A 230,686-nucleotide genomic window follows, 5' to 3' on the forward strand; every position below is an offset into this window, starting at 1 on the left:
CGCGTTCGACGAGTTCGCGGGTAAGAAGAAGCGCACCGACAAGGCGCTCGTGGACATCATGAAGAACTACATGGCGAACAAGTCGTTCTCCCGAGGTGTCGAGACGCTTGGAGCAGAGGCTTCAATGGTGTTCGTCGGCAACACCTCGCATACCGTCCCCTACATGCTCAAGCATTCGGACTTGTTCGACGAGCTTCCCGAGAGCTACCACGACTCGGCCTACCTCGACCGCCTGCATCACTACATCCCAGGCTGGGAAGTCGACACCATCCGCGGCGAGATGTTCTCCAACGGGTACGGGTTCGTTGTCGACTACATCGCCGAGGTGCTCAAGTCGATGCGTTCGGCGGACTACTCCGACCGCTACCAGTCGCACTTCACTCTCTCATCAGACATCTCGACGCGAGACCGCGACGGCATCCACAAGACCTTCTCCGGGCTGATGAAAATCCTTTACCCGCATGGGGAAGCGACACGCGAAGAGATCGAAGAGATCCTGCAGTTCGCCATCGAGGGTCGCAAGCGCGTCAAAGACCAGATCCTCCGCATCGACTCAACGATGGCAAACGTAAAGTTTGGCTATCTCGACAAAGCCGGTACATGGCATTCAGTCTCAACGCTTGAAGAGGATGAGTACCCGGCGTACTACTACCGTGAGCGCCGCGTAAGCACGGACGCGGAGGAGGCAACGGGCGATTTAACTGGGCACACCGCGACGTCTGCGGAAGACGGTCAACCAATTGCGCCCGAGCCTGTCACCGTAAAACCGCTGTTTGAGGGCCACCAGGAGTTCCAGGAGAACCAGCGTGGAGTCTCCTTCGAGACTCTCTTGGTCCCGTACCTGCGCGGAGCCACGCAGATCACCATAACTGACCCTTACATCCGCCAGTTCCACCAGGCCCGTAATCTCATGGAAGTCATCGAGTGCATCGCAGCCACCAAGGACGCGGCCGACGAAGTGAGTGTCCGGCTCGTTACTTCTGAGAACACCGAGGGACAAGACAAGCTCCGCAAGCAGTACGAACTATTGCTGAAGGTCAAGCAGGGAGCCTCTGTCGCCGGCATCAACGTCGACATCGTCTTCGACGGAGCTATCCATGATCGGTCCATACTCACCGACACCGGATGGAGGATCCTGCTCGGCCGCGGGTTGGACATCTTTCAGTACATCACGGGCGACGCCTTCGAACTTGCCACCAAGCTTCAGGAATACCGCCAAGTCAAGGCTTTTGGCATAACTTACATCCGAGACGACGCGTGAGCGCATCTCGTTACTAATGTGTCCGGCAGACTTACTCAGGCTCGGTGGCTGAGTTTTTGCGCGGTTCCCAATTGCGTTACGCGATCCCGGATGTCAGCAAGCGGTTCCGTCAACTGGTCTGCCATGCCGGCCAGATGCACGAAGGCCTCGGTGCCTAGCAGCATCAAGCTTGGCAGCATCGCACGGAAGCGATCATGCGGAGTTGGCTCCATATGAAGATGCAGTCCGGGCTCATCGGGGTCGAACTCGACATAGGCTTCTGAACTGGTCAGCGTTGCGTGCGATTCTTGGGTGTCCGTAAGCCAGATTTGGAAAAGAATCTGGTAATCGGGGATGTCGTTCATCAAGGACTTGAGGTCTTTGAAGGAGACGCTGTCCGATCCGGGATCCGCTTCGGACTTGAGTAATTCGATGATATCCAGCGCCCCATCGGGTAGAGGGGTGCCGGCCTCCGCCGCAAGTGTGATGTTGCCCAAGCTATGTTTGCGCTTGTTCAATGCTGCTTCGACGAATCTGCAGGTGTCGACGGTGGTGGCCCAGTGGAGCCTAATGACGTGTTCAACGATGGAGCGTCGGAGCGGAGCACACTCGACGCCGAATCCGCGGTGTTCTAATAACCTGATGGCCTCGGCAGTACGTAGGGTTCGCATAAGCCACCCCCACGCGATGCCGACGGCACGGACCGCGGCCTCGTCATCTCGGTTCCATTCACCAAGCGGAGTCGGCGGCAGCGCCGGTAACTTTTCGATCAGTGTTCTGAAGTCCGCCAGGATTTTGTCTTCTTCGCCGTCGCCCGGGCTCTTCGTGGTCGTCATGCTTCAAGACTGACGCCCGATTTGGCCAGCCGCAATTCACGACAGCGAGGGAACCCCACAAGGTCTTGAGCAAAGCGCGGCAGCCTCCGAAGCGCTGCCGGCACCACTGGGACGAGTTGCCGGTCGTCGTGGCATAGAGATGAAGCTGTGCGAGCCGTGGTCCGGACACACTAAATTATGTGGATGCCAATCCCGTCAGCTCTGCTCGGCTCGGCCAGGCAGTCGCCGCCGCATACCTGTCCCATCCGGACACGCCAAGCGACGGGCCACTAAAGCTGCCGCGCCCGGCTCGTGACGTAAGGTGTTGCAGTGTCTGATTTTGCTCTCGACTTAGCTGCGGAGACGACAGTTTCGCTGGTGCCGGCTTCGCGCGCTTCCCTCACTCTCGGCCATGTGCTGACCGGCATGGGTGCGGACCGTGACCCGGCGGTCCGGCTGGACGATGTTTTGCTGATCCGCCATGCCTTCAGGCCCGGCGACCCCACCGCGCTGCGTGGCCCCGAAGATCTGACCGAGGAACGGGTCATTGCCTACACAAGGGAGCAGGGTCTCTCACCCAGGCAATTCCCCGCCGACCCTTCCCAATACTGGGTGATCCTGATCGCCGACGGTAAGCGCCGCTCGCGGCTGTGGGGCACCTTGGAGAACCACGGAGAGCTGGCCGCAGAGCGCACTGAGGTGAACCGTTTCTTCGACCTGCGCATGTCGGGTTTCCTTGCGCCCCTTAATGACCGGCTCGTGATCGAATGGGACAGCCCGCGGAACTGGCACCGGCGTGCCTCCAGCGCCGCGAACCTGCCGGTATTGGAGATAGCCGACCGGGACAAGGTTCCCTTCCCTGGGTTCGACGGCGTACTGCTTAATTACCACGAGCTCCGCGACATGGTGGAGAACCCCCGCTATGCCGATTGGCGGGCTGCCTTGAAGGAAGTACAGGGCATTTACCTCATCACTGACTCCACCAACGGCAAGCAATACGTTGGAAAGGCTGATGGTGCTGAGCGCATTCTCGGACGGTGGACGAGCTACGCGCGCGACGGTCACGGCGGGAACGTCGCGCTGCGCGAGCTTGCCTACGACAGCGCAGCCGGCGAAACGACAAAGACAGACCACGCCCGGCATTTTGTCTTCAGCCTTCTTCGCGTGTTCGGACCCAGCACACCCTCCACAGAGGTGGATTCAGCAGAGTCTCACTACAAAGACGCACTGATGACACGACAATTCGGCCTCAACAGAAACTGATCGACCGATGACACCACGTCCACGCCGCGCCTGGCAGGCGGCAGCAAAAGCCAAGCAAGAGTCCAAGGAACTGGGCGAGCTGCACGCGATCGAACCAGCGTCCCGGCGCAGCGATGGCTCGCCCAAAGTGGGCCCCGGCCAGGTTTACGTGGTGAGCTCCGGCAAGGTCTATCACCCGGCCTGGTGCAACTCAGTGGGCAACGTCTGGGACGACAACCCCATACGGCTGCTGGTCGTCGAGGAGACCGGTGTTGGCGGCCGTCAGGCCTGCAAAGCCTGCGACGAACCCCTGCAGGCCTGACTTTGCATATTTAGCGGCTACGACTGAGTCAGGCCTCCGGCGGTCCTCTCCGTAAGAGACGGTCCGCCCGCATAGGATGATCCCATGTCTGAACCCGAGCCAATCACGATCCGGAACAGTCTGCCGAACATCCTCGCAAATGAGGCGTACGGCCCGGATTGGAAACGCACGCAGGATGTCATGGTGGTCATAACAGTAGGTGGTACTTCCACTCACCTGGCTATGAAGTCTGCACCCACCACGACGCTATGCGGTCAGAATTCCCGGTTCGTGGCCCGCGCCTGGTTTCTCCTCAGCGGCTGCATGAAGTGTTCAAAAGCTGGTCTCAAACAGGGCATCGCCACGATCACCGATACAGACGGCACACTCATCGACCTGGCGACCAACACCGAGATCAAGCTGCCGGAACACTAAGCTCTTGCCGCTTCGAAGGCAGCTTCCTGGATCTCCATTGAAGGACCGGGCCAGACCTGAGTGATTGCCTTGGTCAGGACTACAGAGCGCTCCTTGATGTCGTCTTCAGTCCAGAGATCGATGTGGCTCTGGATGATTTCTTTGTTGAGCACCAGAAGGCTGAAGGCGTCGAGCAGCGTTCGCTTACCCTTGCCGGACTCACCACCGTCGATGAGTCCCGTGGCGTCGCTGTCTGTCCACGGACGGTTGGATAGCGAACCATTGAGTGACTTGGTCACGAGCGTGAGATTGCCGATCGTGTTTACGACCCGGTCACGGACAGCTGCCTCTTCGGGAGTGAGTCTTGGCGGCGGGTCCCAGTGGGTTCGCCAACCTTGCGGCATGACGTGCTCGATTTCCAATCCCCATGGAAGCTCGACTGCTTCGTACTTCGTGCTTTGGTTGCGAAGTTGTTGCTCTACAGCACGGAGGACTACCTGGAGCCGCCACTGGCGGATGTTCCCGTAGAGCTTCACATCAGGGAGTGTCGTGAGCATCTCTTGATCGGAAGGCCAGTAACGGGTCTCCGCGGTCTGCTCCGAAAGAAACTTCTCTATGGCGTTTCCGGCTTCGCGAGCATCAACGCTCCCGAGCGACTTCAAGGTGGCGACCATGAAGCGGTTTACATCCTTGGAGGTCTTCCGCAGGAGTGTGCGGCGGATAACCCAACTTTCGATGGCGTCCAGTGCTGTCCGCACCTGGTCGCGGGGAACCGAGTGGTTCTCGGAGAGGAGCCAGAGGAAGAGGGGGGTGGTGGCCGCCAGCTCCATCGTTTCGATAACCCGGGAGCGGAACCGTCCTTCGGGCGTCGCTACGTCGAGTTCGCTGAGGCCCCTGTAGGTGTCGGCATCCTTCCGCAGTTCCGTCAGCAAGGCTTCCGCGTTGGCGGGAGTGGACAGTCGCGACCCTGCGTAGTCTGCGAAAACTCTGAACACCAACTCCGCTTTGACTTCTTCCTGTAAGCGCATCGTGAGCCAGTACTGCAGAAAGATGTCTACGCGGGACCGAATCTGACGGCCTTGGGAGATTTCAGCCCGCCACCATACGGTATCGAAGTCGGCCCAGTGCGTCCTGGACCACTTGTCCACGTCAGCACCAATCTGTTCGCCCTTGCGGAAGACCCAGTTCTTGATGAGGTCCGCTTTCAGCAGAGGTGTGCCCCGGTCGTTCAGCGTTTCGAAGATCAGCTGTGAGTCTTCATGTCCTGACAAGTCGATGGCGACGACGACCAATCGATGTTCAAGCGTCGAGCATAATTCCTTGGCGCGGAGCTCTTCTGTTCCGGGTGGGACGATCCCTTCCTCATCCGGTGTTCCTATCAGCCACTGTTCTATTTCACGCCGGAAAAAGTCGTGGGCCTCGATGACTCGATGCTCCTCGACCCGCGGTTCCTCTGGATCCATGGCATGGGCAAAGGCGCTTCGGTCCGCCTGGGATGGCCAGAGTTTGAAGCGCTCGATGCGGCCTTTGAATGTCAACGCCTTGTTCAGGATGAGCTCCTCGAGCTGATCCGCTTCTGTCTGGTGTCCGCGCTCGGCGATGATTTCATGGGCGGCATCAAGCAAGAGCTGAAGCGTCGTCATGCGTTGTTGGCCGTCGATGACCTCATGCCGTGTCACATCGCCGGCAGACGGCGGCTTTGACTCGTAAACGACCGCACCCAGGAAGTGATTCGGAATTGGGGGCTTACTCCCGTCAAGAAGATAGCTCTCGGTGACCCGGACTACGTCGTCCCACAGTGGGGCCCATTGGCTCTCCTCATCCCAGACATAGGGGCGCTGAAACGCGGGAATCTCAAAATGGCGACGACCCTCGAACAGATCTCGCGGGCTCCGAGGATGAGTATCCACTGCATGCACCTTTCGACTGGATGTCCTCCGGCACACGCTATCGGTCAACGTGGCACGACAGCCACAAATCCAGCACTGTTGCCTTTCGAGTCGCCGTTAAGCTCTCTCGCCGCGTCATGCTGGATCCGCCTGCGCAATAAGACTAGTCGCGGTACAAGCTGACGAAATCGGCCGATTACGACGTCGCACGAGGCGCTGGCCCAAAAATCCTGTTCTGCGCCGAGCAGGACCGGGTCAGAATCCTCCGCACCGGATCTGGTCGTGTCGAGCGGCTGCGCGGGCGGATCGGCGTCGCCGGGGAGCCAATCGCCTGCCCGGCATGCGCCACCTGGTCGTGGCTTGATGTGATAGGCACCAACAGCGGGTGGTCGCACGGTTCCGTCCGGGCCCTGGGACACCGCCACGACGAAGTAGGCTCCGAGCACCGGCACCTGCGGCCGGATCCCAATCCGGACTGGCACCTCTTCATCGGCATGCTGCCAGCCGTGGACCGCTGGAGATGGATCGATGCCTACCGCTCCATGCATCCATCCTCGCTGTCGGCAGTCATCAGTTCCGCGGCACTGCTGCTCGACGGTCCGGAGCCCGCACCTGGGCCGGGGCCTGCTGCGGCTGCGATGCAGGCCAGCCCCGGCGGCAGATGTCACATGAGGAGGAAGAGCAGATCCTCAAGCGCGCCGACGAACTCACCGCGCGCGTCGAGGCAATCCTTCGCGAGTTCGATACCGGCCGATAAAGTCGTGTGTATGGGATTCAACTGGGAGCAGGTCCTCGGGACCAAGGGTGCAGGCCTCTCCGACACCTACGACGAAAGCGCCTCGGACGCGCTGTACCAGGACCACCCGAGCGCGGCTCCGCCGGCAGGTCCGGAGGACCCGGGCGATGAGGTCGTCCGCCTGCCGTTCGACGAGAGCTGAGTCTCCAGGAATCCGTGGACACGAGGCGGGGGCGAGCGCTTCAGGCTCGCCACACCCCCACTGTCAAACGGAAGTCTCCGCAGACCGAGGCGACGAGAGCATAGCGCAAAATCGGGAGGCGATCTGCGTGTCCTTGCTCGGTCGACGACCAAGCCACCAGTTCCACACAACGCTAGACGCTGTTGTGACCACTCCGGCCCCCACGCCAATGAGCCCTTGGCCCACGATCGTACTTGTGGCTGCCATGGCCACGCCGACGGCGGCAGGTACGACCGACCCTTTGGCGCGTTCCTTGAGCGAAGTCTGGGATGTGGCCTTGGAAAGCGACCTTGCCGCCTCGGCCATCGAGTCTTCGAACTCACCGAGGGCGTGCTGCTGGTCGTTACCGGATCCGACATTCGACTTATACCGGTCCAGGCCCTTGCGCAGCACGTCCCGGAACGATGAGAACCCCTCACCTCCCCGAATCGCAATGGCATCTTCGATCGTCAGTCCGGCCGGGTTGAGGTTCGGAATCGCCCCCACCCGGAGCGTCTCGAAGTGGCGCATGACCCGCTGCTGGTACTCCGTCTCAGTTCGGTCTGGAATCAGCGTTGCCATCTCGTCGGCAAGGATCAATGTGAGCAGCTTGCGGGGCAGATATCCGCTTATCGATAGATCACATGCGCTATCGGCCGCGCAAACCGAGAGCTGCCAGGAAACTTCGATCATGGCCGCGGCCACGCGCGTCACCATCTCAACTGCCTCGTCCACTGAGCGGCAGACCGGTAGCCCGAGCTGGAACCTCACGTTGAGAAGTTCGTTCGCCTGCTGGATGAAGTAGTGAGGATCCAGTTCCTCTGCTGCAGCGGACATCTCAATGAAGTTGCGGAACACCTGCATCGTGGGATCGACCCCGAAGTGAGCGAGCACAGCGGACCTGCTCGGATCATCAAGAGCAGGACGATGCGGCGTGAACCTGACGACGTCTGCGTCGACCAGCCGCTCGATGCGCCCGATTGAACGCAGGACCCGGTTCGCATGCGCTACGGCGGCCCGTTCCTGGTTCGTTTTACGAAGTCGTTCGATGTCACTAATTGGGTCAGCGATAACTACGCCATGGAAGGCCAGGAGCAGGGTGAGTGTCCGCGGAGTGATCGTGCTCTCTGCATCACGGCCGAAAAGCGACTCACCCGCGAAGTCATGGTGACTGATCAAAGGCCATACGTCGGTGGAGCTGCGGACGTTTGTTTCCGCCCGGAGAGTTGTACTTCCTCCGCTCAGCAAGCGATCCACGTCGGCAAGGCCCCATTCCGGTCCTGCCGCCACTGCAGAGACCGGTGTTCCATATATCTCTCGCACCACATCGACAAACGACATCCAGTGATCCTCCGTTTCGAGCTGCAGGCACTCAGCATAAAGGACGACCAATGGCCCGACTCGGCTAATACGTCGGTTGCCGGAGCGCATCGTTCAATTCGGGATCGATGGGAAGGGTCGAAACAATGGAAGGATGGCCTGAACGGAACTACTCCTTCACACCCAACGAAATGGGGGCGATGGCGCGTACTGCCTCACTGCCTTGAGGCATCTACAGCCGGCAGCCCGGAGGAAGGAGACTCACCGGAGCCGTTAAACTTGTCCTGACCGGGAAGCCGCTGCCCGTCGTCAGCCACCAGGCGAAGACGGTTCATCGGTTTCGGGTCTTCATCCCAGACACCGACGACCTGCACGCGGTCCTCTCCCGGCGAATACCGGTTTCCCCGCCCGTTGAGTGACCTGTGGACATAAACCTTCTGAATGAGCCTGCGGAGCACGCCGTTCATCATCGTGACCTCGCCGTGGTGCCAGGCAGCAAGGGCTGCGCCAAAGGCCGCGACGTTCGGAATCTCGGCACCAGCGGAATCTGTGTCGATTTCTTCACGACGAGCCACAAGGTCATCAATCTGCGCCTTGAAGTCCGCACGGCGCTGGTCGATCTCGTCGCGTTCATCCCGATCAACAGCATGGGCTTTCATGTCCAGGTACTTCGTGCGCAGATCCTTCAGCGATTCAATTTGGCTGTTGATTGTTTTGACGTCAGCCTGGGCACGCTCCGCCTGGCGCTCCCGCTCGATCGCCGAGTCGTATTCACCTTCCCCGCGGGCCAACCGCTCCAGCCAACTGAAGACAGCGTCCTCGACATATGACTGCCGCATGACCACCGGTGCCGGGCAGTACGAAGCCACGTTCTTGTTGTGCCGGGTATAGCTGCACCTGAACTGGCGGTATGGCTCGGGACTACTGTGCTTTTCCCATAGAGTAATGAGTTTGCGCCCACACGAACCACAGTGCGCAAGGCCCGAAAGCCGGTGCGCAGCAGCGACTTCGCGTGGGGCACGCACCTCGGCACGACACAGCACATACCTGTCCCACAATTGCTTGTCGATGATTGCAGGCTGTTTACCCTCGCTGAACTTGCAGGCATTCGGGTTCGTTGTCTTCGGACTACCACCCGAGACACGAGGCACTGCCGTGCGGTCAACGAGAAGCCCTGCGGCGAAACCCGAATCCATGATCTTCCGCAGACTTCCAAAAGTCATGGGCTTGCCGGTGTTGCCCAAGATTCCGTTGTCCCGCATATCCCCAACGATGCTCATTAGCGAGCGGCCGGCGACGAACTGTTCATACGCGGTGCGCAGCCAGGGACCCTGGACCGGATGAACGGAGAACGCCAGTGAAGGATCGTCATCACGGCCGATCTCATTCTTGATGTAGCCCCAGCGAACCTTGCCGCTGCCGGGCAGGCCGCGCCCTACACGGTATTCGTGAATGTTCCTCCAGGTCTCACCGATCTGATCAGACTGCAGTTGTGCAATCGCCAGCATCTGGGTCAGTGAGAACCGGCCCATCGGCGTCTCGATGTCGTCCAGGTTCTCGGTAGCCGAGGCGATGAACCCTCCGGCCTCCTGCAGCGCCGCGACATTGAGCATCGAGTCGATCACGTTGCGTCCCCACCGTGAAACCTTCCAGACGACGATGCCCTCCGCTTCGCCGCGGCGCACCCTCTCAATGCTGTGCTGGATCTGGCGCTTCGTCATTTCGCGCCCGGACTTGTCCAGGTCGGTAACGGGCTCCCCGACGATACTCAGCCCCTCGCGCTCGGCCCACTTGCGGCAGACGTCTTCCTGAACGTCATCCGAAATCAGGCTCTCCTGCCGGTTGCCCACCTTGGAGACCCGTATGTAGACCAGGACCCGGTCGCCGCGCTTCCACTGCTTGTAGTGGCCATTGCTGCGCCGCCGAACCATTCCACACTCCCCGTACCGTTCCTGGCTGCTGACCCTTGTACTTTACAACACCACACCAACGTGGGTGCCATCTTCCGTTCGGCGGCGGCCCTTGGGGTCGACGCCGTCCTTGTCTCGCCACGATGCGGCGACCCGCTGTACCGCAGGAGCGTGCGGGTCAGCATGGGTACCGTGTTCCAGGTTCCGTGGTCCCGCCTGGAAAGTTGGCCGGGGGACCTGGAACTGCTGAAGGAGCAGGGCTTTACGGTGGCAGCGATGGAACTGACCGATGATGCGCTGGACCTGGACGAGGTGGCGGCCCGCAACATCCCCAAGCTCGCCTTGGTGCTCGGCACCGAAGGTGCCGGCATGAGCCCGGAGACACTCGCCGCCGTCGACATTGCCGTCAAGATACCCATGCGGGCGGGAGTCGATTCCCTCAACGTGGCTGCCGCCTCGGCGGTCGCCTTCTGGGAGCTGCGGCCCCGGAACTGATGCCCGTTCGTGGCGGTCCCGACTTTCGGGTATGATTGCTTGTTGGTCCGGACGTTGAATTAGTTCCTTCTTCGGACCGCCTCCATTCATACCTGGCAACTGGCAAAATCCAGCTGCGCGAACAAAGGTCCAATTATGAAGTCTGATATCCACCCGAAGTACGAAGCTGTTGTTTTCAACGACCTGGCTTCCGGCGTCAAGTTCCTGACCAAGTCCACCGTTTCTTCCTCGAAGACCATCGAGTGGGAAGACGGCAACACCTACCCGGTCATCGACGTCGAAATCTCCTCGGAGTCCCACCCGTTCTACACGGGCAAGCAGCGCATCATGGACTCCGCTGGCCGTGTCGAGCGCTTCAACGCTCGCTTCAAGGGCTTCGGCGGCAAGAAGTAACCCACTTCACCCCAAGTCTTTTCAAAGGCCCGCATTGCCGTTACACGGCAATGCGGGCCTTTGCCTTTTCCGGCAAGATGGACTCCATGACTTCTCTTCCGGACCAGGAAAACCACGACGACGGCAATCGCCTCCACGGCGAATACAAAGTTCCCGGCGGGAAGCTGGTGGTGGTGGACCTGGCGCTCAGGGAAGGCAGGTTCGCCGATGTATCCCTGAGCGGCGACTTCTTCCTTGAACCGGATGAGGCCCTTGAGGACATCAATGCAGCCCTGACCGGATTGCCTGAAACGACGCCTGCCGGGGAGATCGCGGCAGCCATCACCGCCGGCCTTCCTGACGGAACGGTGTTGTTCGGTTTTTCCGCCGACGCCGTCGCCGTCGCCGTCCGCCGGGCACTGTCCAAGGCCACCGCGTGGTCCGACCATGAGTGGGAGGTCATACCGCCAACTGTGCTGCCCACCCACGTCAACGTCGCCCTTGACGAGGTCCTCACCGAAGAGGTCGCCGCCGGACGCCGCAATCCCACCCTGCGCTTCTGGGACTGGGAAGAACCGTCAGTAGTGATCGGCAGTTTCCAGTCCCTGCGCAATGAAGTGGACCCGGAAGGCGTAGCGAAGCACGGCATTACCGTGGTCCGTCGCATCAGCGGCGGGGGGGCGATGTTCATGGAAGCGGGCAACTGCATCACCTACTCCCTTTACCTTCCCCAGACCCTGGTGGATGGCATCAGCTTCGCCGACTCCTACGCCTTCCTGGACTCGTGGGTCATGGCTGCCCTGGAAAAACTCGGAATCACCGCGTTCTACGTTCCGCTCAACGACATCGCCACCGAACAGGGCAAGATTGGCGGGGCAGCTCAAAAGCGGCTCGCCAACGGGGGCATGCTCCACCACGTCACCATGAGCTATGACATTGACGCCGACAAGATGGTGGAAGTCCTCCGGATCGGCAAGGAAAAGCTCTCGGACAAGGGGACCCGCAGCGCCAAGAAGCGCGTGGACCCCTTGCGCCGCCAAACCGGCCTCGCCCGCGCAGCGATCATCGATGCCATGCAGGAAGTGTTCACGGAACGCTACGGCGCCACGGAGTCGCAGTTGTCCGCCCATGAACTCAACGAGGCAGGCAAACGCGTCGACGCGAAATTCGGAACCAGTGCCTGGATGAACCGCGTGCCCTAAGCGGTGTGCACGTGGCCGGTTGCGTGTGCCGTCAGGGCCCGAAGCAAGTGGCTCCTTTGCTCCGTGATGATGCGACGGAGGGCACGGGGCGCCTGTTTGTGCTCGTGCAGCCAATGGTCGGTCCTGGTGAGCACGGGGTGCCCGGCCGGCCTGGTGCCTGGGGCCAGGTCCTGCGCACCGGGGTAGAGACCGCGGACAATACGGCCGGCGATCTCGATGCTGCGCTCCTGCCACACTCGTTCGAGGTTCTCGAAGTACGGTTCGATGTAAGGCTCAAGAAGCTCGCGCGGGGCGAGGGTGAACCCGCTGATGGTTGCCCCGAGGATTTCGTTCGACAAGTCGGTACCATGCACCACGGCTTCCCAGGCTGATGCTTTGACGCCGGCAATCGGTCGGGCCGCCAGGGCCAGCGCCCTGCCCGCGTGTCCGGATGCGGTGTTGTCCTTGGCGAGCTCGGCGTCGAGTTGCTGTTCCGTTGCCTCTCCGTGGGCCGCGAGGGCCTGCCACAGGCTCCAACGGAGTTCGGCGTCCACGGACAAACCCTCCACCACGGTGCTGCCCTCAAGGAGGGCCCGCACCAACGTCAGTTGGCTCGCGCCGCCGCGGGAAACCTCGGCCAACGTCCTGGCCCAGGCCAATTGTTGGTCCGAGCCCGGGGCCGCCACCATCAGCTGACGCGCAGCCACGCCCAGGAACTGCTCCCGGATGTGGCTCCTGCTTACGGCGGGCACATAGCGGTCCACGGCGAGGGTCGCGTTGCCAAGGACGTTCAGAAGCACGCCGATGCCGTTTTCCCCGGGTGCGAATTGCTCCACGGCAGCGATGTAGGAAGCAGCAGGTGTTACACCGTCACGGGCGGAATCCCAGAGGGCCGTCCAGCAGAGTGCGCGCGCCATCGGATCCTGAATCCTGTTAAGGGCCCTCCTGACCGTCTGCTCCGATACCGCATCAAGACGTACTTTGGCGTAGCTGAGATCGTCGTCGTTGACCAGCAACAACGCAGGCCGACGTTTGCCCGCCAATTCGGGAACCAACGTGCGGGGACCGGAGACGTCAATCTCGAAGCTTTCGGTGCGCACCAGCGTGCCCGCCTCATCCGCCTCATAGAGTCCCAGGCGCATGCGGTGGGGCCGCAACGCCTGGTCGCCGGTCAAGGGGTCGACCGCATCCTGCTGCAGCGTCACCGCCCCGAGGACGCCGTCGTCTTCCACGATCTCTGCGGCGATGGTGGAAATACCGGAGGTCTGCAACCACTGCCGGGCCCACACCGTGAGGTCACGCCCGGACGCCGTGCTCAACGCTTCCAGCAAATCCTGGAGCGAGGTGTTCCCGTATTCGTGCTTGCGGAAGTATGCGCGGGAACCTTCCACAAAGGCATCGAATCCCACGTAAGCCACGAGCTGTTTCAGGACTGAAGCTCCCTTGGCGTAGGTGATGCCGTCAAAATTCTGCTTCGCCGCTTCCAGGTCCGGAATGTCCGCAACGATGGGATGCGTTGTGGGCAGCTGGTCCTGAACGTAGGCCCACGCCTTCCGCTTGCTGGCAAAGTTGATCCACGCGCTATCCCAGTCGGTTGCCCTGTCAACGCCGAGCGTGCCCATGAAGTCGGCAAAGGATTCCTTCAGCCAGAGATCATCCCACCACGTCATGGTCACCAGGTCGCCAAACCACATGTGGGCCATCTCGTGCATGAGGGTGTTCGCCCGCGCCTGGTACTGCGCGTCGGTTGCCCGGGAGGTGTAGACGTATTTCTCGGTGAATGTCACCAGCCCGGGGTTCTCCATGGCACCAAGGTTGTATTCGGGGACGAAGGCTTGGTCGTACTTACCCCACGGATAGGGGTAGTCGAAGAGCCGGTTGAAGAACTCCAGGCCGCTCTTGGTGAGCTTGAACAGCTCGTCCGTGTCGAAGGAGTCCCGCATGGACGCGCGGCAATACAGTGCCAGCGGCACCTCAAGCCGGGTGCCGTCGTCGAGCGTTGCTTCCCAACGGTCCGTTGCCTTGAAGTACGGTCCGGCAAGCACTGTAGTGATGTACGTGGACATAGGTTTGGTTGCAGCAAAGTCCCACAGGGTCACGCCGTCGTCCTCGAGCGGAGTGCCGGCCGATGCGGCGCCGTTGGAGGCAACCTCCCAGCTGGAGGGAGCGATCACATGGAAGGTGAAGGAGGCCTTGAGGTCGGGCTGCTCGAAGTTGGCGAAGACGCGCCTGCTGTCAGCAGGCTCGTATTGGGTGTAGAGGTAGCACTGGCCGTCAGCGGGATCGAAGAACCGGTGCATGCCCTCGCCGGAGCGGCTATACAAGGCCATCCCGGTGACAGTGACCTCATTCCGCCCGGCCAGGTCCTCAAGAAGGATCCTGTCCCGGTCAACAACGGCATTGACGTCCAGGGAGCGGCCGTTGAGGACCACCGACTGCACTCCACCGCTGATGAAGTCCAGGAAAGTAGCGGACCCGGGCGCGGCGGTGAAGGTAATGGTGCTGGTGCTTGGATAACCTTCGACGGCGGGATCGGCCGCCGCGCGGACATCCAAGGTGACGTCGTAGCTGTGGGTGGTAATCAGGGCTGAACGGGCAGCGGCTTCGTCGCGTGAGAGGTTGTGATTCGACACACAGCTATCTAATCATGCTCCGTGCGGCCGCCCGGCCCGCTCGAAGGCCCGGAAACCCGCGACACGAACGGCCCGAAATGCGCTCAACCCAAAAAGGTGATTGTCTAATTCCCATGTCTGACCTCTTCCAGGATTATTCGGAGGCCGCTGCGCGCAGCGGTGCCTACGACGAGATGTTTACCAACGGGCACGTTGCCCGGAAATCCTACGGTCAGGTAGCCGGCGCCCTCCGGGAACTTTCCTTGGCCGACGTCACCGCCCGGGCCGACTCGATGGCACGCAGCTTCCTGGACCGCGGCGTCACGTTCGACTACGCGGGGGAGGAACGGCCATTCCCGCTCGACATCGTTCCCCGCGTGATCCCGGCTGACGAGTGGGACGTGCTGGAACGTGGAGTCGCCCAGCGGGTGAAGGCGCTGGAAGCTTTCCTGAACGATGTCTACGGCCGCATGTCGGTGGTCGCCGACGGCGTCATTCCGCGCCAACTCGTGACCACCAGCGCCCACTTCCACCGGGCCGTCCACGGTTTCGAGCCCGCAGGCGGGGTCCGCGTGCACGTCTCGGGCATCGACGTCGTCCGTGACGCCGCCGGCATCTTCCGCGTCCTTGAGGACAATGTGCGCGTGCCGTCGGGCGTCAGCTACGTCCTGGAGAACCGCCAGGCCATGGCCAAGGGCTTGCCCGAAGCGTTCGGGCAGCAGCACATCCGGCCGGTGGAGGAGTATCCGCGCAGGCTGTTGTCCGCGCTCCGCAAGACCGCCCCCGCCGGAGTCGATGACCCGACCGTTGTTGTACTGACCCCCGGCGTCTTCAACAGCGCCTACTTTGAGCACACCCTCCTGGCCGGGCTCATGGGCGTCGAACTCGTGGAGGGCCGGGACCTGATCTGCCGTGGAAACCGCGTTTACATGCGGACCACGGCTGGTGAGCAGCGCGTTGACGTCATCTACAAGCGCATCGACGACGACTTCCTGGACCCGCTGCAGTTCCGCTCCGATTCGATGCTTGGTTGCCCCGGTCTGGTGAACGCAGCGCGCGCAGGGGGCGTGACCATAGCAAACGCCGTCGGCAACGGCGTCGCCGACGACAAGCTCGTGTACAGTTACGTCCCTGACCTGATCCGTTACTACCTCCACGAAGAGCCCGTGATTGCCAACGTTGACACGTTCCGGCTCGAGGAAAAGGAAGCAAGGGAATACGTCCTGGACCGCTTGGACGAACTGGTGGTCAAACCCGTTGACGGTTCCGGAGGCAAGGGCCTGGTGATCGGTCCCGATGCGTCCAAGGAGGAACTTGATGCCCTGCGCAAGCGCGTGATCGAGGACCCCCGCGGGTGGATCGCCCAGCCGGTCCTGCAACTGTCCACTGTGCCGACGTTGTCCGGGGACAAGTTCGGGCCCCGCCATGTGGACCTGCGCCCGTTTGCCGTCAATGACGGCGACGACGTCTGGGTCCTGCCCGGCGGACTGACCCGGGTGGCCCTTAAGGAAGGATCGCTGATCGTCAATTCCAGCCAGGGCGGAGGCTCCAAGGACACCTGGGTCCTTGCCGACTCGCCACAGTTGCCGGCGGAAGTAATCCCCCGCCAGTCGGTAACTGTGCGCGAACAGGTATCCGTATGGCCGGTTGAAAGCAATTGGCGGGACCGCCAAACGGAACAACAGCAGTGATCCCGGCCATCTCCGACCATTCCCCAGAACTTCGAAATGCACCATGCGAAGGAGGCACAGCCCCATGCTGAGCCGTATTGCCGAATCACTTTTCTGGATCGGCCGCTACGTCGAGCGGGCCGACGGGACCGCAAGGATCCTGGATGTCCACCTCGAGCGGCTTAACCACCTTCCCTTGGAGGAACAGCGCAGCGTTGCGCGGGACCTCCTGGCCGTCATGGGCGCCAAGCCGCAGAATGACGACTTCGGGCTTCCCGAGCTGCTGCACGCCCTGGCCTACGACAAGCAGAGCGCTTCCTCGATCGCCGGGTCGCTCGGGGCGGCGCGGGAGAACGCCCGGAGGGCCAGGGAAACTGTCTCCCAGTCCCTCTGGGAAAGCCTCAACACCACCTACTACGGGCTCAACCAGCACCGCAAGGACGTGGTGGGCACCTACCGCTTCTGCAACTGGGTCCTGGAACGTACGGCCATGGTCCGGGGCCTGGCGGACACCACAGTGAGCCACGATGAAAGCTGGCTCTTCATGGTCCTGGGGCGGTCCTTGGAACGCGCGGACATGACCGCCCGCATGCTGTCGACGCGTGATGTCCAGTCCGCGGGGATGTCCTGGGTGAACATGCTGCGTTGCGCCGGAGCGTACGAGTCCTTCATCCGCACCCGACGGGCCGCCTTCGGAGACCAGCATGCTGCCGAGTTCCTGCTGCTGGACCGCCTCTTCCCGCGCTCCATCGTCTATGCGCTCCGCGATGCCGACGAGTGCCTCGCCAAGCTGGACCCCTCGGCGCAACGCGTGGGGTTCATCAATGATGCGCGCCGGATCGTCGGCCAGGCCCGTACCTTCCTGGAATTCCACCGCACCGATGACCTCATGTCCGAACTTCCGGAGCACATGGAGCGTGTGCAAAAGGCAGTCACCCAGGCTTCGGACGCCATTTCCCGTAAGTACTTCAATCAGGCTGACGAACACGCCTGGGTGGGAGAAGTTTCATGACCCGGCTGAGCATCGTCCACAAGACGGCCTACAAGTACAACCGCCGCGTGACGCTGAGCTACAACGAGGCCCGGATGACGCCGCTGACGGATAGCCAGCAGGTGGTCCTGGAATCGTCCCTGAAGGTTTCTCCTGCCCACGCTTCGGTCAGCACCTACCGGGATTATTGGGGTACGCGTGTCACGGCCTTCGATATGCAGGTCCCGCACGAAAGCCTCGAAGTCCTTGCCACGGCTACCGTGGAAGTGCACCGGAGCGAACGCCTGCCCAGCGACGACCATATTGTTGGCTGGGACGAGATCCGTTCGGCAAGGATCCAGGACGAGTTCAGCGACTGGCTGCCCCAATCCAGGCTGACGGGACCGGGCACGGAAGTGCTGGGGATCATTCCCGGCGTCGTGGAGGGCCTTAATCCGCACGAGGCAGCCATGGCTGTGTTCGCGTGGATGGCGGGTGGGATGACCTATATGAAGGGCACCACCGGAGTCACCACCAATGCTGAACAGGCCTGGGAACAGCGCCAGGGCGTGTGCCAGGACCTCGCCCACCTGGCCATCGGTGCGTTACGGAGTTGCGGCATACCTGCCCGCTACGTCTCCGGCTATATCCACCCCAGATCCTCGGCGGCCATCGGCGAGACCGTCGCCGGGCAGTCCCACGCCTGGCTGGAATGGTGGGACGGCGAATGGCGCAGCTGGGACCCCACCAACCACAAGCCGGCCGGCGACTACCATGTGACCGTCGCCAAGGGCCGCGACTACCGGGACGTCCCGCCGCTCAAAGGCATCCTCTCCGGAGGCGGCGGATCCGCATTGTCCGTTTCGGTGGAGATCACGCGTCTGGCGTAGGTGGTATCACCAGGGGGAGGGCTTGTAGTCCTTGAGGAAGACGCCGTACTGGTCCTCTCCCTGCTCGCCCATGACGATGGGGTCGTAGACGCGGGCTGCGCCGTCGACGAGGTCCAGGGGAGCGTGGAAGCCTTCTTCCATGAGCCTGACCTTGGTGTAATGAGGCCGTTCGTCCGTGATCCAGCCGGTGTCGACGGCGGTCATCAGGATGCCGTCGGAGTCCAGCATTTCCTGGGCGCTGGTGCGGGTCATCATGTTCAAGGCAGCCTTGGCCATGTTGGTATGCGGATGGCCCGGACCCTTGTAAGCACGGGAGAACTGGCCCTCCATGGCCGAAACGTTCACGATGTACTTCCGGCGCGCGGTGGAGCGCTTCATGGCGCCGCGCAGCCTGCTGACCAGGAGGAAGGGCGCCGTGACGTTGCACAACTGGACTTCGAGCATCTCCAGGGGGTCCACCTCGTCCACCACCTGGGTCCAGCTATTGATGGTGGCGAGGTCCGGAACCAGGCCTCCGGCGTCGATGGCCGTCCCCGACTCGATCCGCTGCAGGGAGGCCGAGCCGGTGGAAAGTGCCAAAGACGTAATGGCGTCGCCCGCGAGGACCGGGTGCTCAGTGACGCTGCTCGCCAAAGCAAGGGGATGCTTGTCATGCGCGTGCCCGAACGTGACGAGTTCCGGCCCGCCGTTCGCCGCCTCGAGCGCGGCAGGCAGCGGCTCATCCTCGGCATCAACCAGGGGCTTGTAGGCGTTGCCCGAGCGGCGCACGGTCTGGGCCGCGTTGTTGATGATGATGTCCAGGGGACCGGCCCCGTTCAGCGAGTCGGTCAGGGCCATGACCTGGGCCGGGTTCCGGAGGTCGATGCCCACGATCTTCAGCCGGTGCAGCCACTCGGCGCTGTCTTCCATGGCGGCAAAGCGACGGGCGGCGTCCTTGGGAAAACGCGTGGTGATAGTGGTGTGGGCTCCATCGCGAAGCAGCCGCAAGGCGATGTACATGCCGATCTTCGCGCGGCCACCGGTGAGCAGTGCGCGGCGTCCCGTGAGGTCGGTCCTGGCGTCCCGCTTGCTGTGGCTGAAGGCAGCGCAATCAGGGCAGAGCTGGTGGTAGAAGGCGTCTACCTGCGTGTAGTGCTGCTTGCAGATGTAGCAGGGACGCGAACGGATGAGGTGGCCTGCGATCTCGCCCGTAGCGGAGGGGGCCAGCTTGTTGCCCCGGGTCTCGTCGTCGATCCGGTCCGGCGCTGCAGTGGCCGTCAGGGCAATCACTGCCTTGTCGGCTTCGGCGATCTGGTCCCTCTTGGTGACACGGCGGTGGCGCTTGACTGCCTTGAACATCTTGCCGGTGGCACGACGCACGGCTACGTAATCGGGGTGTTCCTCGTCATAGGCGTGGATGGTGCTTAAAACCTTGAGGCAGGCCTGGATCTCCTCAGGCGTCAGATCGGTGGAGCTCATTGACCTGATTTTACAGCCTTGGGACCCTTGGGCCTGCCTCCGGTTCCGTCATGCCGGTGCGGGTGACTAGCTGGATGCGCCTTGTGATGCGGGGTCGATCACGCGGGCCTGAACGCTTGCCACGACCTTCTCCGCCGAATCGCGGATGACGGGATCGTCCTGGGTGGCGGCCTTGAGTGCTTCCGGAAGGCTCCGGCGGTACTCGGAGGACAATGCCAGTTCCGCTTCGTCAGGTTCGGGAACAATTTGCCCCTTGGCCAGCACGGTAATGCCGGACTCCGTGACTTTGTAGCCGCGGGCCCGGTCAAGTGCCGGGTGGAGGCCGATGGCTGCGCCGGCAGGCACCTTGACGTTCTTGTCCAGGATGGCCCTCTTGATGACGGCTCCTTCACCAACCCGGACCTTGTCCATCAGCACCGAATCCTGGATGCGGCTGCCGGCCTCGACGAAGACGTCGTTGGACAATACGGACCCCTCCACGATGCCGCCGGAGATCACGACGCCGCTGGCCACGATTGAATCGAGGGCGGTCCCGACGGTGCTGTTTCCGCCGCGAACAAACTTGGCCGGCGGGGAAATGCTCTGCCGCGTGTAGATCGGCCACTCGGAGTTGTACAGATTGAAGATGGGGACAGGGGAGATGAGGTCCATGTGGGCGTCGTAGAACGAATCGATGGTGCCCACGTCGCGCCAATAGGTACGGTCACGGTCGGTGGCTCCGGGGATGTCATTGAGCGTGAAGTCGTAGACTCCGGCTTGGCCCTTGTCCACGAAGTAGGGAATGATGTCCCCGCCCATGTCGTGCTTGGTGTCCAGGCGCTCCGCATCCACGTGGAGCGCCTCCACCAGTGCATCGGCGTCGAAGACGTAGTTGCCCATCGACGCCAGGAACTGGGTTGGATCAGCGGCAAGGCCGGGAGTGCTGGCGGGCTTCTCCACGAAGGCGGCGATCTTTTGGGAATCGTCCTGGTCGACTTCGATCACGCCGAACTGGTTGGCCATGTTCAGTGGCTGGCGGACGGCAGCCACGGTGGCCTTCGCACCGCTCGCGATGTGCTGTTCCACCATCTGCGAGAAGTCCATGCGGTACACGTGGTCCGCACCGACCACCACCACGATGTCCGGCGCATCGTCATGGATGAGGTTCAGGGATTGGTAAATGGCGTTGGCGCTGCCCAGGAACCAGCTCTTGCCGACGCGTTGCTGAGCCGGCACCGAAGCGACGTAGCGGCCCAACTGCGTGGACATGCGCCAGGTCTCCGAAATATGGCGGTCAAGGCTGTGCGATTTGTACTGGGTTAACACAACGATTTTCAAATATCCGGAATTGACCAGATTGGATAATGCAAAGTCAATCAGCCGGTACCCCCCGGCAAACGGCACGGCTGGCTTGGCCCGATCCGCCGTCAACGGCATCAGGCGGTTGCCTTCGCCGCCCGCCAGCACGATAGCCAATACTTTCTTCAACGCCATGGTCACAGCTCCCCGTACGACTTCGTAGCCCCCAAAAGTCCGATTTTCCGGACCCTTTCACACTAGAACACATACGCCGGAACGACTACGTTGGTTAGCGTGCGTATAGACATTGTGACTAAAGAATTCCCTCCGGAAATTTATGGTGGTGCCGGAGTCCACGTAGCCGAACTGAGCCGGGTGCTTGCAAAGCACGTTGATCTCCACGTCCGCGCCTTTGGTGCGCCGCGTGATGCCGATTACCACGGGGCTACCGTTGACTCCTACTCAACCCCGGAGGATCTGGGCGATGCGAACCCCGCTGTCCAGACACTCGGCGTGGACCTGCGGATAGTGCCGGACATCGCTGGAGCGGACCTGATCCATTCGCACACGTGGTACGCCAACATGGCAGGCCACCTGGCTTCGCTCTTGCACGGAATCCCGCATGTGCTGAGCGCGCACAGCCTTGAGCCGCTGCGCCCTTGGAAGGCCGAGCAGCTTGGTGGCGGCTACGCCCTGTCCTCCTGGGTGGAGAAGACCGCCTACGAGGCAGCGGCGGCGATCATCGCCGTGTCCGAAGGCATGCGGCAGGACATCCTGCGCAGCTACCCCAACGTGGATCCCGGCAAGGTGCGGGTGGTCCACAACGGAATCGACGTCTCCCTGTGGGAGCGGGACGAAAAAGAGGACGCAGTCCGGGCGTTGGGGATCGATCCCGGCAAGCCAAGCGTCGTTTTCGTGGGCCGCAACACGCGCCAGAAGGGCGTGCCCTACCTCCTGCGTGCAGCGTCCAGCCTGCCCGAGGATGTCCAGCTGGTCCTTTGCCTGGGTGCTGCGGACACTCCTGAACTGGCCGCCGAAACAGCCCAACTGATCGAGGAACTCCAGTCCAAGCGCGACGGCGTCATCCTGATCGAGCGAATGCTGCCCCGCCATGAGCTGATCCAGGTCCTGAGCCACGCCACTGCCTTCGCCTGCCCGTCCATCTACGAGCCGCTGGGAATCGTCAACCTGGAAGCCATGGCGTGCGGGGCGGCAGTGGTTGCCAGTGCCACCGGTGGCATTCCCGAGGTTGTCCAGCACGGGGAGACCGGCCTCCTGGTCGAACTCGAGCAGGTCACCGACGGCACGGGAACGCCGCTCGATCCGGAGAAGTTCGTAGCGGACTTCGCCGCCGCGCTCAACCAGGTTGTCTCCGACCCTGCCCGGGCCCGGGAAATGGGCGCTGCCGGACGGCGCCGGGCGGAGGAGCACTTCTCCTGGGAATCGATCACCGAAACCACCCTTGAGGTCTACCGCTCGGTCCTTTCCTAAGCTCCGGAGTCCACGGAACAAACGCACGACGGCGCCGCCCCCGAAAATCGGGAACGGCGCCGTCGAGCGCTTAAGGCGTTTGTAACGGACGCCTAGCGGGACTTGCCTCCCTTGATCGCAAGCAGCGTCTTCTCGTCCGCCGGGGCACTGCCGCTGGCGCGCTGCTGGCGGAAGTAGGTCCGCGCTTCATCCTGGCGGGTCGCTTCGGCTCCGGTGGCAATGGCTGCCCGAAGGTGCTCCGCGCCGTAGCCAAAGGCGTCCACGAGGTCCAGTGCGTGCGGCCGGATCTTGACCAACAGCCGGTTGATGTAAGTGCCAACCGTGCGCCCCCGCTGCATCGAGAGCCGCCCGTTCATGAGGTACCAGGAGAGGTGCTTCTCGATCAGGGACAACCCGAACAAGTCGCGAAGCCGGGTCAGCACTTCCTTGGTTCCCGCATCATCGACTTTGGCCAATGCCTCCGTAAAGGCCTCCCATTGCAGGAGCTCAGCGTGGGCCTGGGCGGCTTCAATCAGCTCATTCTGGTGCTGGTTGAACAGTGCCGCCGCCTGGTGCTGCGGGAGCTTTCCGGCGCCCTTGAGGGCAGCGCCGACTTCGGCCACCATGGACTGGACCCGGTCCGTCAGCAGGGTGCGCTGCCCTTCTTCATCGCGCAGTGCCAAGGCCGACTTCTGGACCGAACCCGAGTCCGCCACAAACTGCGCGACCTGCCGCAGGCCTGTCCGGTACAAGGCCACGCCCGCAGCCTGGTCCACGACGTACCGGGCCAGGACGCCAAAGTTGGCGCCACGGAACTCCTTGGCGTAATCGGCCAGGAGGCGCTTGGCCACCAGTTGCAGCAAGACGGTGTTGTCGCCCTCAAAGGTGACGTAGACATCCAGGTCTGCCCGCAAGGAAGCGAAACGGTTTTCGATCAGGAAGCCGGCTCCGCCACAGGCCTCACGGCATTCCTGGAGTGTGTCCAGGGCGTGCCAGGTGCTCAACGGCTTCAGGGCCGCGGCCAGGGTTTCCAGGTCCTGCCGGTCGGCGTCGGTGTCGTGCGCTCCGGAAAAGACGTCGTCGAACTTCTGCAGCAGTTGTTCGTGCGCGAAACTGGCCGCATAGGTGGTGGCCAGACGCGTGAACAACCGGCGCTGGTGACGCTGATAGTCCAGCAGCACCTCTTCCTCGGTGGGTGATGTCGCGTTGAACTGGCGACGTTCGGCGGCGTAGTGGATGGCCGATTGCAGGGCCACCTTGCTGGCCGCAACGGCAGCACCGTCCAGCGATACGCGTCCCTGGACGAGGGTGCCGAGCATCGTAAAGAACCGGCGGCCGGGGCTCTCGATGGTGGAGGAGTAGGTTCCATCGACAGCGACATCACCGTAACGGTTCAGCAGGTTGGTGCGGGGGATCCGGACGTTGGTGAAGTGGAGGCGTCCGTTGTCGATACCGTTCAACCCGCCCTTGATGCCGTCGTCCTCGCCACCAATGCCCGGAAGGAAGTCGCCCGTTGCCGGATCGCGCAAGTCCACGTAGAAGGCGTGCACGCCGTGGTTGACCTTCCGGGTGATGAGCTGGGCGAAAACGACGGCGGCCAGGCCGTCGTTGGCGGCGTTGCCGATGTAGTCCTTCCACGCCGCCCGGAAGGGCGTGTCGATAACGAATTCCTGGGTCTCTTCGTCGTAAGTGGCCGTTGTGGCAATGCTGGCGACGTCGGACCCATGCCCGGTTTCGGTCATGGCGAAGCATCCGGGAATTTCGAGGTTCATGATTCCGGGGAGCCACTTGTCGTGGTGCTCCCTGGTTCCGAGGTGCATCACGGCGGAACCGAACAGGCCCCACTGCACGCCCGCCTTGATTTGGAGCGAGGGGTCGGCTGTGACGAGTTCCTCGAAGCCGGCGATGTTGCCCCCGTGGTCATCCGACCCACCCAGGCGGGAAGGGAACGCACGATGTACGGCGTTGTTGTCCACGAGGTACTTCAATTGCCCAAAGACACGGCTCCGATGCTCGGTATGCGTCAGTCCCTCGACCTTCTGCACCACTTCACGGCCGGCCAGGTCCCGTGCATGCAGGCGGATGTCCGCCCATCGTCCCAGAAGCTGCTCTCCCAGGGCTGCAACGTCTACCCGGGGTTCGACGGCGACCTTGGCGCCATCCGCCGCGGCGGTTGTACTACCGGGCGATGCAGGTGATGATGCGCGGTCCACTACTTCTGTCATGGTTCTTCCTTCTGTGAGTCCGGACAACTAATGCGTCATTGCTGGTGTCAGGTGGTGGTGGCGAGCATCGGAGCGATGCCCAGGCAAAGCCAATCGGTGATGTTGGCGGCCATGGCGGCCTGGTTGGGCTTCGAGTCGCTGGCCGGGCTTCCCAGCCACATTTCGCCGGCGTTCCGGACCAGGCCAATAGCCGCGGTGGGCCAGTACTCGATCAGCGCTTCCTTGTCCTCGCCCAAGTACTGGCGCATCGGAGTCGCGATCATCTCAGTGACTTGCTCGAAGAAGTTGCCCAAAGCCCCGGACGCTGCGATCGCGTCCTGGGCCGACGCTTCCCCTGGAGTCAGCCGGGTAATGAAGGCATAGACGTTGGGGCTTGATTCAGCCATCTGCAGGTATGCGGAAACCATGGCAAAGAGACCCTCGCGTGGAGTCTGGGCAGACTGGGCGGCTTCCTTCATGCGCCGCTGCATCTGGCCGAGGACCACCTCGCCCATGGCCTGCTGCAGCCCCGCCTTGTCCCCGAAATACCGGTAGAACACGGATTTGGACGTTCCCGCAGCTCCGGCGATGTCCTCCATGGAGGCATCGCTGCCCAAGGCATGGACGGCCTTGCGGGCGGCTTTGATGAGGTCCCGCCGACGCTCTTCGCGGTGCGTTTGCCAGCGGGCAGCCCTGCCGTCGATGGCGCCGGCAGGATCTTCCGACGGGCCGACACGGGAATCTGCTGGGGAGATGTTCACGATACCCAGCGTATCAGGTACGCTGGGTATCAGTAACTAGCCCCTTGCCGAAGGAGACAACCATGGCTGCAACCGACCGCCCTGCCGATGCCGCACGTGACGTACAGGCGGTCCGGCCCGCCGTGATCGTGGGCGGAAACCGGATACCCTTCGCCCGCAGCGGCGGGGCCTACGTGAAGTCCTCCAACCAGGACATGCTCACCTCCGCCCTGGATGGCCTGATTGCACGGTTCGGCCTCCAGGAGGAACGGATGGGCGAAGTCGCCGCAGGAGCCGTACTCAAGCACTCGCGGGACTTCAACCTCACCCGTGAGGCGGTGCTGGGCTCCGCCTTGTCGCCGGAAACACCGGCCTATGACTTGCAGCAGGCCTGCGCCACCGGCCTCGAAACCGTCCTGGGCCTGGCCAACAAGATCAAGCTGGGACAGCTGGACTCAGCGATCGCCGGGGGCGTCGATTCCGCGTCTGACGCACCGATCGCCGTCAGCGAAGGACTCCGGGAAATCCTCCTGGACCTCAGTCGCGCCAAGACCCCGGTCCAGAAACTGCGCCTCCTCGGAAAGATCCGCCCCAAGGACCTCGCGCCCGACGCTCCTTCCACGGGGGAGCCGCGGACGGGCCTTTCCATGGGGGAGCACCAGGCCCTGACCACCGCCCAGTGGAAGATCTCCCGTGAAGCGCAGGACGAACTGGCCTTCAACAGCCACCGCAACCTGGCAGCGGCCTACGAACGCGGCTTCTTCGACGACCTCATCACCCCGTACCGGGGACTCAGCCGCGATTCCAACCTGCGCCCTGACACCAGCCTCGACAAGCTCGCGTCCCTGAAGCCCGTCTTCGGGAAAAACCTCGGCTCCGAAGCCACCATGACCGCCGGCAACTCCACGCCGCTGACCGACGGTGCCTCCACCGTGCTGCTGGCCAGCGAAGAATGGGCGGACAACCATGGTCTCCCCAAGCTCGCCACCGTGCTCGACGGCGAGGCTGCCGCCGTCGACTTCGTCCACGGCAAGGACGGCCTGCTCATGGCGCCGGTGTTCGCCGTCCCGCGGCTCCTGGCCCGCCATGGCCTGACCTTCGAAGACATCGACTTCTTCGAAATTCACGAGGCCTTCGCCGGCACGGTCCTCAGCACACTCGCAGCTTGGGAGGATGAGGACTTCTGCAAGACGCGCCTCGGCCTCGAGGGCGCGCTTGGCAAGGTGGACCGGGCGAAACTCAACGTCAACGGTTCGTCATTGGCTGCAGGTCACCCGTTCGCCGCGACGGGCGGCCGGATCGTGGCCTCCTTGGCCAAGCAACTGCACGGGACCGGCAAGGTTGACGGCAGGCCGGCCCGCGGACTGATTTCCGTCTGCGCGGCCGGCGGCCAGGGTGTCGTCGCTATTTTGGAAGCAGCGTAGGGGGAACCGTGACGGACAAATACACTCAGCTCGTCAACAGCGGCATCGGCCGGGATGTCGCCAAGCGGCTCGGCCTGCCCCAGCCGGCCATCCTGCGCCGGTACCACCCTGGAGATCCGCTCATCACCGGACCCGTGCTGGTCAACGGCGACAGTGTAGGCGCCGACGACCTCGCCACCACGCTCCTGGGGTGGGGGCTGGATGTGCGGCGAAACGCGCTTCCCAAGGAAAAGCTGGGAGCCATCATCGTCGTCCTTGATGCAGTGCAACACCCCGAGGACCTGGGCAAGCCGGTGCTGAGCGTCGGAACGTCGTTGCGGGACCTGGCTCCGAACGGCCGCGTCATCACTGTCTCCCGGACTCCGCGGACGGCGCCCACGCCGGCCTCTTCCGCCGCCCGCCAGGGAATCGATGGCTTCCTACGCTCCCTGGCAAAGGAACTGCGGAACGGCGCCACGGCCAACGGCATTCTGCTGGGCGAAGAGCTGGCTACCACCAGCCCGTCAGCGTTGGGCGCCGTACGGTTCTTTCTCTCCGGACGTTCCGCCTACGTCGACGGGCAGTTCCTCACGGTTTCTTCGCCGGCCGGAAAGCTGCCAAGCAGCATGGATAAGCCGCTGGCGGGCAAGGTCGCGGTGGTTACAGGCGCGGCACGGGGGATCGGGGCGGCCATCGCTGCAACGCTGCACCGTGACGGCGCCACGGTAGTCGCTGTGGACATCCCCGCCGCGGGCGACCACTTGGCGGCTGTGGCCAACGGAATCCACGGCACTGCCCTGCAGCTGGACATCAGCCGAAGCGATGCCGGCCAACGCATCATCGAGCACGCCGTCGAACGCCACGGGAAGCTGGACATCGTGGTGCACAACGCGGGCATCACCCGCGACCGGCTGCTGGCGAACATGGACCCGGGGCGTTGGCAATCGGTCATCAACGTGAACATCGCCGCACAGTTGAAGATCAACGAGGCACTGCTTGCCTCCGACCACTTCAAGGACTCACCCCGCATCATCTCCGTTTCTTCGACCAGCGGCATCGCCGGCAACAGGGGCCAGACCAACTACGGCGCCTCCAAGGGCGGCGTCATCGGTATGGTCAGGGCCACAGCGCCCTTGATGGAACCTTTCGGTGGCACCATCAATGCCGTGGCTCCCGGATTCATCGAAACCGAGATGACTGCACGGATGCCGATGGCAGTACGCGAAGCCGCCCGCCGGCTGAACTCCCTGAAGCAGGGCGGCAAACCGCAGGATGTTGCCGAAGCCATAGCATTCCTCGCCAGCGATTCAGCCGGCGGTGTCTCCGGGGAAGTACTGCGCGTCTGCGGGCAGCAGCTGGTGGGCGCATGATCCAGACGCAGCCCATCATCCTTGGCGATCTTCCGTCGCTGTCCAAGTTGTATGTCAACGCCGCTGCGACAGCAGCCCGCCGGCGCGTCCTGGGATCAATGCCCGAAGGGAAGCTCCCTGAAGTCAGCCACGAAGTGCGGGCAGTCGTGCCCGACGTCGCAAACCTCACGGCGTACCAGCACCTGATAGGGGAGACGGCCAGCGACGTCCTCCCCGCCGGGTTTGTCCATGCCCTGGCGTTCCCGGTGGCCATGAGCGTGATGAACCGGGAAGATTTTCCCCTTCCGCTGCTGGGCATGATCCATGTGCGGAACCGGATCGAGCAGTTGAGCCCCATCCATTTCCAGGACGCACTGGACATCCGCGCCTGGACGGAAAACCTGTCCGGTCACCGGGTGGGGACGCAGGTGGACGTCGTTGCCGAAGTCCGCTCCAGCGGGTCGGGCTCCTTGCTGTGGCGGGGCGTTTCCACCTACCTGTCCAAGGGAGTCTTCCTGCCGGGAATCGACAAGCCGGGCAGTCCCAACGGCGCTGCCAAGCCGGATTTCTCTCCGCCGTTCCCCACCGCGCTGTGGCAGCTCGGCGTGGACACCGGCCGCAATTACGCAGCCGTTTCCGGCGATTTCAACCCGATTCACCTCAGCGCACTGTCAGCCAAAGCCCTGGGCCTTCGCGGTTCGATTGCCCATGGCATGTACCTGGCATCGCGTGCGTTGGCAGACGTCGGTTCCGTGAAAGCCGAGGCGTTTGTGTGGGAGGTGGCCTTCGAGGCACCCGTCTTCCTGCCCGGCCGCGTGGCGCTGGACATCTCCACTGTGCAGACCGAAACAGGGGCGTGGCAGCGTTCGGACTATGTGGCGTGGAATCCGCGCAGCGGGCGCCGGCACTTTACCGGTTCCGTGGCTGCCCTCAACTGACGCAGGAACATACGACGGCGGCAATCACCACGGGTGCTTGCCGCCGTCACCGGCCACCATGGCTGCCGCAAGGGATCAGGAACAAAGAAGGCCCGGAATCCGTGGATTCCGGGCCTTGCCTTGGTGCGCGGAGGGGGACTTGAACCCCCACCCCCTTTCGAGGACTAGCACCTCAAGCTAGCGCGTCTGCCATTCCGCCACCCGCGCAGGTGGTATTTCAGAGGGAGTTTCCGCGTTTGACGCTTCTCTCTGCTCCGAAGCAGCGAGAAAAACTCTAACACGGTTTCAAGGAACTAAAAAATCCGGGAGAAGGCTAAAACCGCCGGGCGTTCCTTTGCTACCCGGACGGACTTTTCCGGTCCCGGTTCACGGCTCCGGTGAGTAGGCTGAGGTAGGGGACGCAGCAGCAGCGGAACCCGCACTGCCTGTCCGCCTCACCTGCAAGCCCAGCCACGCAAGGAGAATATCCATGTCTGTCATCCGCCCCGAAGACGAAGTTGTCCGGATTTGCCAGGAGCTCATTCGCATCGATTCGTCCAACTTCGGAGATGGCAGTGGTCCGGGTGAGCGGGCCGCCGCCGAATACACGGCAGCGCTCATCAGCGACGTCGGACTGGATGTTGAAATCTTCGAGTCCGCTCCGGGCCGCGCCAACGTAGTGACCCGCATGGCCGGCGAAGATCCCTCAGCTGACGCGTTGGTCGTCCACGGTCACCTGGACGTGGTGCCGGCCATGAAAGAGCAGTGGACCGTGGATCCATTCAGCGGCGAGCTGAAGGACGGCCTCATCTGGGGCCGCGGCGCGGTGGACATGAAGGATATGGATGCCATGATCCTTTCGGTCCTGCGTGATTTCGCCCGAACCGGCCGCAAACCGAAGCGTGACATCATCTTCGCCTTCTTCGCCGACGAGGAGGCCGGCGGCACCTACGGCGCGCGCTACGCCGTCGAACATCGTCGCGAACTCTTCGACGGCGCCACCGAAGCCATTTCCGAAGTCGGCGGATTCTCCGCCACCATTGGCGGGCAGCGCACCTATCTCCTGCAGACCGCGGAAAAGGGACTGTCCTGGTTGCGCCTTGTGGCCCATGGCCGGGCAGGCCACGGCTCGCAGATCAACACCGACAACGCTGTCACCCGGCTGGCGGCCGCCGTCACCCGGATTGGCGAGTACCAGTGGCCCATCGAGTTGACGCCCACCACCAGGCAGTTCCTGGACGGTGTTACCGAACTGACCGGCGTCGAGTTCGACCCGGACAACCCCGACATCCTCCTCAAGGAACTCGGAACCGTTGCGCGTTTTGTCGGCGCGACGCTGCAGAACACGTCAAACCCCACACTGCTGCGGTCCGGCTACAAGCACAACGTCATCCCCGAGTCCGCTGAGGCCTTCATTGATTGCCGGACACTGCCGGGCCAGCAGGAAAAGGTTTTCGACATCATCAAGGAGCTCGCCGGCGACGGGATCGAGATCAGCTACGACAACAAGGACATCTCCCTTGAGGTTCCGTTCGCGGGCAACCTGGTGGATTCGATGATCGATGCCCTCCACTCCGAAGATCCCGGAGCGAAGGTCCTGCCCTACACCCTCTCGGGCGGGACGGATAACAAGTCGCTCAGCAAGATCGGGATCACGGGGTACGGCTTTGCGCCCCTGATGCTCCCCGACGAGCTGGACTTCACGGGCATGTTCCATGGGGTGGATGAACGCGTTCCCGCGGACTCCCTCAAGTTCGGTGCACGGGTCCTCAACCGTCTCCTCACCAACTACTAGGCACCGTGAAGCACGCGCAGACAGGGGAGACAGGCATGGCACCGGAAGACATCCTTCCTGAGGAACTGCTGGAGCGGCTGAGGAGCCGCGCGGCCGGCTACGACCAGGAGAACCGATTCTTCCACGAAGACCTCCAGGACCTCGCCGACGCCGGCTACCTGAAAGTCTTTGTTCCCGAGGCCGACGGCGGCAGGGGACTGGGCCTCGAAGCGGTGGCGGAGCTTCAGCGCCGGCTCGCAACGGCGGCCCCGGCCACGGCGCTGGCGGTGAACATGCACCTGGTGTGGACCGGCGTCGCGCGTGCCATGTCCGCACGCGGCGACGATTCGCTGGACTTCGTCCTGAAGGACGCCGGGCAGGGCGAGATCTTTGCCTTCGGGATTTCGGAGGCCGGCAACGACTCCATGCTGTTCGACTCCGGTACCGTGGCGAGGCCGTTGCCTGATGGCAGCTACAGCTTCACGGGGCGGAAGATTTTCACCAGCCTGTCACGCGGCTGGACCCGGCTGGGGACGTTCGGCAAAGATGCGGACGCACGCAACGGGGAGGGCGAGCTGGTCTTCGGTTTCCTCCGCCGCGACGAGCCCGGGCATGAAACCTTGGACGACTGGAACACCCTGGGCATGCGTGCCAGCGCGTCCAACACGACGTTGCTCACCGACGCGGTGATCCCGGCAGAGAGGATCTTCCGCAAGCTTCCCGTCGGGCCGAATAAAGACCTGCTGATCTTCGCCATCTTTGCGTGCTTCGAAACGCTGCTGGCTGCCGTCTACACCGGACTGGCCGAGCGCGCCTTCGCCCTGGCCGTTGATAACGTGAAGCGCCGTGTCTCGGCGAAGTACGGTGGACGCAGCTTCGCCCAGGACCCGGATATCCGGTGGAAGATTGCCGACGCTGCCATGGCGATGGACGGGATGCTGCCCCAGTTGTCCGCCATCACGCGGGACGTGGACCGGATGGTGGACCACGGTCCGCAATGGTTTCCCAAGCTTGTTGGCCTGAAGTCCCGGGCCACGGAAAACGCCCGCTACGTGGTGGACCTGGCCATCAGGGTCTCGGGTGGTTCAAGCTACTTCCGCGGCTCCGAACTTGAACGGCTTTACCGCGACGTCCTGGCCGGGATCTTCCACCCGTCCAATGACGAGTCGGCGCATAACACGGTGGCCAGCGCGTGGCTGGGCCCCTTGGAGGCCTGAGCCGGGCAGCTACACCGTCCGTTGAACGGAGTAAACCTTGCGGCGCAGCCAGAAGCGCCTGCTTCCGCCCATGTAGAGGCGGCTGCGTTCCAATTCCCACTTGCCGTACTCAGAGTGTTCCGCGAGCCGGCGGCGGGCCTCGGGCAAGGAATCCTCAGGACCTATCGTCAGTACGAGGTATTCGTACTGACGTGCATAGTCACGTTGGCGCTCTACGGAGACGCCCCTAAATTGTTCCTTCATCCCTCTCCATTTTGGTCCTTTTCCGGCTAACGTGAAGTCATGACCATCGATCCGCGTGTCGCATTGCAGTCACTGACCGCCGCCCTTGAGGAACATCTGGCGGCGGCTTCCGCCCGTCGCGGGGAAGGTGATCCCACCGTCGAGGCCGCATTCTTCGCCGTCGCCGACGCCTTCGAAGTGTACGAGGATGCGCTGTACGAGGCCTATTCCGAGGTTACTCCCCTCCAGGTCTTCGACGATGATGAAGAGGACGACGACGAAGTCCTCGATGAAGACCTGGAGAGTCTGGAAGAGTAACTCAGTTTCCACAACGGCCACCCCCAAAGGGTGGCCGTTTTTGTGCTGTCCATCAGCCGCTTTGTACCGGCGGGAGCCTGAAAACGGGCGCAAACCGGCTTCGAATACCAAGTGTCCCACCGCACCGTACTGAGTACCGCAGGGGTGTACCCGCGAGTAGGCCCTGAGGGAAAACTGAGCAAAGTTGAGTACTGACTACTGGTGCGCCCCCGACACCGCGTGGCTTCACTGGGTGGTAGGCAATTGGCAGAGTTTGCGAAGAAGGCTTCCATGGTACGAGTTCCAGTCTTGCGTCAAAGCAAGGGAGCACTACGCCGCACCGTGGATGCCCACCACGGTGGAAGAGCTTTCGCCGAACAGTCTGTTGCCGACCACGTCAATCCGCCGGCGTCTCCCTGGATTGGCGGGTCCGTTGCTGCACAGCGGACCGAAAAGGCGGGGCTGGCGGCGCCGAGGACGGATGTCACCCCTGACCTCGTCCCGCCAGTCACCCACCGGATGACCATAGGCGAAGCTCCACCCCGTGACCGTGGTTCGTGGACCCGGATGCTGGTCAACACCCTTCGTTTCGCCGACAGCACGCTGGTATCCGCAGCGGTCTTTGCCGGTTACCTCATCAACACCGACCGACTCGCTCTCACCGCTGCAGGCCAGGGAAGCACCCGTCAAACTGTCCTGGCCCTCGTGATTGCCTTGGCGTGGATAGGGGCCCTTGAGGCCTACCGCACCCGGGACCCCAAGGTGCTGGGGATCGGCGCCGAAGAGTACAAACGCGTCATCTCCGCGAGCCTCAGGGTCTTCGGTTTCCTGGCCGTGGCGGCACTGGTGCTCAGAATCGAATCCGCGAGCACGTTCGTTCTCGTTTCCCTGCCCCTGGGCGTCACCATGCTGTCGTTGAGCCGGTGGGCGTTCCGGCGCTGGCTGGGACGCCAAAAGGCGAGGGGCCTTTGCCTGTCCCGCGCCGTCGTCGTCGGCGAACCGGAGGACGTGCGGTATGTCATCAAGCAGATCAACCGCAGGTCCTGTGCGCCCTATGACATAGTTGGCGCGTGCCTTCCGGGAGCGCGTCGCGGGGCATCGCTGGTAGTGGACGCAGTGCGGGTGCCGGTCCTTTCCTCCATCTATGGCGTCGCGCACACCGTCCACCAGACCGGGGCAAATGCGGTCATCGTGGCAGGACCGGTGCCGGGCGGAAACCAGTTCATCCGGGAACTCGGCTGGCGGCTCGAAGAAGATGCCGCCGAACTGGTCCTCGCGGCCACCCTGACCAACGTGGCCGGCCCAAGGATCCACTGGCGCCCGGTGGAAGGCCTACCGCTGATGCACGTGGATATCCCGCACTATTCGGGGGGAAAGCACACCCTGAAGCGGCTCATGGATATTTGCATCGCCACGATGGCGCTCCTGGCGCTGGCACCGTTGCTTCTGGTCCTGGCGATGATCGTGAAAGCGGACAGCGCCGGCCCCGTGCTGTTCCGGCAGGAGCGGATCGGCAAGCGCGGCACAACCTTCAAGATGCTCAAGTTCCGTTCCATGGTGGTCAATGCCGAGGAACGGCTGGCTGAGCTCACCGCGCAGGACGAAGGGGCCGGGGTGCTGTTCAAACTCCGGAACGACCCCCGCATCACCAAGTGCGGGCGGTGGATGCGCAAGTACTCCCTGGATGAATTGCCGCAGTTCTGGAACGTCCTCACCGGTTCCATGAGCCTCGTAGGCCCGCGCCCGCCCCTGCTCCGCGAAGTGGACGGCTACGAACAACACACCCACCGCAGGCTGCTGATCAAGCCCGGCATCACAGGCTTATGGCAAATCAACGGCCGGTCCGACCTCCCCTGGGAAGAGGCGGTCCGTCTGGACCTCTACTACGTGGAGAACTGGTCCATCGCGGGCGACCTGATCATCATGTGGCGGACCTTCCGGGCGATGATGCAACCGTCCGGGGCCTACTGACACCTCCCTATCCGAGTCACCATCACAGAATCCGAGTGGAAAATGAGCATGAGAACCATTCCCTCAGGCCACCTGAACGGCCGCGCCCTGCTGCCCAAGCTGCGGATCGCCGTCGTCGGAGCGGGCTACTGGGGACCCAATCTGGCCCGGAACCTCAAAGCCAGCCCCGACTGGGAACTCGTGGCGATCTGCGACCTGGACGTCGACCGGGGCCTGCGGCTGGCCGAAACGGTAGGCGGCGTGGCCGTCGTCGAATCCTTGGACGAACTGCTGGACACCTACAACCTCGACGCCGTTGCCGTGGCGACACCGGCGCACACCCATCACGGCGTAGTGATGACGGCGCTGCGTGCGGGAAAGCATGTCCTGGTGGAGAAGCCGCTCGCTGACAGCCGCAGCAAGGGCCTGGAAATGGTGGAAGAAGCCAGGTCCCGCGGACTGGTGCTCATGGCGGACCACACGTACTGCTTCACCCCGGCGGTCCTGAAGATCCAGGAGCTCGTCTCCAGCGGGGCCTTGGGGGACATCCTCTACGTGGACTCCGTACGGATCAATTTGGGCCTGGTGCAACCTGATGTGAACGTATTTTGGGACCTGGCCCCGCATGATCTCTCCATCCTGGACTTTGTCCTGCCCGGCGGACTGCACCCCACGGAAATATCGGCCCACGGCGCAGACCCCCTCGGAACCGGCAGGGACTGCGTGGGACACCTGACCTTCGGCCTACCCAACGATGCGATGGTGCACATCCACGTGAACTGGCTCAGCCCCACCAAGATCCGCCAGATGATCATCGGCGGCTCCAAGCGGACACTGGTATGGGACGACTTGAACCCGCAGCAGCGGATCAGCGTTTACGATCGCGGGGTCAGCCTGGAACACCAGCCCCGCTCCACCGCGGACAAGAAGGCGAGCGCCATCTCCTACCGGCTGGGAGACACCTGGTCCCCGGCGCTGCAGGAACGTGAACCGCTCACCCAAGTGGTCGCTGAACTTGCCGCGTCCATCCGCAACCGGACAACACCACGCACCAGCGGCGAATCGGGGCTCAGGGTGCTGTCCGTGCTCGAAGCGGTAACCCGCAGCCTCGGCACCGACGGTCAGTCCGCCGTCGTGGCAGGTAACGACGCTTCCTTGCAGGTTTCCCAATGAATGCCCTGCTCGGCGCTACGGCGCTGGTGACCGGGGGAGCCGGGACCATCGGCTCCACCTTGGTGGACCAGTTGCTCGACGCCGGTGCGGCGCACGTGGACGTCCTCGACAACCTGGTTCGCGGGCGCCGGGCAAACCTTGACGACGCACTCGCCTCGGGCCGGGTCAGGCTGGTCGAGGGGGACTTGCGTGACCGGGATTTGGTGCATGATCTGACCAAGGATAAGGACGTGGTCTTCCATCAGGCCGCCATCCGCATCACCCAGTGCGCAGAGGAACCCCGGCTTGCGCTCGAAGTCCTGGTGGACGGCAGCTTCAACGTCTTCGAAGCCGCTGCCGAGCACAACGTGGGAAAGCTCATCGCCGCCTCAAGCGCTTCCGTGTACGGGATGGCCGAGGAATTCCCCACCCCCGAAAGGCACCACCACCACAACAACGACACCTTTTACGGAGCGGCGAAGTCCTTCAACGAAGGGATGGCACGCAGCTTCCGGGCGATGTCCGGCCTGGATTACGTGTTGTTGCGCTACTTCAACGTCTACGGGCCCAGGATGGACGTCCACGGCCTGTACACCGAGGTGCTGGTCCGTTGGATGGAACGGATTGTGGACGGTATGCCGCCGCTCATCTTCGGCAGCGGTCAACAGACCATGGACTTCATCCACACGGCAGACGTAGCGCGGGCAAACGTCCTGGCAGCGGCGAGTGACGTCACCGAAGGGGTCTACAACGTGGCCAGCGGGACGGAGACGAGCCTGGCCGAACTGGCCCGGACGTTGCTGCGGGTCATGGAATCGCCCCTTCATGTGGAGCACGGCCCCGAACGGGCGGTCAACGGCGTGGTCCGCCGGTTGGCAGATGTCACGACGGCGCGGCGGGACCTGGGTTTCGAGGCCGCGGTCGGGTTGGAGGACGGGCTGCGTTCCCTGGTCCAATGGTGGCGGCCCCTGCGCGAAGAGATCGCCGCGGCCCGGCACGTTGCCCGCCCCGACGCCGCACAGGCGGTGGCCCCATGACCACTTCCGGTGTTGAGGCGGCGGTGGCACGCATCGATGTGATGAAACCGTGGCTCGGCGAAGAAGAAGCCCGGGCCGTCGCGGAAGTCATCGCCTCCGGATGGGTGGCACAAGGCCCCAAGGTGCGGGAGTTCGAAGAAGCGTTCGCCGGGGAACAGCACGTTGCGTGTGCAGTTGCCGTCTCAAACTGCACTTCGGCGCTGCATCTTGCGCTCGCCGTAGCCGGGGTGGGACCGGGCCAGGACGTGGTGGTTCCCTCCTTCTCCTTCATCGCCACGGCCAACGCGCCGTCGTACGTGGGCGCGCGTCCGGTGTTCGCCGACGTCGACCGCGTAACCGGTTGCGTGACGGCCGGGACAGTCGCCGCCGCCCTGACCCCTGAAACCCGGGCGGTCATCGCCGTGGACCAAGGCGGCGTTCCAGTGGACCTGGAACCCCTCCGGGCGTTGTGCGACCCGCTGGGTATCACGGTGATCGAGGATGCGGCCTGCGCCATCGGCTCCCTGTACCGCGGTAGGCCGGTGGGGGCCGGAGCGGAGCTGGCTGCGTGGTCGTTCCATCCGCGCAAGATCCTGACCACGGGGGAAGGTGGCATGCTCTCCACCCCGAACGAAGAACTCGCCGGCCGGGCGCGGCGGCTGCGCGAACATGCCATGAGCGTCTCCGCGGCTGAACGGCACGCGAGCCTGCTCGCACCCGCGGAGGAATACCTCGAGATCGGTTACAACTACCGCATGACCGACCTCCAGGCCGCCGTCGGGCTGGTCCAGCTGGGGCGCCTGCACGCTGCGGTAGCCCGCCGTCGTCATCTTGCGGCGAACTACGCCGATGCGTTTGCCGACGTTGAGGGACTCAGGCTGGTGGGCGACCCCGGTTACGGCACCGGCAACTACCAGTCATGCTGGCTGGAGGTCGGTGAAGCCTTCCCGCTGGGCCGCGATGACCTGATGGCGCACCTGGCAGGTGACGGGATCTCTGCCCGCCGCGGCATCATGGCCGCCCACCGGCAGCCCGCCTACTCCGCCCGGGACACCGGCAGCGCCACCCTGGACGCCACGGAATGGCTGACCGACCACACGCTGATCCTCCCGCTCTACCACCAGCTGACCCTGGGCGACCAGTTGCGGGTTATCGATTCAATCCTCAGGGCAGCGGGGCGGGGACGATGAGCGAGCTCCTCCTCATCGCCGCGAGCGGCCTGGCCCGCGAAGTGCTGGCCATGGTGCGCAGCAGTGGCCCGTTCGACATCATCGGCATCCTCGACGACGACGAGGACAAACTCGGGCGCGTGGTGGACGGCGCCCATGTGCTGGGACCGATCCGTGACGCTTTGAAGTTTCCCCACGCCAAACTCCTCGTCTGCATAGGCTCCGGGATCGGCCGCGAAAGCGTGGTGATGCGCCTGCGCGCCCTCGGATTGTCCGAGGACCGGTACGCCACGGCGATCGATACCTCGGTCCACGTTCCTGAAGGCTGCAAAATCGGGCACGGAAGCATCATCCTGGCCCACGTCACCATGACAGCATCGGTGACCCTGGGAAACCATGTCGTGGCCATGCCCGGGGTTACTTTCACGCACGACGACGTGGTGGGCGACTTCGCCACCTTCGCTGCCGGTGTGTCACTTGGCGGGAACGTCCGCATAGGACGCGGAGCGTACCTTGGGATGAACGCCAGTGTCCGCGAGCGCCGTTCCGTCGGTGCGGGAGCGACCATCGGCATGGGCGCCGCCGTCCTCAGTGATGTTCCCGACGAGGAGACTTGGGCCGGCGTGCCGGCAAGGGTGATCCGAAGGGGCAACTTTCCGGCGCTGGAGGGGATCTTGTGACCCTTTCCAAGCAGTCCGCGACGCGGGGCCGGCCCACGCCATCAAAGGCGTTCGGGCTTGGTGTCATCAACGCGTTCGTGACCCGCTTGGGAACCATCGGCATTGGCATCGCCCTTGCCCGTTTGCTGGGTCCTGCTGAGTTCGGCACGTACGCGGTGGCCTTCGTGGCACTTATTGCCGTGTTGAGCTTCAACGAACTGGGCGTCAGCCTTGCCATAGTCCGCTGGCCCGGGGATCCAAAGGCCATCGCTGCAACGGTCACCACCATTTCCACGGGATGCAGTGTCATCCTTTTTGCCGCTACTTACTTCGCTGCGCCGTACTTTGCCTCAGCAATGGGGAACCCCGCCGCGACTGACGTTGTGCGTGTCATGGCCGCCTGCATCGTCCTCAACGGTCTGGTGGCAACCCCTGCTGCCTTGCTGCAACGGTATTTCCGGCAAGGCCAACGCATGGCCGTGGACCAGGTCAACGTGTGGCTGGGGGCAGGGGTATCCCTTGCCTTGGTGATCGCCGGCATGGGCGCAATGAGCCTTGCCGTGGGGCGCGTGGCGGCAAGCGTCGTGTCGGGGATCTTGTTCGTGGCCTTCTCCCCGTTGCCTTTCCGTTTCGGGTTTTCCGCGAAATCAGCCAAGGAACTCCTCCTGTTCGGGCTGCCCCTGGCAGGTGCCAGCCTGGTGGCTTTCGGGGTGGGCTACGTGGACCAGTTCGCGGCCGGCAACATGCTCGGTTCGGTGACCCTGGGCCTGTACGTCATGGCGTTCAACATGGCGGGCTGGCCGGCGGCCCTCCTGTCGCAGCCCCTGCGCAGTGTCGCTCCGGCCACGTTCGCCAGGCTGCAGGACAGACCGGAGGACATGCGTGCCGCGTTGCTGTCCCTGCTGGGCGTCCTTTCGGCCGTGCTCCTTCCGGTCTGCGCGGTCATGATGGGATGCTCCGTGGCCCTGGTGACCTTCGTGTACGGGGATGCCTGGGCACCGGCGGGCCTGGCCCTGGTGTGGTTGGCTCCGCTGGCTGCGCTGCGGATCATCCATGAACTGCTCTATGACTACTTGGTGGTCCTTGGCCTTTCGATGTCCATCTTCAACGTGCAGGCGGCAGCTCTGGTGGCCCTGATTCCAGCCCTCATCGCGGGCGCTGCATGGGGCGGAATGCCCGGGCTTGCCGCTGCACCCTTCGCGGTTGCCGTGGCGGTGACCACCCCGATGTACCTGCGCACCCTGCGGCGGGCAGGGGTCCGGACCAAGGACATGGCCGGACGCCTGGCACTTCCGGTGGGGGCCGCCGTCGTGACCGGAGCGGGGTCCTTCCTTGCTGCGCAGGAACTGCGCTCGCCGGTTGTGGCGGTCCTCGCCGGATCCGGAATCGGCTTGGTTGCGATCGCCGCCACCCTGGCCCTCAAGCGCGCCGAGCTGCGGGACGTGCGCCGTTGGGGCAGGGGACGTGAGGAGGCAATGGCATGAGGATCCTGATCTACCCCCACGACCTTGGGCTGGGTGGCAGCCAGCTTAACGCGATCGAACTTGGTGCCGCCGTTCAGGCTTTGGGACACGACGTGGTGCTGTTTGGCCAGCCGGGGGCTTTGGTGCGGCACGCGACGGAACTCGGCCTGGACTACGTGGAGGCGCCCCTGCCGGGCAAGCGTCCTTCTCCCCGTGTTGTCCGCGCCCTGGCAAAGACCGTCCGCGAGCGCAGGATCGAGGTGCTCCACGGTTACGAATGGCCGCCCGCTTTGGAATGCCTGGCCGCCGCCAGGCTCGTCCCGGGCACGACGGCCGTGTCCACGGTCATGTCCATGGCTGTGGCGCCGTTCATTCCGTACACAATGCACTTGGTGGTCGGCACGGAACAGATCCGCCAGGTGGAGACCGCCGCCGGACGCCGCCGTGTGGCGCTCATGGAACCGCCGGTTGACACCTCCGTCAACAGTGTGGCAACAGTCAGTGCGGCAACTGTCGGCGGCGGCACTTTCCGCAGCCACTGGGGATTGGGCGATGACGCTTTGGCCGTCGTGTGCGTTACGCGCTTGGCTCAGGAGCTGAAGCTGGAAGGAATACTGGCAGCGATGGAGTCTGTACGGGCTCTTTCCCGGGAGTGGCCCGTGCGGCTCATTATTGCGGGCTCGGGGCCGGCTGCCGAGATAGTGCACCACCATGCCCGCCGCATCAACGACGACGCGGGCCGCAGGCTTGTGATCCTCACCGGTGAACTGGCCGATCCCCGACCCGCCTACGCCGCCGCCGATGTGGTGTTGGGCATGGGGGGTTCGGCGCTGCGGGGGCTGGCGTTTGGAAAGCCACTGGTAGTGCAGGGGGAGCAGGGCTTCTGGGAGCTCCTCACCCCGGAGACGTTGCCGACGTTCCTCTGGCAAGGCTGGTATGGCTCCGGTCCGGGCACCACCGGGGAAGGCATTCCGGCCCTTACGGCTATCCTGACCCGCCTGTTCGACGACCCGGACCTCCGACGGGCGTTGGGGTCGCTTGGGCGGAATGTGGTTGAGGACAGGTTCTCCTTGAGCGGCGCCGCCGAACGCCAAGTGGAGTTGTACGGGCAGTTCACCGTCTCCCGCCCCGGGGCAGCCGAGGCCGCACGTGCGGAGGCGGTCGCTTTTGCACGGTACTGCTCCTACGTCGCCGGCAGGCGCTGGCAACGACTGACGGGCCGGGCCGCCACGGACGACTTCAATGCCCGGCCCGTCGCTGCTGCGCACATACACGTTCCAGCGGTGTCCAGGCCATGACCGGGGCCATCATGTACATCTCCGGCGGCCGATGGGACGGCATCCCGGGAACGGACCGGCTGCTGGCAGAGGCGCTGGCTGAAGCCTCGCCCGTCCTGTGGGTTGACCAGCCTGCGCCCATTTTCCGTTTTCCGGACGTGAGATCAGCAGCCCGCGCCAGCCTGGCCGGCAGCACGGAGAAGGTCGCCCCTGTCATAGAACGCCTCCGCCTTCCGGCGCCTCCGCTGTTCAGCAGCAGGTTGGGCCACTCGCTCACCGGCTGGATCGGGCAGAAGTGTATGCAGGCTGCCCTGCTACGATCGCCACGGGCCATTCAGGCTGTGGTTAATTCTTCACCGATAGTCAGCTTCCCCACGGGGACGCGGACGCCCAAAGTGTTGCATATAACAGACGACTGGCTGGCTGCCGCGGAACTCATAGGTTTCACGCCGGCATTGCTTCGGGCCGCGCTTGAACGCAATCTGCGGGAAGCCGACGTCGTCACAGCTGTATCCGAGGGATTGGCGGCAAAAATATCGGGGTTCGCCGGACGCCCCGTGCAAGTTCTCCCGAATGGTTGCCAGAGGCCGGACGGTGATCGGGGCCAAACCGATCCAAACCCGGTTGCAGTGCTCGTAGGTCAGCTCAATGAACGCTTGGACCTGGACATTTTGGAATCTGTGGCCAACGCGGGAATCCCACTGATGATCGTAGGTCCCAGATCTGAGTCCAGCCCGGTTGTCGGTCACCGCTTGGACGCATTGATCAAGCACGACAACGTGGACTGGCGCGGTGCCGTCCCTCGGGAAGAGGTGCGCAAGCTGCTGCTGACCGCATCCGTTGGCCTCACCCCTTACTCAGACACGGATTTCAATCGCTCCAGTTTTCCCTTGAAGACCCTCGAGTACCTCTCGGCCGGATTGCCCGTAGTGACCACTGATCTGCCCTCATCCCATGCTGTGAAATGCAGTTCCTTGGCAATTGCAGGCAACCCCGCGCATTTCGTGGCCCTGGTGAAGGAGCGCCTGGGCACGCGGCCAAGCCCTGAAGAAGTCGAGGAGATGCGGCATCTTGCGCTGGAGAACTCATGGAGTTCGCGGGCTGGTGCACTGCGAAAACTTCTGAGCGCTTCCACCGAGGACAAACTACCCGCATATGACAGGGAAGGACACCATGAGTAGCCACGCTGCGAGCGGTCAATCCGTGATGACGACGCATGTAATCCTCACTCGCTTCAATCTCCCTTCAAAGGGTTTCGAAAGCCTCGTCCGTGCCCAGGATGGCTGGCTCAAAGAAAGAATCAACCTCTTTGAACGGTATTGCCTTCCCTCAGTGCAGCGTCAGACCAACAGGGACTTCGACTGGATCATCTACTTTGACCCCGAGAGTCCCGAGTGGCTGCTCCGACGGATCGAAGAGTTGAATGCGAAGAACACCTTCAGGCCTATCTTCCGAACGGAAGTCTCTCCTGAAGAACTCCTCTCCGACATCAAGGAAACGGTCAGCAGCCACCGCCCCCTCCTGCTAACAACCAATCTGGACAATGACGATGCCCTGTCATGTGATTTTGTGCAGCGCGTGCAGGACGCAGCCACCGTCAGCTCCGCAACTGCCATATACCTGGCAACAGGTGTCGTGAAGAGCCGGGATGCGGTTTACCTGCGACGCGACACGAGGAATGCCTTTTGTTCGGTCAGCGCCCCGTGGCCGGCAGCACTCACATGCTGGGCTGCCTGGCATAACCAACTGGGCCGATCCCTGGACGTGCGGACCCTACGCGGCGACCCGGCCTGGCTGCAGGTAATCCATGAGCACAACGTCAGCAACAGGATCCGTGGCCGCAGAGTGTCACCGGCACCTTTCCGGACTGCATTCCCTGGTCTCCTGGCAGACATACCCGCGCCGGACCGCAGGGATATCCTCCGGGATCGTCTGTACGGTTCACCGGCGCGTGCACTGCGCGAGGGCCTCCGGGCCACCGCAAAAACAGCCACTATCGCGGTGCTGGGCACTGAAGGCATAGACCGCGTAAAAACCCTCATGGCAAGCGCGACAAAGACGCTGTCCATGGTCCAAGGGCCGAGGCAACGCCCCATCGGCAAATCCAAGTAGCGGGGAGCGGGACATGCAAGTCAGGAACGTTATATCCAGCATTTTTCGCCGGTGGTACATCCTCTTGGTGGGGCTGGCCCTGACAGCCGCGGGATGCTTCGTCCTGCAGTCGAGCACGCCCAACACCTACAAGGCACAAGCCAGCTTGGTGCTGCTACCTTCCGTGCAGAGTGTTGGCGAACGTGGCAACCCCTACCTGGGCCTCGGTGGCATGAATGAAGCCCTGGACATTCTGACACGCAAGATGTCCTCAGAAGAGTTCAAAGAAAAGATCCGCTTGGAAACCGGCACGGACACTTACACCGCAGCACCCGACCGTGGCACGAGCGGAGCAATACTGGTGATCACCGCCTCATCTGATGCTTCCGACCAAACGATGAAGATCCTGGGGACGGTGGTCGATCAGGTGCCTGTCGCACTGAACGAACTTCAGGACGTACTCGGCGTACCGGATGCGTCCCGCATCTCGGTTATGAAGCTCCTCGAGGACCGCACTGCCATACCCGAAGCCAAGGCTCGGACACAGATGCTCCTCGTCGCAGGCGCCGGGGGCGCAGCCCTCACTCTCATCACGACCGTACTACTCGACAGCCTGCTGTTGAGGCGGAGGACCAAGAGGCTGGAGAAGCGGGAAGCAACCGACCCCGCTGACTCGCCAAAGCGCATGGGCAAACCATCCAAACGCCGGAAAACAGGGATGGCCGATGGAGAACAAACCACTCCCGACACCGCAGGTGAGGAGACGCTTCCAGCCCTTGTTACCGTGGGAGACCGCCCGGCTCCGGACCTGGAGAGTGACGATCAGGCCACCGCTGCCACAACGCTGCACACCACGCAGAGGCCAGGATAACCATGGTGGTGACCAGCCTGTTTCACATACTCTGCCGACGTTGGTACATCGTCGCTTTCGGCCTGGTCATTGGCCTGGCCTCCCTGGGCGCCATCAGGTCAGCAGAACCCGTCTACTGGACCAAGGCCGAAGTCAGCTTCATTGCGCCCGACAGGAAACCTGCTTACTGGATTCCCGGAGACGACTACTCATCCTTGGTGGATTTCGCTGCCATGGTCGAGCGGCGTGTCAACTACAACTCCCGGTCCGTTGACCTCAGCTTGTCGAGTGGCACCCTCTACGGCGCAGGAATTCGCCAGGGATACTCCGTGAACCTGCTCAACAGCGGAGGCCAATGGGCCAAGAGCTTCCGCTGGCCGGTACTCTCAGTGCAGGTTGTGGATTCGAGCGCCCTGAAGGTGCAGGCTGTCCTCAATGAAGTAGTCGACTCCATCAACTCTGCAACACGCGAACTCCAGGAAGTAGTCGGAGTCACCCATGACCTCATCACCACGCTGACTTCCCCGGCAAGCCCCGAAGTTGTCTTCGGCGGAGGCAGTCAGATCAACCGACTCAAAGGCGCGGTTACCTGGATCGGGTTGTCCATTGCACTTTCAACGATCGCAGCAGTAGTTACCGACGGCATGCTGGCAAAAAACTCCCGCGCCAGAACTGTCCGTCGCAGGAGGCCAGCCCATGTTCCGGGTTAACGCGCTGCTCCGCCGGGAGGGCCTTCGGGGATCGAGCCCCGGAGCCTCCGACGCGACCGCCTTCCTCACCATCTACATTCTCCTCACGTGTGCTCTGCCATCGAATCTGGTGATCTCCTCGTTGGGATCCATCGGTCGGCCCAGCAATCTGTTCGCGCTCGCCGGGTTCGGCTGGTGGGTACTCCACCAGTTCACACGCGTCACACCCACAACAACCCGGCGTCACCCCCTCAGGGTGGCTCTGACGGTCTTCCTTCTCGTTGCCCTGGCCAGCTATGCCTTCGCCATGCTGCGTGGACTCCCCGACACTGAAGCCAGCCCTGCCGATGCGGGCTTGCTCAGGCTGGCGGGCTGGGCCGGCGTGCTGCTGGTGGCTGTCGACGGATTACGGACCCGGGAAAACGTACGTTCCGTCATCCGTTGCGTCGCTGTCGTCGGCGGACTGACAGCCGCACTGGGGCTCCTGCAATCAGCGACCGGCTCATCCCTCATTGACTGGATACGTATCCCGGGGCTGAGCCTGAGTTCGGAACTGGCCAACATTGATTCCCGAGGCGGATTCATCCGTGCGGCCGGCATGGCCGTACATCCGCTCGAGTACGGTGTGGTTCTGTCCACCTCGCTACCGCTGGCGATCACGCTGGCCCTGACGGAGTCCGGGAAACGCAGGAACCTGTGGTGGATGCCCGTTGGCCTCATCGCAGTTGCCGCCATGCTGTCCGTTTCGCGTGCAGCCCTGATTTGCATGACTGCGGCGTTCATCGTCCTGCTCTTCGTATGGCCCAAGGCAATCCGCCGGTCGGCGATCATGCTGGTTGCCCTACTGGTGGCGATCATTTACGTGGCATCACCCGGAATGCTTGGGACACTCTTTGGCCTCTTCACGGTAGGAACCAACGACCCCAGCATCAGCTCCCGCACAAACGGCTACTCCACTGCTTTCGGGATGATCAGTCAGCACCTTTTCATGGGCCGCGGGTTCGGCACCTTCCTTCCCGCCTACGTCATCGTTGACAACCAGTACCTTGGCCTACTCGTTGAGCTCGGCATAGCCGGACTGGCCGCCTTCCTCGGACTCATCGCAGCAGGAGCATACTGTGCCTCACGCGCGCGGCGTATGGCGGGGGACGATTCTCTGCGCCAGACGAGCCAGGCAATGCTCGCCTCAATAGTCGCGGCAGGCATCGCCTATGGCTTCTTCGATGCGCTGTCTTTCCCTATGGCGGCCGGCCTGATGTTCGTGCTTCTCGGAACCGCGGGCGCCCTTTACAGAATCGCGCCCGAAGGTTAGCAACTCAGCGGCTGCTGTTGTCCCGCTCCCACGCAACCGGCTTGGTACGGGAGCGAAAGGCACGGTGGCGCCCAACAGCCGCAAAGATGGCATAAATAACAGCATCAGCAGCGGCCAGGGGACTGCGGACCGAGCCAAATAATTGACGCAGCGTCCGCAGTGACGAAGGACTCCCACCCGACGGGTTTTGCTCAGCATTGCCCCGATACGTTCGACAAAGAACGGCCAACAACGCGGAAGCTGTCCTCGGAGTCCTCACCACCACCGGTTCCGTACTCAATACCGTCTTTTCATCGGCAGCAAACAATCCATCAACGTAGTAGTCATCACCCGTCAAGGAAGGGAACGTCCCAAGACGCTCATGGCCGGATTCGTTCAAGGCATACGCCCCCGCACCCCACAATGCCTGCGAACTTCCCGGAATCCGCATCCGTGCCCGGTAGTAGGACCTCACCCATGGGGAAGCCCCCCTGGCGTCGTAGCGGAATGCAGGGCGTGCCGCCAGGAACGGCCCCTTCCGCAGCGTTCTCAAGACATCCGCAACCGCCGCAGCGCCAGCCTCGATATCGGCGTCGAGATAGAGTCTCGGCCACTGATGGGCCACGCTGTCAGCGGCGTTGAGCGCGGCCGCTTTGGACGCTGCTTCCACCCGCAGCACACGCACGCCGGCAAATCTTTCGGCTATGGCCTCTGTCCCGTCAGTACAACCGTTGCATGCCACTATCACGTCCACGGTGCCCCAGGCCATTACCTCGCTCAACGATTCCAGGGTCCGTGCAATCACAGCTGCTTCATTATGTGCGGGAATGATCACCGTGCCTGAAGGTGGAGCTTCCACGCAGCACACCTTCGATGACGTAGCGTGCGGCAGGGACGCCCGCCACCGTGGCGTAAGAAGCGCACGCGCAGCTTCGCGATGCCCCGGCTTATTAAGCCGCGCCACTTCGGCTGCAAGGACAGCGGCCCGGAACGCGGCCAAGCGCAAAGTACCGAAATATTTCTCCGCATACCTCACACGATTAACGGACATCAATGCCGTTAACTGCGGTGACGTTCCTGAACCACCCCGTTCATGCCACATCATTGCGGCGGGCTCGAACCAAATCGAATACCCCGCATCGCGGACACGGTGGCAGTAATCCGTTTCCTCCGAATACAGGAAGAACTGCTCATCCCAAGCACCCACCCGCCCTGCCACCATCGAATCGATCAACAAGGCCGCCCCCGTCGCCCAATCCACACGATGCGCAAACTGATAGCTCTCGTCATCGAAATCGATCTCGCTGAACCACCCCGGACGGGCAACCATCCTGCTTCCCAACGCTGCGTCGCCCAGCGCTCGCAGCACCCCTGGCTCCCGACGCAGCGACGGGTAGATGCTCCCGTCATAGTCCACGAGGACGGGTACCACGACGCCGGCCCCGGAAGAAGCCATCCGACGCCGCATGGCCGCAATAGCCCCCGGCGCGACGCGCAGGTCAGGATTCAGGATGAGGAACGCGTCGGCCGGCCCGGCGGCGCGCATCGCGGCATTGATGCCGCCCGCATATCCAAAGTTGCCGCCCGTGCTGCGGGTGATGACGTCGTCGAACTCGGCGAGGGCAGCCATGGTCCGGCGGTCAGGTGAATTATCAGCCACTACCACTTTGATGGTGTGCACAGTGGTCTCTTCCCGCAGGCTCGCAACCAGAGGACCAACATCGCCTGCACTGTTGTACGTCACGACAATGACGGCGACATCCGCATCTTCCGTTGCTGAAGCGAATCTACCCGGAGTATGCCGGGCTGCAGGCGCCCGGTTCCCGTCCGTGGGCTTGTGAGCATCCGATGTCGGGAACACGGCAGGCGCGGTCATAGGTCTGCTGTCGCTCCGAAGCCGCAAGTAAGCCTCAGGCCCGTCTACCAGGTACCGCCGCGCAAGCCGGCGGGGCTCCAACATGAGTCGCCATGCCCATTCAAGGCTGTGATCCGAAACCCATGCGGGAGCCCGCCGGATACGGCCGGCAAGGAAATCTACGACTGCTCCGAATGCAAGCAAGACCTTGGCGCCTGTGAGATGGCCGTATTCCCTGATCCACAGTTCCTGGCGGGGTTTCCCCAGACACACGATGAGGATATCCGGGGAGCAGGCAGCGATCTCTGCGGCAAGTTCGACCGACTTCGGGGGTGCACCGAGAACCGGCCGCTCCGGCGCCCACCAACCAACAACGGTCAATCCGGGCCGCTCTGCCGAAAAACGCTCTTGGATCATTTGTTGGGCATCATCTGAACCGCCCAGTAAGCCCACCCGCAATCCCCGCTCTTCTGCCTCGTCCAGCAGGGGTCCGATGAGGTCGCTGCCAGCGAGCCGGGGCCACGGCGCACCTGTGATCCGTTCTGCCTCGTTGGCCAAGGGGGCCCCGTCGATGAGGGTCAACCAGTCGATCGTGGGCACCTCCAAGGTTTGCGACCAACGACTTCCCGAACCGAAGTGCCGGATGTGGTCAAGATTCGCAGAGCAGACTGCCAACGGCTTGGTCCCGGCAGACGCGCACCTATCCAGGATGGTCCGCAGCGCATCCTCGAATTGCAGGAGCCGTACGGGTACACCACCCAGATCCAGTTGGGGACTGTCAGCAGGTTCAGCTCCAACCGTCCTGTCGCGGGAACTCCCAAACCGGCCCGCCCGAGTCCCGTACCGTATCCCGTGGTCGCTTGGCTTGGCGTGGCGGGCCTCCAGGACATGGAATAGACCCCAGGAAAGAAAGGGCTTTGGCTGCAGCATGACCGGCTTTCTCCAGACTCAGAGTCTTCCACCGAGGCGTCCAACTCAAGACAGAACGATTTCCCGCCGATCCGTAGCTGCTGCACTGCCTTGGATCAGCGGGGCAGCGGGTGCTGCCTCACCATTTGGTTACTTGAGTTGTCTCCCGGCCCCACGGGTGGAGGTTGCCGTAGGGACACTCTAGGCCGGTTCAACGCGCCGCACCAGAGTTTCAGGGAAAGTGCCGGCGCACCCGGGCTCAGAGTCCGATCCGGTAAATGTGATGGGTGAATTCGTTGTCAAAGCGGTCAGAGAAGGTTCCGTTCTTTACAGGAAGGGTACGGTTCTCGTTCAGCACTTCCACAACGCTTCCTGCCAGACCGGAAGGAAGCGTGAAGGTTCTCTCGCCGACTCCGCCATCATCAGTCATGGCGAAGATATAGGCGCTTTGATCTTTTACCTTCAGCATGGTGTCCGTACCCGGTCCAAAATCCCAGACATATGACTGTGTATTGAGCACAGGCGCCAGCATCCGGACTTCAGCGTTAACCTCACCCGCTGCGGCTACTTGGTCCTTCAGGCACGGCGTGGCGTGAACCCGTGCGTCCTGGAAGGCGTCACCGCTGATGCAGTCGTTGACGTCCTGCTGGTCCGGCGACTGCGAAAACCACACGATACCCCTGGCCTCGTGAATAATTGATGACCAGACTTGCGCCCTAACTTGCTCTGGACCGATCTGTTTGTATCCACCGGTGGACCCGCCCGTGCTAATAACGGCAGGAAGTGCCCACAGCGGCCCTTGGATGTTCCGCGCCTGATTGATCTCCTGCTGCAGGGACATGATTTTTCCGTAGCTTGAAGCCGTCCGGCAATTGGTTTGGTCAATTGGGTTGTGACCGGACGGTGTACGCCAGCGGAGTTGGCTTGCTGGCCAATCACATTGCGGTACAGCGTAGAAGTACTGATCCACGGAGTTTACGGTTGCTGTGTTGTAGTAATTCACTGACACGGTCATGGCCACGTCATAGCTAACGATGCCTGATGTCCAATTCGCATAGGTAAAGCGTCCGGTCACAGCGGGATCGTATTGCGCAGCCAACTTTTCCATGTGGGCCAGGCCTTCGGCCGTGCCATACCGCCCGTCTACTTCGTCGTCCAAGAGCGTACCTACTTGATTGGCCCAACCCGCAGGCGCGTCCTTGGGGGCAAACAAGGTATACATGCCGTGGGATTGGATCCCGGCACTTGGGGAGTCGGGATTGCCATGGACATAAGTGTTGATGCCCAAAGCCTTGTCGAACGCCAACTGTTCGTCATTTCCGGGGGAGCCGTACCACAGCATGATCGGAAAGAACGCGGGGTCGCTCCAACCCGCAGCTTCTGCCACCGCGAACTTCTTCCAGAAATCAGGTCCGCCCTCCCAAGGGATCCGGGGAAGCTCCAAGGGGGTTCCTGTTGAGCCGGAGGGTGATGTGGTTGAGCCTGAACTCTGCGGTTGCGCCTCATAGGTGCAGCCCGCAACCCGTTCTTTGTTGTTCAAGCAGTTTGAGCTTCCGGTTGCGGTGAATGACCACAACGCGAGCATGATGGCCAGCAACGCCAACGTCGTGTAGCGAGCCTTCATGTTTCGCTTCTTTGTCCAATTCGGCCGGAGTCCTTGAAGGAAGTTGTGCGATCCGTTGCGTGATCCATGAGATAGCCGGCAAGCCGTGATTCCACGGGCGCCGGAACAAATCCGGAAGCCTCGATCTTTGACAGAGCCAAGGTGCTGTTGCGCGGGCGGGGTGCCGTACCGGGTTTGGAATACTGCTCAGTGCTCACAGGCACCACCATGTCCGGGTCCGAACCGCACAGCCGGTACACCTCACGGGCAATCCCGGCCCACGATTTCGGTTCCCCTCCACCGCTGAGGTTGTACGTGCCGTAGGGGGCGCCCGACGCCAGCAGATGCTTGATGCCGGCAGCAATATCGGCCGCGAATGTCAGCCGTCCCCACTGGTCGTCCACCACGGAGGGCCGCACGCCCCGTTCAGCCAGTTGTGCCATCGTCCGCACGAAATTCGGCCCGTCGCCAACCACCCAGCTGCTTCGCACAATGTAGTGCCTTGGAATGGCTGCCACGGCTGTGTCACCGGCGGCCTTGCTTTGCCCGTACACGCCGAGCGGACTCGGCGGCTCATCCTCTGTATGGATCTCCGCCGAGCCGTCAAAAACGTAGTCGCTGGAGACGTGGACCAAAGTCAGGGAATGTTCGACGGCGGTTCTCGCCAGGCGGGATACGGCGCCTGCGTTGACCCTCCACGCAGCGATCCGTCCCGCCGCTGTCTCCGCCGCGTCGACGCCAGTGAAGGCCGTGGCGTTGATGATGGTGGAGTACTTGCGCCAGGGAATGCTCCGGTAGGCGTCTTCGTCAGTTACGTCGAATTCATCCCGGGTGGCGAAGTCGACGTAATCGGCGTCGGCGAAAGCCTCCCGGAGTGCCCTGCCCAACTGCCCGTTGGCCCCTGGAACCAGGATTCGGCGGGGTTTCACCGGGACCACGGATTCAAGGCGGGGATGATTTTTGTCCTGCTCGGACAGGGTGGCTTGGTTCAATGGCAGGGGCCAAGGTACAGCGGCGTGGGGGTCCGCCAGATTCAGGAAGGTGTATTCATCCTGCGCGCCGGCGCTCCAATGGTCGTTGACAAGGTAGGTGTACGCAGTGTTGTCCTCGAGGGTCTGGAACGCATTTCCGACGCCCCTGGGCACGAACACCGCGTCCCCGGGCGTCATCTCGCAGTGGAACACTGCCCCGAAGGAAGGCCCCTCCCGCAGGTCCACCCATGCCCCGAATATCTTTCCGGATGCCAAGGAGATGAACTTGTCCCACGGCTCGGCATGGATTCCCCGGGTAGTTCCGCGGCGGGCGTTGAAAGAAATGTTGTTCTGGACGGGACCGAAATCCGGGAGGCCGAGGGCGCCCATGCTGCTCCGGTTCCAGTTCTCCTTGAACCACCCCCGCTGATCGCCGTGCACGGGCAGCCCGAAGACCAGCAGGCCCGGGATCGGTGTGGTCCGGGAGGTCACTGACGCTGCCGCTGCCATGGCCTCAGTGGCCCTGTCCTGCGTACTTGTGTTCCGTTTCGGCCTTTTTTGGCCGCCACCATGCCTCGTTGTCCCGGTACCAGCGCACGGTGGCAGCCAGCCCGGCGTCGAAGTCACCGTAGCGCGGTGTCCATCCCAATTCCCTCCGCAGCTTGCCCGAGTCGATGGCATAACGGAGGTCATGGCCGGGGCGGTCCGTTACCAGGTCATAGGCATCGGGGGACTGGCCCACCTGAACCAGCAGCTTCTCCACGACGGAACGGTTGGACAGCTCACCGTCCGCTCCGATCAGGTACGTCTCACCGATCCTGCCCCGTTCGAGGATGGCCGCCACTGCCGAGGAATGGTCCTCCACATGGATCCAGTCCCGCACATTCCGGCCTTCCCCGTACAGCCGGGGCCGGATGCCGTCCAAGAGGTTGGTGATTTGGCGCGGAATGAACTTCTCCACGTGCTGGTACGGTCCGTAATTGTTTGAGCAGTTGCTGATGGTCGCCCGCAACCCGAACGACCTGACCCAGGCCCTGACCAGCAGGTCCGATCCCGCCTTGGTGGCCGAGTACGGACTCGTGGGCCGGTACACGGACCCCTCCGTGAACCGGGCGGGATCATCCAGGGCGAGGTCGCCATAGACCTCGTCGGTGGAAATGTGGTGGAACCGCGTTCCGTGTTTGCGGGCCGCCTCGATAAGGGTGAAAGTGCCCACGAGATTCGTGTCCACGAACGGCCGCGGCTCCTCCAGTGAATTGTCGTTGTGCGATTCGGCGGCGAAGTGCACTACGGCATCCACTTGCCCCGTCAGCTTTTCCACCAGCGCCGCATCGCAGATATCGCCTTTGACAAACTCGAACCTCTCCGGCGGTAAACCCGCCAACGACGCGCGGTTGCCTGCATAGGTCAATTTGTCCAGGACGGTGACATGAAGGCGGCTGTGGCCCATGATGTAGTGAACAAAGTTGCATCCGATGAACCCGGCCCCGCCGGTGACAAGGATTCTCTGCATGGCGATAGCGTAGCCGCGCACGCCGCGCCACGGCAGGGGAGAGGACAACAATTATGCGAGGAATTATCCTGGCCGGTGGAACAGGTTCACGGCTTCACCCCATTACGCTCGGAATCAGCAAACAATTGGTTCCCGTCTTTGATAAGCCGATGATTTATTACCCTTTATGCACCCTCATGTTGGCCGGCATCCGGGACATTCTGGTGATCACCACTCCCACGGACGCCGACCAATTCCGGAAGCTGCTGGGCGACGGTTCCCAGTTCGGCATCTCGCTCAGCTACGCGCAGCAGCCCACACCTGATGGCCTGGCCCAGGCTTTCGTCCTTGGCGAAGATCACATTGCCGGAGGCAAAGTGGCGCTGGTCCTCGGCGACAACATCTTCAACGGCCCCGGCATGGGCGCCCAACTGCGCCACTACAGCGACGTCGACGGCGGAGCAATCTTTGGTTATTGGGTCAAGGACCCCAGCGCCTACGGCGTTGTGGAGTTCGACGACGACGGCCTCGCCATTTCCATCGAGGAGAAACCAGCCGAGCCTAAGAGCAATTACGCAGTTCCGGGCCTGTACTTTTACGACAACGACGTCGTTGCCATGGCTAAAGAGTTGAAACCGTCCGCGCGGGGTGAATTGGAAATTACCGATATCAACCGCCAATACATGAAGCTGGGAAAACTACATGTGCAGAAATTCCCCCGCGGCACGGCATGGCTGGACACGGGAACCTTCAGTGACCTAAACGACGCGTCGAACTACGTCCGCACCACCGAGAACAGGCAGGGCCTGAAGATCGGTGCACCCGAGGAAGTGGCGTGGAGGATGGGCTACCTCGACGACGACGGTCTTCGCCAGCAAGCAGCGAAGCTCGCCAAAAGCGGCTACGGGAGCTACCTGCTGGACATCCTGGACCGTCGCTAGGAAACGTCTTCCAAAGCCCGCGATATCTCGGCAGGCAGGACGGCGAGCTGAGCGTCCAGGAGCTCCTTGAGGTGGACCGCGTTCCGGGGTCCAACAATTGCCGTGGAGACCCCGGGACGGGACAGCAGCCAACTCAATGAGACATCCAGGGGTGAGCGCCCCAGTCCGCGGGCCGCCATGGCAACAGCTTCCACCACCCGTGATCCCCGCGGCTCCAGGTACGGTTCAACGTAGGCTGTGAGGCGCCCTTGCGCGGCCCGGGAATCGGCTGGAATCTGGCCGCGGTACTTTCCGCTGAGGACGCCGCGACCCAGAGGTGCCCAGGCCATGAGCCCAAGGCCCGCATCCTCGATCGCGGGAATCAGCTCTTCTTCGGGCTTGCGCTGCAGGAGGGAGTACTCGGACTGGTTGGCCACCAGCGTGAAGCCGGCCACCGCTGCGGCCTTTGCGGTCTGCCAACCGTTGTAATTGGAGATACCTACGTAACGGGCACGGCCCGTCCGTTGCGCCAGTTCCAACGCGGACAGCGTTTCGTCGAGTGGCACGTTCGGGTCCCACTCGTGCGCAAACCAGATGTCGATGTAATCGGTACCGAGCCTGGCAAGGCTCGCGTCGAGGGCTGCCAGCATGGCCCCCCGGGAGGCATTGATGCTGCGCCTGGAGTCGGACAGGGATACCCCTGCCTTGGTGGAGATCACCACCTCGGAGCGTGCAACAACTACGCCGAGCATGGAACCAAGCAACGCTTCGGCCTGCCCTTGCGCATAGGAAGCAGCCGTGTCGATCGTCGTGCCGCCGGCATCCACAAAAGCATGAAGCAGTTCGGAGGCATCCTGCTCATCAGTTTCCTGTGCCCAGGACATCGTTCCGAGGGACAATGACGACACCCGGAACCCGCTGTTTCCGACATAACGCTGCTGCATGCTGATAGCTTACGGGGAGTTCCCATACTTCATGACGTAGGGTCTATTCACGTGAACTGGATAGAAGCAGCCTTGCTGGGCCTGGTGCAGGGCCTCACCGAATTCCTCCCGATCTCCTCGAGCGCCCACCTGCGCATTGTCGGCTCGTTCCTGCCGAATGCCGCCGACCCCGGCGCTGCCTTTACGGCCATCACGCAGCTGGGCACGGAGACAGCGGTGATCGTGTACTTCTGGCGGGACATCGTCAGGATCATCGGAGCCTGGTTCGGCTCACTGACCGGGAAAGTAGCCAGGAACAATCCCGATGCCCGCATGGGCTGGCTGGTCATTCTCGGCAGCCTTCCCATCGTTGTCCTCGGCCTCCTCTTCCAGGACCAGATCGAGTCGGTGTTCCGCAGCATGTGGATTGTGGCAACCATGCTGATCGTCTTTGGCATGATCCTCGCCGTGGCCGACGCGATCGGCCGCCAGGAGCGCGACCTCACCCAACTGACGTACAAGCACGGCATCCTGTACGGATTTGCCCAGGCCATGGCCCTGATCCCGGGGGTATCCCGCTCCGGCGGCACCATTACGGCCGGCCTGCTCATGGGCTACACCCGTGAGGCAGCCGCCCGCTATTCCTTCCTGCTTGCCATTCCGGCTGTCTTCGGCAGCGGGCTCTACCAGCTGTACAAGACCGTTTCCAATGACGGCATCGCCGGGCCCTACGGACTTGGCGAGACTGCCTTGGCCACCGTCATCGCGTTCGTGGTGGGTTACGTCATCATCGGATGGTTCCTCAAGTTCGTTTCCACGCGAAGCTACCGGCTGTTCGTCTGGTACCGCATCCTGCTGGGCCTGGCCCTGTATGTCCTGCTCGGTTTCGGTGTGATCAGCGCCTAGCACTAAGGTTGAGTCGTGAAATCGTGGATCTCCCGCCCTGTTCCCGGGCTGCCCGGCAGCCTTCCGCCCCTGCGCCTGTTCGACACCGCTTTGGGCCGCGTCGTTGACATTGCGCCGCAGCCGGAACAGTCCATGTATGTGTGCGGCATTACGCCGTACGACGCCACGCACATGGGGCATGCCGCGAGCTACGTGGCTTTTGACCTCCTCAACCGTGCATGGCGTGACGCCGGATCCAAGGTTTCCTACGTCCAGAATGTGACGGACATCGACGATCCCCTCTTGGAGCGCGCCAACGCCACCAACGTGGACTGGCGTGAACTGGCAGCCAGCCAGATCGAGCTGTTCCACACGGACATGGATGCGCTCAATGTTCTGGCTCCGGATCATTACATCGGTGCCGTCGAAGCCATCCCGGACATCGTTCCCGCCATCGAGAAACTCATTGCCGATGGAGTCGCCTACCGCGTCCACGGAACCGACGGGGAGCCCGACGGCGACGTCTACTATGACGTCGAGGCGGCAGGAAAGCACTCCTCGGCGACGGACGCCTGGACGCTGGGCGCTGTTTCCGGCCTCGGCGAGGCCGAGATGATGGAACTCTTCGCCGAACGCGGCGGGGACCCTGCCCGGCCCGGTAAGAGGCAGGCCCTGGACCCGCTCTTGTGGCGTGTTGCCAGGGAGGGCGAGCCGAGCTGGCCCGGAGCAAGCCTGGGTGACGGGCGCCCGGGGTGGCACATCGAATGTACCGTGATCGCGCAGAAGTACCTTCCTGCCCCGTTCACGGTTCAGGGCGGTGGCTCTGATCTCGTCTTCCCCCACCACGAGATGGGGGCGGGACATGCCTACTCGTTGGCCGGAGTTCCTTTGGCCCACCACTACGCCCATTCCGGCATGGTAGGGCTTGACGGCGAGAAGATGAGCAAATCCAAGGGCAACCTGGTGCTGGTCTCAAAGCTGCGGGCCGCGGGGGAGGAGCCGGCTGCCATCAGGCTGGCCATCCTGGCCCACCACTACCGCTCCGACTGGTCCTGGACCGATGACGGGTTCGCAGCGGCAAAGGACCGGCTGGCCACGTGGCGCAAAGCTGTAACCCGGGCGGCTGCCGGATCGGCCGCCCCGCTCATCGCCGCCATGCGCGCCGAGCTGGCGAAGGACCTCAACGCCCCCGGCGCCCTCGCCGCCGTCGACCGTTGGGCGGCAGAATCGCTCCGCAACCAAACCGGCAGCGCCGCATCTTCGGCCGATGGCGCCTTGGTGAGCGATGCCGTTAACGCCTTGCTCGGCGTCGAACTCTAGGCCCCTGCTGAAACGAACGGCCCCGGCGTCCACCAGACGCCGGGGCCGTTCGTTCGTGCAGCTACGGCGTCAGGGCCGGTCCTTGCCCCGCCGCTTGAGGTAGCGCTCAAATTCCCTGGCAATCGACTCGCCGGAGGCTTCCGGGAGGTCTGCTGTGTCCTTTGCTTCCTCAAGCTGCCGGACATAGGCCGCGATTTCCGGGTCTTCGGTTGCGAGCTCGTCCACGCCGCGTTCCCAGGCTTCCGATTCCTCGGCCAGCGCCTGGCTGTCCACCGGAACCTGGAGCAGGTCCTCGATCCGGTGGAGGATGGCCAGCTGGGCCTTAGGGGACGGCGGCTGGGCGACGTAATGCGGAACTGCTGCCCAAAGAGAAACGGTCGGGAGCCCGGCGAGCATGGCAAACTCCGCCAGGACTCCAACGATGCCTACCGGGCCTTCGTACTGCGATGCCTCCAGATTCAGGCGTTCGCGCAGTGAGTCGTCCTCGGTAGTAGTACTCACGGGGATGGGCCGGCTGTGGGGCACATCGGCCAGGAGGGCGCCCACCAGGATTACTGCATCCACCTTGAGGGCCTCGGCATGGACCAAAAGCTCGGTGGTGTACGCCCGCCAACGGTAGGACGGTTCCGTGCCGAGGACAAAAACCACGTCCACGTTGCTGTCCGGGACCGCCGCCTTATAGATGCGGGTGGAGGGCCATTTCACCTTCCGCGCACCCGATGATGTGCGGCGAACGGTGGGGCGGGTGAACTGGAAATCGTAGTACTCCTCGGCATCTACGGTTCCAACCTTCTTGCCGTCCCACAGTTTGTTCAGGTAGTGCAAAGCATCGCTGGCAGCTTCCCCGGCGTCGTTCCATCCTTCGAACGCAGCGATCATTACAGTGACGCGCTGGCCCTCCGCAGGTTCCTTGAGGAAGCGCTCAACCTCAGCAGCACCGTCGTGTCCATCCGGGTTCCCGTCCACACTGTTCATCCACTCACCCTACGTCCAAGACCCTCGCCGATGCATGGCATTTACGCGGTCGCGTGTCCCGGATTCGCGGACAGCAAAATGACCCGGCAAGGGCGGGCCCAGGTTCCACGTAGACTTGAACCCATGCATTCTTCACCCAGCCAGCCCTCCCTGAAAGCCGTGCTCTGGGATATGGATGGCACGCTCGTGGATACGGAGCCCTACTGGATTTCCGCAGAACGGGCGCTGGTTGAAGCGCATGGCGGAACCTGGTCCCACCAGCAGGCCATGCAGCTCGTGGGCCAATCCCTCCTCCATTCCGCAGGGATCCTGCAGGCGGCAGGCGTGCGCATGGAAGCCCGCCACATCATCGACACGCTGAGCAGCGAGGTCATCGCCCAGGTCCGGAACCAAGTGCCGTGGCGTCCCGGCGCCCGGGAGTTGCTGGATGACCTGCACGGCGCCGGAGTCCGGTGCGCGCTCGTCACCATGTCTGAAGGACCCTTGGCGTCAGTGGTGGTTGAGAGCCTGGCCAAGCCCTACTTCGAGTTCCTGGTGACGGGAGACACCGTCACCAACGGCAAACCCCATCCGGAGGCCTACCTCACGGCTGTCGATCGACTCCGGCGCGACGATCCTTCCCTGGGGATCGAGCACTGCGTGGCGTTGGAAGACTCTGTTCCCGGCGCCACCGCGGCCATGGCTTCGGGCGTCATCACCGTGGGAGTTCCGCACCAGGTCCCCTTGCCTGATGATGCCCGCATGATTCTGTGGGAAACGCTGAGCGGACGGACGTCAGCCGATCTGGCGCAATTGGTGACCGACCGTCATCTTCAGTCCGTTCCGACCCCCACCGGAAACACGCTCGAAGGGGCCTATAAGTGAGCAGTCCCTCCGCGCCCCATCACCACGCTGCCCCCAAGAAGGACGGCATCCCCCTGGGGAAAATTGCCGGGATCCCCGTTTACCTTGCCTACTCCTGGTTCCTGATCGCGGCTTTCACGGTGATCGTCTACGGACCTGCCGTCCTGATCCAGTTTCCGGGCTTGGGCATCGGCGCATACTTCGTGGCGTTCGGATATGCCCTGCTTCTGGCCGTTTCGGTACTGGTCCATGAACTTGCCCACGCACTGAGCGCAAAAGCGTTCAAGTGGCCCACCGACAGGATCGTGCTCAACCTCTGGGGCGGGCACACACAGTTCCAGAACTTCACCTCATCGCCAGGCCGTGCCGTGGTGGTGGCCATGGCGGGCCCGGCCTCGAACTTCATCCTGGCCGGGGCCTTGGCACCATTTGTCTTTGGCGGGGTTTTTGAGGGCGTCATCGAGATGCTGGCAAACATCCTCATGTGGGCCAACTTCCTGATAGGCATCTTCAACGTCCTTCCCGGCACCCCCCTGGACGGCGGCAGGCTGGTGGAGTCCGCCGTCTGGAAGGCCACCGGAAGCCAGGAGAAGGGCGCAATCGCCGCAGGATGGTCCGGTCGCGCCATTGCCGTGGCACTGTTCATCTGGTTCATCGCGCTGCCGTTCTTCAGCGGTTCGCGGCTGGATCTGAACCTGACGCTGATCACGGTCCTCGTTTGCGGATTCCTCTGGGTAGGCGCTTCCAGCTCCATCCAGCACGGTAAACTCCGCAGCCGCCTCTACCTCGTCAGTGCCGCCGGCCTGGCCGATCCCGCCGTCGGAATTCCGAACACCGCAACGGTCGCCGATGCCTTGGCCTTGGCCCCCGGCGGAACTCCCGCCGTCGTCATTTGCGGCCCGGACGGCAAGCCCCAGGGCGTCCTCAATCCCGGGGCCGCAGCCGCGGTGCCACCCCAGGTCCATTCGAGGACGCCGGTCACCGCCGTTGCGCACCCGCTGGCCGCCGGCGCATACGTCCCTGAATGGTCCAAGGGCCAGGAGCTCATCCAGTACCTGGCCAAGCTCGACGGCGGTGAGTACGCGGTGGTGGACCACAACGGATATGTCACCGGCCTGCTCCGGCAAGAAGCAGTAGTGACGGCTATAACAGGTAAAGAGGCCCGCCGGAGCGGGCGCGCCTGACACTCTTGCCGGTAGAGTTACCTGCCGGCCCGCAATAAGAACAAACAGATTTTTAGCGTCCATGGGCAGCAAGCCATTGCAGTCCAGCCGCACAGGAGCGAGGAAAACCAGATGAGCAGCGAAACCGCCGCCACGGAGACAAGCGCAGCCACGGGCGCTGCCCAGCCAACCGGGGCAGCCCGCCGTCGGGGACCTTTCCGGGTGGGGGAACGCGTCCAGCTCACTGATGAGCGTGGACGCATGAACACCATTACCCTGGAAGTCGGCGGCGCCTTCCACACCCACCGCGGGTTCCTGAACCACGACGAGATCATCGGCAAGGTTGATGGTTCCGTTGTCAGCAACAACATCGGCCAGCAGTACCAGACCCTGCGTCCGCTGCTTTCGGACTTCGTCCTGTCCATGCCCCGCGGCGCTGCAGTGGTCTACCCAAAAGACGCCGGCCAGATCGTCACCATGGCCGATATCTTCCCCGGCGCCCGGGTAGTGGAAGCCGGTGTCGGCTCCGGCGCGCTGTCCATCTCGCTGCTTCGGGCAATCGGCGACGGCGGCTACCTCCACTCGTTCGAACGGCGCGAGGAATTCGCGGACATCGCGCGCGGAAACGTGGAGACCATCTTCGGCGGACCGCACCCTGCCTGGCAGATCTCCCTCGGGGATTTCCAGGAGGAAGTGGTCAAGGCCGAGGCACCCGGTTCCGTCGACCGCGTGGTGCTGGACATGCTCGCGCCCTGGGAATGCCTCGACGCGGTCGCCACGGTCCTTGCCCCGGGCGGGGTGTGGATCAACTACGTTGCCACCGTCACCCAGCTTTCGCGCACTGCCGAAGCCATCAGGGCCGATGGCCGTTTCACTGAACCGGATGCGTGGGAATCCATGGTCCGCGGCTGGCACCTTGAAGGCTTGGCTGTCCGACCGGACCACCGCATGGTAGCCCACACGGGGTTCCTTCTGGTGACCCGCCGCCTGGCCGACGGCGTGACCGGAATTTCGGTCAAGCGCCGCCCGTCCAAGACGGAATTCAGCGAAGAGGACCTCAACGCCTGGACACCGGGTGCCGTGGGGGAGCGTTCGGTCTCCGACAAGAAGCTTCGCCGGGCCGCAAGGGACGCCATTGCCGGAACCAACGTCCAGGATGATCCCCCGGTCACAAACTGACAAAGGTCACAATAGGGTCCGCATTCCGGATGTCACACAGCCCCCTGAGCTTTTCGGGACTATGGTCTTGTTAAGCGCAGGAAGGGGCTGATGAATCGTGGATACGTCGAACAACGACATTGGACGGCCGACGCCGGAAGAAGCGAATGCCGCAGCGGAAGAGGCTGCCCGCCAAAGGCGGGGCGCCATCCAACCGCCGGACCCTTCCAGTGAATTGACTGTGGCTGAGCGGCAGATCAACATCCTGAGGGACAAACTCCGCCACATCGACCGCCAGCTCGCAGCCGCCACCCAGAACAACAGCAAACTGGTCAACATGCTGGAAACAGCCAAGGCTGAGATCCTCCGGCTCAAGGGTGCCCTCGAGCAGGAAGGCCAACCGCCGTACAGCTTCGGCACCGTTGTCCAGATCAATCCCCGCCGCCAGCCGACGGCAGGAAATTCCGGCCAGGCGGCCACTGAAGAGTCAGTGGACATCTTCAACGCCGGCAGGAAGATGCGGGTTGGCATCAGCCCGTTGGTTAACGTCAACCAGCTCGCAGTCGGGCAGGAAGTCCTCCTCAACGAGGCACTCCTGGTTGTTGCGGCGCTCGGCTATGAACGCGCCGGCGAACTGGTAACGCTCAAGGAGCTTCTGGGCAAGGACCGTGCCCTGGTGGTCGGCCGCGCTGACGAGGAACGCGTTGTCCGGCTCTCGGGTGCCCTCCAAAACGTCCACCTGAAGGTGGGAGACGCACTGTCGCTGGATTCGCGGACGGGCTACGCCTTGGAAAAGGTGCCCCGCGCCGAGGTTGAAAACCTCGTGCTGGAGGAAGTCCCTGACATCACCTACCAGGACATCGGCGGCCTCGGTCCGCAGATCGAACAAATCCGCGACGCCGTTGAACTGCCGTTCCTGCATCCCGACCTCTACCGGGAGCATGGCCTCAAGGCACCCAAGGGAATCCTCCTTTACGGTCCTCCGGGTTGCGGCAAGACGCTCATCGCCAAGGCCGTGGCCAATTCCCTGGCTGCCCGGGCTGCCGAGCGGGCAGGCAACACCGACCTCAAGAGCTACTTCCTGAACATCAAGGGGCCGGAGCTCCTGGACAAGTACGTCGGCGAGACCGAGCGGCACATCCGCCTGATCTTCGCCCGGGCCCGCGAGAAAGCTTCGGACGGCAGCCCCGTCGTGGTGTTCTTCGACGAGATGGATTCGCTGTTCCGCACCCGCGGCACCGGTGTCTCTTCCGACGTCGAGACCACCATCGTCCCGCAGCTGCTCAGCGAGATCGACGGCGTGGAACGGCTCGACAACGTCATCGTGATCGGTGCCTCAAACCGCGAGGACATGATCGACCCCGCCATCCTGCGGCCGGGCCGCCTGGACGTGAAGGTAAAAATCCAGCGGCCCGACGCTGAGGCAGCAGCTGACATCTTCGGCAAGTACATCACCACCGACCTGCCGTTCCATGCCCAGGACCTCGCCGAATACGGCGGAGATGTCCAGGCCACGGTGGATGCGATGATCCAGCGGACCGTGGAGGCGATGTACTCCACGGAGAAGTCGAACGAATACCTCGAGGTCACCTATGCCAACGGTGATACGGAGATGCTGTATTTCAAGGACTTCAACTCCGGGGCAGTCGTGCAAAACGTGGTTGACCGCGCCAAGAAGTACGCCATCAAGGACCTCCTCACCAACCACCAAAAGGGCCTGCGGATCGACCACCTGCTCAAGGCGGTAGTGGATGAGTTCCGCGAGCACGAGGACATGCCCAACACCACCAATCCGGACGACTGGGCCCGGATCTCGGGCAAGAAGGGTGAACGCATCACGTACATCCGCACCATCGTCCAGGGCAAGGCCGGCCAGGAACCCGGCAAGTCAATTGAAACTACGGCGAATACGGGCCAATACCTGTGACCTCACGAGACGACAACCTGCCCCAGGAGAAACTGCCTGCAGGCGGGGCAATGCGCGTCATGGGTTCGGAGACGGAGTATGGGATCCATGCTCCGTCTGCGCCCGGCGCCAACGCCACCATGATGTCTGCCCGGATCATCCAGGCGTACGCGACCGTCACGCGGCAGCGTGCTGCCGGGGGAGCGGAGACGCGCTGGGATTACACCGACGAGGAACCACTCCACGACGCCCGGGGCTGGACCTTGGAACGTTCGGCCGCGGATCCGAGCCAGCTCACCGACCAGCCGCCGGTGCTCGACGCCGAGGCAGTCGCCTTGGCGTACGGGCGCCAGGAACTGGAGCTTGACGGCGCGGACGAATCCGGCTCCCTCCTGATGAACATGGTGCTCGGCAACGGCGCCAGGCTGTACGTAGACCACGCCCACCCCGAGTACTCCAGCCCCGAAGTCACCAACCCGCGCGATGCCGTGACCTGGGACGCAGCAGGGGACCTGGTTGCCTTGGCCACGGTGCGCAAGGTTGCCGCAGATACCAACCTGCCGCCGATTAACCTCTACAAGAACAACACAGACAACAAGGCCGTATCCTACGGCTCGCACGAGAACTACCTCATGCCGCGATCGGTTCCTTTCGGCGACATCATCCGCGGGCTGACTCCGTTCTTCATCTCGCGGCAAGTGGTCTGCGGGGCGGGCCGCGTGGGCCTGGGGCAGGATAGCTCCACCCCCGGCTACCAGATCAGCCAAAGGGCGGACTTCTTCGAGGCTGAGGTAGGCCTTGAGACGACCATCCGCAGGCCGATTATCAACACCCGGGACGAACCGCACGCCACGGCGGACAAGTACCGCCGCCTGCACGTCATCATCGGCGACGCCAACCTCAGCCAGCTGTCGAACTTCCTTAAGTTCGGCACCACTGCCATGGTGCTAAGCCTCATCGAGGCCGGCCAGGCGCCCAGGATCGAGGTCCATGAGCCGGTTCACGCCCTGCAGGCGGTCAGCCACGACACGAGCCTCACCGCCACCGTACGGCTCATGGACGGCCGTCACGTGACAGCCCTGGACCTGCAGTGGATGTACTTCGAGGCGGCGGCGAAGCTCGCCCAGGAAACCGGCGTCGCGGACGCCATCAGCGGTGACGGCCACACCCATGAGGTGCTGGAGCGCTGGGAGTCCACGCTGACGACGCTGGGCACGGACCCGGCGACGGCAACGTCCGTAGAATGGGTGGCCAAGAAGTCGCTCCTGGAGGGCTACCGCAGCCGCGACGGTCTGGAGTGGGATGACGCCCGGCTTGGCCTCGTGGACCTGCAGTGGTCAGATATCCGGCCGGAGAAAGGCCTCTACTACCGGCTGCTTTCCAGGAACCGCATGCTGCGGATAGTCGACGACGCCGATGTCACCAGGGCGGTCAGCGAACCGCCGGTGGATACCCGTGCGTACTTCCGCGGTAAATGCGTTTCCACCTTCGGCAAGGACGTCGTGGGAGCCAGCTGGGACTCGGTTATTTTCGATGTCCCGGGACTGGGAAAACTGCAGCGCGTACCCACCAGGGAGCCATTGCGCGGTACGCAGGCGCTCACGGAACCACTGTTCCGGAAGCACCAGGAAGCAGGCCCGTTCCTTGCCGAGTTGCTTGGCCGGAAACCTGCGGCGCCCCGAGACTAACCAACAGCAGTCACCTGCGGAAACAGCCCGGCCGAAGCCGGGCGGAGCAGCCCATCGCGTGGCAATATGGCAGTAGGAAGTCCGCATCCCGCGGACGGACAGTAGGGAGAAAGAAATGGCAGGTCAGGAGCAGCAGCAACCCCAGGCGCGGGAAACTGAGACTGAAGTCGACGTCCCGGAGGCACCTCCCGCCGCTCCTGAGGCCCAGGCCTCGGAAGCTACGCAAGGCGTGGATGATCTCCTCGACGAAATCGATGGCGTCCTGGAATCCAACGCCGAGGAATTCGTGAGGGCTTTCGTCCAAAAGGGCGGCCAGTAACGAACCACCACAGGATGTACTGCCCGGCCGGCGCGAGGCCGCCGGGCATCGGAATGCGAGTCGAAGGAGTGCAGCAATGCAGGACCCATCAATCGGCCCCCTGGCCAACCAGGCAACGTCTTCATTCACAGAGCATCTCCAACGCTCGCGTCCCGAACTCCTTCCGTTCAACCAAACACTTCCCGCCGGCGCAGCTCCGGCTGCACCGCACGCCACCACCATTGTGGCCATGACCTATGCCGGCGGCGTGCTGATGGCCGGCGACCGGCGGGCCACCATGGGCAATGTCATCGCGAGCCGGCACATTGAGAAAGTCTTTCCCGCAGACCAGTACTCCGTGCTGGGCATAGCCGGCACCGCAGGCCTCGCGATCGATATCACCCGGCTGTTCCAAGTCGAGCTGGAGCATTACGAGAAGATCGAAGGCACGCTCCTCAGCCTGGTGGGCAAAGCCAACCGATTGGGGGCCATGATCCGGGGCAACCTGCCCATGGCGATGCAGGGGATGGCCGTCATACCGCTCTTTGCCGGATTCGACCACGGATCCGCCACCGGCAGGCTCTTCTCCTACGACCTGACGGGTGGCCGGTACGAGGAGTACGAGCACCACTCGGTCGGCTCGGGTTCCGTTTTTGCCCGGGGTGCCCTGAAAAAGCTGTGGCGGCCGAACCTTAGCGAGGACGAAGCCGTGGCTGTCGCCGTCGAATCCCTCTACGACGCCGCCGACGACGACTCCGCAACCGGGGGACCGGACCCCGTCAGGCAGCTGTGGCCGGTGGTGTACGCCGTTAACCGCGCCGGTCACAGGAGGATTCCGGAACGGGAACTCGCTGCGATTTCGGCGGCCATTGTCGAATCACGCGCTATCGCCGGACGGGAGGCCTGAGATGACGCAGCAGTTCTATGTCTCACCTGAGCAGCTGATGAAGGACCGCGCGGACTTTGCGCGGAAGGGCATCGCCCGCGGCCGCTCGGTCATCGTCATCAGCTGCGCGGACGGGATCGCCTTGGTGGCTGAGAATCCCTCTCCTTCGCTGCATAAAATCGGCGAGATATACGACAAAATAGCGTTCGCTGCCGTTGGGAAGTACAACGAATTTGAGAGCCTGCGGCAGGCAGGGGTCCGCTACGCCGACGTGCGCGGCTATTCCTACGACCGCGAGGACGTCACCGCCCGGGGCCTGGCCAGCGTCTACGCCCAGAGCCTCGGCGCCGTCTTCACTGCCGAACAGAAACCCTTCGAGGTGGAACTGGCCGTAGCAGAGGTTGGCCCCCGGCAGGAGCTGGACCACTTGTACAGGCTCACCTTCGACGGCTCGATTGCCGACGAAAACGGCTTTGTGGTGATGGGCGGTGTCGCGGACCAGATTTCGGACGTCGTCAAGGACACCTGGGACGCCGGCCTGGACTCTCCAGGCGCGCTGCGGCTGGCCCTGCGTGCCCTCGCCGCGGACAAGGACGTGGATGCCCTGCCACCGACGGCCGTCGAAGCCGCCGTCCTGGAGCGCGCATCCGAAAGCAGCCGCGGAACACGCCGGGCTTTCCGTCGCCTGCTCCCCGAGGATCTTGCCCAGTTGCTCGTTGAGGAGGCCTGAAATGGACAAGCGGATATTCGGCATCGAAACTGAGTTCGGGATCTCATATTCGAGCCCCGATTCCAGGCCCTTGGCGCCGGAAGAGGTAGCAAGGTACCTCTTCCGCAAAGTAGTCAGCTGGGGCAGGTCTTCCAACGTCTTCCTGACCAACGGTTCACGGCTGTACCTGGACGTCGGCTCGCATCCCGAATACGCCACAGCCGAGTGCGACGATCTTGCTCAGTTGATTGCCCATGACCGCGCCGGGGAACTCATCCTGGACGACCTCGTGGACGAGGCCCAGGCGCGCCTGGCCGCCGAAGGTTTCAACGGAACCGTGTACCTGTTCAAGAACAACACGGACTCGGCAGGAAACTCCTACGGCAGCCACGAGAACTACCTCATACCGCGGCGCGGTGAGTTCTCCCGGTTGGCCGAGATCCTGATTCCCTTCCTGGTGACGCGGCAACTGATCGCCGGCGCGGGAAAAGTGCTTAAGACCCCGCACGGGGCCACCTTCGCCTTCTCGCAGCGGGCGGACCACATTTGGGAAGGCGTTTCTTCGGCCACCACAAGGTCCCGCCCCATCATCAATACCCGTGATGAGCCTCACGCGGACGCCGAGTTCTACCGCCGTCTGCACGTCATCGTGGGCGATTCGAACATGTCGGAGACTTCCGCCCTGCTCAAAGTGGGCACAGTGGACCTGATCCTCCGCATGATTGAGGCGGGCGTCATCATGCGCGACATGCGCATGGAAAACCCCATCCGGAGCATCCGCGAAATTTCCCATGACCTCAGCGGCAGGGCGCTGGTCCGCCTGGCCAACGGCAGGCAGCTCTCAGCACTGGACATCCAGAGGGAGTACCTGGCCAAAGTCACAGAGTTTGTTGCAGCCAACGGGGCCCACAATCCACACGTGCCGTTGATCATCGATCTTTGGACCAGGACGCTCGACGCGATCGAGAGCGGGAACAGCAGCAGCATCGACACCGAAGTTGACTGGGCCATCAAGAAGAAACTCATGGAAGGCTATATGAAGCGCCATGACATTGGCCTGGATTCGCCGAGGATTGCCCAACTCGACCTCACCTACCACGACATCTCGCGGCAGCGGGGCCTGTTCTTCCTCCTCCAGTCAAGGGGAGCGGCACGGCGATTGGTCACGGAGACCGAGGTGAAGGATGCCGTGGACGCTCCGCCGCAGTCGACGCGGGCCAAGCTGCGGGGAGACTTTGTCCGTCGGGCGCAGGAACTGGGCCGTGACTACACCGTGGACTGGGTCCATCTCAAGCTCAATGACCGGGCGCACCAGACCATTCTCTGCAAGGATCCGTTCCGCAGCGTGGATGAGAGGGTCGACGCCCTCCTTGACTCTATGAGCTGACTCCCAGCTTCGGCGGTTACTCTGGATGTTGGTCTCTTTCCAAGAGGCACCTGATTGGATGCGGCACGGCAATGTCCGTTGCTCGAATATCCGTCCGCTGCTCCAATATCCATTGTCCCGACGAAAGTGTCTTTTTGTGCGACGACTCCTAGCCACACTCCTTCCTGTCCTGCTGCTGTTGACCGCGTGCGGAGGCGGGGATGCCCCCGAATCAGAGCCCACGAGCAAGTCCACGGGAGACATCTCCAAGCTGTCCTCCCTGAAGGTAACCGACAACGGTGACGACAAGGCCCCGGGGCTTGATTTCACCAAGCCCCTGGCTGTCTCCGAACCCACCGTCAAGGTTGTGGACGAAGGCGACGGGGAAACGATCAAGGCCGGCCAGACCGCCGAACTGGCGTATATCGCCGTCGACGGTACCGATGGCAAGACCATTGAGGATACTTACCCTTCCGGCCCCCAGCCGATCGAGCTGGGCGAGGACCTGAAGGCAGGCAACGAGGCCATCTACAACGCTATTGTCGGCGCCAAGGTCGGCTCGCACGTTGCTTTCGCAGCTCCCGGCAACGCCTCCGCCAGCGGACAAGCGGGCACCCAGATCGTCGTGTTCAAACTGCTTGGTGCCAAGGAGACCCCCAAGGCCCTTGAGAAGCCTGAAGGCGAAACCGTGACCCCGCCCGCAGGCCTGCCCACGGTCAAGGAGAACGAGCAGGGCATTCCGGAAATCTCCGTGGCGGGCGTCGCCGCTCCCAAGGAACTCGTCTCGCAGGACCTGATCAAGGGCAACGGCCCCGTGGTGAAGGAAAGCGACACCCTGACCGTCAACTACGTGGGTGTCACCTTGAAGGACGGCACCAAGTTCGATTCCAGCTATGATCGCGGCAAGCCCACCAGCTTCCCGTTGACGGGCGTCATTAAGGGCTGGACGCAGGGCCTCGCCGGCAAGACCGTGGGCTCCCGGGTCCTCCTTGTCATCCCGCAGGATCTTGCTTACGGCGCCGAAGGCCAAGGCGAGGCCAAGGGCGACCTCGTGTTCGTCGTCGACATCCTGGGCGTCAAGTAACAGCCACCGAAGAGCCTGCCGGGCACTTCGCCGGACACCTGGCTTAGGCTTGAACCTGACACCCCACACATTCAGAGGAGCAACCATGTCATTTGGACAGCGCGCTTACGACCGCACCAAGCCGGAGATTGAGTTCCCGGAAGGCGATGTACCCACCGAGCTGCGCATCACCGACCTCATTGAGGGCACCGGGGCCGAGGCGAAGGCCGGCGACACCGTGTCAACCCACTACGTAGGCGTTGCTTGGTCGACGGGCGAAGAATTCGACGCTTCCTGGGGCCGCGGCGCTCCGCTGGACTTCCGCGTTGGCGTGGGCCAGGTTATCCAGGGCTGGGACCAGGGCCTGCTCGGCATGAAGGTCGGCGGCCGCCGCCGTTTGGAGATTCCCTCCGAGCTGGCTTACGGCTCCCGCGGCGCCGGTGGAGCCATCAAGCCCAACGAGGCCCTCATCTTTGTTGTTGACCTCGTAGCAGTCCGCTAGGCGCTGCTTCCTGCAAGGGCGCGTCACCTCCGGCTCAACCGGCGGTGACGCGCCCTTGCGGTTTTAAGCCGCGACTTTAGTAACGTAGCAACCGTGTCCGCATCCCGTACTGAACGCCTCCTGAACCTGCTCCTGGCCCTGCTCAATACCAAGGTGGGGTTGAGCCGCGCCGTCCTGAGGGAGAAGGTGTACCGGGGCGCCGCAGACAATGACGCAGCCTTCGGCCGCATGTTTGAACGCGACAAGGTGGACCTCAAGCAGTTCGGCTTCGAGATCGAGACCCTGATGGACACCGGATTCGGCAATGACGATCCCGCCTCCACCCGGTACCGGATCGGCAAGGACTCCAACAGGCTCCCCGACGTGCACCTGACACCTGCGGAGGGAACGGTCCTCCTCCTCGCGGCCCAGCTCTGGGAGAGGGCGGCACTGGGCAAGGCGGCCGCAGATGCCGTGCGGAAGCTCCATGCGGCAGGAGGCTTTAGCGAAGCAGAACTCCCTGCGGGCGTACAGCCGCGGATCAAGCCCGCGGGACAGGCCTTCGACGACGTCGTTGCGGCCATGCATGGCAGGCACCCCATCCGCTTCGGCTACCTGGCAGGAAGCACGAACAGGGAAGAAACCCGCGACGTCGAACCGTGGGGACTCGGCAGCCGGTTCGGCCAGTGGTACCTCGTGGGGTTCGACCTGGGCCGCGGAGCCAAGCGGTTTTACCGGCTCTCCAGGATGACCACGGCGGTCACCGTCCTCACCAACCGTTCCTTTGACCCGCCGGCTGGCTTTGACGCCCGGGCCGAATTGGATTCCCTGCGCGAACTTCCCCTGCGGACGGCCACGCTCGACGTCAAGCCCGGCCGGGTCCTCGCCCTGCGCCACCGCGCCACGGCCGTCACCGAGGGCGCAGGCATCGGACGGGACCTGTTGTCGGTGCCCTTCCGCGACCCGGAACAATTCGCCGAGGAACTCGCCTCCTACGGCCCCCACGTGGCGGTGAGGGAGCCTGCAGACCTGCGCACCGCCGTCGTGCGTCGGCTGGAAGCAGCAGCGGCCTTCAACGCCGCCCCGCCGGTTCCGGTGTCCTTCCCGGACGCTGCGCCCGCCACACGGGCCCGCAAGCGGACATCCGAGGACCAACTGGCCAGGATGCTGCAGCTCGTTCCTTTCCTGGTCCACCATCAGGGACTGCATATCCAGGAGGTGGCGGACCACTTCGGGATCACGCGGAAGGCCCTCATCGACGACCTGAAGATCCTCATCTGTTCGGGACTTCCCGAGGGGTACCCCGACGATTTGTTGGACATCCAATGGGAGAACGACCATGTCTACATCACCGAACACCTGGACTTGAGCCGCCCGGTCCGTTTCAGCGAGGAAGAAGCAGCAGCGCTGCTGACCGGCCTGGCCATGTTGGGCGACCTCCCTGCGCTGGCGGGACTGCCGGACGGTGACGCCGGGAGCGCCTTGGAATCGGTGACCATCAAGCTTGCCGGCGCAGCCGGGGACGCAGCGAGGCTGGCCGGTTCGGTGGCCGGGGCGTCCGTTGCCCCGCAGCAATCCCAGGCATTTGCCGCCATTTCGCAGGCCTTGCGGAACGGCAGCCAACTGCGCTTGAGGTATCTGTCCCCGCAACGCGACGAGGTCAGCGAACGCGATGTGGACCCGCTGAGGCTCTTTTCCATGGACAACACGTGGTATTTCGAGGCGTATTGCCATAGCAAGTCCGGGATCAGGAACTTCCGGCTGGATCGGATTGAATCGCTCGAGCCCAACGGCCGGCCTGTTTCAATGGCAAGCACACCGGAGACCGACGTCCCGGCCAGGCTTTTTACTCCGGGCGACGAAGACGCGGTGGTGGTGCTCCAGCTGACCCGCCAAGGAGCCGGCCTGGCCGATGACTACTACGCCGAACGCACGGCACCAATGCCCGACGGCGGTTTGCTCGCCGAGGTCAGGTTCGGCAGCACGGACTGGTTGCCCATGCTCGTGGCCCAGCATGGGGGATCGGCACGGATCATCGATCCCCTGCAGCTCAGGGACGAGGCCCAGGCCTGGCTTCTGGCGGCCCTGAGGCAGTACAGCGGTCCTTCGTCGGTGCAATCCCGGGAAGCTGGCTAGAATACTCAGATGCCTTGGTGGTTTTGGATATTTTTGTGGATTGCTCTGATAGCGCTGTCCCTACTGCTTCATCTGACGTTGGGGTACCGCTTGTTCCGGAAGTTCATGGCCACCGTCCGCGAATTGGGGGAGGCCGGAAGGCGCTTCGGTACGCTGCCGAAAACAACAGAAAGCAACACTTTGGTGTCAGCAGCGGAAGCGACCGGGGAACGGCCTGCACCGGGGTCCGCGGTTTTTGCCTCCCCGGAACAGATGCGTCATGATTACGTGACGGCCAAGGCCGCCCGGCGGGAAATTCGCCGCCTCAAGCGCGTCCAGCGCAAAGCCGATCGTGGGCAACCCCAGTCCTTGCACGACATAGAATTCAGATAGACGTAGGATGTATCCAAAAGGAAAGGACCTCCACACATGAGGCTTGAAGGCTGGCATCTCATCATCATCATCGTCTTGGCCCTGGTGCTTTTTGCCGCGCCCAAGCTGCCCTCCATGGCACGCAGCATCGGACAGTCGATGCGCATTTTCAAGTCCGAGGTCCGGGAGATGAAGAAGGACGGTGCATCCGAAACGAAGGACACTCAGGCTTCTTCCGACGCCGTCGAAGGCAGGGTTGTGGACCACCCGGACGCAAAGGCAAAGAACAACGGCGAAACGGACGTTCCGCCCTCCAACCGCGTCTAAAGAGAAGTGGTACAGACGAAGGGGCGCAAAGCCAATCCCGAAGCCAGGATGGCGCTGCTTGACCATTTGAAGGAGCTTAAGAACCGGCTCTTCAAGGCAGCCATTGGCGTCATTCTGGGCACAGTGGTGGGCTTCATCATCTACCAGCCCCTCCTCGAGGCCCTGATCAAGCCCATCAAGGACCTCAACGAGAAAGAGGGCCGCGCGGCCACCCTCAACTTCGACGGCGTGGCAAGCTCCTTTGACCTCATGGTCCAGGTGTCGGTGTTCCTCGGCGTGCTCGTTTCGAGCCCGGTCTGGATCTATCAACTATGGGCATTCATCGTGCCCGGCTTGCACAAGAAGGAAAGGAACCTGGCGTTGTCCTTCGTGGCAGCGGCCGTTCCGCTGTTCATTGGCGGCGTGTTGCTGGCATGGCTGGTTTTGCCGAATGCGGTGCGCGTCCTCACGGATTTCACTCCGTCCGGTGCCTCGAACTTCATCAGCGCCGAAATCTATTTGGCCTTCGTCCTGCGGCTGCTGCTCGCCTTCGGAATCGCTTTCCTTGTCCCGGTGGTCCTGGTCGGCCTGAACCTTGCGGGAATCGTCAAAGGCAAGCAACTGGTCAAAAGCTGGCGAATCACGATCTTCCTGGTGTGCCTGTTCGCGGCCATGGCCGCTCCCGGAGCCGACGCCATGAGCATGTTCTACCTCGCAGCTCCCATGCTTCTTCTCTTCTTTGCGGCCATCGGGGTCTGCCTGTGGAACGACCGCCGGCGTGAACGCCGGGCCATTAAGCGAGCTGCTGAGACGGAAGCCACGGCAGATATTGCCACCCCGGCGACCGATCTGGAGAATCTGTAGACACCGGGCTACTAGGCTTGAGGCATGTCCTCGATTTCCGGCCCACCATCGCCATCGGACCGCTACCGTGCGGCCGCCAACCGGACAGCGGAAGCCAAGACCTACCTGGGCTCCTTCGCACGCACCCTCGACTTTGAACTGGATGACTTCCAGCGCGAGGCGTGCCGTTCCCTCCAGGAAGGGCGGGGAGTCCTGGTTGCGGCTCCCACCGGTGCGGGTAAAACGATCGTCGGCGAGTTTGCCATCTACTTGGCGCTCCAGCGTGGGCTCAAGGCGTTCTACACCACGCCCATCAAGGCACTGAGCAACCAGAAGTTCACCGAACTGAGCGCCAAGTATGGAGCACCCAACGTCGGGTTGCTCACGGGCGATACCACCATCAACGGTGATGCTCCCGTGGTGGTCATGACCACCGAAGTCCTGCGGAACATGCTGTACGCCGATTCCGAAACCCTGGGCGACTTGGGCTTCGTGGTCATGGACGAGGTCCACTACTTGGCTGACCGTTTCCGCGGAGCCGTGTGGGAAGAAGTAATCATCCACCTTCCAAGCGAGGTCCAGGTGGCTTCCTTGAGCGCCACGGTCTCCAATGCCGAAGAGTTCGGGGCCTGGCTGGACACGGTGCGCGGCGATACCGACGTCATCGTGTCCGAGCACCGTCCCGTGCCGTTGTGGCAGCACGTGATGGTGGGCCGCGAAATTGTGGACCTTTTCGCGGGGGACACCACCTTCGATGAGATCGCTCCGGCCCTTCCGGATACGGAAGTTCCCGACCTTGGCGAATCGGAGGAAACCCCGCCGTCGGAATCGAGGGCCGTCTCCGGGAAGTCGGCCAAGCGTGCTGTGGAAGCCACCGTCCGCCACGCCGTGACCGGCCCTGAGTTCGAGGTCAATCCCGACCTCCTTGCCATGGCCCGTTCCGAGAGCCGGATGAATGTGAACGCCCGCTACTCGCACGGCGGGAGGAGCCGCCGTCGCCAGGACCGGCAGCGTGAGGACCGGCAGACCGCACAGCGCAGCCCTGTCCGCCGGGCCAGCAGGCCCCAGGTCATTGACAGCCTGAACCGCCAGGGTCTCCTGCCCGCCATCACTTTCATTTTTTCGCGGGCCGGCTGTGACGCCGCCGTGGCCCAGTGTGCTGCTTCCGGGCTCTGGCTGACCACTGAACGTGAGCAGCAGATCATTGCCCAGCGCGTTGACGAAGCCAGCCACGAAATCCCCGCCGACGACCTCGATGTCCTGGGCTTCTGGGGTTGGCGGGATGGCCTCATCCGGGGTTTCGCCGCACATCACGCCGGCATGCTGCCCACCTTCAAGGAAGTGGTGGAAAAGCTCTTCGCGGACGGCCTTGTCAAAGCTGTCTTCGCGACGGAGACCCTGGCGCTGGGGGTTAACATGCCCGCCCGCTGCGTTGTGTTGGAGAAGCTTGAGAAGTTCAATGGCGAAGCGCACGTCAACATCACGGCGGGGGAGTACACCCAACTCACAGGCCGTGCCGGACGCCGCGGGATCGACGTGGAGGGCCACGCGGTGGTCCTTTGGCAACCTGGCACCGATCCCGCAGCCGTGGCCGGTCTCGCGTCGCGGCGTACCTATCCGCTGAACTCCAGCTTCCGGCCCACCTACAACATGAGCATCAACCTCATCGCCCAGTTCGGCCGGGCCCGGGCGCGCGAAATTCTCGAATCGTCCTTCGCGCAGTTCCAGGCCGATCGCTCGGTGGTGGGGCTGGCCCGCCAGGTCCGCGGGCGGGAAGAGTCCTTGGCCGGCTACGCGAAGGCCATGGAGTGCCATCTGGGCGACTTCAGCGAATACTCGAAGCTTCGCCGCGAACTGAGCGATGCCGAGCAGCACGCGGCCCGCGACCACCAGCGCGCGCGACGTTCCAGGGTGTCCGATTCCCTGACGCGTCTCATTCCGGGGGACGTCATCAGCGTCTCCGGTGGCAGGCTGGCGGGTTACGCCGTCGTCCTGGAAGTAGACCCCAACGCCCGCGAACCGCGTCCGTCGGTCCTGACAGCGGACAATCAATTGCGCCGGCTCGGCGTCCATGACATCGACGCGCCGGTGTCTGCCGTGACGCGCATCCGGATCCCCAAGTCGTTCAACGCCAAGGTTCCCAAGTCGCGCCGCGACCTGGCCGCCTCCATGCGGAACGCGGTCAACGGCGACTCTTCGCGGCAGCGGCGCAACAGCCGGCACGAAGACTTTGGCCTGGGTTCGCGCGCACAGGACCAGGAACGCAAGATTGCGGAAATCCGGCGTGCCCTGAGGGCGCATCCGTGCCACGGATGCAGCGACCGTGAGGACCATGCCAGATGGTCCGAGCGCTGGTGGAAACTCCGGAAGGAAACCGACGGACTGGTACGGCAGATCCAAGGCAGGACCAACACCATCGCCAAGACTTTCGACCGCGTGTGCGACGTCCTGTCGACCTACGGTTACCTGGACACGCACGACGACGGCCGGGTCACCATCAGTGCCGACGGCCAACGTCTCCGCCGGATTTACGGCGAGAAGGACCTGCTCATTTCGCAATCGATCCGGCAGGGTGCCATCAACGACCTCGATGCCCCCGAGCTCGCGTCCCTGGCCAGCACCCTTGTCTACCAGGCCAAGCGTGAAGACCGCGGCCTGCGGCCCCGGATGCCGTCCGTTTCGCTGGAAACAGCAGTAGACATCGTCATCCGCGAATGGTCCAGGCTCGAAGACACGGAGGAACAGAACCGGCTGCCATTGACCGCTGAGCCCGAGCTGGGCCTCATGTGGCCGATGTACAAGTGGGCCAAGGGGCGCCACCTCCAGGAGGTCCTCAGCGGGACCGACCTTGCAGCCGGAGACTTTGTCCGGTGGGCAAAGCAGGTAGTGGACCTGCTGGACCAGCTGGCAAAGATTCCGCAGCTCGACCCCCGGCTCGCACGCATTTGCCGCGAGTCCATAGACCTGGTCCGCCGCGGGGTAGTGGCGTACTCGACTGTTGCCTGAGGCAACCCGAAACGCCTGCCATCACGGAACACACCCTGCAGTGCCAGAACACCCTGCAATGCCAGAACAGCAAGGAGCTTAGCGAATGAACCAGCTTGGCGTGCCCGCCGGCAACACACCCGACCGCAAGGTCACCCTGTACCGCAACGGTTCCATCTACACGGCGGCCGACCCCTTTGCCACCGCCATGGTGGTGGATGGAGACACGGTTGCCTGGGTTGGTTCAGAGCAGGCCGCGACGTCCATCGCCGACGCAAACATGGAGATCATAGACCTCCACGGAGCGCTGCTTGCCCCGGGATTCGTGGACTCGCATGTGCACTTGACCGAGACGGGAATTGCGCTCGAGGGGCTCGCGCTCGATTCGGTGCGCTCAGCGCCGGAACTCCTGGATGCGGTCGCTGCGGCCCCCGGGACCGGCCCGGTTCTGGGACATGGCTGGGATGAGTCAACCTGGGGTGACCGAAGCCTGCCCACCCTTGAGGAACTGGACAGGGCATCGGGTGGCAGGTCGGTTTACTTGTCCCGGATCGATGTGCACTCGGCGTTGGTGTCCTCTTCCCTCGCAGAGGCGGCAGGACTGCGCGGACTCGACGGTTTCCAAGGCACTGCACACGTCCTGCGGACGGCCCACGCAGCTGCAAGGATCCACGCGCGGACATTCGATGACGGCACCCGCCGGACCTACCAGGAAAAGACCCTGGCAGAGGCCGCGAAGAACGGCTACGTCGCGCTGGCGGAGATGGCCGCACCCCATATCTGCGGCCCGGAAGACCTACGGCTCGCAGCGTCATGGAACGCCTCCGGCGTACATCCCCTTGTTCTGCCGTACTGGGGTGAGCTGGCCACCTCAGCTGAAGAGGGGCGGCAGATCCTGGACAGCCTGGGCACCGAGGTGCTTGGCCTCGCCGGGGACTTGAACATGGACGGCTCCCTTGGTTCGCGGACCGCGGCTTTGAGCGCTGACTACTCCGACGCCGAAGGCAACAGCGGAAACCTCTACCTTTCCGTGGAAGAGGCCGCCCAACACCTTGCCGCTTGCTCATTGTTGGGAATCCAAGGCGGATTCCATGTCATTGGTGATGCCGGACTGGCCGCCGTGCTGGATGCCTTGGATGCAGCCGCGTCAGAGGTCGGCGAGCAGCGCGTCAGGGCAGCCGGCCACCGCCTGGAACACGTGGAACTCGCAGATGCGGCCGCCATTGAACGCCTCGCCAAGCACTCCGTTACCGTCAGCGTTCAGCCTGGCTTCGATGCCGCATGGGGCAAGCACGGCGGGCTGTACGAACAGCGGCTGGGTGAACGCAGCCGGGCAATGAACCCCTTCGCCTCCTTCTATGCCAACGGGGTACCCATTGCCTTCGGCAGCGACAGCCCGGTAACCCCGCTCCGCCCGTGGTCAAGCATCCGCGCCTGCCTGGAACACAGCAACCCGGAACAGCGGATATCGGCCAGGGCAGCCTTCCTGGGGCATACCCGCGCGGGCTGGCGTGCCACCAAGCACCGGAATCCGCTCATGGGGCAACTGGTCCCGGGCGCCCCCGCGAGCTTCGCGGTATGGGAGGTGGAGGAGCTCATGGTTCAGGTAGCGGACACCCGTGTGCAGTCATGGAGCACCGATCCGAGGGCGCGTACTCCCTTGCTTCCGGCACTGGATGCTGGCACCGACCCTGTGTGTCTCCAGACGGTGCGGGAAGGCCGGGAACTCTTTGCCCACGAGTCCCTTCGTGCCTGATTGCCCGTAACCTGGTTCAGTTCCCTGTGCCGTGATGTGCGCGGCGCCACAAAGGCAGGGAGCTTCAGAACCGTCACCCTATAATGGAGAGTTGCGCCAGAACGCCAGCACCAACGCTGGTCCGGCACACCGACCGCTCCATCAAGGAAAGGCCTCTTCTTGCGTGTCCTGACGATCATCCCCACCTACAACGAGCTGGAATCGCTCCCGAAGACACTGGGCCGCCTGCGTGCAGCAGTTCCGGAATCCGACGTCCTCGTGGTGGACGACAACAGCCCGGACGGAACGGGGCAACTCGCGGACGGCATCGCCGCCGAGGATAGCCAGGTCCATGTCCTGCACCGCAAAGGCAAGGAAGGCTTGGGCGCTGCCTACATCGCCGGTTTCAAGTGGGGCCTCGCGGCTGGTTATGACGTGTTGGTGGAAATGGATGCCGACGGTTCCCATAAGCCTGAGCAGTTGCCGTTGCTGTTGGATGCTGTCAAGGACGGCGCCGACCTCGCCATGGGTTCACGATGGGTTCCCGGCGGCAGCGTCGTCAACTGGCCGCTGTACCGGCAGGCGATTTCGCGGATCGGCAGCACCTACGCCCGACTAATGCTCGGAGTGAAGATCAAGGACGTGACCGGGGGCTACCGGGCCTTCCGCCGGACCACTTTGGAGGCACTGAAGCTGGATGAAGTCGAGTCGGTCGGCTATGGCTTCCAGGTTGACCTTGCGTGGCGTGTGGCCAAGCTGGGCCTGCGCATTGAGGAGCGCCCCATTACGTTCGTGGAGCGTGAATTGGGCGCCTCGAAGATGAGCGGAAACATCGTGGTGGAAGCCATGATCAACGTCACCAAGTGGGGCCTCGCTGCCCGCTGGGCGAAACTCACCGGAAAGAAAGCCGGCGTCACCAAGTAGGCGGAAGTCTCTGATACCAAAAAAGTCCGGGTCCGGTTCCGAAAGGAACCAGACCCGGACTTTTTGCTGTGGGCTTCGGTTACGCCGAACGACGCTCGCCGCGACGTTCGCGGAGGATGTTCAAACGATCCTCAAGAATCTGCTCCAGCTCAGGAAGGCTGCGGCGTTCCAGCAACATGTCCCAGTGGGTACGCACGGCTTTCTCGTTCGCATCGACAGGACGTTCGCCGTCCACCAGCAACGCTTCCTTGCCGGTCTTGGAAACCCAAACAGGGGGAATCTCGGCCTCGGCGGAGAAAGTCACGAAGACCTGCTCGCCGTCCTCGCAACGGTACTCGACCCGCTGGCGCGGTGCCGGTTCTACACCGGATTCGGTTTCCATGCTTTGGGCGCCAAGACGCATGCCCCGCAAGCTGCGATCGCTCATGATTACTCCCTCTGTCTGTTCGCAGGGCCGTCAACCCCGCGCTAGCCGCAGGCCGGCACATCGTTCGCCTGCGGACTACTTCTGCACACCTTGCATCACATATTGCAACGCCTGGCCAAGCTTTTATGTTCCATCCGCGCTGAACAGCCGGACAAATATCTCATTATACGCCGCGCTGGGGGGCTGCCCGAACACAGGGCCGAAAAGAAGCCAGCGCAGAAACGAACAACAGAGCAGAAACGAACACAGCGCAGAAAAAAGGAGCAGCCGGCGCTTGACCGGCTGCTCCCTTTCTTCAGCTGCTACTCGGCAGGCCGTCGCTGCTCAGCGGTTTCCGGCTGGCTGGACGCACCCGAACCGCCAAAGAGCCCCTGGACGGGGGAGTCTCCGTTGGCCCCACCCAGTGCGCCTCCGATGCCTTTGAGGGCCTCGCCCACTTCGCTGGGAATGATCCACAGTTTGTTGGACGTACCCTCTGCCAGCTTCGGGAGGGTCTGCAGGTACTGGTAGGCCAGGAGTTTCTGGTCCGGGTTTCCCTTGTGAATGGCATCAAAGACCTTCTGGATGGCTTGGGCTTCACCGTCGGCGCGCAGGATGGCCGCTTTGGCGTCACCTTCGGCCGCAAGGATTGCTGCCTGCCGTTGACCCTCGGCCGTCAGGATCTGGGACTGCTTGGTGCCTTCCGCAGTGAGGATTGCGGCGCGGCGGTCACGTTCGGCCCGCATCTGCTTCTCCATCGAATCCTGGATGGAGTGGGGCGGATCGATGGCCTTCAGCTCAACCCGCGAGACCCGGATGCCCCAGCGGCCCGTGGCTTCGTCCAGGACTCCGCGGAGCTGGCCGTTGATCTGGTCACGGGAAGTCAGGGCTTCCTCAAGGTTCAGCCCGCCCACCACGTTACGGAGCGTTGTGGTGGTGAGCTGTTCCACGGCCTGGATGTAGTTGGCGATCTCGTACGTGGCAGCCCGAGGGTCCGTCACCTGGAAATAGACCACGGTGTCGATGGAGACCACGAGGTTGTCTTCGGTGATGACCGGCTGCGGCGGGAAGGAGACCACTTGTTCGCGGAGGTCGAGCAGCGGCAGGAGCCGGTCGACAAAAGGAATCAGGATGGTGAGTCCCGGGTTGAGCGTCCGCTGGTACTTGCCGAGCCTTTCAACGACGCCGGCGCGCGCTTGCGGGATGATCCTCACCGAACGGACCAACACGATGATGACAAAAATAACGAGAACAATCAGCACAATTGCTGCCGCTGTTCCTCCCAGGCCGTCCATACATCTCCTTCATTCCCCAATTGAGTGGTTTGGTGCGGCGACGAGGGGCAGGCAACGGCCGCCCGTCGGCAAAAGTGCGTAGTCAGTGCGGGCTGTCTCCGGCAGTGGAGGCCACTACCGCCGTCGCGCCGTCGATCTTGGTCACCTGAACTGTGGCGCCGGCATCGAGCGTTCCCGAAGTGCTGCGGGCAGTCCACACGTCGCCCCCGATCTTGACCAAACCGCTGGTTCCGTTGACGGCTTCGATGACGACGGCGGACTGTCCAATAAGGCGGTCAATGTTTGTCCGTTGTTCTGCGGGCCCTTTACGGAGGTGCTTCAGCGCAACGGGGCGGACGAAGGCGATCATCAGCAGGGAAACGACGCTGAAAATTACGATCTGCAGCCAGAAATCAGCACCGGCGAAGTCGGCGATCAGGCCGGCAAGCGCGCCGCCGCCCAGCATGATGAAGAAGAGGTCGAGGGTGAGCATCTCCACCACTGCGAAAGCGAGGAAGACGGTGAGCCATAGTGCCCACCAGTTCTCGCCGAGCCATTCGAACATCGGTTCCCCCTTGGTCCCGGACTCCGGAGACGGAATCAATCGCGCTGTTATTCCATCCTAGCCCGAGGCGGAGGCCCACGTCAGGACGGCATGTCGCCCAATGTGAAGACGCTGATGCTGAACCTCGCGGTGGTGGATACCGGTCCGCCTGCGCGTGCTTGTTCGGCAAGTTCCACGGGGTCGCGGTGGTGTCCCGCGGGCCCCATGAAGGCAAGGTCTGCCAACGTACCTGGGTCCAAAGTGAGCGGTATGTCCAGCTCCTCGGAATGTTCCAGGCTGAAGTGACCGCCGAGCGAGCCGGCGAGCCGTTCCTCTTTGTCCTGCTGGATGGAAAGCATGCCCGTACGCCCGGCAGCTTCGGCCAGGTGCCCCTGCCGCGGGGTGACGATGACCAGGCGTCCTCCCGGGCGGAGGACACGGGCGAATTCGACAGCATTGCGTGGAGCAAAGACCACGAGGATGACGTCCACGGAACCGTCAGCCACGGGAAGCGGCCGCCAAATGTCCCAGACGATGTTGGCAACCTGCGGATTCACCCGGGCAGCACGCCTGAGGGCGAATTTGGAGATGTCCAAGCCAATGGCGTCCACTGGCCGTTTCTGAAGGACGGCATGCAGGTAATGGCCGGTACCGGTCCCGGCATCGAGCACCAGCGCGTCGGGGCTATCGAGGAACTGTGCTGCAAGGTCGGCCACGGCGTTGGAAAGTGGCGCATAGTGCGCGCCGTCAAGGAAGCGTTGCCGGGCCGAAACCATGTCCGCAGTATCGGCTTCGAACACAGTGCCCTTGCCGGTCAGGAGGTTGAAGTAACCCTGCTTGGCGGCGTCGAAAGCGTGGCCGGAGGCGCAGAGCAAACCCCGCACCTGCCCAACGCCGGTTTGGAAGCCCGCCCCGCACACAGGACAACGAAGCACAGCGATGGCATCCTCAAGCATGGGTCCAATCCTACGGGGACGGAGTGTCCGGCCCGCGCCCGTGACCGGGGACGGCTAGGCTCACCAACGTGAAACCCGAACAGCTTCCCTTGGTGAACTCCGTCTCCGCCCCTGCGATCCACCCGGACGGGTCAAGGGCCGTGGTGTCAGTCAGCAGGCCCGATTTCGACGGCGACGCCTACGTTGGACAGTTGTGGACGGTTCCGCTGGACACCACAAAACACCCGCGACGCATTACGCGGGGATTCCATGACACGGCACCTGCTTTCTCTCCGGACGGCCTCGTCCTGGCGTTCCTTCGGCGCGAACCGGACGGCAAACCACAGCTCTTCGTCGTGGAGTCGGCCGGCGGTGAACCGCAGCGCATCACCGACGTTCACTCCGGCGTCGAAAGTTTCACCTGGGCGCCGGATTCACACAGGGTGGTTTACACCGCCCGGGTCCCGGAGGCGGGACGCTACGGAACGGTCGACGGCGTCACCTCCGGACGTGAGGATGCGCGGCTTATCCGCGCCAAGCAATACAGGCTCAACGGCATCGGCTACCTTGCCGACCATCGGAAGCACTTGTTCCTGGTGGAAGTGCCGGAACTTGGGGGTGAGCCTGCAGTCCAACCGACAGGGCGCGCTGCCCGTGAGTTGGCGCCGGGAACGTTCACCGGCGTTCCCTATTCCAAGCAGCTCACCTTCGGGGACGCCGATCACGACTCACCGTGCTTTTCGGCGCACGGCGAGTCCATCTATTTCGTCGCGTCATTGCACGAATGGCGCGACGACGATCTGGTCCGCTCCATTTTTCGCCTGAACGCCGCGGGAGGGGAGCCGCAGCCGGTGTTGCCGGCAGACGGCACCAAACGGACTGTCAAGGCGTTCAAGCCTTCTATGAACGGTCAATGGATCTTCTTCACCGCGCAGGACCTGGGCGAAACCGGCCTGGATTTCGTAGCCCGCAACTCAGTCCTGTACGTCATGCCGACCGACGGGGGAGAGGCACGTGCGCTTACGGACAGTGAACATCTGGATGTTTCCGGTCCGCTGGAGCAGGGAGGCGCAGAGAGCGTCCTGGTCCTGAACACGGCGCTCGGATCCGTCGAACTGCTCAGGGTACCGGCCGACGGCCCCATCGAACCCCTCGTACACGGGGCGAGGGTAGTGCTTGGCGCAACAATGGCCGCCAACGGAGAAATCGCCCTCACCTTCACGGATGCGTCTACCGCTGGAGACGTGGCATCCCTGGAACGGGACGAGTTGCGTCACCTGACAGACTTCTCGGCGGAACTGCGCAACAACTCCCGACTGTCCGAGCCCCTGGAAGTGGAGGCAACCTCGGCTGACGGTTATCCCGTGCAAGGCTGGGTGGTCCTCCCTGACGGGCCGGGACCCCATCCCGTATTGCTGAACATTCACGGCGGACCCTTCGCCCAGTACACAGGCGCATTCTTCGACGAGGCCCAGGTGTATGCGGCCGCGGGTTACGCAGTTGTGATGTGCAACCCACGAGGCTCCGCAGGCTACGGCCAGACGCACGGACGGGCCATCCGCGCGCACCTGGGCAGCTTGGACATGCAGGACGTCCTGGCCTTCGTGGACGCAGCAACGAAGGAATTTCCCGCTTTGGATGCCGAACGCCTGGGCATCATGGGCGGATCCTACGGCGGTTACCTCACGGCATGGACCATCGCGCACGACCACCGCTTCAAGGGCGCGATCGTGGAGCGCGGTTTTCTGGACCCAGTGAGCTTCACCGGTTCGGCGGACATCGGTTGGTACTTCAGCCAGGAGTATCTGGGCACCTCAGAAGAACAGTTGATTGCCCAAAGCCCCATGGCGGTGGTCGGGAAGGTGAGAACTCCCGTCATGGTCATCCACAGCGAAAACGACCTCCGCTGCCCGCTGGAGCAGGGCCAGCGGTATTTCGGCAAACTTCAGGCCCAGGGGGTTGATACGGAACTCCTGGTCTTCCCCGGCGAGGACCACGAGCTCTCGCGGTCCGGTACGCCGCACCACCGCAGGGAACGGTTTGACCACATCCTCGCGTGGTGGGCGCGGTACCTTCCTACCCCGAAGAACCGTCCTTCTCCGGCAAGCGACCCGGACCGCCAAGCCGCCTCTGACCCCTAAGACCCTGACCGCTGGGCTGACGGAGCATGGGTTCCGTTGTCCTGGTCCGGCAGGAACCCCAAGGTATGCCTGGCTTCATCGATGCCCGGCTGCGCCCAACGCGCAGAGTGCTCGGCGTTACTGGATAGCGAACGCAACTCTGCCCGATCAAGGTACAACGTTCCGTCCAGATGGTCCGTTTCATGCTGGGCGATCCTGGCCTGCCAGCCGGAGAGCAGTTGTCGGTTCGGCTGCCCTTCGGGTGTCAGGTACGTGAATTCGATCTGCCTGTGCCTGGAGACGACGGCTTGGTACCCGCTGACGGACAAACACCCTTCATAGAAGGAAGCCGTCTCCGTCCCCACGGACCGATAGCGGGGGTTCAGTACAGCAAGGAACTCGAGTGGCTCCCTGTCCCGGGCAGCGGACGACGCCGGGTCGATGGTGTATTGGTCCTCCAGGACAGCCACCCTCAGGGGAATACCGAGTTGCGGCGCAGCAAGGCCAACACCGGGTGCAGCGTGCATGACCTCACGCATCCTGGCAATGAAAGCTCCAAGTTCGGCCGCGTCGAGCTGGCCATCGAAGGGAGCGGCCAGCTGCCGGAGAACGGGGTGGCCGGCCTGGACGATTGGTGGCATGGCCTCAGCGTCCAGAATGCGGCGGACGGCGTCCCTGATCCGGACAGGAGTGAAATCAGTGGCAGGGGCTGTTGCACCGGAATCGGAAAGATGGGTCATGGGTCGAGCTTACGGGCACGTGGGATAGGCTCGTGACGATGAGCAGCGATACCAACCCTTTGGATGTAGTACTGGGCTTCGTGCGGACTGTCGAAGCAGGCGGTGGCTCCGCCGACATCGAGCCGTTTCTCACCGAGGACTTCACCTTGACGGAGTGGCCTCACGCCTTATCCAAGAACGGTTCCACACGAACGCTGCAAGAGACTTTGTCCGGGGCCGACGACAGTAAATCAATTGTCTCCGACCAACACTTCGAGGTTGTGCGCAGCACCACCGAGGGAAACCGCGTGGTGCTGGAAATGAACTGGTCCGCCACGCTACTGCTTGACCTGCCGCACTGGGATGCCGGCGAAAGGATCCGTGCGCGGAGCACCGCAGTGTTCGAACTGCGCGATGGACGCATCGCCAGCCAGGACACCTACGACTGCTACTACACGCAGCCCGAGCAGTAACGGAACGCGGCCGACGAAGGTCAAGCCCGCCCGGCACGGCCTGTCGCTACCGCATGGTGAAGCGGCGCTCCACAAGTTCGGTGACAGGTCCCAGCTGCAAGGCGCGGGCAAAAGCTGCATTTCTGGCAGTCATGACGGCCGGCGGCAGCGGCCTTCCCAAGGCCATGTTCAGTCCGGCTTGGCGCGAGGCCCTTATCGCGGCACGACGCCGATCCTTCTCAACGAGCCGGAGCCTGCCTCCCACATCCTGTCCAGCCATGGACGCGTCCATGAGTGGCACCACAGCGGCTGCATCCAGCCATCCCAGGTTCATCCCCTGGCCTCCGATCGGGCTGATCTCATGCGCCGCGTCGCCCAGAAGGACAATACGGCCATGCACCATGCGGGGAGCCAGGCGCGCCCGCACGTCAAAGGCACTGAGCATGCTGTTGGAACTTTCATCCGGGAACACGCCTGTCCTGGCCCCCACCAGCGTTGCCAGGCCATCCGCCGTCGGAGTGATGGCCGGGGACCCCAGACGCACCACCCATCGGCGGACGCCGCCGGGCAAGGGAAAGGATTCGACGATGCCGTCGGGCTCCAGGTACAGGACTGCTGCGGGGCCGTGTCCCGTATCATCCGCGAAATCGCCCATCAGGTAGCTGTCCGGATAGCCCTTTGAATGAAGGCACGGCAGTAGCCGCTCACGGAAGGACGAGTGGGCACCATCGGCTGCCACCACAAGGCGTGCCCGCATTTCCACGGCGCCTTCCGGCGACTCCGCAACAACGGTGACTCCACCGCCGTAGTCCGTGGCGTCCACGACCCTTGCCCCACGCACGACGGCGGCCGGGTCCAGTGCGGCGACCGCTTCTTCCAAGGTCCGCTCCGTTACGGGCTGCGGAACTGCCAGGATGAAGGGAAAATCGGGATCACTGCGGAAGGGCAGCTCGGCAACCCGTTTGCTCCTGCTGTACGCCAGGCCTCTATCGATCCGGACCCCCGCGGCAACCAGGGAGTCCGCAATCCCGGCCCGATCCAGTGCCCGCAAGGCCGGCGGATGGATCCCTATGGCCCGGGAACGGTTGCTCCTACCGACGCGTCGTTCAAGGATCCGCACGGACCGGCCGCGCTGAAGGAGCAGCAAGCCCGTGAACAACCCGACGGGGCCGGCGCCAACCACCACCACATCAGGCCCGGCCGTCACAGTGGTTCATCCCGTCGATACACAAGGAAGTGGTGCCAGGGCCCGTTGCCCTCCACTGTCCACCGGGCCGGCGCTGCGTTCCGCAGTTCCGGGGCTGTGTAGCTCCGGGCGATGGAGATGAGCCCGTCGCCGCAGATAAAGGAGCCCAGGCCCAGAGGCCAGAAGCCGGCGGCGAACAGTGCATAGGAGAGGTTGCTGCGCTTGAGGTCATTGTGCAGGACGATGCCGGAGGACAGCGCTTCGGAATCACGGAGCATGCCGGCCAGTTGCTCCGGATTCAGGTGATGAAGCACGTGGTTGGACAGGACAACGTCGAATGCCAGCCCTTCGGCCACCAGTTCGGAGGTATGGGCACGCCGGTAGCTGACGCCTTTCACGGCAGGGGCCTGGACTGCGAAACCGTATGCCCGTTCGTCCGGGTCTATGCCGGTCACCTGCATTTCAAAGCCGTCCTTCGCTGCCCAACGGGCCAGACTGCGGGCAACATCTCCACCACCGCAGCCCACATCAAGCACCGTGGCCGAACCGCGTGTTTCCAGGATCGGCCGCAGCCGCTCCAAATAAGTCCGGCGCCAGCCCGAGAGCAGGTAGTTCACCACCGGAAACCGGGCATAGCTTCGGTTGAGCCTTTGCAGGTCGCAGTCAGGGCGGTCCATGTCCTCGACGGCGTGGGGGTCCCTTTCCCGCAGCGGCCCCCAAGGGCTCACAGGTCGGGGGAGACCAGCGTAAAGAGCCCCGTCTCCACGGTGAGGCCCGGGCCGAATGCCATGGAGCATATGCGTTCTTCCCGTTCGGCCGCGCGGCGGTTGAGCATGTGCTTGAGCACGAAGAGGACTGTTGCGCTGCTCATATTGCCGTATTCGCGCAAGGTTTCGCGGGCAGGCACGAGCTGCTCGGGAGTCAATTCAAGCTTGGACTCCACCTTGTCCAAAATGCTGCGGCCGCCGGGATGGATGGCCCAGTGCGTGATGTCCCGGTAGGGCTTCTCCGGGAGGCCGGGTTCCTTGGCCAGCAGCGGTTCGAGAGCTCCGGTGATGTGCTCCTCGATGATGTGCGGAACGTAAGTGCCGAGGACCATTTCGAATCCTTCATCACCGATGTTCCAGGCCATGGCTTCTTCGCCTACAGGCGTGAGGACGGTTTCAAAGTGGTCCAGCCGGATGACCGGTTCCGGGCCTTCGGGCTCCCGTGCCGTGACGATCGTTGCCGCCGCTCCGTCTCCGAAGATCGCAGAACCCATGATCGTGTCCGGATCGTTGGAAGTCCTGACATGCAGTGAACAAAGTTCGGCGCAGATGACCAAGACCACCGCTTCCGGGTCCGAGAGGCAGAACTGCCTGGCGGCGCGCAGGGCCGGGAAGGCGGCGTAGCATCCCATGAATCCCAGGTGGTAGCGCTGGACAGAAGGCTGAAGTCCCAGGGCACGGACCACCTTGTAGTCTGGGCCCGGGTTGAAGAACCCGGTGCAGGAAACTGTGATGACGTGGGTGATGTCCTCCAACCCGAGCCCTGGCGCACCGGCGACGGCTGCCTTCCCGGCCTCGATGAACAGCTTGGCCGCTTCGGTCGCAAAGATCTCGTTCCGCACCTTGGTGCTGGGGCTGAGGACACGGTTGCTGGCGGGATCGAAAAACTTCGGATTCTCCGGATGTGCGTCAAGGCTCAGTTCCGCTACGGCGGTGTACCGGGTGTCAATGGCAGCTGAGTCGAAACAGGTGGAGACCAAACGCGACCCGAGCCGCGTGAGGCCCGGTTGAGCTGCGAAAACGTCGCGGGCTTGGGACTGAACGAGGATAGTTGGCGGAACTGCGGTTTCCAGGGACCTCATGTATACCGGCATGCTTCATTCTTAGCGAGGATCGTCGGGAAGACAATGGCGCATCTCCGCCTGCTCCTTCATGGGCAGCTCCACCGCGGCCCATTACTCTGGAACTATCGTTGCCGCTACGGCGCCAACGAACGAGAATCGGACGTAGCCGCCAGGGCCGTCCGGCACGGGGACAGGTGACGCCGACGGGGGACTGTTGGGCAGCGCCGCCTACAGATGGAGAAACCATGAGCATAGCCGCGGGCACGGACACGGAACCGCAAACGCCGCACGTCGCTGACAGCCACGACCTCATCCGGGTGCAAGGTGCGAGGGAAAACAACCTGAAGGACATCAGCCTGGAGATCCCAAAGCGACGCCTGACGGTGTTCACGGGAGTTTCGGGGTCCGGCAAGAGTTCGCTCGTGTTCGGCACTATTGCGGCCGAATCGCAGCGCATGATCAACGAGACCTACAGCGCCTTCGTGCAAGGGTTCATGCCTTCCCTGTCGCGTCCGGACGTGGATGTCTTGGAAGGGCTGACGACGGCGATCATCGTGGACCAGGAGCGGATGGGATCCAATCCCAGGTCCACGGTGGGGACGGCCACCGATGCCAATGCCATGCTTCGAATCCTGTTCAGCCGTCTGGGCGAGCCGCACATCGGATCGCCCAATGCGTACTCGTTCAATGTCCCTACAGTCAAAGCCAGCGGGGCAATCACTGTGGACCGCGGGGAGGGCAAGACCAAAACCGAGAAGGCTACCTTCAACCGTTTGGGCGGCATGTGCTCCCGCTGCGAAGGCATGGGCTCGGTCAGCGACTTCGACCTGACGGCACTCTATGACGCAACAAAGTCGCTCAGCGAAGGCGCCCTCACGGTCCCCGGTTACAGCATGGACGGCTGGTACGGGCGCATCTTCAGCGGAACCGGCTACTTCAATATGGACAAGCCGATCGCCAAGTTCACCAAGAAGGAGCTGCACGACCTCCTATACCGCGAGCCCACCAAAGTGAAGGTTGAGGGCATCAACCTCACATATGAGGGACTCATCCCCAAGATCCAGAAGTCGATGCTGTCCAAGGACGTCGACGCGCTGCAACCCCATGTCCGCGCCTTCGTTGAACGGGCCATTACCTTCACTACCTGCCCCGAATGTGAAGGGACGCGCCTCAGCGCGGAGGCACGTTCGTCCAAGATCCACGGCAAGAGCATTGCCGATGTCTGCAAAATGCAGATCAGCGACCTGGCCCAGTGGATCCGCGGTCTTGAAGAGCCGTCCGTGGCGCCCCTGCTGAAAGGGCTGCAGCATCTGATGGATTCTTTCACCGGGATCGGTCTTGGCTACCTGTCCCTTGACCGGCCAGCCGGCACATTATCCGGGGGAGAAGCCCAACGGACCAAAATGATCAGGCACCTCGGTTCATCATTGACCGATGTCACGTACGTCTTTGACGAACCAACCATTGGGCTGCATCCGCACGATATTGAGCGAATGAATCAGTTGTTGCTCCAGTTGCGGGACAAGGGCAACACGGTCCTGGTGGTTGAGCACAAACCTGAAACCATTGCGATCGCTGACCATGTGGTGGACCTCGGTCCCGGCGCCGGAACCGGCGGAGGCATGGTGTGCTTCGAGGGCGATCTGGCCGGCCTGCGGGGGAGTGACACCATCACGGGGCGTCATCTCGACGACCGCGCGTCCATTAAGGCGGATCTCCGGTCAGCTACCGGCCAGCTCGAGGTCCGGGGGGCATCGACGAATAACCTGCAGAACGTCGACGTCGATATTCCTTTGGGCGTCCTGTGCGTCCTCACGGGCGTTGCAGGCTCCGGCAAGAGTTCACTGATCCATGGTTCGGTGGCCAAGCGTGACGGCGTGATAGTTATCGACCAGGGCGCCATCCGCGGTTCGCGGCGCAGCAACCCCGCAACCTACACAGGGCTGCTGGAACCGATCCGAAAAGCTTTCGCCAAAGCCAATGGCGTGAAACCAGCTTTGTTCAGTTCCAACTCGGAAGGCGCCTGCCCCACCTGCAACGGTGCGGGCGTCATCTACACCGACCTCGGCGTCATGGCGACGGTGGAATCCACGTGCGAAGAGTGCGAAGGCAAACGCTTCCTGGCATCGGTTCTGGAGTTCACTCTGGGCGGCCGCAATATTGCAGAAGTGCTTGCAATGTCCGTCGAGCAGGCGGAGAAGTTTTTCTCCGAAGGCGATGCACGCACGCCTGCTGCGCATAAGATCCTCGATCGGCTTGCCGACGTCGGGCTCGGTTACCTCACGCTGGGCCAGCCTCTGACAACGCTCTCCGGCGGCGAACGCCAGCGGCTGAAGCTGGCCACCCAGATGGCCGAGAAGGGCGAAATCTACATCCTGGACGAGCCCACCACAGGCCTGCACCTGGCCGACGTCCAGAACCTTCTGGGCATGCTGGACCGGTTGGTGGATTCCGGCAAGTCGGTCATCGTCATCGAGCACCACCAGGCAGTCATGGCTCATGCGGACTGGATCATCGACTTGGGCCCCGGGGCAGGGCACGACGGCGGACGCATAGTTTTCGCCGGCACGCCGGCTGAGCTGGTGTCGGGCAAGGATACGCTGACGGGCAAACACCTCGCAGCTTACGTAGGGGCCTGACAACGGCAGCACCATGGGGTTGCGCCGGGGACCCGAATCAGGATGTTCGGGCCCCCGGGCCGGCCGCTAGAAACCTTCGACGGCGTGAGGCACGTAATTCTCTTCCAGCCTGCGCATTTCGTCATCGCTCAGTTCAAGATCGACTCCGCGAACAGCATCCTCGAGATGGTTCGGCTTGGTGGCACCGATGATGGGGGAGGAGACCCCCGGACGATGCAGGAGCCACGCCAACGCAACCTGGGAGCGGCTCGCCCCACGTTCTTCGGCGATGGCACCTACCTGGTCGGCTATCTTGCGATCCTCCGACTCAAACTGCTGGTAGAGGACCTGGGCAAGCGGATCCGACTTGACGCGTTCGCTGCCAACATCCCAAGGGCGCGCAAGCTTCCCGCGTGCCAGTGGGCTCCACGGAAGCAGTCCAACGCCTTGGTCCACACAGAACGGGTGCAGTTCGCGTTCGTCTTCGCGGGTCAACAAGTTGTACTGGGACTGCATGGAGATGAACTGTGTCCACCCGTTGAGCTTGGCCGTGTACTGGAGCTTGGCAAACTGCCACGCCCACATTGACGAGGCTCCGATATAGCGCGCTTTGCCCGATTTCACTACATCGTGCAAGGCCTCAAGGGTTTCTTCAATTGGCACGGCCGGATCAAACCGGTGAATTTGGTAGAGGTCCACATATTCGGTGCCGAGCCGTCTCAGGCTGGCGTCGATCTGCTCCATGATGTGCCCGCGGGACAGTCCGCCGCCGTTCGGGCCGGGACGCATGGTTCCATGGACCTTGGTGGCAACGACGACTTCCTCGCGTTTGGCGAAGTCTTTCAGTGCCCGACCCAGGATTTCTTCACTGCTGCCAATCGAATAGATGTTGGCCGTGTCGAAGGTCGTGATGCCGAGCTCAAGGGCATTTTTGATGAAGCTGCGGCTTTCTTCTTCCGGCAACGTCCACCCATGGTTGCCACGGTCAGCATCGCCGTAGCTCATGCAGCCGAGGGTCACGGCGGAGACTTCGAGTCCGCTGTTGCCAATCTTCCTGTACTTCAAATGACGTTCACCTCTGGTTGAATGCCGGTTCGTGGGACGTTGGTGGCCGTGCATCCGGCAAGTCCGAGCCTCGCGGTGCGGGACCACGCTGCTCCCATTCAACCCGAGGATCCCTGCAAACCCGGGAACGCAGGCCCGGGTGTTTGCTTTATCCCTCCAACCCCTTCTGCCCACCCTGTTGAACCGCCGATAATCTACATTATGTAAAGTTCTAGTCTGCGTATTGCATCGGATGAATCAATCGCGGGCGGCTGACTCACTGCCCCGCTGGCCGTACTTAACCCAGCTCTGACCAGCGGAAACGCAGCACCGAACGTCGTCGTAACGGCGTCAAACCGTGTGTGGCGGCGGAACGATCAGGCGTTGCGCGGCCACCGCGACACGCCGTTGACCTGCGCAAACACAGATGGCGTCTCATCAGATGCATCATGGAATCACTGGATGAAACCGGATTCTCGGGAGGATTTGATGCAGGTTGATGGCTCCGGACGGGTCCGCCTGGTCGAGTCGGTGCCGGTCCTCCGGCCCGACGAGCAGGTGCTCCAGAAGATGCTCGAGGGCTGGCGGAACCAGCAGCTGTCACGCAACCTGCAGTTCGCGACCATCGACCAACGGCTCCGGATGGTCGAGCGCTTCATCAGCCACGTCAACGAAGACCCGTGGAACTGGACGCCCGCGCTTGTCGAGGAGTTCTCGGCGGACCTACGCACCCAGAAGCACGTTGCCCACTCGACGCTGCGCGGCTACCACTCCGCGTTGCGTGCCTTCACTAGCTACATCAGCAATCCCGACTACGGGTTCGACGTCGTGTGCGAGCGGTTCTTTGGCACCCACCCGGCGCAGGTGTTCTTCGACTGGAACACCGCTCCCCACGTCCAGGAGTACGACGGACGCCCGAAGAAACGTCCGTACACCCGTGATGAGATCAGTCAACTCTTCGACCACGCCGACGACGAGGTTGAACGGATCGGCAAGTCGGGCCGCAAGGGCTGGCAGGCCGCCTACCGGGACGCGGTCATGATGAAGATCGCGTACGGCTACGGGCTCCGGTTCAACGAGTTGAGGCACCTGCAAACGGTCGACTTCGCCCGCAACCCACACGCCCGAGAGTTCGGCGCGTTCGGCGTCTGCAAGGTCCGCTACGGCAAGGCAAAGCGGTCCTCGCCGCACAAGCCGCGCAGCGTTCTCACTGTCTGGCGGTGGACGCCCGGCATCATCGAGGACTGGCTCGCCAACGGCCGCGGTGATCCGGGCACCCTGGATCTCTTCCCCAGCGAACGCGGCGGACTGGTCGTCGAATCGACTCTGATCCGACGGGTCCGGCGCTACTGCGAGGAGTTGGGATTCTCCGATGGGCTCGATCTCCACTCGTTCCGTCGTTCGTACGCCACTCACCTGCTCGAAGCTGGATGGGACCCGCGGTTCGTGCAGGACCAGATGGGCCATGAGCACGGGGCGACAACCGGCATCTATCACTTCGTGTCCGACGAGTTCAGGCGCTCCACGCTCAGGAGCGCCTTGGACCGTACGGTGAAGGAAGCCATGGCCCGCAAGACCGAGGACGGAACATCATGAAGCGCAAGGTCGACTACACGTGGCGCCTGGCCGAGCTGATGGCCGCCCGAGGCCTGCACAACACCACGGATCTCATTCCCCTGCTGGCCGAGCGCGACATCAATCTGTCTCGACCGCAGGTGTACCGGCTGGTGAACCAGCGGCCGGAGCGCGTCTCCCTGATGTTGATCGCGGCGCTGTGCGACATCTTCGAGTGCGAGTCGACGGACCTGTTCACGACGACGGCGACGGATGTACGCGTGCGCAAGACGGGCACCGCTTCCCCGCCGAACGTTGTCTCGCTCGACCGCAGCGTGCGGCCGCGGCGCGCAAACATCCTCGACGAGTAGCGCCAGGAGCATCGATGGATCCGAAGCCGGCGGGCCTCTCCCCTCGCTCGACCGTCCAGGGTCGTCCGCGCGCGACGAGCACTCGCGACGATCCGTGTGCTCGCTGCGGCCGGAACATCCCCAGGCTCGCAGCCAACTGGCCAGAAGGCCGACTCTGCAACATCTGCTACTACGACGCCGTGCACACCCGCGGAACCTGCCCAGAGTGCCTCCAGGATCGGCTCCTGCCGGGCCTGCGCGCCACCGATCGCCAGCCGATCTGCTCGACATGCGCTGAGATCCCCGTCGACTTCCACTGCGAGCGCTGCGACGTCGAAGCAGCGCGACATCGCGGACGGCTCTGCGTCCGCTGCGCACTCCGCGACGACCTCCACGCGCTGCTCGGCGGCGCGCCAAGCGATCCCGCACTCCTCGGCCTTGTCGATGCTCTCTGCGCGTCAGACAGGCCCGAGTCCATCCTCGTTTGGAAGCGGTCGGCCAAGGTCCAGGAACTGCTTCGCGGGCTCGGTAACGGCGCCATCGCCGCGTCGCACGAGGGTCTCGACTCCGTGCCCGGCAAGCCCGCCGAGCATCTCCGGGCACTGATGCAGCACCACGGTCTACTCCCCCCTCGCGACCCCTACCTGCCGCGCTTCGAGCAATGGATCGACGCCAAGCTCGACGGACTCCCCGACGAGGTACGGCAGCCAGTTCAGCACTTCGCCACGTGGCACCACCTGCGGCGCATCCGCGCCAAGACCGGGGCTGGCGCACCCACTCGCGGGCCAATTCACTCCGCGAAGCAGGAGATCACCGAAACGGTGAAGTTCCTCGTGTGGCTCCACGAGACGTATCAGCGCACCGCGGCCACCTGCACTCAGCAGGACGTCGACGAGTGGCTCGCGGCCGGACCGACGACGCGCAGTGCGATCAGGACGTTCTTCGTGGTCGCGAAGCAGGCGCGTCTCAACACGGCGGTGACTGTTCAGCACCGATCCGCGAAGAGCAGCCCATCTCTCAGTCAGGACCAACGGCTCGCCTGGATCCACGAGCTCCTCACGGGCACCAGCGAGTCACTCCCCTACCGCGTCGCCGGGATGCTCCTGTTGCTCTACGCCCAGCCGCTGGTCAAGGTCGTCACCTTCCCGACCAGCATCGTCGACGACGCCGACTCTGGGATGAGCATCGTTCTCGGCACGCATCCGACCGATGTTCCCGAGCCGTTCGCCTCGCTCATCAGGGAGCACCTTGCCGCACGGCCGAACCTACGCACCGGCGCCGGATCCGACAGCCCGTGGCTGTTCCCGAGCACGCTTGCCGGCCGCCACCTACACCCCAACACTGTCATGGACCGCCTCCGCGACGTGGGCATCAACCTCCTCGGTGCCCGCAACCGTGCCATCGGTGAGCTCGTCCTTGAATGCCCGCCCTCCCTGGTGGCAGAGGCGCTCGGTTACAGCGCCCAGGTCGCGTTCCTCCACGCCGACAAGGCGGGCGAGCCGTGGGCCCGGTACGCCGGCCGATCCATCAAGGCCACTTGACCGTTGGCACACGCCGCTCTTTGCCGCCGTCACCCGGAATGCGAGGATCCTCGTCGTGTCTAGCGAATCGCCCGACCACTGGGTCTATGTCGTCACGGACATCGAGGTCGACGGACCGTGGCCAGGGCCGAACTCGATGCGATCGTTCGCGTCCGTCGCCATCACCCTCGACGGCACGGAGCACGGGCGCTTCGAAGCCGTTCTCGAAGAACTGCCCGGAGCCGCACCGAACCAGCAGACCCTCGCGTGGTTCCAGTCGATTCCCGACGTGTGGGAGGCCGCCACGACCGATCCGGAACCAGCGCCCGATGTGATGGCCAGATACGCGAGTTGGGTGAAATCACTGCCCGGCCAGAAGTGCTTCGCTGCCTCGCCCTTGGCCTTCGACGGCCTGTGGATCGACTTCTACCTTCGCCGGTTCACTCGCTACGGCATCATCCAGGGCCCATACGAGGACGACCGTGTCTTCGATGGCACTGGCCTCTGCCTTCGGAGCTACGCAGCAGCCGTGACCGGTCGCCCTGCGTCGGAGATCTCGCCAGCGAGCTTGCCGACCGAGTGGTTCGGCGACGTACCGCACACGCACCGCGCGATCGACGATGCTCTCGGATACGCCAACCTCCTCGTCACCCTGGGACGGATGGCGCAGTCGGGAGAGCGCGATGCCTGAAGACACGCGAGTCGCAGTTCGGATCGTCCTCCTGGACCAGTCCAGCCGCGTGCTCCTCTTCGAAGGCCGGGACCTCTCCGACACCGGTGACACGGTCCGATTCTGGTTCACGGCCGGCGGCGGAGTGGACACGGGCGAGTCGCTCGCGGAAGCCGCGGAGCGCGAGTTGCTCGAGGAGACCGGCCAGGCAGGACTGACTCTGATCGGGCCCTTCCATCGCCGGGAATTCGACTTTCTAAACCACGGTCAGCCACAGCATCAGATCGAGCACTTCTTCGCCGCAAGGACGAACAACAGCGCGCTGAGCGCCCACGGATGGACCGAGCTGGAACAGCGAGCCGTGACCACGTGGCGATGGTGGTCGACCGACGACCTCACAAGCGCGGACGTACAGGTCTTCCCCGACAACCTGGTCGATCTCGTCCGACAGGCGTCTGAGCTCGTTCGCACTGAGGCGGCCAGCCCGCCTGGCGAGCTGTAGTCGGGTCAGGCGGCAGGGTCGTTGAGGCGCAAGATCTGAAGGCACTCGTCGGAGGTGAGGTCGGACTCCGCGAGGACCTTCTGGAGAACCGCAGACTTTCGAGCGATGTAGGTATCGATGTCCATGTCGGGCTCCGCTGCAAGCGCCAGCTTCACGGCTCCGTACTCGTCACGCAGATCTTCCCGCACACGAAGGACGTCGCGAACCGCGAGGTGGTTGCGGACGTTCAACGTGCCCGCCCGGCAGACATAGACGTTCCGCCGCGGGTTCGCATCAGGAGCATGGAAGGCCTCCCGATCGACAACTCCCAGATCGCCGCGGTGAACGTACCCGGCCGAACCCAGGGCGGCGACCGCTGCCGACATCTCCGCTCCGTCGACGATGACGTCGATATCGAGGATGGGCTTGGCCGCCAGCCCTGGCACTGAGGTTGAGCCCACATGCTCGACTCGCGCGGTCGCCAGTCCAGCGAGAGCCTGCTTCAGGTCGCCTGCGACCAGCGCAAACTGCGCAGGCCACGATGGCGAGGACGCGACCACTTCGATAGGCACTGGGCGATGCTAGCCGCCGGTCTCACCGGGTCTCATACCCGCCGAATACGCGCGGACTTGATACGCAGCCTGTCCACTAAAGGGTTTAAGAATCCCCCAAAGACTCCCCTTGACGCCTCGCCGGCACCAGGGTCTTTGACATGCAACCCCGGCACTGGAATAGTGAGGAGTTCGCCCTTGCAGACCGGCGATTCTATAGCTATGGCCGGAGGCCTCTGCAATGAACGACACTTCCATACACGATTTCCTAACGCACAGCACTGTCAAGACTTCGACGGATGACGGCCTGGACCTTACAGCCCTTTACGGCCTGTACGTGAGTTGGAGTCTCACAAACGGACACCAGCCGATGGACAATGGTGCATTCGTGACGGCGCTCAGGCACTACGGCCTGGAGCATGACGACAACCGCGGAAGCGTCCGCTTCTACCCGGGAATCACGATGCTGGATCCTTCCGCCACGCTTGCGACCCCGGAAAATCCACTCAAGATCGACCTCACGACTGGTGATTCCGTCGCGGATAAGCCGGACGCACTACCCGTCTGATAACGAAAAACTGGTGTGGCCCGATCTGAAAAGATCGGGCCACACCTGTTTTTGCTCTTTGTCGCACCTTTGTCAGGCGACGGCGTTCGGAACCTCCAGGAATTCAGGGGCTCCGATGGAACGCATGGGAGCCGAGCCCGAAAGCACGTAGTCACGCGCCGCCGGCCCCACCATCCTCAGGCCAACCAGAACCCAGTTTCCCTCGTATCGGCCCCAGTGCAGATGGTGCCTGCGGAGCATGGACCCGAAGGTCCTCTCAGGTATCTTTTCCAGGTTTTCCAGCCGACACCAACTGATGTATAGGCCGTAAAGGGTATCGAGGTCCAAGCCCTCTTCAGTATCTTCTTCCACAATTAGGCATTCCTGGAGGAAGCGTGCGAAATTGTCAGTGGCCATGATGGCCTCCAATGGGTAAACAAGGCATGTAACGCCGGGCTGCATCGGCGAAGGAGCCTATAGGCCCACGCTACGCATGCAGGACCCTCTCCACAAGGGGTTCGGTTTGCGCTCCCCCGCTGCCTTCCAGGACGTGCGCCGCTCCTACGGGACGGACGGCCATATTTTCCACGCGCCGTCGGGACTAAAATTATGCAGTAATGACCCGCGCCCCAGTCCACGTTGTACGGATCGCGATCGCCGCGACCCTCTTGGCTGGCTGCACCTCTGGCGTTGGAATTCAAGACTCCTCCCCCAGCGTGGTTGCCGCGCCGGCGATTTCGGCGGCGGGAACGTCCCCGGAAGCTTCTGCTACTGCAGTTCCCACCGCTTCTCCGCCGCAACCGCCCGCTCCGGAAGCACCGGCACCAGCTCCCCAACCCTTCGTGTTGAACCTCTACGAGGAAGGTGACTTCGTCCCGCAGTACACGTTCGACTGGTGCGTCGCAGCGAGCATCCAAATGGCGTACAACCTTACCCGGCCCAACAGTTCGGGCACGTGGGCAGGTCGCGAGCAGCAGAACGAGCTGTGGGACATGGCGCGTGCACGCTCCTCCAACGCCTTCAACGGTGCCAACCCCCTTGGGTGGGCCCAGGTACTGAATGAGGTTGGCGTGGGCCCTTACGAGGTGGTCAGCATCGCCGACTACAACGAGGCACTTCGTACCGCGGCCAACGCCTTGGCAGCAACCGGCCGTCCCGTTGGACTTGTGATGTGGAGCGGACGGCACGCATGGGTCATGAGCGGCTTCCAGTCAGTTGGCGACCCCCGAATCCACCCCCGCTTCGAGGTGACCGGAGTTAACGTCCTGGATCCCTTGTATCCCTACGGCAGCGGCCAATGGGGGCCGTCTCCGGCCCCCAATACTCTCCAGAGCCCCGATGAATTGGCCAGGCAGTTCGTAGTACGCGAACCAAGGAGGTGGAGCAGCGCATTGCCAACGGGATACATGCTGGTACTTCCGGTTGCGACCGGAGACGGCGTCCGCTGAACAGCAGTTATTGCTGTTGCGCGCCGGCGATGTTTACCAGCCAGGCGATCCCGAACTTGTCCACGCACATCCCGAAGGTGTCACCCCACGGCGCGCTTTCAAGCGGCATGGTGACCGTACCGCCGTCGACGAGTTTGTCCCAGTAGCCCCGAAGTTCCGCTTCGTCCGCGGAGTCGCCGCTGAGGGAAACCGAAATATTGTTGCCGGGGTTGTACTCCATGCCGTTGGGCGTATCTGACGCCATCAAAGTAAGGCCGTGGGGTGACACCAGCATGGCGTGCATCACCTTGTCTGCTTCCTCTGGATCCTGGCTGGCCTGATAGTCGCCAAACGTGCTGATGTTCAGCTCTCCCCCAAAAACGGACTCATAGAAAGTAATCGCATCGCGGGCATTGTCGCGAAAGGAAAGGTAAGGGTTGAGGCGGGAAGTCATGGGTGAATACTCCTCAGGTTGTGGATGGTGCGCGCGTCACCGTGCGGATATGGTAACAGCGCTACCAACGGCCTGTCCCCTGATTTCCCAGGCGCCGTGGTAAGCCCCTCGGAGCCCGTTGCAGGGCCAAGCCGGTCATCCCCGCGGACAAAGATCCACAGGACTTTCGCTTCGCCGGCTTCGCCCATTGGGCCGTCCCCGGATATTGTCGGAGTCATGCCCTCCCCAAAAAGATCTTGGATTCCGGCTGCCGCCGGCGACTTGCTGCTCATCCTTGCTTTCGCCGCAATCGGACGCGACGCCCACAGCCGTGGGGATATCATCACCGGGGTCTTCTTGACTGCCTGGCCCTTCCTGGTGGGAGCCGCGGCGGGATGGTTGGCCGGGCGCGCATGGCGAAAACCGTTTGCGCTCTGGCCGTCGGGAATTGTCATCTGGGCCGGAGCCCTGCTTGTGGGCATGTTGCTGAGAGCCCTTACCGGGCAAGTGGTGGTGCTGCCGTTCTTCATTGTCGCGTTTGCCGCATTGGCCGCCCTGCTGCTCGGATTCCGCCTGGTGGTCGGCATCGCAGTACGCCTCTACGCCCGCGGCCGTCGACCAGCCTGATCGGCCATTTGGCACAGCACATGCACTAGGCTTGTTTGCGTCCGCACTGACGACTTCCGGAAGGGCTTCACGTGATCACCGCCTTTGTCCTGATCAAGACCGACGCTTCACGCATTCCGGAGACAGCCGAACAGATTTCGGCGATCCAAGGCATCAGCGAGGTCTACTCGGTCACAGGAGAATGGGACCTGATCGCAGTCGCACGCGTGAGCAAACACGAGGACCTGGCCGATGTCATTGCCGACCGGTTGTCGAAAGTCCCTTCAGTGGTCCACACCACCACGCACATCGCATTCCGGGCCTACTCCCAGCACGACCTCGACGCCGCGTTTGCCCTGGGGTTCGAATAGCCGGCCCTAGGCCTGGTCTTGGCTGAGTGAAGTCCACTTGGAAAGGACTGCCGCAGCTTTGCCGGAATCCACCGATTCGGCTGCGCGCTCGAAGGCTGCCCGCATGCGATCCACCAAAGGGCCCACGGCCGTAAGGTCAGCAGCAACCAGCCCTGCTGCAGCGTTCAACAGCACGGCATCCCGGATTGGACCGGTCTTTCCGTTGAGTATTTCCCGCACGACAACGGCGTTGGCAGCAGCGTCTCCGCCCCGCAGGTCGGCCACTGTGGATGCAGCTACGCCAAGATCCGCGGGTGAAAATACTTGTTCATGCACTTCTCCCCCACGGATCTCCCAGACGGTGGAAGGCCCCGTGGGAGTGAGTTCGTCCAGGCCATCGTCACCACGGAACACGAGCCCGCGGCTGCCGCGGCGAGCCAGCACACCCGCCACTAGAGGTGCCATCCGGGCATTTGCGACCCCCACGGCCGAGGCCTGCACATGCGCCGGGTTGGTCATGGGACCCAGGAAGTTGAAGGCGGTGGGCACTGCGAGCTCGCGGCGGGGCACGGCCGTGTGCCGGAAGGATGGATGAAATACCTGCGCGAAGCAAAACGTGATTCCGGCTTCCTCAGCGTTGCGGGCCACCCGTTCGATCGGGAGGTCCAGACGCACGCCAAGGGCTTCCAGGACATCGGCTGAACCCGACGTCGATGACGCAGCACGGTTACCGTGCTTTACTACCTTCGTGCCCGCCCCCGCAGCAACGAGGGCGGCCATCGTGGAGATATTGACGGTGTTCAGGCGGTCGCCACCCGTACCGACGATGTCCAGCTTCTCCCCCGAAATCTCGATGGGGTTGGCATTGCGGATCATGGCCTCGACAAGCCCGGCCAGTTCTTCCACGGTTTCGCCCTTGGCGCGCAGGGCCACCAGGAAGCCTGCAATCTGCGCTGGCGTCGCATCGCCGGCCATGATCGTGTTCATCGCCCACTCGGTGTTATCCGCAGCCAGGTCGTCGCCGTTGATCAGTGCAGAGATGAGCCCTGGCCAGGTGTTGCTGGCTGCAGGTGCCGATGCCGGAGAAGTCACCCACCGATGCTATCGACCGAGCCACGCCGATGACCAATGTGAACGAGGCCGGGAACTTTTCCGCGCGATTTCGCGTCTTTGTAGAAAAAGTCTCCCGATTCGGTGGTTTGCATTGGGAAGTCTGGACTTTTACAGACATAATGTCCTTGTGACATCTGCGACCCATGCCCCCAGTACCCCGGCGCACCCGACGCTGAACCGCCCCAACTTGGTTTCTGTAGGAACCGTAGTTTGGCTGTCCAGTGAGTTGATGTTCTTCGCCGGCCTCTTTGCCATGTACTTCACTCTGCGTTCCACGTCTGGACTGATGTGGGCGGAGGAGACGGCCAAGCTCAACTTCCCGTTTGCGCTCGTCAACACCATCGTCCTTGTGGCAAGTTCCTTTACTTGCCAGATGGGTGTGTTTGCTGCCGAGCGGCTCGAACCCCGCCGGACCGGTGGACCACTGCAGTTCACCCGCTGGGGCATGAGCGAATGGTTCATCCTCACATTCGTCATGGGCGCCTTCTTCGTTGCCGGCCAGACGACCGAGTACGCAATGCTCGTCTCCGAGCACGTTTCCTTGTCGTCCAACGCTTACGGCTCCGCCTTCTACATGACCACCGGCTTCCACGGCCTCCACGTCATCGGCGGCCTCATCGCCTTCCTCTTCATCATTGGCCGCGCTTTCGCAGCCAAGAAGTTCGGACACTTCGAAGCGACGTCGGCGATCGTCACCTCTTACTACTGGCACTTCGTTGACGTTGTGTGGATCGGCCTCTTCCTGGTCATCTACGTCCTCAAGTAGCCCGGCTTTGACTCTTTTTCTACAAGAGGCAGAATTTCAAGAAGCGGCTCACGGAGCCGACGCAGGATCGAATAAAGGAACCACCACGTGAAGGCACTCTCGCAGAAGCGACGTCACCCACTGGCAGCCATTGCGCTGCTGTTGATGGGCCTCCTCCTCACTGGTGGGCTTTACGCCATTGCCACATCCGTCAACCAGGCCAAGGCCGACACCACGAGCTTCAGCGCCAGTGACGTAGAAGAAGGCGGCAAACTCTTTGCTGCCAACTGCGCCACCTGCCACGGCATGGGTGCAAGCGGAACCCAGGACGGCCCCTCGCTGGTCGGCGTGGGCGCTGCAGCAGTTGACTTCCAGGTTGGCACCGGCCGTATGCCCATGCAGATGAATGGCCCGCAGGCTCAGAAGAAGCCCGTTCAGTTCAATGACGAGCAGACCAAGCAGCTCTCCGCCTATGTCGCATCGCTCGGCGCAGGCCCGGCCATTCCGGAGGAGCACCTCCTGGATGAAAAGGGTGACGCAGCCAAGGGTGGCGAACTCTTCCGCGTCAACTGTGCAATGTGCCACAACGCAGCAGCAGCAGGCGGCGCGCTGACCCGCGGCAAGTTCGCTCCCGGTCTTGCCGATGTCACAGGCAAGCACATCTACGAGGCAATGGCCACGGGTCCGCAGAACATGCCCGTGTTCAACGACTCCAACGTCACCCCCGAAGACAAGCGCGACATCATCACCTTCCTGAAGACGATCGAAGCCAACGGCTCCCCGGGTGGCGCGGAGCTTGGCTCCCTGGGCCCCGTAGCTGAAGGCCTGTTCGTATGGGTTGCCGGCCTGGGCGTCATTATCGCCTTCACCATCTGGCTGACGTCCCGCACGTCCTAGTCCTCACGGACATAAAACTTCTGCTGCACGGTCAGCAGTTTGGAACTGAAAATTAACTCGGCTCAGACCGAGACAACGAGAGAAGGATGAGGCGAATTATGGGCAACCATAGTGACGGCAGTCCGAACCACTCGGGCACCGTAGCTACGGCTGGTCAGAATGAGGTGGAGAAGTTCCAGGATCCTGGTCTTCCTCCGCATCGTTTGCGCCTGGCTGACACGGACCCGGTAGCCGCAAAGCGCGCCGAGCGTCAGGTAGCCATTCTGTTTGGCATTTCCGTCATCGGAACGCTGGTCTTCCTGGTGGCGTACTTCGCCATCGATCTGGGCGATGACACGAGCATCGCAACGATTCGTACGCAGAACCTGCTTCTGGGTCTGGGAACGGCCTTTGCAATGCTGGGCATCGGCACCGGCATCGTGCACTGGGCCAAAGCCCTGATGCCCGATCACGAAGTCTCGGAAGAACGCCACGCAATTCGGACCGAGGATGACCGCCAGGCCGCGGTCCGGATCGTCGACGACATCGTCGAGGAAACCGGAATCAAGCGCCGCCCGCTGATCCGCAACACCCTCCTGGGTGCTGTGGCCCTTGCTCCCCTGCCGGCCCTGGCCATCTTCGGCGACCTGGGTCCCCGCCCCGACGACAAGCTCGCACACACCATGTGGGCCCCCGAGGGCGGCAAGCTCAAGCGACTGACCCGCGACCCCGACGGAACCCCGATCAAGGCATCGGATGTCACCATCGGTTCCGCGTTCCACGTGATTCCGGAAGGCCTGAACGAACTCCACGAGGGCAAGCTGAACGAGAAGGCCAAGGCCGTCGTCCTCCTGATGCGCCTCGATCCGAACTCGCTCAACCCGTCACCGGGCCGTGAAAACTGGGGTTACAACGGAATCGTTGCCTACTCCAAGATCTGCACCCACGTTGGTTGCCCCGTTGCTCTCTACGAGCAGCAGACGCACCACCTTCTGTGCCCGTGCCACCAGTCCACATTCGACCTCACGCAGGAATGCAAGGTCATCTTTGGACCGGCAAGCCGTCCGCTTCCCCAGCTGCCGATCGCAGTTGACGCAGAGGGCTACCTCGTCGCCACCAGCGACTTCAAAGAACCTGTAGGACCGAGTTACTGGGAGCGTGACGAGCATGAGCGCCTCATCAACAGCTGAAGCCCCCTTCGTAGCGAAGACCAAGGTAGGACGCTTTACTGACTTTGTTGACCAGCGTGTAGGCGGCTCCGGCATCCTGCGTGAATTTGGCCGCAAGGTCTTTCCGGACCACTGGTCATTCATGTTCGGTGAGGTGGCGCTGTACTCCTTCGTCATCCTGCTGCTTTCCGGAACGTTCCTGACGTTCTTCTTCGACCCGTCCATGGCTGAGACCCACTACCAGGGTTCCTACACGCCGCTGTACAACGTCGAAATGTCCGTCGCATACAACTCCTCCCTGAACATCTCATTCGATGTCCGCGGTGGTTTGTTCATGCGCCAGGTGCACCACTGGGCTGCCCTCCTCTTTGTGGCGTCCCTGGGTGTACACATGCTGCGCGTTTTCTTTACGGGCGCTTTCCGCAAGCCCCGTGAAATGAACTGGGTTGTGGGCGGTGTCCTGTTGATCCTTGCGATGGCAGCAGGCTTCACCGGCTACTCCCTCCCCGATGACCTCCTCTCCGGCAACGGCCTCCGCATCATCGACGGCGTCATCAAGTCCATCCCGGTCATCGGAACGTACATCTCCTTCTTCCTTTTCGGTGGAGAGTTCCCGGGCACGGCAATCATCGGCCGTCTGTACGTGCTCCACATCCTGCTGGTGCCTGCGCTCATCCTCCTGATGATCGTCATCCACCTCTTCATGGTTGTTGTTCACAAGCACACGCAGTACCCCGGCCCCGGCCGTAATGACGGCAACGTCGTCGGCTACCCCCTTGGTCCGGTCTACGCTGCCAAGGCCGGTGGATTCTTCTTCATCGTCTTCGGTGTCGTTGCCCTGATGGCAGCCGCGTTCACTATCAACCCGATCTGGAACTACGGTCCCTACGACCCTTCACCGGTGTCTGCTGGTACCCAGCCTGACTGGTACATCGGATTTGTTGACGGCGCACTCCGACTTATGCCGGGTGTCATCAATGACTTCCACTTCGAGTACGTCATCTTCGGCCACACGCTGACGCTGAACGTCCTGCTGCCGGCCCTGGTACCGGCCGGTATCATCTTCACCGTTCTGTTCATGTACCCGTGGATCGAACGTTGGATCACCAAGGACGATCGTGAGCACCACGTACTCGACCGCCCCCGGAACGCTCCGACCCGTACCGCAATCGGCGTAGCAGGCTTCACCTGGTACTGCGTGATGTGGGCTGCTGCAGGCTCCGACCTCATCGCCACCCACTTCCACGTCTCGCTGAACGACGTCACCTACTGGCTGCGTGCCCTGTTCTTCATCGGACCGGTCATCGCGTTCATCGTGACGAAGCGCATTGCCTTGGCTCTGCAGCGCAAGGATCGTGAAATCGCACTCCATGGCCGCGAGACCGGACGTATCGTGCGGCTCCCCCACGGCGAGTTCATCGAAGTGCATGCACCTCTCGACGAGTACAAGCGCTACAAACTCGTTGGCTTCGAGTCCCCTGCACCGATTCCGGCTCAGCCCAACGAGCACGGTGTTGTAACCCGCAAGGAAAAGCGCCGCGCGGCTCTTTCCAAGTGGTTCTTCGAGGACCGCGTTGCCCCGGCGACTCCGGCCGAGCTCGAGGCGGCGCACGCACATGGCCACCACGAGGCCATCGAAGCAGGCGAAGACCAGAAGAGCCTGAGCCACTAGTCAAGGTTCAAAGACAGTAAAAGCGGGCCCGATCCAATGGATCGGGCCCGCTTTTTGCGTGCTCGGCCTCATCAGCATCCGAGGCGTTATTGGACGCGATACCCGGAAGAGTAGTTCCTGGTCGGACGCACGCCGGGGCGCTGCAATGGTACCCAGAGCTTGTACCGGTCGGCCCGGTAATAGGACACGGAGTAGTCCACCATGGCCCGTGCCACAAACGCGTGGCGCTGGATTTTGAGGAGCGGAGCACCGACGTCGACATTGAGCAGCCTGGCAGTCGACGGTGACGCAGCGGTGGCCTCGATCATGTCCTCGCCCCACTCCATGACGAGCCCGTACCGCTCGCTGAGAACGTTATAGAGCGACGTTGGTGGTGCCTCGTCAAGGAGGCCAGGCACACGGTGGGCGGGTATGAAGTTCTCATCCACGCTCATGGGCTCGTTGTCAGCAAGAAGCAGCCGGCGAAAGCGCACAAGGGGCGTTCCTTCGTCCAACTGAAGCTCCCTCGCCAGGAAGGCACTGGCGCCAATCTGTTCGAAACTCAGAACCTTGGCTGCCGGCACCATGCCACGGCGCTGCATTTCCTCGCTGTACGAGGTGAGCTTCACCTGCAGGTCCAGCTTGGGCTTCTTGACGAAGGTGCCCAGGCCGACCACCCGCTCCAACACTTCCTCGCCGACCAGCGCATCGATGGCCTGCCGCACAGTCATACGAGCAAGGCCAAACCTGAGAGACAGATCCCGCTCGGAAGGAAGCGACGAACCGGGAGGACACGACTCTCCGATGAAGGCCCTGAGGATCTCCCTCAGCTGGATGTAGATGGGCGTACTGCTGGTCCGGTCTATTTCACCGACGATTCTGGCCGCCTCAGGCATGTCCCGTCCCCAAGTTCGTTTGGCTCATAGAACAAGGGTAAATCAACGGCAGCACGGTCTAGACCACTACGGCTATAGGAATGGGCGGAGGACCGAAGACGCGGTTACCCTAGGAATGATCCGTTCCCATCCCGCTCTCCAACAGACCAGCCGGGACCCATTCTAGGAGCAGGCTTGCCCCAGCAGCATTCCTTCGTCGCAGCCGAGATCGGGCTTCACGCCCGAGCAGCTGCCGTCTTTGTCCGGGCCGTCAACGAAACCGGCCTTCCTGTCACCATCCGCAAACCCGACGGCCTCCCCGTCGACGCCCGCTCCCTCCTGCAGGTCATGACCGAGGACTTTGCCCACGGCTGCCAGGTGGTGCTGGAAGTGGACCAGGACGAGCTCTCAGGCGATGAATCCTCTCAGGAGCTATCCGAGGCCTTGGAGAGGTTGTCAGCCGTCCTGGAGACCTCCTAGGGCTGCCGGCCCACAGCCACCAAGACCCGCGGGCCTCGCCATCTGGTTAAACAGCAAAGGTCCCCACCATCCATGGTGGGGACCTTTGCTGTTGGAAATTGACCTAGTGCGCGTGGTCGCCGCGGCTGTACTCGAAGACCCAGCCAATAAGGGCCACGATGGCTAGGCCACCGGCAACGTAAGTCACCCAGAAACCAATAGCCAAGCCAAGGAATCCGCCTGCGCATGCAAGGCCGAGGACCAACGGCCACCAGCTCCACGGGCTGAAGTGCCCCTGCTCGCCGGCACCCTCGTGGATCTCAGCGTCCGGACGGTCTTCCGGGCGCATGCCGATCCTGCGGCCTGTGAAGCCGAGGTAAGCACCGATCATACCTGCAAGACCACCCACGAGGAGGATGCCCAGGATACCGACCCATTCGGACCATTCCGTCAGGAATCCGTAAATGATGGTCACGGGGATGAAGAAGAATACTCCTGCTCCGAAGAGCCACGATTCAATTTTCACTTACGCACGTCCTTCTGGTCAGCGTTGCCGAGAATTACGGCTGCCGGGTCCGGAGCCTGGGCAGTGTGGACCTGTGCCAGTTCGGGGTGGTGCAGGTCCAGAGCCGGGCGCTCGGAGCGGATGCGGGGCAGGGAGGTGAAGTTGTGACGGGGCGGCGGGCAGGAAGTTGCCCACTCCAGCGAAGCGCCGAAGCCCCAGGGATCGTCAACCTCAACCTTCTTGTTGCTCCGCCAGGTGATGTAGACGTTCCAGAAGAACGGCAGGAGTGACGCACCAAGAACGAAGGACGAGATCGTGGAGAACTGGTTCATCCAGGTGAAGTTGTCCTGCGGCATGTAGTCGGCGTAACGGCGGGGCATGCCTTCAACACCGAGCCAGTGCTGGATGAGGAAGGTGCCGTGGAAGCCAAGGAACAGCAGCCAGAAGTGGATCTTGCCCAGGCGTTCGTTGAGCATCTTTCCAGTCCACTTGGGCCACCAGAAGTAGAAGCCGGCGAACATTGCGAACACAACGGTGCCGAACACCACGTAGTGGAAGTGCGCCACCACGAAGTAGGAGTCCGAAACGTGGAAGTCCAGAGGCGGGGAGGCCAGGATGATGCCAGTGAGGCCACCGAAGAGGAAGGTCACCAGGAACCCGATGCTCCAGAGCATCGGAGTTTCGAACGTGATGGAACCTTGCCAGAGCGTACCGATCCAGTTGAAGAACTTCACGCCGGTGGGTACCGCAATCAGCATCGTCATGAAGGCAAAGAACGGCAGCAGGACGGAACCGGTGACGTACATGTGGTGGGCCCACACCGTTACCGACAATGCGGCAATGGCGATGGTCGCGTACACAAGGCCCTTGTAGCCGAAGATCGGCTTGCGGCTGAAGACAGGGAAGATCTCAGAGACGATGCCGAAGAACGGCAGGGCGATGATGTACACCTCGGGGTGTCCGAAGAACCAGAACAGGTGCTGCCAGAGTACAGCGCCACCGTTCTCGGGGTCGAAGATGTGTGCGCCAAAGCGACGATCAGCACCGAGGGCGAACAGTGCAGCTGCCAGCGGCGGGAATGCCATCAGAACCAGGATTGCCGTCACCAGGGTGTTCCACGTGAAGATCGGCATACGCCACATGGTCATGCCAGGGGCACGCATGCAGATGATGGTGGTGATGAAGTTAACCGCACCAAGGATGGTACCGAAGCCTGACAGTGCGAGGCCGAAGACCCACAGGTCACCGCCCACGCCGGGGCTGAAGGTTGTATTCGACAACGGAGCGTAGGCGAACCAACCGAAGGATGCAGCACCCTGCGGGGTGATGAAGCCGGACACCGCGATGGTGGAACCGAACAGGAAGAACCAGAAAGCCAGGGCGTTCAGTCGCGGGAACGCGACGTCGGGAGCACCGATCTGGAGCGGCATGATGACGTTGGCGAAGCCGGCAAACAGCGGCGTTGCAAACATCAGGAGCATGACCGTGCCATGCATGGTGAACATCTGGTTGTACTGTTCCTTGGTCTGCAGGATCTGCATACCGGGTTCGAACAGTTCAGCACGGATCAGCAGCGCCATGACGCCACCGAGGCAGAAGAACACGAACGAGGCGATCAGGTACATGTACCCGATGGTCTTGTGGTCCGTGGAGGTAATCCAGTTGACGACGATTCGCCCCTTGGATTTAGGAACAACGGGAGTCTCGAGGACCCCGGCGGATTGAGTGTACGTAGCCACTTCGCTCCCTTACTTGGTTGCGTTCAGGTTCGGGTTGCGGTCATATTCCGCACCGAGCAGGCCAGTGTTGCCTTCCTGGCGGAGCTGGTCCATGTGAGCCTTGAACTCAGACTCGGACACAACCTTGACGCGGAAAAGCATTTCGGAGTGGTACTCACCGCAGAGTTCAGCACACTTGCCGTCGAAGGTGCCTTCCTTGGTGGGCGTGAACCGGATGTAGTTGGTCTTACCCGGGATCATGTCGCGCTTCTGAAGGAAGGCGGGGACCCAGAAAGAGTGGATGACATCGCGGGAGTTGAGCTCCAGGTCAACGGACTTGTTGACCGGCAAGTACAGGGTGGGGAGCAGTTCCTTGTTGACTTCATTGCCAGTAAGGTGCGCCTGCACGCCGGCCTCGTGAACATCTTCGGTGATGACCTGGCCCTGCTTGTAGTTGAAGTCCCAAGCCCACTGCTTGCCACGGACATCAACAACGACGTCGGCAGGCTGCGAGCGGTCATCGATCGCACGCTGGTCCTGGTCGGTGAAGTAGAAGAACACCAGCACCATGAACAGCGGGATGGTCAAGTAGAAGACCTCGAGCGGCAGGTTGTAGCTGAGCTGCTTCGGGAAACCGGTGGTGCCCTTACGGCGGCGGTAGGCAATGATGCACCAGACCAACAGGCCCCACGTGATAATACCGACTGCCAAGGCGGCGATCCATGAGTTGACCCAGAGGTCCATGATCCGGTCAGTGTGGTTGGTGGTGCCGCGCTCTGTAGGCAGCCAACCCTTCTCTACCTCTGGTGAACATCCGGTCAAAACCAACGCGCCGGCTAGTGCCAAGCCAGTGATCGAAGTGATCTTTATGCGTCGGCTGCCGGTTCGGTTCTGCGAACTCACAGACGGCCCTTCCTCTTGTTGCTGTCTCCCGGCAGGCCGAAGGCCCTCCGGGCACACTAAAAAGTTTTACTACCCGATGTAGAGCTTACCGCTATGAAGCGGTTTTCGCGCACATGTCGGCGCCGTGGCTCCGAACGCGATGAAACGCGACCGGGACGGCGCCGACATGAGGCTGCTAGCTCGGATCAGTGGAACGAATCGCCGCAGGCGCACGAGCCGCCGGCGTTGGGGTTGTCGATGGTGAACCCCTGCTTCGAAATGGTGTCTTCGAAGTCGATGCTCGCTCCGCTGAGGTAAGGAACGCTCATCTTGTCTACTACCACCTCGACGCCGTCGTAGTCACGGACGGCATCGCCATCAAGCAGACGCTCGTCGAAGTAGAGCTGGTAGATCAGACCGGAGCAGCCACCGGGCTGGACTGCAACACGAAGCCGCAGATCGGTGCGCCCTTCCTGCTCGAGGAGGCTGCGGACCTTGCCTGCTGCGACCTCGGTCAGGTTGACCTCGTGCGTGGGAAGCTCATCGCTCGGGGCGAGCTCGGCTCCAGTGCTGTTTTCGTTGGTTGCAGTGCTCATTGGCCTACCTTCTTATAACGCGCTTGGCAGCGGCGCCGGGGACGCAGCCTGCCCTTACCCAATTACGTACGGGTTATAGCTCCATGCTACGTCGCGCGGACGCATAGCTATAACTCCCTGACGTAACCGCGCCATGCACGGACTTGTTCCCGGCGGACCCCTCTGGGCGCCCGCCGGGCTTCGCCGGACAAACGTTGCGGCTAGGACCCCAGGCCTTCGACATTCAGGCGTGCAAGCATCAGGGCCTCGGCCAGCACTGCATGGCGGAAGTCCTCAATGTGGAGGGACTCATTGGCGCTGTGGGCCCGCGAATCCGGGTCCTCCACGCCTGTCACCAGGATCTGCACCTCGGGATATACCTCCATCAAGTCGGCGATGAAGGGTATGGACCCGCCAATGCCCATCTCCACGGGCTTGACACCCCACGACTCACCCAACGCCCACAGGGCTACCTGGGCCGCAGCAGAGCCTGTATCCGTTGAGAAGGCGTTGCCCCGCTCCCCCGGGGTGAAAGTGACCTTGGCACCGAAGGGAGCATTGGCTTCAAGGTGGGCCTTCAAAGCCTCCATGGCATCGTCGGGGTCCTGGCCCGGTGCGAGCCGCATACTGAATTTGGCCCGGGCTGCCGGGATGAGGGTGTTGGAGGCCACATCCACAGCCGGAACATCCATGCCAATGATGGAGAGCGCGGGTTTCGTCCACAGCCGGGAAGCCAGGGTCCCGCTGCCGGCGAGCCGAACGCCGTCGAGCACTGAAGCGTCAGCCCGGTAGTCCTCTTCGGTGAGGTCCACTTTCACGTCGTCCTTGGCTACAAGTCCGGCAACGGCCACAGTGCCGTCGTCGTCATGGAGGGTAGCGATAAGCCTGGCAAGAAGGGTTGGCGCGTCCAGGACGGGACCGCCGAACATTCCCGAGTGCACGGCGTGCTCCAGGACCCGCACTTCGAACGTACCGTCGACGAGGCCGCGGAGGCTGGTGGTCAGTGCCGGGACGCCTACTTTCCAGTTGCTGGAGTCTGCAACCACAATCACATCGGCACGCAGGAGTTCGCGGTGTTCTTCCAGGAACGTCCGGAAGGTGGGCGAACCGGCTTCTTCCTCTCCTTCGAAGAAGAAGGTCACGCCCAGGCCGAACTCATCGCCGAGGACCTTTACTGCAGCTGCATACGCAGCCAAATGGGCCATGATGCCGGCCTTGTCATCCGCCGCTCCCCTGCCGTAAAGGCGTCCGTCACGCTCCTCAGCGACAAACGGTTCCGAATTCCACAGTGCGCGGTCTCCCGGCGGCTGGACATCGTGGTGCGCGTACAGCAGGATGGTGGGCTTGCCGTCCCGGGCTTCGCGACGGGCGACGACGGCGGGACCCCCGTTGGTGCCATCGGCCTTGGCCGACCGCAGGATGCGGACGTCCTGCATACCCGCAGCGCGGACCATGGCCGCAACTGCCTCTGCGCTCCGGTCCAGTTCGGCGGGATCGAAGCTGGCCCAGGCAATTCCGGGGATGGCTACGAGTTCCTTAAGTGATGAGATTGTTGCGTCAAAGGCGGCGTTGACGGCCTCGGACAATGCGTGGCCGTCCACTCCGTCGACTGCCGGGGAAGCGACCCCGGTGTGGCCTGCGTTCCCTTGCTGGTTCTGCGGGATCTCCGCGTGTGCTGAAGTCATGCTGCTCACCTTACCGCCGGGGCCTTGCGGCCAACGTAACCTGCGCCACCTGCCCGCGCTGTATTCTTGAGTGGTGTTCGGACGCAAAAAGGAAGAGCCCAGCGCTCAATCAGTAGTAGACCAGGCCCACGCCGCCTCCACGGAGCCGGTTGTCGGAAAGGGCGCCCCTACGCCCAAGCGGAAAGTCCAGGAGGCCGCCCGCAAGCGCCCTCTGGTACCCACCGACCGCAAGGCTTCCAAGGAAGCCGAGCGTGTGGCGATTCAGGACCAGCGCCAAAAGATGCGCCAGGCATTGGACACCGGCGACGAGAAGTACCTGCCGCTGCGGGACAAGGGACCGCAGAAGCGCTTTGTCCGGGACTACGTCGATGCCCGCTTCACGCTGGGCGAGTACCTGATGTTCGGTGCCCTGCTGTTCGTAGTGGTCTCCCTGGTGGTGCCGACCAACAGTGCGCAGATCACCTATGTCCTGGTGGGCTTCTGGATCATGTTCCTGGCCGTGTTCGTTGACGTCTTTATTCTTTCCCGCCAACTCCGCAAGCGCCTGATGGCCAAGTTCGGCGAGGTGGAGCGTGGCAGTGTCTGGTATGGGTGCATGCGCGCACTCCAGTTCCGCAAACTGCGCCTGCCCAAACCGCAGGTCAAGCGCGGACAGTACCCTTCCTAGCGGACCGCCATTAAGACGTGGCCCCGGACCCTGGCAATCAGCCAATGGTCCGGGGCCTTTTCCTTGCCCTGAATTGCTTGCCCAGAAGCCGCCGGTCTTAGTGGGAGGCCCGCTTGCGGAGCTTTGCGAGATCCCTGTTGATACGGGCAGCCCAGAACGGTCCTTCGTAGAGGAAAGCTGTGTAACCCTGGACCAGCGTCGCTCCGGCGTCAAGACGTTCCTGCACGTCGTTTGCCGTCTGCACGCCGCCGACGGCAATGAGGACAATCTGGTCCCCCACCGCCTTTTTCAAGCGCCGCAAGACCTGAAGGGACCGCTGCTTCAGGGGGGCTCCGGATAGACCGCCGGCGCCAAGTGCCGCGACCTTTTCCGGATCACTGACCAGGCCTTCCCGCCCGATGGTGGTGTTGGTGGCGATGATGCCGTCAAGCTTGAGGTCAAGCGCCAGCCGTGCGACGTCGTCGATGTCTTCATCACTGAGGTCGGGAGCGATCTTGACCAACAGCGGAACGTGCCTGCCGGCGGCCTCGTCCGCGGCATCGCCGACGGCCCTGAGCAAAGGACGAAGGGTCTCCACGTTCTGGAGCAACCGCAGGCCCGGAGTATTGGGCGAGCTGACATTGACCACCAGGTAATCCGCGGCTGGTGCGAGGCTGCGTGCGCTGATCAAGTAGTCCTCGGTAGCGTCGTCCAGTTCCACCACCTTGGTCTTGCCGATGTTGACCCCGATCACCGGCCGGACGCCTGCGTGTACCCGCTGCAGGGCTGCCCGCGCGGACTTGAGCCTGGGGGCCACGGCGGCGGCACCGTCGTTGTTGAAGCCCATCCGGTTGATGACCGCTTTGTCCTCAATCAAACGGAATAGCCGCGGCTTCTCGTTTCCCGGCTGCGCCTGCCCCGTGATGGTGCCCACCTCGATGTGTCCGAACCCAAGCTCGGCGAGAGCCTCAATGCCATGGCCCTCTTTGTCGAAACCTGCAGCGAGGCCGAAGGGCGAGGGAAACGTCAGACCCAGCGCCTGAGTGCGGAGGGAGGGATCCGGAGCAGTCAGCTTGGCCAGGATCCGCCCTGCTCCGGTACGGTGCGCCGTCCGGATGGCAGTGAAGCCGATCTTGTGTGCTTTCTCGGCATCCATCCAGGAGAAGGCGAGCTTGAAGAAGGTGGGGTAAACACGCATGTTCCTAGTTTTCCGGTTTCCGCACTGCTCGCCAAACCCATGACCTGCCGGGGCTAGCATGTAGCCATGCCGGTACAGGGAAGCAGCGCACACCAGAATGGGCGGTTCACCGCTGACGTGGTGGTGGTCGGCGCCGGCCTTTCGGGGCTCGTGGCCGCCGCTACCGCCTATGCCGCAGGTAAACGGGTGGCAATTTTCGACCAGGAGCCGGCCGCTTCGCTGGGCGGCCAGGCACCCTGGTCCTTTGGCGGACTCTTCATGGTCGACACGCCGGAACAACGCCGCCTCGGCGTACGGGACAGTACCGAACTCGCCCTCGGCGACTGGATGGCGTCAGCCGCCTTCGACCGGCCCGAAGATGCCATGGCCCGTCAGTGGGCAGCCGCCTATGTGGACTTCGCCTCCGGTGAAAAACGCTCATGGCTCCGGAGCCTGGGCGTCGGCTTCTTTCCGCTCGTTCAGTGGGCTGAACGTGGCGGGTACGGGCCACAAGGGCATGGAAACTCCGTTCCGAGGTTCCATGTCGCGTGGGGTACCGGGCCCGCCGTCGTCGAGCCTTTCGCGGCCAAGGTGCGTGAAGGCGTGGGAAAGGGCAGGGTGTCACTTAACTTCCGGCACCGGGCCACGGCCCTCCTGACGTCGTCGGGCAGCGTCACCGGAGTCTGCGGTGACGTTTTGGAACCTACGACGGCGGTCCGCGGCCAGCGTTCGACGCGTACCGTCGTCGGGCACTTCGAGGCCGAGGCGGGCGCGACCGTGGTGACCACCGGGGGCATAGGCGGCAATCACGAGGCCGTCCGCCGGCAGTGGCCGGGCACCCCGCCGAGGGAAATGCTCAGTGGCGTGCCTGCCTCCGTTGACGGGGAGTTCCTGGATGTCGTACAGCGCGTTGGCGCTTCGCTGATCAACGGCGACCGGATGTGGCACTACCCCGAAGGCATTCACAACTACGATCCCGTCTGGCCAAAGCATGGCATCCGCATCCTTCCCGGTCCTTCATCCCTATGGTTGGACGCCCGCGGAAGGCAACTGCCCGCTCCGCTGTTCCCGGGTTTCGATTCCCAAGGGGCATTACGGCATATCGTGTCCACGGGACACGGGTACTCGTGGTTCGTCTTGAACCGGACCATCGCGCTCAAGGAGCTGGCTCTCTCAGGCTCGGAGCAAAACCCCGACCTGACGGGCAAGGACGTCAGGCTGCTGCTGACCCGCTTGAAGCCCCGGGGCGATACGCCTATTGAGCGCTTCCTTGAGCGCGGTGCAGACTTTGTCCAGGCCGCGTCCGTAGCTGAATTGGCTGGACGGATGAACGACTTGGCGGGCTCCGGACTCATCAATGCCGACTCTCTTGGCCGGATTGTGCTGGCAAGGGACCGGCAGGTGGAAAGCGGCCTGGGCAAAGACCCGCAGCTGGCCGCCATTCACGCCGCCCGCAGATTCTCCGTGGACAGGCTCATGAGGGTGACTCCCCCACACCGCCTGGCGGACCCCGCGCACGGTCCGCTCATTGCCGTCCGCCTCTCGGTCGTTATCCGAAAGAGCCTCGGCGGACTCCAAACGGATCTTCGCTCACGGGTGCTCAATGACGGGGGCCAGGCGATCGACGGTCTTTACGCAGCAGGCGAAGCCGCCGGCTTCGGCGGAGGCGGAATACATGGTTACCGCGCCTTGGAAGGAACGTTCCTCGGCGGCTGCCTGTTCAGCGGCCGGGCTGCCGCGCGGGACGCAGCCCTGAATGTCTAAGCTGAAGCCATGGAATGGGCTACAGACATCCTCGGCGCGGACTTCCAGTCCTGCACCATAGAAACATCCGGAGCCGACGGCACCATGCGTCGCGCCACCGTAGTTCGATACCGCCCGGACTCCCTCGCGGCAGGAACCGGGAAACCGCGCACCGTGCACGGCGCAGTGCTCTTCCTGCACGGCTGGAGCGACTACTTCTTCAACAAGGACCTCGCCAGGTTCTGGGCCCGCATGGGTTACGAGTTCTACGCGCTCGACATGCACAATCACGGACGCAACCTGGACGCAGCAACCACCGGCGGCTATGTCGCCGACCTTGCGGACTATGATGCCGAGATCACCATGGCCTTGGACATCATCAAGGCGGACCACACCGGCTCGGAACAGCCCGGCATTGCCCTCATGGGCCACTCCACCGGGGGCCTCGTCGCTGCCCTCTGGGCCAGCCGCCACCCCGGCAGCGTCCAGTATCTGATCCTGAACAGCCCTTGGCTGGAGATGCACGGGAACAGGTTTGGACGGCGGGCCGCCCAGGCCATGGTGACTCCATTGGCCCGGTTCCGCCCCGAGATGGTCCTCAGGCTTCCCGAACGGGGCTTCTACTTCCGGAGTATCAGCATTACCGCTGAAGGAGAGTGGCCGCTGGACGAACGGTACCGTCCACCGTTTGCGTTCCCTGTCCGGGCCGGTTGGCTGCGGGCAGTCCTCGCCGGTCATGCGAAGGTTGACCGCGGGTTGGAACTGGACATTCCCGTGTTGGTGCTGACATCGGCTGCCAGCGCGAACGGCATGGTCTGGCAGGAGTCCATGCGCCGTTCGGACGCAGTGCTCGATGTGGACGTCATTGCGGCGAGGGTCATGGCGCTGGGCCGAAGCGTGACCTTGGAAAGGGTGGAAGGCGGGCTGCACGACGTGTTCCTTTCTGCCCCCAAAGTACGGGAAGACGCCTACGCCAGGCTGGCACGCTGGATCCACGGTTACATGGAAACCGGCCCGTTGGGAACTCAGGAGAAGGAAGACACATGACTACCACGGGGGAAGCTGTTGCGACGTGGCAGCCGGACTTTTTGGGCAACGGATACGAACGCCTCGATCTTCCTTTGACGCCGGACGAGGAGGGCGAGGTCAAAGCCACGCTCGTCCGGCATCATCCTGCGCCCGCTTCCCCGGCCCCGCACGGCCTCCTGGACTATTTGTCCGCATTCGCCAAGCGTCGCCGCCGCCACGTTCCTGCCGACCCGTCCGGAGCACCACGGGCCGTTCTTTATCTGCACGGCTGGGCGGACTATTTCCTGCAGACTGAGCTCGCCGAGTACCTCACAGCTTCCGGCTTCCACTTCTATGCAGTGGACCTCCGCAAGTTCGGGCGCAGCCTTCTACCCGGGCAGACTCCTGGATACACAGCTGACCTTGCCGTCTACGACGAAGACCTGGACGTTGCGTTGGCGGCCATTGAACGCGACATAGCCGAGCGCACCGGAGACACGGCGCCACCAACCATCCATGTGTTGGCCCACAGCCTGGGCGGCCTCATAGCTTCCCTGTGGGCGGACCGTAATCCCGGACGGATCGGCACATTGGTACTGAACTCCCCGTGGCTGGAACTGCAGGGCAGCAGCCTGGTCCGCAGCGTGGCCGTGCATCTCATCGAGCCTTTTGCACGCACTGACCCCAAGCGCCCCTTCCGGTTTCCGGACATGCCAGCCTATTGGGAAAGTGTCAGCAGCGAAGCCCATGGTGAGTGGTCACTCGATCCCGTGTGGCGGCCACGAACGTCATTCCCCATCCGCGCCGGCTGGACCAAGGCAGTCCTGGCGGGCCACAGCGCTGTTGAACGCAAACTCAACATCGACTCACCCGTCCTGGTGCTGCTGTCCGGGCGAACCAGGATCCAGGCCGAATGGACAGCAGACCTCATGCGGGCAGACGCGGTGATCGATGTTGAAGAGACGGCCAGACGCGCGTTGGGGCTGGGCCGTCGAACCGCGGTCTTCCGGTACCCGGGTGCGTTGCATGACGTGTTCCTCTCCCGCAGGAGCGTACGGGAACAGGCCTACCGGGACGTAGCGGTGTGGCTTCAGTCCTACCCCTACTAAGGCCCGACGGCGTTTGGGCCCGACGGCGACATGAGGACTCCGCGGAAGAAGCACGCCTGCGCTATTTAGCCCCAGGTGCCGCGTCCACCGCTCCCCCGTAGCGCCGGTCGCGCTTGGCATAGATTTCGACGGCGTCCCACAGCGTGCGCCGGTCAACATCGGGCCAAAGGGTATCCAAGAAAACAAACTCGGCATAAGCGGACTGCCACAAGAGGAAATTCGAAAGGCGCTGCTCACCTGAGCTGCGCAGGAAGAGGTCCACATCCGGGAGATCGGGTTCATCCAAGTACTTCTGGATGGTCCGCTCATTCACGGATCCCGGCTTGAGCACGCCGGACGCAACATCGTGTGCGATGGCCGAGACGGCGTCCGCGATTTCCGCGCGGCCACCGTAATTAACACACATGGTCAACGTGCAGGTGTCGTTGGCGCGGGTGTACTCCTCGGCCTCTTCAAGCTCCCGGATCACCGAGCCCCACAGCTTGGGCCGGCGACCCGCCCAGCGGATCCGCACACCCCATTCGTCCAGTTGGTTCCGCTGCCGGCGCAGCACGTCCTTGTTAAAACCCATGAGGAAGCGAACTTCCTCCGGTGACCTCCGCCAGTTCTCCGTCGAAAAAGCGTAGACACTCACATACTTGATTCCGAGCTCGATGGCTCCGGCCATGACATCCAACAGGGCCGGCTCGCCGGCTTTGTGTCCTTCGATGCGGGGCAGGCCCCGCTGGTTGGCCCACCGGCCGTTGCCGTCCATGACGATCGCCACGTGCTGTGGGATGAGTTCCCGGGGGATATCGGGAGGGAGCGCGCCGGAAGGATGCTTGTACGGGGGAACCACAGGCGCGGTCCGTGCTGCAATCCTGCTTTTCTTTCCAAGTGCCACTGTCAGCTTCGCTCCACGTGTTTGAGGGATTTAACGGCACGCTCCAGATGCCATTGCAGGTAACTGGCCACCAACCCGGCGGCCTCCCGGCGATGCCGCAGATCCGATTCATCGGCAACAGCCCAGTCTCCGGTCAGGAGGGCCGCCAGCAACACCACAGTCTCCGGTGCCGGCGCCGGCGAACCCGGCGGACGACAGTCTCCGCACACCATGCCGCCCAAAGGTGCTGAGAAAGCCGTGTGCGGGCCGGGCCTGCCGCAGCGGGAGCAATCGGTAAAGCTCGGCGCCCATCCGCCCGTGGCCAGGGCCCGCAAAAGGTATGAATCCAGGATCAATTCCGGCGGATGATCCGATCGGCTCAACGCCGCCAGGGCGCCCACCAGCAGGTTGTATTGGGCCGTGCCGGACTCAGCGTCGGCGTCGGTCAGCTTTTCCGCGGTCTCCGTCATGGCTGCTGCCACGGTAAAGCGGCTGTAGTCGGCGGCAATACTGCTTCCGTAAGCGCCCTTCGCCACTGCCTGTGTCACGATGTCCAGGGTCCGGCCGGAGACCAGTTGCAGGTCTGCCACCATGAACGGTTCCAAGCGTGCGCCGAACCGGCTGCTTGTCCTGCGGACGCCCTTGGCAACGGCACGGACTTGTCCGTGGTGTTTGGTCAGCAAGGTGATGATGCGATCAGCCTCACCGAGCTTATGGGTGCGGAGCACCACGGCATCGTCCCGGTAGGAACGGGCTGCAAACGAGGACTGATTGGCCACACCCTATCTTCGCACCGACACGGCTGCGGGGAGACCACCGGGCCGTGCAGCGGATGTATTTCCGATCACTGCACGGCCCCGGAGACTAGGCTTGCGCGTCCCGGACGGCCCTGTTGACAGCCGAAATCAAGGCCTTCAGGGATGACGTGGTGGTGCTGGGATCGATACCGACGCCCCACAGCACCCGATCCCCCACGGCGCATTCAACATAAGCCGCGGCACTGGCGCTGCCGCCCTCGGACAGTGCGTGTTCGCTGTAGTCCAGGACGCGCACGTCAACGCCGTCCTGGTGCAGGATGTCCAGCAAGGCCGCGATCGGACCGTTGCCGTGCCCGGTGCGGCGGACCTCGGCGCCTTCGATGCGGAGGTTAGCAGTCATGGTCATGGCGCCGGACTCGTCTGTCTCCGTGCTGACGCTGCCCAGGGAATAACGGCCCCACTGTGCCTGCTCCTCTTCCGAGGGCAGGTATTCGTCCTGGAAAATCTGCCAGAGCTGGGCTCCGCTGACTTCTCCGCCCACAGCATCCGTCCGGCGTTGGATGACGCCGGAGAATTCGATCTGTGCCCGGCGCGGCAGGTCGAGGTTGTGCTCATTTTTCAGCAGGTAGGCCACGCCTCCCTTGCCCGACTGGGAGTTGACCCTGATGACGGCTTCGTAGCTGCGGCCCAGGTCCTTGGGATCGATGGGCAGGTACGGTACCTGCCATGTGAAGTCACTGACGGGCACACCGGCTGCCGCGGCGTCCTTCTCCAGCGCCTCGAAGCCCTTCTTGATGGCGTCCTGGTGCGACCCGGAGAAGGCCGTGAACACGAGGTCTCCGCCGTAGGGAGAACGCTCCGGCACGGGCAGCTGGTTGCAGTACTCCACCGTCCGGCGGACCTCATCGATGTCCGAGAAATCGATCATGGGATCGACTCCCTGGACGAACATGTTCAGGCCCAGGGTCACCAGGTCCACGTTGCCGGTCCGCTCACCGTTGCCAAAGAGGCAACCCTCAATCCGGTCTGCTCCGGCCAAGTAACCGAGTTCCGCCGCAGCTACGCCGGTGCCGCGGTCGTTGTGCGGGTGCAGGGAGATAATGATGCCTTCGCGCGGGTGGAGGTTCCTGTCCATCCATTCAATGGAGTCCGCGTAGACGTTGGGGGTGGCCATCTCCACCGTCGCGGGCAGGTTAATGATGACCTGCTTGTCGGAGGATGCCTCAAAGACATCGGCGACGGCGTTGCACACACGCGCGGCGTACTCGAGTTCGGTTCCGGTGAAGGACTCCGGCGAATACTCGTAAGTGATGTGGGTATCGGTGAGGGTTTCCTCATACTTCTTGCACAACCGCGCGCCTTGGAGGGCGATGTCCAGGATTCCGTCCTCATCCTGGTTGAAGACCACCCTGCGCTGCAGGACCGACGTCGAGTTGTAGAGGTGGACGATCGCTTGCTTTGCGCCTACCAAAGACTCATACGTGCGTTCGATCAGGTGTTCGCGTGCCTGGGTCAGGACCTGGATGGTGACGTCATCCGGGATATGGCCGCCCTCGATCAGCTGACGGACAAAATCGAAGTCTGTCTGCGAAGCTGACGGGAAACCGACCTCGATCTCCTTGAAGCCCATCTTCACCAGCAGCTGGAACATCTTCAGCTTGCGTGCGGGGCTCATGGGATCGATCAGCGCCTGGTTGCCGTCACGGAGGTCTACTGCACACCAACGCGGGGCCTTGGTGATGACCTTGTCCGGCCACGTGCGGTCGGGAACCTCAACCTTGATTTGGTCCTGGAACGGAATGTAGCGGTGGACGGGCATTCCGGACGGCTTTTGTGCATTACGCATGACGTGTGGCCTTTTCTTTCTGTAAGAACTAAGTGAAAGCTTAGCCGGGCACAACGAAACTCCGCGGCGAGGATGGCCCAGCTTTCAGTTAGCTTTCAGGCCTCGCCGCGGCAGCTAAGAAGAAGCATTTCCGCACGCACATGATCACAGTAACACGGTGCGTATGATGACATTGCAACACCCAATGCAACGTCCACTATGCAGACGCTGCGCGGTGCAACGCCGGCAGCAGCGTCCCTTCAAGGAGCCACAGTGCCACAGTCGGGGATCACTCTTTCCAACATCGACCGCAACGTCCGGCCTCAGGACGACCTCTACCAGTTCGTCAACGGAGCCTGGCTGAACAGCACTGCCATTCCGGACGACCGGCCCTTGGAAGGTACTTTCACGTCCTTGCGCGATGAAGCCGAGTTGGCAGTCAAAGCAATTATCGAGGAAGCCGCGGCCAAAGGCGCCGGGGCTAGCGGCGTTGAACAAAAAATCGGCGGGCTCTACGCCAGCTTCATGGACGAAGCGGCAGCCGAAGCCAAAGGACTTGACCCTCTCAGGGACCGGCTCGAAGAAGTGCGTGGAGTTACATCAGTGCAGGAGTTGATGCGGCTCATCGGACGCTTGTTCCGCGCTGACGTCTCCGGACTGTTCGGGATCTATCCGGCACCCGACGCCGGCAACCCGGAGCGGATCCTGCTCTACATCGCCCAAGGCGGACTCGGGCTCCCCGACGAATCGTATTACCGCGAAGAAAAGTTCGCTCCGATCGTCAGCGCCTACAACGCCTACATCGCCAAGCTCTTCGGTTTGGCGGGCATTCCGGACGCCGGCGCTGCTGCGGACCGGATCGTGGCGCTGGAAAAGGCCATCGCATCCCACCACTGGGACAACGTCACGTTGCGCGATCCCCGGAAGACCTACAACTTGAAAACCGCCGAAGAAGCTGCGGGCCTGCTGCCGCTGCTGGATGACTGGTTCGAAGCTGCCCGCATCGACGCGGCCAAGCGCAGCGAAATCGTAGTCAGCACCCCGGACTTCTTCACCGGCGCTGCGGCTTTGTTGGAGTCCGAAGACCTCAGCACGTGGAAGGAATGGTTGACGCTGCGTGTGCTTTCCTCCGCAGCGCCCTACCTTTCAGCAGACTTCGTTGACACCAACTTCGACTTCTACGGGACAACGTTGAGCGGTACGCCCCAAAACAAGGAGCGCTGGAAGCGCGGCGTGGCCGTCGTGGAAGCCGCGCTCGGCGAGGCTGTAGGCCAGATCTACGTGGAGCGCCACTTCCCGGCGGGCCACAAAGCGCGGATGCAGACCCTCGTAGCAAACCTCATCGAGGCCTACCGGCAAAGCATCACCTCGTTGGAGTGGATGGGTGAGGCTACCAAGGCTGAAGCCCTCAAGAAGCTGGATGCTTTCCGTCCCAAGATCGGTTTTCCGGAAAAGTGGATCGACTACTCTTCGGTCGAGATCGATCCCAACGACCTCCTCGGCAACGTGGAGCGTGCGCATGACGCCGACGTCGAGCGGCACCTTGACGAGGTGGGCAAGCCCGTCGACTTGGACAAGTGGCTCATGACCCCCCAGACCGTCAACGCCTATTACCACCCCATGCTGAACGAGATCGTCTTCCCGGCAGCCATCCTGCAGCCTCCGTTCTTCAACGCCGAGGCCGACGATGCCGTCAACTACGGCGGCATCGGCGCCGTCATCGGTCACGAAATAGGCCATGGTTTCGACGACCAGGGCTCTCAGTTCGACGGCAGCGGGGCGCTGCGCAACTGGTGGACCGAAGAGGACCGCGCAGCATTCGAGACCCGCACGGCCAAGCTCGTGGCGCAGTACGACGCACTCTCCCCCTATGCCGCGCCCGGCCACACAGTGAACGGCAAGCTGACCCTCGGCGAGAACATCGGCGACCTTGGAGGTCTGACGATCGCGTACAAGGCATATCAGCTGAGCCTTGACGGGGCGGAGCCGGAGGTCATCGATGGCTTCACAGGCCAGCAGCGGTTCTTTATGTCCTGGGCAGCGGGCTGGCGCCAGGTCATCAGGGCCGAAGAAGCGATCCGCAGGCTCGCCACGGACCCCCACTCCCCCAACGAATTCCGTACCAACGCCATTGCCCGTAACCTCGACGCTTTCCACGAGGCATTCGCAGTGACGGAACAGGACAGGATGTGGATGGACCCGGCCGAGCGTGTCAGCATCTGGTAAGGACGTCCAACAAAATCGGCCGGGCCCTCGTGGGCCCGGCCGATTTTGTTGACGAAAGAATTTGCCTATTGGGTGATGTACAGCGGGTTGACCTGCTGGCAGACCGCATCGCTGGCCGTCTGGTTGACGACGTCGTCGGGGACCGAGGCCGCACCGTAGGCGGTTCCCGTGCCAAAGTCCGTACCGATGTACAGTTGGACTCCGGTCACGCCCGGCGCCTGTTGGACCTGCGTGGCCGGGATCCCGAACAAAGTAGCGACATCGGTGGCGACATCAGCGAATTCGGGACCGTAATAGACCACGGTCTGATCAACGGGGTTGGCCAAGTAGGAGACGGACTGGGCAAAACCGTTGCTGGTCAGGACTCCGAGGATCTCCTGCGCCCTTGTGCCGATCCCGCTGCCGTTGGCGACGGCTACGGGCTGGAGCGCCTTATCGTACGCGGGTGGGGCAGGAGGTGCACTGGTGGGAGCGGCCGTCGGGTCACCGGGCGCAGGCGTGGCGGTGGCCCCTGGATTCGTCAGGTCCAGATCGGCGCGCAGCGCTGCAAACAGCTGCGACGCCTGCGGCTCCACCAATTCAAGCCTGTTAGGATCGATGGCAGCGGCCTGAGTGGGCACCGAAACGAAAGCCACCTTGGAAACGTCGATGTCCTTGAGCCTCCCGCCGATGGTCAGGAGGGTAGGCACGGATGCCAGACCCTCATCAACGGTCAGGTTCTGCGTCACAACGTCCGCAATCTGGAGAAGGCGCTGGGGGTTGCCAAGGGTTCCCTCGTCCTTCAACTTTCGGGTCAGGGAGGAAAGGAACGCCTGCTGGCCCTTGATACGGCCCAGGTCTCCACCGTCTCCAAAAGCGTGGCGGGTACGGAGGAATGCCAGCGCCTGCTCGCCCTCCACCTGGGAATTTCCCTTGGCCAGCCGCAGGCCGGAGTCGGGGTCGAAGACCGGATCGCTGACGCAGACATCCACCCCGCCGATTGCCTTGGAAAGTTCCTTCACAGCATTGAAATCCGCCATCATGAAGTGGTCCACGGTGAGGCCCGTGAGTTTGTTGATGGTGTCCACTGCGCAGCCGATGCCGGCTTCGGCCATGGCCTCATTGATCATGACGCCACTGCGCGCCGGGAACGTCTGGTTGGTGGTGCGATCAGTGCATTGCGGCACGTCCACCAGCAGGTCGCGGGGGAAACTCATGACGCTGACCCGCTTATTGTCGGCCGAAATGTCCAGCAGCATCATCACGTCGGAGTGGCCGTACCCTGTTGAGTCCTCGGATGAGCCGTATTGGGAGTTCTTGCCATCGCGGGTATCCGAGCCGAGGATCAGGATCTGCAGCCGGTCCGATTTGTCGTTGACCACGGCCTCACCGGTGTCCCGGGAATCCCCTGCGCTCAAGGGCGCTTTGGTGATGTTGTTCTGCAACCGGATGAACCAGAAAGCGGCGAAGGCAACTCCGGCGACGAGGGCCACTGAGACGACACCCGTGACAATCTTCAGCCACAGCGGCAGCCCTTTGGGCGCGTTCATGTGGCGGGGAGTCCCTTCGGGGTCTCCCCCGTGACGCGCCTCACCGGGTGCAGCGGTGCCGGTGCCCTGGGGCCGGGCTTCACGACGTCGCACTATTCGGTTACCTTTCCTCAAACGCTCGAATTCCCGCAATCATAATGGCCGATTCTGGGAAGTTCCTTATCCTGCCTTCGGCCACGCCGACGCGGGCACAGGCTCAGAAGCCAAGCTTCACCAGCTGTTTCGGATCACGCTGCCAGTCCTTGGCCACCTTGACGTGCAGATCGAGGTAGATCCTGGTGCCCAGCAAGGTTTCGATCCCCTTGCGCGCATTGGTTCCGACCTCCCGCAGGCGGCTGCCGCCCTTGCCGATGATGATGGCCTTCTGGGACGGCCTTTCCACGTAAAGATTGACCCTGACATCGAGGAGGGGGTTCTCTTCGGTCCGCCCTTCGCGGGGAACGATCTCTTCCACCACCACTGCCAGTGAGTGGGGTAGTTCATCCCGCACCCCCTCCAGCGCGGCCTCGCGGATAAGTTCGGCGATCATGACCGCTTCCGGTTCGTCCGTGAGTTCGCCGTCCGGGTACAACGGAGGCGACGGCGGCATGTGGCTGATCAGGACGTCGGCAACAGTGGTGACCTGGAAACCGTCAGCCGCCGATACGGGAACGATGTCCGCCCAGCCCTGCTCTCCCAGCACCTCGCGGCCGAGTGCATCGACCGCCATCAGCTGCTCAGTGAGGGCCTTGCGGTCCACGAGGTCGGTCTTGGTGACGATCGCGACGATCGGTTTACGTCCGACGGCGGCCAGTTGCGCGGCGATGTATTTGTCACCGGGGCCGATTTTCTCGTTGGCGGGGAGGCAGAACCCGATCGCGTCCACCTCGGCGAGGGTGTCGGCCACGAGCTCGTTGAGGCGTTTGCCGAGCAGGGTCCTGGGGCGGTGCAGTCCCGGGGTGTCCACGAGGATCAACTGTGCGTCTTCCCGGTGGACGATACCGCGGATGGTGTGGCGCGTCGTCTGTGGTTTGGCGGAGGTGATCGCGACCTTCTGCCCCACCAAGGCGTTCGTCAGGGTTGATTTGCCTGCGTTGGGCCTGCCAACAAGGACGGAAAATCCTGCGTGGAAGCCGCCGAAGGCATCCTCGGCGTCGCGGTTCTTACTTTGCTTGCTCACGTGGAACTCCCTGTTGCGTTGTATCTGATTCGTCAAGAAGGTCTTCAAGGTCAGTTTCTTCTTTTGGCATCGCCGCCGCAATGATGTGGCTTACCCGGTTTCGCCGACCCTCAAGCCTATCGGCGCGCAGCGAGACGCCGTCCACTTCCACGGAACTACCCACAATAGGGACTTGTCCGAGGGCCTTGGCCAGCAGGCCGCCCACCGTATCGACTTCGTCATCGTCAAGGTCGATGTCGAACAGTTCGCCAAGATCGTCAATGCTCATCCGGGCGCTCACACGGTATGTTCCATCGCCCAGGTCAACCGCCTCTTCCGCGGCTGCATCGTACTCGTCCACGATTTCCCCGACGATTTCTTCAATGAGGTCCTCCAGGGTGACAAGACCGGCCGTCCCTCCGTACTCGTCTATGACGATCGCGACGTGCGTCGATTCTTTCTGCAGCTCCTTGAGCAGGTCGCTGACAAGCTTGGACTCGGGAACGTAGCGGACCTCCCGGGACAAGGAGTCGACGTCGTGCGGCTGCAGTCCGGGCTCCCGCCGGTGCAGTGCGGCCGCCACGTCCTTGAGGTAGAGGATCCCCTTGATCTGGTCCGTGTTCTCGCCGATAACCGGGATACGGGAGTACCCGGACCGCAGGAACAGGGCCATTGCTTCTTCCAGGCTGGAACCCGTGGTGATGCTGACGATGTCCGTTCTGGGAACCATGACGGAACGCACCAAAGTGTCACTGAATTCGAAGACCGACTGAATCAGTTCAGCCTCATTGTCTTCGATCATGTCCGACTCGGCAGCACGGTCAACAAACTCACGGAACTCTTCCTCGCTGACGAACGCGTCATCGCCTGCGGGCGCCCCGGGAGCAACGGCACTTCCCAAGGACACCAGCCAGGCGGGAACGGGACCGAGCACCCAGCAGAGAAACCGAATGAGCGGAGCAGTGAAGCGGACGACCGGACCCGACTGCGCCCGGCCCAGTTGCCGTGGCGAAACACCCACCAGCACAAAGCCGATGACAGCCATGATGCCGGTGGCTGCCAGCCCGGCAAGCCACACGTTGTCCAACAGGCTGTGAAGCACGACGGCGACTGCAACCGCGGCTGCCATCTCGAACCAGACGCGCCAAAAACGGAGCGCCCGCATATGGGCAACAGGATTCTTCAGAATGCTCGCCAGGGCTTTGCCCTTGCTGCGGAGCACCGATTGTTCAGCTTCGTGCCTGGGCAGGAAGTTGAAGGCAGCCTCCGCTGCAGTCAGCAGGGCGACGAAACTGAGAAAAACCAGCGCCATGCCAACCAGGATGAGCGAGGTCACTGCATGGTCTCCATGGGGGCATCCTTGCCCAGGAATTCAGACAGCAGTTCACGCTGCAAGCCGAACATCTCTTCTTTTTCCTCGGGCTCGGCGTGGTCGAAGCCCAGCAGGTGGAGGATGCCGTGCGTCGTGAGCAGCAACATCTCATCCTGGGTGGCGTGGCCTGCGTTGCGGGCCTGCACTTCGGCCACCTGCGGGCAGATGGCGATATCCCCGAGCATGCCCTGCGGCGTGGGCTTGTCCGGAGTCCCCGGCGTCAGCTCATCCATCGGAACCGAGAGGACATCGGTTGCTCCGGGCTCGTCCATGAGTTCGATGTGCAGCTTTTCCATGGCAGCTTCATCCACCAAAAGGATGGACAGTTCGGCCTGCGGGTGGATATACAGGCGTTCGAAGATGAACCGGGACAGTGTTACCAGCTGTTCCTCGTCCACCTCCACGCCGGACTCGTTGTTGACTTCAATGCTCATTTGCGTTCTCCACGTTTGTGTTGTGCGCCGGCCGCTGCTGCGGGCCGGTGGGCGTCATCCCACTTGCTGTACGCGGAAACGATGTCTGCCACAAGGCGGTGCCGGACGACGTCGCCGGCCTCAAGGATCGAGAAATTGACGTCGTCGATCCCCGTGAGGATTTCCCGGACAATGCGCAGGCCGGAGGTGGCACCGAACGGCAAATCGATCTGGGTCACATCGCCGGTGACAACCATCTTCGAGCCGAACCCAAGCCTGGTGAGGAACATCTTCATCTGCTCGGGCGTGGTGTTTTGTGCCTCGTCCAAAATGATGAAGGCATCGTTCAGGGTGCGGCCACGCATGTAGGCGAGCGGGGCAACTTCAATGGTCCCTGCCGCCATGAGCCGCGGAATCGATTCAGGGTCCATCATGTCGTGCAAAGCGTCATACAACGGCCGAAGATAGGGATCGATCTTGTCGCTCAGGGTTCCGGGCAGGAAGCCGAGCCGCTCCCCCGCTTCCACCGCCGGCCGGGTCAGGATGATCCTGCTGACTTCCTTGTTCTGGAGCGCTTGCACGGCTTTCGCCATTGCCAGGTACGTCTTGCCGGTACCCGCCGGACCGATGCCGAAGATCACCGTGTTCCCGTCGATGGCGTCAACATAGTTCTTCTGGTTCAGGGTCTTGGGCCGGATGGTCCTGCCCCTGCTGGAAAGGATGTTGTGCGTCAGCACGTCCACGGGGTTCTGCACGGACTGGGACCGCAAGAGGGAAACCAGCTGCTGCAGCACGTCCGGAGTGACCACTGTTCCCTTGGCCACCAGCCCCCGGACTTCCTCCAGGAGCCGCATGATCCTCGGAATAACAGTCGAAGGCCCGGACATGGACAGCTCGTTGCCACGAACGTGGAAATTGACGTCGGGAAACTGATCCTCGATGTAGCGCAAGGCCTCATCATGGCTGCCCAGCGAGTGAATCATTTGATCGGAGTTGTCGAACGTGACGATTTCCGTGCGCGTGCCCGGTAGCGTGTGCGGGAACTCGGTGGCCGCGGCGTTTCCGTTTCCGGTCCGCAACCGCCCATTCAGGGATTCACTCATAGTGCTGGCCGTACGGCCTGATCTCCTCCGGTTGGTTCAGTCATTATCCATATGTCCGTGGTGCGCCCATCCTCACGGATGCCCGCCTGCGGGAATGCCTCCAATCCTACGCCAGCAGACCGCAGCCCGGCCCCTTTCCGTGGGGGCTTTCACAGCATCGAATCAAGGCCGTTACGAATTTGTCTCAACTCGGCATCGGGCCGATATCAATCCTGTTGCAGTTGCCCCGGTACCCCCAAAAGCCGGCAGGACGCCGTCGTACATGTGCCAAGCTGGCAAAGCAGGAAGAAACAGGAACAACACTGTACGCACTACCGGCCGCCCGGAAACGTCGGCCGCGAGGCAAGGAACCCCCATCACCAAGCCGGCAAACAACCAGCAAGGCGCGCAGCGGCGGAGAAAATCCGCAGTAGCGGCGCCTGCGATGCTTGCTGTCCTATTGCTGACGGGCTGCATAGCCAACGGCGGCAACACACCGGCCACCTCGGGACCTCCCATCAGCGTCCAGGACGCTCCCGCGAGCAATGCCCCCCTTGAGACAACCCAGGCTTCGACCAAAATTCCCGTCTATTGGATCGGGCGCAGCAAGGACAACGTCTACCTGTACCGAGAGTTCAGGGACATCTCCGGCGATGAGAACCCGGTGACCACGGCGCTTCGGATCATGATGGCGCAGAAGCCCTTGGACCACGACTTCTTCACGCCATGGCAGGACCCCGGGAGCCTGGCCACTTCCATCTCCGGCAAGAACGTCATCACAGTGGACATCTCCCGGGATGCGTTCAACGCCAACCTCGACGCCGGGATGGCCCAAAGAGCCGTACAGCAGCTGGTCTACACGGCGTCGGCGGCGGCGTCCTCCTCGGGCCTGATCAACTCGGGCCAGCAAATCCAGGTAGTCATCCTGGTGGACGGGCACACGGACTTCATGGCGTTCGGGCAGGTGAAGCTGGGCCAGCCCATGGCACGTGATGCCTCACTGGTGGCGCCGCTGTGGATCATCGATCCTCAGGAAGATGCCTCGGTGCCCGCGGGTGCGGTGAAGTTCAACGGGCGCAGCACCGACAGTTCAAAGCCCGTGAACTGGCAGATCCTCCAGGACAACGGCTCCGGAACGCGGACCAGCAAGCTTACCGGCCAGGCGAAGCCAACCGGAGATCCCGGACAATACGGGGTTTTCTCCTTCGGGGCCACGCTGAAGCCCGGCAAGTATGAACTCCGGGTTGTTCAGGTGGATGAATCCGGCCGCGCAGACGAGACCACCCTGGACACCCGCCTCTTCAAGGTCGAGTGAGCCCTGGCCCGGGCGGTTGGGCCGGTCCGCCGTCTGCTAACGCCAGCGGCCCAGAATATCGCTCAACAGAACGACGGCGGCCGGTCCGGCCGTTGACGATCGCAACACGTGGTGCCCCAAAAGCGCCGTCACCGCGCCGGCATCACTGAGCCTGGTCACCTCACGGGGAGCCATCCCACCCTCTGGACCGACGATCAGGAGGACTTCCCTCGCGGCGTCCGGGCCGCTGTTCGAGAGGAACCCGGCCTCCTCAATCACCGAACGCAGGGAGTTCTTGGCGTCCTCGTGGAGGATCACCGCCAAATCCGCCGCGGCGGCCGCTTTGGCCAACGCTGTAGTGTCCACCAGGTCCCTGACTTCAGGAATCCAGGCCCGGCGTGCTTGTTTCGCTGCTGCAGTCACCACGGACTGCCACTTCGCGTGCGCTTTCGCGGCGCGATCGCCCTTCCACCGCACAATGGAGCGCTCCGCCTGCCAGGGGATCACAGCATCAATGCCGAGCTCGGTAGCCGTTTCGATGGCGAGTTCGTCGCGGTCTCCTTTGGCAAGCGCCTGCACGAGCACCAACCGGACAGCGGGACGTTCCTCAAAGGCTACTTCTTCCGCAACCACGGACAGCGAGCCTTGCCCTGCCTCGGAGACCCTACCCGTCAGCCTGGCACCTTCACCGTCGGAAATATCCACCGGTTCGCCCGCGGACAGACGCTTCACTGTCACGGCGTGCCGCGCCTCCGGGCCCTCCAGGACAAAGACGGAACCAGACACCAATCCGCCAAGGCTGCCGGCGGGGGCGAAGAATACGGGGTTGCTCACCGCTACAGGTTACCGAGCTTGTCCCGCAGCTTGGCGAACATCCCGCCGCTGGCAACGAGCTTCCCGTCCGTGAACTGTTCTCCGCGGAGTTTGGCGAGTTGACGGAGCAGGTCTTCCTGGGCGGCGTCCAGCTTGGTTGGCGTCTCCACGTGCAGGTGCACTTTGAGGTCGCCGCGGCCGTAACCGCGAAGATGCGTCACGCCGAGCCCGCGCAGGGTGATGATCTCGCCGGACTGCGTACCGGCCTTCACATCGATCTCCTGCGGACCGTCGAAGGTCTCCAGGGTCAACTCCGTGCCTAGTGCGGCTGCAGTCATGGGAACACTTAGCGTGGCGTGGAGATCGTCCCCTTCGCGGATATAGGTGGAATCGCTGTTGACGCGGATCTCCACGTACAGGTCGCCTGCCGGACCACCGGCGGGGCCTGCCTCGCCCTGGCCGGACAGCTGGATACGGGTCCCCGTGGCCACACCGGCGGGCACTTTGATGGTGAGGGACCGGCGGCTGCGGATCCTGCCCTGGCCGCTGCACTCGTTGCAGGGATCCTTGATGATGGTGCCGAATCCTTCACAGGATCCGCAGGGCGCGGTGGTCATGACCTGACCCAGAATGGAGCGCACAGCGCGCTGGACCTGGCCACTGCCGCCACAAATGTCACAGCGTTCCGGGTGGGTACCCGGACGGCAGCAGCTGCCGTCACAGGTGGGGCACACAACAGCGGTGTCCACTTCGAGCTTCTTGTTGACGCCGAACACGGCGTCCTTGAGATCAATGCGCACGCTGATGAGGGCGTCCTGGCCACGGCGCACGCGGGACGCGGGCCCTCCGTGACCCCCGCCCCCGCCAAAGAAGGTGTCGAAAATGTCCTGGAAGGCAAAGCCTTGCCCGGAATAGCCGCCGCCGAAGCCGTTGTCCGTTCCGTTTTCATTGCCCGTGGCGTCGTACACCCTGCGTTTTTGCGGGTCTGACAGGACTTCGTAAGCGTGGGTCACGGCCTTGAAGCGTTCGGCGACATCCTCCCCCGGATTTACATCCGGGTGGAGCTTGCGCGCCAACTTGCGGTACGCCTTTTTGATCTCTTCCCCGGTGGCTTCCGGCGAGACTCCCAAAACGTCATAGTGGCTGCTCAAAGTCGGTATCTCTTCCTTGTTGTACTGCGGTCTTTGGTGACGGCCGGTTTCAGCCGCCGAGAATTCGGGAAAGGTAGCGCGCTACGGCGCGGACTGCCGCCATGGTGGTGGGGTAGTCCATACGGGTGGGACCGAGGACTCCAACCTTGGCGCCGGAACCGTAACCGGTAGCCACCACGGAGGCCTCGGCCAACCCGTCGTAGGGATTTTCCCGGCCGATGCCCACTGTCACGCCGCGCGGATCATCCCCCATGTCCGACAACAACCGGAGCATGACAACTTGTTCCTCAAGGGCCTCCAGCACCGGCCCTATGCTCAGGGGGAAGTCCACGTTGGAACGGGCGAGGTTGGCCGTGCCGGCCATCAGGATCCGCTCTTCCTTACTGGTATCGCTGAGGGCCTGGAGTCCGTTGGCCAGCATCTGGGCCAGTCCCCGCAGCTCCGGCGGGCACAGCGCCACCACGGACGGCAAGACCTGCGGAAGGAGGTCCATCTGCGTGCCGGCGATGCTGCCCAGGAACCGTGAACGCAGCGCCATGAGGGCCTCGTTGGCAACGTCGGCACCGGCATCGATGACCTTCTGCCCAACGCTTCCAGTGTCGGCAATCAGCACCACGAGCACTTGCTTTGGCCCGAGGAGGACGAACTCAACATGGCGCACCACGGCGCGCTTGGAGTGCGGATACTGCACGACGGCTACCTGGTTGGTCAGCTGCGACAGGAGCCTCACGGTCCGCTCAAGGATGTCGTCCATATCATCCGGCCCCTCAAGCAGGGAGTGGATGGCACGACGCTCAGCGGCCGACAAGGGCTTTACCTGGGAGATCCGGTCGACGAACAGGCGGTAGCCCTTGTCCGTCGGAATACGGCCGGCGCTGGTGTGTGGCGCTGCGATCAGCCCCTCTTCTTCAAGCACCGCCATGTCGTTGCGGATGGTCGCACTGGATACGCCCAGGTGGTGGCGTTCTACCAGGGCCTTGGAACCAACAGGCTCCCGCGAATGTACGTAGTCCTCAACAATGGCACGCAGCACTTCGAGTTTGCGTGGCTCACTCATTCCAACACCTCCTGACAGACCATCCGGCCCATGCACTGATGCACGAGGGACCTTCAGCTGACCCTTTTGCTTAGCACTCGACATGCCCAAGTGCTAACAAGTCTAGTATGAGCCACCGCGTTGCTAGCATTGAAACCGCCCGCGCAGACATCCATGGCAGGCCTGGCGGCGACTGCGGCCCGGCAGCCGTCCAAGCCCGAAGAGGTAGGTCATTCCTTGGCTTATGACACCTGGGGTCCACAGGACCTGACCGCTCCTGCCCAACAGCGGCTCCCGGAGGTACCCGTGCAGCGCGGGATGGTGCTGGAGGATGCCCAATCCGGTTGGGTGGGTGCGGTCACCCGCGTGGAAAAGTCCGGCGGGATGCACATCGTGGCCCTCGAAGACCGGCGCGGAAAAACCAAGTCCTTCCAGCTGGGCTTCGGCTTCCTGCTGGAAGGTCAGCCCATCCGGCTCCTGCCTCCCGCGCCCAAGGCGCCCGCCACTGCAGCCTCCCCCACCCGGACAGCTTCGGGTTCCGTGCGCGTCAGTGGCCAACGGGCCCAGGTGGCCAAAGCGAGCCGCATCTGGGTGGAGGGCAAGCACGATGCGGAACTCGTGGAAAAAGTATGGGGTGACGACCTCCGCGTGGAGGGCATCGTCGTCGAGCCCCTGCACGGGGTGGATGACCTCAAAGCCGCGATAGCAGCCTTCAACCCCGGCCCGGGGCGCAAACTGGGAATCCTCGTGGACCACCTCGTAGCCGGCTCCAAGGAATCGCGGATCGCCGCCGAAGCGATGACCTTGCCGGGCGCTGCCCGTAACGTCCTGATCGTGGGACACCCCTACGTGGATGTCTGGCAGGCGATCCGGCCCAAGGTCCTTGGCATCGCCCAATGGCCCGATGTTCCCCGCGGTACGGACTGGAAGACGGGGATCCTGCGCGCTTTTGGCTGGCCGCACGAGACTGCGGAGGACATCGGAATCGGCTGGCAGCGCCTTTTGGGCGCGGTCCGCACCTACGCCGACCTTGAAGCCTCCCTCCTGGGCCGCGTCGAGGAAGTCATCGACTTCCTCACCGCGCCCTGACTCCAGCGCCCGGGCGTCCGACGGCGGCGGGCGGCGGGTTGGTCCCGGAACAGCCCCGGACCCTATATTCTGGGACAGCAACACCGCAGCATTTTTTATAGCAAAGGGAACCAACGTGTCAGAGAACGCCCCAGAAGAACCGGGCAGGGCCGCAGGTCAGCCCCAGTACCATGGCGCGCCTGCAAACGCACTCCCTCTCACAGCCAGCGAGGACCGCCAGTGGGCAACCCTGGCGCACTTCGGTGGAATCCTCGGGTGCCTGCCCTCGCTGCTGATTTACTTGATTTTCCGCGACAGGGGTCCCTTTACAGCGCAGGAATCCAAGGAAGCGCTCAACTTCACGCTGCCGCCCACCATTGCAGCGGCCGTAGCGAACATCCTCGTACTGCTACCGGTTGTAGGGAACATCTTTGCCGTCATCGCCACGGCAATCTGGGTGGCACTCACGTGCTTCTCCGTCTCCGCCGGCATCCGCGTGAACCACGGCCAGCCGCACCGCTACCGCCTCAACCTTCGCTGGATCAAGTAGCGGCGACGCCGATCTTTCCGCAGGGCCGATCTTTCCGTAAGTCAGTCCGGCAGGATGCGCCGCACTACCGCATCGGCCAACAAACGTCCCTTAAGGGTCAGCACCAAGCGACCCTGGAAGGCCGCAGCAGGTTCGGCCAGGCCATCGGCTATCAAACCCGCCACAGCACGCCTGCCGTCCTTGTCCAAGCCGTCTATTGCCAGGCCTGACACAAGCCGCGCCTCCAGCATGATCCGCTCCACGTCCCGTGTTCCGGCGTCGAGCGTTTCCCTGCCCGCAGCCGGAGATTCTCCGGCCACCAGGCGGGAAGCATAGGCAGCGGGGTGCTTCACGTTCCACCACCGGACGCCACCCACATGGGAATGCGCTCCGGGGCCGATACCCCACCAGTCGTCGCCGCGCCAATATGCCAGGTTGTGGCGGCAGGCCTGCTCAGGTGTCCTGGCCCAGTTGCTGACCTCATACCAGCCCAGGCCGGCTTCCGAGATCAGCTGGTCGGCAAGTTCATACTTGGCCGCGTGGTCGTCGTCGTCGATGCCGGGCACCTCGCCACGGCGGATCTGGGCGGCAAGCTTGGTCCCCTCCTCCACGATCAAGGCGTAGGCGCTGATGTGGTCGGGCTCGTAGGAGAGCGCGGTCTCCAACGACTCCCGCCAGTCGGCCATGGACTCCCCCGGCGTCCCGTAAATCAGGTCCAGGCTGACGGCCAGCCCTGCTTCCCGGGCCCACTGGACAACCTGGGGGACACGGCTTGGCGTGTGGGTCCGGTCCAGTACCTTGAGGACGTGCGGGACTGCCGACTGCATGCCAAAGGAGACGCGGGTGAAGCCGGCGTCCTTGAGGACCTGCAGCGATTCACGGGTTACCGAATCCGGGTTGGCCTCCGTGGTGACCTCAGCGCCTTCTTCCAGCCCCCAATGCCCCACTGCGGTCCGCAGGATCTCCGCGAGGTCTTCGGCCGGCAGCAGCGTGGGCGTGCCACCGCCAAAGAAAACGGTACCCATGGGACGCCGCGGCAGGCCTGAATCCTTAAGCACTTTCGCTGCGAAGTCCACCTCCGACGCTGCGGTACCTGAGTAGGCAGCTTGTGAGGCTCCCCCGCCCAGTTCCGTCGCGGTGTAGGTGTTGAAATCGCAATAGCCGCACCGCACCGCGCAGAACGGTATGTGGACGTATAAGCCGAACTTCCGGCGTCCGACGTCGGCGAGCACCTGCGACGGCAGCAAGCCGTCAGCAGGTGCCGGATCGCCCAAAGGCAGGACGCTTGGCATTTACTTCTTTGCCTTGTCCTTCGACTCGTCAGTGGTGAGGGCAGCGATGAAGGCTTCCTGCGGCACCTCGACGCGGCCCACCATCTTCATGCGCTTCTTGCCTTCCTTCTGCTTTTCCAGCAGTTTGCGTTTACGGGTGATGTCACCGCCGTAGCACTTGGCAAGAACGTCTTTGCGGATGGCCCGGATGCTCTCGCGGGCGATGATGCGGGAGCCAATGGCAGCCTGGATGGGCACCTCGAACTGCTGCCGCGGAATGAGCTCGCGGAGCTTCCCGGTCATCATCACACCATAGGAATAGGCCTTGTCGCGGTGCGTGATGGCACTGAACGCGTCCACTTGTTCACCTTGAAGCAGGATGTCGACCTTGACGAGGTCGGCCACTTGCTCGCCGTCGGCCTTCCAGTCCAGCGAGGCGTACCCGCGCGTCTTGGACTTCAGGAGATCGAAGAAGTCGAACACGATCTCGGCCAGCGGGATCCAGTAACGGAGTTCGACACGGTCCTCGGACAGGTAGTCCATGCCCTTCATCTGACCGCGGCGGCTCTGGCACAGCTCCATGATGGCGCCGACGAACTCGTTGGGCGCCAGGACGGTAGCGGAGACCATCGGTTCGCGGACCTCGGCGATCTTGCCTGTGGGGTACTCGCTGGGGTTGGTGACGTGGACAACCCGCTTGTCTTCCAAGATGACCTCATACTCCACGTTGGGAGCAGTAGAGATGAGGTCGAGGTTGTACTCGCGTTCCAAACGTTCGCGCGTGATCTCGAGGTGCAGCAAACCGAGGAAGCCGACGCGGAAACCGAAGCCCAGCGCAGCTGACGTCTCAGGCTCGTAGACCAGGGCGGCGTCGTTGAGCATCAGCTTTTCCAAGGCGTCGCGGAGTACCGGGTAGTCCGTGCCGTCCAAGGGGTAGAGGCCGGAGAAGACCATCGGCTTCGCATCGGCGTACCCGCTGAGCGATTCCGAGGCCGGTTTGGCCTGGTTGGTGACAGTATCGCCGACCTTGGACTGGCGGACATCCTTCACGCCGGTGATGAGGTATCCCACCTCGCCTACGCCCAGGCCCTTCGACGGGGTGGGCTCAGGAGAGCTCACGCCGATTTCGAGGAGTTCGTGGGTTGCACGGGTCGACATCATCTGGATGCGTTCGCGGGGGTGGAGCTTGCCATCCACCACACGGACATAGGTGACCACGCCACGGTACGTGTCATAGACCGAATCAAAGATCATGGCACGCGCGGGAGCGTCCGGATTGCCAACAGGTGCCGGAAGATCGCGGACGATCTTGTCCAGCAGAGCCTCGACGCCTACGCCCGTCTTACCGGAAACCTTGAGGACATCTTCCGGATCTCCACCGATGAGGTTGGCAAGCTCAGCCGCGTACTTCTCCGGTTGCGCAGCGGGGAGGTCGATCTTGTTCAGCACCGGAATGATGGTGAGGTTGTTCTCCATAGCCAGGTAGAGGTTGGCCAGGGTCTGGGCTTCGATGCCTTGGGCAGCGTCAACCAGCAGCACTGCTCCCTCGCAGGCTGCCAGGGAGCGGGATACCTCATACGTGAAGTCCACGTGGCCCGGGGTGTCGATCATGTTCAGGGCATAGGCCGTGCCGTCAACCTCCCAGGGCATGCGGACGGCCTGTGACTTGATGGTGATGCCGCGCTCACGCTCGATGTCCATGCGGTCCAGATACTGGGCTTTCATGTCGCGCTGTTGAACGACGCCGGTGTACTGCAGCATGCGGTCGGCCAAGGTGGACTTACCGTGGTCGATATGGGCAATGATGCAGAAGTTCCGGATGATGGCCGGATCTGTTGCGGCGGGCACCGGTGCGGTGCGGGCCATGGGAGACACGCAGGGTCCTAACTGTCGGCATTCAAGCGGCAGTTCCGCAAGCCGGGCAGGGGCCAGCTGAGGAGATACCGCACATCTGATCCTCCAGTGTCCCATGAACCAGCCGTTCCCCGTACATCAGGGCAGGGCGGGGCCATCACCATCCGGCGGGGATGGGGACGGTAGCTTGGTCCTATGGCTCTGGACTTACGACCACTCGGCAAAGCACTCCTGCGATCCCTGAGGGCATTGGGTGGTACCCCAAGCAGGACGGCGACTCCTCCCCGTCCCCGGCCAGGCGGGACCCGGCAAGCAACCCGGCCCTCCGGCGTCGTGTCTAAAACCGGGACCTACCCCGGCGACTACCGCGGAAGCGTGCGCGCCAGCTACTCCCCCAAGCCTGACGGCAAGCCTGATCCGGGGGAGATCGTGTGGAGTTGGGTCCCCTATGAGGAAGACCACTCCCGCGGCAAGGACCGCCCGGTTCTCCTGGTGGGGCGTGACGGCCAATGGCTCCTCGGACTCATGCTGACTTCCAAGGACCATGACAACGGAGCGCGCGCCGACGATTACGTCGATGTCGGCACGGGTCCGTGGGACCGTCAGGGCCGGCCCAGCGAGGTCAAGCTGGACAGGGTCATCCGACTGGATCCGAACGCCATCCGACGCGAAGGGGCGGTGCTCGGCCGGCAGGCTTTCCAGGAAGTCATCAGGGCCCTGGCGGACTCATCCATGCGGCGTTGAGCGGTAATTCCTGCCACGACGGTCTTTCTGCTATCCTTTATAGCTGTGTGTCCGTGCAGGTCGACGGCCATACATGGTTGGCTGCCATAGGCATCCCCACGCCGCTCAGTCGATGGCCAACCTGACAACCCTCTAGACCATTTCCGCATTAAAAAGAGAGTTCATACGTGGCTAATATCAAGTCCCAGAAGAAGCGCATCCTCACCAACGAGAAGGCTCGCCTGCGTAACAACGCCGTCAAGTCCGAGCTGAAGACGGCCATCCGCGCCGTCAACACCGCCGTTGCGTCTGCTGACAAGGATGCTGCTGCAACTGCACTTGTTGCTGCCAGCCGTAAGCTGGATAAGGCTGTCAGCAAGGGCGTTATTCACAAGAACAACGCTGCAAACCGCAAGTCGGCGATCTCCAAGAAGGTCAACGCACTCTAAGGTTTTTCCAGTTCGACTGAGCTGAACAGGAGGCCGGCACCCCAGGGTGCCGGCCTCCAGGCTTTAAGCGTCATCCTGGGCCCCGTAGCGCCGGCCCGGCTTCTGCTACCGCCGTTGGGCGGACGTCGCAATCACTGTCACGGCGTGCTCCACGGCATAAACGGGATCGCGGGAGAGGCCCTTTACCTGCGCATCTGCTTCGGCGATGACCTGGATTGAACGAATCAGCCCCTCGGGAGTCCAGCGGCGGACATCCCGCTGCGCCTGCTCCACCAACCAAGGCTGCATTCCGAGATTCTTGGCAATTGACGCCGAAGACCCCCTGGCGCCCGCGACCTTGGCAAGTGTCCGCAGCTTCGCCGCCAGCGCTGCCACCAAGGGAACAGGGTCCACACCCGTGGACAACGCGTGACGGAGGGTGGAGAGGGCCAGTGGTCCATTTCCGCTCATAGCCGCGTCTGCCACCTTGAAGGCCGTGGCCTCCACCCGGCCCCCGTAGTAGCGATCCACCGTCTCAGCCGTGACGGCCGTGGTGGCGTCAGCGATCAATTGGCTGCATGCCGCGGCAAGCTCGGACAGGTTGGCGCCCACGGCGTTTACCAATGCCTGGACCGCGTCACCCTGGATCCTCCGCCCGGACGCCTTGAACTCTGCAACCACGAAGGACGTCTTGTCCGCGTCCTTCTTCAGGGGCTGGCAATCGACGACCGGCCAGCCCCCGGCCTTCACGGCATCCAGGAGCTTCTTCCCCCGGACTCCGCCGGCATGGCGAAGGACCAGGACCACATCATCTTCCGGCTGCGCAAGGTACTTGATGGCATCGGCCAGGAAAGCGTCGTTCATGGATTCCAGGCCCTCCACCTCCACCAACTTCCCCTCGCCAAAAAGCGACGGAGCGACAGTCATGGCCAAGGAACCGGCCTCATAGGAAGCCGCATTGAGTTTGGTGAGCTCAACATCCGGGGTGGCCGAACGCACTTCGGCGCGGATACGGTCCATGGCACGAATTCCCAAGTACTCCTCGGGCCCTGCGATGAGGACTACCGGGGCGGGCGACGCGTCACGCCAGCCGACGCTGTTCGCCGCAGCGCCCTTGGCCCGGGCCTCGCTCTTGTTCCGGGAATTTTGGGCAGCAGCCACTGGGGGTTCCTTCCGGAGGGATGTTTGCAGGATTCAAGTCTGCCACGTTTGCTCCGGCGCTTCCTATGGAACGTGATGGGACCGCCAGGGCGGGCACCATTGCGCACCTCCCAATCCTTTAGACGCCGCACAAGGCGTTGATGAACGCCACGAACACCCACCATGACGCCGGTCGGATGAAGCACAGCCCACGTTCCAAAGAGGGTAAGAGCCGACAAGAGCACCATGGCACTGACCCCCACCGGGCCGTCTGCCCACGGGAGGCCGGAACCGGGCAGGCCGGCAAAGTACCGGGCTGTTGCCGCTACGGCAGCCGCGGCGTTCCCGGCTACGAAGAAGAGGACGGGCGCCAGCCACGGAACCAGTGCTGAAACAGGGACGGCCAGCGTCCCGAGGATGGTCACCGGCGCCACGAAGATTCCAGCCACAACATTTGCCGCGAGGGCGTACGGCGACAGTTGCGGCTGAACGAGGACGATCACGGGCCCGCACGCCAGCTGGGCGGACAACGGAACGGACACTCCCGCCGCCAGCCATCGGGGCACCCAAGGGGGAAACCACGACGTCAGGCGCCGGGCCAGCAACACGATGCCCAAGGTGGCAAGGACGGACAGAAGGAATCCGAAGCTGACGGCCAGGCCCGAGCTGACCAAGAGGAGGGCGGTGGTGGCGAGACAAAGGAACGACAGTGACCTCCCACGTTGGCCCGTCGTGAGGGCTACTAGACCCACAAAGCCCATCACTGACGCCCGTAGAACACTCGGATCGGGTCCCACCAGGAGGACAAATGCAGCCAGGCCCACAACAGCGACGATGGCTGCCAGAGGCCGTGACAGCCGCAGCGAACGGGCAAGCAGGATAAAGCCGGCCAAAATCAATGAGCAATTGGAGCCGCTTACAGCCGTTAGATGTGTCATCCCGCAGGTTTCCATCGCTGCTTTCAGGCTCGCGGGCAGGGTGCTGGTGTCCCCGACCACCATCCCCGGCAGCAGCCCCGCCGGGTCCGGTTCCAGCAGCTCCGCGGCGGACAAGCTGAACCGTTCCCGTGCCCGGGCTGCCGAGTCCTTGGGATCAAACGCGCTACCCACCTGAGTGGGCCCGGTGGATGCTGACAGCGTGGCAGCATCGGGCTCTCCGGGCCTTGGCTCCTTGGGAATCCCCGTCGTCCTGACGGATTGCCCCGGCCTGACATCTTTCCATGCATCATTCCCCAGGACCGTAAGTGTGGCGGTTCCGCTGACTTTGCTGCCGTGCGCGGTGAGGTTCTCAAGTTCAGCCTGCACCATCCAACGCCCCTCGCCGCTGCCACCCGGCGCAGGAACAGGCGCCGGAATCCCGGCCACCCGTATTTGGATGACCACAGGGTGCCCCTCGCTGACGGCAGCGGCCAACGGACCGGATTCCCGCTTTGCCGCGTCCACCGTGCAGTGGAGGGCAACCGCAGCACCAAGGAGGCAAGCAACCGCGAGGGTGACCGGGAGCGTCCGGCCCCGGCCGGCTTGCTTCCCGCGCATTCCCCCGGCCTTCCTGCGAACCGGACCTGCCAGCAACAACGCAGCAGCCCCTGCCGACAGCAAGGCCGTGAGAGCGGCCCCCGATTCCCGCAGGAAGGTGGTCCCGGCCAGCGCGGTCACCCAGACCACGATGACAGCCGGAACCAGGCGGACGTCGAGGCGCCCGTCATCGCCGTGGTCGCTACCCTCAGCCACCTTGCACCGCCACAAGGGGCCGCAGCGACTCCATCAGTTTGGGACCAATACCGTCCACGGCGTCCAGGTCATCAACGGACAGGAACGGTCCGTGGTCTTTCCGCCACGCGACGATCCGTTGCGCCATGACCGGCCCAACGCGCGGAAGGGTGGAGAGTTCTTCCACCGACGCCGTGTTGACGTTGATCTTGCCACCTGACGCGCGGGAACCGTCGCCGCCGGAGCCGTCGCTGTTGGAACCGCCGCCGCCGGAAGCACCACCGGACCCCACCGCAGTTTCGGGGATGTGGGACACGGCCCCTGCCACCGGTACCGTAATTTTCGCCCCGTCGGCAACCAGCTCCGCAAGGTTCAGAGCGTCCGTGGCAGCCTCGGGTGTGGCTCCCCCTGCCGCCTCCAGGGCTTCGAACACCCGGCTTCCCTCAGGCAAGGACACGACTCCTGGCCTGTTGACGGCTCCGGCGACATGCACGGTGACCTTCGGGCCGGCACCCGCGGGCGCCTTGGTGGGCGCAGCGTTTTCATCTGCCACGGGCTGTCCGGCGCCGTCCGTGATGCTTCCAGCTGACTCAAGGGGTGTGCTGGTGGTCGGTTCTGCCGAAGCCTGCCACATCAGCACGACGAGCAAGACCAGGCAAGCGCCGGCCACCAGGAGCGCCACCCGCCGCGAGGTGCGGAACCGTATCCGGGACGGCGGGGCCGAATCTTCTCCGGGACCCTCCGAGTCAGGCTCCGCAAAGGTCAACAGGGCCTCGCCGCGCGTACCCGGCGGGGCCTCGTCGCTGGTTCCCGGCCCGACGTGCCGGGAGAGCCGGTGCCGGAATGCCTCGGCTGCAGCGTCCGTGGACGCGTCCCTTTTCCGGCGTGGCATACAGCAAGCCTAGGGTCGACTCAGCACTCCCCTGCCGGGCATATCAGGCTATGTGGAAAACCCATCAGTTGCCGGGCGTACTGCTCTCTCCGACAATGACGGCCAGGACCCCCAGGCCGGCGTGTGCCGCGAGGACAGCCGGCAGGGAACTGATCTGCGCGGGCGGGCATTCCGGGCATCTTTCGGCAAGCCGAGCCGCCAAGGATTCCGCTTCCCCGGGGTTTCCGAAGTGATGCACCGCCAACCTGGCCTGACCGGTCGGCCGCGTGGCAATATCCGCGGCCACGATTTCCTCGAGCCGGGCTACAGCCCGGACCGCGGACCGCACCTTTTCCAGCGGAACGATCCTGCCGTCGTCGACCGCCAGGATCGGTTTGATGGAGAAGACCGTCCCCAGCAGCGACGCCGCGGCCCCAATGCGGCCGCCACGCCGCAGTTGTTCGAGGCTGGGAACGTAGAAATAGACCCGTGTGCGCTCCAGGCGCCGTTCAGCGAACGCGCGCACCTCCTCGGCCGACTGACCGGCAGCGGCAGCAACAACGGCACTTTGCACTCCCATGCCCTGTGCCATGCCGACGGTCCGGGAGTCCAGCACCTCGACGGGGATGTCCACCCGTTCGGCCGCAAGCCGGGCGGCGTCAACAGTGCCGGAGAGTTCGGCGGAGATGTGTACAGACACGACGGCTTCAAAGCCGCGTCGCTTGGCGGCCGCATAGGCTTGCTCAAACTGGCCGGGCGAAGGCCGGGATGTTTTCACCGGGGATCCGGAGGCGAGGGCGACCGCGAGGGTCTGCATGATGTCGTCCTCTCCCTCACCGTAGATCTCCTCCCCCACCATCACCGGCATGGGGACCACGGCGAGGCGGCCATCGGCGGCAAACGCGGAAACCCAGTCCGCCGGCAGTGCCGCCGCGGAATCAGTCACCACTGCTGTGCGCACGACGGCGGCACCCGGGTCCTGCGCGACCGGAACAGGCACAGTGGGCAGCCGCAAGCGGGAGAGGCGCTCCTTCAGCCACATCCAGGCGGGCGGTTCTCGATCCGGCACCCGGACCTCCTTTTAACGGTGCGCGGCCGCCGGCAATCGGAGCCGGCGGCCGCAATGTCCAAAAACCTGAACGATTGTCAGGCCGGAACGATGTTCACCAGTTTAGGCGCCCTGACGATGACCGTGCGGATGCCACGGCCGTCCATTGCACGCTGGACGTTTTCAGAAGCCAAGGCCAACTCCCGGAGTTCATCCTCGGAGATGTCCGGGGAAACTTCGAGGCGGTCGCGTACCTTGCCCTGGACCTGCACCACGGCAGTCACGGTTTCCTGGACGAGGAGCGCATCGTCATGCTTGGGCCATCCGGCGTTGGCCACCGAAGCGGCGTGCCCGAGGGCGCTCCACAGGTCCTCAGCCGTGTACGGGGCAAAGAGGCTCAGGATCACTGCCACCGCTTCCACGGCTTCGCGGACAGCCGGGTCGGCTCCGCCTGCGCCGGAGTCGATGGTCTTCCGCGTGGCGTTGACCAACTCCATGAGGCGGGCCACCACAACGTTGAATTTGTTGTTGTCCAGCAGCTCGGCAGCGTCAGCGATGGTCTTGTGCGTGACGGTGCGCAGGGCCCGGTCACCGGTGGCGGGATCCGTTCCGGGCTCGCTGGTGACGTCCTGGCCAAGGCGCCAGGCGCGTGCCAGGAACTTGCCCGAGCCGGACGGTGAAACGTCAGCCCAGTCGACGTCGTCTTCCGGTGGGGAGGCGAACACCATGGTGAGCCGGACGGCGTCCACGCCGAACTTGTCCAGCTGTTCGCCCAGGTCCACGCCATTGCCGAGGGACTTGCTCATGGCTTTGCCGCCGTTGAGCACCTGGCCCTGGTTCAGCAAGGCGCTGAATGGCTCGTTGGTTTCGATCAGGCCCATGTCCTTGATGACCTTGGTGAAGAAGCGGGCGTAGAGCAGGTGCAGGATCGCGTGCTCCACGCCGCCCACATACTGACCGACGGGCATCCAGTCGTTGATCTTTGCGGGATCGAACGGACCTTCGGTGTAATCCGGAGAAACGAAACGCAGGAAGTACCACGAGGAATCGACGAACGTGTCCATGGTGTCCGTATCCCGCTGGGCTGCGCGGCCGCAGTTGGGGCATTCGACGTTGACCCATTCGACGGCGGCGGCCAAGGGCGAGGTGCCCTTCGGCGCCAGTGCCTCGCCGCGGAGATCCGAAGGCAGGGTGACGGGAAGCTGATCGTCCGGAACGGGCACCTCGCCGCACTCACCGCAATGGATGATCGGGATGGGCGTGCCCCAGAAACGCTGGCGGCTCAACAGCCAGTCACGCAGGCGGAAGTTGACGAATTTCTCGCCGGTACCCAGTTTTTCCAGGACCTCGATGGCCGCGGGAATTGCTTCGGCCTTGCTGAGGCCGTCAAGGTCGCCGGAGTTCTTCAGCGTCCCCTCGCCGGCCGTCGCGATGCCGGTTTCGGCAGGATCGTCCTCGCCGGTGTCCAGGACTGCGCGCACCGGCAGGTTGAAGGCCTTGGCGAAGTCGAGGTCGCGCTGGTCGTGGGCAGGGACGGCCATGATGGCACCGGTGCCGTAATCCGCCAGGACGTAGTCGGCGGCCCACACGGGAAGCTTTTCGCCGTTCAGCGGGTTGATCGCGTAACGGCCCGTGAACACGCCGGTCTTTTCGCGCTCGGTGGACTGGCGTTCGATTTCCGAGAGCGCCTTGACTTTCTCGCGGTAAGCCATGAGTTCGTCGTGCTGCTCAGGGGTGACCAGGTCCAGGGCGAGGTGGGCGTCTGCAGCCACAACGAAGAACGTTGCCCCGTACAGGGTGTCCGGGCGGGTAGTGAAGACCGTGACTTCGCGTTCCGGGCGGCTGTCCGCAGCCTCAATGACGAAGCGGACGTGTGCGCCTTCGGAACGTCCGATCCAGTTGCGCTGCATCGCCAGGACGCGCTCGGGCCAGTGGCCTTGGAGCTGGTCCATGTCCTCGAGCAGGCGGTCCGCGTAGTCGGTGATCTTGAAGTACCACTGGTTCAGCGACTTCTTGGTCACGGCGGTACCGCAGCGCTCACAGGCTCCGTTGACAACCTGTTCGTTCGCCAGGACGGTCAGGTCCTTCGGGCACCAGTTGACCGGCGAGTCCTTGCGGTAGGCCAGTCCACGCTCGTAGAAACGCTTGAACAGCCATTGCGTCCAGCGGTAGTACTCAGGATCGGAGGTGTGCAGGCGACGCGACCAGTCCGCGGAGATGGCGTACCTCTTGAAGGACGCGGCCTGGGTGTCGATGTTGGCGTAGGTCCACTCGCTGGGGTGGGCGTTCCGCTTGATGGCGGCGTTTTCCGCCGGCAGCCCGAAGGAGTCCCAGCCGATGGGGTGCAGGACGTCGAAGCCCTTTTGACGCAGGTAGCGGGCAACAACATCGCCCATCGCAAACGCCTCCGCATGCCCCATGTGAAGGTCTCCGGAAGGGTACGGGAACATGTCCAGCACATAGCGGCGTTCCCGTGAGCCGTCATCGGCCGGAGTGAACACCTTGAGGTCTTCCCAGACCTGCGGCCACTTGGCTTCCATCGCAGCGAAGCTGTAGACGCCTTCTTCAGGCGCCGCGGCTGCGGCTGTCTGTGCTGTTCCGGTCTCTGTCTCCGGCTGAACGCTCACTGCTGCCCTCTTCTGTTCTTGATGGCGGAATAGTCCCCTGCTGCTGTTACTCGCACCGGGACCAAAATGCCCCGGACACACAAAAGCCCCTCAGCAAAGGAGGGGCGGCCGCTCGGCTGGTAACTGCCGGGCGGCTAACTAAGCAGAAGGTTCGCACGCATACACATACCTTACCGCACCAAGCCACTGCGGTTGGTGCGGCGACGGCGGGCTCGCAGGAAAGGGGCCGGTGACTGCCGCCATGGTGTGGTGGGCACCGCGAAGCGGGCGGGCGGTAATTGCCGGCCCCTTTCCGTACTACTTACTTAACGTCCTCGTCGACCCAATCCATGGACTTGGTCACTGCCTTCTTCCACAGCCGCAACTGCCTCTCCTGCTCAGCCTTGTCCATCTGCGGTTCCCAGCGCTTGTCCTCGCCCCAGTTGGCACTGAGCTCGCCGAGGTCGTTCCAGAAACCGACTGCCAGGCCGGCGGCGTAGGCAGCACCCAGGGCCGTAGTCTCGATGACCTTCGGCCGTACCACGGGGACACCGAGGATATCCGCCTGGAACTGCATCAGGGCATCGTTGGCGACCATGCCGCCGTCGACCTTCAGCTCGGTGAGCGGTACGCCCGAGTCTGCGTTGACGGCGTCCAGCACCTCGCGGGTCTGGAAAGCCGTGGCCTCCAGCGCGGCCCGGGCGATGTGGCCCTTGTTGGCGTAGCGGGTCAGGCCCACGATGGCACCCCGGGCATCAGCACGCCAGTACGGCGCGAAGAGGCCCGAGAACGCAGGAACAATGTAGACGCCGCCGTTGTCCTCCACAGCGGCGGCCAGTTCCTCGACCTGCGGTGCGGAGCTGATCATGCCGAGGTTGTCGCGCAGCCACTGGATCAGCGAACCGGTCACTGCAATGGAACCTTCCAGCGCATAGTGCGGCTTCTGGTCGCCAAGCTTGTAACCGAGCGTGGTGAGCAGCCCGTTCTTGGAGTGGACGATTTCCTCACCTGTGTTGAAGATGAGGAAGCAACCGGTGCCGTAGGTATTCTTCGCCTCGCCGGCCTGGAACGCCGCCTGGCCGAAGGTGGCCGCCTGCTGGTCACCGAGGATGCCGGCCACGGGAGTTTCGCGAAGCAACTGCGACGTGTGGACGTGGCCGTAGACCTCGGAGGAGGACTTGATGGCCGGCATCATGGATACCGGAACGCCGAAGATATCCAGGATTTCCTGGTCCCATTGCAGCGTTTCGAGGTCCATGAAAAGCGTGCGTGAAGCGTTGGTGACGTCCGTGACGTGCACGCCGCCGTCGGTGCCGCCGGTCAGGTTCCACAGGACCCATGCGTCCGTGTTGCCGAACAGCAGATCGCCGGCCTCAGCACGTTCGCGGGCTCCGTCGACGTTGTCCAGGATCCATTTGATCTTGGTGCCGGAGAAGTACGTTGCCAGGGGCAGGCCGACTTTCTGTTTGAAGCGGTCTCCCCCGCCGTCCTTGGCGAGCTCGTCCACGATCGGCTGCGTGCGGGTGTCCTGCCAGACGATGGCGTTGTAGACGGGCTCACCAGTGTTCTTATCCCAGACGACCGCGGTTTCGCGCTGGTTGGTGATGCCCACGGCCGCGATGTCGTGTCGGGTCAGGTTCGCCTTGGACAGGGCCGAGCCAATGACCTCGCGGGTGTTGTTCCAGATTTCAGCCGCGTCATGCTCCACCCAGCCGGCCTGCGGGAAAATCTGCTCGTGTTCCATCTGCCCGGACGACACGATGCTGCCGGAGTGGTCGAAGACGATGGCGCGGGTGCTGGTGGTGCCCTGGTCAATGGCGATGACGTATTGGTTCATGGTGACGTCCTTGTCTTGGTTCTTGTTGGATAGGGAGTTCTAGCCTTGTGTGGAACGGATTGCTAGCCGGCGATCGCGGGCATGATGTCGGGGACCCAGAGCGCCACGAGCCCTGCCAGCCCGCCACCAACCAGCGGCCCGACGACGGGAATCCACGAATACGCCCAGTCGCTGGTGCCCTTGCCCTTGATCGGAAGGATTGCGTGCGCGATGCGGGGTCCAAGGTCACGGGCCGGGTTGATGGCGTAGCCCGTGGGACCACCGAGTGATACACCGATACCGACGACCAAAAGCGCTACGGCCAACGGCCCCAGGCCGGACGGGGTACCGCCGAAGGTCAGGATGACGAAGACGAGGACGAACGTGCCGATGATCTCAGTGATCAGGTTCCACGGGGTGGAGCGGATAGCCGGCCCGGTGGAGAAGGTGCCCAGCTTGTTGGCAGCCAGCGGTTCGGCATCGAAGTGCTGCTTGTAAGCCAGCCAGCACACAACAGCGCCGAGGAAGGCGCCCAGCAGTTCGCCGCCGAAGTAGGTCAGCGTGGAACCGAAGGTCACAGCGACGTCGGGCGCGTATTCGCCCTTCCCATTGACCAGCAGGCCGAGGGTGACTGCGGGGTTCAGGTGCGCGCCGGACTTTGCAGCCACGAAGACGCCCGCGAAGACCGCAATACCCCAGCCCCACGTCACCATCAAGAATCCAGCGTTGTTGCCCTTGGTGCCTTTGAGTGCAACGTTGGCCACGACGCCGCAACCCAGAAGGGTCAGCATCATGGTTCCGAATACTTCGGAAAGGAAAACAATTCCAAGAGACATCTTTGACTCCTCATTTTTCTGTTGTCAGCCTCCTCGCGGGTTGAAGAGGCTGTTGGAACGGCACCGTCGCCGGTGCCGTTCCGATGGTGGGTTTAGTCCACCAAGCTGTGTACGTTGACCCTGTGGTAACGCTGCAGGACCTCCTGTGCATGGCGTACTTCGCTTTGCCGGGCCGCTTCATCCCATCCCATGGGGCCGGCCAGTACCGCGGCGAGCTCATTGAGCAGCTCACCCGTGACCAGCCCCCGGAACGCCAGGGAAGTACGTCGGATGAGCACATCCACCAAGTGGCCAACCTGCTCGTTCTGTGCCATGAATTCGAGTTCGCGGACGCTCAGCTCCCGGGTTGAACGCAGCGAAGCGTCATTTCCGGCCTTGAGGTAGGCGATGACGTCCTCGGCACGGGTGCCGTAGCGGGTCAGCAGGCCTTCCACCCGGCCGGCGTCGAGCCCGGGTCCCATGTGCTTCTTGATCCACTCCTGCTCGCCTTCGGCCGTCGCCGGATAGCCGGCGCCACCGCCGATGGGGAGCTTCGCCGTCGAGACTTTGCGTGCCAGTCCCAGTTCGCGGAGGACGTCGTTGGTCATGTGTTCGGCCAGCGCGCGGAAGGTAGTCCACTTGCCGCCAACCAGGCTGAGTACGACGGCGGCCTTGCCGCCCGGCGTGGCCACTGCGGCATCGCCGGTGCGGACGCTCCGTTCGATCCTGTAGTCCCTGGACACGAAGCCGGGCTGCGTTTCATCGTGCCGCGGTAGTGGCCGCACCCCCGAGAAGCTGTAGACGATGTGGTCGCGGTTCACGGAAATGGTCGGGAACACATGCCCCACCAGGTCGAAGAAGTAGTCCACCTCGGCGTCGGTGCATACTGCGTCTTCGCCCATGTCCGCGTCAACGTCGGTGGTGCCTACCAGGACGCGGTCGCCCATGGGGTAGATCAAGACAATGCGGCCGTCGGTGTGCTCAAAGAAGATTTCCCGGCCGTTGCAGGCTTCCAGGAGCTCAGGATGGTCCAGGACGATGTGGGATCCCTTGGTACCGCCCATGAAACGGCTGGCAGCACCCATGGCCTGGTTGGTGAGGTCCACCCAAGCGCCGGTCGTGTTGACGATGACGTCAGCCTGGAAATCGAACTCTTCGCCGGAGAGCTCATCCCGGAGCCTGGCGCCGTGTGGGCCCATGCCTGCAAGCGAGACGTAGTTGCTGGCCCTCGCTGTTCCGCCCTGCTGTTTGCCGGAGGAAAGGCCGGCCTTTTCGCCGTCCTGCAGCACGTCAAGGGTAAGGCGCTCCGGATTGTGGACCGATGCGTCAAAGTAGGTGGCCGAGTACTTGATGTCCTGGCGGAGCCGCGGCAGCTCAGCCAGCGCCTTGTCACGGCCGAGGAACTGGTGTCGCGGTACAGTGCCGCCGTCACGGGAGAAGAAGTCGTACATGGTCAAGCCGAGCTTGATGAGGAAAGCGCCGCGCTCCTTCGGCTTGCCCTGCTTGTGGGTGAGGAAGCGGACAGGTGCAGCCAGGATTCCGGAGAACGTGCTGAAGATGGGGATGGTGGTCTGCAAAGGCTTGACGTAGTGCGGCGCGATGCGAAGCAACCGGTTCCGCTCCACGACAGATTCCTTGACCAGCCGGAACTCACCGTTCTCGAGGTAGCGGATCCCGCCATGGATCATGTGCGACGAGGCGCCGCTGGCGCCCTGGCAGTAGTCGCCACGCTCCACGAGGGCCACATCCACGCCTTGGAGTGCCAGATCACGGAAAGTCCCGACGCCGTTGATCCCACCACCGATGATGAGGACCTGCGCTGACGGCCGTTCCTGCAAGGCCGCCGCAGATCCACGTCGCTGTGTTCCAACTGACTGGCCGGAATTCCTGTTGTGTCCCAAAACTGCTCCCTTGGGCTTGGCTTGTGCGCAACTTTTTGTCACGGCACCTGTCACCACTAATCTGGCGAAGGTGGAAAATGTAGTCAAGCTATTTGCACAAACGTGCAGCAAGGAAATGAGATGGGACGATCACGTCACTCGGATGCGCTTCGGGCCGCACAAATGTATTACTTGCAGGACCTGACCATGGACGCCATTGCCCGGGAGCTTAGAACCTCGCGGTCCACGGTCTCAAGGCTGCTGTCATCGGCACGCGAAACCGGGCTGGTACAGGTGCAGATCCGCAGCCCGTTCGATACGGCGCCGGAGTTGGAAGGCCAGATCCGGGACCGGTTCGGCGTCGATGTCCATGTGGTTCCCGTGCTGGACACGCTGAACGAAGCCGAAACCCTTGACCGGGTGGCAATGCAGGCCGCCAGGACGATCGGGCCGTTGGTGGATTCGAACGCGATCATCGGGGTGGCATGGGGTGCCACCCTCAGTGCGGTCAGCCGGCACTTGACCCGGAAAGTCACCCACGACAGCATCGTGGTCCAGTTGAACGGCGCGGGAAACATGCAGACCACCGGCATCACCTACGCGAGCGACATCATGCGCCGTTTCGGCAATGCCTACGGGGCGCGGGTGGAACAGTTTCCGGTTCCTGCCTTCTTCGACCACGCCGCCACCAAGACGGCCATGTGGAATGAACGCAGCGTCCAACGTATCCTAGACCTGCAGGCGAGGATGAGCATTGCCATCTTCGGCGTGGGATCCGTGGATTCGGATTATCCCAGTCATGTGTATGCCGGCGGCTACCTCGACGAACAAGACCTTGCTGAACTGGCTGCTGATGACGTCGTGGGCGACGTGGCCACTGTCTTCTTCCGGAGCGATGGCTCCTCGGACGGCATCACCCTGAACGAGCGGTCAACAGGTCCTACCCACGACCAGCTTCGCCAAGTGCGTCGCCGGATCTGCGTGGTGTCCGGAGCTTCCAAGATCAACGGCCTCCAAGGCGCATTGGCCGCGGGCCTGGCCACGGACCTGATCCTTGACGAAGCCTCGGCCCGCCGCCTGGTCAGCTTTACCGGCCAGCCAGCGGGTATTCCTGCCGGTAATAGGTAGAGTCGTTGTCATGAGAATCCCGGCGCGGCAGAGCTTGAACAACGGCGTGATGATGGACTCCGTGGGGTACGGGTTGTACAAAGTTCCCCCGAAGGACGCCGAGTCCCTGGTCAGCACCGCACTGGGGGAAGGCTACCGTCGCTTCGACACCGCGGCCATGTACGGCAACGAAGTAGGCGTCGGACGCGCGATCGGCGGGGCCATCGGCGATGCCAACGAGGCGAACGTCGGGACCGGTGGTTCCGGTGAGGCGGTTCATGCCCTGGCCCGGGAGGACGTCTTTGTTACCACCAAGGTCTGGAACGATGACCAGGGATACGACGCTACCCTGCGCGCCTTCGACACCTCCATCGCCAATCTGGGCCTTGACTACGTGGATCTCTACCTCATCCACTGGCCCTGCACCCGCCGCGGACTTTTTACTGAAACCTACAAGGCGCTCGAGACCCTTTACCGCGAAGGAAAAGTCCGGGCAATCGGCGTTTCGAACTTCCAGCCGGAGCACCTGGCACGGCTGATGGAATCAGCGGAGGTCGTTCCTGCGGTTAACCAGATCGAGCTTCACCCGTGGTTGCAGCAGGCCAGGCTCCGCACCCTGCATGAACAGCTGGGAATCCGCACCGAGGCCTGGAGCCCCCTCGGCCGGGGACAGGTCCTGGCCGACCCGGCCATTGCAGAGCTGGCCGACAAGCACCGGCGCACCCCGGCGCAGGTCATCATCCGGTGGCACCTCCAGCTGGGTAACCTGGTGATCCCCAAGGCAAGTTCGGCCGGGCGCATCAAGGAGAACTTTGCAGTTTTCGATTTCGAGTTGGACCAGGACGACATGGACGGCATGGCCGCCCTCGAAAGACATCACCGGACAGGCTCGCATCCGGACACCGTGAACTAGGAACAACTGAATGGAAAATGTGGACACGGCGCACACCCCTGAAGGTGCACAGGCCCCGGTCGAATTCTTCAGCAAGTCCCTGCCGGGACGGACCTCTGCCTCAACCATCGACGTCGATGGAAGCAACGTAGCGTACTGGACATACGAGCCTGTGGAGGCGAAGGAGAACGCGAGGACAATCCTTGTCATCCACGGCTTCCGCGGGGACCATCACGGACTCCTGCGGGTGGCGGACCAACTTCCCGATATGAGGCTGATCATGCCGGACCTGCCGGCATTCGGCAGCTCGGAGCCCGTTGTTGGCGATGAACACTCCGTAGCGCGCTATGGGATGTTCATCAAGCACTTCATGGAGGCCCTCGGGCTGGGCCCGGACACCGTCCTCCTTGGCCACTCCTTCGGATCCATCGTGGCCAGCCACTTCGCAGCCGACTACCCGGGCGCCGTCAACCCGCTCATCCTGGTCAACCCCATAGCTTCGCCGGCACTGGAGGGTCCCAAAGGCTTGATGACCAAGCTGGCGGTCTTCTACTACTGGGCTGCTGCACGCTTGCCCAAGGCTCCGGGACTCGCCCTCCTCCGCAACCGGGTGGTGGTGCGTGTCATGAGCGTGACCATGGCAAAGACTAAGGACAAACAACTCCGCCGCTTCATCCACGGCCAGCACGACGCCTACTTCAGTGCCTTCGCCAACCGGGAAAGCCTTCTGGAGTCATTCAAAGCATCGGTCTCCGGGACAGTCGGGGACGTCGCAGAGCGGCTCAACCTGCCGGTCCTCCTGATCGCCGGTGAGAAAGACGAGATCGCCACGCTGCCGGACCAATACAAACTGATGGCGCTCCTGCCGGATGCGAGGCTGGAAGTGATTCCCGGCGTCGGGCATCTTATCCACTACGAAACCCCCGCCCCGGCCGCCGCCGCCATCCGCGACTTCCTGAAGGACAATCCCGCGTGAAAATCGTTTTTGATGCCCGCTTCACCAGGACAGAGCACCATGACGGCATCAGCCGGTACGGCTCCAGCCTGATCGCCGCGGTCTCCAAAATCGCCGATGTCACCATGCTCATCAGCGACCAGCGGCAACTCGCACTGCTTCCCGATGTTCCCTACGTCATGATCAACAGCCCGCTGTCCCCCATGGAGCTGTTCGTGGCGGGGAAGGTCAATCCCTTGGGCGCGGACGTCGTCGTGTGCCCCATGCAGACCATGGGCACGTGGGGCAGGCGGTACGGCTTGATCCTGACGCTGCATGACCTGATCTACTACGAACACCCAGCTCCCCCGGGGTTCCTTCCCGCACCCGTGCGTCTGCTGTGGCGGCTCTACCACAAGGCGTTCTGGCCGCAGCGGATGCTGTTGAACCGCGCGGACGTCGTGGCGACCATCAGCCGCACCACCGAAGCGCTGATGGCAAAGTACCGGCTGACCAACAGGCCGGTCCGCATCGTGGCCAACGCCCCGCAGGGCGGCCAAACACCGCGGAATCCGGCGGACGGCGCTGAAAAATCGCTCGTGTACATGGGCTCCTTCATGCCGTACAAGAACGTGGAAACGATGATCCGCGGCATGGCCGGCCTGCCCGACTACACCCTGCATTTGTTGAGCCGCATTACCCCCGGACGCCGGGCCGAACTGGAGGCCCTGATACCGGACGGCGCCAAGGTGGAATTCCACAACGGGGTCACCGACGACGAATACGAGGATCTGCTGAGGCGGTCCACGGCCCTCATCAGCCTGTCGCGGGCCGAAGGGTACGGGCTTCCCTTGGTGGAGGCGATGGCTGTGGGCACTCCGGTGATTGCCAGTGACATCCCGATCTTCCGCGAAGTGGGCGCCGACGCCGTGAGCTTCGTCCATCCGGAATCACCGTCGGAATTCGCGGCCGCCGTAACCGCTTTGGACGAGCCCGGAGCTTGGCAGCGGCGCTCACTCAGGTCCGTGGAACGTGCCGCCGACTTTGATTGGGACGCCTCTGCACGCCAGCTTCTGGCTGCAGCCGAAGAAGCCATTGCCCTGCGCTCCCGCAAACGCCGCACCTCCCCCAGGAAGGACGCCCGATGATCGAGATCCTGAGCCCCTCAGAAGTTGCCAAAGCCAGGGTAACCGGCGCCTTGGTGGCCGATATCCTCTACACCCTGAAGAGCCGGACCACGGTCGGCACCAACTTGCTGGACATCGACCGCTGGACCAAGGAGATGATCCTCAAGGCCGGCGCCGAATCGTGCTACGTCGACTACGCGCCTTCCTTTGGACGGGGTCCCTTTGGGCATTACATCTGCACGGGTGTCAACGATGCTGTGCTCCACGGCCTCCCCCACGATTACCAACTGGCGGACGGTGACCTCCTGACGCTGGACCTGGCCGTGCTGAAAGACGGAGTAGCCGCCGACTCCGCCATCAGCTTCGTGGTTGGCGAATCAGCTCCCCCGTCAGGGGTTGCCATGATTGAGGCCACCGAACGGGCACTCAGTGCCGGCATAGCTGCGGCGGTCCCCGGCGCCCGCATCGGAGACATCTCCCATGCCATAGGTTCGGTCCTGGGTGCTGCCGGCTACCCGGTCAACGTCGAGTTCGGCGGGCACGGCATCGGTTCCACCATGCACCAGGACCCGCACGTTCCCAACACCGGCAGGCCCGGGCGCGGTTACGAACTTAGGCCGGGACTGCTGCTCGCCCTGGAGCCCTGGGTCATGGAAGACACCGCCAAGCTGGTCACGGACGCAGACGGCTGGACGCTCCGGAGTGCTACCGGGTGCCTGACCGCCCACAGTGAACACACCATTGCCATCACGGATTCGGGTGCCGAGATACTGACGCTCCCCACGGGCACGCTGCTGTAGGCAATCAGAGAACGTCCACGCCGTCCAAACGCAGTTGGACCGGACCGGCCACCCGCTTGGCCGCGTTGGCCGCCTTCACGGCCCGCATGGCCTGTGTGGCGTTGGCGGCCTCGGCGTAGGGAATGAAGTACAGCGTACGGACGTCCCTGTCTTCCGCTGCAGTGCCGTCCTCCGCTGCAGGGCCGTCCTCCCTTGCGGGGCCGGCGGGCTGGCTCCCGGACATCGCCAAGGGGGCCGGGCCTACACTCCGCAGCTTTGGCTGGCCGGACTGGCCGAGGAACGCGTCCAAAGCATCGGAAAAGTGCCCGACGTCGGCCCGGGGACCCGTGACGGAAGCCACCCGGACCGCTGGTGGGAGCTGCAGTTCCTTCCGGAGTTCCAGTTCCCGCGAGGCGTAGCCGGGCGCATCCCACCGCACCAACGCTCCAGTAGCTGTGGTGTCGTCCGCCGTGACAACCACGAGGCCGCCCTCGCGGGCCGGCCTGACCAACGCTGCGGCGTTGAACCAACGGCGCACAGTGTCTTCACCGGCACGCAGGTTCTCGCGGCGAAGCAAGGAGCTTCCGTCCAGCAGCAAACAGGCGGCATAACCGCCGTCGGCCACTGGTTCGGCACCAACCGTGGCAACCACCAGTGCAGGAGCGTCCGGCACACCGGCCTTGACGTGCTCCCCCGACGAGGTGACCACAGCATGGCCGGGAAATGCCCGGCCCAATTCCTCGGCGGTCCTGATGACCCCGGTTGCACCACGCCGCAGCCGGGTCCCCGTGCAATGGCTGCAACGCCACTGGGGCGCTGGAGTGGAACACCACCGGCAAGCCGGCATCGCTGACCCGCCTGCCATGGCAAGGGGTCCCTGACAGGCATTGCACCTGGCAGGCTCACGGCATGTTTCGCACACCAGTGACGGTGCGTACCCGGCCCGTGCCACCTGGACCAGGACCGGGCCCCGTTCCAGGCCCGCTTTGGCGGCACGCCAAGCAGCACCGGGCAAACGTGCAATACGTGCGAGCGGATCCCGTTCCTGTTCGAAGCTGTCCGCGGTGTTCACGACCCTGGGCACGGTTGACCGGACGACAGTGCGCGGGGCCTCGACGGCCACCGCCCAGCGCAGGTCCACCAGCCGTTGGAGTTCCGTGCTGCGCGTGTGCGATGCGAGCAGGCAAGCGGCGCCCTCCTGCTCGCTGCGCAGAAGCAGGACTTCCCGGGAGTGGGCGTAAGGGGCGCGCTGATCAATGTGGAGGTCGTCCCCGTCATCCCAGCAGACCACAAGGCCCAAGTTCGCCACCGGCGCATAGGCAGCGGAGCGGGTTCCAACGGCAACCCCCGCTTCACCCCGCAGCAGCCGCAGGAAATTACGGTAGCGCGGTGTCTGGCCGTCGTCGGCCGCCAGCCGGGCAACATCACCCTCAGGCAAGACAGCGGCAAGGGCAGCTTCCACCCGGTCCAGGTCCCGGTAGTCGGGCACCACCACGACTGCGCCCCGGCCTGAGCTGCGGACCGCAGCGACGGCCGCGGCCAGCATGGCGGGCCAACCGTGCCGGCCATATCCCTGCAGCGCTGTCAGGACGGCTTTGGGCGCACCGCCCCCGGCCAGGTGGTGGAGGAAGGCAGGGCCGTTGCTGTACGCGTTCCACTCCGGCCCGGCCCCAACGCCGGGCCCAACTCCAGATAGGGAGACAGGCTCAGGCGGGGTGCCCGCCTGGGCTTCTTTTTCCACCTTTGCCACCCGTGGCGGAATGGCCGTGCGGAGTACATCACTCAAAGTTCCGGCGTACCGTGAAGCCACCGCGGCGGCCAAGGCGTGGACGGCCGGCGTCAGCACGGGCACCGGCGACACCACCTTGTGCAGGGTGCTGAGCTCCTGCCCGGCCTCGGAGGTTTGGCGTCGCTCCGTGATGTATCCGCTGAGTTCCTGCCCGTTGAACTTCACCTTCACCCGCACGCCGGGGAGGGCCACGCCTTCAAGTTCAGCGGGCACGCTGTAGTCGAAAGGCCGGTCCAAATGCGGGAGCGGAGATTCGAGCACTATACGGGCAACGGGATCCACTGCTGCCAGCGGCGGCCCCTTTACGGGGGCCTTCGCAGGGAAACCCTGCAACAACGAAGGCTGCACCAAGGCAGGCCGGGATTCATGCTCCGCCATGCACTTCACCTCCTTCTCGGAACGCCACCACAGAGTGGACACTGGCTTTGAGCTCCGCATGAAAGCAGGATGCCCGCAGCGGGATCAACCCGCCACGGGCATCTCTGGCTCAAGCCAATCATGAGCCGCTGACATTATGTGGACCTGGCGGCACGTGCGCGGCCGGGTGTCAGGCGTTGAAGAATTCCTTGAGGTCGGCCACGCGGTCGAGGCGTTCCCACGTGAAGTCCGGCTCTTCCCTGCCGAAGTGGCCATGTGCGGCCGTCTTGGCATAGATGGGCCGCTTGAGGTCGAGGGCATCGATGATGGCCCGGGGACGGAGGTCGAAGATTTCGTCGATTGCCTCCGCAATCCTGGCCGGATCAACGGTTTCCGTTCCAAACGTCTCAACGTACGTACCCACCGGGCGGGCCTGGCCGATCGCGTAGGCGATTTGGATCTCTGCCCGCTTGGCGAGGCCGGCCGCCACTACGTTCTTCGCTACCCAGCGCATCGCGTAGGCTGCCGAACGGTCCACCTTGGACGGGTCCTTGCCGGAGAACGCGCCGCCGCCGTGGCGGGCGAATCCGCCGTAGGTGTCCACAATGATCTTGCGGCCGGTCAGGCCGGCATCTCCCACGGGTCCGCCGATAACAAAGGCTCCCGCGGGGTTGAGGATGTTGGTGGCCCGGGAAAGGTCCAGGTTGGAGGCTGCAAGCACAGGTTCGATCACGTGGCTGGCAAGGTCCGCACGCAACTGGTCCAGTCCTGTTTCCTCGGCGTGCTGGCTGGAGATGACCACGGTCTCCACCGAAACCGGCCGGTCGCCGTCGTACCCTACCGTCACCTGGGTCTTGCCGTCGGGCCGCAAGTACGCAAGTTCGCCGCTTTTCCGGACCTCGGTGAGGCGTTCGGACAGGCGGTGCGCAAGCCAGATGGGCGTGGGCATGTAGGACGCAGTTTCATCACTGGCGTAGCCGAACATGATGCCCTGGTCACCAGCGCCCTGGAGGTCGTAATCATCTTCCTGCCGCCCCTCCCGGGCTTCCAGGGAGTTGAAAACGCCACCGGCGATGTCATTGGACTGCTGGCCAATGGAAACGGACACACCGCATCGGGCACCATCGAAGCCGTTGGCCGAGGAATCGTAGCCGATGCCAAGGATGGTCTCGCGGACAATCTGGGGAATTTCCACGTAGGCGTCGGTGGTCACCTCGCCGGCCACATGCACCAGTCCGGTGGTAGCCATGGTCTCCACTGCCACCCGGGACTCGGGATCGGCGGCCAACAGCGCGTCAAGGATGGCGTCACTGATTTGGTCGCAGATTTTGTCCGGGTGCCCTTCAGTGACCGACTCTGAGGTGAAGAGCCGGAGCTTGGACGGGTGGCCATGCGTTTGGTGGTGCAGCGGTAAAGTCACTCGACTACCTTACTGGGTTGCGGGACGACGGCATTTGCCGTGTGTCCCTTTGCTAAGAATTTCACAGCAGGGCTCGCCTGCAGGGAGCTATGGTGCGGGGAACACCGCGGACAGTTCGACGGCGGCACGGTCCACGACGGCGGCGGCGACGTCGGCCTTCGAGCCGGACGCCGTTTGCGGTTCGGCACCATGTCCGGAAAGGATGACCACGGAGTTGTCGTCCTGGCCGAATACCTTGCCAACGCCCACGTGGTTGACAACCAGAAGGTCACACCGTTTTCGCTTCAGTTTGGCGGTGGCATGTTGCAGCACATCGCCATGGGCGTCGCCTGTTTCGGCGGCAAATCCGATGATCAGCTGCTGCCGGTCCGCGGCATTGCGGGCTTCTACGAGCTCCTGCAAAATGTCGGGGTTCCGGACCAGGCGGACGACCGGCGCTTCTTCGCCGTCGACCTTCTTGATTTTGGTGTCCGAGACATCCGCCGGCCGGAAGTCCGCTACCGCAGCAGCCATAATAACGACGTCGGAGTCCACTGCCGCTTTCAGGGCTGCCTCACGCAGCTCCAGGGCGGACTCAACGCGGACCAACTCGACGCCGGCCGGAGGTTCGATGTCCATGTGGGCCGCGAGGAACCGGACGGTTGCACCTGCTGCCAGGGCTGCCGAGGCCAAGGCAGCTCCCTGCTTGCCCGATGACCGGTTGCCCAGGAAGCGGACAGGGTCCAACGCTTCCCGTGTACCGCCCGCGGAGATGGTCACCACTTTTCCGGCCAACGGGCCAGGGCCGGCGCCGTCCGCTGGACCAACGGGTGAACGGCTTCCCGCCAAGGCGATCGCGGCCTCGAAAATGACGTCGGGCTCAGGCAGGCGCCCCGGGCCGGAATCAGCGCCGGTGAGGCGGCCGACTGCGGGGTCCAGTACTGTCACCCCGCGGCTTCGCAGCGTCGCCACGTTGGCCTGGGTGGCCGCGTGCTGCCACATCTCCGTATGCATCGCCGGGGCAAACAGGACCGGACCGTGCGCCATGAGCAGCGTGTTGGTCAGGAGGTCGCCGGCTTGGCCCGTTGCTGCCTTCGCCAGGAGGTCCGCGGTGGCAGGGGCAATCACAATGAGGTCTGCCTCGTGGCCCAACCGCACATGGTTGACCTTCTCGACGTCGTCGAAAACGCTGTTGCTCACAGGGTTGCCGGACAACGCCTCCCACGTCGCGACACCTACGAACCGCAGGGCGGACTCGGTGGGAATGACCGTGACTTGATGACCGGCTTCAGTAAAAAGCCGGAGGAGCGATGCAACCTTGTAGGCTGCGATCCCTCCCCCGACTCCGAGGACTATGCGCACGTGACCTCCGTCAACAGGCAGTCTGCTTCTTTATTCCGTGGGCTCGATGGGGGTCGAAACCAGGAGGCCTTCGTTGATCTCGCGCAGGGCGATGGAAAGCGACTTCTCGTTCAGCTTGGTGTCGACCAGCGGACCGACGTACTCGAACAGCCCCTCGTGCAGCTGGGCGTAGTAGGCGTTGATCTGGCGGGCACGCTTGGCGCCGAAGATGACCAGGCCGTACTTGGAATCGGCAGCCTCAAGCAGCGAATCGATCGGCGGGTTGATGATGCCTTCAAGGTTCGTGGACACGAAATCTCCAAATTCTAGCGGGCCGACAAGTGCAAGCGCTTAGCGCTCGTGCGGGGTAAGCCCCATGAGTGAAACAAGCTCGTCCGCTGCCCGGCGAACGTCGTCATTAATGACGGTGTGGTCAAACTCCGGTTCAGCAGCAAGTTCCAGTTTAGCGGTTTCCAGCCTGCGCTGCTGTTCCTCGGCCGTTTCAGTGCCCCGGCCCACAAGCCGGCGCACCATTTCGTCCCACGTCGGCGGCGCCAGGAAGACGAACTTTGCTTCCGGCACAGCCTCCTTGACCTGGCGGGCGCCCTGGAGATCGATCTCCAACAGCACCGACCTGCCCTCGGCGATGGCGGCGTCCACGGTACTGCGAAGGGTCCCGTACCGGTTCCGTCCGTGCACCACGGCCCATTCCAGGAACTCCCCGGCGGCCACCAGGGATTCAAACTCCTCGGCCGTCTTGAAGAAGTAGTGGACGCCGTCCTTCTCGCCCGGCCGTGGAGCACGGGTGGTGGCTGAAACAGACAGCCACACCTCTGGATAGTTGTCCCTGATATAGGTGGATACGGTTCCCTTGCCCACGGCAGTGGGTCCTGCAAGGACAGTCAGTCCAGGTTTCGTGCTCACGGATTCCTTCGAAAGATGCTTAGACGCTTTGCTGGGTCTGAATAAAATCTACCAGCGCGCGGGCCTGGTGGATTCCCAGCCCCCTGATCCTCCGTGATCCGGCAATCCCGATCTCAGCCATGATGGCCGCGGCGCGGACCGGACCGATGCCGGGAAGGGCTTCAAGGAGTTCGACCACCCGCATGCGTGCGATCGCCTCGTCGGTTGTCCCCGAGGAGATCAGCTCGGCGATGCTGACTTCACCCCGCTTGAGCCGCTCCTTGGCTGCCGCACGGGTGGCCCGCGCTTTGGCAGCCTTCTCCAAGGCGTCGGAACGCTCTTGTGGTGTCAGCTCTTTTAGGGCCATGGCCAAACTCCCGTCAAGTCGGAATTGTGACACCGATCACGCGGCTGATGCTGAACCTACCTGCAGGGGGTCAGCCGCGCAAGCCACCCAGGGTTTCCCGGGTGGCTGCCTGCAGCGCGGCAATGTCCGGACCTGCAGCCAGGATGCCACGGCTGGACGTTGCCAGGACCATCGGGTAGGCCTGTCCAAAGGTCTCCCGCAGATCGGCCGGAGTGGCCCCCTGGGCCCCGAGCCCCGGGGCGAGGATCGGTCCACGCACCAGGCCGAGGTCTATGTCCAAATCGCCAAGGGCCGAACCTATGGTGGCACCGACCACCAAGCCCACCGAGCCCAAGGACCCTTCGTAACGCTGGTTCTCCGCAGCAGCTGCAGCCACGATGCGGCGGGCCACCGAATCACCGCCGCCGACGTGCTGGACGCTCCGGCCCTCAGGGTTGGACGTCAGCGCCAGGACAAAGACTCCCCTGCCGTGTTCGGCAGCGAGGTCCAAGGCCGGACGCAGGGACTCAAAACCGAGGTACGGGCTCAGCGTCACCGAGTCGGCCGCCAGGGAAGATCCGTCACGAAGCCAGGCATCGGCGTAGGCCGCCATGGTGGATCCGATATCCCCGCGCTTGGCATCGGCGATGCTGAGCACGCCTGCTCCGGCTGCTGCGGCCAGGGTCCGCTCCAGGACGGCCATGCCGGCCGACCCGTGGCGCTCATAGAGCGCCACTTGGGGCTTGACAGCGGCAGCGAGGGAAGCCACCGCCTCCACCACGGTGAGCGAGAAACGCTCCAGTCCTGCGGCGTCGTCGTTCAGTCCCCAGGAGCCCAGCAACTGCGGGTGCGGATCGATGCCGACGCACAGCGGCCCCCGGGCTTCCATGGCCGCAGACAGCCGGGAGCCGAACGACTCAGGCATGTGCAGCTTCCAAAGAGGCGGTCAGGTTGGCGGCGTGCTCCTGCAGGCTGGTCACGGACCACTCGTAAGTACGGAGTGCTTCGATGGCCTGCACAGCGGCGTTGAACTCCGCCACCGTGGTGATGCACGGGATGCCGATGGACGTCGCGGCCGCACGGAGTTCGTAGCCGTCACTGCGGGCTTCGCCGCCGGACGGGGTGTTGAACACCATGTCGATTTCACCCGCGATGACAAGGTCCGCGATGGTGCCTTCACCCTCTGCGCTGCTTCCCTCGGCCACCTTGCGGACCGGCGTTGCCTGGATGCCGTTGCGGCGCAGGACGTCCGCAGTTCCGCCGGTGGAGACGATTTCGAAGCCGAGGTCAGAGAGCCGCTTGACGCCCATGATCACCGAGCGTTTGTCGCGGTTGGCTACTGACACGAAGATCTTGCCTTCGGTGGGCAGGGCGTTGTTGGCACCGGACTGGCTCTTCGCGAACGCGGTATCGAAGTGCTTGTCGATGCCCATGACTTCACCGGTCGAACGCATTTCAGGGCCGAGCAGCGAGTCCACAACCTTGCCCTCAGGCGTGCGGAAGCGGCTGAAGGGCAGCACGGCTTCCTTCACGGCTACCGGAGCATCCAGGGGCAGGGTGGAGCCATCGCCGGTTTCCGGCAGCATCTTGTAGGCGCTGCGGAGCTGGTTGATGGTCACGCCGGTGCCGATCAGAGCGGCAGCCTTGGCCATCTGCACGCCCGTTGCCTTGGAGACGAACGGGACGGTGCGGGAGGCACGCGGGTTGGCTTCCAAGACGTACAGGACGTCTGAGGCCAGGGCGAACTGGATGTTGATGAGGCCGCGCACGCCTACGCCCTCGGCGATGGCGCGGGTAGCGGTCCGGACCCGCTCGATCACGTTGTTGCCCAGGGTGATCGGAGGCAGGACACAAGCGGAGTCACCGGAGTGGATACCGGCTTCTTCGATGTGCTCCATGATGCCGCCGAGGTACATGTCTGTTCCGTCGAAGAGCGCGTCGACGTCGATTTCGACGGCGTCCTCCAGGAACCGGTCGATCAGCACGGGGTGGTCCGTGGTGATCTCCGTGGCGTTGGCAATGTAGCGGGAGAGGTTGGCCTCGTCGTAAACGATCTCCATGCCGCGGCCGCCCAGGACGTAGGACGGACGGACCAGCACCGGGTAGCCGATCTCGTCGGCGATCTTCTTGGCGTCCTCGAAGGAAACGGCGGTGCCGTTCTTGGGGGACGTCAGGCCGGCTTCGTCCAGGACGCGGGCGAAGGCACCGCGGTGCTCGGCAAGGTCAATCGCTTCCGGGGAAGTGCCCAGGATCGGCACGCCCGCGTCAGCAAGCTGCTGGGCAAGCTTCAGCGGGGTCTGGCCACCCAACTGGACAAAGACGCCCATGACGCCGCCGGTGCGTTCCTCGGCCGCGATGACCTCCAGCACGTCCTCGAGGGTCAGGGGTTCGAAGTAGAGGCGGGTGGAGATGTCATAGTCGGTGGAGACCGTCTCCGGGTTGCAGTTGACCATGACGGTCTCGTAGCCGGCCTTGCGCAGCGCCATGGAGGCGTGGACGCAGGAGTAGTCGAACTCGATGCCTTGGCCGATGCGGTTGGGCCCGGAACCGAGAATGATCACCGAGGGCTTGGCGTGCAGGCTCACTTCATCTTCCTCGTCATATGCCGAGTAGTGGTACGGCGTGTAGGCCGCGAATTCGGCTGCACAGGTGTCGACGGTCTTGTAGACGGGACGGATGCCCAGTGCCTGGCGGACGCCGCGGACGACGGCCTCGGAGTTGTGCGTCAGGGCACCGATCTGATCATCGGAGAAACCGTGGCGCTTGGCGTTGCGGAGCATGTCCTCGCTGAGGACACCGGCCTTGCGGATCCCGTGCGCGGTCTCGTTGAGCAGCTGCAGCTGGTCAAGGAACCAGGGGTCGATCTTGGTGGCTTCGTAGAGTTCCTCCACGGTGGCACCCCCGAGGAGCGCCCGCTGCACCTGGTACAGGCGTTCGGTGGTGGGACGCTTGGCCTTCTCAATGAGTTCGGCGACCTCGTATTCGGGCACGGAGCTGAAGTCCAGCTGCGAACCCTTCTGTTCCAGGGAACGCAGGGCTTTCTGCAGGGCTTCTGTGAAGTTGCGGCCCATGGCCATGGCCTCGCCCACGGACTTCATGGTGGTGGTCAGCGTGTTGTCGGCTGCCGGGAACTTTTCGAAAGCGAAACGCGGAACCTTGACGACGACGTAGTCCAGCGTCGGCTCGAACGACGCCGGGGTCTTCTGCGTGATGTCGTTGGGGATTTCGTCCAGCGTGTAGCCGAGGGAAAGCTTGGTGGCGATCTTGGCGATGGCAAAGCCGGTGGCCTTCGATGCCAGGGCCGAGGAACGCGACACGCGCGGGTTCATCTCGATGACGACGACGCGTCCGGTATCCGGGTTGATGGCGAACTGGATGTTGCAGCCACCCGTGTCCACGCCCACCTCACGGATCACGGCAATGGCGACGTCGCGCAGCTTCTGGTACTCGCGGTCCGTCAGCGTGAGGGCCGGGGCCACCGTGATGGAATCGCCGGTGTGGACGCCCACGGGATCGAAGTTCTCGATGGAGCAGACAACAACGACGTTGTCGTTCTTGTCCCGCATCATCTCAAGCTCGTATTCCTTCCAGCCAAGGATGCTCTCTTCGAGCAGCACCTCGGTGGTGGGGCTGTACTGCAGGCCCTGACCGACGATCCGGCGGAGGTCGTCCTCGTTGTACGCCAGTCCGGAACCCAGTCCGCCCATGGTGAAGGACGGGCGGACAACCATCGGGTAGCCGAGGTCCTCGGCGGCTTTGAAGGCCTCGTCCATGGTGTGGATGATGTGGCTGCGGGCGGACTCGGCGCCGCAGCGCTCAACAACGCCCTTGAACTTCTCGCGGTCTTCGCCGAGCTCGATCGCGGCAATGTTCGCACCGATCAACTCCACGTTGTACTTCTCCAGTACACCGTTCTTATCCAAGGCGATGGCCGTGTTCAGGGCCGTCTGTCCACCAAGGGTGGGCAGGACGGCGTCGGGACGCTCCTTGGCAATGATCTTTTCGACCACCTCGGGAGTGATCGGCTCCACGTAGGTGGCATCGGCGAACTCGGGGTCCGTCATGATGGTGGCCGGGTTGGAGTTGACCAGGATGACCCGCAGCCCTTCGTCCTTCAGGACGCGCAGGGCCTGGGTGCCGGAGTAATCGAACTCGGCCGCCTGGCCGATGACGATCGGCCCGGAACCGATGACAAGGACGCTCTTGAGATCTGTACGCTTGGGCATTACTTGTTGTCCTCAGTCTTGTTTTGGTTCTTGGTTGCGGTGGCGCCGCCGGCTTTCGTTTCAGCCATGAGGTCGATGAAGCGGTCGAAGAGGTACGCGGCATCGTGCGGCCCTGCGGCCGCTTCGGGGTGGTACTGGACCGAGAACGCAGGGATGTCGAGGCAGGCGAGTCCCTCAACGACGTCGTCGTTCAGCGAGACGTGGCTGACTTCCACCCGGCCGTAGCGCTCTTCGGGTGCCACGGTGGCGCCGTTCAAGGGCGCATCAACAGCGAAGCCGTGGTTCTGTGAGGTGATTTCCACCTTGCCCGTGCGGCGGTCCATCACCGGCTGGTTGATGCCGCGGTGGCCGTACCGCAGCTTGTAGGTTCCGAACCCAAGGGCGCGCCCCAGGATCTGGTTTCCGAAGCAGATGCCGAAGTACGGCAGCTTCTCGTCCAGGACGGAGCGCAGCAACTTGACCTGGTGGTCGGCAGTGGCGGGGTCCCCGGGGCCGTTGGACATGAAGAAACCGTCGGGGTTGAGGGCGTTGACGTCCTCGAGCGTGGCGGTTGCCGGCAGGACATGCACCCGCACGCCGCGCTCGGCGAACCGGACGGGGGTCATCGCCTTGATACCGAGGTCGACGGCGGCAATGGAGAACCGCGGTTCGCCCTCCCAACCGTGGTCCTTGGGGTCCACCACGTAGGCTTCGTCGATGCTTACTTCTTCGGCAAGCGCCGAGCCTTCCATGGGGGCGCTTGCCAGCACGGTATCCAGCAGTTCCTTGTCGGACGCGTTGGCGGCTTCGCCGGAAAAGATCCCGGCGCGCATGGTCTTGTGCTCGCGGAGATGCCGGGTGATCGCACGGGTGTCAACGCCCTGGATGCCGACGATGCCTTGGGCGACGAGTTCTTCGTCGAGGCTCCGCTCGGACCGCCAGTTGGACGGGCGTCGTGCGGCGTCGCGGACGACGTAGCCCTCAACCCAGATCTTGCGCGATTCGGCGTCCTCGCCGTTGACGCCAGTGTTCCCGATGTGCGGCGCAGTTTGCACCACGAGCTGGCGGGCGTAGGAGGGATCGGTGATGGTCTCCTGGTAACCGGTCATGCCGGTGGCGAAGACCGCTTCGCCGAGCGCGGTGCCCTGGGCGCCGTAGCTCCGGCCGCGGAAAATACGGCCGTCTTCCAGCACCAATACGGCTGCTGAGGGGGTTGGTGAGGTGGCTGCGTTACTGTCCGTCACTTTATTACTTTCCACTATCGGCATCTGCCTGAGGGGCTGCGGAGGTCAATTCTTGTATGGCTTGGCGGAGGCGGTCCTGGTCGGCGGAGTTCCTCGACCTGAATCCTGTGTCCAGTTCACGGCTGCCCAGTTTCCAGCTGATAACAAGGAGCCCGTCCTTTTCGACGAACTTCCCTGCCATCCCGGAGGCCGAGCGGCTGTCAGTCAGGGCTTCCCGCGGTATGAACACCGGGGCTGCTCCGGGGCGGTCGAACAACACGCCTTCGGCGTGAACGCTCAGTTCCGCGTGGGTCCGGATTCCAAGGCCTTGGACAGCGATGCGGTCCAGCCAGTCACCGGCCGTGGTGGTGCTGACGTACTGACCGTCGGCCACCACTGTGGCCGGCGTCAGTTGCCGTGGCACTTCCGGAAGGCGTTCGACGTCGGATTGTCGTCGGAGGCGGTTCCGCCACCCCAGGCCGATCATGGCCAGGGCGACGGCGATCAAGCCTGCGGTGACGAGCGCCGAGAGCAGTTGGGTGTCCACTAGGCGCCGCTGACTGCCCCGGTGGAATCCGGGGCCGGAACGGTTTCGGTGTAGCGGTACGGGGTGTTGAGCCGGCCGTTGAGGACGGTCGGGTGTCCTTTGAAGAAGGTTGCCACCACGGAACCGGGCAGTTCCCTGCCCTTGAACGGTGAATTGCGGCCCATGGTTGCCATCTTATGGGGATCAACGGTCCAGCGCGCAGCCGGGTCCACCAGGATGACGTTGGCCGGCTCCCCGGCCTCCAACGGACGGCCCTGGTCCGCCACCCTGCCGATGCGGGCCGGAGTGAAGGATGTGACCCTGGCAAAATCCGCCCACGTCATGAGGCCGGTTTCGATCATGGTCTCCTGGACCACGGACAGCGCAGTTTCCAGCCCGGTCATGCCCATGGCGGCCTGGGCCCACTCGCATTCCTTGTGCTCGCTGGGGTGCGGTGCGTGATCGGTGCCCACCACATCGATGGTCCCGTCGGCAAGGCCCTCCCGAAGTGCCTGCACATCCGCGTCCGTGCGCAGCGGCGGGTTCACCTTGTAGACGGGGTCGTAGCTGCGGACCAGTTCATCGGTCAGGATCAGGTGGTGCGGGGTGACCTCGGCAGTGACATTGATGCCGCGGGCCTTGGCCCAGCGCACGATTTCAACGCTTCCCGCAGTGGAGACGTGGCAAATGTGCAGGCGGGAACCGACGTGCTGGGTCAGCAGTACATCGCGGGCAATGATGCTTTCCTCGGCTACCGCCGGCCAGCCGGCCAGCCCGAGAACGGCCGAAACGGCGCCTTCGTTCATTTGTGCCCCGGCGGTCAGGCGGGGTTCCTGCGCATGCTGGGCCACCACGCCGTCGAACGCCTTGACGTATTCCAGCGCGCGGCGCATCAGGACGGGATCATGCACGCAGATTCCGTCATCAGAGAACATGCGCACCTGGGCGCGGGAGTCGGCCATGGCACCGAGTTCGGCGAGTTGCTCCCCGGCGAGTCCCACCGTCACTGCGCCGACGGGCCGTACGTCCACCCAGCCCGATGCCCTTCCCAGGCTGTGGACCTGCTCCACCACACCGGCGGTGTCGGCCACCGGATTGCTGTTCGCCATGGCGTGGACGGCGGTGAAACCACCCAACGCGGCCGCACGGGTACCGGTTTCGACGGTCTCCGCATCTTCCCGGCCCGGTTCGCGAAGGTGGGTGTGGACATCAACCATACCGGGCAGCGCAATCAGGCCTGCGGCGTCGATGACCGTGGCATCCCCGGCAGCAAGTCCGTTGCCCCTGGCCGCGATGACGCCGTCCCGGATCAGGAGGTCCTCGGCTGCACCGCCCAGGATGGCGGCTCCGCGGATCAAGTACGTGTTCGCGGCCATCAGTTGTTCTCCTTGGTGGGCTGGTTGCTTACGGGGGCGGTCGCTTCACGGGAATCCCCCGAAAGCAACAAGTACAGGGCGGCCATGCGGACCGATACGCCGTTCCGGACCTGGGCGAGCACGGTGGAACGGGGTGAATCCGCCGCGGCGGACGAGATTTCCAGGCCGCGGTTCATGGGACCGGGGTGCATGATGATGGTGTCCTTCATGCCGAGGTCGTCCAGCGTCCGCAGGCGGGCGTCGTCAAAGCCCCAACGGCGGGAATATTCACGGGTGGACGGGAAGAAGGACGCATTCATCCTCTCCCCCTGGACCCTGAGCATCATCATCGCGTCGACACCTGCTTCAAGGGTCTCGTCCAGGTTGTAGCTGACCTTGCAGGGCCACTGTTCGACGCCGACCGGCAGCAGCGTGGGAGGTGCCACGAGGGTGACCTCCGCGCCGAGGGTTCGCAGGAGCCACACATTTGAACGCGCCACGCGGGAGTGCAGGACGTCTCCGGCGATCGCGACGCGCATGCCCTTGAGGTCGGCGCCGGTGGATGCGACGCCCTTGATGCGCGACCAATGGCGGCGCATGGTGAAGGCGTCCAGCAGGGCCTGGGTGGGGTGTTCATGGGTACCGTCACCGGCATTGACCACCGCCGCATCGATCCAGTCGGTGGCAGCCAGGCGGTGCGGCGCTCCGGAAGCCCAGTGCCGGATGACCACGGCGTCTGCACCCATCGCGGCCAAGGTCTGTGCGGTGTCCTTGAGGGACTCACCTTTGGAGACCGAGGAGCCCTTTGCCGCGAAGTTGATGACGTCGGCGGAGAGCCGCTTCGCCGCTGCTTCGAAGGAGATGCGGGTGCGGGTGGAATCTTCGAAGAAGAGGTTCACCACCGTCCTGCCGCGCAACGCGGGCAGCTTCTTGACTTCGCGCTCACCGACGGCAGACATTTCCTCGGCCGTATCAAGTATCCGGATTGCGTCGAAGCCGCTGAGGTTTTCCGTTGAGAGGAGATGCTTCACTTGCCTGCCTCGATGACTACCTCGTTGACCGGAGTTCCGTTCACGGAGTCGGTCTCTTCAAGATGTACGCGGACCTTCTCCGAGGACGATGTAGGAAGGTTCTTTCCCACATGGTCTGCGCGGATGGGGAGTTCACGGTGCCCCCTGTCCACCAGGACAGCCAGCCGGACGATGCGGGGGCGCCCGAGGTCCACCAAGGCGTCCAAAGCTGCGCGGATGGTCCGACCCGAGTAGAGGACGTCGTCAATAAGGACAACAACTTTGTTATCGATCCCGGACAGCGGCAGGCGTGTATGGTGCGGGGGTCGGGTGGGCTGGTGCGAGAGGTCGTCGCGGAACATAGTGACATCCAGTTGGCCCACTATTGTTTCGGCGTTGACGGCAGGATCAGCGGCGGCAATCTTATGGGCCAGCCGGACAGCCAGGGGATAACCACGGCTTGGGATACCCAGCAGGACCAGGTCCTGGGATCCCTTGTTGGCTTCAAGGATCTCGTGGGCGATACGAGTGAGCGCACGATCGATATCCGCCTGGTTGAGGACAACCCTGGACGGAACCTGCGCTGAAGTAGCTTCAGTCATCGCTCGTCTCCCCTTTCCCCGCCTCACAGGACGGAATTAAAAAAGGAATATTTGCCTTCCAAAACTATCACAGCCACAGCGCCGGCCACCTGCCGCGTCCGCGGCCATGGGTGAGTTTAAGGTCACACCGCAGGCGTGGCATAGGCTCGGACCCATGAGCAGCAACCAACCAGGCCGCCATGATGGACAACGGCCCTATCCCCGGCCGTTCGTGGAGCCCGGGGCCAACCCCACCTGGATCGGCCACATCCAGCCCGGCAACTACCAGCCCGCTCCGGGCAACCCCGCACCGTTGGGAAACCAATCGTGGGCAGTCGCACCCCAAGGCATGCAGCGCCGTTCAGCCGGTTTGCTGCCACTGCTCCTTGTCGGCGGCATCCTGGCCTTCGGCAGCCTTCTCCTGGTTGTTCCGTTCCTCCTGGGCAACACCGGGTTGGCGGGCTTCATCATCGGCTTCATCGCATCGCTGATTCCGCTGTCCATAGTCCTGCTGACGGTCCGGTGGATCGACCGCTGGGAGCCGGAACCCAAACGGCTTCTGTGGTTTGCCTTCACGTGGGGAGCGGCTGTCTCCATTGCGGCGACGCTCCTGATCCAACCGCTATTTGCCCTCGCGGCGCCCACCACCAGCGAGGACGCCTACAGCTACTTCATGGCCACCGTGCAGGCACCGATCGTCGAGGAGTTCAGTAAGTCGCTGGGACTCCTCCTGTTGATATTCGCCGCCCGGAAGTACTTCGACGGACCCGTTGACGGCGTCGTGTTCGCTTTCACCATCGCCGCGGGTTTCGCGTTCACCGAGAACATCCTCTATTTCGGACGGGAGATCGCTTCTTCGTCCGACCCCGGGACCGACCTTGTCCGGATCTTCATCCTCCGCGGCGTGATGTCTCCTTTTGCGCACGCAATATTCACGGGAACCACCGGCTTGATCATGGGTTTCGCGGCGAGGAAGTGGCACTCGGGGTACGCGGTTCTGGCGTTCTTCGTGGGCCTGTTGCCTGCGATGTTCCTGCATAACCGCTGGAACAGCATGGGCCAGGGATTCCTGGTTGAATACTTCGTCGTCCAGGTCCCCATCTTCCTGGTGGCCGTCCTTGGAATAGTCTTCCTTCGCATGGCCGAAGGAAAACTGACCCGTCAACGGTTGCTGGAATATGCCCGCGCCGGGTGGTTCACGCCGGCGGAGGTGGACATGCTGGCTACACCCCGGGGCAGGCGCCAGGCCCTTGGCTGGGCATCCTCACGCGGCCGGGCCGCACAGATGCGGGCGTTCATCAAGGCGGCGACGTCCCTCGCCTTCACCCGCCAGCGCATCCTCAGCGGCAGGGACGTCCATGTCCACCAACACGATGAACTTGAACAGCTGCGCCGGATACCCGGGCTACGGTCAGCGGTGCTCCTGTAACCGTTCATAACGCAGAATGCCCCTTGGAGTCCGGACTGGCCGGATTCCAAGGGGCACCAAGTATGCAGAAGTAAATCGGTTCTTACGCCAACAGCGACGGCTTGAGCTTCTGCAAGCGGCCCAGCAAACCGTTGATGAAGGCCGGGGACTCGTCCGTGGACATGGTCTTCGCCAAGGCTACGGCCTCGCTCACAGCGACCCCATCGGGAACGTCGTCGTTGTAAAGAAGTTCCCACGTACCAATGCGGAGGATGATGCGATCCACCGCCGGCATGCGTTCAAGAGTCCAGCCCTGCGCATAGGTTTGCAGGAACTCGTCGATGGTGGGCTGCATGGAGACAACCCCCTCCACGATTTCGACCGTGTACGGATTCACAACAAGGTCAGTCTTCTCCCGACGCGCCTTGAGCGCATCAAAAGCTGAAACCGAGCGCTGCTCAGCCTCAAAAAGTACTTCAAGTGCCCTGTTACGGGCCTTACCGCGGGCACTCACTAGTCGTTGACCCTGCCCAGGTAGCTGCCATCACGGGTATCAACCTTGACCTTGGTGCCCTGCTCGACGAACAGCGGAACCTGGATCTCGTAACCGGTCTCCACAGTTGCAGGCTTGGTGCCTGCGGAGGAACGGTCACCCTGGAGACCCGGCTCGGTGTAGGTGATCTCCAGCACGACGCTCGGCGGAAGCTCGATGTAAAGCGGGGTGCCTTCGTGGATGGCGATGTTGACCATCTGGTTCTCAAGCATGAAGTTGGTGGCGTCACCGACTGTCGCGCCCGAAACGTGGATTTGGTCGTAATCGCTGGTGTCCATGAAGACGAAGTCTTCGCCGTCCTGGTACAGGTACTGGTAGTCGCGCCGGTCGACAGTTGCGGTTTCGATCTTGAGGCCGGCGTTGAACGTCTTGTCCACTACCTTGCCGGACATAACATTCCGCATCTTGGTTCGAACGAAGGCACCGCCCTTGCCCGGCTTGACGTGCTGGAACTCAATGACGTTCCAGAGCTGGCCCTCGAGCTTCAGTACGGTTCCGTTCTTGATGTCGTTTGTGGTTGCCACTCGTATCCTCTGGTTAATTTCACTGGTCCTGGCTGATGTCCAGCTTCCAGCCGTATGCCAAGCCGGCACGCCACATTGGCCGGCCAGCGCGTATTTATCAAAAATCCATGAACCATTCTACCGGCAAACGGAGGGCGGCACACGCGGGGTTTCCACAACGATACTTAGGAAGCGAGCTCCAGGACATTGCGTGCCCGTTGCAGGGCCACTGCCGAGGAGTAGATCAAGGCCGCGTCGGCGGACATTGCCACGCGGAGGTCGAGGGCCTTTGCAAAGGCTTCGGACGCGGCAAGCGCATTGCCGCTGACGAAGTACGCGCGCCCAAGGTACTGATGGACGACGGCCTCTTTTGAGCTGCCCTGCACTTCATGAAGCAACTGCTTGTACAGCTGGATCGCCCGGTCCATGCGGTTGGTGGCACGGTGGACCTCTGCCTCGAAAATTCGGAGACGGAACGACTCGGGATTCTTGTACCGGGCTTCTGCCAACAATTCGGCTGCTTCCTTGGGCTGGTTGTCCAGGAGCAAAGCCATGATGCGGTCCGCGGGGTCCACCGAGGCAGCCAGCGCCGTCTCCAGCGCATCCTCATTGACAACCACCGGCAACAACGTGTCCGGATTCATCCGTACCCCGGGGAATCCGGCAGTAGGCCAATCGCTGATGCCTTCAGCCAAAGTGGCGGTCATGATGCGATCTCCTGGTAGGCGGCGAAGAGCAGCGAAGTGTCCGGAACATCGAGGATGCCGGGCTTGGCGATGCCATCAAGGACAACGAAGCGGAGGAGGTCGCCGCGGGACTTCTTATCCCGGCGCATTCCGTCCAGGAGACCCTGCCAGCGGTCCCTGCGGTAGGTGATCGGCAGGCCAAGACTTTCCAGGATGGTGCGGTGGCGGTCAGCGTCGGCGTCTGAAAGGCGGCCAACGCTGCGCGACAGCTCTGCCGCGAACATCATGCCGACCGACACAGCTGCGCCGTGCCTCCAGGAGTACCGTTCCACAAGCTCGATCGCGTGGCCCAGGGTGTGGCCGTAGTTAAGGATCTCCCGGAGTCCGGATTCCTTCAGGTCCTGCGACACCACGTTGGCTTTGACCGCAATGGCACGCTCAATCAACTCACGGACCACCTCGGACCCGGGATCAGTGACGGCGTCCGTATTTTTCTCAAGGAGGTCAAGGATGGCGGGATCGGCAATGAACCCGCACTTGATGACCTCGGCCATGCCGGAAACAAGTTCGTTCCTAGGGAGGGTCTGGAGCGTATCCAGGTCAGCCAGGACGGCGGCAGGCGGGTGGAAGGAGCCCACGAGGTTCTTGCCTTCGGCGGTGTTGATTCCGGTCTTGCCGCCAACGGCTGCATCGACCATGCCCAACAGCGAGGTCGGCATGTGGATGACTTTGACACCCCGCAACCACGTAGCCGCTACGAAACCGGCGAGGTCCGTTACGGCTCCGCCGCCAACAGCCACGATCGCGTCGGAACGGGTGAAGTCGTTTTGTCCCAGCACCTGCCAGCAGAAGGCGGCAACCTGAATGTGCTTTCCCTCTTCTGCGTCGGGGATTTCGGCCGTCAGGGCGGTGAAGCCGGCAGACTCAAGTTCGTCCCGGACAGTGTCGCCGGTCAGCCTGAGGGCACGGGGGTGGATCACCAGGACCCGGCGAACCCGCTCCCCCAGCTTTTCGGGCAGCGTTTCCAACAGCCCGCGGCCCACCACGACGTCGTAGTTCTCCGACGCGGATTCTCCCGTGACCTTGATGACAGTTGCTTCGTTGCTCACTTCTCAGCTTCCTTTTCCAGGGCTGCGTGCTCGCGCAGCCGCTCCTCCAGCCGGAGGGCGAGTTCCGCTACGGATCCGGAACGAACATCCATGACGATATCTGCCAGGCGCTCATAGACGGGCTGCCTCGCGGCAAACAACGCTTCCCAACGGGACATTGCATCGCCTTGCAGCAGTGGCCTTGCCGTATTCCTGGCAATCCGGTCCGCAACTGTGGCAGCGTCACATTCCAGGTAGATAACAGTGCATTCTTCGAGCAACTGCTGAGTCCCGGAATCCAGGACGGCGCCACCACCCAAGGATATGACGGTTTGGCGCTGTTTGGCGGCTTCTATGGCCTTTGCCACAGTCCGGGCTTCGATTTCTCGGAAGGCATGCTCTCCCCGACCCGCGAAAATATCGGCAATGCTGCCATGGGCAGCAACCACCACCGCGTCGGTATCCACGTACGGTATGTCCAGCTGCTGCGCCAACTGCTGGCCGATGGCTGACTTCCCTACCGCCATTGGTCCGATGAGGACAAGTGGGCGCGCAAAAGTGCCGCCCGCCATGACGGGAGCCACTAGCGTCCGACCGAGTCCAAGGTTGCCGGGATGCTGTTCAGGTAGCCCTGGAGGTTGCGCGTGGTTTCCGCCACCGAGTCACCACCGAACTTTTCCATGACGGCTTCCGCGAGCACCAGGGCCACCATTGCTTCGGCTACGACGCCTGCAGCAGGCACGGCACAGACGTCAGAACGCTGGTGATGCGCCTTGGCCGGCTCGCCGGTGCTCACGTCGATGGTGCGCAGGGCACGAGGAACAGTCGCAATGGGCTTCATGGCCGCACGGACACGGAGTACCTCGCCGATGCTCATGCCACCTTCGATGCCACCTGCACGGTTCGTCCGGCGGACAATCTTGCCGTCTTCATCCTTGACGATCTCGTCGTGCGCGGCGGAGCCCCGCCGGGCAGCGGTGAGGAAACCATCGCCCACTTCGACGCCCTTGATGGCCTGGATGCCCATCAGGGCGGCAGCCAACCGGGAATCGAGGCGGCGGTCCCAATGGACGTAGCTGCCCAACCCCGGCGGAAGTCCGTAGGCCAGTACTTCGACGACACCGCCAAGGGTCTCGCCTTCCTTATGGGCTGCGTCCACCTCGGCCACCATGGCGTCCGACGTCTCACGATCAAAGCAACGCAACGGATCCGCATCCAAAGCAATGACATCGGACGGCGACGGCAACGGACGGCCTTCAGGAACGGACACACTGGCGATGGAGACTGTGTGGCTGACCAGTTCAATTCCCAGTTGCTTCAGGAACTGGGCGGCGACGGTTCCAAGGGCTACGCGCGTGGCCGTTTCCCGGGCACTGGCTCGTTCCAGGACCGGACGGGCCTCATCGAAGCCGTACTTCTGCATGCCGGTGAAGTCAGCATGCCCCGGACGGGGACGGGTCAGGGGCGCATTGCGTGCCAGGTCCGCCAGAAGCCCGGCGTCCACGGGGTCGGCCGACATGATCTGTTCCCATTTGGGCCATTCGGTATTGCCGACCTGGATGGCAACCGGACCGCCCTGGGTGATGCCGTGGCGGACACCGCCGACGATCGTTACTTCATCCTGCTCGAACTTCATGCGGGCACCGCGGCCGTAGCCAAGCCGACGGCGGGCCAAGGCGTCACGGATCTGCCCGCTGGTGAGCTCAACACCGGCCGGCACGCCTTCAACAATTCCGATCAGAGCCGGACCGTGGGATTCACCGGCTGTCAACCAACGCAACATATAACCAATCCTGCCATGTAAGGCCTCTAGAAGACTCGTCGGGGAAGTCCGACTGAGTCGCACATCACATCTATGACGGCGCTATCCACCGTGCAGCCGCTGAAAAGCCGGATCTGCTCTGCCGCCTGGTACATCAGCATCTCCAGGCCCGGGACCACGACTCCCCCATGCCGGTGCCATTGCTCGGCCAGCCGGCTGGGCCAGGGATCGTAGGCCACATCCAGCAACACCCCGCCCGAGGTTCCGGGCAGGGCGCCAAGTTCATCTGCCAGGCCATCCGCTGCCCGCGGCGGGAAGGTGGAAATCACCAGGTCCGAACCGGCTATGGCGGTTGCCGCCTGGACCAGCGGCCTGACGGACAAGCCGATTCCGACGGCGGCAGCAGCGGCTTCGGCGTCGCTGGCCCGGGAGACATCGCGGACAAAGACGTCAACGTGGTCGGCCCCCAACCCGCGGAGTGCCGCAATCGCGGCTGCAGAGGTTCCACCGCCGCCAAGCACCGCGCCATGTGGGCTCGTCGCGACGCCGGCGTACCTGACCGCCTCCACGATCCCCGCAACGTCGGTGTTGTACCCGACCCGCCGGACCGAGCCGCCGTCGTTCTCGAAAGCAACGGTGTTGAGGACGCCCAGGTGGGCTGCCGCTCCCCTGACCTCGTCAACTTCCCTGACCATTGCGGTCTTCAACGGCATGGTGACCGAAAGGCCGCACCATGACTCGTCCGCCCGGACCGATTCCATGAATACCGGAAGCATGTCCGCCGTCAGGTCTATTGCGGTGTAACCAATGTCCACGCCCAGCTTTGCGTAGGCCGCAGTATGCATCGCCGGGGATTTTGAATGTGAAATCGGATGCCCGAGGACTGCTGCCCGGCGGCTCACACGCACCGACCCGCGTTGGCCGCACACCATGCGTTGTACTGCTCAACGTAGGTGTTGTGCTCGGCCAGCGTCTTGGAGAACTTGGTCTCCTTGGTGTCCAGGTTGATGGTTACCCAGTAGAGGTAATCGTTGGGCGTGGGTTTGGCGGCCGCGTCGATGGCAGTCTTGCCCGGCGAACCGATCGGCCCGGCGGGCAGGCCCGTATTCGCATAGGTGTTGTACGTGTTGGACTTGTCCGCCTTCTCTTCCTCGGTGAGGTGGAAGGACTTCTTGCCCAGCCCATAAGTCACCGTGGCGTCCGACTGGATGAGGCCGTTCGTTTCCGTGTTATTGGGCTTCAGGCGGTTATAGATGGCGCCGGCGACGTTTCCGTAGTCCGCCTGGCCACCCTCGGCCTGGACGATGCTGGCGATCGTCACAACGTCATACTGCTTGGCGGGATCGGTGATTCCTTGGGCCTTGAGCTCATCCAACGTGGCAGTGACCAGCGCCTGGATGATGTCCTTGCCGGAGGTTCCCAAGGGGAATCGGTATTCACCGGGGGCCAGGAAGCCCTCAAGGTTCTTTGCCTTGGCAGGGAGCCCGAACTGGCTGGGCGCCTGGTTGAAACCGTTCAGCTGCTGAAGGGGAATTCCGGATCCCTTGGAAATGGCCTCGAGGGACTCGTTGATACGCAGGCCCGCGCTCAAAGCAAAGTAGATGACTTTGGAAGCGTCCTTGTTGGACAGGACCGCCACGGCGTCGGAATTCTTCATTTCGGTGCGGAAGGTGAACTCGCCCGGCGACAATTCGCCGCCTTCGCTGAGGAACGCTTTCACGAAGGTATCCGGGTCGGCAACCACGTTGTTCGCAGCGAGTTCCGCGGCCACCTGTTTGGGGCCGGCTCCCTCGGGAACGGTGATGGTGACGGAGCCGGTGCCCGGTCCGGGGTAGTCCGTCACCTTGTCCATACCCAGAAGCGGCTTGAGGAACTGCGCACCCACCACAATGGCGGTGACGAAGACAGCCAGCGTGATCAGCAGAGCCAGAACCCGGCGGCGGCGGCGGGCCTTGCGGGCAGCGGCCTTGGAAACGGGGGTTTCCACCGTGGTGATGAGCTCATGCGCGTGGTCATCATGGGCGTGCGCGTCATGATGGTCGTCGTGGTGCTCTGCGTAACCGTGGTGGACTGCGTCGTCGTGGTGGACTGCACCGTCGTGGTGCTCTGCGTAACCGTGGTGGACTGCGTCGTCGTGGTGGACTACGCCATCGTGGTGGGCAGCATCCGCAGGGTGGTCCGCGCCCTCGCGGGCCGCGCCATCGTGATGCACAGGACCATCGTGCACAGCGCCGTCCTGACCCGGGGCTGCTTCGGGAACCGCAGGAAGGCTCGTAGTGGCCGCACCATGGGCTTGGGTCTCGTCGTGCGCCTCGGGCTTGCGCCCCGGGGCTGCTGGAGCGACCTTCGGTGCGGCTGCCGGGGCGGGAGGCACCACGGGCTCGCGCTGGGGAGCCGGGGCCGCCTGGACATCCCGTCGTACAGCTGCGGCATTGGGGACCGCAGGTACAGGGCGGGGAAGGTCCGGCTCGTCCGCTGCCGGGGCACCGGCCGCTCCTGGAGTCGCTTCCGGAACGGGTAAGACGTTTTGGTTCTGCGTGGCGAGGAATCGCTCGCGTGCCCGCAGTTCTTTGCGGGTCAGCGGCATACTGCCGCCACCGGTGCTGGAGGGGTCGTTGTTGACCGGGCTCACAGTTGCAGTCCCCTCGTAGAAGAATCAGGTTGGCTGCCTGAGGAGGCCGGCAGTGTTGGGGCACCGCCTGATGCATCGGACTGCGACGGCGCCTGCACGCGGCGGCCAACGTCCGTTCCTCTGGCTTTTTGCATGTCGATCGCGTGCTGCAGGATTCCAGCAGCAGCAACCTGATCAACCACTTTACGGTGGTTCTTGCTGCTCATGCCAGCTTCATGCAGGTTGCGGTGCGCCGTCACGGTGGTCAAGCGCTCGTCGACCAGGTTGACCGGAACCCCCACACCCGCCTGGACCAACGCGTCCGCGAGCAGCTCGGCGTACTCCACAGCCATCTGAGCGGAGCCGCGCTCCTCGCCCTTCATGGTCCGTGGCAGGCCCACGAAAACCTGGACTGCCTCCTGCTCGATGACATGCTTCACCAGGACCCGTACATCCGAGTTCTTCTTGAGGTCACGGCTGAGGGTCTTGAGCGGGGAGGCAAGGATTCCATCGGGATCGCACACGGCAACCCCAACCCTGACGGTGCCGACGTCCACCCCCAGCTTGGTGCCGCGGGGATAGACGCCGGCATCGGTAGTGGAACTCACAATCAGCGCTTGGCTATCGCGTCAAACACGGCTGCAAGGGCATCGGAGACCTTTGCAGCGTCGGTGCCGCCGCCTTGGGCAACGTCGTCCTTGCCGCCGCCGCCACCACCGAGGATCCCGGCAGCGAGGCGAACCAGCGCACCGGCTTTGACACCGGCTTCGCGGGCTGCCTCATTGGTGGCAACGAGGATGATGGGACGATCGTTGCTCACGCCGGCCACGGCCACCGTTGAGGCTTCCGAACCCAGGCGGTTGCGAAGGTCAAGGGCCAGGTTGCGGAGGTCATCCGCGCCGCCGACCTGGCCGGCGTCGTGGGCAACCACGCGTACGCCTGCGGCGTCGCGGGCCGAACCCACCAAGTTGGCCGCTGCAGCCGCCAGCTGTTCCTTGCGGAGCCGGTCAAGTTCCTTCTCGGTCGCCTTCAACTTGTTCAGTGTGCTGGAGATACGGTCGGCCAGTTGTCCGGACGGTACCTTCAGCAGCTCGGTGAGCTCGGTGACGAGGGCGCGCTCGGCAGCCAGGTGCCGGAAGGCATCCAAGCCCACGAACGCCTCAACGCGGCGGTTTCCGGAACCGACAGACTGCTCGCCCAAGAGCGAGAGGCTGCCGATCAACGAGGTGTTGGAGACGTGGGTACCACCGCACAACTCGCGCGACCAGGCGCCGTCGATCTCCACAACCCTGACTTCGCTGCCGTAGTTCTCGCCGAACAGCGCCATGGCGCCCAGCGCTTTTGCTTCGGCAAGGCCCATGACCTTGGTGTCGACGCGGAAGTTATTGCGGATCGCGATGTTGGAAACTTCCTCAATCTCCGAGCGCGTGGCAGCGCTCAGCCCTTCGCCCCAGGCGAAGTCAAAGCGGAGGTAGCCGGCCTTGTTGAACGAACCGCGCTGGGTTGCTTCCGGCCCCAGGATCTGATGCAGGGCGGCGTGCACAATATGCGTTCCAGTGTGTGCCTGCTCAGCGGCGTGGCGGCGTTCACGGTCGACGGCGGCACGAACCACGGCGTCGCCGGCAATTTCACCTTCACGAACAATCGCCTTATGGACGCTCAGTCCCTTGACGGGACGCTGGACATCGAGGACCTCGACGACGAAGCCGTCGCCGGTGATCAGGCCCGTATCCGCAGCCTGCCCGCCGGCCTCGGCGTAGAACGGCGTTTCGTTGAGGACCAGCTCGATCTCGTCACCTGTGGAGGCATGGGCAACCCGCTGGCCGCCGCTGACAATGCCCCGGACCTTCGACTCACCTTCCAGTTCTTCGTACCCGGTGAAGACGGTTTCACCTTCACCCAGCATTTCCTGGTAAGCGCTGAGGTCGGCATGGCCGCCCTTCTTGCCTTTGGCATCTGCCTGGGCACGCTGGCGCTGCTCGAGCATGAGGGCGCGGAATCCGGCCTCATCAACCTTCAGGCCCGCTTCCTCGGCCATCTCCAAGGTCAGGTCGATCGGGAAGCCGTACGTGTCATGGAGGGTAAAGGCTTCGGCACCGGACAGCGGAACGCCGGCGGCCTTGGATTCCGCTACGGCATCTTCCAGCCGTGCGGTGCCTGAGGCGATGGTGCGGAGGAATGCCTTTTCTTCGGCGTAGGCGATGCGGCTGATCCGGGCGAAGTCCGTCTCGACCACAGGGTAGACGCCCTTCATGGCATCGCGGGAGACCGGGAGCAACTCGGGGAGGCAGGCGGACTCCACACCCAGCAGGCGCATGGCCCGGACGGCGCGGCGGATCAAACGACGAAGAACGTAGCCACGGCCTTCATTCGACGGGGCAACCCCGTCGGCAATGAGCATCAGGGCGGAACGGATGTGGTCTGCAACAACACGCATACGGACGTCGTCGGTGTGGTGCGGATCTTCATCGGTTTCGGCGGAAGTGTATTCCTTGCCGGAGAGTTCGGCTGCCTTGTCAATCACGGGCCGGACCTGGTCGGTCTCGTACATGTTCTCGACGCCCTGGAGGATCATCGCAAGACGCTCCATGCCCAGGCCGGTGTCGATGTTCTTGTTGGGCAGTTCGCCAACGATGTCGAAGTCCACCTTGGAGCGGACGTTCTCGATCTGGTACTGCATGAACACGAGGTTCCAGATCTCGATGTAACGGTTCTCGTCGGCAACAGGGCCGCCCTCGACACCGTAGTCCGGACCACGGTCGTAGTAGATTTCCGAGCAGGGACCTGCAGGACCGGGCTGGCCGGTGTGCCAGTAGTTATCCGACTTGCCCATCTTCTGGATGCGCTCGGCAGGGATCGCCGTGTTCTTGAGCCACAGCTCCTTGGCTTCGTCGTCTTCCTCGTAGACAGTCACCCAGAGGCGTTCGGCCGAAAGTCCGTAGCCGCCGTCGTCGACGCTCTTGGTGAGCAGCTCGAAAGCGAACTTGATGGCGTCTTCCTTGAAGTAGTCGCCGAAGGAGAAGTTGCCGCACATCTGGAAGAACGTGCCGTGGCGGGCGGTCTTGCCGACTTCTTCGATGTCGCCTGTGCGGATGCACTTCTGGACACTGGTTGCCCGGCTGTAGGGCGGCTCTTCGCGCGCGGTGAGGTAAGGGATGAACGGCACCATTCCGGCCACAGTGAAGAGAAGTGACGGGTCGCTGGAAACGAGCGACGCGGAGGGAACGGCTGTGTGACCCTTGCTGACAAAAAAGTCCACCCAGCGCTTGGTGATCTCCTGCGACTTCATTGGCTGATTACTTACCCTTCTCAATTCACTGCACATGTTGTGCGCGGTTCCGGCCGGTGCCGTTCCGCAGCTATCCATTCTGCCCTGTTGCGGGCCCGCGTGCGAACCTGCCGCTACCGCTTGCCGGAGTCCGGGGCGTCGATCCCCAGGGCCGACCTCAGGTCCGCCTCCCGTTCGTGCATGCCTGCACGGACAGCATCGGCGAAATCGAACAAGCCATCTGCCAGGCGTCCGACTGCCCGGTTCAGCCCGTCAGGACCGATGTTCGCCTGCGCTTCGGTGACCTTCCGGAAGGCAATGACACCGATGGCAACGCCGATTCCCATCCAAACAATTCTCTTCACGACGTGTCTCCCTTGAGTATTCAGGCTGCAGTCAAGCGGCCGTGCGGATTCAGCGGCTGCGGCGGCCGGAGGACGTTGTGCGCTTGGATGCGAGAGCAGAGCGCACGCCATAACTGAAAGCGGCTACCTTGATCAGCGGAGAACCCACAGTGGCCGCAACCAGCGACGACAAGGCAGAGATGTTCGCGGAGGCGTCCGAGACGTTCGACGCGATGCCATCAACCTTCTTCAGTTGCTGGTTGGTGGTGGAAACGGTCGCTGTCACCTCGTCCATGAGGGGTGTCGCGCCGTCGCTGATGGAACGGATGGACGTACGGACTTCGTCAAAGACGCCGCCCAGCTTCAGGATAGGCACTGCCAGCAACAGAACCAGGAGCGCAAAAACCCCTGCTGCAATAAGGCCGGCGATGTCGCCACCAGACATAGAACTCATCTCCTAGGGTCGTTGCACTGCCTCAACCCGCCTTCGCGGCGGCCAAGGCCTCCCCCAGTACATTACAGACAAAGGAAGCCTCGCCTCACCTGCGAAGCATGGGGTTCAAAGACAAAGAAGCCCGCGGCTTGGCCACGGGCTTCTTTGGATACGCTGCTGAAATTTAGCGTGCGTAGAATTCGACGACGAGCTGCTCTTCGCAGATCACGGGGACCTCAGAGCGCTTCGGGCGGCGAACCAGGCGTGCCTGCAGGGCGTCGATCTTGACGTCCAGGTACGGCGGGGTGGTGGCCAGGACGTGGGCACCGGCAGCTGCTGCCTGGAACGGAGCCATGACCTCGGAGCGGCTGTGGACGTGGATGAGCTGGCCTTCGCCGACGCGGAAGGACGGGCGGTCAACGCGGACGCCGTCAACCAGGATGTGGCGGTGCACAACCAGCTGGCGGGCCTGTGCGATGGTGCGGGCGAAACCTGCACGGAGCACGAGGGCGTCGAGGCGCATTTCCAGCAGCTCAACGAGGTTTTCACCGGTCAGGCCCTTGGTGCGGCGTGCTTCTTCGAAGGCACGGGTCATCTGGGCTTCACGGATGCCGTACTGGGCGCGCAGGCGCTGCTTTTCGCGCAGACGAACGGCGTAGTCGGAATCCTGCTTCTTGCGGGCACGGCCATGCTCACCGGGGCCGTACGGGCGGCGCTCCATGTACTTGGCGGCCTTGGGGGTCAGAGCGATGCCGAGTGCACGCGAAAGGCGTGCGGTACGGCGAGCACGAGTGTTGTTAGCCACTTGTGTCCTTCCAAATTACTGCGGTGTGTTGGTGTTACTGGCCTCCATCAGGGAGAGCATCGGCCAACCGCTGCCACTTGCTACTGGCCCACGGCACAGCACCATCGAAGAAATCTTCAGGGATTTGTGCGTCGGGTCATGCCAGACAAAGAAATATCCTACCACGCAGCGCCTACCCCGCAGGAACCCGGAGCCGGCGCCGGGCCTTGGGGGTTATTGCCCCCGCACTATCCGGCGCAAGCGTTCCAGCCTCGCGGCGATGTCCCGCTCAGCCCCGTTGGCCGTGGGCTGGTAGTAGTCCTTGCCGACGAGGTCGTCCGGCGGGTACTGCTGCGTTGCCACGCCGTGCGGCTCATCATGGGCGTACTTGTAGCTCTTGCCATGGCCGAGTTGCTTGGCGCCCGGGTAGTGGGCATCCCGCAAATGCATGGGGATGCTTCCACCGTATCCTGCCCGGACATCGGCTATGGCCTTGTTGATGCCCATATACGCCGCATTGGATTTGGGCGCGGTTGCCAGGTGGACCACCGCTTCGGCCAGGATGATCCGGCCCTCCGGCATGCCGATCAACTGAACCGCCTGGGCTGCTGCCACAGCCGTCTGCAGCGCGGTGGGATCCGCCATGCCGATGTCTTCCGCTGCCGAGATCACAATGCGGCGCGCCACGAAGCGCGGGTCCTCCCCCGCTTCGAGCATGCGGGCCAGGTAATGCAGCGAAGCATCGACGTCCGAGCCCCGGATGGACTTGATGAATGCGCTGGCGACGTCATAGTGCTGGTCACCGGCACGGTCATAACGGACCGCTGCGGCGTCAAGGGCCCGCTCCGTGTGGCGCAGTTCCACCAGCACGGGAGCATCCGGTGCGCCGTCGCCGGCGAGGCCGGGTTCGCCCTCGCCGGGTTCGCCGACCCCACGTTCGCCGTCGTCGGTGGCGGACATCTCAGGCCCGACGGCGTCAGCGTCACCGAACGCTACTCCCGCGGCCGCCTCCAAAGCGGTCAGGGCCCTGCGGGCGTCGCCGCCGGACAGACGGACCAAATGCTCCAGGGCTTCTTCGCTGAGTTCCACGCGGCCTGCAAGTCCGCGGGCGTCCGCGACTGCACGCTGCAGCAAACCTGAAATGTCGTCATCCGTCAGGGGTTTCAGGGTCAGAAGGAGCGACCGGGAGAGAAGCGGCGAGACAACCGAAAATGACGGGTTCTCCGTAGTGGCGGCCACGAGGACTACCCAGCGGTTCTCAACGCCGGGCAACAAGGCGTCCTGCTGCGCTTTGTTGAACCGGTGTATTTCGTCAAGGAACAGGACGGTCGTCTTCTTGTAGAGGTCCCTTGCGGTCAAAGCCTCGTCCATCACGCGCCGGACGTCCTTGACGCCGGCAGTGATCGCGGACAGCTCAACGAATTTCCGCCCGGGCCCCCTGGCGATCACGTGCGCCAAGGTGGTCTTACCTGTTCCGGGAGGTCCCCACAAGATGACCGAACTGGGGCCGGCGGGACCTGAGGCCTCGGCTCCGGCCGCCAACTGCCGCAGCGGCGATCCGTGACCCAGCAAATGTTGCTGGCCCACGACGTCGTCCAAGGTCCGCGGCCGCATCCGCACGGCAAGGGGGCTACGCTGCGAAGCCATCCAGCCGGCGTCAGTGAGAGGTCCCGCGGCGGCGGAGTCCTCTGACTCGTCATCACTGGCAGCGCCGGAACCAAAGAGATCTTCCACATGGATAGGCTACTCATAGTTCCAATAAAGGAGACATTTCGCGTGGAGCCCCAAACCCCCGGCCCGCAACGCAGGGATTCCCAAACCACCATCCGGACCGCCCTGGTACCCGCATCCCGACTCCACGGTTGGGTGGAACGCTTTTCCGCCAGCCACGGCCAGGTGGAGGAAGATTTCGACGACGACGGCCTCCTTCTGCGCGCAGCCGATGGAGCCGAGGCGTTGCTCAGGGCCCCGTGGCCGGTGGACGGACGCCCGGGCCGCGGCGCCACGGACCTCGATCGGCTGGCGGCTTTGGCCAGCCAGGAACGCGGGCTCGGGATTGTGCTTATCCGGCGGGGCGGTTTCGCCGTCGCCGCGGCATCGGGGTCACGGATCCTCGCGTCAAAAAGCGGTAACCGCTATGTGCAGTCACGCACGTCTGCCGGCGGACAGTCCCAGCAACGCTTTGCCCGTCGCCGGTCCAACCAGGCAGATGCCCTGGTTGAAGCGGCAGCACTCCACATCGGCGCGATCTTCGCAGCCCACCGCATCGAATACATCGTCCCGGGGGGCGACAAGACCCTGGTGGACCAGGTCCTGAATCAAGGGCCGGCCAAGCCATTCGCCACCAGGACGCGCCTTGCCCTGCTGGACGTGCAGGAACCCAAGACCGCTGTTCTGGCGAAGGCGGCCACCGATGCCTGCTCGATACGGATCACCGTAACTGATCCCCCGCGTTAGCCCACTCAGCAACCGCCGGGAGCGCGCCGCAAGGGTGCCTGACGGTAAAGATAGCTGCCTTGCCGGAGAAAGCCCGCCGTTTCGTAGAGGCGCCTGGCGCCTGCATTTACCGACGTCACCAGGAGCCAAAACCCGTCCAGGCCCAGCCGGGTCCCCTCCTCGAGCAAAGCGGCAAGCACTAGGGAGCCAAAACCTTGCCTGCGCCGGCCCGCCGCCGTGGCCATGCAGTAGATACCGCCCCGACCGCCAACCAAGGCAAGGCGTCCGACGGCGGCCGGGTTGCCGTCGTCGTCCCTCGCCAAAGCGTAAATGGACGGGCAACCGGAAAGGATTTCCCGGGCAACGGCGAGTTCCCGTTCCCCGCCCCGGCCATCCACGGCCCACCACAGCCGAAGCCAATCCTCCGTCGGTACCCCGGACAACTCTACGCCGGGCCGGGCCGGACCTTGCTGGGCCGGACTTTGCGGCACCGGGGCCAAGGGCTCCGCACCCCGGACCATGATCAGCGTTTCCGATTGCCGCGTAAACCGCTGCGTATCCAGGACGTCGTGAAGGGCTTCGCTGCGGGCGTCATCGAAGGTCTGGAGGATCAACGGGAGCTTTCGCCGCCGATACCAGTCGGCGGCGCTGCGGAGCGCGTCCGCGACCTCCCCGGTATGGGCGACTGCACCGCGGGGCCACACGGAGTTGGCCCGCTGGGTCACCCCTTCCGATGCCCGCAAGATCCACGGCCCTGCTTAGGCATGTTCCAAAGCCGGCCACGCCGCATCCATGAGTTCTTCCAGGGACTCCTGGTCTATTGGCTCTCCGGCCTTGAGCATGGTGGCTCGCTCTTCCTGGTTACTGTCTGTCTGGTGGGGTCCGCCTGGTTACGGTCTGCCTGATGAGGGTGGCGGAAATGCCGCAGGCCCCCTGCACGTGACAGGGGGCCTGCGGAGTCGTCCGGGCTTTTGCTTACTCGGACGGGGTAGCCGGCTTGGAAACGGGCTTGGCTTCGGGCTTGAAGTCCACGCCGGCTTCCTTGCGCTGCTGCGGGGTGATCGGTGCCGGAGCCGCCGTCAGGGGGTCGAAGCCGTTGCCGGTCTTGGGGAAGGCGATGACGTCGCGGATCGACTCCACGCCAGCCAGCAAGGCCACGACGCGGTCCCAGCCGAAGGCGATTCCACCATGCGGAGGCGCTCCGTACTTGAAGCCTTCCAGCAGGAAGCCGAACTTGGTTTCAGCGTCTTCCTTGTCCAGTCCCATGAGCTGGAAGACCCTCTCCTGGACTTCACGCTCGTGGATACGGATGGAACCGCCGCCGATCTCGTTGCCGTTGCACACGATGTCGTATGCGTAGGACAAGGCCGACTCGGGGTCCTTATCGAAGGTCTCCAGGAACTCCGGCTTCGGCGAGGTAAAGGCGTGGTGGACCGCAGTCCACTGACCGGCTCCCACGGCTACATCACCGGAAGCGACAGCGGCCGCGGCGGGTTCGAACATCGGAGCGTCCACGATCCACACGAAAGCCCAATCGTTCGGATCGATCAGGCCGGTGCGGTGACCGATCTCCACGCGCGCGGCACCCAGCAGCGACCGTGAAGCGCCCTTCTCGCCGGCAGCGAAGAAGATGCAGTCGCCGGGCTTGGCACCGACGGCGTCCGCCAGTCCGGCGCGTTCCTGCTCCGTGAGGTTCTTGGCGACGGGACCTGCAAGCTCACCGTCTTCCTTGTACAGGACGTAGGCCAGTCCCTTGGCGCCGCGCTGCTTGGCCCATTCCTGCCAGGCGTCCAGGGCACGGCGGGCCTGGGAAGCACCGCCGGGCATGACCACGGCGCCAACGTAAGGGGCCTTGAACACGCCGAAGTTGGTGTCCTTGAAGAACTCGGTCAGCTCTGTCAGCTCCAGGCCGAAACGAAGGTCCGGCTTGTCGGAGCCGTACTTGGCCATGGCGTCCAGATAGGTCATGCGGCGGATGGGCGTGGGAACCTCGACGTCGATCAGCTGCCACAGCGACTTAACGATCGCTTCGCCCAGGGCAATGATGTCGTCCTGGTCGACGAAGCTGGCTTCGATGTCCAGCTGCGTGAACTCAGGCTGACGGTCGGCACGGAAATCTTCATCGCGGTAGCAACGCGCGATCTGGTAGTACTTCTCGAAACCGCCGACCTGGAGGAGCTGCTTGAACAGCTGCGGGGACTGCGGCAGCGCGTACCAGGATCCGGGAGCCAGGCGGGCCGGCACCACGAAGTCGCGCGCACCTTCAGGGGTCGAACGCGTCAGTGTGGGCGTCTCGATTTCAACGTAGCCCTGTTCGTGGAGGATTCCGCGGGCCACGCGGTTGGCCTCGGAACGCAGCCGCAGGTTGCGGGCGGGACCGGGACGGCGGAGGTCCAGGTAACGGTGCTTCAGGCGGGCTTCTTCACCGACCTCCACGTGCTCGTCAATCTGGAACGGCAAGGGATCGGAGGTGTTAAGAATCACCACCTTGTCCGCGATGACTTCGATCTCTCCCGTGGCCAGCGCAGGGTTCTCATTGCCCTCCGGACGCTTGCTGACGGTACCCGTCACCTGCAGGACGTATTCGTTCCGGAGCCCGTGGAACACTTCTTCCTCGCGGACAACCACCTGGGCCACGCCGGACGCGTCACGGAGGTCGACGAATGCAACACCACCGTGATCACGGCGGCGGCCCACCCAGCCGGCCAGGGTAACGGTTTGTCCAATGTGCTCGGAACGAAGTGATCCGAGGTCATGTGTGCGCAGCACAGCATTCCTTTCGCATGAATTTTTGATGGATGTCCGCAAAGACAATCCCGTCCGAGTTTACCCGCCCCCGGCAGCGCTGCTCCCTGAGGGACGTCAGAGGGAAATCAGGCGGTAACCACCCGAACGTACAAATCTTCTTCCGACGGCGTCCAGGTCGCAGGGTCCGCGTCCACCTGCTCGCCCGAACGGATGTCCTTGACTTGGTGCTTGCCGTCGTCGTCGGTGAACCACACAAAGGGAATGCCGCGGCGGTCGGCAAACTTGATTTGCTTTCCGAATTTCTCTGCCTTGGCAGCCACCTCGGTGGCGATGCCGCGGCTGCGCAGCTGGGCTGCCACATCCTGGGCAGCGGACCAGCTGTCATCGTGGTTCAGAGCCACCAGGACTGCCGTGGGCACCGATCGCGAGGCCGTGGCCAGCTCCTGGCTCAGGATCCGGGAGACGAGGCGGGTAACACCAATGGAGAGTCCGACGCCGGGGAACTTCCGGTTGCCTTTGCTGGCGAGGGCATCGTACCGGCCGCCCGAACAGATGGACCCCAGCTGCTCGTGTCCTACAAGGACCGTCTCCACTACTGTCCCGGTGTAGTAATCCAGCCCGCGGGCAATGCTGAGGTCCGCCGCGACCTTCCCGGGAGCGCGCTGAATCGCCGCTTCGATCACTTGCTCCAGCTCATTGAGGCCCTCATCGAGCAGCTCATCCTTGACGCCCAATGCGCGTACCTGCTTGACGAACGAGGTGTCCTCGGTCCGGATGGTGGCGAGTTGCAGGGCGAGGCCGGCTTGTTCGTCCGTGGCGCCGAGCTCGCTCTTGAGCAACCCGGCCACCTTCCCGGCCCCGATTTTCTCGAGCTTGTCGATGCTTCGCAGGACACCGGCAGTATCCGTCAATCCGATGCCGCGGTAGAAACCTTCGGCCAGCTTCCGGTTGTTGATCCGCAGCCGGAAATCCGGGATGGGCAGGGCGCTCAGCGCCTCTGCGATCACCAGTGCGATTTCGACGTCGTAACGGAACGGCAGCTCGCCGTCTCCCACGACGTCGATGTCGGCCTGGGTGAACTCACGGGCACGGCCTTCCTGCGGCCGTTCCCCCCGCCAGACTTTTTGGATCTGGTAACGGCGGAACGGGAACGCCAGGTAGCCGGCGTTCTCCACCACGTAGCGCGCAAAGGGAACGGTCAGGTCAAAGTGCAGCGCCAAGGCGTTCGGATCAGTCTTGCCTGTTTTTGCAGTCTCTTCGTCGTCGTCCTGCAGGCGGCTCAGGCCGTAGACTTCCTTGTCGATCTCTCCCTTGCGCAGCAGCTGCCCCACCGTCTCCACCGCACGGGTCTCAATGGAGGAGAACCCGTGCAGTTCGAAGGTCTTGCGCAGCGTATCGAGCACATGCAACTCCACCAACCGTTCCTGGGGAAGCCACTCGGGGAATCCGGACAGGGAGGCGGTACGTGCCATGGTGGAAGAGTCTCCTCGAAGAAGGCTGACCGCGGGAAGCCCGCGCCACTGCAATTAAGATGCATTCAGCGTTTATTGGGCAGGAGTCCGGACGGTCATGCATAAACTATGTGCGGCAGCCAGTTTATGCTCTCCCCGCGCGCAGTTCTAATGCAGCACGCCCGGGTGCATGACTGCCGTTGACGTGGACACCATCAGGAGGACTCTTGGCAACAAGATCGCGGGACGACCGCGAAGCCCGGCGACGCATCCGGCAAATGGAGGCCAAGCGTGCCCTGCGGCAGCAACAGACCAAAAGGCGCAGGCGGGACAACATCGTGGCGGTGGGCGCCGGAGCCTCGGCTTTGGTCCTGGCGGCGGTGCTCCAATTAACGGTCTTCAGTTCCAACCCCACCGAGGCAGAGTACGCCGCGGCCCAGGCCGGGCTCAGTTCGCCGTCCGCGTCACCGCAGGCATCCAACAGCGCCGACGTTCCGGCTGCGGACACTGCTGCGGGCAAGACCTTCACAGGCGAGCTTGCCCTGAACGGCGGCGTACTTGGTGTCCGGATTGACGGAACAACCGCCCCGCAGGCCGCGGCCGTCATCAAATCCCTGAGCGACTCGGGCTACTACGACGGCACCTTCTGCCACCGGCTGACAACCTCCGAAACCTTCGGCCTGCTGCAATGCGGCGCCAAGTCGGAAGACGGAGCGGACGACGCAAACTACAGATGGGGTCCGCTGGAAAACACCCCGTCAAACAACACGTATCCTGCCGGAACCATTGCTGTAGCCCGAACCGGCAACAACGCTTACGGGAACGGGCACCAGTTCTTCATCGTCTACAAGGACACAACCATCCCGGCAGACTCGGCCGGGGGCTACACGGTGGTCGGCCAGGTCACCAGCGGCCTGGATGTCGTGTCCAAGATCGCTGCGGCGGGGCTGAAGGCAGATGCCACCAACAACGACGGCGCCCCTGTGGCACCTGTCACGATAGACTCGTTTTCACTGAAGTAACCAACTCCAGGCCCCGCCTGGGGTGCATTACCTGAGCAGTCCCTCCAAGCGAAAGACTTTTAGCGGTGACAGACAGTCAGAAATCCGACGAAACAGCAGCAGTAAGCAACCAGGAAGCCGTCGAGGCTGCCGAGCCAAAGGCCGGCGAAACCGCCGCCCCGGAGGCGGCACCCGCCGTCGAACCTTCCCCGGCAGCTGAACAGCCTGCTGCGCCCCGTCCTGCCCCGTCCCCCGCGGCTTTCGCTGCCCGCCCCAAGGCGCCCGCCGCCGTCGTGCCCGCCGCTCCTGCGGTTTCCGCGGCGTCCTTGGCTGAAGCGGCCAAATGGGGGCGCGCGGAAGGGGACGGCCACGTCTTCCTGACGCTGGACGGCGAGGAAATTCCCGTGGGCCAGTACCCGGGCGTCAGCCCCGACGAGGCCTTGGGCTACTTCGCCAGGAAGTTCGACGACGTCATTGCCCAGGTAGTCCTGCTGGAACACCGGGTGGCATCAAAGGCCCCGGCCACGGACATGCAGAAAACCGTCACGCACCTGCGTGAGCAGCTGGCCGAACGCAACATGGTTGGTGACATCCGCTCCGCCGAGGCCCGTTTGGACACCCTCTCAGCGCAGATCGTTGAACTCGAACAGTCTGAGAAGGCCGCCCACGAGGCAGTGCGGGCCAACGAGCTCGCTGCACGCGAGGCGATTGTTGCAGAGGCCGAAGCGATTGCGGGGCAGGATCCGGCCCAGATCCAATGGAAGACCTCCAGCGCACGCATGAACGAGTTGTTCGAGTCGTGGAAGACCGCACAAAAGAGCGGCGTCCGGCTCGGCCGTAGCAATGAGGATGCGCTCTGGAAGCGGTTCCGTTCCGCGCGCACGGTCTTCGACCGTCACCGTCGGGCCTACTTCTCCCAGCTGGACAGCAACAACTCCGCCGCCAAGGCCGCGAAGGAGGCCTTGATTGCCGAGGCCGAAGCACTGTCTTCCTCAACTGACTGGGGCTATGCCGCAGGCGAGTACCGCCGGCTCATGGACCAGTGGAAGGCGACGCCTCGGGCAAGCCGCAAGGACGACGACGCTCTCTGGGCCCGTTTCCGCGCGGCGCAGGATGTTTTCTTCAGCAACCGGCAGGCCGCCAACGAGCAAATCGACCAGGAGTACACCGCCAACCTCGCCGTCAAGGAACAGCTTGTTGCCGAGGCCCAGGCCCTCCTTCCCATCAATGACCTCAACCTGGCCAAGAAGGCGCTCCAGTCCATCCGTGACCGTTGGGAGGAGGCCGGCAAGGTTCCGCGCGCCGACATGGGCCGCATCGAAGCCGGACTCCGCAAGGTTGAAGATGCCGTGCGTGAAGCCGAAGAGGAAAAGTGGCGCCGCAGCAATCCTGAAACGAAGGCGCGCACCAACAGCGCCCTGAGCCAACTGGAGTCGGCCATCGCCAACCTGAAGGACGATCTGGAAAAGGCAGAAATAGCCGGAGACCAGCGTCGCATCAAGGAAGCGCGGGAAGCCCTTGACGCCCGTCAGTCCTGGCTGGACCAGATCCAGCGGTCCGCGAGCGACCTCGCGTAGGCAGACTTACCGCGTGGCTGCAGGCCCCGGTTTGGTTATCCACATAACCGAACCGGGGCCTGTGCGCATTTAAGGGCTGCGGGAAATGATCAGAGCATGCACTCCTTCGATCCCGCCGCGCACCTGCAGGAGCCCGCCCTCCAAGAGTTGTACTCCCCCAGCCGGATATTCACGTGGCCGGAGCTTCAAAGCATGGCACTGGACGGGATCCTTCGCCCGCTCTACGGAAAGAGTTACGCAGCCCCTGGAGTGGCAACAACCCCGAGGCTGCGCGCACGTGCGGCGGCCCTCACAGTTCCCGCCAGGATGCGCACCAAGGTCGTGGCGGGGCGCCTGACAGCAGCCTGGATCTACGGTTGCGCGGCTCCTCCGGAGCGGCTGTCACTCCTGGTCGACGCGAAGCACCGTATCTCAAGTCTCCGCGGCGCCCGGGACTGCAGCCTCCACGAAGTCAGGCTGGGCCAAATGGACGTCGTGAGCCTCGGCGGCATGCTCGTCAGCAGTCCCTTGCGGACGGCAGCGGACATCGCACTGCATATCGAGGAAGAACGGGCACTGCCGGCCTTGTTCTCGCTGCTGGCACGTCCGGACCTGGGCGTTCGCCTGCGGCTACTCACACTGGCCGTCGAGGCCGCACCGCGCGTTCCCCACAAGAAACGGGCCTTGACGACACTCGCCGCGCTGGCTGAACGCTAGGTGCGGCGACGGTTGCCGGTAGTTCTGTACACGTCGAACACACCGTCAATGCGACGAACAGCGCTTAGGACATGGTGGAGATACTTCGGATCCCCCATCTCGAAGGCAAACTTCGAGATGGCTACCCTGTCGCTGGACGTATGCACCGAAGCAGCCAGGATGTTCACGTGGTTTTCCGAAAGTACACGGGTGACGTCGGAGAGGAGCGACTTCCGGTCCAATGCTTCGACCTGGATCTCCACGAGGAACACGCTTGACTGCGTCGGCGCCCACTCGACCTCGACGATCCTGTCCGGCTGGTCCCGGAGCCCGGAAACGTTGGTGCAGTCCGTCCGGTGGACAGAGACTCCCGAACCACGCGTCACGAAGCCAAGGATCGGATCCGGCGGCACCGGAGTGCAACACCGGGCGAGTTTCACCCAGACATCCCCGACTCCACGCACGATCACACCTGAATCGGAGAACTTGGACTTGGCCACCTGGGTGGGGATGCTGACCTCGTCAAGGTCCTCGTCCGGCGTCTCTTGGCCGCCCAGGTGCTCGACGAGTTTCTCCATGACCGACTGGGCGGACGTGTGTCCGTCGCCCACGCCCGCGTAGAGCCCGGAGATATCGACGTAGTGGAACTCCTCGGCCACAGCAGACAGCGCGTCGTGGGTCATGAGCCGCTGCAAGGGAAGGTTTTGCTTCCGCATGGCCCGCGTCAGCATGTCCTTGCCGCGGTCAATTGCTTCCTCGCGGCGTTCCTTGGTGAACCACTGGCGGATTTTGTTGCGGGCACGGGCCGATTTGACGAAGTGCTGCCAGTCCTGGCTGGGACCTGCACCTTCGGCCTTGGAGGTGAAGATTTCGACCCAGTCGCCGTGGTTCAGTTCGCTGTTAAGCGGAACGAGCTTGCCGTTAACGCGGGCACCAATGGTCCTGTGGCCCACTTCCGTGTGCACGGCATAGGCGAAGTCAACGGGAGTAGAGCCTGCGGGCAAAGCCATGACTTCACCCTTGGGGGTAAAGACGAACACCTCACGGGCGTTGATCTCGTACCGCAAAGAGTCCAGGAACTCGCCCGGATCCGATGTTTCCTGCTGCCAGTCCACCAGCGACCTCAGCCAGCCCATGTCTCCGTCCCGGGGGCTGCCGGGGCCGACAGCGGTACGGTTGGGCTGATCCTTGTACTTCCAGTGCGCGGCCACACCGTATTCGGCCCTGCGATGCATCTCATGCGTACGGATCTGGATCTCCACCGGTTTGCCGCCCGGACCGATCACGGTGGTGTGCAGGGACTGGTACATGTTGAACTTCGGCATGGCGATGTAGTCCTTGAAACGCCCGGGCAAGGGGTTCCACCGCGAATGCAGTGTGCCCAGCGCGGCGTAACAGTCGCGGACCGAATCAACCAGCACGCGCACGCCCATGAGGTCGTTGATGTCGTCGAAGTCCTTATCCCGGACGATCATCTTTTGGTAGATCGAGTAGTAGTGCTTGGGACGGCCGGTAATGGTGGCCTTGATGCGCGCCGTCCGAAGATCGTCGGCGATCTGGTTGCGGATGACGCTGAGGCTCTTCTCCCGCTCGGGGGTCCTGTCCCCCACCATCCGGACGATTTCCTCGTACACCTTGGGATACAGGGCTGCAAAGGAGAGATCCTCGAGCTCCCACTTGATGGTGTTCATGCCAAGGCGGTGCGCCAGCGGGGCAAAGATTTCCAGGGTCTCCCGAGCCTTGCGGGAGGAAGATTCCGCAGAGACGAAACGCCACGTCCTGGCGTTATGCAGACGGTCCGCGAGCTTGATCATGAGGACCCGGATGTCCTTGGCCATGGCCACGACCATTTTGCGGACGGTCTCGGACTGGGCAGCCTCACCGAAGCTGACCTTGTCCAGCTTGGTCACCCCGTCCACGAGCATGGCCACTTCGGGCCCGAAGTCACGGGTCAGGTCTGCCAGCGTGTACGGCGTATCCTCCACGGTGTCGTGGAGCAGCGCCGCAGCCAAGGTGGTGCCGGTCATGCCCAGTTCGGCCAGGATCGTGGCGACGGCGACGGGATGGGTGATGTAGGGGTCGCCGCTCTTGCGCTTCTGCCCCTGGTGGCTCTGCTCGGCCACTGCGAAGGCGCGCTGGATGAGGTCGAAATCCTCTTTGGGGTTGTTGGCCCTGACAGTGCGGAGGAGCGGCTCCAGGATGGGCGAATACGGAGCTACCCCACGTCCGGTAAGCCGGGCAAGCCGCGAACGGGTCCTTTCCCGCCGTCCGGGGAAGGTTGGACGCGCCCCCGGGGCGTCAACCGGCACAGCAGCAGACCGCCCAGCCACGCTTGTTGCTGGAACCGCCACACCGCTGTGACCGTCTTCTCCGCCCGCCGGTGGTGCCGACGTCGCACGCTCTTCCACAGAAGTACCCCTCACGACCGATTTAATTCTTCCAGTCTATTCCCGCCAACGAATGCTTCCGCAACCGCGACGCACATGACGCGAACAGCGGCAAGTCAAAGAGCCGGCCCCTGCATCCTGGCAGGGGCCGGCTCTTTCCGTTGTTCAAGCGCCTTCGTCAGGCAGCGGCTTCAGCCCTCCGGTGGGCCACCTTCTTCGCCTGCTTCACGAGTTCCGGTTCGCCCTGGCGGAGCCAGGCGTACAGCGGAGCGGCAATGAAGATGGTGGCTGCGGTACCGATGAGGATCCCGACGAACAGCGCCAGGGACAGGTCGCGGAGGGTTCCGGCCCCTAGGAGTCCGGCACCAATGAAGAGGATCGCTGCCACGGGGAGGACAGCAACCATCATGGTGTTGATCGAGCGCACCAAGGTCTGGTTGACCGCGAGGTTCACCTCTTCGCCGAACGTCCGGCGGGTGGAAGTGGAAATGTCCGAAGTGTTCTCCCGGATCTTGTCGAAGACCACCACGGTGTCGTACAGCGAATAGCTAAGGACCGTCAGGAAGCCAATGATGGCCGACGGGGTTACTTCAAAATCACTCAGGGCGTACACACCCGCCGTGACGAACATCGTCACCAGCATGCCCACCAGGGCGGACAGGGACATCTTCCACGTCCTGAAGTACAGCGCCATGAGGACAGCAGCCAGGCCGACGAACACCACCAGGCCGATCAATGCCTGCCGGGTCACGTCCTGGCCCCACGTGGGGCCGACGAAGTTGGATGTCACTTCGTTGTCGGTGACCCCGTAGGCGCTGGTGAGGCCTTCCTTGATGCGGTTGGTCTCATCATCGGTCAACTGGTCCGTCTGGATTCGCATGGTGTTGCCGGCAACGTTGGCAACGCGCGGCACGGCACCGGGAACGACGTCGTGGACCGCTTTCTCTCCGAGTCCGGCATCCGTGGTGGACACATTGGACACGGTGAACTCAGAACCGCCGCGGAACTCGATGCCCAGGTTGAAGCCGCCCTTGAGCACCGGGATGAGGATGGACAACGCCACTGCCACGGCAGCGATGATGAACCAGATCTTCTTCGAGTCCACAAAATTGTAGGACCGCTTGCCCGTGTAGAGCTCATAGCCGAAGGTCGCGAAGCTGGTAGTCATTACTTCTCCTCGCTGGTGGCGTTGGATGACTTGTTGCCGTTGGACGAGCCGGTGAGCTGCCCCTTCTCGGCAAGGCGTCGTTCGGCGATGGTCATGCGCCGTTCGGCTTCCGCCACGGCACCGGCGTTACGGGGCCTGACGTTGGCGGGCTTCTCCTCGGCTGTCCGGATCCGGCCGGCACCCCGGTACAACGGCACCGCTCCAAGGCGGTCAGGAGACAGTCCGGAGAAGCGGTGGCCTTCTCCGAAGAACTTGGTGCGGGCCAGGACCTGCAGCATGGGGTGGGTGAACATGAACACGACGATGAGGTCGGCCACAGCGGTCAGGCCCAGCGTGAAGGCAAAGCCACGGACGTTACCGACGGCGACGAAGTACAGCACCACGGCTGCAAGGAGGTTGACTGCCTTGGAGGCCAGAACGGTGCGCTTGGCGCGCTTCCAGCCGTTCTCGACGGCGGACACCAGGCCCCTGCCTTCGCGCAGCTCGTCACGGATACGTTCGAAGTACACGATGAAGGAGTCCGCAGTCTGGCCAATGGCCACAATGAGGCCCGCGACACCGGCCAGGGACAAACGGTAGTTTTCGGTCCAGCCGAGGATGGCGATCGCGAGGTAGGTCAGCGCGCCGGCGACTACGAGGGAAGCGATGGTGACGAGCCCAAGTGCGCGGTACTGGAAGAGCGAGTAGACCACCACGAGCACGAGTCCGATGATGCCGGCCAGGAGACCCAGGCGCAGCTGGTCGCCACCCAGGGTTGCGGAAATCTGTTCCTGTGATTGGATCTCAAAGGAGATCGGCAGCGCGCCGTAGCGGAGCTGCTCGGAAAGCGCCTTGGCGGATGCTTGCGTGAAGTTGCCCGTGATCTGCGGCTTGCCGTCCGTGATGACAGCCAGTGCGCGAGGGGCGGAAATGACCTGGTCGTCCAGGACAATGGCGAACTGTGCCTTGGGATCGTTGCCACCCTGTGCCAGGGACGCGTTGTAGAACTGGTTGAGCCGTTCGGTAACCTTCTTGAACTTCTCCGTAGCGTCGCCGTTGAACTCGATATTGACGCCCCAGGAGTTGGTGACGGAACCCTGTGCTCCTTGGACCTGGGAGAAGGAAGAATCGGCAATGTCCTGGCCCTTGACCTCTACGGGACCGAGGATGTACTTGATGGCGGGGGTCTTGTCCGTAGCAAGTTCGCACGTCACCAGTGGCTTGGCCGGGTCGGAACGCTCGCGCTTCTCCGCAGCCGGATTGACGCAATCCAGGGCCTCGAATTCCTTTTGGACTTCCGGAGTGACCCAGTTGGTGTCGCTGGCGTTCGTCGGCTCGGCCGTGGGCTTGTTCAGCTGGTCATCGGGCGTGCGCGACTCGGCAGGAATTGCCGCCGGGTCAGCTGCGGCAATCACGGGGCGGAAGTTCATGTCCGCCGAAGCTTGAATGAGGTCGCGGGTTTCCTTCGACGGTGTTCCCGGAAGGCTGACCACCACGTTGCGGCCGGACTGCGTGCTGATCTCGGCTTCTGCTACGCCGGAACCATCAACGCGCTGGCGAATGATCGCCACGGCCTGGTTGAGCTGTTCTTCGTTGATCTCGCTGGAGCCCTCGACGCGTGGCGCCAGGATCATCTGGGTTCCGCCCTCAAGGTCCAGCGCAAGCTTGGGAGCCCACGTGGCGTTGCCGGTGATGACACCCCCGGCCAGAACTGCGGTTAGTACGACGAATATTGCTCCAAGCCAAGTCAGCACTCTGCGCGCTGAATTCCTAGGGCCGGTCCGTGCCATTATCGATCTTCCTGTTATCGCCGGCCAGCCGCCGGCCGACGCCGGTGGGCGTCCGCCGGCGGCTCTCCGCTGCCGTAGAAGTTATCTTGCGCGGTGGTACCGCGGCTGACAGTGCTAGTTGTCCTTCTTGTCCTCTTTGTTGAGGCGCGCAATGGTTTCCTCGGGAGTCTCCGGAGCAGCCGGGGCCTCCGTGCCGGTTACGGTGAGCGAGGACGCATCATCCGGAACAACCGGGGTTTCCTCTGCCGGCTGGTCGATGACCTTGGTTACTGCCTGGCGGTGCACCGTGGCTTCGTTGCCCGGGGAAAGCTCCAAAACTACCTTGTTCTCGGCCTCGTCGATGGAGACAATGCGGCCGAACAGGCCAAAGCTGGTCATGACGTCAACGCCCGGAGCAAACTTCGACTGCATTTCAGCCTGCTGCTGCTGGGTCTTCTTGTTGCGGCGGAACATCATGAAGACAAAGAGTCCCAGCATGACGAAGAGCAATATGGTCATTGGATCCACAGGGAAGTTCCGTTCTGTACTTACGTTTGCGTTCACGGCAGCGTCCTGTGCCGAGCGTCATACCAGTCTAGTGGGAAATTCCGGGTGCAGCGTGTTAACCGATGCTGTCTACGCTCTCAGCGTGGTTTTCATCCTCTTCGAACAAGGGAAAGGCTTCCTGGCCAAACACCCCGGCAGGGACGGCATACCCCAGGTGGGTCCAGGCTGACGCCATGGCGATGCGGCCCCGCGGCGTGCGTCCCATCAGGCCTTCACGGACCAGGTACGGCTCTGCCACGGTCTCCACTGTCTCCGGCTCTTCGCCGACGGCGATGGCCAGCGTGGAAAGACCCACCGGGCCACCGTTGAACTTGGTGATCAGGGCCTCCAGGACAGCGCGGTCCAGGCGGTCGAGCCCGCGGGCGTCTACCTCGTACATATCCAGGGCTGCGGCGGCTGACCGCGCGTCGATCTGCTCGATGCCGTGTACCAGGGCCCAGTCGCGGACACGGCGAAGCAAGCGGTTGGCGATACGCGGCGTGCCGCGTGAACGGCCCGCAATCTCCGTAAAGCCGGCCGAATTGACCTTCAGGTCCAACAGGCCTGCGGAACGGCGGAGGACGAGTTCAAGTTCTTCGACCGAATAGAACTCCAAGTGGCCCGTGAAGCCGAAGCGGTCCCTCAGGGGCCCGGGAAGGAGCCCGGCACGGGTTGTGGCACCAACCAAGGTGAACGGCGGGAGCTCCAGTGGAATGGCGGTGGCTCCGGCGCCCTTGCCCACCACGATGTCGACGCGGAAGTCTTCCATGGCCATGTACAGCATTTCTTCGGCGGGCCGGGACATGCGGTGGATTTCGTCCAGGAACAGGACTTCGCCCTCCGACAAGGAGGAGAGGATGGCAGCCAAATCCCCGGCGTGCTGGATGGCCGGGCCACTGCTGATCCGCAGGGGGGCATTCATCTCGGCAGCGATGATCATGGCAAGGGTGGTCTTGCCGAGTCCCGGAGGCCCTGACAAAAGAACGTGGTCGGCGCTCCGATCACGCATGCGTGAGGCTTCCAGGACCAGCGAAAGCTGCTTCCGGACCCTGTGCTGGCCCACGAAGTCGTGAAGGTTTTTGGGCCGGAGGGCGGCCTCGATGACACGCTCTTCCGGTTCCTCGCCCCCGGCGACCAGGGATTGCTCAGCCACGGCTGCCTACGCGGTTGCCCGCACGGGCCCCGTCCTGGCCCAGCCAGCGAAGGGTCGCACGAAGGATCTGGGCGACGTTGCCCGAGTCCACGAGCTCGGGTGAGTCGGCCATGGCTTTGTCGATGCTGCCCGTAGCGTCTTTTTCCGACCATCCCAGGCTGGTCATGGCCGCAACTACCTGTGGCTTCCACTCAGCGGTTACCTGTGCGGCAGGGGCGCTGGCGGTGCCTGTGCCATGGGGAACCAGCTTGCCTGCCAACTCCAGGACGATCCGGCCAGCGACCTTCGGCCCGATGCCCGGGACCTTGGTGAACGCCTTGCCGTCTCCGGTGTGCGCGGCCACGCGGATGGCCTCCGGCTCATGGACGGCAAGGACGGCCAACGCCAGCCGCGGCCCTACTCCGCTGACGCTGAGAAGGACATCGAAGACCTCACGTTCGTCGTCATCGGCAAAGCCAAACAGCGTCAGCGAATCCTCACGGACGATCATGGACGTAAAGAGCTTGGCTTCATCGCCGGGCTTCAGGTGGCTCAGCGTCTGTGGTGTGGCGTAGACGCTCATGCCTGCACCGTTGAGGTCGATCACTGCCGTCGACAACCCGACGTGGGCAACCGTGCCACGAAGAAAACTGATCAAGACCGGGCTCCTGTAACTATCCGAACATATCTACGAATACCCTAGCAAGCGCAGCCGGCATTCAGCGCGCGCGCCGCGCCTTCGCTTCAGCTTCTGCCCATGCTTTCTGGGCTGGCGTCAGGGCAGAGCTGCCCTTTGCACCGGGAGCTCCCGTCCCGTTTCCCGCCCGCCAGGCGTGGGTGAGCGCCAAGGCGAGGGCGTCGGCGGCATCGGCCGGCTTGGGCGGGGCGTCCAGGCGAAGGATCTTGGTGACCAGCTTGGTGACGGCGTCCTTGTTGGCACTTCCGCTGCCCGTGACCGCCGCCTTGACTTCGGATGGCGTGTGCAGTGCCACCGGTATGTCCCGCCGGGCGGCAGCCGCAATCACCACTCCCGACGCCTGCGCCACGCCCATGACGGTACTGACGTTCATTTGGGAGAAGACGCGCTCCACGGCCACCACATCGGGTTGATGAAGGTCCAGCCACTCATCGATTGCCTGGGCGATGACCAGCAGGCGCCTGTCCAGGGTGAGTTCCGCCGAGGTACCGACGACGCCGACAGCCACCATGGTTGCGCGGCGGTTCCGTTCGATATCCACGACGCCGATCCCGCAACGGGTAAGGCCCGGATCGACTCCCAATACGCGAAGAGTCAAATCCGGGCCTTTCTCAGTGAATGTAACGCCTCAGCGGATGTGAGGCTGCCGGCGTGAACGGCTGTTAGTCGGCGTCGAGGGCTGCTTGGACCTCGTCGCTGAAGTCGGCGTTGCTGTAGACGTTCTGGACATCGTCCAGGTCTTCCAACGCGTCCACCAGCTTCATGAACTTCTTGGCACCATCGACATCGAGGTCCACCTGCATGGACGGCACAAACTCTGCCTCATCCGACTCGTACTCGATTCCGGCTTCCTTCAGGGCATCGCGGATGGCCTGAAGGTCCGAAGGCTCGGAGTGGATTTCCCAGTTGTCGCCGCTGTCCTTGACCTCTTCGGCGCCGGCGTCGAGGACGGCCATAAGGATGTCGTCCTCGGACAATCCATTCTTGGGCAGGACCACGACACCCTTGCGGGTGAACAGGTAGCTCACGGATCCGGGATCGGCAATGGTGCCGCCGTTGCGCGAAATCGCCAACCGGACCTCGGAGGCTGCACGGTTCTTGTTGTCCGTCAAACATTCGATGAGCAACGCCGAACCCTGCGGACCGCGGGCTTCGTACATGATCTCGGTGTAGTCCACCACTTCACCGGTGAGGCCGGCGCCGCGCTTGATGGCGCGGTCGATGTTGTCGTTGGGCACCGAGGTCTTCTTGGCCTTGGTGACTGCCAGTTCCAGGCCAGGGTTGCCGGCGAGGTCCGGACCACCCATGCGGGCGGCAACTTCGATGTTCTTGATCAGTTTGGCGAACGACTTTGCACGGCGGGCGTCAATGACGGCTTTCTTGTGCTTGGTGGTCGCCCATTTGGAGTGGCCTGACATGCTTTACGCTTCTCCTCTGATCATTCGAATAAAGAGTTCATGCACGCGCTTCTCCCCTGTTACCTCCGGATGGAAGGAAGTGGCCAGCAAACGGCCGGAGCGCACTGCAACAATTCTAGCCATCCCGTGCAGGGTGGCCGTGTGGCTGGCGTGGTCGGGATCCACCTGCGCCAGGATCTCAACGTCCGGACCAACCCGTTCCACCCACGGTCCGCGGATGAATACCGCGTGCACCGGGTCCACGCCGGACTCGCCGGCACTGAAATCAAGGCCCTTGAAGTCCAGGTCCGTTTCAAATGATTCCCGTTGGCGCCCAAAGGCGTTGCGGCGGACCGTGATGTCAAGCCCACCGAAGGTCTGCTGGGGGTTTCCGGCCAAGTCTGTGGCGGGGTCCGCGATGTCGTTGGCGAGCAGGATCATGCCTGCACACGAACCGTAGACGGGAAGTCCGTCGGCGATCCGTTGACGCAAGGGATCAGCTACGTCGAATATCCTGGCGAGCTTGTCGATTGCCGTTGACTCGCCGCCAGGGATGATCAGGCCGTCAATGTCATCGAGTTCCCCGGCCCTGCGGATCCCGACACCGGTGGCGCCTGCAGCTTCCACCGCGTGGATGTGCTCGCGGAAGTCGCCTTGGAGCGCCAGCACGCCGATCCGGAGTCCGGCACCAACGCGCGACGAAGCGTCGGAAAGGGTTTTGGTCATTGGACCATCATAGTGTCCGCAGACCCCACGGGCGGCAACGGGACAAGGCTCCATGCCGCAACTGGGATATATTACAGAGCATGTTTTCCTTCAGCGTCCCCCTCGGCAAGCTGGTCCGCGGCCTGTCCCGGCTCCGCGGCGGAGGCTCGGCATTTCCCGGCCTCGTAGTGGAAAAAATCGACCCCGGCTTCATGGAACGGACCCTGGCTTCCCTGCCCCATGGGGTGGCCGTTGTCAGTGGGACGAACGGCAAGACAACCACAACCAAAATGGTGGTGGAACTGCTCGAAAGCCAAGGCCTGAAGGTGTTCACCAACCGCAGCGGCAGCAACTTCACCCGCGGCGTGGCTGCGTCCCTATTGGGGGATGTGGACTGGCGCGGAAAACTCGACGCCGACGTGGCGGTGCTGGAACTGGATGAGGCGCACGCCGTGCACTTCGTCAACAAGGTCTCGCCGCGCTTCAGCCTGCTGCTGAATGTGCTGCGTGACCAACTGGACAGGTTCGGCGAAATCGACAAGACCGCCCGCCTCCTGGAACACATCGCCATGAAGACCACGGACACCGTGGTGTTGAACCGGGAAGATCCGCGGGTAGCCCGGATTGCCGGCAGCGTGCAGGGACTCGGGTCCGTCCACCATGCCGCGGTCCGCTACTTCGGCCTCGATGAGTCGCTGCGGAGTACTTTCCCCAACGACGACGAAATGCGCACGGCTACCGGAACCGCTTCCCCCGGCACCACCCCCGCAGGCGAGCTGCCTGCGGCACCGGAGGCCGACGTCGTACTGCGCCGCGTAGGTGCCCGCGACGCCGACTTTGAGTTCGACGGCGAAACGGTGACCACCCCCATGAAGCTCCGTGGCGTCTATAACATCTTCAATGCTGCTGCAGCGTTGTCGCTGGCCCGCGCAATCCTGGGAACCGGCGCTGTGGACACCCCCAAGCTGGTCAAGGCCCTGGGTGAAGTAGCGCCGGCCTTCGGCCGCGGTGAGAGCCTCACGGTTGACGGCCAGCCGCTGGAACTGGTGCTGGTGAAGAACCCCAGCGGATTCCGGCTGGGCCTTAAGTCATTCCCGGCGGGCGGGTACGCAACCATGATCGCCATCAACGACAACTACGCGGACGGCAGGGATATGTCGTGGCTGTGGGACGTTGAATTCGAATCGCTGCGCGAAGACGGCGTGGAAGTCCTCACGGGCGTCCGCGCCTACGACATGGCGCTTCGCCTCCAGTACGACGAGGTGCCCTTCGGCGCCGTCGAAACTGACATCACGGCTGCGCTGCGCAAGTTCATTGACGGATCCCGCGGCAAACCCAAGAGGATCTTCTGCACCTACACGGCCATGCTCGCCATCCGCCGCGAACTGGCCAAAATCACCATTGTTGAGGTGGTCTCATGACATCGGAATCAAAAGGAACCCTTCGGGTCCTCCAGCTCTATCCGAAGGACATGAACATCTACGGGGACTGGGGCAACGCACTGGTTCTCCAACAAAGAATCAAGTGGCACGGCTATACCCCGGAACTCCTTGAATACAACGTCGGCGACGAGTTCCCCGACGACGTGGACCTTATTGTGGGCGGAGGCGGCCAGGACAGCGGCCAGGTAGTCATCCAGGAGGATCTTCAGGCCCGGGCCGCACAATTGCGCGCCGTGGCCGAGGACGGCGCGCCCATGCTGGTTATCTGCGGCCTGTACCAGTTGTTCGGCAAATTCTTCAAGACCAGCGCCGGTCCCGTCATTCCGGGAATCGGCATCCTTGACGTCGAGACCCAGGGCACCGATGAACGCCTGATCGGCAACGTGACCCTGAAGTCCCCCGAATTCGGCGAAATCCTTGGGTACGAGAACCACAGCGGGCAGACCACCCTGGGACCCGGCGTCGAACCTCTTGGCACGGTGACCAAAGGCGCCGGCAACAACAGCAAGGACGGCCACGAGGGGGCGCGCTACCGGAACGTGGTGGCCAGCTACCTCCACGGCTCGCTGCTGCCCAAGAACCCTGCCATCGCCGACTTCCTGATCAAGACCGCCGCGGAACGCAAGTTCGGTGAGTTTGTTCCGGGAAAGCCCGACGACGGATACGCCCGCCTCGCCCGCGAACACGCTGCCCGCCGCCCGCGGTAAGGCGCTACTTCTCCTGGGTGACCAGCAGCTCGCGGGCTCCCGCGGCCGCTGCACCCATGGACTCGACTACCGTCCGGGTACGTAGGCGGGTTTCGGCGTCGGCAGCCGGCGACGCACAGACACCTTGGGGCGCGTCACTGGCCACGGAGCACCAGCGGTAGGGGTCGCGGACGATCACCGAGGGCGCCCAGGCAAGATCGGATGCGGTCCACTGACCGGCCTCGTTCTGGCTGAACTGGGCGCGTACCAGCAGTCCTTCATTGTTGACCACGTACCACGGTGACAACTCGGTGACGCCGTTGCCCAGGCCATAGACAATCCAGGTGCCCTTGTAATTCTCGATCGGGAGCACGGAATGGGTGTGGTGGCCGTAGATCATGGTGAACTGCCCGCTGTCCACCAGCGCATGGGCGGTCTCCTGCTGCTGCGCGTTCGGCTCACTGGCGTATTCGTCTCCTGCGTGCATGACGCCCAGCACAATATCCGCTCCCGAGGCGCGCGCCTGTTTTGCCTTGGCAATCATCACGGCCGGGTCAAGCTCGTCGACCAACCACGGATACTCCGGGATCTGGCCGTTGTGGCCATAGGTGCCTTCGATGACGGCCACGGTGGCCGCAGGGGTCTTGAGCAGCAGGATTTCTTTTGAGGCCGCCTCGGTACGGTAGGAGCCTGTGTGCTTCAGGCCGGCCGCATCCAGGGCATCCAAGGTCCGCAAGAGACCTTCGGTTCCGCGGTCGATGGTGTGGTTGCTTGCTGTTGTGCAGGCTTGGTATCCCACGTCTTTCGAGGCCGCGATGATCTGCGGCGGCACGTTGAACGACGGGTAAGCGGAGAACGGACCCTCAGAGGTGGCCACCGGAGTTTCCTGATGGCAGATCGCAAGGTCGCTGGCACTGATGTAGCGGCGCTGGCCCTCCAGGAGCGGGACGAAGTTGTAGCCGGGCTGTCCTGCCGCGGCCGCATCAGCGCGCGCCTGTTGCCAGAGCTGGGTGTGAACCAGCATGTCTCCGGTGACCGTGACGGACGTGCAGCGAAGCGTTGGGCACGCCGGCCCTTTGCCGGGGGTCGGGGTCGGGGTGGGCGTCGGAGTGGGCGTGACCGTCTCCGGCGCTGCCGCAGTACTGCTTGATTGATCGGGCTCTTCGGCGAGCACGCCGCAGGAGTTCAGCGACAGCGACAAGGCGGCGGCAATCGCCAGCACGGCCGCCGGCTTCGCCAGTGAGCGGACCCGGAAAAAGGTGATGTTCCCCATAGGGCCAATCCTATGGGCGCGCCCCGCGAAGAAGGGTGCGTGCCACCCTTGAGGACGTGCTTGTTAAGTGAAAGAGTCACTTCATGACCAATCCCCTGCTGTCTCCCAGCGAGCTGCCCTTCGGGCTTCCACCCTTCGCGGACATCTCCCCCGAACACTATGCTGAAGCGATCGACGCCGGGCTCGCTGCGCAGCTGCAGGAAATCACGGCGATTACGGGCAACTCCGAACCCCCGACCTTCGAAAACACTGCCGCTGCCATGGAACGCTCAGGACAGCTCCTGGCACGCGCTGCCGCGGCCTTCTTTACGCTGGTCTCGGCCGATGCCTCCGAGAAAATCCGGGAGATCGAGACTGATGTGTCCCCCAAGCTGGCTGAACACCAGGATGCCATCTACTTGAACAGCGGCCTCTACGAACGGTTCCTCGCTATCGACACTTCTTCGCTGGATGCCGCCTCCGCGCGCTTGGTGGAGGAGTACCTGAAAGAGTTCAGGCAGTCCGGCATCCAGCTGGACCAATCCAGCCAGGACCGGCTCCGTGCCATCAACGCCGAACTCTCCAGGCTGGGCACTGACTATGGGCAGCGCGTCAAAGAAGGAATGAAAGCGGCCGCCGTCCTGGTCGAGGACCCTGCCGGTTTGGCGGGCCTTTCCACCGAAGACATCGCAACTGCCGCCGAGGCCGCGAGGGAGGCAGGAGCGGACGGCAAGTACCTGCTCGGCCTCATCCAGCCCAGCAACCAACCTGTGCTGGCTTCGCTTGAGGATCGTGAGGTCCGGCGCCGACTTTACGAGGCTTCCGTTTCCCGTGGAATCGAAGCCGGGCCCCTGGATGTGCGGGACCTCATTGCGCGCACCGTCCGCCTCAGGGCAGAGAAAGCAAGCCTCCTGGGATTCCCGAATTTCGCGGAGTTGATGGTGGACCGGCAGACCGCCCCGGACTTGGCAGCAGTACAAGGCATGCTCACCAAGCTCGCCCCTGCGGCGATGCGGAACGCACACGCCGAAGCCCGGGCCTTGGCCGAAGAAGCCGGGCACAGCCTGGAACCTTGGGATTGGGCCTACTATTCGGCCCGGGTACGCAAGGAAAAGTTCCAGGTGGACGAGCAAGCCCTGCGCCCCTACTTCGCCCTGGAATCGGTACTTGTGAACGGGGTTTTTCATGCCGCCACGCAGCTCTACGGGGTTACGTTCCACGAGCGGCCCGACCTTCAGGGCTACCACCCCGACGTCCGGGTGTGGGAAGTCCGGGACGGGGACGGCAGCAGCCTCGGTCTCTTCCTGGGCGACTATTTCAGCAGGGAGACCAAGCGTGGCGGAGCGTGGATGAACTCCCTCGTGGACCAGTCCCACCTTTTGGGAACCCGGGCGGTAGTCATCAATAACCTCAACGTCAGCAAACCGGCGCCCGGCGAACCTGCGCTGCTGACCCTGGACGAGGTCCGCACAGTGTTCCACGAGTTCGGGCACGCGCTGCACGGCTTGTTCTCCGACGTGGCCTTCCCACGGTTCTCCGGGACATCAGTACCGCGGGACTTCGTCGAGTACCCTTCCCAGGTCAATGAGATGTGGCTCACGTGGCCGGAAGTGCTGGCAAACTATGCCCGGCATCATGTCACGGACCAGCCACTGCCCGGGGAAACAGTGGAGAAACTCGAGGCATCGCTCCTCTGGGGTGAGGGTTTTGCGACCACGGAATACCTCGGCGCCGCGCTGTTGGACATGGCGTGGCACGCTTTGGGGGCAGAAGAAATCCCCGAAGACATCATGGATTTCGAAAGCCGGTCCCTCGTGGACTCCGGGATCGCCCATCCGCTGATCCCGCCCCGCTACCGCAGCGGCTACTTCCAGCACATTTTCGCGGGCGCAGGATATGCAGCGGGGTACTACTCCTACATCTGGAGTGAAGTCCTGGACGCGGACACCGTCGAATGGTTCAAGGACAACGGCGGGCTGACACGGGCAAACGGTGACCACTTCCGTCAGGAACTGCTCTCCCGAGGCAACAGCCGCGACCCCCTCGAGTCCTTCCGGATTTTCCGTGGACGCGACGCGCACCTGGAACCGCTGCTGAAACGCCGCGGCCTGGAGGAGGCTTAAAACAACGACGCCGGCTGGTCACCGTTAAGGTTGGCCAGCCGGCGTCGTCGGGGTGCTTTACCAGCCGCGCTCTGCGAGGCGGTGGGGTTCGGGGATTTCGTCGACGTTGATGCCGACCATCGCTTCGCCGAGGCCGCGGGAGACTTTCGCGATCACGTCCGGGTCGTCGTGGAAGGTGGTTGCCTTGACGACGGCGGCGGCGCGCTGGGCCGGGTTGCCGGACTTGAAGATACCGGAGCCGACGAACACGCCGTCAGCGCCTAGCTGCATCATCATCGCAGCATCAGCCGGGGTCGCGATGCCGCCGGCGGTGAACAGCACCACCGGGAGCTTGCCCGTGGCAGCAACTTCCTTGACCAGCTCGTACGGGGCCTGCAGTTCCTTCGCAGCAACGTACAGTTCGTCCTCGGGCAGGGAGGAGAGCTTCGCGATCTCGGCGCGGATCTTGCGCATGTGACCGGTGGCGTTGGAAACATCCCCGGTGCCGGCCTCGCCCTTGGAACGGATCATCGCCGCGCCCTCGTTGATCCGGCGCAGCGCCTCACCCAGGTTGGTGGCACCGCACACGAACGGGACGGTGAAGTTCCACTTATCGATGTGGTTGATGTAATCGGCCGGGGTCAGGACCTCGGACTCGTCAATGTAATCCACGCCCAATGACTGCAGGACCTGCGCTTCGACGAAGTGGCCGATGCGGGCCTTGGCCATCACGGGGATGGACACCGCGGCAATGATTTGATCGATCATGTCCGGATCGGACATACGGGACACGCCGCCCTGGGCGCGGATATCGGCAGGAACACGCTCAAGGGCCATCACGGCGACGGCGCCGGCGTCCTCGGCAATACGGGCCTGCTCGACGTTAACGACGTCCATGATGACGCCGCCCTTGAGCATCTCAGCCATACCCCGCTTAACGCGGTTGCTGCCCGTGACGCTGTTCGCGGACGAACCGGCTTCGTTGCTTACATCTGGTGTAGACACAAAAACCCCTATGGGTAGATAAACGACCTTCTGACCGGCAGCACACAGCAGAGGACCGCAATCAGCGCACACCGGGTTTTCAGGTCAAGGTGACCAAGTACTAGTAATACTAGTCGCACCACGCAGGCGCGCAGTACTTGTATTACCCGGCAGGATCGCCTTAATGGGGCTTCAGCAGGACAGCTGCACAAATGCCGCAGGCAAGGTCTGGTCAGATGCCAGTTCCCTTGGTGTCGGCCAGCGCTTGCCTGTGAACTGCGGCCATCCTCTGGACGATGGTGATGACGCTCGCAATGGCAAGCAGGACCAAGGTGGCGAAGAGAACCACCTGCGGCAAACCCAGTCCCGTCAAACCGGTGACCAGGAGGACCGAAGCCAACCTTTCAGCCCGCTCGGCGATGCCCACGCTGGCGCTGTACCCAAGCGACTCGGCCTTGGCCCTGACGTAGGAAACCACCATTCCCAGCACAAGGCAGATGACCGCGGCGAATCCGATGGCGGGATCGCCGCCACCTGTGAAGAACCAGATGGTGATGCCGGCGAAGATCGCGCCGTCGGCCAGCCGGTCGAGGCTGGAGTCCAGGAAGTTGCCCCATCCACCGCTCCTGCCGTGAAGCCGCGCCATGATCCCGTCCACGACGTCGGAGAAGGCAAAGATTGCGATCATCAGCGACCCCCACCACAGATGCCCCAGGGGATAGAGGACCAGGCCGCCGAAGATGACGCCTGCGGTGCCGACAATCGTCACGGCGTCGGGCGATACGCCCATCTTGAGGAGCCAACGGGCGAAGGGGGTGAAGAGTGATGTGAAGAAACCGCGCGCATGCCTATTGAGCATTCGACTACCCTGGCCAGGCTTCGGCCACGAGCTTGCGGACCTCATCGAGAGTCTGCGTGATGGCCTTGGTTTGGGCAATGATCGGGAAGAAGTTCCCGTCGCCGCCCCATCGTGGAACCACGTGCTGGTGCAAGTGCGCGGCAATGCCGGCCCCGCCGGTCACGCCCTGGTTCATGCCCAGGTTGAATCCGCTCGGGTTGGAAACCTTCCGCAGTACACGCATTGCCGTCTGGGTAAGCTCTGCGAACTCCGCTGTTTCTTCAACAGTGATGTCCGTGTAGTCAGGCACGTGACGATAGGGGCAGACCAGCAAGTGCCCCGGATTATAGGGAAAAAGGTTGAGCACGACGTAGCACGTCCTGCCCCTGTAGACGATGAGCGATTCCTCATCCGAACGCGTTGGACCAACACAGAAGGGGCAGTCGTCCTTGTTCTTGAACTGGTCCTGCCCACCCTTGATGTAGGCCATGCGGTGCGGAGTCCACAGGCGCTGGAAAGCGTCCGGGACGCCGGCGAGCCCAAACTCGTCGGTTACGTTTGAGTCGCCGGGGTACCCGGCTTCCGCGCCTGTGTTCTCCTGCACCGTATCTACATCCGTTCCGTTAGCTCTCGCGGTTCTTCACGGCGTCGACAATCCTGCGGACGGCCTCAGCCACCGGCACGCCGTTGTCCTGGCTGCCGTCGCGGAAGCGGAAGGACACGGCGCCAGCCTCGGCGTCCTCGCCACCTGCGATGAGGACAAAGGGAATTTTGTCCTTGCTGGCCGTACGGATTTTCTTCGGGAAGCGATCCGACGAGATATCAACCTCTGCCCGGATGCCGGCGGCCTTCAACTGGTCAACGACGTCGAACATGTAGTCGTTGAAAGCTTCGGCCACGGGAATACCTACTACCTGGACCGGAGCCAGCCACGCCGGGAAAGCGCCGGCGTAGTGTTCCGTGAGCACGCCCATGAAGCGTTCAACCGAGCCGAACAGTGCCCGGTGGATCATCACGGGACGCTGGCGGGTACCGTCGGCGGCCTGGTACTCGAGTTCGAACCGCTCGGGGAGGTTGAAGTCCAGTTGGATGGTGGACATCTGCCAGGTACGTCCCAGGGCGTCCTTTGCCTGGACGGAGATCTTGGGGCCGTAGAAAGCTGCTCCCCCGGGATCCGGCACCAGTTCCAGCCCTGAGGCTTCGGCAACCTCTGCAAGGGTCCGGGTTGCTTCTTCCCAGGTGGCGTCGTCTCCAACGAACTTTTCCTCGTTCTTGGTGGAAAGTTCCAGGTAGAAGTCGTCAAGGCCGTAGTCCTTGAGGAGGCCCAGGACGAAGTTCAGGGTGGTGGTGAGTTCGTCCTTCATCTGCTCTCGGGTGCAGTAGATGTGGGCGTCGTCCTGTGTCATGCCACGGACGCGGGTCAAGCCGTGCACGACACCGGATTTCTCGTACCGGTACACGGAGCCGAACTCGAACAGCCGCAGCGGCAGTTCCCGGTAGGACCGGCCGCGGGAACGGAAAATCAGGTTGTGCATGGGGCAGTTCATCGGCTTCAGGTAGTAGTCCTGGGCCGGCTTGCGGACTGTTCCGTCCTCATTGAGTTCGGCATCCACCTGCATGGCCGGGAACATGCCGTCCTTGTACCAGTCCAGGTGACCGGATACTTCGTAGAGGTGTCCCTTGGTGATGTGCGGGGTGTAGACGAACTCATAGCCGGACTCCACGTGCCGCTGGCGCGAATAATCCTCCATGGCCTTGCGGATGATTCCGCCCTTCGGGTGGAAAACGGGCAGGCCGGAGCCGAGTTCGTCCGGGAAGGAGAAAAGATCCAGTTCCACGCCAAGCTTGCGGTGGTCGCGGCGCTCGGCCTCGGCAATACGTTCCTGGTATGCCTTCAGCGCATCCTTGGTGGGCCAGGCCGTTCCGTAAATACGCTGGAGCTGCTGGTTGTTCTGGTTTCCCAGCCAGTAAGCGGAAGAGGAACGGGTCAGCGCGAAAGCGTTCGAGATCAGCTTGGTGTTGGGAAGGTGCGGACCACGGCAGAGATCGCACCAGACAGTATCGCCGCTTTTGCGGTCCACGTTGTCGTAAATGGTGATGTCGCCTGCGCCGACCTCGACGTTGACGCCTTCGGCGGAGTCGCCGGCGTCGTTCTTTTTTCCGAGCAGTTCAAGCTTGTAGGGCTCGTTGGCCATGGCTTGGCGGGCTTCTTCTTCGGTGACCACGCGGCGGACGAACTTCTGGTTCTGGTTGATGATCTTTTGCATCATCTTTTCCAGCTGGCGCAGGTCTTCCGGAGTGAACGGTTCAGCGACGTCGAAGTCGAAGTAGAAACCGTCGGTGATGTAGGGGCCGATGCCGAGCTTGGCATCGGGCCGCAGCTGCTGCACAGCCTGGGCCATGACGTGGGCGGTGGAGTGGCGGAGGACATTGAGGCCATCAGGGGACTCGATGGTGACGCCCTCGACGCTGGCGCCGTCCGCGAGGGGCTGGTCAAGGTCCTTGAGCACACCGTCAACACGGGCTACAACAACATCGCGGCGCTCGAAGAAGAGTTCCGCGCCTGTAGTCCCCTCCGTCACCTTGGTCTCTTCGCCATCGACGATGAGGGTGATCTGCTGGGCATCTGACACGGGTGTCTCCTATTCATAGTGAAGGCTTCATAGCTTGTGGCGTACGGGGACCACAGCCAGCCATCGTCAATCGTATCGGTTCCCGTCGAGGGCGGCCAAAGCAGCACGCCGGTCCCGGAACCAACTGCCGTTCAGCTTCCAAGACCCGTAATGGCAAGGTTTCGACTGATGCCGTCAAGCGGCCCGGGAAGGAATCTTTCCCGTGGATCAACGACGCCGGAACCTGGCTTTTCGTGGAACGGCAGGGTTTCGGGGCGGCTCAGGTCCCAGGCTTTGGTGGCACTGAGGCTGATCCCCTTGGGTCCCGTCCTTCGTGTAGTTCCGCGGATCAGCAACAACCTGGTACCGAACAGGAGGGGTCCTGACTCTTCCTGGGCCTCATGGAAGAAGACGCTGTCAATGCAACCAGTGCCGTCATCAATACTGATGAACACCACACGCCTTCCTCCCCGCATGGGTGGCGTTTGGGTTGCGACCCGGACCCCGGCTACCAGGACTTCCGTACCGTTCCGCAGCCCCAGCAGCTTGTCCGCCGTGGTTACTCCCAGTTTGTCCAGCAATGGCCTGTGGCTCTCCATCAAGTGCTCGCTGACGTCCACTGCCATCAGGTCCAATTCAGCGCGGACATTGTCCACCATTGTTGGTGCAGGCAATGCCGCCGGCAGGTTCCGGAGCTCCACATCACCCAGGGGAAGAGCCAACTGCCCGTCGATGACCTCGGGCTTTTTGGCGGGGGAACTTTGCAGGGCCTGCAGATGCTGCACCAGATCGGCCCGGTTGGCCCGGCTCCCCGAATCTTTATGGAGATGGTCGAAGGCACCCAATTGGGCCAGCCTCTTGATGTTGGGCTTGCTGATCCTGGCCCGCGTCCGGAGATCCGCTAACGAATCGAAGGGCTGGCCCGCCACGATCCGCTTCAGCTCAGCACCGGACAAGCCGTAGATCCCGGTCAGGCTCAAGCGGATCCCCAGCTTGCCGGCATGGGGACCTTCCTGGATTCTTTCAACGCGGTACTCGGCCTGGCTCCTGTTGATGTCCAAGGGAAGGATGGGAATGCCGAGTCTCCTGGCCTCAGAAACCAACAGCCGCTTCGGATACATCCCGGGATCGTGCTCCCAGAGGCCGGCAAGGAAGGCTTCCGGATGGTGGGCTTTCAGCCACGCTGATTGGTAGGTGGGTACCGCAAAAGCGGCTCCATGCGCCTTGCAGAACCCAAAACTTCCGAAGGCTTTCAGCGTCCCCCAGACTTTGTCCACTACGTCCGGGGAATACTTTTTGATGGCTTCCTTCCGGAAATAGGCTTCAACTCCGGGTTCCCGGGCCTCATCCCCCAACGCCCGGCGGAACTCGTCAGCCATGGCCAGTCCGCATCCCGTCATGACGTCGAAGGTCTTCAGGATTTGCTCATGGAAGACCGTCACGCCGTGGGTTTCCTCAAGAACCGGCTTCAAATCAGGATGCGGGTAGGACTCGGGGGCAAAGCCGTGCCGGTGTTCAAGGAAGGGCCGGACCATATCCGATTTCATGGGCCCGGGCCTGAACAATGAGATATCGATGATGAGGTCGTTGAATTCCCGGGGTGCCATCTTTCCGATGAGTTCGCGTTGCCCCGGAGACTCGATCTGGAAGCAGCCCAGAGTATGGGTGCTCCGGATCAATTCGAAGGTTGCCTCATCATCGAAAGGTACGGCGTTGAGGTCGATTCTGCCGTCGCTGGAAATGTAGTCCGGACCTTCACCCCCAGGTCCGGTTTGATGGCCGCCGGCGGCAACGACTTCCGCCTTTCCGGGATGGATCCTGATGACTTCGCGCACTGCAAACGCCATGGCGCTTTGCATCCGGACACCCAGGACATCCAGCTTCAGCATGCCCATGGGGTCCATGTCGTGTTTATCGAACTGGCTCATCGGCAGACCGAGTCCGCTCGGCTGAACGGGTGTCCTGTCCAAGAGTCCGGCGTCTCCCAGGATCACGCCGCAGGGATGCATGGAGATGTGCCGGGGCAAGCGGTCCAAACGCTCGGTGAGGTCCACCAGCAAGTCCAGCTGTTGGTTCGTGTCCAAGGAGCCGTGGTCCCTGCCGGCCTCGATCCGTTGTGCAAACTGGCGCAATTCCGGCTTTTCAACCAATGCTTCCCTGAATTTTCGGGCCGAAAATCTCCACAGCTGTTTGGCGATTTCCCCGACTTCGCCTTCATCCATTCCCAAGGCCATCCCGGCATCCCGGACGGCTCCACGGGCACGGTATCCGTTCTGCATGCTCATCAGGGTCACCCGTTCGGCACCAAAACGGTCGAAGATCTTGCGGTAGACGTTATGGCGTTCAGCGCTTTCCACGTCTATGTCAATGTCCGGCAGGGTGGACCGGTGGCCTGAGAGGAAGCGCTCGAAAATGAGTTCGTGACGGAGCGGATCCACCTGGCTGATGTCAATGAGGTAGTTAACCAGGCTTGATGCTCCTGAACCGCGAGCTGCCACGCGAACTCCCATATCGAGGATCATCTTTGAAACTTCGGCGACAGTGAGGAAGTAGGAGGCAAAACCCAACGTGGCGATGGTCCTCAGCTCGTGCTCCAACCGCGAGCGCATCTTTTCATGGGCCTTGCCGGTGATTCCCGGGTAGCGTCGGCCGATTCCTGCTTCACAGCGTCTGGCCAGTTCGATCATGGGGTCCTGGTCTATGCCAATGATGGAGGCTTCGGGCACCACCGGTTTCTTCCAGCCCATGTCCTGCACCGGATCTATCCTGCATTTGTCTGCGAGCGCCTCGGTGTTGGCAAGGAGCTTGGCCAGTTCTGCGCTTCCTTGCCCTGCGGAGGACATGATTTCCTTGCCGAGTTTCATCATGTCCCCGGCGGGTTTGAGCCATCCCTGCCCTGTTGGTTGAAGCTGGGGTGCCGGTTGAAGCCGGGGTGCGTCGAATAGTTCGGGAAGTGATTTCAGGGTTCGGGCGGAGTCCAGGACATCTGCCGTGGCTGCGCCGTCCAGTGCGCAGTAGCGGACGGCGTTGGTGAGGATGGCGGGGATGTTGTATTCGAGGGCGAGTTTGAGCATGCGGACGGCGTGGGAGGTGCTGAGGGGTTCTCCCGGGGGGCTGAGGTGGGAGACGGTTTCGGCGACGATGGTGCCTTGGGGCATGGCATCTATCCATTGTTTGAAGAGTGTCCGGGGGCGCAGGTATTTCCTGCCGCCCATGGCTTTGCCAACGTCCGAGTCGGGGCCTATCAGGACTGTGAGGACAGGCTTGAGTGTCTGAGGGTCCAGGGTCCTTGAGGCGAGTTCTGCCCTGGTGACTGCCACGGGGACTGTTCCCCCGGCTTTTCCGGAGGTCCGGGAATGGGCATCGGAGATGAGGCGGCAGAGGGCACGGTAGCCGGCGCCTTGGTTGTGGCCGTGGGCAAGTACTACCACCCTGCCGGCTGTTTGGGTTCGGTGGTCGCCGTCGTCATCGAGGATGGCGAGGTCGACGCCGACTATGGGGTCGATGCCTGCATCCATGCATGCTTTGAGGTGTTTGATGGTTCCGTAGAGGCCGTCGCGGTCAGTGCAGGCGAGGGCGGTGGCGCCGTAGGCAGCTGCTGCTTGGGCAAGTTCCTCGGGCCAGGAGACGCCGTAGTGGGCGCTGAAGGCTGTTGAGACGTGGAGGTGGGTGAAGCTCAAGGGTCAGGCCGCTTCCTCGGGTTCCGCTGCACTGCTTGGTGCGGCGTCGTGGATGCGGATGACCCGCCATCGGCCGCTTCCGAGGTGGCGGACGAGGTCAAGGGTGATGTTTTTTCCGGTGTCTTCGGTTTGCCTGCCGGGGTGGGTCCCCGTGTGTGGGGCCGGCACCAGTTGGACGCGCCAGATTTCGTGGTCCACGAGCCCGGCTCCTGTGCCTAGTGGCGCCCGTGTCTCTTCGAGCCACCATTGGCGTCTTTCATACCAGCGGGAGGGTTCTGCACAGACCTGGTAGTCGCGGCCTTGCCATCTGACGTCCTGTGGTTGGCCATCCTCAGTGCAGATGACGTTTACGGACTCGCTGAACAGTCCCATGTGCACGCTCCTTACACCGCAAGACAGATAACCGTTATTCGAAAGTATGTTCGAATAATAGCTAGTTTACGACGCCGGAACGGCAAAACCTACTCAGGGGTTGGCACCTTCTTCCGCCTTGTGGCGACTCGTCGTCCTGCGCTTTTGAGCAAGAGGTCCCGCAGCGGATGCATGGTTTCTGCGAGCGCCACCCTCCCCATCAGCGATGATGCGATCCGAAGTTGCTGGGTGGGCAGTACTCGTTGCTTGTTGTAGGCCGCAAGCGCTTGTTTGCGGGGCAGTTCGTTGAGGAGCCTTCCCAGGGTGACTGCGTCGACCAGGGCTTCGCAGGCTCCCCTGCCAAGGTTCGGCGTCATGGCGTGGGCGGCATCCCCCAGCAGCACGATGCCTTCCTTGGCGTAGCGGGCCATCGGCGGGGTTGTCCAGATTCTTTGGGCGAGGGATGTTTCGGGGGTTGCCTCCCCAAGGACGTGCTGCACCGCCGGCGAATGGTGTTGGAAGATGTGCCTGGTCAATGCCAGGGCTTCTTCCACGTCAACTTGGTCAGGCCCGAGGCCGGACCGGAAGGAGGCGTACCAGTTGGTCCCCGATCCCGTGGGGGCGAGCCCGAAGAGCGTGGCGCTCCCCCAGTATTCTCCGACGTCGGACGGTGACGGCTGGGAGGGGATGACACCCCTGACGGCCAGGAATGGCGTGGGACGTGCTTGGGTGCGGCTTCCCCAAGCTGTCCGGCGAACGATGCTGTGGACTCCGTCGGCGCCCACCAGCAGCGCGCCATTGTTCGGCAGCTCTGCCACTTTTCCGGTGATTCGGGTGACCGACGGCGGAACAGCGGAGTCAAGCATGCGGAGCAGGCCGGGCCGTGAGATGCCCATGAGCACGTTGCCTTGCATGGCGAGCATGGGATGGCCCGAGGGGTCGCGGAGGGCGCCTGAAGCCAGCCGGGCTCCTGCCGCCTTCAGCGTTTCCAGCAACCCGAGTTCCGCCAAAGCCGCTTGGGCGCCGGACCACATAGCCAAGGCTGTTCCCACGCCGGGCAGTTCGGGCCGTTGCTCGTGGATGGTGACGTCGAACCGTCCGGGATCAAGCCGGGCCGCGAGCGCCAAACCGGCAATTCCACCCCCAATGATGTCCACTTTTTCCATGGCCACACTCTACTACTACATTTGTAGTAAAACCATGGTTCAAGGCTAGACTTCGACCATGCCGGACCGACGCACCGAAATAGCCGACGCCGCCGTGGCAATCGTCGCGGCCAAGGGCCTCAAAGGCCTCACCCACAGGGCGGTTGACGCCCAAGCGGGCCTCGCCGTCGGAACCACGTCCAACTATTTCCGCAGCCGCGCCGCTTTGGTGGCTGCCGCCGTCGATCATGTGGAAGCGCGCGACGCCCGGCTCCTGCGGGGTCAAGGAATGGAAGGGCTCCCGACGACGGTGCCGGAGTTGGCAGACCAACTCGCCGGCGCGGTCCTTGCGCTTGCCGGTGAACACGCCGAGTTGACCCGGGCAAGGTTCGCTTTTGCCCTGGACCGTCCCGAGGTGGTCTCCGCCGGTCACGAACGCATGGTTTCCGGCCTGGAGCACCTGCTCCAGGCGATGGGACTGCACGATGCCAGATCCCGGGCGGAAGCTGTTGCCGATTACAGTGACGGCTTGGCATTGCATCTGCTGACTGCCCGGCACGGACAGGAAATGGAGCATTCAACCGTGGCGGACAACGTCCGGCGCCTTCTGGAAGGATGACCTGCAAGGGGTGGACGCAAGCCGGTCCGCAGAGCAACATGGTGGCATGAGCACCCAAGACGCACTCCTGAAGCAGGTCAGCATCACCGCCACGGACCAAAACCTGGTGGCGCGTTTCGAACTGGACGGCAACGTCCCTGATTCCGGCGCCTACGTCGTGGGACTGGTAGCCGCCAACGAAGACTACTCCAATCAGCGAAGACTGGGCATCGAATTCATGAATGGTGAGGCGATCTCGTTCTTCTCTTTCAACCACGCCCTGAGCGCGGAGGAAAACTACGACATCAAAGGCGTGGAACATTCGGGAAACGTGATTACCGGAAGCTTTCCGGCCTCCGCCATCCAAGGCCTTCCCAAAGGGCATGTGATGACTGCCTTCAGCGAAGCCGACGGGCGTGACTTCCAGTCCGGCGTCCCCGTCAAGGAAGAGTTCCACGGATCCTAAGGGCGCAGTACTCAGAAGAGGGCAGTACTTAGAAAAGAGCCTGGACCGGTTCGATAAGTTCCGGTGAGTTGTTTCGGACATTTCCGACGGCGGCGCCCACCGCATCCAGCGTCCAGTCCGCTGCGGCATCATGGGCGCGGGAGCGGACCATCCGGACGAGTTCTTCGGCGTCTTTTTGCTTGGGATCCAACCAGGCTTCCATTGTGTCTTTGCTCATGGGCAACGGGACCCGGTCATGAAGTGCCGTCAATTCATCGAAAACGGAAGCACTGCGCCGCGTTCGCGCTGATTCCGCCGTCGGGGTGTCTGCGGTGATGATCGACATCGACAGCAGCCACCGCGCGGGATCGTCTTCGGGCAGCGACTGATCCCGCCACCACTCATACAGGCCGGCGAAGACCACGCCCCCGCCGTTTCCGGGGTGGACATAGTAGGGCTGCTTGTTCTTGCCCTCGCCCTTTTTCCATTCGTAGTAGCCATCGGCAGGCACTGCGCAACGCCTGGCAACCGCAGCCTTGCGGAATGACGGTTTCTCAAGGAGGGTCTCGCTGCGGGCGTTGATCAGGCGGGCGCCGCCCTTGGCATCCTTCGCCCACGACGGCACCAAGCCCCACTTCGCCACATGCAGCTGACGCTTGACGGACTCCTCCACCACGCGTTCCAGAACGATCGGGACCGTGTCCGTCGGAGCAACATTCCATGACTTTTCGAGGGCGACTTCCTTCTCCAGTTCGGCGTCGAACTCGGCCAGAAGGTCACCCACGGCACGGGCCATGACATAGCGTCCACACATGCCACTCAGTCTGCCTTGTCCACGCCCCGCACACCAGCACCGCGGCCGGAGCTGCCCCGCCCGTAACCGGCGTTCGCACGGAGCAGGGAATTATTCGCCGTCGCGTTACCGTTGATACCAACGAACCAACCAGCGTGAAAACGAACAATACCTAGGAGAGCTCTGTGGATTTCACCCCCGACTCCGGCACCATCACCATGTTCTCGACCACTTGGTGTGGATACTGCAACCGCCTGAAGAAGCAGCTTGACGCAAAGGGCATCGGCTACACCGAGATCAACATCGAGGAAGTCGAAGGCACCGCCGAACTCGTCGAGCAGCTCAACGGAGGCAACCGCACTGTCCCCACCGTTCTCTTCCCTGACGGCACTGCCGCTACCAACCCTTCAGCTGCCGAAGTCGAAAACCGCCTCGCGGCCTAAAGCCCGCCAGTCGTTGGCCGCGTAGGACCACGCAACAGGCCCGCCACGGAACAATCCCTTCCCTGTCTGCCACGTGTGATAGACAGAATGGGAATCCGTAGCGGGCCTTGCTGCATTAACGTGCCGCATGGGACAGGCCCGCGCTCCGCCAGTCCGAAGGGAATGTTCATGGTCCACGCAGTCAAAGGCGTCGTCGTACGCTCAAAAGGGGCGCCCGCAACCCTCGAAACCGTCCTGGTCCCCGAACCCGGGCCCGGAGAAGCCCTGGTGGACATCCTGACCAGCGGCGTCTGCCACACAGACCTGCACTACAAGCTCGGCGGCATCAGCGATGATTTCCCGTTCCTGCTCGGCCACGAAGCAACCGGCGTAGTCAGCGCCGTCGGCCCCGACGTCACCGACGTCGCACCCGGTGACCGCGTCGTCCTGAACTGGCGGGCCGTCTGCGGCAACTGCCGGGCCTGCAAGCGCGGCGAGCCCCAGTACTGCTTCAACACGCACAATGCCACCCGGAAGATGACCCTCGAGGACGGCACGGAACTCTCTCCCGCCCTGGGCATCGGCGCCTTCATCGAAAAGACCCTCGTGGCCGCGGGCCAGTGCACCAAAGTAGACCCCGACGCCGATCCCGCCGCCGTCGGACTGCTCGGCTGCGGCGTCATGGCCGGCTTGGGCGCGGCACTGAACACCGGCGGCGTGAAGCGCGGCGACTCGGTGGCCGTCATCGGTTGCGGTGGTGTTGGTGTTGCCGCCATCGCCGGAGCCGCGCTGGCCGGGGCCACAACAATCATCGCCGTGGACATCGACCCCAAGAAGCTCGAACGCGCCAAGGACCTCGGCGCAACCCACACCGTGGACTCATCGGCAGGGGACCCCGTGGAAGAAATCCGGGCCCTGACCGGCGGCTTCGGCGCGGATGTCGTCATCGACGCCGTCGGACGCCCCGAAACCTACAAGCAGGCCTTCTACGCCCGCGACCTCGCCGGAACAGTCGTCCTGGTAGGCGTTCCCACCCCGGAGATGAAGCTCGAACTCCCATTGCTGGATGTCTTCGGCAGGGGCGGATCCCTCAAGTCCTCCTGGTACGGGGACTGCCTGCCCTCCCGCGACTTCCCCATGCTGGTGGACCTCTACAAGCAAGGCAAGCTCGACCTCGACGCCTTCGTCACCGAACGCATCACCATCAACCAGGTGGAAGAGGCGTTCGACAAGATGCACGAGGGCGCCGTCCTGCGATCGGTGGTGGAACTGTGACGTCCGGAAGCAACGTCAGGATCGACCGCGTCGTCACCTCAGGTACTTTCTCCCTGGACGGGGGAACCTGGGAGGTGGATAACAACGTCTGGATCATTGGCAACGACACCGAGTGCCTCGTCATCGATCCGGCCCACAACCCCGCCGAAATCGCAGAGGCCGTCAATGGCCGGAAGGTCACCGCGATCCTCCTGACCCACGGCCACGACGACCACATCCGCTACGCCGGAGAATTCCGCGATCTGGTCAAGGCACCTGTCCACCTGCACCGGGACGACTGGATGCTGTGGCACGCGGTTTTCCCCGACCAGGACCCTGACAAGGCGATCGAGGACGGTGAGGAGTTCACTGTTGCCGGTGCCACCCTGAAGGCGCTCCACACTCCGGGCCATTCCCCCGGATCGGTGTCGTTCCTCCTCCCGGGCCACGGAAAACCGGCCGAACCAGGAGCGAGCGTCAACACCGTTTTCAGCGGAGACACCCTCTTCCAAGGTGGTCCCGGCGCTACCGGACGGTCCTACAGCGACTTCCCCACCATCATTGAATCCATCCGGACACGGCTCCTCTCCCTTCCTGAGGACACCGTGGTTCTGACCGGCCACGGCGAGTCCACCAGCATCGGCGCCGAAAACCCGCACCTGGACGAATGGATCGCACGGGGTCACTAGCCCCCATCACGGCCGGAGGCCGGCTGCCGCTCCAAACACCGGGGCGGCAGCCGGCTCCAGCCGGATAATCACCGACTTGGAAGCCGGGGTGTTGCTGCCCTCGGCCGTCGACTCCAAGGGCACAAGCACGTTGGCCTCGGGGTAGTAGGCCGTCGCGCAACCCCTGGCACTGGGGTACGCCACCAAACGCAACCCGCGCAGCACACGGTCAACGCCGTCGTCGGCTTCGCTGTGAACGTCAACGTACGCGCCATCCGCGAAACCCAACTCCGCCAAATCACCGGGATTGACCATCAACACCATGCGCCCCTTCTTGATGCCCCGGTACCGGTCATTCATGGTGTAGGTGGTGGTGTTGAACTGGTCATGGGCACGGACCGTTTGCAGCATCAGCCGCCCCTGGGGCACCGTGATGGTTTCCAAGGCGTTCACCGTGAACATCGCCTTGCCTGTGGCGGTGGGAAAGGTCCGGCTGTCCCGCGGCCCATGCGGAAGGACAAACCCGTCCACCGCGCGGATCCTCGTGTTGAAGTTTTCGAAGCCGGGCACAACGTGGGAAATGTGTTCCCTGACGGAGTCGTAGTCCCGCCGCATGCCGGCCCAATCCACCGGCACTTTGTCGCCCAAAACCGCCTCGGCCATCCTGGTGACGATCGCAACTTCGGACAGGACCTGTTCCCCGATCGGCGCCAGCCGGCCCGCGGAACGATGGACTGCGCACACCGTGTCCTCGACTGTGACGAACTGCTCCACTCCGCCCTGTACATCGATCTCCGTACGCCCCAAGGCCGGGAGAATCAGGGCCCGCTCCCCCGTCACCGCGTGGGAACGGTTCAGCTTGGTGGAGATCTGCACTGACAGCCGCGTCTTCCGCACAGCGTCCTCGGCTACCTCAGTGTCCGAGATCGCATGGACCAGGTTCCCGCCCAAAGCCACCAGCACCCTGATGCTGCCATCCCGCATTCCTTTGATGCTGTCCACCGAATCCACCCCGGGTTTCCGTGGCGGTTCGAATCCGAATTCCTCCCCCAGCGCGTCCAGGAACCAGGCAGGCATTTTCTCCCAAATGCCCATGGTCCTGTCACCCTGGACGTTGCTGTGACCGCGGATGGGTGAAGGACCGGCTCCGGGCTTACCGATGTTTCCGCGGAGCAGCAGGAGGTTGATGATTTCCTTAATGGTCGCAACGGCCTTCTTGTGCTGCGTCAATCCCATGGCCCACGTGATGATCACCCGCTCAGCCCGGATGTATCTCTGTGCCAACTCGTCAATCTCTGCGCTCGTCAGCCCTGTGGCAACAAGGACGTCCTCTTCCCGCAATGCAGCCAACTGGGCGGCGAAACCCACAAAACCGCTGCAGTGACGGTCAATGAAAGCGCGGTCGAGCACCGTTCCGGGTGCCGCTCGTTCAGCATCCAGGACGCGCTTGGAAACGGCCTGCAACAACGCCATGTCACCGGCAAGCCGTATTTGCAGGAACTGGTCGGCCAAATCCGTCCCCCTGCCCATGAGCCCCCGGGGCTTCTGCGGGTTCCGGAAGTTGATCAAACCTGCTTCGGGCAAAGGATTGACCGCAACAATCGAGGCACCCGCATGCTTTGCCTCCTCCAGCGCGGTCAACATGCGCGGATGGCATGTCCCCGGATTCTGGCCCATGATGATGATCAGGTCCGATTTCGCGAAGTCCGTGTAGGTGATGGCTGACTTGCCCACGCCGATGGTCTCCCCCATGGCCACGCCGGTGGATTCGTGGCACATATTGGAACAGTCCGGAAGGTTATTCGTCCCAAAAGCGCGGACAAAGAGCTGGTACAAGAAAGCAGCTTCGTTGCTGGTCCTGCCACTCGTATAAAAGGTGGCTTGGTCCGGATGATCCAGGCCGTTGAGCTCCTGGGCAATGACCTTGAAAGCTTCGTCCCAGGAGACTGGAACATAATGGTCCGAGCCGGCCGCCTTGAAAACCGGCTCCATCAGCCGGCCCTGCTGGCCCAGCCAATACTCAGACCGTGAATCCAAGGAAGCCAAGGAATTCTCTGCCCAGAACGAAGAAGGAATCCTCAGGGGTTCGGCTTCCCAGCCGATGGCTTTGGCTCCGTTTTCGCAAAACTCGGCGGCTTTCCGTTCCGGCGGATCGGGCCAGGCGCAGCTCATGCAATCAAAGCCGTCCTTCTGGTTCACCGCGGTCAAGGTCTTCCAGGCCCGGGCGGGTCCCATCCCGGCCAGAGCATGGGGCAACGTTTCGCTGAGGCTGGGCAATCCTGCCGCCGAGCGTTTGGGCCGGCCGACCGTCAGTTCAGCGTCGGTGTCCTGAAGTGGGTGCTTCTTCCGTGCCATCGCTCCACCGGAGTTTCAGTCTTGGCGATGTTACGTTTTCAATCTATGCCTGTGCCGTCGTTCAGGCGAGCAGTGTGCGGAAGTCGCCGTCGACGATGTGCCCGTAACTTTGGTAAGCCTCGACCACGGCGTCTTCAACTGTCTTTACGTCAAGACCGGGCAGGAGATCGTTCGCAGCTCCCGCCGTCGCCGGGTCCCACTCAAGGCCCAAGGCCGCATAGCTGGCCGTAAGGACCTCACGGATGGGCGCGGAATCCTCCACAACGATCACGGAACTGAACAACCATCCGCCTGAGACCACGCGCTGTGCCGTGCCGATGAGCTTGATGCGGTGCTCCGGCGAATCCGGTGATTGTCCATGGACGCTGAACTCACCGGGACAGTACTCGCCCGCGATTTCGCCGACGGCGGCATGGACGCCAACACTGCGCAACGCGTCGGCCAACAGCTCACCGAACTGCGAGAACCGCGCCTTCGCGTGAACGATCGCGTCCGGGTGCGGCTCAATATGGTCAATGACGAGCGTGCCTTGATGATAGGCGGCCGCCCGCCCGCCGGCCTTCCGGACCAGAGGCTCGAAGCCCAACCGCCGGCAGGCATCTGCTGCCGCTTCGAATCCCGGGAGGTTCGCATCCCGCTGGCCGAACGCCACCGTGGGAAGTGGCCGGTAGAGCCTCAGCGACGGCCCCAGGCGGCCGCTCCGCGCGCGCTGCAGGAGTTCAAGCGCGAAGTCGAGGTCCTCGGCCGCACCCAGCGATTCCGGCTGCCGGTAGACAGTAAGACGAGGAAGCTGCGGCGTTAAGGGGTCCTGCTCAGTCATCAGCTCTTCCTCAGCGTCAGGATCTGCTCTGCCCTGCCAAACGGGCCCGAGTGGTCGTGCAGCACCGAGGAAGTCAGGCCGATTCCGTCAGAACCGAAGGACACCCTGTTATCCAAGCCAAGCCATTCACCGGCCGGTTCCCGGTACATATGGATCTGAAGGTCCACGTTGGGGAAAATGTAGCTGTCCTTGCCCGGAGGCACGCGTGCGGCGATGCCGTTGGCTGTGTCCACCAGGCCCATCAGGCGGGCAACGTCGGAGCTGTCCTCCCTGTCCGTCAGCGGATGGGCTGTCCGGATCCAGACCCTGCCCGAACCCGGCCGGTGTCCTTCAGCAATGCGCATTTCCAGGGAGCTGATGTACCCGCCGGGCCAAACGCTGGCTCCATCCCAGGGCTTGCATTCATCCGGCGCAGGCATCGGTTCGTCTTCGACGGCGGCTATGGCGCTGGTGTCGCTGGTGATGATCCGCCATGCTGTGGCCCTGATAGCCACCCGGCCGGCAGCCGTGAGCTCTGCCTGGACCAACTCGATGGTCCGCCCCGGGCGCAGGGTTGAGGTAGTGACTTCGAAAGTACCTCCCGGGATCAGGCCCAGGATTTCGTAGCTGATGCGGGCCATTCGGACGTCGTCGCGCGGTTCGTGCCTCAGGAGGGCATCGGCCATGATGCCGGACGCGGGTGCCATGTGCTGTTCGTGGGGGTTCCAGGCGCCCTGCGCGTGGATCGTTGAACGGTACAGGCCGTTGCCCAGCGATTCGTAGTAGAAATTCCCCTGCGCCAGTTCCGGTAATGCAGTAGACAAGCCGAGCCTTTCGCCAATATCGCATGTGAACTCAGACCACTGTATCCGCTGATTGGCCCTGTATCTGCCGCTTGGAGTCCGCACTCGGGTCATAACCGCGGTGCGGGAGTTCGGGGCTCCTAGGATGAAGGCATGGACCTTCGTGATGCCGCCCAGGAGCTGTACGCCGTGTTGCCCCGCGACTTCACCGCCCGCCGTTCGGAACTGGTCCGCGAAGCCAAGGACGCAGGCGACAAGGAGCTTGCCAAGGACATCGGAAAGCTGGGCAAACCGGCCGCCGGCGCGTGGGCGATCAACGCCTTGGCCGTTCACAAGCCCGAGGTGATTGACGGCGTCGTGCGCTTTGGAGCTTCCCTGCGGGCCGCGCAGGAGGACGGCGACGCGGACGCTTTCCGGCAACTGGGCCTGCAGCGTCAGGGCGAGCTGATGGGCGCCGTGGACGATGCCAAAGACCTGGCAGCGGAGCTGGGTTTCCCGCTGAGTGCGGCGGCAGCTGCCGACGTCGAACGGACGTTCCGGGCAGCGATGGCCGACGCCGGTGCTGCCGCCGCCGTTGCCACAGGGCGGCTGGTCCGGGGGCTAAGCGGCAGTGGATTCGAAGAAGTTGACCTGGACGGTGCCGTGGCAGGCGGGGAGTTCGAACCCGAGCCGACGTCCCCACCCAAGCCTCAGTCCCAACCAGAGGGCCAGTCCCAACCCGAGAGCCAGTCCAAACCCGGGACCCAGCGCGAGCCCAAAACGAAAGAGAAGAAACCCGGGGACGAAGCCACCTCCTTGGCTGAGCGTCGTGCTGCCAAGAAGAAGTCCGCCCTCGAGGAAGCCCAGGCGGAATTCGACGCCGCAGAGTCCGAAGCCCGGAAAGCTGACGAGGCGGCGGCACAAGCGTGGAACGCGGTCAAGGAGATCGAGCGCAGGCGCAAGGCCGTGCAAGCGGACATCGAGGAGTGCAGGAAGCGCCTTGCTTCCCTGGAGGCCGAACTCATCGGGATCACGAGGGACGCCGAAGCGGCCGAGTCCGATAAGAAGCGCGCGGTTCGGACCGCAACCCAACAGCGACGCGCCGCGGACCAGGCCCAGCGGCGCGTCGAACGGTTGGGTTAGCTCTGCTCCTTGCCCACTGTTTTCTGCAGGTTGTGGGTGGCCGGACCTTCAAGGTAGGTCCCGTCCGGCGTGAACCTTGAGCCGTGCAGGGGGCAGTCCCAGGACTTCTCGGCGTCGTTCCACGTCAGCAGGCCGCCCAAGTGGGCGCAACTGGCAGAAACCCTGCACACCTTGCCGTCTACTGTGGAGACCGCTGCAGGCTCACCTTTGTACAGGCCGACGACGCCGCTCCCCTCCGGCGGCCGGGTTTCGTCCGTGATCTCCGGGTTGCTCCGCACCTTTGCCTTGTCTTCCACCATGCGTTTGGCTATCCCGGCGTTGAGCCGGACCGCCTGGGCCGCACCCTGCGGGGACGTCACGCGGTGGTGGATGACAGTGGCCCAATCCGACTGGCCGCCCAGGATGTCCTGGGTGATGGACAACGCCGCGGCCACCCCGTTGCTCATGCCCCATTTGTTGTAGCCCGTGCCGAAGAAGATCCGGCCATGGCCCCTGGGCAGCTTGCCGAAGAAGGGCATCAGGTTGGTGGCCTGGTAGTCCTGCGCAGACCAGGTGTGCGTTACCTCGGCTCCCGGGTAGTTGTCCTTGGCCCAGCCCAGCAGCGCATCCAGGTGTGCTTGGGGAGACTTCGCCCGCCCTGCCGGATGTCCGTACCCGCCAACCAGCAGCAACTCATCGCCCTCGGGTGTTGGGTAGGTTCGCTGGGAGCGGGTGGGCGGATCCATGGACAGGTACATCCCGGTGGGAATCGTCGCGTCTCCCGGCAAGCGCAGGGCCGCCGCGTAGGAGCGGTTGGGCTCAAGTTTGGCGAAGTACAGGCCGCGGTCCAGGATCGGAGTTCCCGTGGCCACCACCACCGTGTCCGCTGTGAAAGTGCCTTTCCGGGTGGTCACGTCCATGGGCTGGCCGGAACCAACGTTCTGGACCTGGACGCCTTCGACAATCAGGCCCCCGTGCTCGCGGATGTCCTTGGCCAGCGTCTCGAGGACGTCCATGGGATTGATTTGGGCCTGGTCTTCGAGTTCCAGTGCCTCCACCACGGGGAACGGCAGGCCGGCATCCTTGCTGAAATGGACATCCAAACCCGCGTCCCGCGAAACCGCAGCCTCCTTCCGGAGCCGCTGGCCGCCGTCGTCGCTGGTTGCGAAAGTCACCGCCGTCCGGGTCTGGAAGGGGATGCTTTGCTGCTCCATGTACTGTGTCAGCCAGGCCTGGCCGGTCCGGTTTGCTTCGACGTAGGCCTGGACCACCTTCAGTGAGTACTGGTTTCTCAGGGCAGACAGGGCACCGCCTTGGAGGAGGCTCAGTTTTCCGGTCGTATTGCCGGTGGTGACGGCACCCAGCGTCCGGGCTTCGAAGACCACCACCTTCTGCCCGGCCCTGGAGAGCAAGAGCGCGGCCACCAGACCGGTGAGGCCGGCTCCCGCCACTATCGTGTCGAAGTGCTTGTCCTCGGGAAGATCATCAGAACGGAATGCGGATACACGGTCCAACCAGAGTGACTTCATCGAACAACCTGCCCCTTCAATTCACAAAAAATTGCCTTTGGCATGCGTTGTTGGAAACGCTAGGCGTGTCCTCATCGCTTATCAAGGGGGCGGGGTCGTTCATCAGGGAGTGCGACAGTCCGCCACC

The 230,686-nt window shown here is 63.2% G+C and carries 206 protein-coding genes, 1 tRNA gene and 1 pseudogene (2 of these 208 only partly in view); 97 read left to right on the plus strand and 111 right to left on the minus strand.

Features of this window, described 5'->3' with window-relative positions:
• Window positions 1-1,261: the 3' portion of a BREX system Lon protease-like protein BrxL gene (brxL, locus tag RI444_RS11600; protein ID WP_316963796.1), read on the plus strand. 884 nt of this gene lie to the left of the window's left edge; 1,261 of the gene's 2,145 nt are visible here — the last part of the coding sequence; the start codon falls outside the window, past its left edge; the stop codon is at window positions 1,259-1,261.
• Between the two features lie 35 nt (window positions 1,262-1,296).
• Here the strand turns inward: brxL and RI444_RS11605 are convergent, their stop codons facing one another.
• Complete coding sequence (locus tag RI444_RS11605; RefSeq protein ID WP_316963797.1) at window positions 1,297-2,076, minus strand: DUF5677 domain-containing protein; 780 nt, start codon at window positions 2,074-2,076, stop codon at window positions 1,297-1,299.
• 309 nt (window positions 2,077-2,385) lie between these two features.
• Between RI444_RS11605 and RI444_RS11610 the strand changes: the two genes are divergently transcribed.
• The 3 genes from RI444_RS11610 (at window position 2,386) to RI444_RS11620 (ending at window position 4,033) form a co-directional block, all read left to right on the plus strand.
• On the plus strand, window positions 2,386-3,318 hold the full coding sequence (locus RI444_RS11610) for a GIY-YIG nuclease family protein (RefSeq protein WP_316963798.1): 933 nt from the start codon (window positions 2,386-2,388) through the stop codon (window positions 3,316-3,318).
• 7 nt (window positions 3,319-3,325) lie between these two features.
• Complete coding sequence (locus tag RI444_RS11615) at window positions 3,326-3,619, plus strand: hypothetical protein (protein WP_316963799.1); 294 nt, start codon at window positions 3,326-3,328, stop codon at window positions 3,617-3,619.
• 84 nt (window positions 3,620-3,703) lie between these two features.
• Window positions 3,704-4,033: a hypothetical protein gene (locus RI444_RS11620; protein WP_316963800.1), complete on the plus strand. Its 330-nt coding sequence runs from the start codon at window positions 3,704-3,706 to the stop codon at window positions 4,031-4,033.
• Here RI444_RS11620 and RI444_RS11625 read toward each other — a convergent pair.
• Window positions 4,030-5,922: a DUF262 domain-containing protein gene (locus tag RI444_RS11625; protein WP_316963801.1), complete on the minus strand. Its 1,893-nt coding sequence runs from the start codon at window positions 5,920-5,922 to the stop codon at window positions 4,030-4,032. The genes RI444_RS11620 and RI444_RS11625 overlap by 4 nt on opposite strands.
• A 746-nt stretch (window positions 5,923-6,668) precedes the next feature.
• Between RI444_RS11625 and RI444_RS11630 the strand changes: the two genes are divergently transcribed.
• Window positions 6,669-6,839, plus strand: a complete 171-nt coding sequence (locus RI444_RS11630) for a hypothetical protein (protein ID WP_316963802.1) — start codon at window positions 6,669-6,671, stop codon at window positions 6,837-6,839.
• A gap of 63 nt (window positions 6,840-6,902) precedes the next feature.
• On the opposite strand, the gene RI444_RS11635 is transcribed toward RI444_RS11630, so the two are convergent.
• Together RI444_RS11635 and RI444_RS11640 are read right to left on the minus strand one after the other, a co-directional pair.
• Complete coding sequence (locus tag RI444_RS11635; RefSeq protein ID WP_316963803.1) at window positions 6,903-8,198, minus strand: hypothetical protein; 1,296 nt, start codon at window positions 8,196-8,198, stop codon at window positions 6,903-6,905.
• 194 nt (window positions 8,199-8,392) lie between these two features.
• Window positions 8,393-10,108, minus strand: a complete 1,716-nt coding sequence (locus tag RI444_RS11640) for a recombinase family protein (RefSeq protein ID WP_316963804.1) — start codon at window positions 10,106-10,108, stop codon at window positions 8,393-8,395.
• A 48-nt stretch (window positions 10,109-10,156) separates the two neighbouring features.
• Between RI444_RS11640 and RI444_RS11645 the strand changes: the two are divergent.
• From RI444_RS11645 to RI444_RS11655, 3 genes and pseudogenes are all read left to right on the plus strand, one after another.
• Window positions 10,157-10,582: pseudogene (locus RI444_RS11645) on the plus strand (TrmH family RNA methyltransferase); the annotation flags it as partial.
• A 135-nt stretch (window positions 10,583-10,717) separates the two neighbouring features.
• Window positions 10,718-10,975 (plus strand): type B 50S ribosomal protein L31, encoded by a 258-nt coding sequence (locus RI444_RS11650; protein ID WP_009358283.1) that lies wholly within the window; start codon window positions 10,718-10,720, stop codon window positions 10,973-10,975.
• An 86-nt stretch (window positions 10,976-11,061) separates the two neighbouring features.
• Window positions 11,062-12,156, plus strand: a complete 1,095-nt coding sequence (locus RI444_RS11655; protein ID WP_031215929.1) for a biotin/lipoate A/B protein ligase family protein — start codon at window positions 11,062-11,064, stop codon at window positions 12,154-12,156.
• Here RI444_RS11655 and pepN read toward each other — a convergent pair.
• Window positions 12,153-14,768 (minus strand): aminopeptidase N, encoded by a 2,616-nt coding sequence (pepN, locus tag RI444_RS11660; RefSeq protein WP_207604785.1) that lies wholly within the window; start codon window positions 14,766-14,768, stop codon window positions 12,153-12,155. The genes RI444_RS11655 and pepN overlap by 4 nt on opposite strands.
• A gap of 113 nt (window positions 14,769-14,881) precedes the next feature.
• On the opposite strand from pepN, the gene RI444_RS11665 reads away from it, so the two are divergent.
• The 3 genes from RI444_RS11665 to RI444_RS11675 all read left to right on the plus strand — a co-directional run bounded on the left by RI444_RS11665 (window position 14,882) and on the right by RI444_RS11675 (window position 18,277).
• A complete protein-coding gene (locus RI444_RS11665; RefSeq protein WP_207604786.1) occupies window positions 14,882-16,438 on the plus strand; it encodes a circularly permuted type 2 ATP-grasp protein in 1,557 nt (518 codons plus the stop codon).
• A 64-nt stretch (window positions 16,439-16,502) separates the two neighbouring features.
• On the plus strand, window positions 16,503-17,429 hold the full coding sequence (locus RI444_RS11670) for an alpha-E domain-containing protein (protein WP_021470451.1): 927 nt from the start codon (window positions 16,503-16,505) through the stop codon (window positions 17,427-17,429).
• A complete protein-coding gene (locus RI444_RS11675; protein ID WP_207604787.1) occupies window positions 17,426-18,277 on the plus strand; it encodes a transglutaminase N-terminal domain-containing protein in 852 nt (283 codons plus the stop codon). The genes RI444_RS11670 and RI444_RS11675 overlap by 4 nt, the downstream gene beginning before the upstream one ends.
• Before the next feature lie 6 nt (window positions 18,278-18,283).
• Here RI444_RS11675 and RI444_RS11680 read toward each other — a convergent pair whose 3' ends face one another.
• On the minus strand, window positions 18,284-19,735 hold the full coding sequence (locus tag RI444_RS11680) for an SDR family NAD(P)-dependent oxidoreductase (RefSeq protein WP_207604788.1): 1,452 nt from the start codon (window positions 19,733-19,735) through the stop codon (window positions 18,284-18,286).
• A gap of 66 nt (window positions 19,736-19,801) precedes the next feature.
• Window positions 19,802-21,214 carry a glucose-1-phosphate adenylyltransferase gene (glgC, locus tag RI444_RS11685; RefSeq protein WP_207604789.1) on the minus strand — a complete coding sequence of 471 codons (1,413 nt, stop codon included), beginning with the start codon at window positions 21,212-21,214 and terminating at the stop codon, window positions 19,802-19,804.
• 93 nt (window positions 21,215-21,307) lie between these two features.
• Here glgC and glgA point away from each other — a divergent pair, with 93 nt between their 5' ends.
• Window positions 21,308-22,504: a glycogen synthase gene (gene glgA / locus RI444_RS11690; RefSeq protein WP_207604790.1), complete on the plus strand. Its 1,197-nt coding sequence runs from the start codon at window positions 21,308-21,310 to the stop codon at window positions 22,502-22,504.
• A gap of 92 nt (window positions 22,505-22,596) precedes the next feature.
• Here the strand turns inward: glgA and RI444_RS11695 are convergent, their stop codons facing one another.
• Together RI444_RS11695 and RI444_RS11700 are read right to left on the minus strand one after the other, a co-directional pair.
• Window positions 22,597-24,708: an acyl-CoA dehydrogenase gene (locus tag RI444_RS11695; RefSeq protein ID WP_207604791.1), complete on the minus strand. Its 2,112-nt coding sequence runs from the start codon at window positions 24,706-24,708 to the stop codon at window positions 22,597-22,599.
• Between the two features lie 47 nt (window positions 24,709-24,755).
• Window positions 24,756-25,448, minus strand: a complete 693-nt coding sequence (locus tag RI444_RS11700; RefSeq protein WP_207604792.1) for a TetR/AcrR family transcriptional regulator — start codon at window positions 25,446-25,448, stop codon at window positions 24,756-24,758.
• 62 nt (window positions 25,449-25,510) lie between these two features.
• Between RI444_RS11700 and RI444_RS11705 the strand changes: the two genes are divergently transcribed.
• Genes RI444_RS11705 through RI444_RS11715 form a run of 3 tightly spaced genes read left to right on the plus strand, consistent with a single transcriptional unit; the run spans window position 25,511 to window position 29,117 of the window.
• Entirely contained in the window at window positions 25,511-26,851 is a 1,341-nt protein-coding gene (locus tag RI444_RS11705; RefSeq protein ID WP_207604793.1) for an acetyl-CoA C-acetyltransferase, read from the plus strand.
• A gap of 8 nt (window positions 26,852-26,859) precedes the next feature.
• Window positions 26,860-28,200 carry a 3-oxoacyl-ACP reductase gene (locus tag RI444_RS11710; RefSeq protein ID WP_021470459.1) on the plus strand — a complete coding sequence of 447 codons (1,341 nt, stop codon included), beginning with the start codon at window positions 26,860-26,862 and terminating at the stop codon, window positions 28,198-28,200.
• Entirely contained in the window at window positions 28,197-29,117 is a 921-nt protein-coding gene (locus RI444_RS11715) for a MaoC/PaaZ C-terminal domain-containing protein (RefSeq protein WP_179012799.1), read from the plus strand. Before RI444_RS11710 ends, RI444_RS11715 begins: the two co-directional genes overlap by 4 nt.
• A 121-nt stretch (window positions 29,118-29,238) precedes the next feature.
• Here RI444_RS11715 and RI444_RS11720 read toward each other — a convergent pair.
• A tRNA-Leu gene (locus tag RI444_RS11720) sits at window positions 29,239-29,324 on the minus strand.
• A gap of 262 nt (window positions 29,325-29,586) precedes the next feature.
• On the opposite strand from RI444_RS11720, the gene RI444_RS11725 reads away from it, so the two are divergent.
• Both RI444_RS11725 and RI444_RS11730 read left to right on the plus strand, forming a co-directional pair.
• Window positions 29,587-30,891: a M20/M25/M40 family metallo-hydrolase gene (locus tag RI444_RS11725; protein ID WP_166184298.1), complete on the plus strand. Its 1,305-nt coding sequence runs from the start codon at window positions 29,587-29,589 to the stop codon at window positions 30,889-30,891.
• 35 nt (window positions 30,892-30,926) lie between these two features.
• A complete protein-coding gene (locus RI444_RS11730) occupies window positions 30,927-32,087 on the plus strand; it encodes an acyl-CoA dehydrogenase family protein (protein ID WP_207604794.1) in 1,161 nt (386 codons plus the stop codon).
• A 9-nt stretch (window positions 32,088-32,096) separates the two neighbouring features.
• Here the strand turns inward: RI444_RS11730 and RI444_RS11735 are convergent, their stop codons facing one another.
• On the minus strand, window positions 32,097-32,330 hold the full coding sequence (locus RI444_RS11735; RefSeq protein WP_021470463.1) for a DUF5703 family protein: 234 nt from the start codon (window positions 32,328-32,330) through the stop codon (window positions 32,097-32,099).
• A gap of 39 nt (window positions 32,331-32,369) precedes the next feature.
• Here RI444_RS11735 and RI444_RS11740 point away from each other — a divergent pair, with 39 nt between their 5' ends.
• From RI444_RS11740 to RI444_RS11800, 13 genes are all read left to right on the plus strand, one after another.
• On the plus strand, window positions 32,370-32,627 hold the full coding sequence (locus RI444_RS11740; protein ID WP_021470464.1) for a hypothetical protein: 258 nt from the start codon (window positions 32,370-32,372) through the stop codon (window positions 32,625-32,627).
• Window positions 32,628-32,897: 270 nt separating this feature from the next.
• On the plus strand, window positions 32,898-34,577 hold the full coding sequence (locus tag RI444_RS11745; protein ID WP_069694412.1) for a sugar transferase: 1,680 nt from the start codon (window positions 32,898-32,900) through the stop codon (window positions 34,575-34,577).
• 42 nt (window positions 34,578-34,619) lie between these two features.
• Window positions 34,620-35,729: a Gfo/Idh/MocA family protein gene (locus RI444_RS11750; protein ID WP_031215933.1), complete on the plus strand. Its 1,110-nt coding sequence runs from the start codon at window positions 34,620-34,622 to the stop codon at window positions 35,727-35,729.
• On the plus strand, window positions 35,726-36,745 hold the full coding sequence (locus RI444_RS11755) for an NAD-dependent epimerase/dehydratase family protein (protein WP_201433265.1): 1,020 nt from the start codon (window positions 35,726-35,728) through the stop codon (window positions 36,743-36,745). The genes RI444_RS11750 and RI444_RS11755 overlap by 4 nt, the downstream gene beginning before the upstream one ends.
• A complete protein-coding gene (locus tag RI444_RS11760; RefSeq protein ID WP_207604795.1) occupies window positions 36,742-37,914 on the plus strand; it encodes a DegT/DnrJ/EryC1/StrS family aminotransferase in 1,173 nt (390 codons plus the stop codon). Before RI444_RS11755 ends, RI444_RS11760 begins: the two co-directional genes overlap by 4 nt.
• A complete protein-coding gene (locus tag RI444_RS11765; protein WP_207604796.1) occupies window positions 37,911-38,573 on the plus strand; it encodes an acetyltransferase in 663 nt (220 codons plus the stop codon). Before RI444_RS11760 ends, RI444_RS11765 begins: the two co-directional genes overlap by 4 nt.
• Entirely contained in the window at window positions 38,570-40,036 is a 1,467-nt protein-coding gene (locus RI444_RS11770) for an oligosaccharide flippase family protein (RefSeq protein WP_021470470.1), read from the plus strand. The genes RI444_RS11765 and RI444_RS11770 overlap by 4 nt, the downstream gene beginning before the upstream one ends.
• On the plus strand, window positions 40,033-41,313 hold the full coding sequence (locus RI444_RS11775; protein ID WP_207604797.1) for a glycosyltransferase family 4 protein: 1,281 nt from the start codon (window positions 40,033-40,035) through the stop codon (window positions 41,311-41,313). The genes RI444_RS11770 and RI444_RS11775 overlap by 4 nt, the downstream gene beginning before the upstream one ends.
• The gene (locus RI444_RS11780; RefSeq protein ID WP_207604798.1) at window positions 41,310-42,473 is read left to right on the plus strand and encodes a glycosyltransferase; all 1,164 of its coding nucleotides are present in this window, start codon (window positions 41,310-41,312) and stop codon (window positions 42,471-42,473) included. The genes RI444_RS11775 and RI444_RS11780 overlap by 4 nt, the downstream gene beginning before the upstream one ends.
• Window positions 42,466-43,404 (plus strand): glycosyltransferase, encoded by a 939-nt coding sequence (locus tag RI444_RS11785; protein ID WP_242703096.1) that lies wholly within the window; start codon window positions 42,466-42,468, stop codon window positions 43,402-43,404. The genes RI444_RS11780 and RI444_RS11785 overlap by 8 nt, the downstream gene beginning before the upstream one ends.
• A 13-nt stretch (window positions 43,405-43,417) precedes the next feature.
• Window positions 43,418-44,254: a hypothetical protein gene (locus RI444_RS11790; protein ID WP_069694419.1), complete on the plus strand. Its 837-nt coding sequence runs from the start codon at window positions 43,418-43,420 to the stop codon at window positions 44,252-44,254.
• Window positions 44,255-44,256: 2 nt separating this feature from the next.
• Complete coding sequence (locus tag RI444_RS11795) at window positions 44,257-44,943, plus strand: hypothetical protein (protein WP_242703097.1); 687 nt, start codon at window positions 44,257-44,259, stop codon at window positions 44,941-44,943.
• Window positions 44,930-46,234 carry an O-antigen ligase family protein gene (locus RI444_RS11800; RefSeq protein WP_021470476.1) on the plus strand — a complete coding sequence of 435 codons (1,305 nt, stop codon included), beginning with the start codon at window positions 44,930-44,932 and terminating at the stop codon, window positions 46,232-46,234. The genes RI444_RS11795 and RI444_RS11800 overlap by 14 nt, the downstream gene beginning before the upstream one ends.
• Window positions 46,235-46,238: 4 nt before the next feature.
• Here RI444_RS11800 and RI444_RS11805 read toward each other — a convergent pair whose 3' ends face one another.
• The 4 genes from RI444_RS11805 to rfbB all read right to left on the minus strand — a co-directional run bounded on the left by RI444_RS11805 (window position 46,239) and on the right by rfbB (window position 53,064).
• Window positions 46,239-48,668, minus strand: a complete 2,430-nt coding sequence (locus tag RI444_RS11805; RefSeq protein WP_242703098.1) for a WecB/TagA/CpsF family glycosyltransferase — start codon at window positions 48,666-48,668, stop codon at window positions 46,239-46,241.
• A 568-nt stretch (window positions 48,669-49,236) separates the two neighbouring features.
• Window positions 49,237-50,601 (minus strand): hypothetical protein, encoded by a 1,365-nt coding sequence (locus tag RI444_RS11810; protein WP_021470478.1) that lies wholly within the window; start codon window positions 50,599-50,601, stop codon window positions 49,237-49,239.
• Window positions 50,598-52,061, minus strand: coding sequence for a sugar nucleotide-binding protein (locus tag RI444_RS11815; RefSeq protein ID WP_207604799.1), 1,464 nt, complete (start codon window positions 52,059-52,061; stop codon window positions 50,598-50,600). The genes RI444_RS11810 and RI444_RS11815 overlap by 4 nt, the downstream gene beginning before the upstream one ends.
• A 4-nt stretch (window positions 52,062-52,065) precedes the next feature.
• Window positions 52,066-53,064 (minus strand): dTDP-glucose 4,6-dehydratase, encoded by a 999-nt coding sequence (gene rfbB, locus RI444_RS11820; protein ID WP_031215940.1) that lies wholly within the window; start codon window positions 53,062-53,064, stop codon window positions 52,066-52,068.
• Between the two features lie 53 nt (window positions 53,065-53,117).
• On the opposite strand from rfbB, the gene rfbA reads away from it, so the two are divergent.
• Window positions 53,118-53,984, plus strand: a complete 867-nt coding sequence (rfbA, locus tag RI444_RS11825; RefSeq protein ID WP_207604800.1) for a glucose-1-phosphate thymidylyltransferase RfbA — start codon at window positions 53,118-53,120, stop codon at window positions 53,982-53,984.
• On the opposite strand, the gene RI444_RS11830 is transcribed toward rfbA, so the two are convergent.
• Window positions 53,981-54,907: an aldo/keto reductase gene (locus RI444_RS11830; RefSeq protein WP_021470482.1), complete on the minus strand. Its 927-nt coding sequence runs from the start codon at window positions 54,905-54,907 to the stop codon at window positions 53,981-53,983. The two genes, rfbA and RI444_RS11830, sit on opposite strands and share 4 nt — an antisense overlap.
• Window positions 54,908-54,958: 51 nt before the next feature.
• Between RI444_RS11830 and RI444_RS11835 the strand changes: the two genes are divergently transcribed.
• Both RI444_RS11835 and mshC read left to right on the plus strand, forming a co-directional pair.
• On the plus strand, window positions 54,959-55,792 hold the full coding sequence (locus tag RI444_RS11835; protein WP_031215942.1) for an undecaprenyl-diphosphate phosphatase: 834 nt from the start codon (window positions 54,959-54,961) through the stop codon (window positions 55,790-55,792).
• Between the two features lie 15 nt (window positions 55,793-55,807).
• Entirely contained in the window at window positions 55,808-57,091 is a 1,284-nt protein-coding gene (gene mshC, locus RI444_RS11840; RefSeq protein WP_069694423.1) for a cysteine--1-D-myo-inosityl 2-amino-2-deoxy-alpha-D-glucopyranoside ligase, read from the plus strand.
• A 69-nt stretch (window positions 57,092-57,160) separates the two neighbouring features.
• Here the strand turns inward: mshC and RI444_RS11845 are convergent, their stop codons facing one another.
• The gene (locus RI444_RS11845) at window positions 57,161-58,066 is read right to left on the minus strand and encodes a PAC2 family protein (protein ID WP_021470485.1); all 906 of its coding nucleotides are present in this window, start codon (window positions 58,064-58,066) and stop codon (window positions 57,161-57,163) included.
• 123 nt (window positions 58,067-58,189) lie between these two features.
• Here RI444_RS11845 and RI444_RS11850 point away from each other — a divergent pair, with 123 nt between their 5' ends.
• The 18 genes from RI444_RS11850 (at window position 58,190) to RI444_RS11935 (ending at window position 78,907) form a co-directional block, all read left to right on the plus strand.
• Window positions 58,190-58,930 (plus strand): HAD family hydrolase, encoded by a 741-nt coding sequence (locus tag RI444_RS11850; protein ID WP_043427827.1) that lies wholly within the window; start codon window positions 58,190-58,192, stop codon window positions 58,928-58,930.
• Window positions 58,927-60,093 carry a site-2 protease family protein gene (locus RI444_RS11855; RefSeq protein WP_021470487.1) on the plus strand — a complete coding sequence of 389 codons (1,167 nt, stop codon included), beginning with the start codon at window positions 58,927-58,929 and terminating at the stop codon, window positions 60,091-60,093. Before RI444_RS11850 ends, RI444_RS11855 begins: the two co-directional genes overlap by 4 nt.
• Before the next feature lie 111 nt (window positions 60,094-60,204).
• Entirely contained in the window at window positions 60,205-61,251 is a 1,047-nt protein-coding gene (locus tag RI444_RS11860) for a tRNA (adenine-N1)-methyltransferase (protein WP_021470488.1), read from the plus strand.
• A 97-nt stretch (window positions 61,252-61,348) separates the two neighbouring features.
• Complete coding sequence (arc, locus tag RI444_RS11865; protein ID WP_021470489.1) at window positions 61,349-63,157, plus strand: proteasome ATPase; 1,809 nt, start codon at window positions 61,349-61,351, stop codon at window positions 63,155-63,157.
• 50 nt (window positions 63,158-63,207) lie between these two features.
• Window positions 63,208-64,824, plus strand: coding sequence for a depupylase/deamidase Dop (gene dop / locus RI444_RS11870; RefSeq protein ID WP_207605924.1), 1,617 nt, complete (start codon window positions 63,208-63,210; stop codon window positions 64,822-64,824).
• Between the two features lie 115 nt (window positions 64,825-64,939).
• On the plus strand, window positions 64,940-65,143 hold the full coding sequence (locus tag RI444_RS11875; RefSeq protein ID WP_062096884.1) for a ubiquitin-like protein Pup: 204 nt from the start codon (window positions 64,940-64,942) through the stop codon (window positions 65,141-65,143).
• Window positions 65,144-65,219: 76 nt separating this feature from the next.
• Complete coding sequence (prcB, locus tag RI444_RS11880; RefSeq protein WP_021470492.1) at window positions 65,220-66,029, plus strand: proteasome subunit beta; 810 nt, start codon at window positions 65,220-65,222, stop codon at window positions 66,027-66,029.
• Window position 66,030: 1 nt separating this feature from the next.
• On the plus strand, window positions 66,031-66,738 hold the full coding sequence (gene prcA, locus RI444_RS11885; protein WP_207604801.1) for a proteasome subunit alpha: 708 nt from the start codon (window positions 66,031-66,033) through the stop codon (window positions 66,736-66,738).
• 1 nt (window position 66,739) lies between these two features.
• Complete coding sequence (gene pafA, locus RI444_RS11890) at window positions 66,740-68,104, plus strand: Pup--protein ligase (protein WP_021470494.1); 1,365 nt, start codon at window positions 66,740-66,742, stop codon at window positions 68,102-68,104.
• 136 nt (window positions 68,105-68,240) lie between these two features.
• Complete coding sequence (locus tag RI444_RS11895) at window positions 68,241-69,167, plus strand: FKBP-type peptidyl-prolyl cis-trans isomerase (RefSeq protein ID WP_062096885.1); 927 nt, start codon at window positions 68,241-68,243, stop codon at window positions 69,165-69,167.
• 85 nt (window positions 69,168-69,252) lie between these two features.
• On the plus strand, window positions 69,253-69,648 hold the full coding sequence (locus RI444_RS11900; protein WP_207604802.1) for an FKBP-type peptidyl-prolyl cis-trans isomerase: 396 nt from the start codon (window positions 69,253-69,255) through the stop codon (window positions 69,646-69,648).
• 93 nt (window positions 69,649-69,741) lie between these two features.
• Window positions 69,742-71,763: a helix-turn-helix transcriptional regulator gene (locus RI444_RS11905; protein ID WP_207604803.1), complete on the plus strand. Its 2,022-nt coding sequence runs from the start codon at window positions 69,742-69,744 to the stop codon at window positions 71,761-71,763.
• A gap of 9 nt (window positions 71,764-71,772) precedes the next feature.
• The gene (locus RI444_RS11910) at window positions 71,773-72,135 is read left to right on the plus strand and encodes a hypothetical protein (RefSeq protein WP_242703099.1); all 363 of its coding nucleotides are present in this window, start codon (window positions 71,773-71,775) and stop codon (window positions 72,133-72,135) included.
• A gap of 36 nt (window positions 72,136-72,171) precedes the next feature.
• On the plus strand, window positions 72,172-72,441 hold the full coding sequence (gene tatA / locus RI444_RS11915) for a Sec-independent protein translocase subunit TatA (RefSeq protein ID WP_021470499.1): 270 nt from the start codon (window positions 72,172-72,174) through the stop codon (window positions 72,439-72,441).
• 6 nt (window positions 72,442-72,447) lie between these two features.
• Entirely contained in the window at window positions 72,448-73,284 is an 837-nt protein-coding gene (gene tatC / locus RI444_RS11920) for a twin-arginine translocase subunit TatC (RefSeq protein WP_043426327.1), read from the plus strand.
• Between the two features lie 24 nt (window positions 73,285-73,308).
• Window positions 73,309-76,269: a DEAD/DEAH box helicase gene (locus RI444_RS11925; protein WP_207604804.1), complete on the plus strand. Its 2,961-nt coding sequence runs from the start codon at window positions 73,309-73,311 to the stop codon at window positions 76,267-76,269.
• 85 nt (window positions 76,270-76,354) lie between these two features.
• Window positions 76,355-78,004, plus strand: coding sequence for an amidohydrolase (locus RI444_RS11930; protein ID WP_069694427.1), 1,650 nt, complete (start codon window positions 76,355-76,357; stop codon window positions 78,002-78,004).
• A 159-nt stretch (window positions 78,005-78,163) separates the two neighbouring features.
• Entirely contained in the window at window positions 78,164-78,907 is a 744-nt protein-coding gene (locus tag RI444_RS11935; RefSeq protein WP_021470503.1) for a polyprenol monophosphomannose synthase, read from the plus strand.
• 79 nt (window positions 78,908-78,986) lie between these two features.
• Here RI444_RS11935 and RI444_RS11940 read toward each other — a convergent pair whose 3' ends face one another.
• The 4 genes from RI444_RS11940 to RI444_RS11955 all read right to left on the minus strand — a co-directional run bounded on the left by RI444_RS11940 (window position 78,987) and on the right by RI444_RS11955 (window position 82,087).
• The gene (locus tag RI444_RS11940; protein ID WP_021470504.1) at window positions 78,987-79,334 is read right to left on the minus strand and encodes an RNA polymerase-binding protein RbpA; all 348 of its coding nucleotides are present in this window, start codon (window positions 79,332-79,334) and stop codon (window positions 78,987-78,989) included.
• Window positions 79,335-79,636: 302 nt separating this feature from the next.
• On the minus strand, window positions 79,637-80,608 hold the full coding sequence (locus RI444_RS11945; RefSeq protein ID WP_021470505.1) for an SPFH domain-containing protein: 972 nt from the start codon (window positions 80,606-80,608) through the stop codon (window positions 79,637-79,639).
• Window positions 80,609-80,690: 82 nt separating this feature from the next.
• Entirely contained in the window at window positions 80,691-81,152 is a 462-nt protein-coding gene (locus RI444_RS11950) for an NfeD family protein (protein WP_031215946.1), read from the minus strand.
• 80 nt (window positions 81,153-81,232) lie between these two features.
• A complete protein-coding gene (locus RI444_RS11955) occupies window positions 81,233-82,087 on the minus strand; it encodes a methyltransferase domain-containing protein (protein ID WP_179014079.1) in 855 nt (284 codons plus the stop codon).
• A gap of 68 nt (window positions 82,088-82,155) precedes the next feature.
• Here RI444_RS11955 and RI444_RS11960 point away from each other — a divergent pair, with 68 nt between their 5' ends.
• Window positions 82,156-84,207, plus strand: coding sequence for a S9 family peptidase (locus tag RI444_RS11960; RefSeq protein ID WP_316963805.1), 2,052 nt, complete (start codon window positions 82,156-82,158; stop codon window positions 84,205-84,207).
• Here RI444_RS11960 and RI444_RS11965 read toward each other — a convergent pair.
• Window positions 84,204-84,926: a peptide deformylase gene (locus tag RI444_RS11965; RefSeq protein WP_021470509.1), complete on the minus strand. Its 723-nt coding sequence runs from the start codon at window positions 84,924-84,926 to the stop codon at window positions 84,204-84,206. The two genes, RI444_RS11960 and RI444_RS11965, sit on opposite strands and share 4 nt — an antisense overlap.
• 38 nt (window positions 84,927-84,964) lie before the next feature.
• Here RI444_RS11965 and RI444_RS11970 point away from each other — a divergent pair, with 38 nt between their 5' ends.
• Entirely contained in the window at window positions 84,965-85,378 is a 414-nt protein-coding gene (locus tag RI444_RS11970; protein WP_062096893.1) for a nuclear transport factor 2 family protein, read from the plus strand.
• Between the two features lie 46 nt (window positions 85,379-85,424).
• On the opposite strand, the gene RI444_RS11975 is transcribed toward RI444_RS11970, so the two are convergent.
• Genes RI444_RS11975 through RI444_RS11985 form a run of 3 tightly spaced genes read right to left on the minus strand, consistent with a single transcriptional unit; the run spans window position 85,425 to window position 88,404 of the window.
• Window positions 85,425-86,564 (minus strand): FAD-dependent oxidoreductase, encoded by a 1,140-nt coding sequence (locus RI444_RS11975; protein ID WP_207604806.1) that lies wholly within the window; start codon window positions 86,562-86,564, stop codon window positions 85,425-85,427.
• Window positions 86,561-87,271 (minus strand): class I SAM-dependent methyltransferase, encoded by a 711-nt coding sequence (locus tag RI444_RS11980; protein WP_021470512.1) that lies wholly within the window; start codon window positions 87,269-87,271, stop codon window positions 86,561-86,563. Before RI444_RS11980 ends, RI444_RS11975 begins: the two co-directional genes overlap by 4 nt.
• The gene (locus tag RI444_RS11985; protein WP_179014087.1) at window positions 87,268-88,404 is read right to left on the minus strand and encodes a type III polyketide synthase; all 1,137 of its coding nucleotides are present in this window, start codon (window positions 88,402-88,404) and stop codon (window positions 87,268-87,270) included. The genes RI444_RS11980 and RI444_RS11985 overlap by 4 nt, the downstream gene beginning before the upstream one ends.
• A 215-nt stretch (window positions 88,405-88,619) precedes the next feature.
• On the opposite strand from RI444_RS11985, the gene RI444_RS11990 reads away from it, so the two are divergent.
• Window positions 88,620-91,013: an ATP-binding cassette domain-containing protein gene (locus RI444_RS11990; RefSeq protein ID WP_021470514.1), complete on the plus strand. Its 2,394-nt coding sequence runs from the start codon at window positions 88,620-88,622 to the stop codon at window positions 91,011-91,013.
• Between the two features lie 66 nt (window positions 91,014-91,079).
• Here RI444_RS11990 and RI444_RS11995 read toward each other — a convergent pair whose 3' ends face one another.
• Complete coding sequence (locus RI444_RS11995) at window positions 91,080-92,057, minus strand: aldo/keto reductase (protein ID WP_207604807.1); 978 nt, start codon at window positions 92,055-92,057, stop codon at window positions 91,080-91,082.
• A 441-nt stretch (window positions 92,058-92,498) separates the two neighbouring features.
• Between RI444_RS11995 and RI444_RS12000 the strand changes: the two genes are divergently transcribed.
• The 5 genes from RI444_RS12000 to RI444_RS12020 all read left to right on the plus strand — a co-directional run bounded on the left by RI444_RS12000 (window position 92,499) and on the right by RI444_RS12020 (window position 96,632).
• Window positions 92,499-93,632 (plus strand): tyrosine-type recombinase/integrase, encoded by a 1,134-nt coding sequence (locus tag RI444_RS12000; RefSeq protein ID WP_242703055.1) that lies wholly within the window; start codon window positions 92,499-92,501, stop codon window positions 93,630-93,632.
• Window positions 93,629-93,961: a helix-turn-helix domain-containing protein gene (locus RI444_RS12005; protein WP_071416681.1), complete on the plus strand. Its 333-nt coding sequence runs from the start codon at window positions 93,629-93,631 to the stop codon at window positions 93,959-93,961. Before RI444_RS12000 ends, RI444_RS12005 begins: the two co-directional genes overlap by 4 nt.
• 179 nt (window positions 93,962-94,140) lie before the next feature.
• Entirely contained in the window at window positions 94,141-95,481 is a 1,341-nt protein-coding gene (locus tag RI444_RS12010; RefSeq protein WP_242703054.1) for a recombinase XerD, read from the plus strand.
• 55 nt (window positions 95,482-95,536) lie between these two features.
• On the plus strand, window positions 95,537-96,151 hold the full coding sequence (locus RI444_RS12015) for a hypothetical protein (protein ID WP_071416679.1): 615 nt from the start codon (window positions 95,537-95,539) through the stop codon (window positions 96,149-96,151).
• Window positions 96,144-96,632, plus strand: coding sequence for an NUDIX hydrolase (locus RI444_RS12020; RefSeq protein WP_071416678.1), 489 nt, complete (start codon window positions 96,144-96,146; stop codon window positions 96,630-96,632). The genes RI444_RS12015 and RI444_RS12020 overlap by 8 nt, the downstream gene beginning before the upstream one ends.
• A gap of 5 nt (window positions 96,633-96,637) precedes the next feature.
• On the opposite strand, the gene RI444_RS12025 is transcribed toward RI444_RS12020, so the two are convergent.
• A complete protein-coding gene (locus tag RI444_RS12025) occupies window positions 96,638-97,183 on the minus strand; it encodes a GrpB family protein (RefSeq protein ID WP_071416677.1) in 546 nt (181 codons plus the stop codon).
• Window positions 97,184-97,403: 220 nt separating this feature from the next.
• Here RI444_RS12025 and RI444_RS12030 point away from each other — a divergent pair, with 220 nt between their 5' ends.
• On the plus strand, window positions 97,404-97,730 hold the full coding sequence (locus tag RI444_RS12030; RefSeq protein ID WP_021470535.1) for a hypothetical protein: 327 nt from the start codon (window positions 97,404-97,406) through the stop codon (window positions 97,728-97,730).
• A gap of 72 nt (window positions 97,731-97,802) precedes the next feature.
• On the opposite strand, the gene RI444_RS12035 is transcribed toward RI444_RS12030, so the two are convergent.
• The gene (locus tag RI444_RS12035) at window positions 97,803-98,126 is read right to left on the minus strand and encodes a hypothetical protein (RefSeq protein ID WP_021470536.1); all 324 of its coding nucleotides are present in this window, start codon (window positions 98,124-98,126) and stop codon (window positions 97,803-97,805) included.
• Window positions 98,127-98,326: 200 nt separating this feature from the next.
• On the opposite strand from RI444_RS12035, the gene RI444_RS12040 reads away from it, so the two are divergent.
• Window positions 98,327-99,157: a hypothetical protein gene (locus RI444_RS12040; RefSeq protein WP_031215959.1), complete on the plus strand. Its 831-nt coding sequence runs from the start codon at window positions 98,327-98,329 to the stop codon at window positions 99,155-99,157.
• Between the two features lie 7 nt (window positions 99,158-99,164).
• Here the strand turns inward: RI444_RS12040 and RI444_RS12045 are convergent, their stop codons facing one another.
• Window positions 99,165-99,590 carry a VOC family protein gene (locus RI444_RS12045; protein ID WP_021470538.1) on the minus strand — a complete coding sequence of 142 codons (426 nt, stop codon included), beginning with the start codon at window positions 99,588-99,590 and terminating at the stop codon, window positions 99,165-99,167.
• A gap of 216 nt (window positions 99,591-99,806) precedes the next feature.
• On the opposite strand from RI444_RS12045, the gene RI444_RS12050 reads away from it, so the two are divergent.
• Window positions 99,807-100,196: a DUF3054 domain-containing protein gene (locus RI444_RS12050; protein WP_021470539.1), complete on the plus strand. Its 390-nt coding sequence runs from the start codon at window positions 99,807-99,809 to the stop codon at window positions 100,194-100,196.
• Between the two features lie 71 nt (window positions 100,197-100,267).
• Window positions 100,268-100,546, plus strand: coding sequence for an Lrp/AsnC family transcriptional regulator (locus RI444_RS12055; protein ID WP_018777675.1), 279 nt, complete (start codon window positions 100,268-100,270; stop codon window positions 100,544-100,546).
• A gap of 6 nt (window positions 100,547-100,552) precedes the next feature.
• Here RI444_RS12055 and trpD read toward each other — a convergent pair whose 3' ends face one another.
• On the minus strand, window positions 100,553-101,617 hold the full coding sequence (gene trpD, locus RI444_RS12060) for an anthranilate phosphoribosyltransferase (protein WP_021470540.1): 1,065 nt from the start codon (window positions 101,615-101,617) through the stop codon (window positions 100,553-100,555).
• A 112-nt stretch (window positions 101,618-101,729) separates the two neighbouring features.
• Between trpD and RI444_RS12065 the strand changes: the two genes are divergently transcribed.
• The 4 genes from RI444_RS12065 to RI444_RS12080 all read left to right on the plus strand — a co-directional run bounded on the left by RI444_RS12065 (window position 101,730) and on the right by RI444_RS12080 (window position 106,100).
• A complete protein-coding gene (locus RI444_RS12065; protein WP_170828603.1) occupies window positions 101,730-102,404 on the plus strand; it encodes a heme-copper oxidase subunit III in 675 nt (224 codons plus the stop codon).
• Window positions 102,405-102,491: 87 nt separating this feature from the next.
• Window positions 102,492-103,280 carry a c-type cytochrome gene (locus tag RI444_RS12070; protein WP_021470542.1) on the plus strand — a complete coding sequence of 263 codons (789 nt, stop codon included), beginning with the start codon at window positions 102,492-102,494 and terminating at the stop codon, window positions 103,278-103,280.
• 98 nt (window positions 103,281-103,378) lie between these two features.
• Complete coding sequence (locus RI444_RS12075) at window positions 103,379-104,449, plus strand: ubiquinol-cytochrome c reductase iron-sulfur subunit (protein ID WP_021470543.1); 1,071 nt, start codon at window positions 103,379-103,381, stop codon at window positions 104,447-104,449.
• On the plus strand, window positions 104,427-106,100 hold the full coding sequence (locus RI444_RS12080) for a cytochrome b (protein ID WP_021470544.1): 1,674 nt from the start codon (window positions 104,427-104,429) through the stop codon (window positions 106,098-106,100). The genes RI444_RS12075 and RI444_RS12080 overlap by 23 nt, the downstream gene beginning before the upstream one ends.
• A gap of 86 nt (window positions 106,101-106,186) precedes the next feature.
• Here RI444_RS12080 and RI444_RS12085 read toward each other — a convergent pair whose 3' ends face one another.
• On the minus strand, window positions 106,187-106,975 hold the full coding sequence (locus RI444_RS12085) for a GntR family transcriptional regulator (RefSeq protein ID WP_021470545.1): 789 nt from the start codon (window positions 106,973-106,975) through the stop codon (window positions 106,187-106,189).
• A 174-nt stretch (window positions 106,976-107,149) separates the two neighbouring features.
• On the opposite strand from RI444_RS12085, the gene RI444_RS12090 reads away from it, so the two are divergent.
• Entirely contained in the window at window positions 107,150-107,434 is a 285-nt protein-coding gene (locus RI444_RS12090; RefSeq protein ID WP_021470546.1) for an HPr family phosphocarrier protein, read from the plus strand.
• A gap of 103 nt (window positions 107,435-107,537) precedes the next feature.
• Here the strand turns inward: RI444_RS12090 and RI444_RS12095 are convergent, their stop codons facing one another.
• From RI444_RS12095 to RI444_RS12115, 5 genes are all read right to left on the minus strand, one after another.
• Window positions 107,538-107,939: a cytochrome c oxidase subunit 4 gene (locus RI444_RS12095; RefSeq protein WP_021470547.1), complete on the minus strand. Its 402-nt coding sequence runs from the start codon at window positions 107,937-107,939 to the stop codon at window positions 107,538-107,540.
• On the minus strand, window positions 107,936-109,657 hold the full coding sequence (ctaD, locus tag RI444_RS12100) for a cytochrome c oxidase subunit I (protein ID WP_021470548.1): 1,722 nt from the start codon (window positions 109,655-109,657) through the stop codon (window positions 107,936-107,938). Before ctaD ends, RI444_RS12095 begins: the two co-directional genes overlap by 4 nt.
• Before the next feature lie 9 nt (window positions 109,658-109,666).
• Window positions 109,667-110,539, minus strand: a complete 873-nt coding sequence (coxB, locus tag RI444_RS12105; RefSeq protein ID WP_021470549.1) for a cytochrome c oxidase subunit II — start codon at window positions 110,537-110,539, stop codon at window positions 109,667-109,669.
• 185 nt (window positions 110,540-110,724) lie between these two features.
• Window positions 110,725-111,114 (minus strand): HesB/IscA family protein, encoded by a 390-nt coding sequence (locus tag RI444_RS12110; RefSeq protein WP_021470550.1) that lies wholly within the window; start codon window positions 111,112-111,114, stop codon window positions 110,725-110,727.
• 200 nt (window positions 111,115-111,314) lie between these two features.
• Window positions 111,315-112,778 carry a dipeptidase gene (locus RI444_RS12115; protein WP_021470551.1) on the minus strand — a complete coding sequence of 488 codons (1,464 nt, stop codon included), beginning with the start codon at window positions 112,776-112,778 and terminating at the stop codon, window positions 111,315-111,317.
• Window positions 112,779-112,851: 73 nt separating this feature from the next.
• On the opposite strand from RI444_RS12115, the gene RI444_RS12120 reads away from it, so the two are divergent.
• A complete protein-coding gene (locus tag RI444_RS12120; RefSeq protein ID WP_021470552.1) occupies window positions 112,852-113,445 on the plus strand; it encodes a DUF3043 domain-containing protein in 594 nt (197 codons plus the stop codon).
• A gap of 97 nt (window positions 113,446-113,542) precedes the next feature.
• Here RI444_RS12120 and RI444_RS12125 read toward each other — a convergent pair whose 3' ends face one another.
• Entirely contained in the window at window positions 113,543-114,622 is a 1,080-nt protein-coding gene (locus RI444_RS12125; RefSeq protein WP_021470553.1) for a quinone-dependent dihydroorotate dehydrogenase, read from the minus strand.
• A 66-nt stretch (window positions 114,623-114,688) separates the two neighbouring features.
• On the opposite strand from RI444_RS12125, the gene RI444_RS12130 reads away from it, so the two are divergent.
• Genes RI444_RS12130 through RI444_RS12140 form a run of 3 tightly spaced genes read left to right on the plus strand, consistent with a single transcriptional unit; the run spans window position 114,689 to window position 118,461 of the window.
• Window positions 114,689-116,365 carry an FAD-binding dehydrogenase gene (locus RI444_RS12130; protein WP_207604583.1) on the plus strand — a complete coding sequence of 559 codons (1,677 nt, stop codon included), beginning with the start codon at window positions 114,689-114,691 and terminating at the stop codon, window positions 116,363-116,365.
• Between the two features lie 9 nt (window positions 116,366-116,374).
• Window positions 116,375-117,391: an alpha/beta hydrolase gene (locus RI444_RS12135; protein ID WP_207604582.1), complete on the plus strand. Its 1,017-nt coding sequence runs from the start codon at window positions 116,375-116,377 to the stop codon at window positions 117,389-117,391.
• Window positions 117,388-118,461, plus strand: a complete 1,074-nt coding sequence (locus tag RI444_RS12140; protein WP_207604581.1) for an alpha/beta hydrolase — start codon at window positions 117,388-117,390, stop codon at window positions 118,459-118,461. Before RI444_RS12135 ends, RI444_RS12140 begins: the two co-directional genes overlap by 4 nt.
• A 61-nt stretch (window positions 118,462-118,522) precedes the next feature.
• Here the strand turns inward: RI444_RS12140 and RI444_RS12145 are convergent, their stop codons facing one another.
• The 3 genes from RI444_RS12145 to leuA form a co-directional block, all read right to left on the minus strand.
• Window positions 118,523-119,344 carry an isoprenyl transferase gene (locus tag RI444_RS12145; RefSeq protein WP_021470557.1) on the minus strand — a complete coding sequence of 274 codons (822 nt, stop codon included), beginning with the start codon at window positions 119,342-119,344 and terminating at the stop codon, window positions 118,523-118,525.
• Window positions 119,345-119,346: 2 nt separating this feature from the next.
• Window positions 119,347-120,102: a DNA repair protein RecO gene (recO, locus tag RI444_RS12150; protein WP_021470558.1), complete on the minus strand. Its 756-nt coding sequence runs from the start codon at window positions 120,100-120,102 to the stop codon at window positions 119,347-119,349.
• A gap of 85 nt (window positions 120,103-120,187) precedes the next feature.
• Window positions 120,188-121,927 (minus strand): 2-isopropylmalate synthase, encoded by a 1,740-nt coding sequence (gene leuA, locus RI444_RS12155; protein ID WP_021470559.1) that lies wholly within the window; start codon window positions 121,925-121,927, stop codon window positions 120,188-120,190.
• A gap of 252 nt (window positions 121,928-122,179) precedes the next feature.
• Here leuA and RI444_RS12160 point away from each other — a divergent pair, with 252 nt between their 5' ends.
• On the plus strand, window positions 122,180-124,132 hold the full coding sequence (locus RI444_RS12160) for a M13 family metallopeptidase (RefSeq protein ID WP_031215961.1): 1,953 nt from the start codon (window positions 122,180-122,182) through the stop codon (window positions 124,130-124,132).
• 65 nt (window positions 124,133-124,197) lie between these two features.
• Here the strand turns inward: RI444_RS12160 and RI444_RS12165 are convergent, their stop codons facing one another.
• The 5 genes from RI444_RS12165 to RI444_RS12185 all read right to left on the minus strand — a co-directional run bounded on the left by RI444_RS12165 (window position 124,198) and on the right by RI444_RS12185 (window position 129,687).
• Window positions 124,198-125,754 (minus strand): LCP family protein, encoded by a 1,557-nt coding sequence (locus RI444_RS12165; protein ID WP_043427706.1) that lies wholly within the window; start codon window positions 125,752-125,754, stop codon window positions 124,198-124,200.
• A gap of 103 nt (window positions 125,755-125,857) precedes the next feature.
• Window positions 125,858-126,820, minus strand: coding sequence for a GTPase Era (gene era, locus RI444_RS12170; RefSeq protein WP_021470562.1), 963 nt, complete (start codon window positions 126,818-126,820; stop codon window positions 125,858-125,860).
• A complete protein-coding gene (locus RI444_RS12175; RefSeq protein WP_207604580.1) occupies window positions 126,804-128,135 on the minus strand; it encodes a hemolysin family protein in 1,332 nt (443 codons plus the stop codon). The genes era and RI444_RS12175 overlap by 17 nt, the downstream gene beginning before the upstream one ends.
• On the minus strand, window positions 128,132-128,605 hold the full coding sequence (ybeY, locus tag RI444_RS12180) for an rRNA maturation RNase YbeY (protein ID WP_021470564.1): 474 nt from the start codon (window positions 128,603-128,605) through the stop codon (window positions 128,132-128,134). Before ybeY ends, RI444_RS12175 begins: the two co-directional genes overlap by 4 nt.
• On the minus strand, window positions 128,602-129,687 hold the full coding sequence (locus RI444_RS12185; protein WP_021470565.1) for a PhoH family protein: 1,086 nt from the start codon (window positions 129,685-129,687) through the stop codon (window positions 128,602-128,604). Before RI444_RS12185 ends, ybeY begins: the two co-directional genes overlap by 4 nt.
• Before the next feature lie 424 nt (window positions 129,688-130,111).
• On the opposite strand from RI444_RS12185, the gene RI444_RS12190 reads away from it, so the two are divergent.
• Window positions 130,112-130,981, plus strand: a complete 870-nt coding sequence (locus RI444_RS12190; protein WP_021470566.1) for a GerMN domain-containing protein — start codon at window positions 130,112-130,114, stop codon at window positions 130,979-130,981.
• Between the two features lie 36 nt (window positions 130,982-131,017).
• On the opposite strand, the gene RI444_RS12195 is transcribed toward RI444_RS12190, so the two are convergent.
• Genes RI444_RS12195 through hrcA form a run of 3 tightly spaced genes read right to left on the minus strand, consistent with a single transcriptional unit; the run spans window position 131,018 to window position 133,981 of the window.
• On the minus strand, window positions 131,018-131,794 hold the full coding sequence (locus RI444_RS12195; protein WP_021470567.1) for a 16S rRNA (uracil(1498)-N(3))-methyltransferase: 777 nt from the start codon (window positions 131,792-131,794) through the stop codon (window positions 131,018-131,020).
• A 2-nt stretch (window positions 131,795-131,796) separates the two neighbouring features.
• Window positions 131,797-132,924, minus strand: a complete 1,128-nt coding sequence (gene dnaJ / locus RI444_RS12200) for a molecular chaperone DnaJ (RefSeq protein ID WP_021470568.1) — start codon at window positions 132,922-132,924, stop codon at window positions 131,797-131,799.
• A gap of 49 nt (window positions 132,925-132,973) precedes the next feature.
• Window positions 132,974-133,981 carry a heat-inducible transcriptional repressor HrcA gene (gene hrcA, locus RI444_RS12205; RefSeq protein ID WP_207604579.1) on the minus strand — a complete coding sequence of 336 codons (1,008 nt, stop codon included), beginning with the start codon at window positions 133,979-133,981 and terminating at the stop codon, window positions 132,974-132,976.
• A gap of 216 nt (window positions 133,982-134,197) precedes the next feature.
• On the opposite strand from hrcA, the gene RI444_RS12210 reads away from it, so the two are divergent.
• Both RI444_RS12210 and RI444_RS12215 read left to right on the plus strand, forming a co-directional pair.
• Entirely contained in the window at window positions 134,198-135,049 is an 852-nt protein-coding gene (locus RI444_RS12210; RefSeq protein ID WP_031215963.1) for a DUF3097 domain-containing protein, read from the plus strand.
• A 115-nt stretch (window positions 135,050-135,164) separates the two neighbouring features.
• The gene (locus RI444_RS12215; RefSeq protein ID WP_207604578.1) at window positions 135,165-135,578 is read left to right on the plus strand and encodes a DUF4870 domain-containing protein; all 414 of its coding nucleotides are present in this window, start codon (window positions 135,165-135,167) and stop codon (window positions 135,576-135,578) included.
• Window positions 135,579-135,619: 41 nt separating this feature from the next.
• Here the strand turns inward: RI444_RS12215 and hemW are convergent, their stop codons facing one another.
• Window positions 135,620-136,849, minus strand: coding sequence for a radical SAM family heme chaperone HemW (hemW, locus tag RI444_RS12220; RefSeq protein WP_207604577.1), 1,230 nt, complete (start codon window positions 136,847-136,849; stop codon window positions 135,620-135,622).
• The gene (gene lepA, locus RI444_RS12225) at window positions 136,850-138,703 is read right to left on the minus strand and encodes a translation elongation factor 4 (protein WP_207604576.1); all 1,854 of its coding nucleotides are present in this window, start codon (window positions 138,701-138,703) and stop codon (window positions 136,850-136,852) included.
• A 174-nt stretch (window positions 138,704-138,877) separates the two neighbouring features.
• Between lepA and RI444_RS12230 the strand changes: the two genes are divergently transcribed.
• Complete coding sequence (locus RI444_RS12230; protein WP_207604575.1) at window positions 138,878-139,426, plus strand: type II toxin-antitoxin system PemK/MazF family toxin; 549 nt, start codon at window positions 138,878-138,880, stop codon at window positions 139,424-139,426.
• 167 nt (window positions 139,427-139,593) lie between these two features.
• Window positions 139,594-139,854 carry a 30S ribosomal protein S20 gene (gene rpsT / locus RI444_RS12235; RefSeq protein WP_021470575.1) on the plus strand — a complete coding sequence of 87 codons (261 nt, stop codon included), beginning with the start codon at window positions 139,594-139,596 and terminating at the stop codon, window positions 139,852-139,854.
• Between the two features lie 105 nt (window positions 139,855-139,959).
• On the opposite strand, the gene holA is transcribed toward rpsT, so the two are convergent.
• From holA to RI444_RS12275, 8 genes are all read right to left on the minus strand, one after another.
• Window positions 139,960-140,994 (minus strand): DNA polymerase III subunit delta, encoded by a 1,035-nt coding sequence (gene holA / locus RI444_RS12240; RefSeq protein WP_062096911.1) that lies wholly within the window; start codon window positions 140,992-140,994, stop codon window positions 139,960-139,962.
• Complete coding sequence (locus RI444_RS12245) at window positions 140,895-142,703, minus strand: ComEC/Rec2 family competence protein (protein WP_207604574.1); 1,809 nt, start codon at window positions 142,701-142,703, stop codon at window positions 140,895-140,897. Before RI444_RS12245 ends, holA begins: the two co-directional genes overlap by 100 nt.
• Window positions 142,696-143,574: a ComEA family DNA-binding protein gene (locus RI444_RS12250; RefSeq protein ID WP_207604573.1), complete on the minus strand. Its 879-nt coding sequence runs from the start codon at window positions 143,572-143,574 to the stop codon at window positions 142,696-142,698. Before RI444_RS12250 ends, RI444_RS12245 begins: the two co-directional genes overlap by 8 nt.
• Before the next feature lie 64 nt (window positions 143,575-143,638).
• A complete protein-coding gene (locus tag RI444_RS12255) occupies window positions 143,639-144,622 on the minus strand; it encodes a DegV family protein (RefSeq protein ID WP_031215966.1) in 984 nt (327 codons plus the stop codon).
• A 77-nt stretch (window positions 144,623-144,699) separates the two neighbouring features.
• A complete protein-coding gene (leuS, locus tag RI444_RS12260; RefSeq protein WP_207604572.1) occupies window positions 144,700-147,228 on the minus strand; it encodes a leucine--tRNA ligase in 2,529 nt (842 codons plus the stop codon).
• A 301-nt stretch (window positions 147,229-147,529) separates the two neighbouring features.
• Window positions 147,530-149,044 (minus strand): glycerol kinase GlpK, encoded by a 1,515-nt coding sequence (gene glpK, locus RI444_RS12265; RefSeq protein ID WP_207604571.1) that lies wholly within the window; start codon window positions 149,042-149,044, stop codon window positions 147,530-147,532.
• A gap of 62 nt (window positions 149,045-149,106) precedes the next feature.
• On the minus strand, window positions 149,107-149,859 hold the full coding sequence (locus RI444_RS12270) for an MIP/aquaporin family protein (protein ID WP_021470582.1): 753 nt from the start codon (window positions 149,857-149,859) through the stop codon (window positions 149,107-149,109).
• 92 nt (window positions 149,860-149,951) lie between these two features.
• Window positions 149,952-151,739, minus strand: a complete 1,788-nt coding sequence (locus tag RI444_RS12275) for a glycerol-3-phosphate dehydrogenase/oxidase (RefSeq protein ID WP_069694550.1) — start codon at window positions 151,737-151,739, stop codon at window positions 149,952-149,954.
• A gap of 120 nt (window positions 151,740-151,859) precedes the next feature.
• On the opposite strand from RI444_RS12275, the gene RI444_RS12280 reads away from it, so the two are divergent.
• Genes RI444_RS12280 through map form a run of 5 tightly spaced genes read left to right on the plus strand, consistent with a single transcriptional unit; the run spans window position 151,860 to window position 156,578 of the window.
• Window positions 151,860-152,846: a sugar-binding transcriptional regulator gene (locus RI444_RS12280; protein WP_193593594.1), complete on the plus strand. Its 987-nt coding sequence runs from the start codon at window positions 151,860-151,862 to the stop codon at window positions 152,844-152,846.
• 10 nt (window positions 152,847-152,856) lie between these two features.
• Window positions 152,857-153,738: an aldo/keto reductase gene (locus RI444_RS12285; protein WP_207604570.1), complete on the plus strand. Its 882-nt coding sequence runs from the start codon at window positions 152,857-152,859 to the stop codon at window positions 153,736-153,738.
• A 10-nt stretch (window positions 153,739-153,748) separates the two neighbouring features.
• On the plus strand, window positions 153,749-154,693 hold the full coding sequence (locus RI444_RS12290; RefSeq protein WP_062096918.1) for an alpha/beta fold hydrolase: 945 nt from the start codon (window positions 153,749-153,751) through the stop codon (window positions 154,691-154,693).
• A complete protein-coding gene (locus tag RI444_RS12295; protein ID WP_021470587.1) occupies window positions 154,690-155,799 on the plus strand; it encodes a glycosyltransferase family 4 protein in 1,110 nt (369 codons plus the stop codon). The genes RI444_RS12290 and RI444_RS12295 overlap by 4 nt, the downstream gene beginning before the upstream one ends.
• Window positions 155,796-156,578: a type I methionyl aminopeptidase gene (map, locus tag RI444_RS12300; protein WP_069694553.1), complete on the plus strand. Its 783-nt coding sequence runs from the start codon at window positions 155,796-155,798 to the stop codon at window positions 156,576-156,578. Before RI444_RS12295 ends, map begins: the two co-directional genes overlap by 4 nt.
• Before the next feature lie 4 nt (window positions 156,579-156,582).
• On the opposite strand, the gene RI444_RS12305 is transcribed toward map, so the two are convergent.
• From RI444_RS12305 to pyrR, 13 genes are all read right to left on the minus strand, one after another.
• Window positions 156,583-158,724 carry a primosomal protein N' gene (locus tag RI444_RS12305; RefSeq protein ID WP_207604569.1) on the minus strand — a complete coding sequence of 714 codons (2,142 nt, stop codon included), beginning with the start codon at window positions 158,722-158,724 and terminating at the stop codon, window positions 156,583-156,585.
• Between the two features lie 169 nt (window positions 158,725-158,893).
• Window positions 158,894-160,123, minus strand: coding sequence for a methionine adenosyltransferase (gene metK, locus RI444_RS12310; protein ID WP_021470590.1), 1,230 nt, complete (start codon window positions 160,121-160,123; stop codon window positions 158,894-158,896).
• 87 nt (window positions 160,124-160,210) lie between these two features.
• On the minus strand, window positions 160,211-161,464 hold the full coding sequence (gene coaBC, locus RI444_RS12315) for a bifunctional phosphopantothenoylcysteine decarboxylase/phosphopantothenate--cysteine ligase CoaBC (protein WP_179014188.1): 1,254 nt from the start codon (window positions 161,462-161,464) through the stop codon (window positions 160,211-160,213).
• Window positions 161,465-161,494: 30 nt separating this feature from the next.
• The gene (gene rpoZ, locus RI444_RS12320; protein ID WP_011774945.1) at window positions 161,495-161,755 is read right to left on the minus strand and encodes a DNA-directed RNA polymerase subunit omega; all 261 of its coding nucleotides are present in this window, start codon (window positions 161,753-161,755) and stop codon (window positions 161,495-161,497) included.
• 39 nt (window positions 161,756-161,794) lie between these two features.
• On the minus strand, window positions 161,795-162,367 hold the full coding sequence (gmk, locus tag RI444_RS12325) for a guanylate kinase (RefSeq protein WP_021470592.1): 573 nt from the start codon (window positions 162,365-162,367) through the stop codon (window positions 161,795-161,797).
• 19 nt (window positions 162,368-162,386) lie between these two features.
• Window positions 162,387-162,713 carry an integration host factor, actinobacterial type gene (mihF, locus tag RI444_RS12330; RefSeq protein ID WP_021470593.1) on the minus strand — a complete coding sequence of 109 codons (327 nt, stop codon included), beginning with the start codon at window positions 162,711-162,713 and terminating at the stop codon, window positions 162,387-162,389.
• Between the two features lie 70 nt (window positions 162,714-162,783).
• Window positions 162,784-163,617 carry an orotidine-5'-phosphate decarboxylase gene (gene pyrF / locus RI444_RS12335; protein WP_207604568.1) on the minus strand — a complete coding sequence of 278 codons (834 nt, stop codon included), beginning with the start codon at window positions 163,615-163,617 and terminating at the stop codon, window positions 162,784-162,786.
• Window positions 163,610-166,918 (minus strand): carbamoyl-phosphate synthase large subunit, encoded by a 3,309-nt coding sequence (gene carB, locus RI444_RS12340; RefSeq protein ID WP_207604567.1) that lies wholly within the window; start codon window positions 166,916-166,918, stop codon window positions 163,610-163,612. The genes pyrF and carB overlap by 8 nt, the downstream gene beginning before the upstream one ends.
• Window positions 166,918-168,165, minus strand: a complete 1,248-nt coding sequence (gene carA / locus RI444_RS12345) for a glutamine-hydrolyzing carbamoyl-phosphate synthase small subunit (protein WP_031215971.1) — start codon at window positions 168,163-168,165, stop codon at window positions 166,918-166,920. Before carA ends, carB begins: the two co-directional genes overlap by 1 nt.
• Entirely contained in the window at window positions 168,146-168,667 is a 522-nt protein-coding gene (locus RI444_RS12350) for a hypothetical protein (RefSeq protein ID WP_207604566.1), read from the minus strand. The genes carA and RI444_RS12350 overlap by 20 nt, the downstream gene beginning before the upstream one ends.
• Window positions 168,667-170,022: a dihydroorotase gene (locus RI444_RS12355; RefSeq protein WP_021470598.1), complete on the minus strand. Its 1,356-nt coding sequence runs from the start codon at window positions 170,020-170,022 to the stop codon at window positions 168,667-168,669. The genes RI444_RS12350 and RI444_RS12355 overlap by 1 nt, the downstream gene beginning before the upstream one ends.
• Window positions 170,022-171,032 (minus strand): aspartate carbamoyltransferase catalytic subunit, encoded by a 1,011-nt coding sequence (locus RI444_RS12360; RefSeq protein WP_021470599.1) that lies wholly within the window; start codon window positions 171,030-171,032, stop codon window positions 170,022-170,024. The genes RI444_RS12355 and RI444_RS12360 overlap by 1 nt, the downstream gene beginning before the upstream one ends.
• Window positions 171,029-171,613, minus strand: coding sequence for a bifunctional pyr operon transcriptional regulator/uracil phosphoribosyltransferase PyrR (pyrR, locus tag RI444_RS12365; RefSeq protein WP_021470600.1), 585 nt, complete (start codon window positions 171,611-171,613; stop codon window positions 171,029-171,031). Before pyrR ends, RI444_RS12360 begins: the two co-directional genes overlap by 4 nt.
• 154 nt (window positions 171,614-171,767) lie before the next feature.
• Between pyrR and RI444_RS12370 the strand changes: the two genes are divergently transcribed.
• Window positions 171,768-173,021, plus strand: a complete 1,254-nt coding sequence (locus tag RI444_RS12370) for a PrsW family intramembrane metalloprotease (RefSeq protein WP_170828604.1) — start codon at window positions 171,768-171,770, stop codon at window positions 173,019-173,021.
• 82 nt (window positions 173,022-173,103) lie between these two features.
• Here RI444_RS12370 and nusB read toward each other — a convergent pair whose 3' ends face one another.
• From nusB to RI444_RS12440, 14 genes are all read right to left on the minus strand, one after another.
• Window positions 173,104-173,514, minus strand: coding sequence for a transcription antitermination factor NusB (gene nusB, locus RI444_RS12375; RefSeq protein WP_021470602.1), 411 nt, complete (start codon window positions 173,512-173,514; stop codon window positions 173,104-173,106).
• Complete coding sequence (efp, locus tag RI444_RS12380; RefSeq protein WP_021470603.1) at window positions 173,514-174,077, minus strand: elongation factor P; 564 nt, start codon at window positions 174,075-174,077, stop codon at window positions 173,514-173,516. Before efp ends, nusB begins: the two co-directional genes overlap by 1 nt.
• Window positions 174,078-174,241: 164 nt before the next feature.
• On the minus strand, window positions 174,242-174,763 hold the full coding sequence (locus RI444_RS12385) for a tetratricopeptide repeat protein (RefSeq protein ID WP_021470604.1): 522 nt from the start codon (window positions 174,761-174,763) through the stop codon (window positions 174,242-174,244).
• Window positions 174,760-175,851 carry a 3-dehydroquinate synthase gene (gene aroB, locus RI444_RS12390; protein WP_062096928.1) on the minus strand — a complete coding sequence of 364 codons (1,092 nt, stop codon included), beginning with the start codon at window positions 175,849-175,851 and terminating at the stop codon, window positions 174,760-174,762. The genes RI444_RS12385 and aroB overlap by 4 nt, the downstream gene beginning before the upstream one ends.
• Window positions 175,848-176,357 carry a shikimate kinase gene (locus RI444_RS12395; protein WP_242703053.1) on the minus strand — a complete coding sequence of 170 codons (510 nt, stop codon included), beginning with the start codon at window positions 176,355-176,357 and terminating at the stop codon, window positions 175,848-175,850. Before RI444_RS12395 ends, aroB begins: the two co-directional genes overlap by 4 nt.
• A 56-nt stretch (window positions 176,358-176,413) precedes the next feature.
• Window positions 176,414-177,613, minus strand: a complete 1,200-nt coding sequence (gene aroC, locus RI444_RS12400; RefSeq protein WP_207604564.1) for a chorismate synthase — start codon at window positions 177,611-177,613, stop codon at window positions 176,414-176,416.
• Window positions 177,614-177,639: 26 nt separating this feature from the next.
• Window positions 177,640-178,494: a shikimate dehydrogenase family protein gene (locus RI444_RS12405; RefSeq protein WP_062099208.1), complete on the minus strand. Its 855-nt coding sequence runs from the start codon at window positions 178,492-178,494 to the stop codon at window positions 177,640-177,642.
• On the minus strand, window positions 178,491-180,224 hold the full coding sequence (gene mltG, locus RI444_RS12410; RefSeq protein ID WP_207604563.1) for an endolytic transglycosylase MltG: 1,734 nt from the start codon (window positions 180,222-180,224) through the stop codon (window positions 178,491-178,493). The genes RI444_RS12405 and mltG overlap by 4 nt, the downstream gene beginning before the upstream one ends.
• The gene (ruvX, locus tag RI444_RS12415; RefSeq protein ID WP_207604562.1) at window positions 180,221-180,811 is read right to left on the minus strand and encodes a Holliday junction resolvase RuvX; all 591 of its coding nucleotides are present in this window, start codon (window positions 180,809-180,811) and stop codon (window positions 180,221-180,223) included. Before ruvX ends, mltG begins: the two co-directional genes overlap by 4 nt.
• A gap of 2 nt (window positions 180,812-180,813) precedes the next feature.
• On the minus strand, window positions 180,814-183,492 hold the full coding sequence (gene alaS, locus RI444_RS12420; RefSeq protein WP_207604561.1) for an alanine--tRNA ligase: 2,679 nt from the start codon (window positions 183,490-183,492) through the stop codon (window positions 180,814-180,816).
• 113 nt (window positions 183,493-183,605) lie between these two features.
• Window positions 183,606-183,818, minus strand: coding sequence for a hypothetical protein (locus RI444_RS12425; RefSeq protein ID WP_021470612.1), 213 nt, complete (start codon window positions 183,816-183,818; stop codon window positions 183,606-183,608).
• A gap of 67 nt (window positions 183,819-183,885) precedes the next feature.
• Window positions 183,886-184,260: a DUF948 domain-containing protein gene (locus RI444_RS12430; protein WP_021470613.1), complete on the minus strand. Its 375-nt coding sequence runs from the start codon at window positions 184,258-184,260 to the stop codon at window positions 183,886-183,888.
• Between the two features lie 172 nt (window positions 184,261-184,432).
• A complete protein-coding gene (rpsD, locus tag RI444_RS12435; protein WP_021470614.1) occupies window positions 184,433-185,053 on the minus strand; it encodes a 30S ribosomal protein S4 in 621 nt (206 codons plus the stop codon).
• 213 nt (window positions 185,054-185,266) lie between these two features.
• Complete coding sequence (locus RI444_RS12440; RefSeq protein ID WP_179014201.1) at window positions 185,267-186,766, minus strand: replication-associated recombination protein A; 1,500 nt, start codon at window positions 186,764-186,766, stop codon at window positions 185,267-185,269.
• A gap of 42 nt (window positions 186,767-186,808) precedes the next feature.
• Here RI444_RS12440 and RI444_RS12445 point away from each other — a divergent pair, with 42 nt between their 5' ends.
• Window positions 186,809-187,489, plus strand: coding sequence for an acVLRF1 family peptidyl-tRNA hydrolase (locus RI444_RS12445; RefSeq protein ID WP_241650841.1), 681 nt, complete (start codon window positions 186,809-186,811; stop codon window positions 187,487-187,489).
• A gap of 5 nt (window positions 187,490-187,494) precedes the next feature.
• Here the strand turns inward: RI444_RS12445 and RI444_RS12450 are convergent, their stop codons facing one another.
• The 3 genes from RI444_RS12450 to hisS form a co-directional block, all read right to left on the minus strand.
• A complete protein-coding gene (locus tag RI444_RS12450) occupies window positions 187,495-188,211 on the minus strand; it encodes a GNAT family N-acetyltransferase (protein ID WP_316963806.1) in 717 nt (238 codons plus the stop codon).
• A gap of 232 nt (window positions 188,212-188,443) precedes the next feature.
• Entirely contained in the window at window positions 188,444-190,237 is a 1,794-nt protein-coding gene (gene aspS / locus RI444_RS12455) for an aspartate--tRNA ligase (protein ID WP_021470618.1), read from the minus strand.
• Window positions 190,238-190,341: 104 nt separating this feature from the next.
• On the minus strand, window positions 190,342-191,688 hold the full coding sequence (gene hisS / locus RI444_RS12460; protein ID WP_207604560.1) for a histidine--tRNA ligase: 1,347 nt from the start codon (window positions 191,686-191,688) through the stop codon (window positions 190,342-190,344).
• Between the two features lie 206 nt (window positions 191,689-191,894).
• Between hisS and RI444_RS12465 the strand changes: the two genes are divergently transcribed.
• The 3 genes from RI444_RS12465 (at window position 191,895) to RI444_RS12475 (ending at window position 194,941) form a co-directional block, all read left to right on the plus strand.
• On the plus strand, window positions 191,895-192,689 hold the full coding sequence (locus RI444_RS12465) for a peptidylprolyl isomerase (protein ID WP_021470620.1): 795 nt from the start codon (window positions 191,895-191,897) through the stop codon (window positions 192,687-192,689).
• 65 nt (window positions 192,690-192,754) lie between these two features.
• A complete protein-coding gene (locus RI444_RS12470; RefSeq protein ID WP_207604559.1) occupies window positions 192,755-194,245 on the plus strand; it encodes a DUF349 domain-containing protein in 1,491 nt (496 codons plus the stop codon).
• 96 nt (window positions 194,246-194,341) lie between these two features.
• A complete protein-coding gene (locus RI444_RS12475; RefSeq protein WP_062096937.1) occupies window positions 194,342-194,941 on the plus strand; it encodes a hypothetical protein in 600 nt (199 codons plus the stop codon).
• Here RI444_RS12475 and RI444_RS12480 read toward each other — a convergent pair.
• The 9 genes from RI444_RS12480 to pdxT all read right to left on the minus strand — a co-directional run bounded on the left by RI444_RS12480 (window position 194,938) and on the right by pdxT (window position 204,721).
• A complete protein-coding gene (locus tag RI444_RS12480) occupies window positions 194,938-197,328 on the minus strand; it encodes a RelA/SpoT family protein (protein WP_031215976.1) in 2,391 nt (796 codons plus the stop codon). The two genes, RI444_RS12475 and RI444_RS12480, sit on opposite strands and share 4 nt — an antisense overlap.
• A gap of 157 nt (window positions 197,329-197,485) precedes the next feature.
• Window positions 197,486-198,475, minus strand: a complete 990-nt coding sequence (secF, locus tag RI444_RS12485) for a protein translocase subunit SecF (protein WP_021470624.1) — start codon at window positions 198,473-198,475, stop codon at window positions 197,486-197,488.
• Window positions 198,475-200,244, minus strand: a complete 1,770-nt coding sequence (secD, locus tag RI444_RS12490) for a protein translocase subunit SecD (protein ID WP_069694564.1) — start codon at window positions 200,242-200,244, stop codon at window positions 198,475-198,477. The genes secF and secD overlap by 1 nt, the downstream gene beginning before the upstream one ends.
• A 114-nt stretch (window positions 200,245-200,358) precedes the next feature.
• A complete protein-coding gene (yajC, locus tag RI444_RS12495; protein WP_021470626.1) occupies window positions 200,359-200,742 on the minus strand; it encodes a preprotein translocase subunit YajC in 384 nt (127 codons plus the stop codon).
• Between the two features lie 103 nt (window positions 200,743-200,845).
• The gene (ruvB, locus tag RI444_RS12500; protein ID WP_021470627.1) at window positions 200,846-201,922 is read right to left on the minus strand and encodes a Holliday junction branch migration DNA helicase RuvB; all 1,077 of its coding nucleotides are present in this window, start codon (window positions 201,920-201,922) and stop codon (window positions 200,846-200,848) included.
• Entirely contained in the window at window positions 201,915-202,559 is a 645-nt protein-coding gene (gene ruvA, locus RI444_RS12505) for a Holliday junction branch migration protein RuvA (RefSeq protein WP_021470628.1), read from the minus strand. Before ruvA ends, ruvB begins: the two co-directional genes overlap by 8 nt.
• 61 nt (window positions 202,560-202,620) lie before the next feature.
• Window positions 202,621-203,196, minus strand: coding sequence for a crossover junction endodeoxyribonuclease RuvC (gene ruvC / locus RI444_RS12510; RefSeq protein ID WP_031215978.1), 576 nt, complete (start codon window positions 203,194-203,196; stop codon window positions 202,621-202,623).
• Between the two features lie 64 nt (window positions 203,197-203,260).
• Window positions 203,261-204,016 (minus strand): YebC/PmpR family DNA-binding transcriptional regulator, encoded by a 756-nt coding sequence (locus tag RI444_RS12515; protein ID WP_021470630.1) that lies wholly within the window; start codon window positions 204,014-204,016, stop codon window positions 203,261-203,263.
• A gap of 3 nt (window positions 204,017-204,019) precedes the next feature.
• Entirely contained in the window at window positions 204,020-204,721 is a 702-nt protein-coding gene (gene pdxT / locus RI444_RS12520) for a pyridoxal 5'-phosphate synthase glutaminase subunit PdxT (RefSeq protein WP_021470631.1), read from the minus strand.
• 80 nt (window positions 204,722-204,801) lie between these two features.
• Between pdxT and RI444_RS12525 the strand changes: the two genes are divergently transcribed.
• Together RI444_RS12525 and RI444_RS12530 are read left to right on the plus strand one after the other, a co-directional pair.
• The gene (locus RI444_RS12525; protein ID WP_062096939.1) at window positions 204,802-206,121 is read left to right on the plus strand and encodes a Mur ligase family protein; all 1,320 of its coding nucleotides are present in this window, start codon (window positions 204,802-204,804) and stop codon (window positions 206,119-206,121) included.
• Window positions 206,118-206,849: a type 1 glutamine amidotransferase gene (locus RI444_RS12530; RefSeq protein WP_062096940.1), complete on the plus strand. Its 732-nt coding sequence runs from the start codon at window positions 206,118-206,120 to the stop codon at window positions 206,847-206,849. Before RI444_RS12525 ends, RI444_RS12530 begins: the two co-directional genes overlap by 4 nt.
• A 4-nt stretch (window positions 206,850-206,853) precedes the next feature.
• Here the strand turns inward: RI444_RS12530 and RI444_RS12535 are convergent, their stop codons facing one another.
• On the minus strand, window positions 206,854-208,101 hold the full coding sequence (locus RI444_RS12535) for a CapA family protein (RefSeq protein ID WP_069694568.1): 1,248 nt from the start codon (window positions 208,099-208,101) through the stop codon (window positions 206,854-206,856).
• A gap of 83 nt (window positions 208,102-208,184) precedes the next feature.
• Here RI444_RS12535 and RI444_RS12540 point away from each other — a divergent pair, with 83 nt between their 5' ends.
• Window positions 208,185-210,203 carry a M3 family metallopeptidase gene (locus tag RI444_RS12540; RefSeq protein ID WP_207604558.1) on the plus strand — a complete coding sequence of 673 codons (2,019 nt, stop codon included), beginning with the start codon at window positions 208,185-208,187 and terminating at the stop codon, window positions 210,201-210,203.
• Window positions 210,204-210,260: 57 nt separating this feature from the next.
• On the opposite strand, the gene pdxS is transcribed toward RI444_RS12540, so the two are convergent.
• The 7 genes from pdxS to RI444_RS12575 all read right to left on the minus strand — a co-directional run bounded on the left by pdxS (window position 210,261) and on the right by RI444_RS12575 (window position 219,813).
• Window positions 210,261-211,187 (minus strand): pyridoxal 5'-phosphate synthase lyase subunit PdxS, encoded by a 927-nt coding sequence (gene pdxS, locus RI444_RS12545; protein ID WP_031215979.1) that lies wholly within the window; start codon window positions 211,185-211,187, stop codon window positions 210,261-210,263.
• A 211-nt stretch (window positions 211,188-211,398) separates the two neighbouring features.
• The gene (pgsA, locus tag RI444_RS12550; protein WP_021470637.1) at window positions 211,399-212,025 is read right to left on the minus strand and encodes a phosphatidylinositol phosphate synthase; all 627 of its coding nucleotides are present in this window, start codon (window positions 212,023-212,025) and stop codon (window positions 211,399-211,401) included.
• A gap of 4 nt (window positions 212,026-212,029) precedes the next feature.
• Complete coding sequence (locus tag RI444_RS12555; RefSeq protein ID WP_062096942.1) at window positions 212,030-212,608, minus strand: HIT family protein; 579 nt, start codon at window positions 212,606-212,608, stop codon at window positions 212,030-212,032.
• A gap of 19 nt (window positions 212,609-212,627) precedes the next feature.
• On the minus strand, window positions 212,628-214,637 hold the full coding sequence (gene thrS / locus RI444_RS12560; protein ID WP_021470639.1) for a threonine--tRNA ligase: 2,010 nt from the start codon (window positions 214,635-214,637) through the stop codon (window positions 212,628-212,630).
• A gap of 131 nt (window positions 214,638-214,768) precedes the next feature.
• A complete protein-coding gene (locus RI444_RS12565; RefSeq protein WP_207604557.1) occupies window positions 214,769-218,296 on the minus strand; it encodes a DNA polymerase III subunit alpha in 3,528 nt (1,175 codons plus the stop codon).
• Window positions 218,297-218,299: 3 nt separating this feature from the next.
• Entirely contained in the window at window positions 218,300-218,668 is a 369-nt protein-coding gene (locus tag RI444_RS12570; protein ID WP_069694572.1) for a DUF6504 family protein, read from the minus strand.
• Between the two features lie 89 nt (window positions 218,669-218,757).
• Entirely contained in the window at window positions 218,758-219,813 is a 1,056-nt protein-coding gene (locus RI444_RS12575; RefSeq protein WP_207604556.1) for an FAD-dependent monooxygenase, read from the minus strand.
• Between the two features lie 58 nt (window positions 219,814-219,871).
• Here RI444_RS12575 and RI444_RS12580 point away from each other — a divergent pair, with 58 nt between their 5' ends.
• Window positions 219,872-220,411 (plus strand): TetR/AcrR family transcriptional regulator, encoded by a 540-nt coding sequence (locus RI444_RS12580; protein ID WP_069694573.1) that lies wholly within the window; start codon window positions 219,872-219,874, stop codon window positions 220,409-220,411.
• A gap of 46 nt (window positions 220,412-220,457) precedes the next feature.
• Window positions 220,458-220,856 (plus strand): hypothetical protein, encoded by a 399-nt coding sequence (locus RI444_RS12585; RefSeq protein ID WP_207604555.1) that lies wholly within the window; start codon window positions 220,458-220,460, stop codon window positions 220,854-220,856.
• A gap of 28 nt (window positions 220,857-220,884) precedes the next feature.
• On the opposite strand, the gene RI444_RS12590 is transcribed toward RI444_RS12585, so the two are convergent.
• Window positions 220,885-221,631, minus strand: coding sequence for an SOS response-associated peptidase (locus RI444_RS12590; RefSeq protein WP_021470645.1), 747 nt, complete (start codon window positions 221,629-221,631; stop codon window positions 220,885-220,887).
• Between the two features lie 182 nt (window positions 221,632-221,813).
• Between RI444_RS12590 and RI444_RS12595 the strand changes: the two genes are divergently transcribed.
• The 3 genes from RI444_RS12595 to RI444_RS12605 all read left to right on the plus strand — a co-directional run bounded on the left by RI444_RS12595 (window position 221,814) and on the right by RI444_RS12605 (window position 223,993).
• Window positions 221,814-222,071: a mycoredoxin gene (locus RI444_RS12595; RefSeq protein ID WP_021470646.1), complete on the plus strand. Its 258-nt coding sequence runs from the start codon at window positions 221,814-221,816 to the stop codon at window positions 222,069-222,071.
• Window positions 222,072-222,239: 168 nt separating this feature from the next.
• Window positions 222,240-223,325, plus strand: coding sequence for an S-(hydroxymethyl)mycothiol dehydrogenase (locus RI444_RS12600; RefSeq protein ID WP_031215982.1), 1,086 nt, complete (start codon window positions 222,240-222,242; stop codon window positions 223,323-223,325).
• The gene (locus RI444_RS12605) at window positions 223,322-223,993 is read left to right on the plus strand and encodes an MBL fold metallo-hydrolase (protein ID WP_069694574.1); all 672 of its coding nucleotides are present in this window, start codon (window positions 223,322-223,324) and stop codon (window positions 223,991-223,993) included. The genes RI444_RS12600 and RI444_RS12605 overlap by 4 nt, the downstream gene beginning before the upstream one ends.
• A gap of 6 nt (window positions 223,994-223,999) precedes the next feature.
• Here RI444_RS12605 and RI444_RS12610 read toward each other — a convergent pair whose 3' ends face one another.
• The 3 genes from RI444_RS12610 to RI444_RS12620 form a co-directional block, all read right to left on the minus strand.
• Window positions 224,000-226,327 carry an FdhF/YdeP family oxidoreductase gene (locus RI444_RS12610; RefSeq protein WP_062096950.1) on the minus strand — a complete coding sequence of 776 codons (2,328 nt, stop codon included), beginning with the start codon at window positions 226,325-226,327 and terminating at the stop codon, window positions 224,000-224,002.
• Window positions 226,328-226,388: 61 nt separating this feature from the next.
• The gene (locus tag RI444_RS12615) at window positions 226,389-227,147 is read right to left on the minus strand and encodes a biotin/lipoate A/B protein ligase family protein (protein ID WP_207604554.1); all 759 of its coding nucleotides are present in this window, start codon (window positions 227,145-227,147) and stop codon (window positions 226,389-226,391) included.
• Window positions 227,147-227,950, minus strand: a complete 804-nt coding sequence (locus RI444_RS12620; protein ID WP_069694577.1) for a thioesterase family protein — start codon at window positions 227,948-227,950, stop codon at window positions 227,147-227,149. The genes RI444_RS12615 and RI444_RS12620 overlap by 1 nt, the downstream gene beginning before the upstream one ends.
• Before the next feature lie 132 nt (window positions 227,951-228,082).
• On the opposite strand from RI444_RS12620, the gene RI444_RS12625 reads away from it, so the two are divergent.
• Window positions 228,083-229,051 (plus strand): hypothetical protein, encoded by a 969-nt coding sequence (locus RI444_RS12625; protein ID WP_316963807.1) that lies wholly within the window; start codon window positions 228,083-228,085, stop codon window positions 229,049-229,051.
• Here RI444_RS12625 and RI444_RS12630 read toward each other — a convergent pair.
• Both RI444_RS12630 and RI444_RS12635 read right to left on the minus strand, forming a co-directional pair.
• Window positions 229,048-230,559: an FAD-dependent oxidoreductase gene (locus RI444_RS12630; RefSeq protein ID WP_207604552.1), complete on the minus strand. Its 1,512-nt coding sequence runs from the start codon at window positions 230,557-230,559 to the stop codon at window positions 229,048-229,050. The genes RI444_RS12625 and RI444_RS12630 overlap by 4 nt on opposite strands.
• Before the next feature lie 102 nt (window positions 230,560-230,661).
• Window positions 230,662-230,686, minus strand: partial view of a DNA alkylation repair protein gene (locus RI444_RS12635; protein ID WP_021470654.1) — the final stretch only. It continues 467 nt past the right edge of the window; 25 of the gene's 492 nt are visible here — the last part of the coding sequence; its start codon lies off the right edge, out of view; its stop codon occupies window positions 230,662-230,664.

It is taken from the genome of Paenarthrobacter sp. AT5 (assembly GCF_032764245.1).
GTDB lineage: Bacteria > Actinomycetota > Actinomycetes > Actinomycetales > Micrococcaceae > Arthrobacter > Arthrobacter ureafaciens.

Excerpts from the sequence above, each read along its gene's own strand:
- RI444_RS11970 (WP_062096893.1), top strand. The coding sequence starts at position 84,965 with ATGAGCAGCGATACCAACCCTTTGGATGTAGTACTGGGCTTCGTGCGG.
- RI444_RS12000 (WP_242703055.1), top strand. The coding sequence starts at position 92,499 with ATGAAACCGGATTCTCGGGAGGATTTGATGCAGGTTGATGGCTCCGGA.
- RI444_RS12020 (WP_071416678.1), top strand. The coding sequence starts at position 96,144 with ATGCCTGAAGACACGCGAGTCGCAGTTCGGATCGTCCTCCTGGACCAG.
- RI444_RS12130 (WP_207604583.1), top strand. The coding sequence starts at position 114,689 with ATGCCGGTACAGGGAAGCAGCGCACACCAGAATGGGCGGTTCACCGCT.
- secF (WP_021470624.1), bottom strand. The coding sequence starts at position 198,475 with ATGACTACCAGCTTCGCGACCTTCGGCTATGAGCTCTACACGGGCAAG.
- RI444_RS11605 (WP_316963797.1), bottom strand. The coding sequence starts at position 2,076 with ATGACGACCACGAAGAGCCCGGGCGACGGCGAAGAAGACAAAATCCTG.
- glpK (WP_207604571.1), bottom strand. The coding sequence starts at position 149,044 with ATGAACCAATACGTCATCGCCATTGACCAGGGCACCACCAGCACCCGC.
- RI444_RS11795 (WP_242703097.1), top strand. The coding sequence starts at position 44,257 with ATGGTGGTGACCAGCCTGTTTCACATACTCTGCCGACGTTGGTACATC.
- carA (WP_031215971.1), bottom strand. The coding sequence starts at position 168,165 with ATGCCGATAGTGGAAAGTAATAAAGTGACGGACAGTAACGCAGCCACC.
- aroC (WP_207604564.1), bottom strand. The coding sequence starts at position 177,613 with ATGTTGCGTTGGTTGACAGCCGGTGAATCCCACGGTCCGGCTCTGATC.
- RI444_RS12585 (WP_207604555.1), top strand. The coding sequence starts at position 220,458 with ATGAGCACCCAAGACGCACTCCTGAAGCAGGTCAGCATCACCGCCACG.
- RI444_RS12535 (WP_069694568.1), bottom strand. The coding sequence starts at position 208,101 with ATGGGGAACATCACCTTTTTCCGGGTCCGCTCACTGGCGAAGCCGGCG.
- RI444_RS12355 (WP_021470598.1), bottom strand. The coding sequence starts at position 170,022 with ATGGCCGCGAACACGTACTTGATCCGCGGAGCCGCCATCCTGGGCGGT.
- dop (WP_207605924.1), top strand. The coding sequence starts at position 63,208 with ATGCGCGTCATGGGTTCGGAGACGGAGTATGGGATCCATGCTCCGTCT.
- RI444_RS12600 (WP_031215982.1), top strand. The coding sequence starts at position 222,240 with ATGGTCCACGCAGTCAAAGGCGTCGTCGTACGCTCAAAAGGGGCGCCC.
- RI444_RS11755 (WP_201433265.1), top strand. The coding sequence starts at position 35,726 with ATGAATGCCCTGCTCGGCGCTACGGCGCTGGTGACCGGGGGAGCCGGG.
- RI444_RS12050 (WP_021470539.1), top strand. The coding sequence starts at position 99,807 with ATGCCCTCCCCAAAAAGATCTTGGATTCCGGCTGCCGCCGGCGACTTG.
- RI444_RS11630 (WP_316963802.1), top strand. The coding sequence starts at position 6,669 with ATGGGATTCAACTGGGAGCAGGTCCTCGGGACCAAGGGTGCAGGCCTC.
- RI444_RS12125 (WP_021470553.1), bottom strand. The coding sequence starts at position 114,622 with ATGCGTGTTTACCCCACCTTCTTCAAGCTCGCCTTCTCCTGGATGGAT.
- RI444_RS11750 (WP_031215933.1), top strand. The coding sequence starts at position 34,620 with ATGAGCATGAGAACCATTCCCTCAGGCCACCTGAACGGCCGCGCCCTG.
- RI444_RS11850 (WP_043427827.1), top strand. The coding sequence starts at position 58,190 with ATGCATTCTTCACCCAGCCAGCCCTCCCTGAAAGCCGTGCTCTGGGAT.
- RI444_RS12250 (WP_207604573.1), bottom strand. The coding sequence starts at position 143,574 with ATGCCACGCCGGAAAAGGGACGCGTCCACGGACGCTGCAGCCGAGGCA.
- RI444_RS11635 (WP_316963803.1), bottom strand. The coding sequence starts at position 8,198 with ATGTCGTTTGTCGATGTGGTGCGAGAGATATATGGAACACCGGTCTCT.
- RI444_RS11945 (WP_021470505.1), bottom strand. The coding sequence starts at position 80,608 with ATGGACGGCCTGGGAGGAACAGCGGCAGCAATTGTGCTGATTGTTCTC.
- RI444_RS11785 (WP_242703096.1), top strand. The coding sequence starts at position 42,466 with ATGAGTAGCCACGCTGCGAGCGGTCAATCCGTGATGACGACGCATGTA.
- RI444_RS12285 (WP_207604570.1), top strand. The coding sequence starts at position 152,857 with ATGAGAATCCCGGCGCGGCAGAGCTTGAACAACGGCGTGATGATGGAC.
- RI444_RS12135 (WP_207604582.1), top strand. The coding sequence starts at position 116,375 with ATGGAATGGGCTACAGACATCCTCGGCGCGGACTTCCAGTCCTGCACC.
- hrcA (WP_207604579.1), bottom strand. The coding sequence starts at position 133,981 with ATGAGTGAGCCACGCAAACTCGAAGTGCTGCGTGCCATTGTTGAGGAC.
- RI444_RS12280 (WP_193593594.1), top strand. The coding sequence starts at position 151,860 with ATGGGACGATCACGTCACTCGGATGCGCTTCGGGCCGCACAAATGTAT.
- RI444_RS12140 (WP_207604581.1), top strand. The coding sequence starts at position 117,388 with ATGACTACCACGGGGGAAGCTGTTGCGACGTGGCAGCCGGACTTTTTG.
- RI444_RS12005 (WP_071416681.1), top strand. The coding sequence starts at position 93,629 with ATGAAGCGCAAGGTCGACTACACGTGGCGCCTGGCCGAGCTGATGGCC.
- RI444_RS11675 (WP_207604787.1), top strand. The coding sequence starts at position 17,426 with ATGACCCGGCTGAGCATCGTCCACAAGACGGCCTACAAGTACAACCGC.
- RI444_RS12530 (WP_062096940.1), top strand. The coding sequence starts at position 206,118 with ATGACATCGGAATCAAAAGGAACCCTTCGGGTCCTCCAGCTCTATCCG.
- RI444_RS11740 (WP_021470464.1), top strand. The coding sequence starts at position 32,370 with ATGACCATCGATCCGCGTGTCGCATTGCAGTCACTGACCGCCGCCCTT.
- RI444_RS11800 (WP_021470476.1), top strand. The coding sequence starts at position 44,930 with ATGTTCCGGGTTAACGCGCTGCTCCGCCGGGAGGGCCTTCGGGGATCG.
- yajC (WP_021470626.1), bottom strand. The coding sequence starts at position 200,742 with ATGACCATATTGCTCTTCGTCATGCTGGGACTCTTTGTCTTCATGATG.
- pyrF (WP_207604568.1), bottom strand. The coding sequence starts at position 163,617 with ATGCCTGAGTCGTTCGGCTCCCGGCTGTCTGCGGCCATGGAAGCCCGG.
- RI444_RS12525 (WP_062096939.1), top strand. The coding sequence starts at position 204,802 with ATGTTTTCCTTCAGCGTCCCCCTCGGCAAGCTGGTCCGCGGCCTGTCC.
- RI444_RS12185 (WP_021470565.1), bottom strand. The coding sequence starts at position 129,687 with ATGAGTGAATCCCTGAATGGGCGGTTGCGGACCGGAAACGGAAACGCC.
- RI444_RS11810 (WP_021470478.1), bottom strand. The coding sequence starts at position 50,601 with ATGAAGGCTCGCTACACGACGTTGGCGTTGCTGGCCATCATGCTCGCG.
- RI444_RS12075 (WP_021470543.1), top strand. The coding sequence starts at position 103,379 with ATGGGCAACCATAGTGACGGCAGTCCGAACCACTCGGGCACCGTAGCT.
- RI444_RS11940 (WP_021470504.1), bottom strand. The coding sequence starts at position 79,334 with ATGAGCGATCGCAGCTTGCGGGGCATGCGTCTTGGCGCCCAAAGCATG.
- RI444_RS12290 (WP_062096918.1), top strand. The coding sequence starts at position 153,749 with ATGGAAAATGTGGACACGGCGCACACCCCTGAAGGTGCACAGGCCCCG.
- RI444_RS11735 (WP_021470463.1), bottom strand. The coding sequence starts at position 32,330 with ATGAAGGAACAATTTAGGGGCGTCTCCGTAGAGCGCCAACGTGACTAT.
- RI444_RS12540 (WP_207604558.1), top strand. The coding sequence starts at position 208,185 with ATGACCAATCCCCTGCTGTCTCCCAGCGAGCTGCCCTTCGGGCTTCCA.
- RI444_RS12615 (WP_207604554.1), bottom strand. The coding sequence starts at position 227,147 with ATGACTGAGCAGGACCCCTTAACGCCGCAGCTTCCTCGTCTTACTGTC.
- RI444_RS12430 (WP_021470613.1), bottom strand. The coding sequence starts at position 184,260 with ATGTCTGGTGGCGACATCGCCGGCCTTATTGCAGCAGGGGTTTTTGCG.
- alaS (WP_207604561.1), bottom strand. The coding sequence starts at position 183,492 with ATGAAGTCGCAGGAGATCACCAAGCGCTGGGTGGACTTTTTTGTCAGC.
- RI444_RS11775 (WP_207604797.1), top strand. The coding sequence starts at position 40,033 with ATGAGGATCCTGATCTACCCCCACGACCTTGGGCTGGGTGGCAGCCAG.
- RI444_RS12570 (WP_069694572.1), bottom strand. The coding sequence starts at position 218,668 with ATGGGACTGTTCAGCGAGTCCGTAAACGTCATCTGCACTGAGGATGGC.
- RI444_RS11615 (WP_316963799.1), top strand. The coding sequence starts at position 3,326 with ATGACACCACGTCCACGCCGCGCCTGGCAGGCGGCAGCAAAAGCCAAG.
- RI444_RS12040 (WP_031215959.1), top strand. The coding sequence starts at position 98,327 with ATGACCCGCGCCCCAGTCCACGTTGTACGGATCGCGATCGCCGCGACC.
- pafA (WP_021470494.1), top strand. The coding sequence starts at position 66,740 with ATGGACAAGCGGATATTCGGCATCGAAACTGAGTTCGGGATCTCATAT.
- RI444_RS11640 (WP_316963804.1), bottom strand. The coding sequence starts at position 10,108 with ATGGTTCGGCGGCGCAGCAATGGCCACTACAAGCAGTGGAAGCGCGGC.
- RI444_RS11985 (WP_179014087.1), bottom strand. The coding sequence starts at position 88,404 with ATGCCGGTATACATGAGGTCCCTGGAAACCGCAGTTCCGCCAACTATC.
- RI444_RS11815 (WP_207604799.1), bottom strand. The coding sequence starts at position 52,061 with ATGGCAGCGGCAGCGTCAGTGACCTCCCGGACCACACCGATCCCGGGC.
- RI444_RS11830 (WP_021470482.1), bottom strand. The coding sequence starts at position 54,907 with ATGCAGCAGCGTTATGTCGGAAACAGCGGGTTCCGGGTGTCGTCATTG.
- RI444_RS11925 (WP_207604804.1), top strand. The coding sequence starts at position 73,309 with ATGTCCTCGATTTCCGGCCCACCATCGCCATCGGACCGCTACCGTGCG.
- pgsA (WP_021470637.1), bottom strand. The coding sequence starts at position 212,025 with ATGCTCAATAGGCATGCGCGCGGTTTCTTCACATCACTCTTCACCCCC.
- RI444_RS12475 (WP_062096937.1), top strand. The coding sequence starts at position 194,342 with ATGCACTCCTTCGATCCCGCCGCGCACCTGCAGGAGCCCGCCCTCCAA.
- RI444_RS12625 (WP_316963807.1), top strand. The coding sequence starts at position 228,083 with ATGGACCTTCGTGATGCCGCCCAGGAGCTGTACGCCGTGTTGCCCCGC.
- RI444_RS11930 (WP_069694427.1), top strand. The coding sequence starts at position 76,355 with ATGAACCAGCTTGGCGTGCCCGCCGGCAACACACCCGACCGCAAGGTC.
- pyrR (WP_021470600.1), bottom strand. The coding sequence starts at position 171,613 with ATGACTGAAGCTACTTCAGCGCAGGTTCCGTCCAGGGTTGTCCTCAAC.
- RI444_RS11955 (WP_179014079.1), bottom strand. The coding sequence starts at position 82,087 with ATGCTTGAGGATGCCATCGCTGTGCTTCGTTGTCCTGTGTGCGGGGCG.
- RI444_RS11910 (WP_242703099.1), top strand. The coding sequence starts at position 71,773 with ATGCCTTGGTGGTTTTGGATATTTTTGTGGATTGCTCTGATAGCGCTG.
- RI444_RS11950 (WP_031215946.1), bottom strand. The coding sequence starts at position 81,152 with ATGTTCGAATGGCTCGGCGAGAACTGGTGGGCACTATGGCTCACCGTC.
- RI444_RS11765 (WP_207604796.1), top strand. The coding sequence starts at position 37,911 with ATGAGCGAGCTCCTCCTCATCGCCGCGAGCGGCCTGGCCCGCGAAGTG.
- ybeY (WP_021470564.1), bottom strand. The coding sequence starts at position 128,605 with ATGAGCATTGAAGTCAACAACGAGTCCGGCGTGGAGGTGGACGAGGAA.
- RI444_RS11780 (WP_207604798.1), top strand. The coding sequence starts at position 41,310 with ATGACCGGGGCCATCATGTACATCTCCGGCGGCCGATGGGACGGCATC.
- RI444_RS12370 (WP_170828604.1), top strand. The coding sequence starts at position 171,768 with ATGAGCAGCAACCAACCAGGCCGCCATGATGGACAACGGCCCTATCCC.
- RI444_RS12580 (WP_069694573.1), top strand. The coding sequence starts at position 219,872 with ATGCCGGACCGACGCACCGAAATAGCCGACGCCGCCGTGGCAATCGTC.
- RI444_RS11665 (WP_207604786.1), top strand. The coding sequence starts at position 14,882 with ATGTCTGACCTCTTCCAGGATTATTCGGAGGCCGCTGCGCGCAGCGGT.
- RI444_RS11900 (WP_207604802.1), top strand. The coding sequence starts at position 69,253 with ATGTCATTTGGACAGCGCGCTTACGACCGCACCAAGCCGGAGATTGAG.
- RI444_RS11845 (WP_021470485.1), bottom strand. The coding sequence starts at position 58,066 with ATGAACAGTGTGGACGGGAACCCGGATGGACACGACGGTGCTGCTGAG.
- RI444_RS12515 (WP_021470630.1), bottom strand. The coding sequence starts at position 204,016 with ATGTCAGGCCACTCCAAATGGGCGACCACCAAGCACAAGAAAGCCGTC.
- RI444_RS12575 (WP_207604556.1), bottom strand. The coding sequence starts at position 219,813 with ATGGAAAAAGTGGACATCATTGGGGGTGGAATTGCCGGTTTGGCGCTC.
- RI444_RS11620 (WP_316963800.1), top strand. The coding sequence starts at position 3,704 with ATGTCTGAACCCGAGCCAATCACGATCCGGAACAGTCTGCCGAACATC.
- RI444_RS11990 (WP_021470514.1), top strand. The coding sequence starts at position 88,620 with ATGAGCATAGCCGCGGGCACGGACACGGAACCGCAAACGCCGCACGTC.
- rfbA (WP_207604800.1), top strand. The coding sequence starts at position 53,118 with ATGCGAGGAATTATCCTGGCCGGTGGAACAGGTTCACGGCTTCACCCC.
- RI444_RS11790 (WP_069694419.1), top strand. The coding sequence starts at position 43,418 with ATGCAAGTCAGGAACGTTATATCCAGCATTTTTCGCCGGTGGTACATC.
- prcA (WP_207604801.1), top strand. The coding sequence starts at position 66,031 with ATGACGCAGCAGTTCTATGTCTCACCTGAGCAGCTGATGAAGGACCGC.
- RI444_RS12045 (WP_021470538.1), bottom strand. The coding sequence starts at position 99,590 with ATGACTTCCCGCCTCAACCCTTACCTTTCCTTTCGCGACAATGCCCGC.
- RI444_RS11715 (WP_179012799.1), top strand. The coding sequence starts at position 28,197 with ATGATCCAGACGCAGCCCATCATCCTTGGCGATCTTCCGTCGCTGTCC.
- RI444_RS11650 (WP_009358283.1), top strand. The coding sequence starts at position 10,718 with ATGAAGTCTGATATCCACCCGAAGTACGAAGCTGTTGTTTTCAACGAC.
- RI444_RS12305 (WP_207604569.1), bottom strand. The coding sequence starts at position 158,724 with ATGGCGGAGCATGAATCCCGGCCTGCCTTGGTGCAGCCTTCGTTGTTG.
- RI444_RS11860 (WP_021470488.1), top strand. The coding sequence starts at position 60,205 with ATGAGCAGCGAAACCGCCGCCACGGAGACAAGCGCAGCCACGGGCGCT.
- RI444_RS12270 (WP_021470582.1), bottom strand. The coding sequence starts at position 149,859 with ATGTCTCTTGGAATTGTTTTCCTTTCCGAAGTATTCGGAACCATGATG.
- leuA (WP_021470559.1), bottom strand. The coding sequence starts at position 121,927 with ATGCGTAATGCACAAAAGCCGTCCGGAATGCCCGTCCACCGCTACATT.
- RI444_RS11745 (WP_069694412.1), top strand. The coding sequence starts at position 32,898 with ATGGTACGAGTTCCAGTCTTGCGTCAAAGCAAGGGAGCACTACGCCGC.
- RI444_RS12085 (WP_021470545.1), bottom strand. The coding sequence starts at position 106,975 with ATGCCTGAGGCGGCCAGAATCGTCGGTGAAATAGACCGGACCAGCAGT.
- RI444_RS12610 (WP_062096950.1), bottom strand. The coding sequence starts at position 226,327 with ATGGCACGGAAGAAGCACCCACTTCAGGACACCGACGCTGAACTGACG.
- RI444_RS12590 (WP_021470645.1), bottom strand. The coding sequence starts at position 221,631 with ATGGCCCGTGCCGTGGGTGACCTTCTGGCCGAGTTCGACGCCGAACTG.
- RI444_RS11680 (WP_207604788.1), bottom strand. The coding sequence starts at position 19,735 with ATGAGCTCCACCGATCTGACGCCTGAGGAGATCCAGGCCTGCCTCAAG.
- pdxT (WP_021470631.1), bottom strand. The coding sequence starts at position 204,721 with ATGACCAAAACCCTTTCCGACGCTTCGTCGCGCGTTGGTGCCGGACTC.
- carB (WP_207604567.1), bottom strand. The coding sequence starts at position 166,918 with ATGCCCAAGCGTACAGATCTCAAGAGCGTCCTTGTCATCGGTTCCGGG.
- RI444_RS11730 (WP_207604794.1), top strand. The coding sequence starts at position 30,927 with ATGGCACCGGAAGACATCCTTCCTGAGGAACTGCTGGAGCGGCTGAGG.
- RI444_RS12110 (WP_021470550.1), bottom strand. The coding sequence starts at position 111,114 with ATGAGCACTGCAACCAACGAAAACAGCACTGGAGCCGAGCTCGCCCCG.
- RI444_RS12230 (WP_207604575.1), top strand. The coding sequence starts at position 138,878 with ATGGCTCTGGACTTACGACCACTCGGCAAAGCACTCCTGCGATCCCTG.
- RI444_RS11875 (WP_062096884.1), top strand. The coding sequence starts at position 64,940 with ATGGCAGGTCAGGAGCAGCAGCAACCCCAGGCGCGGGAAACTGAGACT.
- RI444_RS12395 (WP_242703053.1), bottom strand. The coding sequence starts at position 176,357 with ATGGCGGTAGGGAAGTCAGCCATCGGCCAGCAGTTGGCGCAGCAGCTG.
- RI444_RS11695 (WP_207604791.1), bottom strand. The coding sequence starts at position 24,708 with ATGACAGAAGTAGTGGACCGCGCATCATCACCTGCATCGCCCGGTAGT.
- mihF (WP_021470593.1), bottom strand. The coding sequence starts at position 162,713 with ATGGCCCTAAAAGAGCTGACACCACAAGAGCGTTCCGACGCCTTGGAG.
- RI444_RS11670 (WP_021470451.1), top strand. The coding sequence starts at position 16,503 with ATGCTGAGCCGTATTGCCGAATCACTTTTCTGGATCGGCCGCTACGTC.
- RI444_RS11705 (WP_207604793.1), top strand. The coding sequence starts at position 25,511 with ATGGCTGCAACCGACCGCCCTGCCGATGCCGCACGTGACGTACAGGCG.
- map (WP_069694553.1), top strand. The coding sequence starts at position 155,796 with ATGATCGAGATCCTGAGCCCCTCAGAAGTTGCCAAAGCCAGGGTAACC.
- RI444_RS12190 (WP_021470566.1), top strand. The coding sequence starts at position 130,112 with ATGCTTGCTGTCCTATTGCTGACGGGCTGCATAGCCAACGGCGGCAAC.
- RI444_RS12425 (WP_021470612.1), bottom strand. The coding sequence starts at position 183,818 with ATGGGAATCGGCGTTGCCATCGGTGTCATTGCCTTCCGGAAGGTCACC.
- RI444_RS12115 (WP_021470551.1), bottom strand. The coding sequence starts at position 112,778 with ATGACTTCAGCACACGCGGAGATCCCGCAGAACCAGCAAGGGAACGCA.
- RI444_RS11725 (WP_166184298.1), top strand. The coding sequence starts at position 29,587 with ATGTCTGTCATCCGCCCCGAAGACGAAGTTGTCCGGATTTGCCAGGAG.
- RI444_RS12080 (WP_021470544.1), top strand. The coding sequence starts at position 104,427 with ATGAGCGCCTCATCAACAGCTGAAGCCCCCTTCGTAGCGAAGACCAAG.
- secD (WP_069694564.1), bottom strand. The coding sequence starts at position 200,244 with ATGGCACGGACCGGCCCTAGGAATTCAGCGCGCAGAGTGCTGACTTGG.
- RI444_RS12385 (WP_021470604.1), bottom strand. The coding sequence starts at position 174,763 with ATGACCGCCACTTTGGCTGAAGGCATCAGCGATTGGCCTACTGCCGGA.
- RI444_RS11655 (WP_031215929.1), top strand. The coding sequence starts at position 11,062 with ATGACTTCTCTTCCGGACCAGGAAAACCACGACGACGGCAATCGCCTC.
- rfbB (WP_031215940.1), bottom strand. The coding sequence starts at position 53,064 with ATGCAGAGAATCCTTGTCACCGGCGGGGCCGGGTTCATCGGATGCAAC.
- prcB (WP_021470492.1), top strand. The coding sequence starts at position 65,220 with ATGCAGGACCCATCAATCGGCCCCCTGGCCAACCAGGCAACGTCTTCA.
- RI444_RS11965 (WP_021470509.1), bottom strand. The coding sequence starts at position 84,926 with ATGACCCATCTTTCCGATTCCGGTGCAACAGCCCCTGCCACTGATTTC.
- tatA (WP_021470499.1), top strand. The coding sequence starts at position 72,172 with ATGAGGCTTGAAGGCTGGCATCTCATCATCATCATCGTCTTGGCCCTG.
- hisS (WP_207604560.1), bottom strand. The coding sequence starts at position 191,688 with ATGGCACGTACCGCCTCCCTGTCCGGATTCCCCGAGTGGCTTCCCCAG.
- RI444_RS11760 (WP_207604795.1), top strand. The coding sequence starts at position 36,742 with ATGACCACTTCCGGTGTTGAGGCGGCGGTGGCACGCATCGATGTGATG.
- hemW (WP_207604577.1), bottom strand. The coding sequence starts at position 136,849 with ATGCCAAGCGTCCTGCCTTTGGGCGATCCGGCACCTGCTGACGGCTTG.
- RI444_RS12630 (WP_207604552.1), bottom strand. The coding sequence starts at position 230,559 with ATGAAGTCACTCTGGTTGGACCGTGTATCCGCATTCCGTTCTGATGAT.
- RI444_RS12030 (WP_021470535.1), top strand. The coding sequence starts at position 97,404 with ATGAACGACACTTCCATACACGATTTCCTAACGCACAGCACTGTCAAG.
- RI444_RS12035 (WP_021470536.1), bottom strand. The coding sequence starts at position 98,126 with ATGGCCACTGACAATTTCGCACGCTTCCTCCAGGAATGCCTAATTGTG.